Raw genomic sequence first — 230,686 nt, forward strand, 5'->3', positions numbered from 1 at the left:
TTACTTTCTCCTTTGCACGCATGTACTGCGTTTTTACAGTAGATTCGGTAATACCCAGCATTTCTGCTATTTCCCGGTGTGAATACTCTTCAAAAAGATAGAGATTCAATACCGTCCGGTATCCCTGTGGTAAACCATGTATGGCAGACTTTACAGCGGCAACGGTCCAGGTAAACTGGGCCTCATCAATGCCCTCTTCTGCCAATACTTCCACTTCATCCACTTCTTCAAAATACACCTTCTTCTTACGCAGTGTATTCAAACAGTGGTTTACCACAATCCGCTTGATCCAGGCGCTGATACTGGCCTCACGTTCCAGCTTATGAATGCTTTTGTGCACCTGGATAAAAGCCTCCTGCAAAGTGTCTTCCGCATCATTCACATTATTGGTCATACGCAGGCAGATGTTATACATCGCAGCCGAATAGGCTTCGTACAATTCACGAAATGCACGGACATCTCCTTTTTTGCAGCGTTCTACTATATGTGCTGCGAGTGGCGTCTGATTCAAGTTAGTGGCTGATGCTTTCATTATAAAGACAGTAATTGTAGAAAAGGTTGCATGATGCTGACGGGGAAATTTCCGGTTTAGTGAGACTTTATCCGTTTAATTAACAGCAAAAATTTGTTATCTTATTAATTATTAATTATTTATATAGAATGGATGAAAGTAATGCCCGGCAAAAAATTTCTTCAAAATTATTTCTAAACCACCTCTCTCCAATATCAAATTATACCAAACCGCCGTTTCCTGTGATGAAACCACTTGTTAAAGTGGTAAGGAAAACGCAGCCCGGTAAAGGGCCACGTTTTTCCATCCTTATATACCTAAAAAACCATCTTCCCAAACAGGCCCGGCTTAGTTACCGCCCTGTTTTACACGATTTTGTTCCGCTTCCAGTCCGGTTTGACGGCTACGTGCTGCTTTTACATTAGTGTTTCCGAAGCGATAATTAAAGGTCAACCGGAACTGCCGTGCATCCCACTTGCTGGCAACAGAAGTATATCTGCCGGCATTATCAAAGTCGCCACGGAAATAATTGGTTTTAAACACATCTGTTACATTGAGTTTCACAGATCCCTTTCCTTTCAATACTTTCTGCGAAACACCCAGATCCAGGGAGGACATAGATTTCATTTTGAACAGGCCATTCTCTGTTACCTGCGGAGATACATAGAAGAATACTACCTCTGCAGACAAGTCCTTGCTCAGGGTGAATGTTTGCTGGGTGCGTCCGAAGAACCCGGCGGATGACAGTTTCACCTGGTTATCGTTTACCACGGTTTCAAACATTGCGTAAGACACCGACATCGTTGTAAGGCTCATCCACCATTTGGTAATGGGCATCGGTACGGTTACGTTCAGGTTAAAGTTGTCGGCCTTAGCCACGTTCAGGTATTTGTACCGCAGAATGGACGTATCACCGGTAGACTTATCCACATCAGATTCCAGTATCTGGGTCATCATATCTTTTGTATGGGAATACCCTACGGAGGTGATCAGGAAATCCTTAAAAGTATGTGTGATCTCAAAGTTGTTGGAATACTGTGGCTTCAGGTTTGGATTACCAGATTCCTTTGTATACCTGTCCAGGTAAAATTCAAACGGATTCAGATCTTCATAGCTCGGACGCTGGATGCGGCGGCTGTAGGTCAGTCCCAGCGTGTTGTCTTTATTCAGTTTATACGTCAGCGCCATGCTGGGGAACAGGTTGAAGTAAGTAGAATCGTTCTTCACTTCTATCTCCTGCTGATTCTTCGTGGATACCGATGTACCGGTGATGTGCGTTTGTTCTCCACGTAATCCCAGCTGTACATTTACTTTTTTGAATTGCTTGTTGAAGTTGATATATGCCGCATTCACATTTTCCTTATAAATAAAGTGGTTGGAGCGGTTTTCATCCAGCACCCAGTTGCCCATTCTCAGGGAATCAAAGCGCGCATCGTTATCTGTTTTCACAAAGCTCACCTTAACACCGGCTTCAAATTTTGCCTGGTTTTTCAGCGGATGTATGTAATCAATTTTTGCAGTTTTAATGTCGATGCTGGAAGGCTGATTGTTACGGGAAGTATCGCTGCCCAGGAAACCTTTTTCAGCGCCATCGCGGGACATTGCGTATATAGTAGCATGTTGCGCATCTTTATTTTTTGCGTAATCCAGGTCAATATTCAGTTCCTTGCCAGTAGTATCCAGGATACCGCGGTAGTTTAAATTGAAGGCATTCCTGTTCCAGTTTTTAGCATCGTTGGTGTTGGTTTTCAGGATAGAATCCACCCTGTTGCCATTGCCTATACGGGTGGTGGCAAAGCTGGGGACGTTACGGTCGCCACCGGATAAATCCGCCATTACACCAATCGTATGTCCTTTACTGATAAAATAGTCCGCTCCTATTTTACCTGCTTTGTAATTGGATTTTGTATGCATATTGTTTACCTGGTCGTATACGCTGAGCTGGTTCTTTTCTGAGATAGAGCGGTAAATGCCCAGGTCTTGCTGTTGCTCGCGGTGGCTGTAATTACCGGAACCATATATATTGAACTTTTCGTTGCGGTGGTTCAGGTTCAGCGCACCGTTCCAGCGGGGCCAGAAACCATAGCCGGCGCCTACAGTTACATTACCGTTGGTACCGTAGCTGGTGTTCTTCTTCAGTTTAAGGTTAATGATTCCCGCGTTGCCGGCTGCATCATACTTGGCGGAAGGATTAGCTATCAGCTCAATCTGATCAACATTGGTGGCTGGCATGCTTTTCAGCAGCTCGGCAACATCCTGGGAACTCATATTGGTTGGTTTGCCATCTATCATGATCTGTACGCCGCTCTTGCCTTTCATGGAAATGTTACCGTCTTTATCCACTGTTACGGTAGGCGATTTTTCCAGTACTTCCATAGCGGAACCGCCGGATGCGGTGATGCTGCTTTCCACATTCACCACCATTTTATCAGCTTTCTGCTCTACAAAGGGTTTGCGGGCGGTTACGTCTACTCCTTTTAAGGTTTTGGAAGCGGCTTCCAGTGTTACAGCCGGCACTTTTATGGAGCTGGCGGCTACTTCAAAAGCGGGGCTGTAACGTTTGGTCATACCAACTGAAACCGCAGCAACCAGGTATTTACCCTGCTTTACCTGCTCAAATTCATATTTACCGTCTATATCTGCGATGGCTCCCTTTACTAAAGAGGAGTCTTTTGCTTTTAATAAGGTTACAGTAGCAAACTCTACAGGTTTGTTGCCAGACTGTGTTATTTGTCCGGCTACTTTTGGGGCATTCTGCGCAAATGAGGTCAAAGCAGTAACTAACATGCTCATTGTTAATGTTATAGCTTTAAAACTTGCTTTCATATAAGGGTGATTTAGAGTTTAAATTGTGGTCGATTAGATTTTTAGTTCCTTAGCTTGTATACTACAGTAGTTAAACCACTACATTAGATTAACTACTACGATGTAAAAGTAGGTATTATGTATTACACAGTACATAGCATTACACAAACGGTTTATAAGCAGTGATGAATGGTAAAAAGCTATGGAACGATTAAAAAGACGACTGGGGGAAAGGAATGTTGCACAGGGATAGACGCTATTTAAAATAGCGGTGTTAATGGAGGATGACCGGTATTATATAAGGACGGAGGCGGGTATTTACAAACAGGAAGGAGGCCATTGGCCTTGTATCTTTTTCAGGGTTAGCAGTAACTATTGTATTTTTTGGGGAGATGGAAAACGGCACCGGCCCTTATTAATTCAGGCGCTCATCCACTTTGATGATTTTCCGGTAACCGGACTTCCGCCGGTGGTGATAATAGTTCATACCATAAACAAACAATGCCATACACAACATTACCAGCAGCATGGAAAGGGTGCTTCTTACTCCAAGTAACAGGTTATCAATCGATAGCATTCTGCTGGCCACAGATTCGGTGGCAGGTACCCAACGGGAAGACTGATCAGTACGGGGATTATAGTCGGCATAACCGTTTCCCGGCGCGAAACGCGCCGCAGCAGCTACAATGGCTAATTGTTGCTTCATCTGCTCCAGCTCCGTTACCTTACCAATAGCCGTAAAACAGAGTACCCCCTTTCTTCCTAATAATCTTAATTCATAATTCAGCATGGATGGCTCGTTCTTACCAAAATGTAAAATGCGGGCCCAGTGTAAGGAGTGATTGTCTTTATTATAATAAGGAGCAAAGGCCCAGTCCATACCGGAAATCTGGCCGGTTCCCTTACCACTGCGTAACAGGTTATCGTTTTTCAGCTCTTCTTTCATCTCCGCCAGCAACTTCGTGTAATCAATTTTGCGGATCTCTGATTCTTCCATATAACCCGAAGGCTCAAAAGAAATCACGAAACCGTGGAAATCTTTATCCATCGGTCCTACCCGGGCGGGCAACAATACACCGAGCGTATTCGGATTTTCCGGGTTGCCCCACAAACGCTCCACCAGCACACGGCTCTGCGCAGCATCGAGCAGGCGGTAACCTTCCGGTACATTTAATATAGTACCCTGACCTAACTCTTGTTCACCTGCTTTATAATAAAAAGAAGCAGCCACTATTTCAGACGAATCCAGCTTATCATACCGGCTAAGACTGTCCTCCCTGGATAGGCCCAGGGTTTTGAGGCTGACAGTTAAGCAACTAAACACAACTAAGCTGTAAAAAAACGTACGCATAACTCAAATTGAATAGCCCCAGGTAAATTTACCAGCCTAACAAACAAGGATAAATCGCTATAAGATATACAGATAATTATTGAGACAATATTACAGATACATAATGCTGCTATAACTCCGGTGAAAAATTAGTGCTTAAATTAAAAACCGGCAATAACACGTTAAATACATTTATGGGTTTTCCAGTTTGAGGTGATCGAGGATATCCGGAAGCTCCAGTTGCAGCAGTTCAAAAAACTCCCGCTCTTCCTTGCGGATATGCGCTTCCAGGCTGCATGCCAGCACATCCATCGCCGCATCCATATCGTTGCTGTCTGTAAGGGTACTATACATACGGGAAATAATCAGGTGTTCTTCCTGCAGCTCCCGGATCATGGCATCAATCGCTTTGTTTTTACCGGCACACTTCTCAAAAAGATATTCTTCCTTTTGAATATGCGGAACCATCAGCTCCTGGAATACTTTTATGATATACTCAAATCTTGCCTGTGTTTCCAGTGGGAAGCCCTCGTATGGTGCAGCATCTTTTTTCAGGTAGCGGCATACCAATAAAAGGCGCTTGTGCTCGTGCGACAAGGGCACTAATGAAGAGTGACGTTGCATATACTATAATCAGGAAAGCTTATTTGCAGCAGTATTATTTTTACGATAGATGCCAATCAGTATAATACCACCAATTACCAGGAGCGTGGAAATGATTTCTGCCTGGGTGGGATGAAAGCCAAAAATATCATACCTCGTATCTACCCTGATCTTCTCTATAAAGAATCTTTCTACACCATTTAATATCAGGTAGATACCAAAAATTACGCCCGGAATCTTTATTCTTTTGCGGATAGCCCAGAGAACGCCGAACAAAGCCAGGCAAACGATAATTTCATATAACGGTGTAGGATATACGGCAATAGGTAATACTTTACAATAGGGACCATCACAACCGGCAATCTGTACGCCTTCTTTAATAACGTTATGCGGGTAGCCATAGGCAAACAGCCAATCCGGTAAAAAGCCCAGTGCAGCCGGTTTTTCAAACGCTGCATGCGGGATCTTCTCTACGGTAGCGTATTGTTGCTGAAAGAACCCTGCGTTTTTCTGAACCATGTCCTGGAATGCAGCAGGCGCCATTTTCACGGTGTGGCCGGTATTGGTGTCCACCGCATAAGCACTGTTGTAAATACCCCAGTCTCCATCCCCTGAAAAATGACAACCCATTCTTCCGATAGCGTAAGCCAGCATCAGCGCAGGCGCGGCGCTGTCGATCAACGCACGGATATTGAACTGTTTTTTACGCGCATAACTGATGATCACGATAGCCGCTACAATCAGCCCGCCGTAAAAGGTAAGTCCGCTGAAAGACAACAAAGCCCCGATGGGGTCCTGTACAAAGTCGTTCCAGTTTTCAAGATTGTGAAATATTTTAGCGCCGAGCAATCCGGCAATAGCCGCCATCACAATGATATCCGGCACGCGGTGGTGTGGCATTACCAGCACCGTTTCTTCTTTAGGTTTAGGGAGCGCCTGTTTCTTTTTGGTGTAATATTTATATCCGGCCATCGCTGCAGCTACCAGGATACCGGCAAAAAAACTGCCCTGTCCTGAAAACACAAACGACTGTAAATCCTGCGAAGCGGTGTCCCACTGAAAAAAGATCCCGAGGATTTTGTATCCTATAATAAACCCTACCACGGCATTTCCTATCAGTTCTCCCTGGGAAGCCGGCAGCCCTGTTACTACTTTTTCAGGCACACCTTTCAGCAACCCAAGTGCTTCATAGCGTTTCAATTCACGCGTTAAAATATAGGCGCCGGCCAGAAAGGCTATTGCCACAAAAAAGCCAAACGTCTGGAAAATCTTTAAAAACGGAATCTCTAAGCCAAGCAGATCTCTGAACGCGTAATATAAATTAGGATACATAGCCGAAAAAAAATTGGTGATCTGAATCTTCCTATGAACAAAGCCGAATTTAATCAAAAGGAAAATCAAACCACCAAAGTACGATGCAATTTCGAATTTCTAAATTGGAATTTAGAAAATTTGAAATATTTAGCAATGCTGCTCAAAAGCGTCAGCCAGGTTCGCAGCAATCATTTGCGCAGAACGGCCTTCGATCATGTGGCGCTCAATAAAATGCACCAATTCACCATTTTTAAACAGTGCTATCGCCGGAGAAGAAGGAGGATAAGGCATCAGATGCGAACGGATCTGTCTTACTGCTTCGCCATCAAAACCTGCAAAGCTGGTAGTCAGCCTGTCTGGTTTCTTTTCGCTGTGTGCTACCGCCAGCAATACACCCGGACGGGCAGTACCTGCAGAGCAACCACATACAGAATTGATTACTACCAGGGTAGTTCCTTCTTTCTGCAATGTGTTATCAACGCTTTCAGGTGTCAGCAATTCTTCAAATCCGTTATCTGTTAATTCCGCCTTCATAGGCATTACTAGTTCCGCTGGATACATATAATAAGAGTTTTTTCTGTTTATATTTTTTACAAAGTTAGTTATATGTACCCAGAAAGTAAAAAAATGGATATAGATATAGACTTTTTGACACAAAACATACAATCAAAATGACACTATGTCATAATCTGTAACTTTTTTACTAACAAAATAGCAGTTTTTATGGCATGGTATCCCATTTGATCTGTACCAGCTATCAAACAATAAAAATTGATTTCACACTAAAAAAATTTATAGCAACTATGACACACATTAAATTTAACCACAGCCCGCTTCCCAAATCATTTGGTGGATTAGTAGAAGATATTCTCAACGGAGGATTGAATAAGTATGTAAAAGATGATTTTCTGACCAACGATTACTTTACCACCCATCCTCCGGTAAATATCGTGGAAACACCCGAAGCTTTCTTACTCGACGTAGTAGCTCCAGGCTTTTCTAAAGAAGATTTCAAGATCAGTGCAGATGATAAAGCAATTACCATCAGCGCAGAAAAGAAAGCAGAAACAAAGAATGAAGGTGACAAACAGGTACGCCGTGAGTTCAGCTTCAAATCTTTCAAACGCTCCTTCACTATCAGTGAACTGGTAGATGCAGGCAAGATCAACGCGAAATACGATAATGGAGTCCTGAAAGTAACCCTGGGTAAAAAGGAAAACAAACAGGATGCCCCTAAAGAAATAGTAGTGGAATAAGGGAAGCAGGGCTTCCTGTAAAAAGGAGGCCCGCTGTGTAACAAGAGGGTTTAAAAAAGGGATGCCTGCAAAGGCGTCCCTTTTTTTGTGTATAATTCACACGAACGTTGAATCTGCCGTTGTTTATTATACGATAATTTGCCTCCCTAAGCACGCACTCATGGCAAAGCTCTTCCCGAAAAGCTGGTTACTCATAAAAAGCATTTACCTGAACACTGAAAAAACAGTGATAGGCAACCTGCTTCTTCATACAGAAAATACATACGAACAGGCGAAAATCAAACTGATCTTTGATTATGCCTTCTTCTATATTATGCTGCTCCTGAGCTTCCTTTTTGTAAATATGCTCAGCCAGAACACGGTGAATATGATCATCATTCCCATGATCATCCTCGATCTGGTCGTTTGCCTTTTACTGCTGAAGAAAGGCATAAGTGCCAGAACGGTTGGCTTGTTTGCTTCCTTTTCCACCCTGATCCTTCCAATCCTTTCCTCCTTACTGAACAACCAGGACCTCGGCCCCAAATACGTACTCATATGGGTAATGAGCATCCTGGTCTGCTATATTACCGTGAACCTGTCCACCGCCCTCATCTGGAGCCTGATCCTCTGCGCCTATCTCATAACCGTTGCCTGGATCAAGATCAATAATGTGGTCATATTCGTTACGCCAGGTTATTCATCTGCTTTTCAATACCTGGCTAATCCGTTTACAGTAGGCATGTACCTGCTGTTCTTTATCAGGGCGCTGGGTCAATACTATCGTAACCTTATTTCTATGGAACAAATGAGAACTGCCGAAAAACAAAAACAACATCTATCATTGATCAATCAACACCTGACCAAGCAGTTTTTACTGGTAAAAGGATTTTCGGCCTCCGGGAAGACAGCTATTTTGAAAGGAGAAACCGAGTTGCTGGAAAGCTGTTTCATCGAAATTGAAAAACATTGCGGCTCCGCTATTGACTACCTCAATGATTCTCAGGCGAAATAGTACCTACACATCTGTGTTATAAAAGAATGCCGGCATATTGATACTATTCCAGCTATACTAATATGTAAATATTACCATTTGCTGCGTTTCCCGACATTATGATAATAAATTCATCATTCTTCATCAAATCGGGTTAAAAACAGATTAGAAAAAATTACAACTTTTAGGGCTTACTGATACCTGCCTATAACGCTATCTTTGTAAGATCAAATATTCATCTCCTATTTTCCTTATGCCGGATGAATATCATCTAACCTATGCCATGATAGGGCTTTCAGTAAAATGAAAGCCTTTTTTTATCAAACTGAGAGAAAAAAAATGAAAAAAATAAGCCCCCCGAATAATCGGGGGGCTTTCAGTAGGATTACTAACCCATTTTTTTAATAACCCAAAATCTTCAACATGCTCTGGGCGGTTTGCTCTTTGGCATATAACCAATCTTTCAACTGCCCGTTCTTGTCGTATCCCACAATCACATGTTTGGGTGAAGGAATAAGACAGTGTTTGATGCCTCCGTATCCGCTCAGCTGGTCCTGGTAGGCCCCTGTATGGAAAAATCCGATGTACAGCGGCTCTCCGGATGCTTGTTGCTTTGGCAGGAATACAGCGTTAATATGTTCTTCAGATGTATAAAAATCGTAGCCGTCACAGGTAAGTCCACCGAGATGTACCTCCTGGTATTCCTGGTCCCATTTATTAATAGGCAACATCAGGAACTTCTCTCCAATACCCCACGTATCAGGTAAGGTAGTAATGAAAGAACTATCGATCATGTACCAGGACTCCCTGTCATTCTGCATTTTCTCACCTATCACACTATAGATCACCGCGCCGCTTTCGCCTACGGTAAAGGAACCAAACTCTGTGTAAATATTCGGTACAGGTACCTTATTCTTTTTACACATGCTCTTAATGTTGGCCACAATTTCGTTTACGATATAGTTGTAATCATAATCGAAGCCCAAAGAGTGCTTGATCGGGAATCCGCCTCCGATATTGATGCTGTCCAGTTCAGGGCAGATCTTTTTCAGCTGGCAATAGAGATTTATTACGCGGTTAAACTGGCTCCAGTAATAAATATCATCCTTAATCCCTTTATTCATGAAGAAGTGCAGCATTTTCAGCTCAAACTTCTCATTACCCTTTATTTTATCTACATAATATTCAAGGATATCGCGCGGAGGAATACCCAGCCTGGAGGTATAAAAGTCGAAACTTGGCTCCTCTTCTGCAGCTACCCTCAATCCCAGCTTCACCTTATCCTTACTCCTGATATTCCGCTTATAATCTTCCAGCTCTTCCTTGTTATCCAGGATCGGCAGCACATTTTTAAATCCGCTGTTGATCAGTCGCGCTATTGCCCTGGTATAAGCTTTGGTTTTAAAACCATTACAAATAACATAGGTTTCCTTATTTATCTTCTTACGCTCATATAATTTATTGACGATATCAATATCATAAGCAAAAGAAGTTTCAATATGTACCCCATGCTTCAGGGTTTCCTCCATAATAAAGGAGAAATGCGAACTTTTGGTACAGTAGCAGTAAAAATACTCACCGTCGTACCTGTTCTTCTTAATGGCGTCATGGAACATTTTCTTCGCCTTGTTAATCTGCATCCCGATTTTAGGCAGGAAGGTCAGTTTAAAGGGTGTTCCATATTTGTCTATCAATGCCTTTATATCCAAACCATTAAATTCCAGGTAGTTATCTTTTACTTCAAAGCCCTCCTGGGGAAATTCAAAGGTCTGTTTTACCAGGTCTGTGTAGGTGTTGTTCATTTAGTACTGCAAATGAATTTTAGGAATTAGTAATAGAAAAAAATAACAGGATAACAATCCTTTTTTCCCCTCACTGGGAAACTCCTGGTTTACACACCTACGTCAGTTCGAACCCCAGCAAAATAGGTTGCAAATCTAAAGATTTTGTTGATTGCCACCTTAATTTTTTTCGGGAGGTATTCATGGAAAAAGCACAATTACCCGGGCAAATATACAAACAATTACAGGCCAACAAGTTAAATAATATTATTCACTATTTTATTTAGCCCTTTTTCAGCACTTCCAGAGACTGTTTTCCTTCGCAGAAAAGCAGGTCCAGGATACTGAGCCCGGGTATGAAGCCGGTACGCTCCTGGAACACCTGTGTATAGCCGGGCTCGCCTGCCGTAACCGGTCCCGGCAGTATGCTTTCCCGGGCATCCGTTACACCGGACACTTCCTTTTCATAACTTTCGGTATAGATAATTGGCACCTCAATGCCGAGCTTGCTATTCATCCATTCGAAACATGCCAGGTTCCAATCCATTAAAAATTGAAAGGGGGTTTCAAACAAACCCTGCAGATCTGCCTCGTAATATTCAAACCACGGAGACCGCCTGTAAGCAGACACCAGCGTTTTCCAATGCAAGCCCTGCCATTTCTCCTCATTACTGATCCTTACATCCTTCATCACCGTCCGCTGATTCTTTCCTCTTGCCAAAGGCACACTTAAAATCATCCGGCCGTTTGGTCCGGCAACGTAACAACGGTTCCTGTAACTGAGCTTTTGATAGTGCTCATATTTCTCAATCTTTAATATGTCGTGCTTTACTAAAGTCTTATATGAATCAATTGGTGGAAAATATTGAGATTCAATCAATAATACCTTCCCTTTTGCATTCTCTGTCATAATGTCAAAATTTTAGGCGCAGGTGTTGGAATTCCGTTAGTTTCACCTGACAATCACTTATACATAAATACTTAACAATTAACTTTAAGTAGGTGATAAACAATTCATAGAATTATTAATCATATGCTAAATAAATTAGCATACACCACTTTCAGCAAATGATCACCGAAATGCAAAAATACTAAAGAAATTAGTGGCTTTTTTGTTCAATTTTAGCGAACTCAGGAAGAATCACGAAGATAGCATATTTCTTTAAACCAAAGCTTTATTTATATGTGTTTTATGCATTAATTATTTAAGCGGTCTCCCCCGTTTTTAAAATTGGGTCCGTTAAAAGTTTCCCAATTCCCCCCCGATTTTTTGATAACTAAAAGCTTTGCAGTAGGTTTACAAAAATTAAAATACCTGGTCAACTAATGAAAGTGTTCCGATTATTAGCCGCTGTTTTTCTTATCTGGGGAGTAGCAAGCTCCTGCGAAAAAAACAAGGATATTCAGTTTGTGAGAGTAGCCGGTATCAGTATGGATGAGCTGGGCATGTCCAAAAGTATTGTACGGATGACTCTGGCATATTATAATCCGAACAACTATCGCCTTCAGTTAAAAGATGCCAACTTCGACCTGTTTTTTGATGACACCCAGGTAGGTCACTCCCTCCAGGATACCACCATTTCCATCCCGGCAAGGGATACTTTTTACTTCCCCGTAAAACTGGAAGTAAACATGGCCAACGTATTCAAAAATGCATTAAGCGCTTTCGCCAATAAAGAAGTAACCATCAAAGCCACGGGAAATTGTAAAGTAGGTAAGGCTGGTATTTTTCTTCCTTTCCCGATAAAATGCGAAACCAAACAAGCCCTGAATTTCTTCTAATCCGGCCGGCCCGGTTTATTAGCCGCGTTTCAATAAGGCAATAATTTCCAGAATATGCCCGCTTTCGTCCGTACTCCTGAGCGGAGACAGCCGTAAGCCTTTTCTTAATCCGTTCAGATCCTCCAACAGGTTTCCCGTTAATAAATGATGTTGCGAAGCTATCCAATAAGCCAGCGCCGTTTTAAGCGCCGATGCCTTTACCCGGAAAGTATGCGGACTGTAACGCCCCGGATGCACGTGGATATAATTAGCCTTATCTCCTGCCAACCGCAATATCCACACGGAAGTATCGGATAAAACCACGGTGGCATAACCATCACTTTTCGCCAGGAATGCCTCATATGCTTCTCTCGTATCTACCCCGGCCCGTTTTAACTGCGTCCTTATTTCATCAAAAATAGCCTCCATCGCCAGCGGACCTGCATACATATCCATCTGCGAGCCTCCCAGCGAAAGCAGGCGCGTATTTATTTCGGCAGGATCTGATTGGGAAAGTGTTTGCTGAAGTGCGGAAAGATGATGCTTCAGCGGATTAAAGAGTATTGGAATAACGGAATGCTTTAGGGAGTGAGCTTTTCAGGTAAGGCGGGTACAGCCGGCACCTGCTTCCGGCTACGTCAGAAAACAGTTCAGCCTTTAGTAAACCAGCAAACCGCCGGACACCAAAGGCTGAAACAGGCTGATTAATGCTTTTTCTTCGGATCCATACCGCCACCATCTTCCGGCTTCTTGCAGCAGGTAGGTAATTTGGCGTAAGATTCCGGGTTGGCAATTACATTATCCGCATCATACCCTGCATTGGCAATACCCGTTTTGATATTCTCAATGTTGGTACGGTCGGTATAGTACTTCACCGTGGTAATATGCTTCTTGAAATCCACTTTCACGGACTGTACGCCCTCTTCGTGCGACATATACCGCTCAATACGGTTTTTGCACGACTCACACTGCACAGTAGGTGTGCTGATCTTCGCTGTTTCCACAGCCTTCTGCTTTTGCTGCGCCATTGCCACGCCTACGCCGGCAAACAGGAACAACACTACTAATTTTAGGATACGCATAGTTGTAATATTAATACCCGAATATACAAAAAAAGTGATATACAATTTTCAGCTACCTGCCCCACTGATCAGGCGCGGTTCTCCATGCCTGCAGCGTAGCTATTTCATCGGCAGATACAATACCTTTTTCCTCTGCAAGCGCAATCATCGCGGAATAGTTGCTCAGCGAATAAAATGGTACGCCGGCTGCTTCAAAAGCTTTTACCGCCACATCAAAACCATAGTTGAAGATAGACACCATGCCGATCACTTCCCCGCCAGCTGCACGAATGGCCTGCACCGCTTCCAGGCTGCTTTTACCTGTAGAAATCAGGTCTTCAATTACCACCACAGGCTGACCGGGTTGCAATACCCCTTCAATCTGGTTACCCATACCATGCTCTTTCGGCTTGGATCTTACATAAATAAACGGCAGCTTCAGCTGATCTGCTATCAGCGCCCCGTGTGGAATACCTGCGGTAGCCACCCCTGCAATCACGGCTGCATCAGGGAAGGTTTCAAACACCAGGTTGCACAACTCTGATTTAATATAGTCGCGCACATAAGGGAAAGATAAGATCTTCCTGTTATCGCAATAGATCGGTGATTTCCAGCCGGAAGCCCATGTAAAAGGCTGTGCAGGGCTTAACTTCACGGCCTGCACCTGCAGTAACTTTTCTGCAACTTGTTTTTCGCTTACTTTATTCATACAACCGCCAAAAGTACTATCATTTTATTCAATTTACGAATTACAATAAACGAATTTACAGAGAGCGCCGGCAATACGTTTCCATCTCCCTAAATTCTCAATTCGTAATTCATAATTCATAATTACATTTGCGGCATGCAAGCAAATATTACGATCTATCTCAACGAGCGCCCACTCCTGCTGAGTGCCGATACCACTACCATCCCGGCCCACTTTAACGGCGCCAAAGTATACGATAACCCGGATACCAAAAAGATGGAAAATGTATTGCAGAAACTGGAAGATGGGAAAAAAAACGCGGCAGTGTTTATTGCACCGGATGTAAAACAACTTTTTAAGAAAGTATCGCTGCATTTTACTACCCTTGTAGCTGCCGGTGGACTGATTACCAATCCCGCCGGTGAAGTGCTCATGATGTTCCGCCGCGGCAAATGGGACCTGCCAAAAGGGAAACGGGATCCGGGAGAAGACCTCGAAACCTGCGCCTTACGGGAAGTAGCGGAAGAAACGGGCCTGCACAACGTTTCGCTGGAACACAAAATCACAGAAACGTTTCACTACTACCCCATGAAAAATAAGAAAGTATTAAAACATACCTACTGGTACCGGATGTTGTTCATCGGAACAGAACTAACAGTGCCGCAAATAGAAGAAGATATCCAGGACCTGCAATGGATCAAACCGGAAAACGTGGATAAATACCTGAAATATTCCTACGAAAATATCAGGGAAGTTTTCAGGGCTGCAGAAATGTAACATTACTTAGTTCCGCTTCCCAGCGGAACTAAGCATTCCTTTATCGTTTAGCCAGTATGGCTACGGTAAGCCGGCTTACACATACCAGCTTATGGTGATCGTCGGTAATGCGGATGTCCCACACATGACTGGTGCTTCCGATATGCAATGGCCGCGCACACGCGTGCACATAGCCTTCTTTCACACCCCTTATATGGTTAGCATTGATTTCCATCCCTACACAGATCTGCTTCTCCGGATCTATGATCAGTCCGGATGCCATACTGCCCACCGTTTCCGCCAGCGCCGCAGATGCGCCACCATGCAGTAACCCATAGGGTTGTATAGTCCTGTGATCTACCGGCATCATCATTTTAAGATAGTCCGGACCAATCTCCGTAAACTCCATGCCCAAACAGGTAGCCATAGTGGAGCCTCCCATTTCATTCAAATCGTCCAGAGAAATCTTAGTATTGTGCCAGATCGTTTTCATATTATCTGCTTTATAAAATTATTTCTTCGTGCGTTTGATGCCTTCCAGCACTGCCGCCGGCAGGAAAGGCGACACATCTCCCCCATATTTATAAATATCCCTCACCAGGGTTGATGCAATACTGGAGTACTGTGGAACAGTGGTTAAAAAGATGGTTTCAATGCCCGGCGCCACCGTACGGTTCACATCCGCAATGGCCTTTTCATATTCAAAATCGCTCACGTAACGGATCCCCCGCAAAATAAAACGGGCGTCTAACTGCTTGCAGAAATCAATGGTCAGTCCTGAGTAAGAAGCCACTTCTACCCGCGGATCATCTTTATAGATCTCCCTGATCCAGCTCATCCGCTCTTCCAGTGCAAACATAGGGGTTTTACTGCTGTTAACCCCGATGCCAATCACAAGGCGGTCAAACAGATCAAGCCCACGGTTAATTACATCCGTATGTCCCAGCGTAATTGGGTCAAATGTACCCGGGAATAAACAAGTCCTCATAAGGGTGCGATTGATTTATAAACGTTTTAATTCCTCCCGGTTAATAAATATGGAAAACACGGTTGCGCCATAGTTCCTTTCAGAGCGGTAGTAAGAATAATCCTGGAACTTCTTATGTTGCGTATGTTCCACCACCAGCCAACCTTCCGGGTTCAGCAACTCTTTTTCAAATACCAGTACCGGCAACTGATCCAGTGTTTCCATCATATATGGCGGATCGGCAAAAATGAAGTCAAATTTCTCCGTGCATTGCTGGAGGTATTTGAAAACATCCATTTTTACCGTTTTCAGGTTTTCAATGCCCAGCGACAAAGCAGTTTTACTGATAAAAGCAGCCATTGCCGGGTCTTTCTCCACAACAGTCATGTCGGTTGCGCCCCTGGAAGCCAGCTCAAAGCTGATACTGCCGGTGCCGCCAAAAATATCAAGTGTTTTTAAAGATGGAATATCCAGGTTGTTTTCAATGATATTAAACAACCCTCCTTTTGCAATATCTGTAGTAGGCCGGGTATGCGGCATTTTTGCAGGCGGTTGTATCTTTCGTCCCCCACTCGTTCCTCCGATTATACGCATAGCGCTAACGCATATAAGTTATGAAAATAATAGCCCGGTATTTCCTGCATTTTTGTAATGTAGCTGAAACCCGGGATTCGTTGTATCCATTCCAGGTGTGGTATAAATTTGTACATCTCCTGGTATACACCAGCGTCTGTAGCCACTACTCCTCCCAGCTTTACCTTCACCAGCTGCTCATTCAGCTCCAGCTGACGAAGCAGGTTTACCAGGGTATACACCACATCCAGCCCGGTCTGGTAATCGCCTTCCTGTTGAATCAGGAGCTTGCCACCGGCATAAATGGTCATTGTAAACCTGTGCTGGTCCACTTCCACAAAAGCCACTCCATCCTTTGCCTGGAAATCCAGGTCCATCGGGTAGGATTGCAGCAGGGCCGAATTGGCATGTATCACCAGGTCCGTGGAAAATTCCTTGCGTAAAAAACCAAGCAGGTCTTTATCCACGCTGTAAACATTCACCATCGGCAGGGACGGCAGTAAATCCGACAGGATAGCTTCCTGTATTTTCTCCGGCGCCCCCAGGTGCAGAAAATCTTTCTTCAGAGCGGGTGTATAGTACGTATGCGGTACCAGCACACCTCCTCCGGTGTTAAAAGCCAGCAATATGGATTTAAAGGCAGTAAACAACAGTTTGTCGGTATCAAATACCTGTTCTATCATCTCCAGATCAGCCAGGGCCAGCTTCCGGGGGGTAAAATGATAGGACTTCAACGCCAGGAATTTCTTCGCAACCGGATCAAACACTACATAGCTGAATGTTCCGCTTCCTACCAGTACCAGTAAATTACAGGCAGTGAGATCAGTTTCCAGCAGGGTTTCATCGTCTACTGTAAATGCGGGATGGATGTTATAAGCCACGGGCATATTTAACCTTTCAAATGAATTACAATAATACTCTTTTTAGTTAATTGGTGAGGGCGTTTTGTTGTTTTATATAAGGGAGATGATCAGCAGATAGCTATATCTTTGTCCCTATACCCACAATCAGCTAAAGATTCATGCAACTGGAAGTCACCACCCGGCAAATTATCAAAATAGCAGGACCTATATGCCTGGCGCTCATCATTCCGCAGATCAATCACATTACCAACACTGCCTTCGTAGGGCGACTGGGTGAATTTGAACTGGCTGCCAACGGGATCGCCGGGATCTATTACCTGGTGATGTACATGATAGCCTACGGCCTGAACAACGGCATGCAGGTACTCATCGCCCGCAGGGCCGGCCAGCAGCAGTTCTCCGGCATCGGGCAGCTGTTTTCCAATGGCATACAGGTAGGACTTTTTTTCTCCGGGCTCGCCATTTTGCTTACCCTGCTGGCAGCGCCCTGGTTCTTTTCCAAAAGCCTGCACGATAACCACATCATTGCTGCAGCCGTTTCGTTTATCCGTATCCGTATATGGGGACTTCCTTTTCTCATGATGCTGAATATGGCCAATGCCTTTTATATCGGCAGCGGACATTCCAAAGTACTGGCAGTTACCTCCCTCTTCCAGGAAATGATGAACATCTTCTTTGACTACACACTCATCTTTGGTAAACTGGGTTTCCCGGCTATGGGACTCAACGGCGCCGCCACGGCCTCCGTGATTGCCGAGGTTACCGGTTGCGGGGTCGCTTTCAGCATCCTGTTTCTGAAGCGTTATCATCTTCAATACAGCCTGTTCAGCTATCTGCGGCTCAACTGGAGCATTGTCCGCAACATCCTCAATGTATCCGCACCACTGATTGTACAGTTCCTGTTCAGCATCGGCGGGTGGTTTGTATTCTTTATTTTCATTGAGCACCTGGGCGAACGGCCACTCGCCGTATCCAATATGCTCCGCAGCATTTTTGGCTTCTTTGGTATTTTCACCTGGGCGCTGGCTGCCGCCTGTAATACAATGGTGAGCAATATCATCGGGCAGGGACGGCCCGAACAGGTTTTTCCCATCATCCGGAAAATTGTGGGGCTCAGCGCAGGATGCGCCATTGCCATGTGTGTGGTGGTTAACCTCTTCCCCTATACGTTATTGCACATCTACACCAACAGTGCCGATCTGATTACGATGGCCATCCCCTCTATCCGGGTCATAACGCTGAGCACCATCCTGATGGCGATAGCAGCGGTGGTGATGAGTGGCGTGGTGGGTACCGGCAATACGCGAATTAACCTGGTAACGGAAATTATCGCCGTTATCGGCTACCTGGTGTATTGCGATATTGTGATTGAAAGAATGCGCAGTGAGCTGCACTGGGCGTGGGGAGCCGATTTTATCTACTGGATCATTATTTTCGGAATAAGTTACTGGTACCTGCGCAGCGGCAGGTGGAAAGGGAAAGAAATATAGCTTCTTCTTTATTGCAGATCATCCAGCATTTTCTTACAATCCGCTTTGATGCTGGCGTCATCCTGGGTGATGCTGCGAAGCGTCAGCGCTTTCTTTAATACTTCTATAGCCTTTTCCTGCTGATCGTCTGCTTTGTAGGCACGGGCCAGTTCGTAATAGTTGAGGATAAAAGCGGGATCCAGCTGCCGGCACTTTTCATAGTTGCTGATAGCATTGGCCAGCGAACCATCCGGTAAACCGCCAAAGAGCATTTTTGCTGCGCCTCTTTCAAAGGCATTCAGGTTGGCCACTTCGTAGTTCCATTTACCTAAAACATGATAGCCCTGCGCCAGGGAGGGGTTGAACTTGATAGACAGTTCTGCATATTTCTTCACTTCTTTGGAAGCGGCTACTTTATCTTTGGCACCGGAAATCAGCGCCATGCGGCCCATTGCAATGGCCATCGACAAATTGGATTCCGGGCTGTTTGGATTTACTTTAAGCGCTTGCTCCGCATAGCTTTTAGCGAGATTGAAATAACTGATCTTATCGTCTTTGCTTTTCTGCCGGTTGCCGATGCGGGAACATAATTGGCTGGCCTGGTTCAATGCGTCCAGTTCGGAAGGCTGTATTTTGAGGATTTCCTTATCTTTTTCAAATGCTTCGCTTTCTTTCATCTGTTTCTCCAGCTGCCTGGCTTCTGCTACCATTTCACTGGCACTCTGGGCCTGTACATACAGTACCGCTGATAATAAAAAGCAAACTGCCATGATCCGTTTCAACATAGGACAGGTTTTTACAGCGTAAGAATTTGTTGATTAACTTATAGCTATAAATTTACGGAAACATCATACATATCCCAAAAAATAGTGCCTTAGTAGTCCTTCTCCAAAGAAACAAGTGAGTTACGGACAGTAGCGCCCATAGGCGGATTCATTTTGCGGAGGGTCACAGTACTGTGCTGGATACCGGGATACCGTTGCTTGAGTGCATCGGTTAATTCATACACCACTTCTTCCAGTAAAGGGCGCGGAACGGCCATCACGGCCTTTGCTATTTCATAAATGCCCTGGTAGTTAACCGTTTCAGACAAATCATCTACGGGCACGGTACCGGGTATACGAACTGCCACATCCAGTACAAAGTGATTACCGATGATGGTTTCTTCCGGGTATAAGCCGTGGTAAGCGTAGAAGGTAGCCTGTTCGAGGGCGATAGTAAGCATAAAAGGAAATTACGGATAACAAATAACGGATTTACAGGAATGATTTCCCTGTAAATCCATTACTCATTACCTTGTTTATTATTGGTGGTGTTCTTTCGCTGATAAGTATCTTTCTGCATCCAGTGCGGCCATACATCCGCTGCCGGCGGCAGTTACCGCCTGACGGTAAATTTTATCCTGTACGTCGCCGCAGGCAAACACTCCTTCCACGCTGGTACGGCTGGTGCCTGGTTCTGTAACAATATATTCCTGGTCGTCCAGTGTCAGGTAGTCTTTAAAGATACCGGAGTTAGGCTGGTGACCAATAGCTACGAAGAACGCGCTTACAGGTATTTCTTTCTTTTCGCCTGTTTTGTTATTGAGGATACGCAGTGCTTCTACTTTTTTATCTCCCAGTACTTCATCTGTTTCAGAATTCCAGTATACAATGATATTGGAAGTTTTCAGCACACGGTCCTGCATCACTTTAGAAGCACGCATTTCATGGCGGCGCACCAGCATATGCACGGTGCTGCACATTTTAGAGAGATAAAGCGCTTCTTCAGCAGCGGTATCACCGGCGCCTACGATAGCCACTTCTTTACCACGGAAGAAGAATCCGTCGCAAACAGCGCAGGCACTCACGCCGCTACCGTTCAAACGTTGCTCGGAAGGAAGTCCCAGCCATTTGGCAGAGGCGCCGGTAGCGATAATGATCGCATCGGCAGTAATTTCCTTCTCTTCGTCGATAGTTACTTTATAAGGTTGTTTACTGAAATCCACGGAAGTAGCCATACCATAACGGATGTCGGCCCCCATGCGGGCAGCCTGTTTTTCAAAATCCACCATCATTTCCGGACCCTGAATGCCTTCCGGGTAACCGGGATAGTTTTCAACTTCAGTGGTGATGGTTAATTGTCCGCCGGGCTGAATGCCCTGGTATAATACTGGTTTAAGATTGGCTCTTGCAGCATAAATAGCAGCGGTATAACCGGCGGGGCCGGAACCGATGATCAATAAATGCACATGCTCTTGTTGCTTGTTTTCCATTTTGTTTGCTGTATGTATAATTACCTGCTAATAATAATTGTTTTATAGGTTACTGTATAGCCGCCCCAGTAGCCTAATGCGCCGGGTACATTCCCGAGTATTTTTGTGGGCGATGAAAATGGATTGCCATTACTGTTGTAGGCAAAATCCAGTGTTCGCCAGAAATCCCAGGTTGCTTTGTCAATATTACAAAACTTCAGGGTAACGGTATCCCCTGGTTCAAAGAACTCATCGGGCCTGTCATCCGGGTTCAGATTTTTATTCACCCCGGCGTCCACAGGAATTTCAAATGTTGTGCCGTTCACCAGCTGGTCATCTACCACAGAATTCAGTCCGGGTAAGTATGGCTCACTGTTGCGCTTTGTAAAATACCTTCCATAGTCGCCAAATGTGGGAGCATCCGTGATCTTCACCCATAAGCGGGCTTTCGTGGAGTCATCAACTGTTACTAATGTCCACCAGATGGAGTCCAGTTGCATTCCGCGCGGCGGTATAGTTGTCACAGATTCATATGCCTTATTGTCAGCGTTGATGTGTAACGTATAGGTGCCCGGCACTTTTCCGGTGAAGTTGTTCGCCGGCTGGGTAAGGTCTGGCAGATATACAAAGAACTTCATGTTGCCGGTATCTATCACCCGTTCCTTTAGTGTCATGGTTTTGCTGCCATCAGAAACGGTGACGGTGGCGTTGTGAACGAAGGCATTCGTTAATACTGCCGGATCTATCTGTGAAAAATAGTTAAGGCTGTGTGTGAGAATTACCAGCGGATAGGACCCATTTTCAAATCTGCCTTCCACTACCAGTTGTGGTTCCTGTTGTGGCAGGTTAACACTTACATCTTTCTCGCAGGCGGCAAAGAGCAGAGTAACCAGGATTAAGAAAAGCGGTATACGCATGAGTGCAAAAATAAGGGGTGTTTACTAAATAAGAACACCGGCCATGTATTTACAAGGCCGGTGTTCTTATAGAATAAAGAGGATTAGTAGATTTATCCTTTCGTTAATGTTAACTCAATGAATAAAGGTATTTTATCCCAGGTATGATTTCAGGGCGCCACTATAGCGGGCTTTCTGCAGCCTTTTGATAGCACGTTCTTTAATCTGCCTGATTCTTTCTTTAGTCAGATCGTATTTCTGACCGATTTGTTCGATTGTTGCGCCATTTTCACCATCCAGACCAAAATAAGCATTCACAATTTCAGCTTCGCGTGGGCTCAGGGATTTTAATACCCGGCGTATTTCCTCGCGGAGTGAATCTCTCATCACGTCATCATCAGTAATATCTCCACCTTCCAGCAGGTCGCCCATTGCTACGTCTTCTGCCTCGTGCACAGGTGCATCCAATGACATGTGGCGGGTGTTGCTCTGGAAGATATTGTTAATTTCTGATTCAGACATCTCCAGGATTTCTGCGAGTTCCTCGGTAGAAGGTTCACGCTCGTTTTCCTGTTCAAATGCCATGTAAGCTTTGTTAGCTTTATTATAGGTGCCAATTTTGTTTTGCGGAAGACGAACAAGACGACCCTGTTCAGCCAGCGCCTGCAGAATGGATTGGCGAATCCACCATACTGCATAAGAGATAAATTTGAAACCTTTGGTTTCGTCGAAACGTTGTGCCGCCTTGATCAAGCCGAGATTACCTTCATTAATCAAATCACTCAGGCTAAGGCCCTGGTGTTGATACTGCTTCGCAACAGAAACAACGAAACGTAAGTTTCCTGTAGTCAATCTTTCAAGAGCCTTTTGATCGCCCATTTTAATGCGTTGCGCCAAAACGGTCTCTTCCTCAGGTGTTAACAAAGGGATCTTCGAGATTTCCTGCAGGTACTTTTCTACCGCCTGCGAATCACGATTGGTGATCTGGGTGGCAATTTTAAGTTGCCTCATATGAAAAATTGTATTGGTTTATAAATAAATAACAGCGAAAGAAATTTTTTGTTCGGAACTTTTAAAATTATTAACTTACAAAGTTTCCCGCGCTTTATTGTTTTGTTTCAAAATAAGTCTGCAAAGATCGTGCTAACCAACCACTCTACCAAATCCTTCTTATATTTGCCAGCCATATAACAAAGTACAGTTTTATAACGGAATTTTATAGTGCTTTAGTCCCTGTACAGCGTTGGTTTATACAAATTTTAACAATTGATAAAGAATCATATTTAAATTAACATCTTAACTAATTTAATTGTTAAGCCGTTGCAAATTTTTCAATAAAATGATTGACTTTAGAAGCGACACTTTTACACGTCCCGGCCCTGGCATGTTACAGGCTATGCTGCAGGCAGAAACCGGTGATGACGTTTTCGGTGAAGATCCCAGCATCAACAAACTGGAAGCCATGATGGCAGAATACTTTGGCAAACCGGCAGCCTTGTACTGCCCTTCCGGCACAATGAGTAACCAGATCGCCATTAAAGTACATACGTTGCCGGGGGATGAAGTGGTTTGCAGTAATCTGGCTCACGTATATATTTATGAAGGAGGCGGCATCGCCTTCAACTCCGGCGCCCAGGTACACGCCCTCATCGGCGACCGGGGCATGATCCGCGCCACCCAGGTGGAAGCGGCCATCAACCCCGACGATGTGCATAAAGCCCGCACCAGCCTCGTTTGCCTCGAAAATACCTCCAACCGCGGCGGCGGATGCTGCTACGACTGGGAAGAAATGGTGAAAATAGGCGACGTCTGTAAACAACATGGCCTCGCACTGCACCTCGATGGCGCCCGCCTCTTCAATGCACTCGTAGCCACCGGCCAGGATCCCAAAACATACGGACAACTGTTCGACAGCATCTCCGTTTGCCTTAATAAAGGAATGGGATGCCCGATGGGCTCCGTACTGCTCGGCAGCGAAACATTTATCAAAGCCGCCAGGCGTATCCGTAAAAAACTCGGCGGCGGCCTCCGGCAGGCCGGCTTCATGGCCGCTACCGGTATCTATGCGATGGAAAACAATATCGCCCGGCTGGCAGAAGATCACCTCCACGCCAAACAACTGGCGCAGGCCCTGCTGGAAAAATCCTTCACTGGCCACATGCTCCCCGTGGAAACCAATATCCTCATCTTTGAAGTAACGGGCGACTGGACGCCGCAGCTCTTCGCGGATTATCTCAAAAAACAGGGAATCCTCGTAATGCCCATTTCTCCAACACAGGTCAGAATAGTCACCCACCTCGATGTTACACCGGAAATGATTGCACAAACCTGCGAAATCATCGCAGAGATGGCATAAGCTAAAGGGCAACTATTCCTGCCCTTTAAATTTCCATCTCTCCTTAATCTCCGTTATTTTTGCAACCTTATATTATGAATAGCATGGAACTTTCGAAAAATTACCTGCCTGCAACGGTTGAAGAAAAATGGTACCAACAATGGATGGATAAAGGCTACTTCCGCTCTAAACCGGACGGACGCCAACCCTTTACTGTCGTCATCCCTCCTCCAAACGTCACCGGGGTCCTCCATCTTGGCCATACCCTCAATGAAACCGTACAGGATATCCTGGTACGCCGGGCTCGTATGAGCGGCTTCAACGCCTGCTGGGTTCCAGGCTCCGACCACGCCTCCATTGCCACAGAAGCAAAAGTGGTAAATATGCTCAAACAGGAGAAAGGCATCGAAAAATCCCAGCTCACCCGCGAAGAATTTCTCAAATATGCCTTTGAATGGAAAGATAAATATGGAGATATCATCTATCACCAGATAAAAAAACTCGGCTGCAGCTGCGACTGGGACCGCGTTACCTTTACAATGGACGATCACTACTATAAAGCAGTGATCACCGTTTTCATAGACCTCTATAAGAAAGGAGTAATCTATCGCGGCGCCCGCATGATCAACTGGGACCCCAAAGCCAAAACAGCTTTGAGCGACGAGGAAGTAGAATATAAAGACCTCCAGGGTAAGCTCTATCATGTGAAATACGCCATCACGGACGCCAACGGCACGCCAACCGGCGAATATATCACCATCGCCACACAGCGCCCGGAAACCATCATGGGCGATACCGCCATCTGCGTAAACCCGGAAGATGAAAGATACGCCCACCTGAAAGGTCATTTTGCTACCGTACCGCTGGTAAACCGCCGCGTTCCGGTAATATTTGATACTTACGTAGATAAAGAATTCGGTACCGGCGCCCTGAAAGTAACACCCGCACACGATATCAACGACTATAACCTGGGCCTGAAACACAACCTGGAAATTGTGGATACCCTCAACGATGATGGCACACTCAGCGCCGCCGCCGTTGTATTTGTAGGGGAAGACCGCTTCGTGGCCCGCAAAAAAGTAGTAGCCGCCCTCGCAGAAGAAGGACTGCTCGTTAAAGAACAGGAATATACCACCCGCCTCGGTTACAGTCAGCGTAACCCCGACACGGTAGTGGAACCACGCATCTCCACCCAGTGGTTTGTAAAAATGGCAGAAATGGCCAAACCCGCCCTGGACGCAGTAGTGAACGGTGATGTAAAAATCCATCCCGGCGACCGCTTCCTGGCTACCTACAAATACTGGATGGAAAATGTAAAGGACTGGTGCATCTCCCGCCAACTCTGGTGGGGACAGCAAATCCCTGCCTGGTATGCGCCGGACGGCTCTTTTGAAGTAGCCGCCACCGCCGCTGAAGCAGTACAGCAGTTTGCCGCCCGCAGCATCACCATCACCGCAACCGAACTCACACAGGACCAGGATTGCCTGGATACCTGGTTCAGCTCCTGGCTCTGGCCAATGGAAGTGTTCAACGGCATCTCCCAACCGGGTAATGAAGATATCAATTACTATTACCCTACTTCGGTGCTGGTAACCGGACAGGATATCATCTTCTTCTGGGTGGCCCGTATGATCATGGCCGGACTGGAATTCAAAGAAGTGAAACCCTTCAGCGACGTATACTTCACCGGAATGGTACGCGACAAGCAAGGCCGTAAAATGAGTAAGCAACTCGGCAACTCCCCCGATCTGCTGGAACTTATCCACGCCTATGGCGCCGATGCGGTACGCTTTGGTATCATGATCTCTTCACCGGCAGGTAACGATCTCCTGTACGATGACTCCAGCTGTGAACAGGGCCGTAACTTCTGTAATAAAATATGGAATGCCCTCAAACTGGTGAAAATGTGGGAACAACGCCAGGAAGATGACAGCGCTGCCAACGCCGCAGCTGATAACTTCGCCGTGAAATGGTTTGAAAGCAGGTTGAATGAAGTACAGCTCGAAGTGGCTTCCCTGCATAAAGACTTCCGCCTCAGCGAAGGGCTCAAAGCCATCTACAGCCTGGTATGGGACGATTTCTGCAGCTGGTACCTCGAATGGGCAAAACCAGGTTTTGAACAACCCATCCCTGCTTCCATCTACCGCAAAACCGTTTACTTCTTCGAACAACTGATGCAGCTGCTGCACCCGTATATGCCTTTTATTACAGAAGAAATATACCAGCAACTCACCACACGCGCAGAAGACGATTCCCTGATGATGAAACAGTTTACCACACCGCAGGCGCCGGTACACGCTACGCTGCTGGAAGGTTTGCTGGCGAAAGAAGTAATCAGCAGCATCCGCGATGCACGTAACAAACACCAGATAAAACCAAAAGATCCGATCGTACTGCACATAGAAACCAAACACGATAATGCATTCAAACAAATTGAAGGCATGCTCGCCAAACAGGTGAATGCAAAAGCAATTCACTATGTACAGGAACCCGTGCCAGGTTGCATTACCCTCGTGATCCAGAAAGATAAATTCTACCTGGGTACAGAAACCGCGCTGGACACCACCGCGCAAAAAGCAGCACTCACAAAAGACCTCGAATACCTGAAAGGATTCCTGGTGTCTGTAGAAAAGAAACTCAGTAATGAGCGCTTCGTACAAAACGCAAAAGCAGAAGCCGTAGACGCAGAACGTCAGAAAAAAGCAGATGCCGAAGCAAAGATTGCTGTCATCGAGGAAAGTTTAAAGTCCTTATAATTTTTAGGATCGCCCGGTCGTTACTATACCGGGCGATTTTTTTTACATCCCGGTACTATCATGCAAAAACATCTGTTACTTAGTTTCTTATTAGCCACTGCTGTTACACCGGTGATTGCGCAATCCGCAAAAAAACCGGCTACTGCCGTAACCAGCAAAAGACCCATGAAACTCCGCAGCAGCTGGGGCATCTACCTGAGCGATACGCTACCAAAAAGTGAAGTCATCAAATTACTGGACTCCGCATTGATCGTGCGGGACGAAAAGAATATTAAATACCCGGTGCTCTCTTTTGCTTTTACTTATGAAAGACATGAACCCTATCTTAACGATACTACCGGGCAACCCGCTATATACAAAGATTTTACAGGAGATAATTTCAAAGCAGCTGCCCTCCCCGCCGCCTGGAGCAAAAACCTGAAGGAAACCCTGCAAACCGGCGATGTATTGTACTTCGACGAAATCATCATCAAATATGCGGAAGAGAAATTCTACAAAGCCCCTGCCCTTCAGATCAACGTTAAGTAATCCATCTTCCTAATAATTAAACAACTGCTGGATCGGTATAATAAAATCAACCCGGTTCTGTGCATTGTCTACCGGGTCCTGGTCAAACAAATGACTGAAACGCACGCCAAACGTAAAGGGCAGTGCATTACCTATGCGCGTATCAAAAAATAATTCGGTACCGGCAGAAGTATAGCGCATATTCATATCCACATTGTTACGGGAGAAATTAGCCATACTGTAATCGTAGAACAAATTAGCGCGGATACGGTTAAAATACAGGATCTGCGCAAAGCCCCAGTCGGGATACACCAACGGCAAATGATAGTTGGCTCCCAGCTTATAAATACTCGTATACAACGGCGTATTATACCCTCTCGCATATACGAAATTATCTGTGAAAGTATAATTGAACGCATTATCACGCTGCTGATAAGCTCCCTGCAATACCAGGTTATGATTTTGCCATAACCCCGGTAAATACTGATCCAGCCGCGCATACAGCTGCTCTGCATATAAACCCGACACAGAACTGTTGTACTGTACCGCCACATATTGACCGAAATGCGTGTAAATATTTTGTACCGCTTTGGTCCGCTGGTTATTAAAGATGATGGTGTTAGTCAGGAACTGCAGGTCATTTCCTTTATACTTACTGTCCAGGTAACGATGACGGATATTGTAATTACTACCGAAAGATAAGCTACGGCTGTAAAGCCCTGCCGACAGGTTCAGTGGTATACTGACACCCACATGCGCAGTGGCCTCATTCCAGTACACCCGCTGCCGGTTCTGATCCAGCCCGTTACGGTTAATGGTATAGTCGGCACCAACAGATAACACCGGGAGCCATCCACCGAAAGTAAAGCCTGCCGCGATGTCTGAACTACCTTCATTCCTGTTGTACGTATAGCCGATACTGGTAGATGTAGTACTCAATATATTTTCCCCGATCAGTGAAATACTGTAATCCGGATCATTAAAAGATGGCACCCAGCTGTGGAAGTTAAACGGACGGGTAAACTGCGGATATTTTTTCACCGGCAGGGAATCATGCGTCAGATCCAGGATATTGCCGCCTTCTTTAAAATGAGGCTGCAGCCAGGCGCTGCGCCCGTCTTTACTCACATCTGCAGGTTCCCACCCAGCCTTATTCAATGCAGCGTGATACAGCTTGTATCCCTTTACGGTAAATTCACTGAAAACAAGACTGTCGCCCGCCGGATCCACAGCCATATGCAGCGCACTGTTTCCCCTGTCGGTAACTTCATACGTTTTTTTATCGGCTAACGTAATCGCATATACGTTGTTCACATCTTTCAGGCCACTGGTGAAATAGACTGTATCTCCGCTCACTACCGGTATTCCCATCACGGTATAACTGAAAGGCGTGAGCATCGTGCTTTCGCCTGTAGCGAGCGACTGCTGCACCAGCGCCATCTCTCCCTTATTATTTCTTACTGCACTGATCACGGCCTGTTCTCCGGCAGCAAAACGGGGATAAGTATAGTACCAGTTTTCCGGGTTGGGCAACTGCTTTTCCACCGTCGCTGTACGTGTGTTGATCAACTGCAGGCTGTATTTCATTTCTGTAGTGGTAGCCACTGCTATTACCCGCTCACCATTTTCGCTGATATCCGGGGAGAAGAATTTCCCCTTCGGGGAGACAGTTTTCGTATGCCCGGTAGCGTTATCCCACACCCGGATCACGGAAAAGTTCTTCCAGCCCCACCGCGCGTCAAAACGGGCGGCAGCCCATACCACGCGGCCATTGCGGTAACTGAAAAAATCATCGTATACGATGCCGGGGCGTACCAGCAAACGCTCTTCACCGGAAGCATTTAACCGGTAAATACCGGGCACTTTATTCCAGGCATTTTTTAATATCACCCATTCATTATTGCCTGCACTGTATACGTAGTTGTAGTTGGTTACGGGTTTGGCTACCGGCAGTAAAGGCTGCGCCGGTGTAGTGTCGGGCCGGGAAGCATAGTTATTCCACAGCGGCTGGTACTCTTTCAGCACCGCATTATAAAAGCCGGTTACATTCATCCCTGTTCTCTTCTTCAGGCTGTGCGACAATGGGTAAAACACGCCACGGAAACGAACCGCGTCACTGGTAACATCTTTCCAGAATGTTTGTCCGTAGTGTTCCCGGCCGTAAGTAGTCATCATATATCCCAACGGATAATGGTCGGGTACATAATCAACATACGAGCCATTGCGGATTTTCATATAGGCGTAATGTTTACCTGCCAGGGAAAGGCCACGGAAGCCATCAAAGAAGCCCGGGAGCCGGCCACGTCCCTGCGGCGTTAGCGCCGTTTCCATCACCACGGCATCGCCTTCCCAAAACCAGTTGGGCACTGCTATATTGGTAACCGCCGCTTGTCCGAGCTGCCCGCCGAGGATAGAAAACACTTTGGATACTCCCTGGCGGAAGTTCATATTCTGCAATACGTGCCGGTACTCATGCACTGCCAGCTGGTCTACCCAGTTAAGGGAGCCCAGGTCAAGTGAATTAGGCGGTGGCGTCAGGTAAAATTCAGAGCGGAAGGGGCCTAATTGCACATAGCCATTGGATTGCAGCGTTTGATTCTGCAATACAATATTTACTTTTTTTTCAAGTCCACCAATAGAAGACCGGGTATAACGGTTAAGATAGTGAACCAGGTTGGCGACCCGTTCTCCCTGTGCGGTCATACCATGGGGGAAAATTACCCGCACCGTATCCGTGTTGATCTGTTGCCATTTCAGCGAAGGCGGATTACCTCCGAATTGCTGCGCCGATAAAGAAAAGGAAAAAGAAAGAAGAGTAATGGCCAGGATAACACGCATAAAAAATAACGAATTACGGATCTAAGCAGATGATGATAACGTATAAACGAAAATATGGTTCTTTCCTTATATTATAACCGATATTCGCCGTAATCTGCTTTTAAATCTGTAATTCGTTATCTGATATCTTTTAACATTCCGGCAGGCTGATAGGAATATTCACTGCCAGCCCTCCATCGGAAGTTTCCTTATATTTTGAATTCATATCCTGTGCTGTTTCCCACATGGTTTTTACCACGGCATCAAGGGAAACCTTTGCCAGCTCAGGATTGCTTTGCAGCGCCAGTTGTGATGCGGTGATCGCCTTGATGGCGCCCATTGTATTCCGCTCAATGCAGGGGATTTGCACCAGTCCGCCGATAGGGTCGCAGGTGAGGCCCAGGTGGTGTTCCATCGCTATTTCCGCCGCCATCAGCACCTGGCGCTGGGAACCTCCCATGCACTCGGTGAGGGCTGCCGCCGCCATCGCGGAAGATACGCCTATCTCTGCCTGGCAACCGCCCATTGCTGCGGAAATGGTGGAGCGCTTTTTAAAGATGCTGCCTATTTCAGAAGCCGTGAGCAGGAACTGCTGGATCTTTTCTTCATGGAAACCATCGCAGAAAGCGATGAAATATTGCAAAACTGCCGGAATTACGCCTGCAGCTCCATTAGTAGGCGCCGTTACCACTCTTCCGAACGATGCATTCTCTTCATTTACGGCCAGTGCAAAACAGCTTACCCAGTCGAGCGTATAGCTGAAATGCTCTCCTCCCGCCCTGATGGCGTCAATCCAGGATGCATAATCAGTATAGGTACGGCCTTTCAGTAATTTTTTATTGAGCACTGCCGCACGGCGGCCAACTTTCAGTCCGCCGGGCAACTCCCCGCCGGTATGGCATCCGCGGAAGGTACATTCCTGCATTACGCGCCAGATATTTAACAGCCCTTGCCGGGTTTCTTCTTCCGGGCGCCAGGCGTGTTCATTTTCCATCACCAGCTCAGAAATGCTATACCCGGTTTTAATGCACCATTGCAGTAGCTGGCGGGCAGTATCTATCGGGAAAGGCAGGTCTACCTGCTGGGCGCCGCCGCCGGCATCTCCTTCCTGCACTACAAAACCGCCACCGATAGAATACCAGGTGGAAGCCAGCTGTTCACCATCCAGTAAGGTAACCAGGAAAGTAAGCGCATTGGGATGAAACGGAAGGGATTCTTCAAAAAGGAAATCAATGTCTTCAACGGGGTCAAAATCTATTTCATATTTACCCGCAATTTTCATCCTGCGGCTGCGGCGGATATCATCCATTTTAGGATTGATCTGGTTCACATCAAAAGTTACCGGATCATCGCCGCAAAGGCCCAGCTGAACGGCAATGTCGGTGCCATGCCCATGACCTGTTTTGGCAAGGGAGCCATATAATAATACCTGTACTTTACTAACAGCCGCCAGTTTGCCATCCAGCTCCAGCTGATCCAGGAAACGCAGTGCTGCGCGCCACGGACCTAAGGTATGTGAACTGGAAGGGCCAACGCCTATCTTGAAAATGTCAAATACGGAAATACATTCGTGTGCCACTAATTTTTTATTTATCTGTAAAATTAACGGAAAGCAGGGGAATAATACAAATGCAAAAGCGGTACCGGCAGAACCGGTACCGCTTCATGTTATATCTTCTTCAATTATTTATTCACAAAGTCTTTCAGTTTCACGTTGAATACCAACACGGAATTCGCCGGAATCTTAGGGTAAGCGGAAGGGCCGTAAGCATAAATGGAAGGGATAATCAGGTTAATCTCTCCACCCTTGCGGATTTTAGGAATACCAATCGTCCATCCGGTGATCACTTTATCGAGGTCAAATCTGGCGCTGTCGCTGCTGTCAAAAACCGTTTTATCCAGCAACTGGCCTTTGTAGGATACCCATACATTGGCGGCAGCATTCACAGAATCACTGCTTCCTTTGGTTACAATCTGGTAAAAAAGACCACGCGGATCGTGTTGTACATTGGGGATATTATTAGCAGCGATATAGGCTACAATTTTTGCGGAGTCAGCATCATACTGTGCGATAGCGTCGTAGGCAGGTGCATCATCTTTTTTTGAACAGGCGGCAAGCACTAACAGGAATAATCCTCCCAACAGAAAAACTTTCTTCATACAGTTTGGTTTCAGTTTTAGTATAATTAAAAGGTGAAAATACAATTGGCATAAGATAATACATCTACCGGATACTTACCAGTTCCAGGTCAGAAATGAGGATGGCGTTAGGTGGAATAATACCGTTAACCCCCACGGAGCCGTAGGCCAGGGCAGACGGGATATATAACCGGATCTTACCCCCCTGGGAAATTTTCTGGAGCCCTATCTGCCAGCCCGGGATATGGTTTTTAAGCATCCTGTGATCAAAATCGGTGGGTCCTAATGAGGTGCCTACTACTTCCCCCGTAACTAAATAATTGGTATAAATAACGGTGGGAATAGAAGTCGCTTTCACGAAATGGGTACTGTCTCCCGGGACATCTACCCGGTAATAAAGCCCCGAAACGTCCCTGATGGCGGTTTCATTGTGCTCATGCAGGTACCGCTGGATGGCGTTTTCCGTTACCCCGTCCATTCTGAGCTCGTCCGAACTGCTTTTCTTTGAACAGGCGCCCAGGATTAAAAGCAGGCTTGCGCAAATTATTTTTACAACTGTGTTCATCCGCTGCTGTTTACTATCTCGTTGTTAAACGGAAATCTTATGATAAAGTTACAGCGGAAAGGTGATCCGCATAAAAAAACTCCTGCAGAACCAGGTCCGCAGGAGTTTTTATGATTATCATGAATATTAGTAGTCCATGCCCATACCGTGGCCACCACCGCCCATAGCCGGAGCAGCAGATTTAGGTTCCGGTTTGTCTGCGATTACACATTCGGTAGTCAGCAGCATAGAAGCGATAGACGCAGCATTTTCCAGTGCAATACGGGTAACTTTAGTTGGATCGATAACACCGGCAGCCAGTAAGTTTTCGAAAACTTCTGTACGTGCGTTGAAACCGAAATCAGCTTTACCTTCTTTCACTTTCTGTACTACGATAGAACCTTCGATACCTGCATTGGCAGTGATCTGACGTAATGGTTCTTCGATAGCGCGTTTAACGATGGAGATACCGGTCTGTTCGTCGTTGTTAGCACCTTTCAGTGATTCCAGGGCTTCGATAGCGCGGATGTAAGCCACACCACCACCAGGAACGATACCTTCTTCAACGGCAGCGCGGGTAGCGTGTAAAGCATCGTCTACGCGATCTTTCTTTTCTTTCATTTCTACTTCAGTAGCAGCACCAACATACAGTACAGCCACACCACCGCTTAATTTAGCCAGGCGTTCCTGTAATTTTTCGCGGTCGTAGTCGGAAGTAGTTACTTCGATCTGCGCTTTGATCTGTCCGATGCGGGACTGGATTGCGTCTTTTTCACCTTTACCACCTACAACAGTAGTATTGTCTTTATCGATAGTGATGGATTCAGCTTTACCGAGGTAAGTCAGGTCAGCATTTTCCAGTTTGTAACCTTGTTCTTCGCTGATAACGATACCACCGGTGAGGGTAGCAATATCCTGCAGCATATCCTTTCTTCTGTCGCCAAAGCCAGGAGCTTTAACAGCAGCAACTTTCAGGGTACCACGCAGTTTGTTTACCACCAGGGTAGCCAGTGCTTCACCTTCCAGATCTTCGGAGATGATTACCAGCGGAGCGCCCTGCTGAGCCACTTTTTCCAGGATGTGCAGGATATCCTTCATGGTGCTGATCTTCTTATCGTAGATCAGGATATAAGGATTAGCCAGTTCAGCCTGCATTTTTTCGCTGTTGGTAATGAAGTAAGGAGACAGGTAACCGCGGTCGAACTGCATACCTTCTACTACTTCAACAGTAGTATCAGTACCTTTTGCTTCTTCTACAGTGATAACACCGTCTTTGGTTACTTTCTGCATTGCCTGGGCAATCAGTTTACCAATTTCGCTGTCGTTGTTGGCAGAGATAGAAGCAACCTGCTCGATCTTCTGTGTATCGTTACCAACTTTTTCGGATTGTTTTTTCAGGTTTTCAACAACTGCTTTCACAGCTTTGTCGATACCACGTTTCAGATCCATTGGGTTAGCACCGGCAGCTACGTTTTTCAAACCATCGCCGATGATAGCCTGTGCCAGAACGGTAGCAGTAGTAGTACCATCACCTGCCAGGTCAGCAGTTTTGGAAGCTACTTCTTTCACCATCTGCGCACCCATATTTTCGATTGCGTCTTCGAGTTCAATTTCTTTTGCAACTGTAACACCATCTTTAGTTACACCAGGAGCGCCGAATTTTTTCTCGATCACTACGTTACGGCCTTTAGGGCCCAGGGTTACTTTAACGGCATCAGCCAGGGTGTCAACGCCTTTCTTCATCTTGTTGCGGGCGTCTATATTGAAGAAAATTTGTTTTGCCATAATACTTTGAGATTTTTCTTTTAGGAATTAATTCATATCGCAGACAGCTCTTAAACGATCGCCAGGATATCAGATTCACGCATGATTAAGTAATCTTCGCCTTCGATAGGGAGTTCCTGACCAGAATATTTACCATACAGTACAGTATCACCTACCTTTACAGTGATCGGTTCATCTTTTTTACCAGGTCCGGCAGCCACCACGGTGCCTCTCACAGGTTTTTCTTTTGCGGTATCGGGGATAATGATACCACCAGCTGTCTTCTCTTCTGCTGCTGCAGGTTTCACGATTACCCTGTCAGCTAAAGGTTTAATACTTAATTGTTTAGCCATAGTAGTTTTTATTTAAAAAAGATGTTTGTGATTTTGTTTCTTCCGTCCACGAGAATTGTGCCAACGCGGTTTTCGGGTCAAATTTACAGGTCACGAAGGTATCGACTTGCTTTGATACTGACAAATCATGACAAGCAACCCGAAAAAATGACAGAACAGGTAGGTCCGGGAACACCAACACCCCTTCCGGGGCCGGTTTGTTTTCCCCCTGCACGGTACCCGTGCCAACACCTTTGCGATCAAAATCCATGAATATGAAAATTTTTCTCTAGTTTTGCGCCCTTATACCAGTTCTTTTTTATAAGATGATCAGTAGAAGAAACATCCGGGTAAAAGTAATGCAAACACTTTACGCCCTGGAAACGATGGAGCAAAGCAGTATTAAGCCAGGCACGGCCACCAGACTTTTAAACGAAAAGCTGGACCAAACCTGTCAGATCTTTACCTACTTACTTAACTCAGTGGTACAGGTAGCACAATACGCCGAAATTGATGCGCACGCCCGTGCTTCCAAACACTTACCCTCTGCCGAGGACCTGCAGGTGAACACCAAAATTGCAGGAAATGAGTTTATTTACCAGATAACCAGCGACAAAGGGTTCCAGGTAAACCTGGAACAATGGAAAATGAAGCTGCAAACAGATGATGATCTGCTCAGAAAGCTTTATAACCAATTGGTGCTTACAGATACCTACAAAGCCTACGCAGCAGAAGGTAGCCGTACCAAAGCAGGTGAAAAGGAAATACTGGAATTCATCTATAAAGAAATACTGGCGAAAAGCGAGCCGTTCCTCCAACACATGGAAGATACCTTCCTCCACTGGGGCGACGACGAAGAAATGATGGGCATTCTGATCAATAACTATTTCAATAAGCCGCATCTCTTCAATTTCCTGCAGCTGATCAGTAAAGAAAAACTTGATTATGCAAAGGAACTCCTGCTCACCGTAATCGACAAAAAAGAATACTGCCTCGAACTGATCAAGCCCAAACTGCAAAACTGGGATTCTGAACGTATCGCTGCAGTAGATATGTTACTGATGGAAATGGGTGTATGCGAATTCCTCTACTTCCCTACCATTCCTACCAAAGTAACCATCAACGAATATATAGACCTGGCGAAAGCCTACAGCACACCTCAGAGTGGCCAGTTTATCAACGGTATCCTGGATAACATTCTGAAAGACCTGGAAAAAGAACAACTGGTACTGAAACAGGACCGTCCGAAAAAGTAAGTGGGAAAAGTTATTTTTACGGTAAAATAGCAATGCCATGAAAAAACTGTTCTGTTTACTCGCCTGTGGAAGCCTGCTGGTAGCGGCTTGTAACAATAGTGCCAAAAATAATACCGCTGCAGAGGCAGCCGGTAACGGACAAAAAAACGAAGCTGGCCAGTCCTCCGCGCTCACCTTTGAAGAAAAGGTGCATAACTTTGGAGAGATTGTAGCAGGTGAAAAAGTAGAGTACTCCTTTAAATTCACCAATACAGGCACCAGCCCGCTGCTTATCGAAGATGCCATTTCCAGCTGCGGTTGTACCGTACCGGAATGGCCAAAAGAACCCATCAAACCCGGTCAGTCCGGCTATATGAAGGTTATTTTCGACAGCCACGGAAAATCAGGCTATACCGAGAAAGAAATTTCTGTTAAAATCAACAATAAAGACGGTTATGTGGTAGGACCTAAGATCCAATGCAATATCATTACCAAGTAGTCCGGACTAAACTATTAAATCAATTATAGAGATGAACATCCTGAACATTTTATTAATGGCGCCTCAGGGCGGTGCCCAAGGCGGTGGTAACTCCTGGGTTTCTTTCCTGTTTTTTGGCGGTATGATTGTCGTTATGTGGCTTTTCATGATTAGGCCTCAAACTAAAAAAGCAAAACTGCAGAAACAATTTATCGATAACCTGAAAGAAGGTGATAAAATCGTCACTATCGCCGGTATTCACGGTAAAGTGAAGAAAATGAACGACAATAACACCGTTCTGATGGAAGTGAGCCCAGGCACCAGCTTTACCATCGAACGCTCTGCTATCAGCATGGAATACACCACCGCTCAGCAAAAAGCGGCTGAAACCAAATAAGAATTACGAATCAAAGTAATTACTGTTTACGGAGTTACAGACAGATGATATTCGCGGATCTATTCCCCGGCATCTGCCCGTAACTCCGTAATTCATATGGGTAGTTCGTATTTTTTTATAAATTGGGGCTATGTTAAAGATTGGAATTACCGGGGGCATTGGCTCCGGCAAAAGCACCGTTAGTAGAATATTCGAATTATTGGGCGTTCCCGTGTATTACGCGGACGACCGGGCCAAAGATATCATGGTCCGCGACCCTGAACTGGCCACACAGGTAAAACACCACTTCGGCGAAGAAATATATAATGCCGATGGTACACTGAACCGCAAACTCCTGGGAAATATCGTTTTCAACGACAAAGACAAACTCGCCCTCCTCAATTCCCTCGTACATCCGGCCACCATCCGGGATTCAGACAACTGGGCGCAACAACAAACCACGCCCTACGTACTGAAAGAGGCCGCTCTCCTCTTCGAAACAGAATCCTTCCACCACCTCGATAAGGTAATCGCCGTTTTTGCCCCCCAGCCACTGCGCATACACCGCGTAATGAAGCGCGACAACGTAACCCGCAACGAAGTGCTGGCACGCATGTACAAGCAAATCGATGAAACCATTAAAATGCGCCTGAGCGACTATGTGATCCATAACGACGAACAACATATGGTGATCCCGCAGGTGCTCGCCCTTCATAAAAAGTTCCTGGAACTGGCCACAGCAAAGTAATTGCGCTTCAAGTCCACGTCAAAGGCGTGTATACGGCATGGATGCCTCCGGTTTACCCCATGTATGCCGCATCTTTGTGTGAATTGCACTCCTCACTTACCTTGGGTATACCGGGTAGCAAAACCGCCCGCGGTTTTCCCTAACTTTGAAAAAAATACGGATAATGGATAGCGCGAACAGATCTCCCATTCAACTTACGGCCAGTGCTGCTGAAGTAGTGAAACAATTGTTACAGGGCAATACAGAAGCCCCCTACCTCCGGGTAGGCGTAAAGGGCGGAGGTTGTTCGGGTGTTGCCTATATGTTAGGCTTTGATGCCCTCATGGAAGACGACGACCTGTTTGATATATCCGGTATCCCCGTGATTATGAAAAAAGCACATGGTATGTACCTCATGGGTATGGAAATAGATTATCAGCAGGGAAGCGATGCCGCCGGGTTTGTATTCAGGCAGCCGGCCAGCTGATCAACATCTCCCTGAAATATACTTCACAAAAAAACCTCCTGGCAAGCCAGGAGGTTTTTATTTATCAAACATTATTTCAGTAAGATCTTACTTATTTGGTAGCAGAAGCCGTTTTCTTGGCAACTACTTCTACTGACTCACTTTCATTGGCCAGCTGATTCTTCTTGTCGAAGTCAACCAGTACAGGCGCCGCAACAAAGATAGAAGAGTAAGTACCGGTGATCACACCAATCAGCATCGCAAAGGCGAAACCGCGGGTTACTTCACCACCAAATACAAACAGGATCAGGATGGTCAGGAACACTGTCAGCGACGTCATAATGGTACGGCTCAGGGTATCGTTGATCGCTTTATTGATCACGGTATCCCTGTCGCGGCCATGAGCGCCGGTCCTGAAGTATTCACGGATACGGTCAAATACAATCACGGTATCGTTCATGGAGAAACCAATCACCGTCAGGATCGCAGCAATAAAGTGCTGGTCAATTTCCAGTGTGAACGGTACAAAAGATCTGCACCAGGAGAATACTGCCAGGGTAACCAGTACGTCATGCAGCAAAGAGAAGATAGTACCGATAGAGTACTGCCACTTGCTGAAACGTAACAGGATGTACAGGAAGATCACCACAATAGACAGGATCGTTGCTTTTACCGCACCTGCACGCAGGTCATCGGAAATGGTAGGCGATACCGTCTGGGAACCCACGATGTAGCGGGAAGTAAATACATCAGGCGTTACAGAAGCATCATAAAACTTCTTCAGGCCGTTGTATAATTTATCAGCCACTTCTTTATCAACCGCCAGGCTCTGCTGCTCAATTTTGTAAGCAGTAGTGATGCTCAGCTGGTTGGTGCTGCCAATTGTTTTAACGAATACTTCTGAATCAAATTCTTTCTTCAGTACATCTGCCACTTCTTCGCGGTTCATCGGATGCTCAAAGCGAACGGTATAGCTACGGCCACCGGAGAAATCAATACCGTGGTCGAAACCATGGAAGAAGGAAGAAACACCTGCCACCATTACAACAGCAGAGATGATATAAGCATATTTACGTTTGCCTACGAAATCAAAAGCAGCATGTTTAAATACTTTACGGGAAATAGGTGTAAAGTATTCAAAATGTCTTTTTCTCTTCATCCAGAAATCAGTTACCATACGGGAAACCAGGATACCGCAGAACAGGGACAGGAACAAACCTATGATCTGTGTGGTAGCGAAGCCCAGTACCGGACCTAAGCCGAAGTAGAACAGGATGAAGGCGGTGAGCAGGGAGGTAACGTGACCATCGAGTACCGGTGCATAGGAACGTTTGTAACCGTCTGCTACCGCATCGTGGTAAGATTTACCATGCGTCAGTTCGTCCTTGATCCTTTCAAAGATGATTACGTTGGTATCCACCGCCATACCGATGGTGAGTACCATACCGGCAATACCGGCCATTGTTAACGTAGCACCCATAGAAGCCAGGATGCCGAAGGTAAACAGCAGGTTCAGTACCAGTGCAATATTAGCTACCCAGCCGGCTGAGTTGTAATACACCAGCATGAGTACGAAGATGATTCCGAAGGAGATCATAAAGGATTTAGCACCGGCAGCAATAGATTCAGCGCCGAGGGTAGGTCCTACGATCTGTTCCTGTACAATTTGTGCAGGAGCCGGCATTTTACCGGATTTCAGGATGTTGGCGAGGTCATTCGCTTCTTCAATGGTAAAGCTACCGCTGATAGAGGAACGGCCACCGGCAATTTCACCCTGTATGGAAGGAGCAGAGTAAACGATGTTATCGAGCACTACTGCCACGTAGTTAAATGTAGCGGGATCTTTTGGATTGGCAGGAGCCAGTTCACCGGTCAGTTTCTTCCACTGGTGGGCGCCTTCGTTATCCATTGTCATGCTGATTTCCGGCTGGTTGTTCTGGTCCATATCCTGACGGGCATCAACGATGCTTGCGCCACCAACACGGGGTTCAGGGCTGGCCGGATTTACTTTCAGCGCGTATACTGCTAAAGGACCGTGTTTATCTTCTTTATTTTCAGCACCAAACGCAAATACCAGGTCCTTAGGCAGGATCGATTTTACAGCAGGCAGTTCCACGTAACGGTTAAAGGTAGCCGTATCTTTTGGTAAGATTCTTCCGATAGACGGACCCGGATAAACTGAACCGGATTGTGGGTCTACGTTAGGGAATAATACCATGAACAGCGGGTTCTGTGCCTGTTGTTCTTTCAGCTGCAGTTCTTTGCTGGCATTTTTGCTGGTATCTTTTTTAGACAGGTAGTCTGTCAGGCTGGCATCTTTACTGGTATCCTTCGCAGTAGCGGCGGTAGCAGCAGCAGCTGAATCCGGCGTAGCGGCAGGAGCGGCAGTAACAGCGGCCTTAGCGTTCCTGATGGCGTCGTTCATCGGGGATAATACATTCTGGATAAACTCCGGAGAGTTTTTGTATACTTCCCTGAATTCGAGGTTCGCAGTTGCCTGCAGGTATTTGTGTACACGGGCGGCGTTATCAACACCGGCGAGTTCCACGGAGATCAGTCCTTTATTTTCATCCAGGCTGATATTAGGTTGTGCCACCCCAAATTTATCAATACGTTTTTGCAGTACGATATAGGTATTCTTAATGGCAACACGTGATTCCTTACGGATCATGTCCAGCACCTGCTGATTGGAAGAATTGAAGGTAATATCCTTCTGGTAGGCATTCGCAAAAATAGAAGCCAGTTTACCCTGTGGTGCTACCTCGGCGTATGCTTGTCCGAACAAAGTAACAAAATCGGCCTGGTTAGTTTTCTTCAGCTCATTTGCCCTTTCCAGCGCTTTGTTAAAAGCAGCATCCTTGGATTGACCGGATAATGCGCGGATTACATCTTCCACGCTTACTTCCAGTACTACGTTCATACCACCTACCAGGTCCAGACCGAGATTCAGTTCTTTCTCTTTGGCCTTGGTATAGGTGACATTCCATGGAAAGCCTGCAATTTTTGTGCTGCTGGTACTGTCCACAATCTCTTGTCTCCTCTGTTTAATAAACCCTTTGAGGGTATCTGAGTAGAAGCCCTGCAGTTCCGAACTGCCTGGATATTTCTTTTCAGGTGTAGGGTATTGCTTGGCCACATCGTTCTCGGCCTGCTGCTCTATCTTCTTCTCATAGTTCCGCACCAAAAACGTGAAGGACAATTGGTACAAAGAGATAAGGATCAGTGCGATGGCAAAAAATCTTACCAGTCCTTTAAGTTGCATACTGTTTGTTTCGGGTTTATAAAAAAAAATTTTAAGAGTTGCAAAGATAGAATTTAAATCGATATATTAAAGTCCTTGTTAAAAGACACGCAAAATCAATATGCGCCTGACTTTACAGGTTGGTTGGCACACTTTTTTTAAATCTGCAGCTCCCGGATTCTGGTCTTTTTAAATATATTCCTTTGCTTTACAATCCATAACAACGACAAATATATGCAAACCCAACATTATCCGGCAACAGATAATTTTCTGGAAGCTTTGCTGAAAAGTCAAAAAAGCCGGTTAGGCGCCGTATTCAGCGATCCTTCCTCTTACCGTTTACAGGTGATTTTTACCCGCATAGACCGGGACGAACAGCAGCAGCCGCACTTCTCGGACTATTACTATGGTGTATCACCGGAAACATACTTCTACCCTGCCTCCACGGTAAAACTGCCGGCAGTGGCCCTGGCACTGGAAAAGCTGAACGATCTGCAGATCCCCGGTCTCGACCGCAACACGCCTTTCTTTACGGCGCCGCTCCCGGATGTCAATACCGGCGTGCGCCACGACCATTCCGCCGCTTCCGGCCTCCCGTCTGTGGCCCATTATATAAAAAAAATATTCCTTATCAGCGATAACGATGCCTATAACCGCCTCTACGAGTTTATAGGGCAGGAGCCTTTTAACCGCCGGTTATGGGAAATGGGATATACCCAGGCCCAGATCCGCCACCGGGTGGGGCTTCCCCTGTATGAAGAAGCCAACAGGCACACCAATGCCGTCAGCTTCCGGGAAGGGAACAGGATCCTCTACCAGCAACCTCCGGGCTACAGCCGCCTGGAGTTTTCCCCGCGGGAAGACTTTGCCGGGAAAGCCTGGTATAATCACCTCGATCACCTCGAGCACCAGCCCATGAACTTCTCCCACCGCAATAAACTGCCCCTCTCCAGCTTACATGATATCATGCGCAGCATAATTTTTCCAGGGGCTGTAACAAATCGTCAACGTTTCCGTTTAACAGGGAACGATTACCTTTTTTTGTACAGATGTATGTCCCAGCACCCGGAAGAATCAACAGATCCGGTTTATGACCCGGAACAATACTATCAGGCATATACCAGGTTTTTGCTTTTTGGAGGTGACCGGAATAGCCGGATACCGGAACACATCAGGATTTTCAACAAACCAGGATGGGCATACGGATTTCTGACCGATACAGCATATATTGTAGATTTTGCCAGTAAAACAGAGTTCCTGCTGTCTGCCAGTGTTTTTGTAAATACTACTGGTGTATTGGGAGATGATCAACCGGCTTTTGAAAAAACAGGCAAACCTTTTCTCAAAGCACTGGGCGAAGTAATTTATGAATCGGAGGTACAACGTAAAAAGCGCATTTTACCTGACCTGGCCCGTTTTGAACCAAATGATAAAAAAACAACCGATCAATAACACAATTTAAAAACTGAGAGCAAAATGCTAACCAAGAAAAATCGCGTATGGGCAGTTGTGGCCCTGTTAACAGGAATCATCGGACTATCTTCCTGCCTGAAGAACGATAATAATTACACACCACCAAGACCACAGGCACAGATTTCAATACTGGGCAGTTCCACCAGCATGATTCCAGGTATTTTCTATGATAACGATCAGAAAGTAACTGAAACTGAATTCAACTTCAATTTCTACGCCCGGTACGCTGTTTACGGTGGCCTGCACAAATTTGATCTGAAGAAGAAAGGAGGCGACAGCCTGATGACCACCACTACTTACAATTTCGACTCCACACAATACTATACTTACCTGATCTGGGATAAAGCCCCTATAAGATCTGCTATTATCAAAACAGATCAATCCAACTACAGCCGCGATAAAATCGGTATCCGTTTCTTCAACCTGAGCGCAAACGCAGGCCCGGTAGATGTATACATCGGTACTGAAAAAATCGACAGCAACCGTGTGTACTTTAACGGCGATGTATCTTCTGCCAGCGCTTTCAAACTGTTCAACAGCTTCAGCGTAAACAATGCGATCAGCATCAAGGAAGCCGGTACGAGCACTGTACTTGCTACTGCAAGCAGTACTGACCTCCGTGTTGGTAGTTTCAACGCAGGTAACTTCTATACTATTTACATCGTAGGCGTTAAAGGAAGTACCGGTACCGACAAACTGGTTACCAACGCTATCTTCAGTTTATACTGACAATAATACACTTCTGTAAAAAGAAGCAACATAAAACGCAGAACGGGCCGGTTATCCGGCCCGTTCTGCGTTTGTACAGCAGCCTGGAACGATCTTTCCATGTATTATCTGGTTTTTTTCTGTACGTTTGTTCCGGTCAATTCAATGTAATGATATGAATCAACTAGCAGACAGGCTGTCACGGATTTCCGAGCCGCAAACAATTAAAATGGCTAAACTCGGCCGCGAGTTGAAAGCCCAGGGTATAGATATTGTAGACCTCAGCATCGGAGAACCGGACTTTGACACCCCGGCACATATCCGCGAAGCCGCCAAAAAAGCGATCGATGAAGGATTTACACACTATACACCCGTGGCTGGCTATCCGGACGTAAGACAGGCAGTAGTACACAAATTAAAGAGAGATAACGGTCTTGACTATACGCCGGAACAGATAGTAGTGTCCACAGGCGCCAAGCAATGCCTGGCCAATGCAGTGCTCAGCATCGTAAACCCCGGTGATGAAGTGATCATCCCCACTCCTTACTGGGTTACGTATTCCGAACAGGTGAGCCTCTGCCAGGGCGAAGTGGTATTTGTTCCCTGCAGTATCGAAAACAATTATAAAATTACACCGGAGCAACTGGAAGCAGCCATCACACCAAAAACAAAGCTGTTCATGTTCTCCTCCCCCTGCAATCCCACCGGCTCCGTATATTCCAAAAAAGAACTGGAAGGACTCGCCGCCGTATTTGCCAAACACCCGGAGATCTTCATCATCTCCGATGAAATATATGAGTACATCAATTACGAAGGCAAACATGAAAGCATCGCGCAGTTTGGTGATCTGATCAACCGCACCATCATCATCAATGGCCTGAGTAAAGGTTTTGCCATGACCGGCTGGCGTTTGGGCTACCTCGCCGCACCACTGGACATTGCCAAAGCCTGTGATAAAATCCAGAGCCAGTTCACTTCTGCTACCTGCTCTATCACCCAGCGCGCCGCCATCACCGCCCTCACCGGCGAACTGACCACCGCCGTGGAAATGGTCGCTGAATTCAAAAAACGCCGCGACTATATTCATGAAGCCCTGAAAACTATTCCCGGTTTAAAGGTAAATGACCCGGAAGGCGCATTCTATATGTTTCCCGATGTCAGCGCATTCTTCAACAAATCATTTGAAGATTCGCACATCAAAAACGCAGACGACCTTTGCATGTATCTCCTGCACAAGGCACACGTGTCTACCGTTACCGGCAGCGCTTTCCAGCAACCCAACTGTATCCGCCTGTCATACGCTACCAGCATGGACAAACTGGAGAAAGGGGTAGAAAGAATGAAAACCTGGCTGGGGAAACTCGCTTAACAAACTATCATCTTTGTGATTAATACGATTACCGGCGGATGTTATAAAGTTCACATCTCCCGGTAATCCTTTTTATTTTAAACCGGTATCCTACAATATATAAATATCTTTATATATATTTGTGCACATAAAGTAATAAGATGGGCAGCCTTGACATGAATACACTACTATACATAGCACTTGCCATTGGGGCAGTTGCTATTGTATATCCTACGATAAAAGATCTTCTTAAGAAAAATAAAACGGCGGATACCGCAACAGACAGCAAAGAACAGCCGGTAAATGCAGCCGTGCTCCCTTTACAGCTGCAGGCATATGAAAGAATGGCGCTTTATGTAGACCGGATCACGCCGCAAAGCCTGATTGGACGCATCTATCAGCCAGGCTTAACTGCAGTGGACATGCAGATTGCGATGGTACAGCAAATCAAAGCAGAATACGAACATAATGTTACCCAACAGATCTATGTATCGGCCATGACCTGGGAAGCAGTGAAAACACTAAAAGAACAAACGATCTCTGTTATTAACCAGGTAGCCGTGCAACTCCCACCGGACGCCTCCGCAATGGAACTGAACAAACAGATACTGGAAGTATTTTTACAGGCCGGCGAATCTCCCGCCGAACTCACTTCCCAGATCATTAATGCGGAAGCCAAAAGACTGATGCGGTAATCACTTCGCATTGATCACTTCATTCAGCAGGTAACTTTTTCCATTAAATAAGATATACAACGGCTTTCCCTGATACCAGGGAACGCCGGCCTTTTTGGTATGTACCTGGATATGCAGGTGAGGTTCAGTGCTAAAGCCCGAATTACCCACACAGCCGAGCGGATCTCCCTGTTTTACATACTGCCCTTCCCTTACCACTACGCTTCCCATTTTCAGATGCGCCATAAACACATAGTACCCGGGCGTTTCCAGTACTACCTGGTTGGTATTTTTGGGGCCGCGGTTCATGGCAGGCGGTATATTATCCGGGTTGTTGCTGTACGCCCTCGTCACAAGGCCGTCGCATGGCGCATATACCGTATCGCCATAAATCACATAATCTTCCAGCTTACGGGAAAATATTTTCCCCGCACGTCCGCCATAGCTGTTCAGTTTCACAATATCCATCGCGTAAATAGCCCCCCGCAAACTAAAGTGGAAAACATTGGTTGGCAACCCCTTGCCACCCTGCAATACAAAGTATTTGCCCGGCTTAAAGGGAAATGCCAGCGCTACCCGCTGCGGTTTCCCGGTAGTACCCGTAAAGTACAGCACAGACATGACGATGAAAATAAAGGTAAAAATGCCATTGCTGACCCGTTTCCACCGCGGCGTGGGTTTAGCCGCATGATCGTGCTTACGCGCTGCATAAGCAGCCATGTTCAGCAATAAGAGCCCGCCAAAAACGTACTTGGAATAAATAGACAGGTATACCCAGGTGCCATACAAATACAGGAACCAACCCAGCGAAAGCCCCAGCAGCAAATAGCTGTAAGTAGCTGCCAGCGGGCGGCTTCCTGCTTTCCAGACAAGATATAAACTATATAACGCCAGTGCGATCGTTATGCATAATAAACAGTAGATGATCATAGTATCCTGCCAAACTTTCACACAAAATATCAATATTTTTCTCAGCGGCGAAGTACCATAATAATTATGTAACATTGCAACGCTAGTTTTAGATACTATGGAAAAAACCATTCAAACCGATTCAGGCATTGTAATAGCACCGGTATACACACAACCGGTGCCTATGGACGAACAGCCCGGCGCCTTTCCTTTCACCCGTGGCATACACGCCACCATGTACCGCGATAAACTGTGGACCATGCGGCAATACGCGGGTTTCAGCACGGCAGAAGAATCGAATAAAAGGTATCACTACCTGCTGGGCCAGGGCGTTATGGGACTGAGCGTAGCCTTCGACCTGCCTACACAAATTGGTTATGATTCAGACCACCCGATGTCGGAAGGAGAAGTGGGAAAAGTAGGCGTAGCCATCGATTCCCTGGAGGATATGGAAATACTGTTCAAAGATATTTCACTGGAACAGATCTCCACCTCTATGACGATCAACGCCACAGGCTTTATCCTGCTGGCATTTTATATAGCGCTCGCCAAACGGCAGGGCGCCGACCTGAAAAAAATTTCAGGCACCATCCAGAACGATATCCTGAAAGAATATGCTGCCAGGGGCACCTTCATTTATCCGCCGAAGCCCTCCATGCGGCTCATCACGGATATTTTTGCCTATTGCAGCAAAGAAGTACCCAAGTGGAATACCATCTCCATTTCCGGTTATCACATCCGGGAAGCCGGCGCCAACGCTGTGCAGGAACTGGCTTTCACGCTGGCTAACGGGAAAGCCTATCTGAAAGCAGCACTGGACACCGGGCTGGATATCAATGTATTTGCCAAGCGGTTGTCTTTCTTCTTCAATGCACACAATCACCTCTTTGAAGAAGTAGCCAAATTCCGCGCCGCACGCCGCATGTGGGCGCATATCACCCAATCGCTGGGCGCTACCGATCCCAAAGCACAAATGCTGCGGTTCCATACGCAAACAGGCGGCAGCACTCTCACCGCACAGCAACCACAGAATAATATTGTACGTGTAGCCATTCAAACACTGGCGGCTACAATGGGCGGTACGCAATCGCTGCACACCAACGGCTACGATGAAGCGTTATCATTACCCACAGAAGCGGCGGCACGCATCGCCCTCCGCACCCAACAGATTGTTGGCTACGAAAGCGGCGTGGCAGATACCGTAGATCCGCTGGCCGGCTCTTTTTACGTGGAAGCGCTCACCAACGAAGTGGAAGAAAAAGCCTGGGAGCTGATTCATAAAATTGATGCGATGGGTGGCGCTGTAAGCGCCATAGAACAGGGTTTCATCCAGGATGAAATAGCAAAGAGCGCATACAGATACCAGCAGGAAATTGAAAATAATGAGAAAATAATCATCGGCGTCAATAAATTTACAGCGTCAGACCAGGTAACGCCGGAAGTATTCCGCATCGACGACAGCATCCGTACGTTACAGTCGGAACGCCTGAAATCCTTACGGGAACGCCGCGACAACGCAGCCGTACAAAACGCGCTGGCACAAATCCGGCAGGCAGCCGGCACCGATGAAAACCTGATGCCCCTTGTAGTAGCAGCAGTGGAGCATTTATGTACCCTGGGCGAAATAGCAGATGTACTGAGGGAAGTATGGGGAGAGTATAAATAATTACATAAGCGTATTCAATAGTCCAATGAGTTTAATCTATTACAACAACTGCCCGCTTTGTGGTTCGTCGCAAATACATGAAGCGCTTACTGCCAAAGACTACACCGTATCCAAAGAAGCATTCAACATCTTCCATTGCGGAGGCTGTGGCGGCCGATTTACACAAAATGTGCCCGATAGCGCACACATAGGCCGCTACTACCAGTCGCAGGAATATATTTCCCACTCTGAAACAAAGCAGGGACTCATTAACCGCTTGTATCACAGTGTCAGGAAAATTACGCTGCGCTCCAAACAAAACTGGGTACGCAATGCCTGCGGTAAAAAAACAGGCGCCCTGCTGGATATCGGCAGTGGCACCGGCGCATTCCTGCATTATATGCAAACCGGCGGCTGGACTGTTACCGGCCTGGAGCCCGATGAAAATGCACGCCGCAACGCCAAAGAAATTTATGATGTTGATGCACTGCCCATTGAACAGCTGTACGCTTTACCCGCGCAGCAATTTGATGCAATCACTATGTGGCACGTACTGGAGCATGTACACGACCTGCACCGCTACCTGGATCACATCCGCACCTTGCTGAAACCCGGCGGTTCTTTACTGATCGCCGTTCCCAACTACACCTCTTCCGACGCCGACTACTATAAAGAATACTGGGCCGCTTATGATGTGCCCCGGCACCTTTATCATTTTTCGCCCGGCTCAATGGAAAAACTATTAACACAGCACCATATCACGCTGGCAAAAAAACACCCGATGGTGTTCGATGGCTTCTATGTAAGCCTGCTCAGCGAAAAATATAAAACCGGTAAAAGCCGCCTGCTGCAGGGATTTTTCCATGGCTTCCGCTCCTATCGCAAAGGGCTGAAAAACGTGGACCGGTGCAGCTCTATTGTATACGAATGCAAGATTTAGCGCGGAGGTTGTCCTTCTTCCAATTACACTGATCAGTTTTTATTATAAAAGATTTGGGGAGATATAAATGGCTATAGCCGTTTATATCTCCCCAAATCTTTTATAGTAAAAAAGTAAAATCCGCTACAATAATTTCATCTCGTCGATCAGTCGCGTACAGCCCGCATATTTATCCACGATAAACAGCACATAGCGGATATCCACCATGATGTTACGGCAAATGGAAGGATCGAAATTAATATCGCTCATGGTGCCTTCCCAGGTACGGTCAAAATTCAACCCGATCAGGTGGCCGTAAGCATCCAGCGCAGGGCTGCCGGAGTTACCGCCGGTAGTATGATTAGAGGCAATGAAACAAACGGGCATCTTACCATTGACACCATAGCGGCCGTAGTCTTTCTTCTTATATAATTCTATCAGTCGTGCCGGTACATCAAATTCATAATCGCCCGGAACATATTTTTCCATGACGCCATCCAGGTAGGTGTAGAAATCATAGTGAATAGCATCCCGTGGATTGTAGCCATCTACTTTTCCGTAGGTAACACGCAGCGTGCTGTTGGCATCCGGGTAGAAACTTTTTTTATTGCCCATTACATCCATCTGTGCCTGCATGTAAGTGCGTTGCAGGTTATTGATGTTGGATTGCAGATCAGCCAGCGGGCGGCTCACATTATCCACGTAACCTTTGCGCATGGCCATTACCAGCCGGGTGGCCGGATCTTTCCACATTTGTGCCACCACGGTATTATAAGGTTGCTGTACAAAAGCGGTTAGTTTATCCATAGATGTTAATCCGGATACTGCATATAATTTGTCGGTCAATACGCGGCTGTCTTTGTTGTTTTCCTGCCAGATCTGTGTAAACTCCGCCCCTGCAAATTGTGCCGGAACGCCTTTGGCATACAGTGCAATCAGGCTTACTGCCACATCATGATCAACCTTCGCGTTATAGTTCTGGTAAAATCCCTGCATAGATGCAAGGAACTGCTGCCGCATGGTTTCATACTGCGCTTCTCCCCTTTCATGCACATCGTTGAGGAAGGTAATGAGGCGGTCGCCCACGGTAAACAACTCCACATTTTTTACGAGTTCACTGTAATAATCGCGGGCCTGTGCATAAGGCTGCACCTGCTGGTAGTAGCCGTTGAGCGAATCCAGTACGCCGTTGTACTTTTGCTTCCATACGGGGTTGGCTTCCATCTGCTGACGGTAAGCAGCTTCATACTGCAGTTTTTTACCTACGCCGTTGGTTTGTTTTACGCCCTGCATCTCTCCCATCCACTTCTTCCAGTAGTTGGCAGTGCCGGCAAATTTAGCCGCATACTGAATTTTTATCTGCGGGTCTTTCCGCATGTAGCCATCCATAATTTTGAGGGCGGCATCGCGCATTTCCACTTTGGCGGCATCCAGTACGTCTACTGTTTGCTTTACCCCTTCGGAGGGCAGGTATTCGGTGGTGCGGCCGGGGAAACCCATCACCATTGTGAAATCGTTTTGTTTCACCCCTTTCAGTGAAATCGTGAGGGCGTATTTAGGCTTTAAAGGCACGTTATCCTTCGAGTAAGGCGCCGGGCGGCCATCCTTACCCGCGTAGATGCGAAACATCGAGAAATCGCCTGTATGACGCGGCCAAACCCAGTTATCCGTATCTGAACCGAACTTCCCGATGGAAGAAGGCGGCGCGCCTACCAGGCGTACATCCCGGTAGGTTTCCGTTACAAACAGGAAATACTGGTTGCCTTCATAAAAAGGCTTTATCATGGTTTCCTGCCAGCTTTCCCTGCGGGCATTCTGGCGTATTTCGTTCAAACGTTTGTCGATAGCCGACTGCCGCTCCCTTTCGCTCATACCGGGCGTTACATCCTGCAGGGCGGCTTTGGTTACATCATCAATGCGTACAATGAAGGTGGCGAATAAACCAGGGTTAGGCAATTCTTCTACCGCAGACTTTGCCCAGAATCCATTTTCCAGGAAGTTATTCTGCAGGGAAGAATGCTTCTGGATAGCATCATAACCGCAGTGGTGATTGGTGAGCAGCAATCCCTGCTCAGAGATCACTTCCGCCGTACAGAAGCCGCCAAAACTTACGATGGCATCTTTCAGGCTACCTTTGTTAATATTGTAAATATCCGCGGCAGTGATTTTCATGCCCATTCCTTTCATCTCTTTCTCATTAAGACCGGAAAGCAGCTGTGGCAGCCACATTCCCTCTGTGGCATAAGTGTGCTTGGTAAGTACCAGGAGTACCAATAACAGCACCGGTTTCACGATTCGTTGCAACATATCTGATATTCTTTTTATAAAAGAGGCAATTTACTATAATTCGGGGAGCAGCGAAAAGATAACCCCATGTTTCCGATCATTCATCGACATAAACCAGCGATTTACAGAGAAGGCAGTTATTATCCGGCGGGAAATTCAGAATTTCAATCTTATATCTATCTGTCGCAAATGTTCCGGTTAAAATCTTCGGTAGTAATAGCACACATTACGGGGTGGCTGATATGCCTGAGTTTACCCCTGCTGTTTGTCAGCGGGCAAACGGGCGACCGCAAAGCGCTCTCCATCCTGTTCTCAACAGATTACCTGGTATTCCTGGTAACGTACGTAGCACTGTTCTATTTTCACACCACTTTCCTGTTTCCCCGGCTGTACTTCCGGAAGCAGTATGTTCTTTACTTCCTGTCTGTTTTACTGTTGCTGATCATGGTAAATTATATGCAGCCCTATGATCACCTGTTTTCCAGGCTGCCACATCCACCCGGGGAGATGCCGTGGCATCAGCCAATGCCGCCGGGAACGGAACAGGGCCCGCGGCCGGAAGGTATGCGGCCACCCGGCAAACCGCCCAGGCAAATCGATATTGTGAGCGACTTCCTTTTCCTGCTCACCATTGCACTGAGTATCGCCATAGAAACCACGCACCGCTGGCGGCAAACCGAAAAAAGAGCACTGTACGCAGAAACCCGCAAAACCCAGGCAGAACTATCTTTCCTGAAAGCCCAGATCAATCCGCACTTCCTGTTTAATACCCTTAACAATATTTACTCCCTCGCTATCACGCGCAGCGATAACACCGCCATCAGCATCATGAAGCTGTCGAATATGCTGCGTTATGTTACCGAGGATACGAGAGATGATTATGTGTTGCTGGAAAGCGAAATCGACTGCCTGCGGGACTATATAGATCTGCAGAAACTCCGGCTCACCACTAAAACAAAAGTCAATTTCGCGGTTACGGGCAGTCCGGGTATTAAGTGCATCGCCCCGCTGGTGCTGCTCCCGTTCCTTGAAAATGCGTTTAAATATGGCGTCAGTAATCATGAACCGTCGGAAATTACCATCCTGCTGCAAACGTCCGAAAACAGGATCCATTTTTACTGCAGTAATAAATTATTCAGGGTAACGCAGGATACAAGCCGCACCGGTATTGGCATTGCCAACACGCGGCAACGGCTGGAACATCTGTACCCCGATAAATATGAACTGCAGATCAGTGAAGATAACGGCGCCTATTCTATTTCTTTACAATTACAGGTATAAGTTATGGAGATTAAATTTATTGTGATAGATGACGAACCGCCCGCCTTACAGGTGATCAAAACCTATGCACAGGAATTTCCCTGGCTGAAGTTACAGCATACTTTTACAGATGCCGTTTCTGCGGCGGAATACCTGCGGCATAGCCAGGTAGATCTTATTTTTCTCGATATCCATATGCCGGACATCAACGGGCTGGATCTGGCCAGGGGACTCACTAACCGGCCGATGATCATTTTTACCACGGCGTATAAACAATATGCATTCGATGGGTTTGAACTGGAAGCCATTGATTACCTGCTGAAACCCATTCCGTTTCAGCGTTTTGAAAAAGCAGTGCAGAAAGCACAACTGCACCGGCAGCAGCAACTGCTACCGGCAGCTACCGAAAGCCTGCTGGTACATTCTTCCTATCACATGGTGAAAATACCCTTACACGAAATTATTTATATAGAAAGCCTGGAGGATTACATCCGGATACACCTGACCAAACAGGCGCCGGTGCTTACGTTGATGACACTGAAAAAGATGCAGGAAAAACTGCCGGCAGCCCGCTTCCGGAGGATCCACCGCAGTTATATTGTATCTGTAGATAAAGTGAGGTCGGTGATTAACCGGAAAGTGAAGCTCAGCACCTCGGCGGAATTACCGGTGAGCGATAGTTACAGCGATTTTATCCGCGACTGGAAAGGTAACAGCTGATCATTTTATTTTTTCGGAAGATGTAAATATTCAGGATTCCTCACTGAAATTGCAGATCGATACATCATCGTTCAGTTTTAAAGTGAACGTATCTGTGGTATCATTGAACCCCAGCAAAAGATACTCCCCTATTACTTTATGCAGCAGCAAAGGTGCAGTATAATACAGCACGGCTACTTTATGCAGCTGCCGGTCGTGAATGCCTGAACTCATTATTTTGAACTGGTGCCGTTCAAACGACAGCTGGATATTACCCAACGTATCCCACGTGCCGGGGATCAGGTTGGCGAGGGATTGAATATACAATCCCACCGCAAAACCTGTTTTATAATGCAGGGAGTTGGCTTTGGGCTGGTGTTCCACCATTTCGGCAAAAGTGGAAAATGCTTCGTCCGGGTTATATGCCTGTGATTGCAGCAGGAATTCCGCATAAGAATCGCGGAATACATTTTTGGCAAATGTGCCGGTGGAAGATGCGTCTATCACCTGCCGCACTGCCAGTTTTATCATCGTTCTGCCCATATCAACCCGCGATATAAATATTGTGAACAAGATCATAGCCACTGGTTGCGCTGGCGGTTACCGTAGCCAGTTCGGCTGATAATGAATCGCTGAAAACCATATCTGCGCTGTTTTTGGCCACACTGGTATTTTGTCCGTGGGCGCTATACAACGCCGTGTTATATACAGCCGTATTAATATCGTCGGGAAAGGCAATCTGCGTGGTTGTTTTCAGTTTATCGTTCACGTATACCTGTGCATGAATATGCGTTACCCTGCCTTCATACCAACCAGGATAGATAGAAGTAAATTTAACCTGTCCGGCTGTATCTGAATACTGCAGTCCCCTGCAGAAAACCAGGGCGGTATTATCCTGCGTACCGAGGTATCCGCGGTTGCTGTAGCCGGAATAGTGGCCATCCTTATCACAATGCCAGATATCCACCCTGGCGTTGGCAAGCGGTTTACAACTGTTGTTGATGTTGAGAATGTTGATGGTGATGTGTAAGGGCGTACCTGTTTTGCCATCGGTGATATCTACCCGCTGGATAGAAGAGCCCCTGCTGTTGTACAGCGGATAAGGACCATCTGTTTCTTCCGGGGAAACGGTGCAGGCGCTGTTGCTGGTATCTGTTTCGGGATCAGCAGCGTCACTTTTTTTACAGGCTTCAATCAGCACCGGCACTGCGGTTGCGCTGATAAACAGTTGCTTCAGGAATTGTTTACGGGAGTGTTCCATCTCATCATTTTTGATCTGTTATAAAGGTTTTGATTAAATAACAGATTTACAAAAAGGATAGATGAACCGGCAGGATGTACCGGAGAATAGCATTTCCGGAGTGGAATAATTTGCTACAGGAAATTTAATTCAGCAAAGAATAAGGAGGAAATCCTTTTCCCGCATCAAAAAATCCCGGCCCCGGAAATGCTTAACAGATCAGCTCATGCAACGATTAGTGATACAGATAATTAAGCGCAATAACGTCATTGGCGTTAAATGTACGGTTGCCGCCGTTGGAGCAGGCCAGCATCCAGGAGTTGGCATCCGGTCCGGAAGGAGTGCCCGGAATAAACACTGCACCTACATTGCTGGCGCCTTCGTTGGTAGGAGTACCGCCGCAGCTGTAGGAACGATCCATGTAATCGGTATGACGCATACCAATACAGTGACCAATTTCATGCTGGATTACAGAACCCACATACAGTACGTTTGGATTAGTTCCATAAGCATACTGGTTGGTGTTCATTTTGATAGTGCCGTATGGATCACCGCCGCTGGTAGGAAATCCGGCAGATCCCAGGGTGATGTAACCACCGCTTGGTCCCTGGTTAAATCCTCTGATGGTAATTTCAGCCGCACCGCTGGTAACACGCTGAAAGGTTACACGCAAACCCAGTCTGTTGTAGCGTGCAATGGCAGTATCCGTGCCTGCAATGAAGGCAGCACCCAAACTGGTCACCTTAACCCTGATAACGCGGGGTAATGCCGTTACCAGGTAATTAGTACGGTACTGTTCTGTTTTAGCCACTCTTAAAACAGGACTGGTAACGGTTTCTTTCAGCTGTGCAGCTGTAAGGAGGATGTCACCTTCTACGAGGTAGCCATCTTCGGTTTTCACCACGTTCTCTGTGCTAAAGCCATTTGCTTTGATCTGGGCTAACACTTCTGCTGACACGGGGTCGGGCTGCGCTTCTTTTTGTGCGCCGTTCTTCTGACAGGACGCAAAGAGGAAAGCCGCTGCCATGCAGCAGAGCACAGGAATTGATTGTGTTCTCATAGTTCAGATTTTTGGTTTTGTTTAGAAAAAAAAATGTTCAGATTTTTGGTTTAGATTTAAAAAAAGATATCCCTGCCGCCTGTTTCTTCAAACAGGCAACTGTTAACAACACTAAATGCCCGCACTGATCTGTGGCTGAATAAGACGTGAAATAAAACAACGATCCGCACTAAAAGTACAGCGGTGTTTTTCTTCTTATTGCCGCAAACGCGATCGCCTAGCTTTGATTATCTTCCTGAAAACTGCAGTTATTACTGTGCTCTCGTTTTCGGGTACATACAATAGCTAATATGCCCTGTTATGGCATAGCATCGGATTTTAATGGGTTGGTGATGATTCAGTAGTACCGGCTATTTCCGGCGACAAAGATTTGCTCTATAAATTAAATAATTGTGAAACAAGTTCCAGATCGTTGCTCAGATTTTGTTGAATTTTATATTAAGGATTTCCTCTTTCAATATTACAACATTCGTTTAATTTAAAAAAAATATTTTGTTTTAAGATAGATAAAAAATTGTGTCGAAAACCTAAATACAGTAGCTTTAGGTGGCAACACTAAACCAAAATCATTTACCCGTTGCCAACGCCCCCATGCGGATAATATCCTCTAAAATATGGCCCTTGCTGTTTTTGCAGCTCTTTTTATATTACTATACTGCTGCACAGCAGCCACACTATCCAGACAGCCTGGTGCAACGGTATGCCACAGATACTTTTTCATTACAGCGGAAAAGTGGGCCGTTCCTGGTGAAGTTTGCAAAGCTGCCGGATGAGTCAAAGCTGCAGCAATGGGGACTTATACAGCCTCTCTCCCGCTACCATTACATTTTACAACACGCGCCGGAAGATAGTACGCTCATATATTGTTACAGCGCCGGCTATAATTTTAAAGCCAGTATTCCGCTGCTGCAACAACTGGAAAAAATACCCGGGCAGGATAGTATCATCATGCAGGTGTCGTGCAAGCCGGAAGAAAAGTTATTGATGTACGCCAGGGTGCAGTCGTACTCCACGCAATACCACGTGGCCATCGCAAAGGTTAAAAAGCAGGACTGGCCCCTGTTTATCAGTCAGCCGGCTATACAGTTTGCGGATCTCATCCGGCGGCCGGCTCCGGAAATTATTATCAATACCGGCAACCTGGCGGTGAACCGGATCACCTTTGCACAACAACAGTTTCCACTTATTACAGGAAAACGTGTAACCGTTTCCGTTAAAGAGGATTTATTTGATACAACAGACATCGACTTACAGGGGCGGTATATCTCTTCTTCCTATAATTCTACGCTCAATACTGCCCATGCTTTGATCATGGCTACGCTGATTGGCGGCGCCGGCAACAGCGGCGCAGGCGGTAAGGGCGTGGCGCCCGAAGTGAAGCTGAGTTCCGCCGATTATAACAGCAGCTTATTCCCCGACGAAGATGCTTATTATCAGCAATCCGGCATCACGGTGCAAAACCACTCTTATGGTACCGGCATCGAAAATTATTATGGTGCGGAAGCAGTAACCTATGATCAGCAGATCTATGCAACAGATACTTTGGTGCACGTATATTCTTCCGGTAACGTTGGCACATCGCCGGCGGCCGGCGGGCGTTACCAGGGCATTGTGGGATATGCCAATTTATCCGGCAATTTCAAACAGGCTAAAAATATTATTGTCAGCGGTGGTACAGATGGCGCCACACAAGTCATGGCGCTCAGCTCCAAAGGACCGGCTTACGACGGCCGCATCCTGCCACATGTAACTGCCTATGGCGAAGATGGCACCTCCGGCGCAGCAGCGCTTACCAGCGGTGTAGTGGCATTGCTCCAGGACACCTGGCGCATGCTGCATAACACGCCCGCTTCCGCTGCCCTCATCAAAGCCGTTGTCATTAACAGCGCCTTCCGGTCCGCAGGCATACGCCCTTCTTTTGGCGGCGGATACGGCAACCTGCATGCCTATGGCGCCATTAAAACCATACAGGACAACCGCCTCTTGCAGGGAAATGCAGGCAACCATACAGTTACATCCTTCGATATCGCCATTCCGGAGGGCATACAGGAGGTGAAAGTAACCCTGTGCTGGAATGATCCGCCTGCAACCGTTAATGCCGTTAAAGCGCTTATAAACGACCTTGATATAACAGCTACCACCGCCGATGGTAAAACATGGCTGCCCTGGACATTGAGTACCTATCCATTAATTGATTCATTATTGCTACCCGCAAAACGCGGCAGGGATAGTATCAACAATACAGAACAGATCAGTATTGAACACCCGGTGGCAGGCACTATGCGGCTCCGGGTAACTGGTGCGCAGGTAGCCGCCGGTACACAACCTTTTTTCCTGGCCTATGAACTGGTGCCCGCAAAAAGTTTCCAGTGGCAAAATCCCGCAGCCGGCGCTACTGCAACTGCGGGCCAGGCGTTGCCGCTGCAATGGCAAACTACGTATAGTGGTAACAGTGAGCTTTCCTTCAGCAGCGACAGCGGCCATACCTGGCAACCTATTGCGCAGAACATCCCCGTGGAAAACGGGCTGTATAACTGGGTTACACCAAACATTTTCCGGCCGGTAATGCTCAAACTAACGTTAACGGATACCTCGTTTATCAGTGATCCTTTTTATGTTTCACCGGTGCTCACCATGCGGGCAGGATTCAACTGCACTGATACAACATTGCTGTACTGGAACAGGCAGGCGGGCGCCACAGCGTACCAGTTGTACACCATGAGTAATACAGCGCTGATTCCGTATAGCCAGGTACGTGATACTTTTATTTTTATCCCCAAAGCAACGGCGGCATCGTTGTACTTTGCGGTAAGCCCTGTTGCCGCCGGCGGGTGGACGGGCATCCGCAGCTATGCGATTGACTATACGCAACAGGGCGTAGGTTGCTATGTACAAAACCTGCTGGCTGATCCTACCACTGATAATAAAGTGGCGTTGTCGCTCACACTCGGCAGCACCTGGCAACTGCAAACGGTTTACTGGGAGCGGCTGACACGCGAAGGCTGGATAACGCTGCAGCAGCAGCCCGTAGGCGACGCCATGAACTTTAATTACCTCGACAACAGCGCGCCGGAAGGATTACTGCGTTACCGGGTAAAGCTACTCACCGTCAACGGGCAATATATTTACGCCGATCCGGTTACTGTTACTATTATTGCCGGCAATCACATCTTACTTTTCCCCAACCCGGTAAGCAGCCAGTTCACTGTTTTAGATGGTACGCCGCGCAGCCGCAAACTCGTAATCACTGATATGAGCGGGCGGATCGTATTGCAGCGGAACCTCGAAGATATCCAGGAAACAGTGGAGGTGCAGCGTTTGGCAAACGGTATTTATAACTGCAGTATTTATGCAGATAATAAACGGATTTACTCTACACAGTTTGTGAAACAGTATTAGTCATTGCGCAATGCGGGGCTACAATTATAGCTCCATTTGCGATTTGATGAGATTAGTTGTTGCGCTGCACGGGGTTATCACCGTAGTTTCATTTATGGTTTCAATGAGGTAAGTTGTTGCACTACTCCGGATTACTACATAGCTGCCTTATAAACTCACAATAAATACATATCCTCCCGATAGGGTAAAATTCATCAATAACCGGTTAAGATCTTAGCTGAAATAATCCATATATCTTTTTAACTTTAAATGTCAATAAGACAATTAAAATATTAATATGCAGATGTAGTTATTCCACTGTAGAAAACCTTATAAGAAACATCAGCCCATCAACCGGCAAAAAACGAATCAACAGCCCTGTAGTCAACAAACACCGGCCCCTGTGAAACAGCATCTCTCTTTGCTGTAGTAAATTTCTGTGCGCGTACTTCAACCAAAAATTTTCTGAATCATACCCTTTCATTAATTCAAATCCATTATTTATGAAGAAAGCTCTATTCGTTTTTGTATCCCTGTTTATCACCACGCTGGTATCCGCACAAAAAACAGTGTATATACCACCTGAATTCAGCACAGATCCCTATCTCTCTACCTGGTCGTACAGCCGCAGTTACCAGTCGGCCAACTTCGTGGTATTCTGGGGTTCCGTAGTAGGTACCAATCCTGCTACCTACAGCGATCCCAACCTCGCCTTTAACCCGCAGGCAGTATGCGATACCCTGGAAAAGATCTATATAAAGTTTATCACCGACATTGGTTTCTGCTCTGATGCTGCCACAAAAAACCTGGGCAAATACAAACTCATTATTGTAATGAACGACACCTGGGGCACGGGAGGCCCCAGCGGATGGGCATTCGGAGGCACCTATGGCAACACCATCGGCGCCATGTGGGTACATCCCAACGCTACAAGAGACGGCGGCGTAACCAGTCATGAGCTCACGCACAGTTTGCAGGGCATGATTGCCATCCAGGAAAACGCCAATTGCGGATTCAATGATTATGAGCCCGCCGGGTTCTTCTGGGAAACACATGCCAACTTCATGCGCACACAAATGTATCCCCGTTTCGCCAGCGATGACCTTCCCCGGTGGATGGCCACCAGTATGTTTCATTTCAGCTCCACCCGTCATCACTACGATGCTTTTAAAATGCTGTGGTACATGCAGCAAACAGATGGGATTACAATGGTGAACAGGCTTTGGAAAGAATCTATCCGCACCAGCAGCACAGCCGGCGAGCATCCGCTCATGACTTACCGGCGACTGAAAAGCTGGACACAATCGCAGCTCAACAACTTCATGTACGATTATGTAAAAAGAGAAGTAGCCTGCGATTATACCGTTAACAACTTCGGGGCTATCTATAAAGCAGAACGCGACCGGTTGAAAGTGCAGGAGCCGCATTACATCTGGCGGTTGTACACTAACCTCCAACAAATCAGCGCCACCACCGGCCGGTATAAAATAGATAATGCCAGCGCGCCGCAGGATTATGGCTACAACATCATCCCGTTGTATACCACGTGCAGCGCCCGGAATGTAACGGTTAAATTTAAAGGCCATACAGAAGTTAATACCACCGCCGGCTGGAGATACGGCTTCGTAGCCACGCTGGCCAACGGCAACATTTCCCGTTATGGCGCCACCGCTACAGCCAATGAAGGCGAAATCAGTTTCACGATGAACAGCAATGAAACGCAGCTTTACCTGGTAGTAATGGGCGCACCTACCACGCATACCACTTATGTATGGGAACCCGGCTGGCCAAAAATTAAACGGTACCCTTATGAACTTCGTATAGCCAACGCCGTACCTGAAGGTTACCAGAGCACCTACCGGGCCGCCTATAAAACTAACGGGCACACCCATACGAATGGAGGCGGCTGGGTAGCCAACAGTGCCACCGTGGCATCCACTGCCTATGTAGGCCCCAAAGCCATTGTACTGGGCAATTCCGTGATTACCGGCACCGCGCAGATCACCGGTAACGCCTGGGTGGAAAATGCAACGGTTGGGAACACCGTCACCATCAGCGGCAACGCCAGCGTTTACGGCGGCTCCTATACCGGCAGTGCGGTGATTACGGAGAATGCTGTATTAACCAATTGTACCGTATCCGGTAGTGCTAATGTGAAAGGAGATGCATTGGAATGGGGCGTTACTTTTGGCAACGGCGTGGTGGTAGGTGGAGACGCAGAGATAGGCAGTTGCGCTACCAACGGTACTTACCTGCAGGTGCCACATCCAAATAATGGTCGTGCTGATTGCGACGGCCAGCCGGCGGGGCATACTTCCAATATTGATGTGAACAGCAGTTGGTCGCAGTTCACCGATGCACAGATGGCATGGAGCAGCACGCCTACCTGCAGCGGCACCATTACGCCTGCCGCTGTGGATACCACTGCATTGGCCACTACGGTGCTGAAAACAGGAACCGGCGATGCAGATATCCGCATTTACCCAAACCCGGTGAACAACCAGTTTACCATTACCTTACAGGGATTCCGTAGCAATACCAATGTACAGGTGGTGATCTATAATAACCAGGGAGCCCCGGTGCATCTCCGGGATCTGCAAAAAGCCAGGACTGCCACGCTGAGAGCGAAGGACTGGAGCACGTCTCCCGGGGTTTACTACCTGAGAGCGAGTGGCAGTAATCAAACCGCTACGCGGAAACTGATTATAACAGAATGATGTATCTATAAAACAAAACAGCTGCTCCGGTAAACCGGAACAGCTGTTATTATACTTACAATAAGATAAGACTACAGGTGAATTGCTTCGCCGTAAGCTACTTCTATGGCGTCTTTCACAGATTCGCTCATAGTTGGATGCGGGTGGATGGAATCCAGCACTTCCTGGTAAGTAGTTTCCAGTTTACGCGCTACTACTGTTTCTGCGATGATTTCAGTCACATTGGCGCCGATCATATGTGTGCCTAACCATTCGCCGTATTTGGCATCGAAGATCACTTTTACGAAACCTTCAGTTGCACCGGCTGCGGAAGCTTTACCGGAAGCAGAGAATGGGAATTTACCCACTTTCACTTCGTAACCGGCTTCTTTAGCTGCCTTTTCAGTATAACCTACAGAAGCAATTTCAGGTGCGCAATAAGTACAGCCCGGGATGTTCATGTAGTCGATTGGTTCTGGTTTGTGCGCATATTTCTTTTCGTTGTATGCGATAGCTTCCACGCAGATGATACCTTCTTTAGAGGCAACGTGTGCGAGTGCCTGACCTGGAACCATATCACCGATAGCGTAAACGCCGGGGATATTTGTCTGGTAATATTTATCTACCAGTACACGGCCCTTGTCGGTTTTGATACCCATTCCTTCCAGACCGATGTTTTCGATATTAGCAGCGATACCTACCGCGCTCAGTACCACATCTGCTTCCAGGGTGATTTCGCCGGTTTGGGTTTTCACTTTTGCTTTCACACCGTTACCACTTGCTTCAACAGCTTCTACAGAAGCGTTGGTCATGATTTCGATGCCTTTCTTTTTGTAGATTTTTTCCAGTTCTTTGGAGATGTCTTCATCTTCCACTGGTACGATGCGCGGGAGGAACTCAACGATGGTTACTTTAGTACCCAGGGTTGCGTAGAAATAGGCAAATTCAACGCCGATAGCACCGGAACCCACAACAATCATGGATTTAGGCTGCTGAGGGAGTGTCATTGCTTCACGGTAGCCGATTACATTTTTACCATCAATCTTCAGGTTTGGCAGTTCACGTGCACGTGCGCCGGTAGCCAGAATGATATGTTTTGCGTCGTGTACAGTGGCTTTACCGTCTTTATCGGTTACTTCCACCTGGCCTTTGGATTTTACCTTTCCATTGCCCATTAACACGTCGATCTTATTTTTCTTCATGAGGAACTGAACACCCCTGCTCATTTTATCAGCAACACCGCGACTACGCTTGATCACAGCATCAAAGTCCACTTTTGCATCACCGATCGTGATACCATAGTCTTTTGAGTGCTGTGTATATTCAAAAACCTGTGCAGTTTTTAACAAAGCCTTCGTTGGAATACAGCCCCAGTTTAAACAGATACCACCCAGACTCTCTCTTTCCACTACTGCAGTTTTAAATCCCAGCTGAGAAGCACGGATAGCAGCCACATATCCGCCGGGCCCACTACCAATTACGATTACGTCGTATGCCATATTGTTTAATTTTTAAATTGAACTTGCCAAAGGTAAATAAATAAGCAGAAAGCACAAAGCCTCTTGCAAAAAGCCACCGGAGCGGAGATTACGGGATGTTTTGCAACATTTACCGCTGTAATCTGCGCTCCGGTGGCTTTTATACTAAAATCTTATACTATCGGAGATCTACTACTTCCACGCCAGGATATTTTTTGGCGTCGAAGGTAAAGGTAGCATCGCTCAGGTTGGTATTAGGTGTGAAATTGGTGATTTCGTAAGTATAATGGTTACCATTCTTCTCAAACACCTTCATCTTTGCAATACTTTGGTTCTTCTTATCTACCGAAACAATCACCTTAAAAATAGTCTTCGATTTATCTGTAGGTGTCAGTTCCACGTTCTGGTATACTTTACCTTTTTCCTGGGTTTCTGCTTCCAGTTTGTACAAATAATCTTTATCGTAGAAGTTGGTGAACAGTTTGGCCGGTGTCATGGCGCCGCTGCTCTGATCCACGTTATTGATAGTTACTTCATTCACATCTTTGGCGTACGTCCAGGAAGTTTTGTTATCACTGATAATTTCCTGTCCGGGCAGCGTTACTTTATATTTAGCTCCCTTCAGGTAAACAGTACCTTTTTTGGAATCGGATACGCTGTTATTAGCGCCTTCTACTTTCAATATAAAATTAGCGACTACAGTTTTTAATGATTTGAATTTATTACTAACACCATCCAGAACGGTTTTTGCCTTTGGGTCTGACGCGCCCTTAGATTGTGCCATGCCGCTGAAAATGATACCACTCAACAACATTCCGGTTAATACAAATTTCTTCATCGTAGTTTTTTTTAGTTTGTGCTACCCAACAAAGACAAATGCCATGCCGGTATAGCCGTGTAGGTTTTTACAGGGTGCAAAATTCATTATATTTCCTGAGAAAGGGTAATAAATTCCAACCGCTTTAACATATTATAACAAATTATTAAGGATTTCATTCAGCTCGCTTTCTGTTTTCACCAGCACATCCCTGGCTTTGCTTCCCATATTGGGGCCTACTATATTGGCAGCCTCCAGCTGATCCATAAGGCGCCCGGCGCGGTTATACCCCAGCTTCATCCTGCGTTGCAGGAGGGAGGTGGATCCCTGCTGGGTGGTAACAATCACCTGTGCAGCCTCTTCAAACAGCGGGTCTCGGTCGGCGATGCTGAGTTCGCGGCCATCCGGATCCTTATCGTCTACATATTCCGGTAGCAGGAAAGCATCGGGGTAACCCTTCTGGTTACCAATGAATTCGGCCACATTTTCCACTTCCGGCGTATCCACAAAGGCGCACTGCAGGCGTACCAGTTCCCCGTTGAAGGAAACCAGCATATCCCCCTGTCCTATCAGCTGCTCGGCACCGCCGATATCCAGGATGGTGCGGGAATCTATTTTGGAAGACACCTTAAAGGCCACGCGGGCCGGGAAGTTTGCCTTGATGGTACCGGTAATAATGTTTACAGAAGGGCGCTGAGTGGCAATGATCAGGTGGATACCCACTGCACGGGCCAGCTGGGCCAAACGGGCAATCGGCATTTCCACTTCCTTACCGGCTGTCATGATCAGATCCGCAAACTCATCTACCACCAGCACGATGAACGGCAGGTAGCGGTGGCCTTTCAGCGGATTGAGACGGCGCTGGGTGAATTTACCATTGTACTCACGGATGTTACGGGTACCGGCCTCTTTGAGGAGGTCGTACCGCAGGTCCATCTCAATACACAGGGCATTGAGCGTGTGGATCACCTTTTTGGTATCGGTAATAATCGCATCATCTTCACCGGGTAATTTAGCCAGGAAGTGTTTCTCAATGAGCTTGTACAACGACAGCTCCACTTTTTTGGGATCTACCAATACAAACTTCAGCTGGGAAGGATGTTTTTTGTACAGCAATGATACCAGCAAAGTGTTGATACCAACGGATTTACCCTGACCGGTAGCACCCGCCATCAGCAGGTGGGGCATCTTGGCCAGATCGGCAATAAAGTTTTCGTTGTCGATCTTTTTACCAATGGCAATGGGCAGATCCATTGTGCTGGTCTGGAATTTCTCCGAGGCCAGCATATTTTTGAGAGATACGATGGTTTTCTTTACGTTGGGCACTTCAATACCAATCGTACCCTTGCCCGGAATAGGCGCAATGATACGGATACCGAGGGCCGACAGGCTTAACGCAATGTCATCTTCCAGGTTTTTAATACGGGAGATACGAACGCCGGCAGCCGGCACAATTTCGTACAGGGTGACGGTTGGTCCTACTGTGGCACTGATCTTCTGGATTGAAATATCATAGTTCTTGAGCGTATCAATGATCTGGTTCTTATTCTTTTCCAGTTCGGCAGTGTCCTGTACAATCACTTTATCAGCGTTGTGATTTTCCAGCAGATCCAGGGTCGGGAACTTATAATCTCTCAGATCCAGCGACGGATCGTAGGGATCCACGGGTTCCACCGGCCGGGTGGGCGCTATTTCTTCCACTTCATCTTCCTCGTCCTGGTAAGTGGGTTTTATTTCGAAGGCCACTTCTACCGGCTCCCCTTTCTTTTTGCTGACAGGGGCAAGCGGTTGTTCGGGCATTTCTTCTATATACAATAATGGTCCCGGGTCTTCCTCCTCCTCCTCTTCTTCTTCCTCAACAGGCGGCTCGTTTTCGTAAACCGGTTCGGGAGGTAAATAAGCTGCGTGGGCAGAAGGGATCACGGTGATGTCTTCTCTTTCTACCAGCTGCATCGGTGGCAGGTCTTCTTCGTCTTCTTCCGGTTCTGCATGTGGCGGAATCACCATTACGCCGCCTTCTTCGCGTAGACCATTTTTACGTGCGTCTTCTTTTGCAGTGGCAGCGGGTGTTGCCGCTGTTGTTTGCATCACGGGAGCTACCGGAGCTGCAGCGGGTACCGGTTTTGGCAATTTTATCTTTTTCTCCGGCCATTTGAAGTCGAAGTTAAATTTCCAGATGAGCCAGGAGAAGCCCACTACCAGTAGCAGCAAGGCGGTTCCTGTTTTACCTACAAAGCCGGTGGTCCATTTATTTAGGGCATCGCCCAGGGCGCCGCCCCAGGGGAAATCGCCGCCGCCAATGGCGAAGGCCATTGTCATGCTGATAAAGAGCACACCAAACAGGATATATTTTATACTGCGCCAGATACGGAATACCCGGCGGCCAACGATGAAATTTACACCGATGATAAAAAAGAAGTAGCAGAACAAATAGGCTGCGATACCTACGCCATAAAAGAAGAAGTTATGCGATACGTAAGCACCCAGGCGGCCGAGCAGGTTATCTACTTTTACATCTCCAAAAAATAATTCCCTGGTAGAATAATGGAAAATTTTATCCTGGTCATCTTCCCAGGTAAAAAGATAGGAAGTGAAAGCAATAAAGCAATAAACAGACAGCAAAAGAAAGAACACGCCCAGTACTTTGTGGGTGCGCTCATCTTTTACCAGCTCTTTTACCTTCACCTCAGGCTCCTTGTCTTTCTTCAATACATCCGGGTTCGGTGCGGGGCTTTTCGGTGGTTTCTTGCTTTCCGGTTTTTCGGTTTTCAGTTTATTCTTGGACATATTATAATTTCAGATTTGGGACTACCTGCCCTCCGACGGCGGCAACTGTAAGATCCAGTGTGCCATAAACTCGGGAACCAGGGGATCAATGGTTTGCTCCAGCTCACCGTATTCGCTCACATCACATGTTTTGCAGCGCTGAAACAAATGGTTTAACCCATCAAACTTACGGATTGTTGTGAGCAGATTACCATTTTCGTTCAATGCGCGTTCAATTTCTTTCAGATTGGTGGTGGCGTCCACCTGTATGTCTGCGGTGCCGTTGATAGCCATAACCGGGCATTTGATCTGTTTCAGGTATGTCAGCGGCTTATATCTTAATAACGAAATTGTTTCCCGACTCATATTGGCCCTCCGTATTAATTCATCTTCTGTTTGTCCTTTCTTAACGTCTTCACTTGAATTACGGTATATATTCCGGAGAATTTCCTGGGCCCGTGGCGTGATAGCGGCAATATTGCTGTCGCTTGCCAGGAGGTCCCAGTAAGGCTTCATGCGCACCTGGTCCGCCAGGATCAGGCTATCCGGTTTACCGGCCATTTTCCCTTTGGCGGCCGATTGCTGATCGATCAGTTCGCGGCCGCTTACGCCCACCCCTGCCATTGATATTACAAAAGCCACCCCTGGATTGTTTGCGGCCACTATCTGCGCTACGATAGCGCCTTCGCTGTGTCCGAGTACGCCGGTACGGGAGATATCCACATCCTTTCTTGCTTTCAGGTATTTCAGCGCGGTGAGCGCATCATGCGAAAAATCGTAGATATCGGATGTATCAAAATCGCCGGTAGAGGCGCCAAAGCCCCGGTCGTCGTAACGCAGGGTAGCGATGCCGTTACGGGCGAAATAATCGGCCAGCACCAGGAAAAGTTTATGCCCTGCAATTTCCTCGTTCCTGTCCTGCGGACCTGAGCCGGAAAGGAGCAACACCACGGGGTATTTGCCCTGGGCCGCCGGACGGGTGAACGTTCCGGCGAGTGTAACACTATCTTTTACATTATTAAACCTCACCTGTTCCGTATAATACGGGAAAGGCGGTTTTGGTTCCTGTGGTCTTTTGTATACCTCCCCGACGGTAATTTCTTTCCGCCCGAGGTTTGCATCACTTTGATCATCGCCCAGGCCGGTAATACCCCTGAACTGCTTTGCAGCCGGATCCCATACGCCGGTGAAGGCGAACCGCATTCCGTCGATACGCAGCAGCAGGGTATCCCTTCGATACACCACTGTTTCGATCTCAAACTGGTCGTTGTCCGACATTTCGGGTAGCTCAAGCGTTCCTTTATAGCCTGCGCCATCTTTCTCCAGGTTTACGATCATCCGGTATTTATCTCCGTAATAAAGTTTAAAGGTGCCGTACCATTTACCGGCAATATTTACATTATCCTGCGCCATTCCCACTGACCCGGTCAGTAAACTCACTATCAACACCCAAAAACCTCTGTACATATACGAGAATGCTTTATGCTTTTAATTTTAAAATCCCTGCCAGCAGGCAGATCCAGCCGGCAATAAAAAATACCCCTCCAATAGGCGTAATGATGCCGATTCCTTTCAAACCTACGCTGCCGGTGGTTTTGAGCATCGTGAGCAAATACAGCGAACCGGAAAACAGGATGATCCCGATAATGAAGCACCTGCCTGCCCAGATTAACTGGTTGCCGGGCACATGAGCAAATAAGATGCCGGTAGCGATTAATGCGAATACGTGATAGAACTGATAAGTAACGCCTGTCTGAAAAGTAGATACGGTTTCAGGGGGCACCAGCTCTTTCAGTTTATGCGCACCGAATGCGCCTAAAATTACTGCCAATGCGCCTAATACCGCCGCCCAAACTAAAAAACTCTTATGCATATCAGAAATTTTGCGTAAAGGTATCCAATGAAATATTATCAGATGTAATTATGTGCTTGGATTGCTGGTAAAAAGGGAGGCGTTCTGCCATTTTCTTCTCCACAAATCCGATCAGGTCTTCATCTTCCAGACCGGCAATCAGCGGCCGTTTGGATTTCTTGCGTTGCAGGCGTTCCACCATTGCTTCCACGGAAGGATTGATCCAGATGGTGGTGCCATGATCGTTCATAAAATCCATGTTCTCCTGGAAACAGGGCGTTCCGCCGCCGCAGGAGATAAGGAAGTTTTCCTGTTGGGATAATTCCCGGAGCAGCTGACTTTCCTTTTCACGGAAATAATCTTCGCCCTTGCTGGAAAAGATATCAGCGATGGCCATCTCCTCTGCTTCCACAATCACTTCATCCAGATCGTAGTAAGGCAGTTGCCAGTGATCCGCCAGTTGTTTACCCCAATAGGATTTTCCGGCACCCATAAAACCGAGTAAATAAATCTTCATAAATAACGCGACAGTGCTTAATAAATTCTTTCCTCACGCAGGATGAGTCCATGCCAGGCATAGGTCATTTTCCATAATATATTGCAAATATAACCGGGTATTTGTATCCTGTTTGTTAAAATCGGCAGTAATGAAACCGGCCTGTTGAAAAACAAAGGGATGCAATTTCATATTCTCCTTAAAATCAACACTTCCCCGGCCATACCATTTAAACATGGCTTCTTTGGCGCTCCAGCAGATTGTTTTATGCGACAGTTCATGTTTTGGGTCGATAAACGACCGTTCTGAAGGCGACAGGAACTTGTGGGACACCAGTTCTACTTTAGGTTTTACTTCTTCAATGTCTATGCCCACCGCTGCCTTGGTGCTTACGATAGCGGCTGCATAATCGCCACAATGTGAAATGGAAAAATGATAGCTATCACATGCCAGCACCGGTTTACGGGTATGGGTAACCGTAATTTCCTGAATGGGGAATTCCGGGAAAAGCGTTACCAGCAGGTACCTGCCCGCAAAATGCTGTAAGCGTTTATGCGGATGGTGAATAGCCCGGCTGATGCTTACCTTCTCCTGGAAAAAGTTCTCCGTTTCTGTTATCTTCCATACACCCAGCTTCGTTTCCGGATCAATTTGTATCGTTCGTATTAATGGCATATCTTGCCAAATTAAAGCAAAAAAGCAGAAAAAACAGCTTTTGGCAGCAGGTCTTTCACTAAATGCCAACAGCTGAAAACTAAAAGCTAACAATACAGCTCACTAAAACTAAACGAACCTAAGCATGATTCTGTCAGACAAACGGATATTGGAGGAAATTGAAAAAGGCACTATCGTTATTGCTCCCTATGACCGGAAATACCTGGGTACCAATTCTTATGACGTGCACCTGGGTAAATACCTGGCCACCTACAAAGACCGTGTACTGGATGCGCGCAAACACAATGAAATTGATCATTTTGAAATTCCGGAGGAAGGGTTTGTGTTACAACCCGGCACCCTTTACCTCGGCGTAACAGAAGAGTATACCGAAACGCATGCACATGTGCCATTCCTGGAAGGCAAGTCCAGCACGGGCCGCCTCGGGATCGACATCCACGCTACCGCCGGTAAAGGCGATGTAGGATTCTGCAACACCTGGACCCTGGAAATTTCCTGTGCACAACCTGTACGCATATACGCAGGCATGCCCATTGGTCAGCTGATCTACTTTGTGGTAGAAGGCGAAGTAGAAACACTCTATAATAAAAAAGGAAATGCCAAATATAATGGTCGCACCATTAAACCGGTGGAGAGCATGATGTGGCGGAATGAATTCTAAATAAGAAGCAGTCAGCAGCAGCCAATGGCTAACTGCTGACTGCTATTTTCAACTCATGCGCTTCTGCACTGGTAGGCACTTCCAGTTTCCTGATCAACCGCTCCATTGCTGCCGCCGGCACCACTTCTTCCCGCTGCCGGTTTTGCTGTAACAGCTTCGCTGCCGGCACTTCCACATACACAATAGTTACCGCTGCTTCATACGTTGTAAAAAGACTGATCAACTGTTCCCTCATTTGCCGGGTGATGTTGGTGGCATTCCATACAAAGGATTTTTTTTCCCGGAGATAGATCCTGGCTTGTTCCTTCGCGGCCTGGATCACTACGCCATTGCCACTTTTATCAGTAGGGCTTATTTTCATGGTTTGCCGGATATGATCCAGGGAGATGACCGGCAGTTGTTTATAATGCCGCTGTATGTACGTGTCTTTCCCGGCGCCCGGCAGTCCGCTCATCAGTATGACCGGCGTTTGCGGCGTTTCAAACGGCACATAGTCCGGCGAGCTGCCGGTTTTGAACAGGTATTCCATGCGCGCCTGCGGTGTGGCAAACGGGCGTGGTTGTCCCCAGCAATTATTTTCCCTGCACAATTCTTCGAAGCAATCCAGCCGGTAGAGCAGGTCTGCCTGATCGGTACAGATACGGCCGAGCGCATCGGCACGGGCCAGCAACGCCAGCAGCCGGGTGTTTACTTCCAGGCTGGCGGTGATCAGTGCTTTCTGCGGATCGGGCTTTTCAAAGATCCACAACGGCAGGCCGTGGTACCTCACCAGTTTGGCGATCTGTTCGCGGACGAGGAAGGGCGTAGGTACTTCCCTGTAAAGGATTTGCCGGGCACGCGCTTCCCCTTTGCGGGCATGGCCCGCGGACGTGATGCGTCCATCCGGTTCAATAACCGTAGTGCTGTACTTCTCCACGTCGTGCAGCAGTGCGGCCGCCCACAACAGTTCCTGATCGGCCGGCGGCAACTCCCGGTAAGCAGGTAGTTGCTGCAAGGCAGCCAGCACCATCTGCGTATGTACGGCCACGTTACCTTCTGCATGGTGCCGCGCGTCCTGCGGAACTTCCCGCATTACGCGCACCCATTCAAATGTATGTTCCAGGTGGGACCAGTCTTTATTTTCACTGAGCTGCCACATAGTTACCTCCTTCATTATTTAACCTTGCACGGCGCCAATGGCGGGTCCAGTGCTGGTCTGTTTTCACATGTCCTTTGCGGACATACTTAAACACGTTTTCTGCAAAATCGCTCACCGCATAGCCGTTGACGTTACGGGATACAATGCCTTCCATTGTTGCCGGCTGACCGGTATGCACATCATGCGGATCAAAGGCGCCGGGACCGTTGACCAGCCCCAGTATATCACGCTCAAACTCCTGGCGTGTAGCCGGCGGCGTTATACGCTTCACTTCCGGTACTACCGGCAGGTCCAGCATCGCTGCATAGAATTGGGTTTCCTCCCAACTAAGCCACCGCTGGCCTTCCCGGATACCGAATATATAAAAGTGATGATCCAGGTTGCGGTATTCAATAGAATGTACCGCGTAGAGATTTTCGAGGAAGATCTCCAGATCGCCCAGGTCATTCTTTATGCTTTGCCAGTAACGGCGGATGCTTTCTGTCCACGGCGAGGTAGTGGGCGCTGCGTGTGAGCGCGCAAACACCCCATACCGGGATAAGCAGTTATTTTCTCCGTCCAGCTTTTCCGTATGGATCAACACCGGGATCTGCTGCAGCGAATGCCAGTATTCGTATTGAATACGGTCGTCGCTCGTAGTGCCGGGTGAAAACGGATAATGCCAGGTACGGCCATATTTCCGGGAAATTGCCATGTCATCAGGGTTTAAATTAAACAATAGTTTCACAGGCCGGTTCCGGGATGGAACGGCGAAAGGAATAAATTAATATGCCTGTGACATTACATGGCGCAAGTGTTTGCAGTTTTTAATTAAGTACGCCGCAAAAGTAAAGAAAATAATTAAATAGTATATTACACAGGCTTTTGAAAACAACAACAATCATCTTCTGCAATGAAAAAACTCCTTCTTTGCGCAACCGCCGCAGCTGCCCTGGCAGCCTGTAACAACGGCAACAGCAGCAACCAAACTAACGGTACCGACAGTACGCTGAATCATGCTTTCAACGCATACCAGGCACGTTTTATTGACGCCCTCTGGAAAGAAAACCCCGACTGGGCCACCGGTGTAGGCTATCATAAATATGACTCGGTGCTGGTAGTACCGGATAGCACCGCAGCCGCAGCGCGACTCGCATTTGCGCAACAACAACTGGATTCACTTAAATCCTATGATCTTACTGCGCTGAATGACGCCAATAAAATTGATTACCAGCTGATACAGAACTACCTGGAATCAGTGCAATGGGGTATTAAGGAGCAGAAGAGCAACGAATGGGATCCATCTTCCTATAACGTTAGTAACACGTTTGCCTTTATCTTAAATGAAAACTACGCACCGCTGGAAACCAGGCTGCGCAGCTTTGGCAGCAGGTTGCAGAATATCCCGGCTTATTACGAAGCCGCAAAAAAGCAGATCAAAGATCCGGTAGCGGAACTTACTTTGCTGGCCATAGATCAGAACAATGGCGGCTTATCGGTATTTGAAAAAGACTTTGCAGATTCACTGAAGAAAACCGGTATCCCTGCAGCAGAGCAGGCCACCATGCTGGCCAGCGCCAAAACCGCCGCCAAAGCGATCCGCGATTACGCCGCATGGCTAAAGGCATTGAAGCCCGGGCATCCACGCAGTTTCCGTTTAGGCAAAGCGTTGTACGATCAGAAGTTTAAATTTGATATCCAGTCATCTTTTACCGCTGCACAGATCTATGATTCCGCGATAGCGCGTAAAGCATTTGTGCATGGTGAAATGACAAAGATCAGCCGCCAATTGTGGCCGAAATATTTTGGCAATACACCCATGCCATCTGATTCGCTGGAGCTGATAGGCCGCATGATCGATACGCTTTCTGTGAAGCATGTAAAGCCGGAGGAATTCCAGTCGGCCATAGAAAAGCAGCTGCCTTCGCTGATTGCGTTTATCAAGGAAAAAGACCTGTTGTATATTGATCCGTCCAAGCCGTTGGTGGTGCGTAAAGAACCGGCTTATATGGCAGGTGTGGCAGGTGCTTCCATCAGTGCGCCCGGCCCCTATGATAAAGGCGGCAACACCTATTACAACGTGGGCAGCCTGGAAGGATGGCCAAAAGATAAAGCAGAAAGTTATTTGCGTGAATACAATCAGTATATCCTCCAGATCCTGGATATTCATGAAGCGATTCCGGGTCATTACACCCAGCTGGTGTATGCCAATCAATCACCCAGCCTGATTAAATCGCTCATGAGCAATGGCGCCATGATTGAAGGATGGGCCGTATATACGGAGCAGATGATGCTGGAAAACGGTTATGGCAACAACGAGCCGGAAATGTGGCTGATGTGGTACAAGTGGAACCTGCGTACAGTATGCAATACCATCCTGGATTACAGTGTACATGTGAAAGATATGAGTAAGGAAGATGCCATTCATTTGCTGACCAAAGAAGCGTTCCAGCAAGCCGCAGAAGCGGAAGGAAAATGGAAGCGGGTGAGCGTATCCAGCGTGCAGCTGACCAGCTATTTCACTGGTTACAAAGAGATCATTGATCTCCGGGAGGCTTACAAACAGCAGCAGGGCAAGGATTACAGCCTGAAAGCATTTAATGAGAAGTTCCTCAGTTACGGCAGTGCGCCGGTGAAGTATATCAGGCAGCTGATGATTACTTCAGGTAAATAATATCGTAATAAAATAAAAGCGCCGCGGAGATAATGTCTCCGCGGCGCTTTTATTTTATCAGGTATCGCAGGTAACATCATCCCAGTATTGGTTCCTGTAGTTGGTGAGCCAGTTGAGGGCATAATGTCTTTCATATACAATTCCGGGATGCAGCGGTTCCTTTTCTCCTTTTATGCGTGCGTCTACACAGGCCCAGTTGGCGCGGTAATAGAGGTCGTTGGCATCGAGTATTTCTGTAGCGCTGCGCAATTCGGTGGCGCCGGCGAGGAATGCGGCGGGATCAGAGGCGGGGCCCCGGAAGGGGAAAGCTTCTTCCGGCACCATGTCGAGGTTGCAGAGTGCGTCCATTTCCCCGAGGGAGGGTACTTTTTTTAATGCCCACAGCAATACCCATATGTCTTCACACTTCCAGGTTTCCCGTGTTTTTGCGTCTTCCTGCGGATCTTCCAGGAAAGCTCTTTCGGCGGGTGTGGTTTTATCCCAGAGCTGATGTTGTTGCAGGTAGCTGATTACTGCGGGGCTTTCGAGGTATCCGAAGGCCACAGTGTTTACGGCGGCGAGTACGGCTACCCTTTCGGCCGTTTCTGCTGCGGTGCGCAGTACTACTTCGTTTTCATCCCTGATAACAGGAAGGTTGGCGGTTGTTTTCACCTGCATTTCCTGCAGGAGCTGTATGTTCCGTTGTTTTCTTTCTGTTGCTGCGGAGGAAGGCGCGTCCTGGCTATCGAAATACCGTGCGTTGATATTTACCGTGAGATTGGTAGCGGTGGAATGACCGTTTACATCGAGCAGCAGTGCGCCGGTTTTATCCCAGAAGCCTTGTACTTCGGTGTTGAAAATGAAGTTATTTTCGCAGAAGAAGATACCATCCAGTTCGTCGGCCAGGTCCATGATAGCGGCACGAAGGTCGCCGTTGAATGAAGGGTTGGCGAGGATAACGATTTCGGTATTAAGTGTGGCCACTTTTGCGAGTAATAGCTCCTTCAGGGCGGGGTTGTCTGCCGGCAGTTGTTGTACAAAGCCGTACATGCCGATCAGGTTGGTGGTTACCGGGTCATCGCTGCGTACCAGCTGGTAGCCGGGTGTGGCGCGCTGGCGGTAGTTGATGGTGAGGGTATGGCCTTTTCGCAGCAGTTTTTTTCCTGATGTGATGGTCAGTTGTTCCCAACGGTTTGCCGGTCCGTTTACTTTTACTGCCTGTTCTCCAAAATGCGCCCTCATACGGGTCAGCACTTTCTCCATTTCCACTTCGTGCGTATAGAGCGTACAATTTTCCATGCTATTTCTTTCGAGGGGGCAAAGGTAGCCTAAAGCGGTTAAAGATGGTACCGGATTTTCCACCCCGCCCCCGTCATCATGCTATTTTGCTTTTTTCGCTCCCGGCCGGTTCTGCAGCAGGTGGAGGATTTTATTCAGCTTAACCGGGTCGTTGATGTAGGGAGACAGGTCGAACAGTTCTACTTTCCGGAAGGCCACCGGGTGGCTTTCGCTTTGCAGGGAAATGGAACCTTCGGACAGCAGTTTACCTTCCTGCAGCAGCCCCGGTTTAGGGTGCGACACGTTGCCGCCGCCCATCTGCGGCTTATTGTATACAATAACGGTATCCCCTTCTACAATGTGTTTGATAACGGAGTCGCGCAGTACGAGGGCTTCCGCGCGTACCCATACATCACCATGATAGGTTTTGGAGGTGGAGCTGATGCAATGGTCTTTAATGAGTTTTCCATTCATCACCACGTTGGTGCCGGGTGTGCAGAGGTTTGCTGTAGAGCGGGGGTCTTTACCATTGCCGCCCAGCAGCTGTTCTTCCAGTGAAATGGGGAAGTCCTGGTCTTTGGTCATACTGGCAGCAGTTTGTCCGTGCAGCATGATGCCGCTGTTACGGAAGGCCCAACCCGGGCCGCCTTTCACCTGGTCGCCGGTAAATTTATATTCCACTACCACCAGGTAGGCGGAAAAATTCTTTTTATAGAAGATGTGTCCGTATTGTTCCCTGAATTCATCATAGTTTTCGTAGCTCACTTTCAGCATGCCGCTGTCTACCCGGAAGGTATTTCCAAAATTATCATTCAGGTCATGCCCGGTTATTTTAATGTCCCAGTCTTTCAGATCCTTGCCATTAAAGAGTTTCAGCCATTTGTTGGGGGCTATTTCCTTCTGTGCCGAGCTTTGGAGGCCGGCCAGCAGTAATAACGCGGTCAGTACTTTTTTCATGTAGTCTTTTATTTACCGGGTTAAGATAACCCATCGCGGAGAGAAATGCAAGATACGGTTGGCATATAATTGGTGAAGACTATAGCTTCCTACCGGTAAAGTATATATGTTTCCCCTTGTGAGCGGTAGTGTGTAAGAAATTACGCACCGTATCTGATGTGCCACAGGAACATGGTGGGCGTCATCATATCTATTTTATTAAATATCAACAACTTAACTCATTCCCAACAAAAGTGCAGGGTTTTAGCTGTAGGTTCCCCAAACTGTATATATGAGTTCCTTAACACAACAACTTAATCTTCAAGATCCACAACAACCAAAAGCAGGGTCCTTATATGATAGCTCTAATATCATCAATGTTACACCCGAAGGCAGAATTGTTTCCATTTTTACCGGTGCCTGGTTGCTCGGCAGTGCCATCAGCAAAGTAGATAAATCGCCTGTATCAAGCCTTTTTAAACTCCTGGGAGCTGGTTACCTGTTATACAGAGGTATCAGTGGCAACGACCTGGTGAATGGATTTCTGGGCAGGCGGAAACCGGACAAACATACTGCGTCTGTAAATATCAGGACTACTATCTCTATTGACAATCCGAAGGAGGAGGTATATTATTTCTGGCGTCAGCTGAATAACCTGCCGGTGTTTATGAAGCATTTGCAGTCGGTGGAAGAAACGGATCCTTTCCATTCGCATTGGGTGGTAAAGGGGCCTGGCGGCATTGGTACATTGGAATGGGATGCTGAAATTGTAAAGGAGGTACCGGGAGAATTGATTGGCTGGAGATCATTACCGGGATCCTCTATTGCTACCGCGGGCAGGGTTACTTTCCGGGAAACCTTTAACGGAGGAACGGAAATTGATGTGATGATCACTTACCGGCCACCGGCCGGATATGTAGGCTCAGGGCTGGCCTGGCTGTTAAATCCTGCATTTGAAAATATGCTGGTAAAAGATATCAAACGTTTCAAAAATTATATGGAAACCGGCGAAATCCTGAAGTAAGATTTACACAATAAAAAAGCGGAGATAATGAACCATCTGTTTGTTATCTCCGCTTTTTTTTATGTAAACTATCATTATGACAATGCTTCTCTTCTGAACCTGTTGTAAACGCCCTGACTTTTATTAATCAGCTTCAGCACTCTTTGGCGAACATCATCCTGCAGGCCGGTTATTTCATGTTCGAATACTTCTTTCAGATCAGACAGATCCTCTCCTCCTTTTCCTACCAGGCCATTGATTTTATGACGCCAATCATCTGCTGTTGTTTTAATTTTTTTACGGGTTTTATCACCGCTATCAGGGGCTGTTAATAATCCAATTACTAAACCGGTAGTAAGGCCGGCTATAGCACCTGCGAGAAATTTCGTTGTAGACATAATTTCTGGATTTTTATGGTTTAACAAATGATTTGTGTGCATGGTTCATTCACACTGTAACCAGAAATTTTCAAATATCAGGCCAGTAAAAGTGTGTGGAGAAGATCCGATCTTAAAGAAATGTTATTGTATAGGAAAAGGGAAGAAAAACCACCTGCTAAGAGAGAGTAAATGTACCAGTATCAATATCGTGAAAATTCGAAGGGAACGCTATCCAGGACAACATCAGAATTGACATTGTCCCGGCAGGTGGATAAGATAAGCGTATTAGATAATGGAATTTATAAAAGTCAAACGGAGCAGTAAAATAATCAGATTCTGGTATTTTTCAAACCTTTTTGAAAGAAATGAAATAATAAATTTTATTAAAAAGTAAATCCTCCCCGGAAAGCAAATACCAGAGAGGATTTATGTGTTTCGGCACAATATTATACAATAGTCTTATATATTGGTTATAATACCTTTTTAGCCCGAATATCTGAAAAGCACCAGTTATGAAAACGGATTGTTAACAGGAAGATAACCTCTCCGATGCCTCATGCATGCTTTAACTACGCTTCATCCATGCTTCATCCATGCTTTATCCATGCCTTTGACGTGGACTTGATGTGGACCTGAGGTGGACTTGATCCGGACCTACTCAGCTTCCAACATACTGGAAACCAGTCGGTTAAAGTCAGCCTGGAACTGTTCGTAGTGTTCTCCTGTACCGGGGCCGGAAAAGCCGGTATGCACTTCCTGTACGTTCCCTTTTTTATCGATAAAGATAGTGGTGGGGAAACCTTTGATGCCGGTGAGCTGCGGGAGGGTCTTCTCTCCTTTTGCAGGATCGGCGGGCGTTACGCCGGTAATCAGTACCGGGTAGCTTACATTAAAGCGTTTCAGGAAGCCTTCGAGGGCATGTTTCGATTTTTCGAAGTCGGTGGTGCGTTCATAAGCCAGCCCGATTACTTCCACGCCACGGTCTTTATTCTTCTCGTACCATTTGCTGAGGAAGCCGGTTTCGTCCATACAGTTAGGGCACCAGGAGCCCATGAGGGTAATGATTGTCACTTTGTTTTTGAAGCGGTCGTCTTTGATGTTCACCTTGTTGCCGTTGAGATCAGGGAAGGTGAAATCAAGTTGTTGCTGACCGGGTTTCATGGTGACGATGGTTCTTTCGTCGGCGAGTTTGGCGGTATCATTTTTCACAGCCGACCAGTATTCGAGTCCGTCGCCGATACCGGCAAAGAAGCGGCCGTCTGTGATGCTGTCTTTCCCAACGCGGGCCGTAAACAGGTACGCATGGGAGCCATCGAAGGTGGAGAGGCGCAGGGTATCGCCATCCACCACGCCATCCAGGAAGCGGTAGTCGCCGGTGGTGGTGAGGAAGGTGCCGTGTACAATGTTACCGGATTGTTTAAACTCCCCGATGGCAGTAGAAGGGGCTTTGTCCTTATCTTTTGAAGATACAAACTGGGTTACCCAGCGGCCGGACACATTGGCGGCAGCGGGTGTGTTTACGGCGAAGCGTTCTGCCTTGCCTGCTACAGCAGAGAAAGGAATGCTTACGTCTTTATCCGCCAGGTGCCTGATCCAGAGGCCCTCTGCGGCGCTGTCGGAGGTAAGCTTTGCTTTGAATTCCGAGTCGAAGAAGGGCATTTTAATCAGCAGGGAGTCGCCGGTTACGGTGACTTCATCTACCAGTAATTTATCTGCGGCGTTCAGTACATACAGTACTTTTTTACCGGCGGTATCTTTTACTTCAAAGTTGAAAACGATGTCTGCCCCGTCGGTGCGGTGCAGTTTTGCCTGCCACACACCATTGGCAGGGGTTTTAGCGGATTGACCGGTATTGCAGGCGGTAAAAGCCAGGCCGATACCTGCCAGGAGGATGCTTAGTTTTTTCATAAGACTACATTTGTGAATAGTTCCTTTCGCCAAAGAGCAGGCTACCGATACGCACCAGGGTACTCCCTTCCTGCAGGGCGAGGTGATAGTCGGCGCTCATGCCAATGGACAGTTCTTTAAAGTACGCTTCGTTGTTAAAGTAAGTGGTTTTAACGGATCCAAACAATTTGTGGAGCTGGTGGAACTCTTCACGGATCTGTGTTTCGTTGGAAGTGTTGGTAGCCATGCCCATCATGCCGGCAATGCGTACCTGTGAAAAAGCGGATGGATCGGCGTGATATGTTTGCAGCAGTTGCTGTAACTCCTGCGCATCCATACCAAACTTTGTTTCTTCTGCTGCAATGTGTACCTGTAACAGGCAATGAATAACACGCTGATGTTTAGCAGCCTGTTTATTGATTTCCTGCAGCAATTTAAGACTATCCACTGCATGAATAGTATGAACAAATGGCGCAATGAATTTTACCTTATTGGATTGCAGGTGCCCAATAAAATGCCATTCTATGTCTGCCGGTAAAAGTGCCTGTTTTTCTGTTAGTTCCTGTACGTAGTTTTCGCCGAAGATCCTTTGCCCTGCTGCATAGAACGCAGCGATATCTTCCACTGGCTTCGTTTTGGAAACGGCTACCAGCCGGGCGTGATATGGATGGAGCCGGTCGAGCACTTCGTAGTATGCTTCTAAATTAATTGCCATCGGGCAAAGATAATCCTAAAAGCGGATTTTGTCTTACCCGGAGGTATTCCGGGTAAGACAAAGCGTTAGCTGAGGATGCTCCTGCTGATAACGATGCGCTGTACCTCTGAGGTACCTTCATAGATCTGGGTGATCTTGGCATCGCGCATGAGGCGTTCCACGTGGTATTCTTTTACATAGCCGTAGCCGCCGTGTACCTGCACCGCTTCGGTGGTTACCCACATGGCGGTTTCGGAGGCAAATACTTTGGCCATAGAGCTGCTGAGGGTATAGTCCTGGTGCTGATCTTTATCCCATGCGGCTTTGAGGCATAACAGGCGGGCGCCTTCTATGCGGGTGGCCATATCTGCCAGTTTAAACTGGATGGCCTGGTGCTGGGCTATTTCTTTACCAAATGCTTTTCTTTCTTTAGAATATTTCAGGGCCAGTTCATACGCGCCACTGGCGATGCCGAGCGCCTGGGATGCGATGCCGATACGGCCGCCGGCGAGGGTTTTCATGGCAAATTTAAACCCGAAGCCGTCCTCTCCTATCCTGTTTTCCTTTGGCACTTTTACATCCTGGAACATCACGCTGTGGGTATCGCTGCCGCGGATGCCGAGTTTGTTTTCTTTGGCGCCGATGGTAATACCGGGCATTTCTTTTTCCACGATGAGGGCGTTGATGCCTTTACTTCCTTTTTCAGGGTGGGTTTGCGCCATTACCAGGTACACGCTGGCGGAGTTACCGTTGGTGATCCAGTTTTTGGTACCGTTGAGCAGGTAATGATCTCCTTTATCTTCTGCAATCGTACGCTGGGAAGTAGCATCAGAACCGGCTTCAGGCTCACTTAACATAAACGCGCCAATTATCTGCCCGGAAGCCAGGGGTACCAGGTATTTCTGTTTTTGTTCTTCTGTACCAAATGTTTCGAGCCCCCAGCAAACGAGGGAGTTATTAACACTCATGACCACAGAGGCAGAGGCATCTATTTTTGAGATTTCTTCCATAGCCAGCACATAAGAGATCGCGTCCAGTCCTGCTCCCCCATACTTCGGGCTCACCATCATACCCAGGAAGCCGAGTTCTCCCAGTTTTTTGATCTGTTCTGTGGGGAACTTCTGGTGTTCATCCCTTTCTATTACACCTGGCAGTAATTCAGTAACAGCAAAATCGCGTGCTGCCTTTTGTATCATCAGATGCTCTTCCGTCAATTGAAAGTCCATGATTTTAATTTTATATGGTAATAGACTCAAATTATTTATAAATCAGCAGCTAAAAAAATAGCCCGGTTAAAATTCAACGTTGTCAACCAGAACCGGGGAAATATTGAACAAATCGCTACAATAACGCTACTGTATTGGATTTGATTCATGTATTATATACAAGTTTTTCACCATCACACGTTCCGTTGCTTTGGGCGTTCACATAAAATCCTGTAGCTTGCCTTTAATGCTATTTTTATGAAGAATATTAAAATAATAGAAGTAAAATCAGAAATAGGAGCAGGTACGCGTGGCGCCAGTTTGGGTGTAGATGCTATTAAGATTGCCGCGCTGGACTTTATGAGCAACTTTTTTGTACACTTCCCCACCGAAGCAATTGAAACGGAAAATAAGCTGTTGTTTGAACCTATCGAATCGCCCTATGCCAAAAGGATCAAAGGTACTTTTAACATGTATGAGCGTATCAGCAAAAGTGTGTGCGAAACAGTGAAGGCTAACTGGTTCCCGGTACTGCTTTCCGGTGACCACAGTACTGCCGGCGCAACAATTGCCGGGTTGAAAATGGCCCATCCCAAAGCCAAGCTGGGCGTGATCTGGATAGATGCGCATGCTGATCTGCATACACCTTATACCACCCCTTCCGGTAATATGCATGGTATGCCGCTGGCTACCGCCATTGCGGAAGACAATATGGACTGCAAGGTGCACGACCTGGATGAGAATACCGCTAAAATGTGGAATGCCCTGAAAAATATCGGTAAAATAGCGCCGAAAGTGCTTCCGGAAGATATTGTGTTTATTTCCCTGCGGGATTATGAGAAGGAAGAAGATTACCTGATCAAGCAATATGGCATGAAGGTGATCACCACCAGTGAAGTACGCAGGAAAGGGCCGGAGAACATTTCCCGTTCTGTGTTCCGTTACCTGAGTGATTGTGAGTACATCTATGTTTCTTTTGATGTGGACAGCCTGGACGCTTCTATTTCCAAAGGTACCGGCACACCGGTAAGTAATGGATTGAGAGAGCGGGAAGCTGAGGACCTGATTGCCAAGTTCATGCAACACCGTAAGATTTGTTGTTTTGAGATCACCGAAGTAAACCCTACGCTTGACCGTGAAAACCTGATGGCAGAAATTGCCTTTAATATTTTGCAGCGCAGCGTGAATGTGCTGATGATGAACTGATGCCTGTTATAGTTTGAAATAGGCGATGAGCCAGCCGGTTACTTCGCTGTAGCTGCGGATGCCTTTATCCTGTTTATTGGCTTTGAGGTAGCGGTCGTACAGCAGGGAGGAATAGGCATCTACTTTTCCCGTATAGGGTTCATAAAAATCCATGATGGCTTTATAGTCGGCTTTTACGCCGGGGAGCGCCCTTTTCCAGATGTTGCGGGCGAGGGTGGTATCGCGGCGGGCGAGCTGGCGAACGCTGTAAAGGAACATATCAAAATTGGCGGCATAACGGAAATGGCTATCCGGAATGCTGGTAGCCGCCAGGTAACCTACAAAGTTGGCTTCTTCTTCCGGCGCATAACCTATCTGGTGTGCAATTTCATGACAGGAAACAAATGGCAGCAATACATCGGGAACGGTGGTATTTACCTGTGCTTCGTTGGTAAACGGGTTGAGGTAGCCGGTAACACCGGGGTAGTTAAGCCAGTGGCCAAACATAGCCGGTTTTATACTGGGCGCTTTATAACGCAGGGCCGGCCAGGTTTTGGCAGCAGCATCATAAGCAGCGATGGCCCTTTCAAAAACGGGTTTGCCGGTGGTATCCGTTTTCATGACGCCGGTGGTATCGCCCGTGTTGGCCTTTTCCAGGTTGACTAACTGCAGTAATGTATCCGACAGGTGGTAAAGTTGCTGCGTGTTATAAGTGCCCGTAACGATACGGGTATCGCTGGTGAGGGAGTTGCGTTCGTAGTTAAAGCCCCATAATACGAGGAAGGCAAGATATGCCCCAAGCAGGAATTGAACACCGCGAAGCAGTTGAAAACCCAGGGCTTCCCAACGTGCGCGGATGAGTTTATAACATAGTTTTAACAAATAGAGTATTCCTCCGATAATCCAGGCAGTATATATTACATCGCCAATACTGAATGGAACTATACCTGTTACTTGTCTGAACGCCAAACTACTCCAATCGTACCACCTATGGAAGTAGAAATCGCCGAAGCGGTTACTCCAGGCGAATAATCCTTTTAACAACAGTATAGCCGTAAGTGTTAGTACAATACGGACGATTTTCTTTTTAATCCGGACTTTTGTCTCCATATAATGTGGCGGAACATGATAGATGAAATTCTACAAAAACAGTTAAGCACAGCACTTTCCGAACATTTGAAAGTAAAAATACATATTAATGATGCAAAAAGCGTGCATGGTGGTGATATTAACGAATCTTTTCGTATAGGCACCAACGAGGGATATTTTTTTATTAAGATGAATGATGCCGGGAAGTACCCTGATATGTTTAAGCAGGAGTATGCGGGGTTGCTGGAGTTGCAGACTGCCAAAGCATTGCAGACGCCAAAACCATTGGCATACGGGAGTGTGAATGGACGGGCTTACCTGTTGCAGGAATTCCTGACGAAGGGGCAGGCAGTGGCTGATTTCTGGGATGACTTTGCTGTTTCGCTGGCGAAGCAGCATCGCGTAACGCAGCCCCATTATGGGTATGCGGGAACCAATTATGTGGGAAGTTTGAAGCAGTATAATACGCCTTACAGCAGCTGGCCGGTGTTTTATGCGTTTAACCGTTTGTTGCCGCTGATCAGGATGGCTTATGACCAGCAGCTGGTAGACAGGCAGCTGGTGCAGCAGGTAGAGCGGTTGTGCCGGCAGTTGCCGCAGATTTTCCCGGTGGAAGCGCCGGCATTGCTGCATGGTGATTTGTGGTCCGGTAATTTTATGGTGGGAAGTAACGGGCGGGCCTGTGTTTTTGATCCGGCGGTGTATTATGGCCACCGGGAAATAGACCTGGCCATGGCGCGGCTTTTTGGTGGTTTTGACACGCGGTTTTATTATGCGTACCAGGCTGCCTACCCATTACAGCCGGGGTGGCAGCAGCGGATAGGCATCTGCCAGTTATACCCGTTGATGGTACATTTCATTTTATTTGGCGGTAATTATTACAACAGCATGAAAGAGGTGCTGCAATCGTACTGATCATTCGCCGGGGGAGTCGATAAAATCGCGCATCTTGCCATATTCTTCTTCCACGAGTGGATAGTAGCGGTTTACATCCTGCGTAATTTCATCAAAAAGCCGGCAGATTTCTGTACTGTGCAGTTCCTGGTTGATACGGAGATAATTTTCCAGTTCCTGCATTTTAGCGCTGATCCAGGTGAGGCCCACCATGGCGAAATTCGGTTTCAGTTTATGCACCTGGAATTTCATGGCTTCCCATTCGTGGTTATCTACCATTGTTTGCAGTTTGGCGATTTCATCCCGGATAGTTCTGATAAAAATTTCAAAGAGGTCGGCGGCATAGGAAATATTGCTCTCATAGAGATCTGTGAGATATTTGACATCCAAATCGTTATTAAACTCAAATCCGCTTAAGTTCTGCACTTCTTCCATTATTAATTCTGTTTCGTCTTCGTTGAGATATTTATTAAAAATCTGTAATAGCTGGTCTGGTGTATAGGGTTTAGTGAGTATATCTGTTATTCCGGCGGCCCTCGCCATGGTGGCGGTGCTTTCCATTGCTACGGCGGTGGTGGCGATTACCGGTGTGGCCACATTCGGCTGTTCTTCATCTGCCCTTATTTTTTGAGCCAGTTCCATGCCATTCATGCCAGGGATACGGATATCCATGAGGATAAGGTCGTATTGCCGGGATTCGAGGAACCAGGTAGCATCCGGGCCATTGGTAGCCAGCTGATAGTTGATTTTGTATTTTTCCAGCAGGCTCATGATATAGCGCAGGTTCATCTGGTTATCTTCCACCACAAGGACCCTTGCGTCTTCAAATGACCGTTGCAGTAATTTCCTGCTTAGCTTATCTGTATTGACCGTGAGTGGCCGGCGGCTATCCAGGAAGGGGATATTAAAGCTAAAGCAGGTATTAAAGCCGGAGAGTTCTTCCACGGTGATGTTGCCACCCTGGATTTCCACAAGTTGTTTAACGATGGCGAGTCCCAGACCTGTACCACCGTATTTTTCACGGATATCGTCTTCTGCCTGTTTGTAGTTCCGGAAAATGAGTTCCAGTTTATCCTTTTTGATGCCTATGCCCGTATCGCTTACCCGGAAGCGTATCCAGAGCTTATTTTCCTGCCAGCTTTCCTGGGTGGCAGTGATGGCAATTTCGCCTTCGTTGGTGAACTTCTCTGCATTACCTAACAAATTGATTAGTATTTGGTTCAGTAGTACATCGTCGCCAATCAGCCAGGTGTTGAGGGCAGCGTCCAGTTCTGCGGTTATTTTTACGGGGCGGCGCCCCAGTTTGAGTTCAAAGGTATTGCGTAGTGACTGGATCAGTTCGCGGAGGTTGAATTCGCGTTGGTTAACCTGTATTTCCCGGGCTTCAATGCGTGAAATATCGAGAATATCACTGACTATGCCCAGCAGTATGCCGGAGGAGTTTTTCAGGATGTTAACGTATTCCTGCTGTTGCGGGTCCAGGTGGGTTTCTTCGAGCAGGTGGGCCATGCCGATGATGGCATTGAGCGGCGTACGGATTTCGTGGCTCATGCTGGCGAGGAAGTCTTTCTGGGCGCGCTGGGCTTCTTCTGCCTGGCGGCGGGCTGTTTCCAGTTCCTGTTGCAGTTTTTTCTGATCTGTAATATCTATGTGGATCCCTGCCCCGCCGGTAATGTTACCGTGGCGATCGTATATATTGGCCGAGCTGGCCAGGATCCACCGGTTGGAGCCGTCTTTCAGCTTTATTTCCATGTCGTATACGAGGGGCACGTTTTCATCGAGGCGTTTTTTGCGGAGGGCGCGGGCGTAGGCCCGGTTATCTTCCGGTACAAAAACGTCGGTGATGTTCCGGCCGATGAGTTCCTGTTCGTTATAGCCGGAGAGGCGGCAGAAGCTTTCGTATACGCGGGTGATATTGCCTTTTACGTCTGTTTCGCACATGGCAGCGTTGAGGTTATTAAGGATAACCCTGAATTTTTCCTCATTGCGTTTTATTTCCTCCTGTACGTTGTGCCTGCGGGTGATATCGACGGCCTGCCAGATGCTGCCGCTGAATATTTCGCCGTTGAATACGGGGAGGTAATTAATTTCCCAGATATGACCGTTGCGGAAGGGCACTTCCCAACCGAACCAGGGCTTTTTTTCCTTGCGGAGGGATTTCATTTTGGCTTCCAGCGGCACATAATCGGCTACCATTGGTTTCAGATAGCGGATCAGTTCCGGATACGAGCAGTTCAGGGGGGTATTCCCATTCATATACCGGCTGAAAATGTCATTTACCCATATGCAGCGGTGTTTTTCATTGGTCACCAGCAGGCCGGCGCTGGTACTGTTGAGCCAGGCCGTTATGGGCAGGGAAAAGAGGTCCGGAGCACCGTTTAACGGCATGCCGGCACTACCAGTAGTGTTTATTTTCTTACTGTATTTTCCTGTGGCCTTCATCGTTTTGATGGAATGGGGATACGGGTTTTCAATAAAATCGTTGAATTGTGAAAATCAGGTATAAGATAAAAGCTAATTACGTACCTTTGCGCCTCACGCCTGGATGCCACAACATCAATATGGCTGATATTTTATGATATAAATATATATATAAATAAGATATCGTTGGTGAACAAATTTATGAAATTTTTGCAATTGCAAATATTTAATTACCTTTGCATCCCTCTAAAAGTGAGGATATTGATATGAAACCACTCCGCGAATTTGATATAGCCTTTGTTGGATTAAACCCAGGGGAACATTCATTTCATTATGCTATCGGGGAGCGTTTCTTTGATAATTTCGAGGAGCCGAGGGATTTCAGTAATTGCGAGGTGAGTGTAAATCTTACTTTGGACAAGAAGAGTAACTTCTTCTTACTGAAATTTGCGATAGGTGGTAAGGTAACAGTTACCTGCGACCGGTGCGGAGAGCCCTTCGAAATGCAGCTATGGGATGATTTTAACCAGATAGTAAAGCTGGTAGAGAATCCGGAAGAGCTGGCAAGTGGAGAAGAAGATCCGGATGTATCGTATATACTGAAGACAGAGAGCCATTTGAACGTGGCAGAATTTATATACGAGTTCATCCATCTGAGCATTCCAATGCAACGTATACATCCTGACAATGCCGACGGCAAAAGCGGGTGTAATCCGAAAGTGATTGAAATGCTGGAGCAAATGAACCAGCAGGCAAAAGAAAACGATAACCCAATCTGGAAAGGATTGGATAAATTTAAGGACAATTAAAAATTAAATAAAATGCCAAATCCTAAACGCAGACATTCTCAGCAAAGATCAGCAAAGAGAAGAACGCATTATAAGGCGGTAGCGGATACATTAAGCACAGACAGCGCAACCGGTGAAGTGCACCTGAGACACCGTGCTCATTGGGTGGAAAACAAACTGTACTACAGAGGAAAAGTAGTGTTGGAAAAACAGAGCGCAGCTAAATAATAAATTATTTTACTATTTTTACCCGAGCTAACAAGAACAAACCTTGAGTTACATGAGAATCGGGCTTGATATGATGGGTGGCGATTTCGCGCCCACCGAAGCAGTAAAAGGAGTAAAATTATATTTAGACACTGTTGCATCTGAGGTGCATCTGGTTTTAATTGGAGACGAACAACAGTTAGCTCCTTTAATTGCAGCAGCACAGCTGGACCAATCAAAATATTCAGTTGTTCATTCATCCCAGGTAATCGGGATGGATGAACACCCTACCAAGGCGCTGAAAGAGAAGCCACAATCCTCCATCTCTATCGGTTTTCATTTACTGAAAAATGAAAAAATAGATGCTTTCATCAGCGCAGGTAATACCGGCGCCATGATGGTGGGCACCTATTATTCCATTAAAGCCATAGAGGGAGTGCAACGTCCTACTATATCTACTCTGGTACCCCGTGAAAACGGCACGTACGGCCTCTTGCTCGACGTAGGTATCAACGCCGACTGCAAACCTGAAAACCTGGCACAATTTGCCCTTCTCGGATCCCTATATTCCAAACATATTCTTCAGGTACCCAATCCTAAAGTTGGTTTACTGAATATCGGTGAAGAAGAAGGCAAAGGCAACCTGCTTGCGCAGGCAACTTACCCGCTGTTAAAAGAAAGCAAACAAATTAATTTCGTCGGCAACATTGAAGGAAGAGATATCCTCTCCGAAAAAGCAGATGTAATTGTATGCGAAGGCTTTACCGGAAACATCGTACTTAAGATGGCCGAATCATTCCATGAAATTGCGTTAAGACGTAATATCCAGGATGACTACATGAAAAAATTTGATTCTGAATCATATGGCGGTACTCCTGTTTTAGGCGTTTCCAAACCAGTAATTATTGGTCACGGTATTTCCCAGGAAACTGCATTTAAAAACATGATACAGCTGTCGCAGCAAATGATCGAAAGCAAACTGCTGGAAAAAATTAAAGAAAGCTTTGTAGCTAAAGACGATACACAACAGCAGTAAATGCAAAAAAATTATTTAAAAGACGCTCTGGAATCCAGAGCGTCTTTTTTTTGTGGAGGATTGCCGTATTAATGTCCCTGCAGCGGCAACTTCACATAGAACGTAGTGCCTTCATTCAGCTTCGTTTCAAACCAGATCTCCCCTCTCGCCTGCTCGGCAATGTTTTTACACATGGCCAGTCCGAGGCCGGTACCGGAAGACTTGGTAGTGAAGTTGGGAACGAAAATGCGGGATTGTATTTCGGTGGAAATGCCTTCGCCGTTATCGGATACACTCACAATCACGTGACTATCAGAAGTCATTTGCAACCTTACCACGATCTGTCCTTTACGGTCGTCGGGGATGGCCTGTATAGCGTTCAGCAACAGGTTGGTGAACAGCCTGTTCATCTGGGTTTTATCTGCAAATACATAAAAATCGTGTGTGGGCTGCACGTAGGTAACTTCACAATCTTCATGCCCCTGGTACAATGAGGTGAGGGAATACAACACTTCGTTGAGCAGGAATTCTTCGTTGTTTGGTTCGCCAATGCGGGCAAAGGCGGAGAAGTCGGACGCAATATTGGAGAGGTGTTCGATCTGTTCCACGAGGGTGCCGGCCACTTTGCGCGACAGCTCCTTCACATTGGGTGAATCGCCGGCGATAGCGCGTTGCAGGTATTGGATGCTCAGCTTCATGGGCGTGAGCGGGTTCTTGATTTCATGGGCCACCTGCCGCGCCATTTCACGCCATGCCCCTTCCCTTTCACTTTTAGCCAGTCGCACCGCACTCACTTCCAGCTTGCGTACCATTTTATTGTATTCCTTTACCAGTGCGCCGATCTCATCATCTTTATCCCATTCTATTTCATCGTTGCGCTGACCCAGGTTTACGTGCCGGAGCTTTTCCGTTACCAGCGAGAACGAGCGGGTGATGGAATTGGTGATCAGCAGCGCCACCATTCCCGCGATGAGGAAAATGAAGGCGTTGAAATTGATGAGGGCCACGAGGAAGTTGGAGATCTGCTGGTTCAGTTCTGTTTGCGTGGCGAAATAAGGAACGTTCAGGTATGCGATCACTTCATGTGTATCATGATTACGCAGTGGCATGTAACCCGACAGGAAAGGCATTACCCCGATATATTCCGTATGGATAAACTGGATCTGTTCCAGCCGGTATAAACTGTAGAATGCCTGCGGGTCTATTTTTACAGAGATCAGCCCTTTGTCTGTCATCATCGGCTGGGTGGTTTGCTGCAGGTTGCCATCGCGGTCGTAGATATTAATATCCAGGGCCCGTTCATTGGCGATATCCGACAGGGAGGTGGCCAGCTTTTTCATCAGTTCTGAATCATACATATCCCCTACCTGGTCCAGGTCGCGCTGGTTTTCCAATACCTTTTCCACGTCTTTGGCTACCTCTCTCATGGTTTTGCTGAGCCGTTCGCGGTTCTGCATTTCAGAGCGGTAGATAAAGAATTTAATAGTGGTGATACCCAATATCAGGAAAGAGAAAATAACAACAAAGATGATGGTGCCATGTACTTTTTTGCGGATGCTGATATTGATCAGTGCGCGCAGATTGCTGATCCGCATCCTTGCTTTGATGAGCAGGTCGAATGCTTTGTATACAGCAATGATGAGCAGGAACAAACAGAACATGTAAGCAAACAGGGTGATGAATTCCACGAACATCCTGTTTTCCTTTACCACTATCACTACTTTTTCAGGGGTAGCGCGGTAGATCAGTTCTGAATAACCTTTGATGGATTTTACGGTCACATCTGCCGCAGGCAGTTCATGTGCATATAACCGGATGGGGAAAGGGAAATCGTTGTTGTTGCTAACGAGGATGCCTTTATCGTATACAGCAAAAGAATAGGCGCCGGCGTATTCGCGGCCCGGATCACTCATATCGCCTTCCACCAGCAATTCAGGATAAAGCCGTTCGCTGCTTACAGGTTTTGGCGCCAGGGTGTATACCAGCCAGCCGGTTACTTCCCCGCCGGCGTTGTGAAATTCTTTTTTGGCGATATAGCTGTAGTCGTTGAAGCTGCGCTCATAATAATACAGGTCGTTGCCGGGCACCAGTGATGGAGAGGCTTCCGACTCGGTAAATATCTGCCGGTTAAAAGTTAATAAGCTGGCGGTATCTGCGGCAAACAGGGAGGCGCCGTTTTCATCGTAGGCATACAGGTTTACCCGGAACCTGCTCAGGTAGCCCTGGAAATATTTTGGCAGGAGCAGGCTGTCGAACGCCGATTTACGGTGGGTTCTGCCGTTATGGTCCTGGAAAAAAAACTGGAGGGCTTCATCGTGTTCTATCTTTTTACCGATATCATTCAACAGCATCTCCAGGTAAGGATCCTTTTGTTTGGACAGGTCTTCCGCGAGTTTCTGACGGGCATACAGCTCCTTATGGTTGTTATAATGTACCAGTGCGCCCGAGGTGGTGATGGTAAGCAGGAAGAGCCAGAACAGGAATGGTACGGTGGCCATACTGCTTTCAAAGCGATCGGCAAGGAAGTCGAGCAGCACGATGTAGATCAGCAGCCAGATCACCATTGTAACGGAGAATGGCAGTTCCGGGTTGTGGATACGGAACAGCAGCCAGATGATGCCTACCGCTGCCAGCCAGATATATTTGGTACGGTATTGAAAATTAGTGAGTTCATTCAGCAGGTAGTTGATGATCTGGGAGAAGAACAAAAAGCTGAAAGATATAAAGCCCAGTACCATAAAGCCGATGATGCTGTAGATGATACTGTATTCCGTAAGACTGAAGGGGTTGGTTACATCAAAAGAGATCTTGGAATCTATTACCAGGCTCTGGATGAGGTCTGCCAGGAATTGTTCCACGATATAGAGGATCAGGCTGGCGATGATGATCACTACGCTCTGCGCCCATCTTTTTTTGAGTACCGGCGGGTTGATGGTTTTTACGTGTTCCCGGAAGAAGAGGATCATCCAGAAGGTAAGTAATACGTTGATCAGCAGATCGCCGAGCGAGTAGAAGATTTCATCCTTTGCATAGATCCTGGGATCAAAGATATTGAGTTCCTTCAGGTTAAACGGGAACGGGTATACGTAACTGAGTACCCGCATACCGAATACGATGAGGAACAGGAACAGGAAGCCATACAGCGGGTTGGTGGTTTTGGCCAGCAGGGTGGCAAAGAGGTTGAGGAATATAAGTACGCAGATACAACCCAGCACCCGCAGCAGTATGCTGAGATTATTGGAAGGATGTACGTGCATGCCGGTGTTGTAATCGAGGAAGAACAGCGTTTGTCCCTGCCCGTTATTTACCGGCAGGATGGTATGTTCCGGTACTACCAGGGCGGGTTGTTCCCGGAGGATGCTGTACTCCTCTCCCAGTTCTTCCTTATCGTAAAAGTGATTGACCAGGTAGTTGTTTTTAATGGCATATTCCATGCGGATGGGAATAGCCGCCACCAGGTATTGTGCGTGCCCCCGGATTGATTTTACTTTCCGGGTGATGACTTCATAATAGCCATTTTTCAGCTTCATGAACCGCTGGCCGTTTTCCAGTGTGGTTTGCAGTTCATCCGGCTGTACCTGGCTGGTATTCCAGAAGGTGAGCCAGATGCCGGTGTTATTGGAATCGTAGGCAAAGAGGTAATACTCCATGCCGGTGAGTTTGTCCAGTGTTTGCTGGTCGTAGCTGCGCTGGAAGAGGGAGGCGGTGAGGGCCGTATCTTTAGCGAGTTTTTCGAATGTTTTTTCCCGTTGATGGATACTCTTTTCCATGCTGCGTTTCACGCCCTGCGGGGACGAGTAGTACGACCAGTAGTTACTGAACAGGAAAGCGAAGGTAAACAACCAGGCTGCAATGATCAGGAGATAGCCATGTCGCAGGAAAAAAAGCCGTATTTCTTTAGAATCGATCAATGCGGGTGTATTAAAGAACGATTTACAATTGCTCTGTGGCTTTCACCTTATTCCAGAGTGTATCCATTTCCGTTAAGCTCATATCGTTGAGGGTGCGGCCCTGTTCCAGTGCCAGTACTTCCATTGCCTGGAACCGGCGCTGGAATTTTTTATTGGTACGTTCGAGGGCATTTTCCGCATCGATGTTAAGGAACCTGGAATAGTTCACCAAAGAGAACATCACGTCGCCGAATTCATCTTCCATATCATTTATATTCCCGCTGTTCACTGCTTCTTCCAGTTCATTCACTTCTTCCTTTACTTTCTCCCACACCTGTTCTGTATTATCCCATTCGAAGCCGGTTTGTTTGGCTTTTTCCTGGAGGCGCATCGCTTTTACGAGGGCGGGCAGCGACAGGGGCACGCCACTGAGTACGGATTTCTTTCCTTCTTTCAGTTTAAGTTTTTCCCAGTTTTGTTTTACCTCCTCTTCTGTATCGGCTTTTACATCGCCGTAAATATGCGGGTGGCGGTGGATGAGTTTATCGCATACGCCGTTTATAACGTCGTTTATATCAAATTTCTGCTGTTCCGAGCCTATTTTGGCGTAGAACACGATGTGCAGGAGGATGTCCCCCAGCTCTTCTTTGATGGACTTCCAGTCTTCATCGGTGATGGCATCCGCCAGCTCATAGGTTTCCTCAATGGTGAGCTGACGAAGCGTTTGAATGGTTTGCTTGCGGTCCCAGGGGCACTTTTCCCTTAAATCGTCCATGATCTGCAGGAGGCGATCAAATGTAGCTGTCTTTTCCATATTTTGTAAAAATAGGGATCATTTGGGGATTTTGATATTCATAGATGATTCCGGGTAAGAACGGGTCCGGAGAACCAAATGCGGACGTGTAAAAATGGGGAATACTTTTTCTTGGTAAAAAGGCCATTTTAGTTACATTTGCGAGCTATTAAATGGTAGCGATTTCATGGTTTGGAGATGGTAATTTTTGTAATTATTGTGGTTACAAAACCTGGCATCTGGCAATCAAAAAATCCCAAAATGTATTGATTTATGAATCCGAAACACATTGCGCTTATTTCATCGGAGTTGGGTATTTCCGGTAAACAGGCAGAAAACACCATGACCCTGTTATCTGAAGGCTCTACGGTTCCATTCATCAGTCGTTACCGTAAAGAGGTAACGGGAAGTCTGGATGAGGTGCAGATAGGCCGTATTGAAGACCTGCAGAAGCGTTACAAGGAGGTGGATGACCGTCGTGATTTTATTATCAAAACGATCACTGAGCAGGAAAAAATGACGCCTGAGTTATTATCCAAAATAGAGAACACGTGGGTACTGGCGGAGCTGGAAGATATTTACCTGCCTTATAAGCCTAAGCGTAAAACCCGTGCTACCGTGGCCATTGAGAAAGGGCTGGAACCATTGGCTACCCTGTTGTTTGAGCAGCAGGACGGTGATATTTCAGCGGCGGAAACATTTATCAATGAGCAGGTGGCAACGTCTGAAGAGGCGTTGAAAGGTGCGCGTGATATTATTGCGGAGTGGATCAATGAAAATGCGGAGTGCCGTGATAAGCTGCGTAAGTTATTTGCCAATACCGGCAAGCTCACGTCTAAAGTGGTAGAAGGAAAAGAAGCCGAAGGCGATAAATATAAAGACTATTTCGAGTTTTCAGAGGATCTGCGGGAGATGCCATCCCACCGGGTGCTGGCGATATTACGGGCAGAGCACGAGGGTATCCTGTTCAGCTCTATTGCGCCGGTAGAGGAAGATGCCAATGCGCTGATCAACAAACAATTTGTGACCGGTAAAGGCAAGGCGGCAGAACAGGTAACCAAAGCTGCCGCAGATGCATACAAGCGTTTGCTGCGTCCTTCCCTGGAGAATGAATTCCGGGCGTCGGCAAAAGAAAAAGCGGATCAGGAAGCGATCGAAGTATTTGCGGAAAACCTGCGCCAGCTGCTGCTGGCAGCGCCGCTGGGGCCTAAGGGCGTTATTGCCATTGACCCGGGTTACAGAACAGGTTGTAAAGTGGTAGCGCTGGATAACCAGGGCAATATGCTGGACAACGATGTTATTTTCCCACTGGAAAAAAATTACAAGAGAGATGATGCAGAAGCCCTGCTGAAGAAGTGGGCGGCAAAATATGATACCGAAGCCATTGCCGTGGGTAATGGTACCGCGGGTCGGGAAACAGAGGAGTTTGTAAAGAAGATTGATTTTGGCAAAAAGATCAATGTGTTTATGGTGAACGAAAGCGGCGCGTCTGTATATTCTGCTTCAGAAGTGGCCCGTGAAGAGTTTCCGGATCATGATGTAACGGTGCGTGGCGCTATTTCTATTGGCCGCAGGCTGATAGATCCGCTGGCGGAGCTGGTGAAGATAGATCCGAAAGCTATTGGTGTGGGACAGTACCAGCATGATGTGAGCCAGTCGTCGTTAAAACAGAGCCTGGACCGTGTGGTGGTAAGCTGTGTGAACAATGTGGGTGTGAACCTGAACACTGCTTCCAAGCACCTGCTGGCGTACATTTCCGGTTTGGGCCCTTCCCTTGCGGAGAACATTGTAAAGTACCGTAAAGAAAACGGCGCATTCAGCAACCGTATGCAGCTGAAGAAAGTGCATCGTTTGGGCGATAAAGCATTTGAGCAATGCGCGGGCTTTTTACGTATTGAAAACGGGGATAATCCACTGGATAATTCCGCAGTGCATCCGGAGCGTTATGACCTGATCAGGGAAATGGCCGCCAAACAACACAGCACTGTACAGGACCTGATGGGTAAGGAAGAACTGCGTAAGCAAATTAATCCGAAGGATTATGTGAGTGCCGAAGTAGGTTTGCTTACTTTGGAAGATATATTGAAGGAGCTGGCCAAGCCTAGCCGTGATCCGCGCGACGAGATTTCTATTTTTGAATATGCTGAAGGCATTCATAAAATGGAGGATGTAAAGCCGGGGATGGTATTGCCGGGTGTGGTAACCAACATCACTGCATTTGGTGCATTTGTGGATATTGGTGTAAAGCAGGATGGACTGGTGCACATTTCCCATCTCTCTAATAAATTTATCAGCAATCCTAATGAAGCCGTAAAGCTGAATCAGAAGGTGCAGGTAACTGTGTTGGAAATTGATGTGGCGCGTAAGCGTATTTCATTATCGATGAAAGACAATGAGAAAGGCGGTGGCGGCGGTTCCCAGCAACAGGGAGCCAGAAGGGAGCCTCGTGGCGATCAGCAGCATCAGCAGAAGAAGGTGAATAAGCCGGCGGCTAAAGAGGCGCCGCTGAACGACTTCCAGGCAAAGCTGGCCGCGTTGAAGAATAAGTTTGATAATTAAAAGAGATAAGAAAAAGGAAGATCACACCGGTCTTCCTTTTTTCTTTCAGCGTTCAAATTTCTGCATCCATTGCAGGAATTTTTCCGGGTAGTCGGTATCTCCTTTTTCGCTGAAGAGCATAAGACTTCTGTTCACTGTGAAGCCGATGTAAATGATATCCCGGTCCATATCTATGGCAATAACGGCTTCATCGTAGCCTGATTTTCCGGGCATATATCCTTCATTAAAAAGTATTTTGTTTTCCACTTCTATGGGTGGTGTCACTTTTAATCTTTCAAAAAAAGATTTACGGGCTTTACCTATCAGTACATTAAGCCTGCTTTTCAGCGGTTCGGTTTCAAAAAGACTGCTTTCCGCGGCGTATTTACCGTTGAATTGCAGGAAACTGTTCCAGGAAGCTACCATGTCTGTTTGAATAGTATCGCCACCAGCGATCATGGTATCGGTAGGTGGCAGGTTAGTCTGGTCGGCCAGTACAACCGCCCTTACTTTCTGGGCGGGGCTATTACATGCAAACGCGCAGATAGTGAGCGACAAAAGTGATGCAACAGGAATCCTTCTCGCACTCATGGTTAAATTTTTTTTATTTGATACTAAGGGGGCTACAACAACTATCGGGCACCACTTTCCCGGCAGTTAACAACATAATTTTTTTATCAGTGGAAGGTTAACAAGTCAAATAATAAAATAGTTTAATGGTTTTCAATAAAGTTCCGGGCTATTTTCCTTTGAATACAGGAGGTCTTTTTTCAATAAACGCCTGCATGCCTTCCTTCTGATCTTCAGATGCAAAGAGAAGATAAAAATTTTTACGTTCAAAATGTAATCCTTCTTCCAGGCTGGTATCAAAAGCTTTCAAAACGGCTTCTTTAGCCATTTTAAGTGCTACAGGGCTCATGGCAGCCATTGCTGCGGCCAGTTTTATGGCTTCCTGCAGGAAGAGTTCCACGGGCACAATACGGTTAATTAATCCGGCCCGGAGTGCTTCTTCTGCAGTGATAAAGCGGCCGGTAAGCACCATTTCCATAGCGAGGGCTTTCCCCACTGCGCGGGTAAGGCGCTGGGTACCGCCGGCGCCGGGCATTACGCCCAGTTTTATTTCCGGTTGTCCGAAGCGGGCGGTTTCGCTGGCCACGATCATATCGCAGAGCATCATGAGTTCGCAGCCGCCGCCGAGGGCGAAGCCGCTAACCGCCGCTATAATAGGTTTCTTTATTTTTTTGATGGTGTCCCAGGTGCTGAACTGATCGATATTATACATATCTATGGCAGATTTCCCTGCCATTTGTTTTATATCGGCGCCGGCGGCGAAAGCTTTTTCGTTGCCGCTGAGGACAATTACCCGCACCTCGTCGTCCGCATCAAGGATTTTCAGGGCGTCTCTCAGTTCGCCCATGAGTTGCAGGTTTAATGCGTTCAGTTCTTTTGGGCGGTTCAATTGGATGTGGGCAACATAGGGCGCCACTTGCTGGTGTATGATAATAAATTCCGGTTGCATCTTTTAAAGTTAAAGAAATATCATAAACATCAGTAAAATGTAGACCAGGAATACAATAGCGGTTGACATGATATAAGCCACGCTCAGCACAATGCCTTTTAACAGGGATTTCCGAAAGCTTTGCTGGTAGTTATTCCAGAGCGCCAGCACCAGGTAAATGAAGATGATCCACCAGCCTATGGTCATGAAGATATCGTTATGGAAAATAAATTCCAGGAGAAGACCGGCCAGCCCGGTAATAAAGGCAAAAGAATGCAGGTGGATGGCAAAGATGGCGTGATCGGCATACAGCCACTTTTTCTTTTTGCGGTACATCCATTTCATGAACAGGCCAAAAAGCGGCAGCAGGATAAACATCAGTTTGGGCACATTATGATTGAACATTTCTATAATGGCCTTTTTTGAGTCTTCTCCGTATTTCTGCCGGACGCCGATGATCCGCCGGTACACCATCTTCTCTGCGCCATGAAGGCGTGCTGAGTCTGGCAATTGCCGTTGTACCGCATCAAATTCTTCCACGGTCTGATAGTGGTTAATACTCCTCTTTTTGCCGGTGGAAGAGCTATCCTGAGAAAGGGCCAGGTCCAGCGCTTCAACGCCTGTTTTCACGGAATCGCTGATCCGGGACCTTTCCGTCACGAATTCACCGGAGTCATCTTCGCTGCCGTGTTGCAGGGTAAACAGGCCGAAAAAGAAGACGAAGGATATAAAGACGTATAATTTTATTGGATTAACGTAACGTACTCTTTTGCCGGCCATATACTCCCGGGAAAGGAATCCTGGTCTGAAAAGGAGGTATTTCAGGGTGGTCAGGAACTGGGAATCGTAGTGAAAGATATCTGCCACGAAGTGTTTAACCAGGTGGGTGAATGTTTCATGTGGTACGGTATTTTCCTGTCCGCAGTGTGTACAGTACCTTTCAGGCACTTCTGTACCGCAGTTAAGACAGTTTTTCTCCTTACGTAAGGGTTGTGATTTCAAGAGATTTAGATATTTTTGGTTGTAACAGCCGGCAAGATAAAAAAGAAATGACGAATTATACCCGGATAAAGTCCGGTTAAAAAATTTTAATATGATTTTTGCGTTTTACCTTTGAACATTCAAAATCAGCGATTTTACGGGCATGAAGAAAACGATCCTACTGGCACTGAGTATACTGGCATTTGCAGCCAGGGGTTTTAGTCAATATTACTTCCAGGACATTTACAATACCCAGCAAACGGTGGCGACGATGGCGCTGCTAAAGGAAAACAAGGTAAAAACGCAGCAGGTGCTGACGCTGGATGCCGACATGCAACCGGACCGGGACTTTCGTTGTGAGCGCAACCTGAACCCCACCTACCGGCAAATGAAGGCGCAAACACAGTCCAGCTCCACCGGTTATTCTGCCATGACCTCCACTTTTTCCGCCAAGGGGCAGCTGATCAGAACGGTAGACAGTTCCGGTGCAAGTATAACTACCACGCAATACCGCTACGACGAAGGCGGGCGGTTGCAATATATCAGCAGCACCTCCATTGCGCGCGACAGCAAGCTTCGTTTTGATGAAAGCCGGACGTACCGTTATGATACGGCGGGACGGTTGCAGCAGCTGGTACAGCGTAAAGGCGGCGATTCCACCGTGGTAGCTTTTAAAACCGACAGTGCGGGGAATGTGATTGAGGAGCAGGATACGCGTCGTGGCACGCGGATTTATTATAACTACGACAAGGCGGGACGGTTAACAGATGTGTACCGTTATCAGCCTGCGAAGAAGCGTATGTTGCCGGACTATATCTTTGAGTATAATGCACAGGGAAAGCTGGTGAAGATGACTACCGTTAACGCACAAACGTCGTCGTATACGATCTGGCAATACGAATATCAGCCGAATGGATTACCTTTGAGTGAAACGTGCTATGGTAAAGGAAAGGAGTTGTTAGGGATGGTGAAATACGGCTATGAGCTGAATCCTTAGATGCAGTTAAAAAAAAAGGAATTCGTAAAATATTTTAATTCAGTGTTAAAAAAATTTTGCAGCTTCAAAAAGATTCCTATCTTTGCAATCCCAACAAAAAAAGTTCTTATAATAAATGCGAAAGTAGCTCATTTGGTAGAGCACGACCTTGCCAAGGTCGGGGTGGCCGGTTCGAGCCCGGTCTTTCGCTCTGATTATTCCCTACAAACCCTGGTGGTGGAATTGGTAGACACGCGGGACTTAAAATCCCGTTCGCAGCAATGCGAGTGTGGGTTCAACTCCCATCTGGGGTACAACTTAGGAGTGACGCTCCGAAAAGAAAGGTCTCATCGATATCGATGAGACCTTTTTATTTTAAAATCAATGAATTATACCTGACGACTCCTTCGATAGAAGCGGTTCGATATAGCCCCTCTTTAAACACCAGATTATGTTTGAACGCCCTCTTGATTAAAGATGGTATACGGCACGTCTGATGGTGCTACAAATAAACCGGCTCCGTGTATAGATGCCCGGTCTATGGCCTTTTGCAGATTTATTTACTTCTCCCGAAATATCAACCATTTAAGGATAAAGATTATCTCACCGGCTTGGTGGCGCTGTATCCGCCTTCTCCGTGGAACCAGCGGCCAGCCTGCCCGGTGAGCCATAAATAATAGTCAGAAGAAAGGTCATCTTCTATGCCCACAAACCGTTTGTCTGCATGCAAAGGCAATTCACTTTCCCTGGCACATTTATAGATGGCCGTGCCCTCATCGATCTCATCAAACATTGCTACATATAAAGATGGTGCCCCCGACAAACGGGCACCGGCGATCTGCTTCCATAGGAAATCGCCCTTGAGACGCGGAATGGAATTATAAGAGGCTGGATCGTTTTTTAAGTTTCCCCAACTGAAACCAGGGAACACCAAGGGCACATAATCTACTTTGTTAGTATTGCACCATTGGATGTCTGCCGCCAGTTCCACACCCGCTACATTGGAGTAGTTGTTGTTATCATAACGCCCCACTGCCCACGGCATAATGATATCGGAACGTTTAATGAGAGCATGCAGCAGCGCAGAATTTTCGGTATCATTTTTCAGTGAGCGCCAATAATAAGGCACGCCCAGCATCACAGATACTTTGTTGCCTTTACCTTTTAGCTTTGTTACCAGCTGATCTACATTGGCAATGGTGTATTTCCTGTTATCATTAAATCCAACACCCCATATAGACAACAACGGTTTTCCGTTATGCCGCACATAGGTAGGATGCTTTTTATTATCAAACAGGGAGAATAAAGTCTGTAGTTCATTCCAGTCTTCTTCAAGGTAAGCCACATCTTCGCTGGTACAGCCGCTGAGGTCATACATGATACAAATGGCGCGCTGGTATTTTTCGGCTGCTTTCAGCGCATTCTCCAGCACTTTGTTGAAATGTCTTTTCCCTTTTACATTCGACGATTTTATTTCCCCTACAAAGCGTTGCATAAAAACGCCATCGATGCCGTAATCTTTCATCCATTTGAAATGGAGGTCTACGCTTTCTTCATCATAAGGACTATACAAATAAGCATCTGTACCACCGGGAAACTGAAAAGGAGATTTATACTTTTTGACGTATTCGCTCATGTCCGGCCAGAAATCTACCGCGGAGCAGCCGGGTAAGAATCCACCACAACTACCGTTCTGATAGTGATACCAGCCTCTTTCGGAAGCATCGCCTTGCGCAGCAAACCAGCCCTGGTAGCCTGCCATCACGAGGTTTTTATAGCTCTTGTATAAACAACCTGTTTCGTCGTACACCACTTCTTCGCTTCCCGGAGGATTCTCCGGTGGCGCCGTATTATCGTTGCTTGTTTTGGAGTTCTTTGAACAGGCGGTTACCGCGCAAATCATCCATATGCAAAAAAGCCAACTCATTTTTTTCATAACATTATTTTTTAGGGAGATGGAAAGAAGTCCCGCCTCGCAGCGGGACACGCTTTATTATTGGGGATGAATCAGATATCCAGTCTTACCGCCGGCCGGTAGTTAGGCTTGGCCTCACCGGCATCGATGAGGGCGCCTACACGGAAGTAGTATTTGTTACCGGGTTTCAGGATAGAACTATTCGCTGCCAGATCAATCTCCAGGGTATACACCTGCGAAGGGTCACTCACAGCGTTGAGTTGTATTTCGGATGCTACCAGCCGCATCGGCTCTCCCACTCTCGCGTCTGAGTGGGCATACAGCCCGATCTTTTTCACGTTGTTGGTAACATTCTGTTCCAGCTTAAACGTGGCGACCACCTTCGTACCCGTTTTCAGAATACTCACATCGTTTACGCGGATATAGGGTGTCACAGAAAAGTCGAGCGTGGTTTGTCCGCTGATGTTCACCACCTGAGAATCAACCGGAAGAAAATTACCACGTACGGGCGTTACCGTGTACGTGTTGGCAAACAGCATACTGTTGGCGTAAGTACCGTCTGTTTTAACGATCAGCGCCTGCGGAGTGCGGGAAGCATATCCATGTTCTATAATTTCAATAGTAGTTCCAAGGATGATGTCCTGCTCAATCAGCTCCTGGGTTTTCACATCCACGAAGCGGCCGGAGAGTCCTGCCGTAGGTCCGTCATAGTTATCTTTTTCACAGGAAGCCAATCCTGCTGCCAGTGCAACGATGAAGAAAATATATCTTAGCTTTTTCATAATATCTTTTTTAGAATCACACATTAATACTGCGGGTTTTGTACCAGGCCGTTGGATCCGATGCCCGGAATAGGCCGGTAGTAAGACTTAGGCTGGAACGTTTGGGTATTTGAATTAGGCACATTCACCCTTACGAAGATGTACTTGGTAGCGGGCAAAGCGCGGAGGTCCTGTAATGGCAGCAGGGAGTGCTTCAGGCGGTTATTGAATTCAGTATGATATTCTCTTCTGCGGATCAGGTCCCAGAAACGCTTGTTTTCAAAGGCCAGCTCCACTCTGCGTTCCCGTTGTACGTTATCTGATGTTAATGGAATATCGGTGGTATGCGCCGCTCTTTTACGGATATCATTCAGTGCTTTGGCAGCGAGGACGGCATCACCGGTGCCGCTTTCCACTACTGCTTCTGCGTAGTTGAGCAATATTTCCGCTAACCGGAAATCTATAAAATCGGTGGTACTTTGGTTCCATCCCGGAACGATCGGCGCCGTCTGATTCATGAATTTCTTGAAAGAGAAACCGGTACGTGTGTTGTTACCGCCGTAGGTGTCAAAGCCGGAGTACATGCTGGTACTGGCTGCACCATAGGTATAATAGGTAGTACCGTTGATCACCATATGTTCATTGGTTCGGATCACTGCGTTGCCATCGGGTTTTACGTAACCTGCCTGGATGATGATAGGAATACTTTTCCAGAGCGTAGACGGTAAGATCGCGGTTCCCCACAAACGTGCATCTTTCTTTTTGAAGATGTCGTTGGGAGAATCAAACTGAATATAAGTGCGGCCGGCATTAAAACCGTTATAGTCTGTTATATTTCCATCGGTGGAAGTAACTATCGGCGCAGAATGACCGGGATTATCATAACTCTCATAGGTATCCACCAGGTCGAGGGTCGGATTCATTCTACCAGGGTGGGGCCAGCCATTGGCCACCTGTGCTGGCTGATACCAGATATCATAGTTGTGGCCCAGGAATGCGCCGGGTAGGGTATATCCTTTTGCAAAGATCACTTCTTTATTACCGGGGTCCTGGAACAGCAGGCGGTAGTTTTCTGCCGCAGCTTCCGCGTTAGCAGGATTGGGCATAAACAGTTCAAATTTACCGGCATTCATCAGCGCCAGAGAAGCGGTTTTGCAAGCTTCATAGTAGCCGTTGGCCAGCGATGCATCGAGTCCTATCAGTTTGTCGTTTACCGCTTGTCCGGACATCGGCGCACGGTTGCCGAATTTCGCCAGTGATGCAGCGTGTAAAGCGGCTCTTGACTTCAGCGCATAGGCTGTCCATTTGGAAGCCCTTCTGCTAACCCCATCTCCCAGGTTATTGATAGCCTGATCACACAGTTCCAATACATAATCCCAGGTTTGCTGTTCGGTGCTTCTGGCTACTCTCAGGCTGGCGGCATCGCCGGTGTATTGCTGGGATGCTTTGATAAGGGATACGCCCCCGTATCTTTTGGCGAGTGCAAAATAGGCATAGGCTTTAATAAAGGCGCTTTCGCCCGTTAATGCAGCCTTTTCATCCTCCCGGATTTTCAACGTAGGAATGGCGTCTATCAACAGGTTTACGTCGCGGATCAGTTTATAGGAGCCTTCCCAGCAATTAAAATCGCCATCTCCCACAAAATCACCAAACTCTGAATGTACCGCTTCATCTGTTGCCATGGCAGGCGCAAACCCACCGTTGTTGGGATCTCCGCTGTTCCAGTTAAACCCGTTCCGGAAATAGGTAAAATCCTCTACCGGTAGTTGGTAATAGAGATTTGCCATGTATAATTTCACGCCTTCCGGATCGCCAAACAGGGCTTCCGCCTGGATTTTGTCGGTAGGTTTCAGATCCAGGACTTTGTTACAGCCGGAAAAGAGGATGCCTGTCAACAGTATAATAAAGGAAAATTTATTGGTAGTCATATTGCGAGCTTTTAGAAGTTGACGTTGATCCCGAAATTGTAATTCTTCGTGAGGGGATAGTTGAAACCGGCGTTGAAGAGGCCTTCCAGTCTTTCCGGATCAAACGCTTTTACAAATGGATCTGCGATTGTGAAGAGATTAAAGCCGTTGGCAAAAACGCGGATCTTTTGAATACCGCTGCCACGCAGCAACTGCGGACCAAAAGTATAACCCAGTTCCAGGCTTTTTAATCTCACATAGGAAGCGTCTTTTCTCCATACGGAGCTTTCTGCATACATCTTACCTACGTCGCCATTGAAGCGGGAAGCCGGCCATTTGCCAGGGATCCATTCGCTCTTGGGATCGTAGGGGTCTGCTTTATGCCATCTGTCGAAGAAGTAGGCGGGCGTGTTACCCCGGAAGGCCAGGATTTCTGCATATACCTCACTAAAGCGTACGGTGTACATCGCAGAACCCTGGAACAGCAGGTTCAGGTCGAAGCCTTTGTAGGCAGCGCCAATAGAAAGACCGTAGTTAATTTTTGGATTCTTGCCGCTTGGGTTCTGGTTATCGTTGTCACCTACGGCGCCGGTAAACATCGGTGTCATATCCTTATCATCCACTACCCCATCGTTGTTGAGATCGGCGTATTTAAAATCGCCGGGCAGCTCGCGGATGTTGGCCTGACCACCATTCTGCAGGGGCCAGTTGGCAATTTCGTCGGTATTCTGGAATTGTCCCTGGTAGGTATATCCCCAGATCACATCGTTGTAGCGATAGTCTCTGCCATTTCTCCATTTATCATAGCTGTTCTGGTATTCGCCTCTTTCCACATACAGGTTTTGTGCGCGGTAGAAGTTGAAGTTGGCAGAGATATTATAGGAGAATTCCCCTATACGGTTGTTGTGCGTAATGGTAAATTCCACGCCCTGTACCCGGTCGCTGTTCAGGTTTTCTTCCGGTAGGCCGGCGCCGAAGGTATTTGGTAAAGAAACATTTCTTCTGGCAGGTAATCCGGTCCTGGTTTTACGGTATACATCCGCTTCGAGGCCCAGTTTGTTATTCCAAAGACCGATGTCTATCCCCAGATCTGTAGTGGTATTCACTGCCCAGGTGAGGTTGGGGTTGGTGATACCGGGAGCCGCTGCGCCGTTTGTCAGACTACCATTTACAAATTCATACCGTCCGCCGCCGGTGGTGGAAAAACCTGGAATCCATTGGAAAGGACCGCCGATATCTTCTCCCATTTTACCGTGGGAAGCACGCAGTTTCAGGTTAGACAACGCGGGGATTTTGCTTTTCAGGAAGGGCTCTTCTGATATTCTCCAGCCGCCGGAGATCACCGGGAAAAAGCCCCATCTGCTGTTAGCAGGATAGGCATAGTTACCCATATAACGGAAGGCAAATTCCACCAGGTATTTGGAATTATAGTCGTAATTAAAACGGCCCAGCAGGGATTGGTAGGCCGACTGTCCTTCGTTACCGCCATTGGTCATACCGGCTTCGCTGGCGCCGCCGATCTGATCGGTGGTGTAGAAAGTATATAATCTTCTCAGGTCTCCATTGCGGTTCCAGGATTGCTGTTGTTCAAATACCAGGGAGCTTCCGATATTATGCTTACGGGCAATACTGGTGTTGTAATTCAACTGTGTTTGCAGGGTCAGGCGGTTACCATTGCCAAAGCCATTGCTGATAGCGCCAGTACCGACACGCTGCGGTGACACGATGTATTCCTCATTCACATAAGTATAGAGATTATAAGGCCTGGACACATCTTTTCCCTGGTAGCTGTTCATATCGTAGGCTGCCAGTCCTTTTATGGACAGTCCCTTTACAAAAGGAACGGTGTACGTCAGTGCCAGGGAAGATTGTATGCTCCTGTTTACCGCTTCGCTATAGCCGGTAGCATTTCTTTGCGACAGCAGCAGCGGGTTCTGATTAGAAGGTGTTACCACAGCAGGGTATTCCGGGTTGCCGTTGGCATAAGGCTGCTCAGTAGGCAGGGTTACACGGGTACCTTTAAAGATGTTGAAGAAATTCTCTCCGGGGGCTGTTTTCTTGTCATAGCGGCCACCGATGAGTACTTCTGCTTTCAGGTTTTTCGTAAGCTCCGTGGTGATATTGGAGCGCAGGTTGAAGCGTTGATAGTTCAGGTCGTTGCTACGCAATAACCCACCTTCACCGAAATAACCGAGGCTCACGAAGTATTGGGTTTTGTCGGTGCCGCCAGTGGCCGACAGATTATGCTGGTGCTGGGTAGCGGCTTTCTTCATGGTTACGTCGTACCAGTCGGTGCTGCCGTAGCCGGGAGCGCCATCGATGTATTTCTGCAATTCTTCTTGAGAGAGGAAAGGGGCGCCGGTGCCGAGTACGGCCGCATCGTTGCGCATCTGCATCCATTCGGATGCGTTGGCCATGCGGGGAACATCTGTTGGTTTCATCATACCAACGGTACCTGAATAGTTGAAAGCCGTTTTTCCTTTCGCGCCTTTCTTTGTGGTGACGATCACCACCCCATTACCTGCATTAAATCCGTAGATAGCGGCAGAAGCATCCTTCAGGAAGGAAATGCTTTCTACGTCGTCGGGATTGAGTCGCTGGAATTCGGCAGACCCATCTCTCACAATACCATCTATCACGTACAGGGGTGTTCCGAAGCCGCGTATATTAATCATATTATCGAAGTTGCCCGGTTCACCGCCCAACTGCCGTACCATGAGGCCGGCCACCTTACCCTGTATTTTCTGGGCGAGGCTCACGTTGGTGGAGGTTTGTATTTCACGGGCGGTGATGTTGGATACAGCGCCGGTGAGGGTTTCTTTTCGTTTGGTACCATACCCTACTACCACAACTTCCCCGAGCTGGTCTTCTCCGGCAGTCAGACTAACGTTGATGGTGGTACGGCCATTAATTTTCTCGATGGCGCCTTTCATCCCCATGAAAGAGAAGGCGAGTTCAGTGGCACGGGCATCTACTGTGATACGGTATACGCCATCGGCGTTGGTAGTAACGCCGGAACGGACAGGTGCATTATCAATCACCGTTACGCTCACTCCTGGTATGGGAGCGCCGCCGTTGGTATCGGTGACTTTACCGGTAATAGTCCTTTGCTGGGCAAGTACACCCAGTGGACAGATACATATTAAAAGGAATAGGTAATAGATTTTTTTCATAACGTTAGGATTGCATTGGAGAAATTTGTTTTTGCACAACAGTCAACCCATGGTTCTTTACCTGGGTGATCACCACCCGGTGTTACGGTGGAAAAAAATGGGCACAGTACATCATATTCATGCTCGATTTTGGTGACTAAGTATAATGGGTAATATCAACACATATTTTACGCGCCATCAGGGGTGCATATCAGCAAAACGTTTTAATAAGGAGGTTGTCTGATGGATGCATGACATCCGGGATATGCCTGTCCGAAGGAATAAAAGTTGCTTCATGATCGTGGAATCTTTTACTAAAATATGCTGCCGCAATAAATTAACGAGCTTCTAATAAACCGGCTAATGAACCGACTAATTGGGAAATTAATTTTTAAAAATCAATACAAACAGATGATTATCAATATATTAAATTCAATTAAACATGCGTGTAAAATGTCCGTTATGAGCAATATTTAAAAAAGTGGAATAATTAATTATTCTTTGGAATAATTTTATAATATTGCTCCGGGGATAATCAGATGTAGCATGTAGCGCTAAAAAGTACTCTACAAGAGAAGTAAATAGATGATTACCCTGATCAACCAAATTTTAAAAAACCTACTGGCATAAAACAGGGCAGACACAGTTCATGTGTTAATTATCTATTGTTACTGTTCACGTTGATAGAAATTCCGATATTAATTACGCCAGCGTATTAGCCGGGAAATTATTTTATACTCCTTATTAGAATGGATCGAATGATTAGATATATCTTGTGCGTATGCTTTTTTCTTGCTGGCCACGGGGGGTATTGCCAATCACATGGATTGCAGTTCCTGAGCCATGAGGTGGTACAGGAAAAACGAACTTCCCTCCATCTCACCCCCAACACACCTATTTGTTTACAGCCCAACACGGAAATATCTTTTGATCTTACCTTTCTTCCGCATCACGAAACCTATTTCGGGTATATTATGCGGTTGATCACCAGTACCCACCAGAGTATTGACCTGGTATATAACCAGCGGCTGGCCCGGCTCAATTTTGTTATCGGGGAGAATTATATCGGAGGATATGATATTGATTCGGCCAGGCTTTTTGGCAACTGGAGCCAGGTACGTATTACATTCGATACGCAGCTGCGGGAAGCGTCATTTTATATGAATGACCGTTTGATCAGCAAGGGGAAGGGCAACTTTACAAGTGGCACCTGTTGCAATATCTATTTTGGCGCCAACGACTTCGAAGGATTCCAGACACTGGATGTTCCTCCTATGAATATCAAGGATATCCGGATCCGGGAAAACGGACAACTGAAACATTATTTTCCTTTATCCGAAAGCAAGGGAAACGAAGCCATTGATGAAATAGGAAAGAAAGTGGCCCAGGTCAGGAACCCTTTATGGATCCAGCCCAAACACCGGAGATGGGAAAAAGCCGTCGACTTCGACACCAAAGGGGCTGCCAGTATAGCATTCGACAGCAAGCGCGAAGTACTGTATGTGGTATCAGTGGATTCCATTTACGAATTATCTTTCAGCAACATGTGGCTCAAAGGGGAAAAACTCTCCCGCAGCCGGCAACGGTTGCCTTCCGGTAATCAGTCTGTTTTTGATCCGGTTAATAATAAACTGTATAATTTTTATGTAGATGAAAAACGGGTCAGTACCTTCGATCCTGCTTCAAAAGAATGGGACGTTAACTTTACCACGGATTCACTTACCGTATTCTGGCAGGTGAATAAATGCTATTCTCCGTCCGACTCTTCCCTGTATATACTGGGTGGCTATGGGCAACTACAATATAAGAACCTCTTGCAACGCTATCACTTCCCTACCAAAACCTGGGAAATAGTCCCTTATGGTGGGGATAGGCCCATGCCACGCTATCTGAACGCACTGGGTATGAATGCTACCAGGGATACCATTTATATTATTGGAGGTTATGGCAGCAAATCGGGCGACCAGGGCATTAACCCGCAGTACAGCTACGACCTGATGGCGTACAGCATTAAATACCGCCGTTTTCACACAGTGCTGGAATACCCGAAACCGGCCAAACAATTCTGTTTTGCCAACAGCATGGTCACCATACCGGGTAGCAGCGATTTCTATGCACTCATTTATCCGACTGATAAATTCAACACCACCCTGCAACTGATCAAAGGTAACTTCTCTTCTTCCGAATATAAGTTGATGGGAGATGCCATTCCTTATTCATTTTACGATATCGCCTCTTTTGCAGATTTGTATTATTGTCCACTTAGCAAAAAACTGGTGGCAGTCACCCTATACAATTCCAAAGAAAATATTACCAACGTTAAAGTACATACGATTTTTTTTCCCCCAGATCCGGCAGACTCCCGGATGACCACCTCTATCGAAAAAAAAGAATACTGGTGGTACCTGCTGGCGGTGGCAGCAGTGGCAGGATTGGGTGGCTGGTACTACTACCGCAGAGGAAAATCTCCCATCAAAAATACAGCGCGGGTGGCAGTGCCACCGCCGGCTAACACCCATCCGTTTGCTGACAACGGAATACCCACGCCACCCACCACCACTCCCCCTGTGACAGAGAGCCGCGAAATTGCTGCGGTGTTTCTCTTTGGTCCGTTTGAAGTATTTGACGCACAGGGCCAGGATATCACACAACATTTCACGCCGCTGCTAAAGGAGTTATTCCTGCTGCTATTGATCTATTCATTGAAAGATGGCAAAGGCATTTCTCCCGAAAAAATGTATACAACCCTATGGCCGGATAAATTGCAGAAAGACGCCAAGAATAACTACTCCGTCAATATCTTAAAACTGAAAAACCTGCTGGAAAAAGTAGGCAATTACCAGTTGATAAAAGAAGCGGGGAAATGGCGGCTGGACATACTAAACGAATCTATCTACGTAGACTATCAGCAATATATCAGGCTGGTAGCCGCCCGTGTGCCGGCAGACCGTACCCGGATGCTGGAACTACTGCATATCGCCGGCAGGGGCGCTTTCCTGAAAACCAGTCAATACGAATGGCTGGATCATATTAAAGCCGATATATCCAACTATATTACAGATGCCATCCTCTCTTTTATGACCGCAACCGATATGAGCCACGATGCGGAATTGATAGTACGGCTCAGCAACTGTCTGTTCTTTTTTGACACCCTGAATGAAGAGGCATTGGTATACAAGAGCAAAGCATTGATCCTGCTGGGAAGACATGGCATGGCAAAAGAAGTGTATCAGCGGTTTACAAAGGAATACAAGGAAAGCTATGGACAGGATTTTGAAAGGTCATTCCAGGAGATTACGGGGCATGCACATTAAGATAAGCAGATGGTTGCTGGGCTTACCTTGTACACAACCACCTGCTGCCGACATCTTACTTAGAATCAAATACATGTTCTACCGTCACCTGCTGTTTTTCCAGCTGTAACAACACCTCACTCAACATGAGCACCGGCGTGGCAACAGCCACCCGCTTCATGGAAGGGAAGGAAGATACTGGTTGTACAAACACGGTTTGCGCAGTACCGGCAAACTGGTGATAGCGGGGCAGCTCAGAATGGTAATGATCCCGCTGTCGGAAAGACAGGCTTTCCGGTTTCTCAACCTATATAGTTAAATATATAAAAATATTAATCAAATTTCTCTCTCTTATCCCGAACTCACGTTAATTAAGCTTTATAAGTTCCAAACATTCGGTCCCAAATAGAGGTATAAAAACCAAAGTTTCTTTGTTCGTTTAAATGATGTTGGTGATGAAATTTTGTAGTCCCTAAAAATAATTTTTCCGTCCATTTTGGAAAGAATTCTCGGTTTAGGTGACCGATAGTTCCCCAAATCAAATTGATGAACAGATAAATCGTAATGGAAAAAATAGAAAAATCATGCAACATAAAAACAGAGATCATCATCAATCCGAAACCTAAGGTTTCAAACGGATGTAGCACAAAAAGGCTCAAGAAATTAGTACTCGTATGTTCGTGATGTTTCCGGTGTAAAATTTTATAAATAAGCGGATGATGCACCATGTAATGAAAAATATACATCATCAGGTCCATCACCAAGATAATGGTTACAATTTCAATAAGAAGTGTCAAGATAGTTTTAGATTCATTTAATGTAATCCATTCCGATTTCCATAAATAAACACCAATCAACATCACAACAATATTGAGAGATAAAGTTAAAAAACTTACATACAAATCAGATTTCAGAAAAGGATGATCAATCATTTGAATCTTATTTTTCGAACAGGTTTTATCAACAAAAAGATAAAACCCAATAGAAAACAAATACAAAAATGCATTGGATATCAAACTGAAAATAATCCATTCCAACCAAGATAGATTTTCAAAAAATAATAGAAAATTCAAAGCGCAGGTGATTTAAAATTTGAATTTTTAAAAGCTCGATGTAAGCTGTTGGTAATTTACACCCAAAATTTTTCTCTGCATTTCGTAAAACATCATCAGCTAACATTGCTTGAGTGCAGGGCAAATATTTTGGGATACTCCAAATGTTTTTTAAGTTCTCGCTTTTTCATTTAATTTCATTCTTCCATTCTGCAGCCAAAGTTTCTACATAGTCCACAAAATTTGTAATGTTGTTTATTTTATAAAATGTATAGTCCGGTTGGTTTTCTAAAACTTCAACATTGTCAAAACAATGGTCACCGGCAAAAAGCAATACTTCCTTGTTTTTCGGGTTATATAAGGTCAGATTTCCGTTCGCCTCCTCAACAAAACAAATCAAATCCTTAAAATCTATTGGTTGTTTGTTTTCCCCGTTACAAATTTCTTCATAAGTTTCCTCACAACCTCCAATTCCGGTGAAACATCCAGATTGGGTAAACATGAAGTTTTGGTTGTTAGAAAGACTCGGTTCAGGCTGGTTGTAAGACTCATGAATTCCCCCTATTTCACTTAGTAAAAGCTCATGTTCTTCGATTAACTTAAATGTTGTGCTGGCATTTTCTTCAACTTTATTTAACCAACCACAACTTGAATCATCTTTATTTGTCCACGAAAAAAGTTTGTATGGTTGGTCGTTTATTTTCAACTTTAAAATTCTTGCCTGATGCAATAGCTCAGTTAATAAAGGAAATGTACTGTTAAAAGTTTCCGATAATTGAAGTTCATTTTCAGTATATAAGAATTCAACTTTATCGGATGCCTCGAAAAACCACTTTTTATTGTTCTTAAATGTTTCAAAGTCTTTGTTCATTCATGTGTTCTTTTTGTGATGATCTTTGCAGTAAGAACAATTGACAGTTCTCCGTATATTGCTAAATTAAAGATTTTATCAACTAATTTCTCTTTCGTTACTCCAGGAATTTCCGAAATTGTAGATGTATATATCCAAAGTAGCATTAACAGTCACCATTTTTCTGGCACACTCGCACCCACTTTTCCCGGACTGGCTATTGTTGATCTCCTTTACCTTTAATGTTAGTGGCGATTTACAGTTCCTTAAAGTGGTCTCTGAAAGGCAGTCGACAGAAGTTGTTTCGCTAAGTAAAGAAGGCTTTACCAGCTTCTATTTCGGTTCTGCTTTATTTTCAGAAATACGCTCCATTCGGGTTTGTGTAAGAGAAATAGGACTATTGGGGGGAACACAGTGCGACTATTACAAAAAAACCGATGCTGATTTTCCTTACCTGGAGTTTTCGATCACCACTCAGGATGGAAAAATGTTAAATTGGATATTGAATGAGTGGGGTGGGCTTTATAACTCAAAAGAAGACTTTTCAACTTTCTTTAACTTTCTCACAGCACTAACTGATCAGCCGTATCAACTTTATGAGTAAAACGGACCCAGACTTCATTGATTTGAAATCTGTCTCAATTAAAACCGGTGATTTCAAGGGCTTTTCTGCTAAATTTTAGATACGTAACAATGACTTTCGATCCTATTTTGTGACGATTGCCACGACGCTTGCAGAGATCAGGACAGTACAGGAAAGTTAAACGAAAAAAAGAATTTAAATTGGCTGTTTTACAGCTATGCATCTATCCAGAAAAAATTTCCTACGAATATCTTCCGTATTTGCTGCAGGTACACTGGCAGGAACACCCGGCCGCGTATTATCTTCTATACTTGCACCCGGAGCCGGCAACCTGACGGGCAATCGCTTCCTGACCTTCAACTGTGTTATCCGTGTTAACCAGATAGAAGTTGCAAGAGACAAAAATGTTGGGATGGACGAACGGGAAATGCACACTCCCGAACGTTTAAAGGCTTTCCGTGAAGCAGTGGAAGCAGGCTTCCCCGGCGCAAAAATGACATGGGCGTTCAGCTGGCTGGCATTGAACGACATGACCGACAATTACGTGAAGATAAGGGAACAAGTCAGGGAATGCCACCATCGCTATGGCGATGACGTTACTTTTATACCCGGAGCATATTTTGCCAACGCCTATAATTCAATAGAGCAGGTGAACAAAGACCTGCATGATGGTATAGCCCTTGCATCGGGAATAGTGGGCAACGGCTATCGCCCCAAAAGCATAGTGGCCGGGTTCCTGGCTGCAAAAAATATGCAGTACCTGGCAGAAACGGAAAACATTCATGTGTGCCAGGGCAATATCTGGAGTCAATTCTCTATCGACAATCAGGACGGAGATGGCTCCGTATGTTATCCTTACTATCCCTCCAAAGAACATTTCTGCAAACCGGCTCAGGGCAAATCTGACTTCATCGACTGTGTGAACCTGGACGGCTGGACGGTGGATTTCATGGCAGCGAGAAGAGCTGGCTTTGCAGAGCATTTTAACAGCAGAATGGGTGTAGGGCCGATAGAGACTATCGGGGCATTCGGAGCAAGCACTGGTCTCAAAGAAATGATGCACAGTACTGCTATACACTTCGATACCGGCTACCAGCTGAATGGCTTTGCATGGGTAACCAATTGCTGGGAACTAAGCCTGCCTATCGATGTTTCAGGCTTGAGGGACTGGCTGAGCGCCATCAAAACCCGCTGGCCAGCTACACGGGTAATCACGCAGGGTGAATTCGGGCTGATCTGGAGAAAACATTTTACATCCAATAATTTCAATTACCGGTTTACAGAAAGAGGGTCCGGCATTGGTGGATCAGATGCAGACAAAGAGATACGCTGGTTCATGAACAAGGATTTCCGGCTGGCGCTGTTACGCAACTGGCAGGAATCCGCACCGGAAAAAGTGATCGACTTTACCCGTTATGATGTTCCTGCAAAAGAGCCGGATACCCTTACCCGTAAATGGAGTCTTCTGGGTGAGATAAACCAGAAAGGAACACGGCCACAGGACACGCCGATACCGTTAGACCAATTGAGCGCAAATGACAGGGCGCTGATCCGCCGCCGGGTGCCTGATCTCCGCTAGATACCTTTTTTTATGGCGTTGCCGGAATGTTACCTCCTTCAGCTTTTTGGGTTTAGGAAACTGGCAAAAAGTGCAAATAAAAAACGCTTTCATATAAAAACGCTCTTAATATTCGGACGTAAATTAGCTGGTGCAGGCAGGCCAACCTGAGGATATTATTAATTTTATAAACAATCTTTACCAGCACTGTTACGCCAGTGGGCTCCCGGTGTTCAATTCCATCCCGTTTATGACGCGAATATTAGCAATTATTATCAGTTTCATTTTGATCCCCGATCTATGTTTTTCGCAAAATGGTATTCTACACAACCGGGCTGCCCAAATAATTACAATTACCACTCCTGATCAAAAGCTTTCCATCAGGATTGACTATTCAAAGGGATGCATTATTAAACAGGTAAACCTGCAAAATAAAAATACGATATCATCTTCGGGTGTATACACCGGTATCACTGCGGGAAGTGGAACCGCCTCATCTGCTGATCAAACAGGCGATATTAAAATAACAAATACCCCGAAAGGCATATCCCTAAGTGGTATCACCTACGGAACCGGGGCGCTTCAAATTAAAGAAACATGGGACTTTACTATCAAAGGAGATAAAATAACCTGGGATATTATCCGCAACTATAGCACAACAACCGACCTGGAAGACATGGCCTTTCCAAAATGGAATTTTACAGATCTATCCGTTTGGAAAGGAGGAATTATTGATAACGGCGGGATGGTTTGGTGCAAATACCTAAAGCAAATTAACGATACCTATGGCGTTCATACCGGTGGCGTAACATTCTGGAATGCTGATTCGGGAGATGCGTTAAGGATATCGCCTCAACCAGGAAGCGCAAGTAAAATGGCTTCAAAATATTCCCACAGCGAAAATGGCGAGTTCACTTTTACACAATTGCTAACTGACTCCAAATTGCAGCAACGCCATCACCTGAGCCGCTTCGTATCACAAAAGTACGATGTATTTGCTCCCTTCCAGGTAAAAAAAGGACGCGTAAAGCTAAGCCTGGAGCTACAATATATTGATTACAATAAGGAATATGCAAGAGGAACGCTTCCCGGTATTGATGCAACAGCGGTACGCGAGCTTTTAAATACAACCGGGCGGTATGGCGTGGTAGACAACAATATAGTAGGCGCAAATGGCTGGCTCACCAACTGGAAATGTTTGCATGAGCCATTTTTTGCCCAGATAGGGTTGGCATTGAATGATCCGCACTATATAAAAAACCTGGCGGCAACATTGGACCAGGAAAGAGATCAGGCGATGCTCAACGATGGTCGTGTGTTATCCCGCTGGCATAATGTACCCGGCGATGAAATTCCCGGCACATATAACCCGCAAACAGGCTATTATGAAGCCATGTGGGGATATACCATTGATTCACAAACGGGCTATGTTATCAATACAAGCGAACTGTTTGAGTTGAATGGTGACCTGCAATGGCTGCGTACACATCAGGCGAGCTGTGAAAAGGCGCTGGACTGGCTGATAAAACGGGATTCCAACAACAACGGGATCTATGAAATGATGAATAACAGCGTAGCGGAAAAAAAGGCAAGCGACTGGTTAGACATTGTTTGGGCAAGCTTTGAAAACGCTTTTGTAAATGCGCAATTATACGAAGCATTAACGCTATGGGCCAAATGTGAAACGATTTTAGGCAATCCTAAAATGGCCGGCCATTACTCAGCGATAGCTGCCCGTCTTAAAAGTGCATTTAACAGGCCGGTTGATGAAGGCGGCTTCTGGTCGCCGGCCAAACAGCAGTATGTGTACTGGCGTGATAAAGACAATACCATTCATGGCGACAACCTGGTTACTCCTGTAAATTTTGCTGCCATTGCCTTTGGATTGTGTGACGACAAGGAACGCATAAAACTCATTCTTGATCAAATAGAACAAAGAACAACGGCAGAACACCTGTTTCACTGGCCGCTTTGCTTCGATTCCTTTAAAAGAGAAGAGGTAAGCGATGGCAACTGGCCTTTCCCTAAATATGAAAACGGGGATATATTTCCCACATGGGGATATCTTGGTATCAACGCCTATGTGAAATATGATAAGCACATTGCGCTTAAATTCATTAATCATCTCCTTGATCAGTATAAAAAAGACGGACTCTCTTCGCAGCGCTACAGCAGAACAACCCAGCTTGGACTGGGGGATGATATCCTGGCTGGCATCTGTACCAGCATTACAGCGTTATACAAGGATATTTACGGCCTTCGTCCAAAATGGAACAGGATGGGGCTGGAACCCAATATGCCTGAAACCCTGAACGGAACGAAGTTTTCATATATCCACAGGCATACCGTTTATCACCTTGAATTGAGCGTTAATGATTATTTAATGAGCACCGGTAGCTTTTCTGTAAAAAGTAACGAATCTTTTGGTGCAGATAAAAGCGGGAACACGCTTAAGTTCTACCCTGGTAATAAAGATACTGCGCAACTCCTGGTTCGTGCAGATCCGGGCAATCGTATTGACATGAAAATTACTTCGTGGAAGAATGATGTATTTGCATGGACTATTTCATCACACGGCAACTATCAATTCACCATTAATGGATTGCAACCAGGCTCAAAATATGAAGTAGTAACAAACAATGATATTACCCGGCTTCAGGCAAATAACAATGGCAGCATTTCCCTGAATAAACATTGTAGTACGCCTGTTAACTTTTCCGTCAGGGAAACATCTCATTAAGGTCCTTCTTTCAATCGAACATAAACATATAAAACCGGGGCCCTGAAAGAACCCCGGTTTTATATGTTTTACACAGTTTATGGAATGTACTTTGAATCAGCATTACCTGATGGGCCTATTGAATCCCGGCTGTATAAATCAGCGGGTTCTGTGCATCATCATCCAGCAGATCCCCGACTTTCAACCTGGTTACCTGCGCATCACTTAATATATTCTTTATGCCGTTAAATCTGGCGCCATCAGGCATATAAGCGCAGGTCATCGCCCTGCGGAAGCCATTGGTCATATTGGCCCCGGCGCCGTGTATTGTTAAACCATTATGAAAAGAACAGCTACCCGCCTTCATGGGCGCGGCAACAGCGCTTTTAGTTGCAAGTTGTGGGTAAACCTGGAATATTGCATCCATATTTTTCCCGATAGCCTGGTTTTCAAAACCGGTTTCATGGTAAGATCCGGGAATAAAATACAGACAACCGTTTTCATTTGTAGCGTCGTCTAAAGCTACCCATATTGATAGTGCCCGCTTATCGGTGAACGACCAGAAAGGCGTATCCAGGTGCCACGAAGTAGGATTGGCCCAGGGCCGTTTTATGAGCACCTGGTCATGCCAGATCCGGGTACCCTCCCACCCCGCTAATTCTGCGGCCATTTTGCCCAATCTCTCATCAAGCATAATCTGCCTTGCCGCATCGTTTGTTTGCCAGATATTAATCATCTGGTCAAACACCTTTCCAAAATATTCACTTTCCTTATTGATCCCGTCGTCTTCGCCCATTTTTTTATCACTACCGGGCATTTTCCTGCCATCTCTCTGTTCAACGGCCTCCGTAATAACCTGCCGCCAATGGGAAAGTTCTTCCTGGTTAAGAAAGTTCTCAATTAATAAAAATCCATCTTCCCTATAAGATTGAATCTGCTTTTGCGTGAGTAACGTGTTCATATATCTGCAACTTTTTTTTGAAAAATATCAGGCACGCCAGGCAAATGCCTGTAAGCCCATAGTATTATTATTTTGCCTGTATTAACTTAACGGGGCCTAACAAACCAGCGTCATATTTACTAAAATCGGGCACACCTACCCAGCCCCAGGTGCGGAGCTTGCCCAGATCCGATTTCATCCACATTTCATTAACCATCAGGTTCCCGACCCGTATTCTTATTTTATTTTCTCCCTCCTGCAGGTATTTGGATATATCAAATACAAAGGGCGCCCATAGCCGGTCTCCAACGGGTTTATCATTTACAAACACTTCCGCCATATATTTTACATCACCAAGATCTATAGTAGTCCTGGTATTTACATCTTTCAGCACAACAGGTATTTCATAATCAATATATCCTGAATACTGCTGAAGTCCATAGGCATACCAGGATTGCAGGGGGCAGTTTGCTTTACTGCCAACAATAAATTTCAAGGGGGCAGTCAGCGTCTGCTCACTTTTGACGGACCTTGCAAACGACAGCAACCGTGCATCAGCAGGCAAGTCAATTGATGCCGCCGCCACGTCTGTTTTTACGCCATCCATCCAAACCGTTGTGCCAATCATATTATCAGGGAACACTACTGTTTTTGCACCAACTGGTATATTGACCCTCCAGTAGCGGTAACCAGTGGCATCATTATCCTTTATTTCATCTTTCTGCCCATCCCCGTTCCGTTTTTGCGCTGTCATAAAACTGGTATACTTCCATTTTGAATCATTATATGCCAACAACATAAGATCTTCGCTTAACCCGTTGCCGGCTAACGTGAATGAAGTGGCCGTAGTTTTATAAACAGTGTCTTTCCCCGGATAACTGATGGTCCATTTATCATCGAGCTTAATTTCTTTTAAATCAGATTCATGCTGTACCAATGGATTCATATCGCTTGTTCCGGGCTCAAATACAAGCCAATAACCTTCGTAAGGTTGTAAAGTCATTTTTACCTTGTTATATCCCTTCTCCTTCACGTATGCAACGGGTGTACGTTTACCGGTTTCGCAATTCCATATCTGCGCCATGCCATCGCCATCCCTGAACCAGGCTGAAAAATTTCTCACGGTATCGGAGTTATTGGCAAGCCAGTAAAAGTGGTTATTGGAAATAGTTCTGTGAGCAGTGTAGAGCCGGCCTGAGTTTTCCAACCGGATCTGTGGCCGGACCCTTTCATTCAAAGCAGTAACCATTTTACTCAGCCTGTCTTTATCTCCCGACAGATCAATAACATTGGGCAACCGCTTTAATGCATTCATCTGGCTAATGATCAACGCATCTTTCATGCCTTTCTCCGGCGATCCTTCGGGTGTTGTACCCAGGAGCAGCACAACGCCACCTTTTTTAGCAAACTCAAGTATCTTACCTGATACGGCATGAGAAATAACACAAGCCGGTGGAAGAACGATCGCCGAAAAGTTGTGGTCATTAATAGTGATCTTTGCACCGCTATTATTGGCTCCTGTTTTTCCTTTATCCAGGTAATATTTATCAGCGATTAAAAAGTCGATGTTATTTTTATTTAATTCTCTCATAGCATCGGAGTACACCTGGTTGATCTCGAGTGAAAGCGTATCCCAGATTTCTTTGCCTTCCAGCAGGCCAAAATTTTCCTCATGCGTAAAAAAGCCTTCAGCGTTTGCCCAAATACTTTCAAGCGGGTTTACCAGGAGAACGTCCGCCACAAGCTTACTTTGCCTGTTTACAAAAGCAGCCCGCCTCGAAAAGTCCGTCCAGTTATGCAGATAAGGCCAATATGGATTTTCGGTAAACCAATCCGGCGGATACGGATCCTGTTCAATTTTCCGGTTAACGTTAATTCCATGTGGCACCACGTGGTTAATACCAAATGATGTAATAGAATTAATAGTCATTTTCATCATAGCGGGTGTTTGCTCCCATCCTGCAACGCCCATAATTTCACTCATAAAAGGACGGTCTTCCAATTCGGCTACTGTTTGCACTTCCTTAAAATCATGAACATCCTGCGATTTCATTAAAAGACAATCCGTTCCGGGCATAGTTGCTGTTCTTGTAACGCGCATAAAATCGCCCATGGCGGCAGTTTGTAACAACAATGATTCTTCCCACAGATTGGAGATGTAATACATATTGTATTGTTTGAGCCAGTTCACCAAAGGTTCAAAGTAACATTTGTTATATACGTCTGAAACAACATCAAACCAATCACAACGGGCTTTTGCAAACAAACCGTTGTTGTCCTTTTCTGTTAGAAGGGGAAGCCATAAACGGATATCCTGGTTTTTCATTTCCTTATACCGTTTGGCAAGATATTCTGACCACGCCATCCGCCAGCCATAGTCGCCTTCATTGTCAACAAAAACGCCAGGAATTGTTTTCCCCATATCATTTGCAAAATGTTTGGCGTACTGCGCGTGAACAAGCGGGATGAAAGCTTCCATTAATCCGGGATCAAGATAGTTAACTTTCCCACCGTCAATTCCGGGATGGAATCTTTTTGTGTAAGTATACACCACCCATTCGCCCGGTGGCGCCGTCCATTTGAAATGGCTTCCTTCTCCAATGATCCGCAGCGATGAGGCATCAATGGCATTGCCGGCTATTTTACCTGCCACGGCAAAATCTGTTGAATCATAATAAACGGTCGATTTCCCCGTTACCTTATACCGTTTCCAATCCAGGTATTTTGCCTCCAGTTCAGGATGCTGCGCTAATACCCGTCCTGCTGCCTGCCCGCTTGGCCAGTCATATTCATCACAATACCCCAGGGTAAATCCTTTGTTCTTTGCTGCCTGCATGGCATTCCCGAAACTGTTGAACCAGGGTTTTTCCAGGTATTGCTTATATGGTAATGAAGAAAATGCCGGGTTTAAGCGATCCATTGAACCCCGGGGATGTGCATATCCGGGGTTCAGTCCCTGCTTCATCATTTCCTCTGCCATAGTAGCCGTAAAATGCTCATCCCTGATGGTATCATCCCAGAACCAGAAAGTATGGGGAGCATAGAACATTGGAGGGCTAACAAACATTTGTTGAACCGTTTTGGGGTCGCTATACTTTTTTTGCCATTCAGATTGCCCGGATATATTCAAAGTAATTGTCAACAGGCAACCGGTAAAAAGGATGTTCAGATATGTATATTTCATTACTGTTTTGAGTTAATAACTGGTATGAATATTATTTTCAATAAAAATCCATCAATGCTACACGCGATATTAATTATAGCCGGGGTTCTGCACTAACTTATCATTCTTATTCATTTCACTCCTTGCGATTGGTAAAAAGTAGGCCTTGTTATCCCACTTTCCACTTGTGATCTGCACCGGGGTAACAGTAGGAATGGTGGCAGTTGTATGATCGGGATTCAGTTTGTACACAACATTAACCCCATGCATTGGGTGATAGGCTTCCGGCCCGATCATCCAGCGGCGCACATCAAAAAAGCGGTGGTTTTCGTACACCAGCTCAATACGCCTTTCATTCCGGTATCTTGCTGACAAGGCAGCGCCGGCGTCCATTACATCAGGCATGGCCGCTTTTTTCCTGATCATATTGATGTAGGTGCGTGCTTCCGCCTCCTCTCCCAATCCAATACAGGCCTCTGCATAATTGAGTATGATTTCGCTGTAACGGATGAAGCGCCAGGTGAGGTCATCCTGGTGATTTACATACATATCTGTTTTGCGGTTTATAAATTTGAGCATACAGGTACCGGTATTATTATAACCGCCTCCATAAACCACGCTGTTCCTGCTATCTAACCCATACGTATACACGATTTTATTAGCGGTAGCATCCCACTTTTCCCAGGTACCTACCTGCAAAACTCCTACGGGGTCGGCTGTCAGTAAGTTGGATGGCCTTGACCTGAACGTTGCCCCTTCATATAAAATGGAAGCATAAAAACGCGGGTCCCTGTTTTTATATGGTTCAAGATTCTGTGCAGGGTTGGTTCTGGAGAATTTAGTGCCATCACTCATTTCATAAGCGTCTACCAATTCGCTGGGGGCGCCGTTTGTTTCAATACCGCCATATCCATTTGGGAAAACCTGCCAGTAGTCAGCTCCCTGGTTTACGGAGGCATTGTAATAACGGATAAAGATGTCTTCTATACTATTTTTTGAGATAAACAGGTTCTCATAATTCTGAACGGCCTCCTCTGTTGATGCAGGACCGGGCTGATACAAACCGTATATGCCCAGGTCTATTACAGCCTTAGCGGCGGCTTTGGCCGCCTGCCAGCGTTGCTTCCTGTCGCCATCTACATATCCCAGGAGCTCAGGGTTGGAAAACCCGGAAAATGTTGTATTATGAAGATCGCTGGCCGCATAAAGCAATACTCTTGATTTAAGCGCCAAAGCGGCGCCTTTTGTTACTCTTCCTTTGTTGACACCTGTATTCACCAGGGGTAATAGTGCAGCCGCCTTATCACATTCGCCGGAAATAAACTGCACGCACTCTGCATAACTGTTCCGCGCGGCGGAGAAATCGTCTGTTAATTTATAGGATTTCGTAACCAGGGGTACACCGCCAAAATAACTGATGAGCAACTGATAATACCAGGCCCTGAAAAAAGTGGCTTCGCCCTTCAACCTGTCTTTCAGTGTAACGCCATCAATCAGCGCCGGATCATCCGGCAATTTGTCTATATTTTCCAGGAATATATTGCAGTCCCGGATAGCGCTGTACCTGCCGTTCCAGTCGCCCCAGCCTGCATTATCAGGCGACATCAGCATGTTGCTCATATTATAATCATTTCCCCCATCATAGCACCTGGCCTCATCTACAGCCAGCGAAGTCATAAAGAACGACCAGGGGTTCTGGTTATAAATGCTGTTCATGTTCAGTTGTACCAGGTTGGGATCAGACCAGACATCCGCTTCTGTGAATTGCGTGGAAGGTTTTGTATCAAGGAAACTTTTGCCACATGATGTTAGCAGCAGTGACATAAACCCGATAACGATATATATTAAGTTTGAGTTTCTGTAATTCATACACTTTGATTTTAGAATGTTGCCGTTAATCCAACGTTAGTGGTTTTGTTCAATGGATATACTTCACTGTTCACCCAAATGGAGCCCGGGGCGTCGTCAGGAGATTCAGGATCGAAATCCTTCATCTTTGTAAACGTTAAAAAGTTTAAGGCGCTGACATAGATCCTCAGCGATTGTATGCCTATTTTTTGCGCAATGCCGGATGACAGGTTATAACCAACCTCAAAGTTTTTCAATCTTAAATAATCACTGCTTCTAACGAAGTAGGTGTTATTAGGTTCTCCATCTGTCATCCAATATGCGCCTCCACGCTCCCATACTCTCGGGTTAACAGTACTTGGATGTTCCGGTGTCCAGCGGTCTTTTACAAGGTTGTACATAAAATTCCCGACACCTGGCCCTCCGGAAAAAGTCCGGTAGGATCTTTCCGCACCGGCTGCTCCCTGGAATAATACATTTGCGTAGAAGTTCCTATACTGTAAATCGATACTGAGCCCGCCGGTAAATGTTGGTATGGTAGTTTTGTTGCTTCTAACCTGGTCCTGGCCATCAATCTGTCCATCGTTATTTACATCTTTGAATATAATATCTCCGGGGCGGGCGCCTGTCCAATGAGGATATTTATCAATCGCTGCCTGGTCTGCGAATACACCTGTTGCCTGGTAATACAATCTTGCGTTCATCTGGTTGCCGGTAGACTTCTGATAGTCGGGCACGCCGGGTGTTTCATCCCAGAACCTGATATGATTCTTTGCCCAGGCGCCGTTGGCAGACACCTGGTATTTGAAATTGCCGGCACTACCGCGATATGATGCCTGCAATTCAAAGCCCTTGTTAACCACTTCCCCGATATTTTCCTGCGGCAGGCTTAATCCGGCAGAACCCGGCACAGAAGCGTTTCTGTAGGCCAGGATATTGGTACGCAGGTTGTAGAAATAATCAGCGCTTACCGCTAATTTATTATTGAGCAGTTCCACATCAGCACCGATATTGGATTGATTGGCTATTTCCCAGGTAACCCCGGCGTTTGGAATACGTAATGCTTTCAACGCCTGTTGCGGAACATTTTCATTAAATACATAACCACCATTGTAGCCATAGGTTGTAAGGTATTGATAGGGCCCTATCCGGTCGTTACCTGTTTTTCCCCAGGAGCCTCTTATTTTCATTTCATTGATAAAAGCGATATTATCTTTCCAGAATTTTTCATTAGAGATCCTGTATCCCAGGGATATCCCTGGAAAAAATCCAAATTGCTTACCGGCCGGATCAAAAATATAAGAGCCGTCGTACCTCCACACAAATTCAGCGAGGTACTTTGCGTCATAGGCATAGCTTAGTCTTCCGAAATAATCTAACCTGCGGGCCACACCGGATGATCCTCCATTATCTTTTAATTCATTACTTCCTAAATCCAGTTCGTCAAGAATATCGCTGGTATAGTTTCTCCTGAAAGCCCAGAAATTCATGTTATCACCGGCAATACGTTCCGCCGCAAAAAGAACTTTAATATCATGCTTATCAAAAACCCTGTCATAATTTAACAGCGCATTGAGGGTTACATTAGAATTGTTATCCATCCACTGTTGCAGCCGCGGATCAGTATTTCCTTTCTTTGATGCTACCAGCAGCGGAGTTCCATTGGCATCTAAACTTGTTTTATCCCAGGTATAGAGGAACCATGGCTTTCTGAATTGTTTGGTACTGACAATAGTTCTGTCCATTGCTGCATTACCCGTTAACGACAGTCCTTTTACCCATGGAATAGTAACCACGAGCCTTACATTACTCTGAAAAATATAACTTCTTGATTTGGTATAACCCGTGGCATCTGTAACCAGCACTACCGGGTTAGCGCCATATTCAATATCCGGTCCGGGCAAGCCATTAGGCCATCTCGCCGGCCAGGTAGGAAAAGACCTGTTTAATGCCCAGAAAACATTTTGTGCCTGATCGGCGCTTCCTCCATTGGCGCCTCCGCCTGAATAGTTCCTGTTTTCCTGCCGCCCAACCACATCAAAACTCAAACGGATGTTGTTGGTAACTTTTGCGTCAATATTACTTTGAAAATTAGTCTGCGAATAGTTGGTAGCTCCGTCCCTGAAAATCCCATCGGTAAAATTCGATCCAAGTGAAATGAAATACTTTATGGCCTCAGCGCCGCCCGACAACGTTAAGTTGCCGTAGCGTTGCGGGGAATTTTTCCTGATTGTTTCTTTAAACCAATCCGTATTGGGGTGCCCCCAGGGATCAGAACCATCTTTATACTTCTGGATATCTTCTGCCGAATAAGGCAATGGGTCGCCGGGATGATAAGCAGCGGAAATTTCATTCTGTAATTGTGCATAAAGAGGCGCATCCGCCATTTTAGGAAGAACGGTAGGTGTATTCCATCCCTGGTTCAGGGAGAATTGAATGGTGGGCTTACCGGATGTACCGCGTTTGGTGGTGACAAGGATAACGCCATTGGCCGCCTGTGATCCGTATATCGCTGCAGACGCATCTTTTAAGATCGTAACAGATTCAATGGTGGCGAGGTCCAGCCGTTCCAGGCTTCTGCCGGCTATGCCGTCAACAACCACAAGCGGGGAATTATCGCCAAGTGTATTGGCCCCGCGTATCCGTAAGGTGGATCCGTCATTTCCAGGCTCGCCTGTTCTGGTAATAGCCACCAAACCAGGTAACCGGCCTGCTAACGAATTGGAGAAATTACCCGCCGGTGATTTAACCAGGTCGCTTCCTTTAACAGAAGCAATGGAGCCTGTCAGCGTTTCCTTTTTACGGGTTCCGTATCCAACCACCACAATGTCATTTAACCTGGCATTGCTTGGGGTGAGCATCACCGTTAGTACCGCTCCATCTTTCATGGCTGTTACCTGTTTCTCTTCATATCCTATAGAAGAAAAAAGCAGGACTGCACCCTTAGCAACACTAATCTTAAAGGAGCCGTTTTCATCAGTGGTTCCACCGGCAGTCCCGCCTTTTATTCTTATAGTTACATTGGAAACGGGTTGACTGCTGTCTGACACAACATTACCGCTTACCGTTATTTTTTGCTGAGCAAAGGAAATTTGTGAGATGCCCAAAAGGAATAGCAATAAAAATGATGCTTTGATAGGCAATAGAGAATCAAATTGCTTGTTTAACATAACATGAGATTTTGGTTTTAAACATCGCTGGTAGTGGAATTATTTACAATTTAGAAATGACGGTTACTTCTGTGCGGCGGCAGGCCGACAGGTGGTTGATGCATTCATAAAGATTAATTTTTCAAACGTGAATTTAACCTCCGGTTGCTGATCTGCAGCCGGAATGAAACGTTGATATCATTACAAAAAGCGCTACTTTTATATGAAAACTTTCTATCAAAAATTATTTCGCCATAAAACAATTTAAAGTCAGCCGGAACTTTAATATTTCAGTAATCTTCTATCCTGTTTTTCAATTAAGTTGGTAATGCAAAGTAACCTGAATCTAAAAGGTGCATTGATAAATTCTGATGGAATCATTTAACTTTTTGACACACCAATGAAAAATAAAAGGAATCAAAACGTCAATTACCTGACAGTAAATGAAACAGACGAACTGTGGGGATTATACACCACTACTATTGGTTTCCAGGTTATATCGCCCAATAGTGACTACCCTCCTAAAAGCCATCCATCGGCATATTGGTTCAGCCCCAATACCGGAAGGGTATTGCAGGAATACATCCTGCTGTACATTACAGAAGGAGAAGGTTCATTTGAATCGGCGAGCTGCAAGCTAACTAAAGTCGTTGCCGGTACTATCCTGTTGCTATTTCCCGGCGAATGGCATACCTACCGGCCGCTTAAAGGCAAAGGATGGAATGAATACTGGGTAGGTTTTAATGGCAGTTATATGAAACAGTTAACTGATAATCTTTTCTTCTCCAGGAAAAGCCCGGTCTATAATGTGGGGTTTAATGAACAGATTGTGGCTTTGTTCAACCAGGGTATTGAAACAGCCAATTACCAGAAAATGGCCTACCAACAGGTACTTTCCGGTATTACCAGCCTGCTGCTGGGCTTCATCTTTTACGCTGAGAAAAACAACTCTTTCAGAGATAAAGCCATCATCGCTCAGATTGATAAAGCAAGAATGATGATGCGCGAAAAAACCGGTGATGATGTTACTCCCGAATCCATCGCTAAAACGCTAAACATTGGCTATTCCTGGTTCAGAAGAGTATTTAAACAGTATACAGGATTTTCACCCGCACAATATCAACTTGAAATAAAATTGCAGAAATCAAAAGAATTGCTGGCCAGTACGATATTACCGGTAAAGGAAATTGCCTTTCACCTGAACTTTGAGTCTGCCAGTTATTTTGTAACGTTCTTTAAATCAAAAACGGGATTATCGCCCGGTGAATACCGCGATAAGATAAAAGGCAAATAAAGCGATGAAACATAATTACCTGCAACGGAGTTTCATTCAACGGCAAATGTTTTACGATAAGTATTAGGAGAAAGGCCAACTTTCTTCTTAAAGATCCTGGAGAAATAATAAATGCTGTCGAACCCTGTTTGATCTGCGATTTCCTCCACGTTAAGCAATGTTGATTCAAGCAGTTCTTTTGCCCGCTCTATGCGTAAATTTAAATGGTATTGATTAGGCGACAGCCCAGTTACTGCCTTAAAATTCTTCCTGAATGCAGAATATCCCATAGGCAATTGCCGGGCAAGTTCCGGGATATCTACAGGGTGCTCCAGTGATTCCTGTAGCAGGAACTTTGCTTTCGTTATTGCCTTTTCCAGCGGGCTATGATCATATTGTTTACTGAGCGATATGGTATTGACCAAACCGAGTATCTGAAGCGTTAAACCCGCAATCTGTTGTGAGTAACCTACAAGCGAGGCATTTACAACATCAATCATCTTTTTAAATAATACCAGCATATCTCTATCCAGCCCTGTTTTGATACATGGCTGACTGGGATCAAAAAAGCCTTGTTTCATCAGTTGATCAACATAGTACCCGTGAAAGCCAACCCAATATTCTTCCCATCCCGAGCGGATATCCGGCCTGTAACGATGCCATACTCCCGGGAAAAGAAAAAAACAGGTTCCCTCCTCAATTTCCACCGGCTCGGTTAATGCCGAACAGAATGTTCCCTTTCCTTTTGAAATAAATATCATGTAATAGTCCGTCAGCATCCTTCCCCTGTTCCATGTAAGCTGATGGCTTTGGGGATGTTCTTCTTTGGGATAACGTTCATTCGGTGTTACTTTTGAATACCCCACCGTAGTTACATAAATTCCCCATTTCTCCTCGATTGGACCTGTATTCAGATATTTAAAAAAGTTATTACCCATTGAATTATCTTTTCTCTTAAATATTGTTGGCAACCGGCGTTATTAAAGGTGAGAAATATTTCCGCCCATCAACACAGCATAACGTGTTAAGAGATAAAGTTAGCAAAAATGCGTTAGCAGGTAAAATAATGTGAAGCTGAATACATGAGGGTTATTGTTGTGGAGCAATGATATCTCTCAGCAGATGCATCATAAATAAATTCACTTCCCATTGCGAAGCTACCGGGGTATTACCCGGTGAAGTAGTCCACATATAAGGCGGTGGCCCAAACTCCGTTGTAATGGTAAGCAGGGATATGCCTTCGGCTTTCTTTTCCCGGATAATCCCGGACCACAGGCCGGTAAAGTAGTTCAGCGGCTCCGCCCATTCCGGCAGTCGCGGATCAGGTATCTGCGGTCCTTCAGGAAAACCCACACGGGCATGTATATGTACGGTGCGCCTGATTGCTTCGTTAACCGTTTCTTTGAATCCTTCAAGATAGCTTTCTGTAACACAAACCCAGTGTGAGAAATCGGCGGTTACTTTCATGGAAGGTCTTAGCTTAAACAGTTCTTTTGCATTGCCCGGGCTGAATCCAATTCTTCCCCGGTGCGTTTCATGCGCGATAGCAATATTATTCCCCGCTGAAAAATTTTCCGCCGCATCAATAATCGCAAGTTGTTCATTGATCGTAAAGAAATCTCTTCCTGAATGCGAATTAATAATTACCGGTTCACATTCCATTGCCGCATTCAGATGATATTCAAAGCTCCTGCAAAAGGTTCGTATATCCGCACCTTTCGCCTGATGCTGTTGCACAACTATTGGTAATCCCAGTTCTTTGCTGCGTTTGATAAATACCTTCCTGTCATTTTTATTTTCGGGTAGCCAGGAATCCACGCCGTCATATCCTGCGGATATTACCTTTTCGAGAAAAGCTTCTATGGGGATGTTTTCGTGGCCCCATCGTGTACAAAGGATTTTTATCTGCATGTTATCAGCTAAAGGCTTTGGATTTATAAGAAATTGCTCCTATAAGGTAGAACTTTAGCTTACAAAAATAGGTGGTGGAGTCACCGGTGAAGAAACATAAATGAGATTTTCTTTGTGTTTTCTGACATTTTTGGGGATCAGTTAATAAATTATGATCATATTTTACACTGATCAAATAAAGCATATTATACCCTAATATATAAACCAATGTTTGTCATTTTAAAATATCAATATTCCTTTGCGGCATCAGGTTCTTCGAGATCGGTATCCCGAGATCGGTACAACTTAGGAGTGACGCTCCGGAAAGAAAGGTCTCATCGATATCGATGAGACCATATGTCTTTCTGCTACACCTTCGCGACTTTTGGATACATTCCATGACTGGTTGTGACTGAACTTTGCATCAACAAAATGTAAAGTAATATGGATTTAAAGAGCAGTACCGTCCTGATTACAGGAGGAACCAGCGGAATAGGTTTGGAATTTGTGAAACAGCTTACCGACCAGGGAGCTAAGGTCATTGTTACAGGTCGCAACCAGGAAACCTTAAATAATACCAAAAAGCTTTTCCCGAAAATACACATTTTCCAAAGCGATGTGAGTAACCCGCGGAACATTGAGCGTCTTTATGCTCAGGTGACACAACAATTCTCCGAATTGAATATGATCATCAACAATGCGGGAGAGATGCGGCTCATCGATGTACAGGACAGCAGCAAAGACCTGGAAAACATCACGCGTGAGATCGACATTAATCTTTCAGGCACGATTCGCATGGTACATCAGTTCCTGCCACATCTGATTAAAAAAAGGTCGGCTGCGATTGTCAATGTTTCTTCAGCAATTGCATTTATGGCCTATTCATCGGCACCTGTTTATAGTGCATCAAAGGCGGGAGCCCACGCTTACACGATGGCACTGAGGTTACAGCTTAGCAAAACCAATGTAAAAGTTTTCGAAGTGATCCCCCCGGGCGTTAACACCAATCTCCAAAATGATTGGGTACTGCAGCCCAATCCGGGCCAAATGATGGACGTGGATAAAATGGTAAATATTGCCATTAATGGACTTATAAAAAACACACCGGAGATCAAGCCATTTTTAGTTAAGATAGTTAAGCTACTTAGCAGGATCATGCCAGGTCAATTGATGAGATTCGGACACAGGGAGTTCGAAAAATTTAAACAACTAAATACCAGCAAATAAATATTTCAAAAATGAAAAAATCAATTTTAGCGGTGATCATACTCCTGCTGTCTATTTCATCTTTCGCTCAGAAATTATCACCAGACCAAATCATAGGTGTTTGGCAATGCGAAGATTATAAAATAGAGGTCTTTAAAGCAGGTAACACCTACGCGGCCAAACTGTTATGGGCAAAGGATATGTTTGAAGCTGATGGTAAAACGCCGAAGAAAGATGTCAAAAATCCCAACGGGAAACTGAGAAGCAGGTCCGTGCAAGGCCTTACCCATATCACTGAGCTTGTTTACACAGATGGTGAATATCGTGATGGTAAACTGTATAGCGTACAGGATGGCAATACTTATAGTTTGAAAGGCCAGCTAAAAAACGCAAACAGCCTTGAAACACGCGGCTACAAAGGTGTTCCTATGTTGGGTAAAACCTACAAGTGGAAACGTGTAGAATAACTGTGCGCCGACAATTAATATTTCTACTGTCAAGGTTCGGGTTCCTGGTTTCCATTGCCATTCCGCTAATAGGATTTTTCCTGTATCTTAAATACCTAATTAATTATGATAAAGAACTTAATTTCGTTGTTGTTATTGATTGTGTCCGTATCACTCAGTTTCAAACATGCCTGGGACACATCGCACTTTAGAAACAATCCCGAAACAATTAAAATGATGGCGGACTTAGGAATAAGTGAACCGGCGATCCCGATCTTTGTTTTTTTGACTATCGCAATCGGTGTACTCTTACTGATCCCTGGAACGTTCTTTTTGGGTAATTTGCTGAATGCAATATCAATTGTTGTGATCATGGCGTTTGCAATACGAGCCGGGAATGTGAAGATGGCATTGATAGAAATCCCGTTCTTAGCCATGCCTTTAATTATGATATGGCTGAAGTATCCGTTCAAAGATTAAATTACTCATAGATATGCCAAATGCAAAGCCATACAGGATAAAGTCTATAACGGAGATACACCGTTTGATGGGGCTTCCCAAACCGCATCACCCGCTGATCAGTATTCTCGATCTTAAAGGCCTGAAAGGTGATCCGGATATCCACGCCGTTATATTTGACTTATATGTAATATCCATGAAAAGGGGTTGCGACAATCTTTTCTACGGACAGCAGAAGTACGATTTTGACGAAGGGCTCATGGCTTTTATGTCTCCTGGCCAGGTATTGCGTGGTGAAGAGAACGGCGTGCCACCAAATCTCGAAGGTTGGATGCTGTTCATACACCCGGACTTTTTATGGAACACATCACTTGCCACAAAGATCAAGAAATACGAATACTTTGGCTATTCCACAAATGAAGCGCTTTTCCTTTCTGATAAGGAAGAAATGGTTATCAATGACCTGGTAAAGAATATCAGAACTGAATATCATTCTAACATTGATAAGTTCAGCCAGGACATTATCATCTCAAACCTGGAAACGCTGCTGAACTATGCGGAACGTTTTTACCAGCGCCAGTTCATCACCCGGAAGATCACCAACCATAAGATCTTAGATCGGTTTGAAGAGATGGTAAACGAATATTTAAGCAACGAAGCCTTACTTTCGAAAGGCTTACCCTCTGTACAATACTTCGCCGACGCGCTTAACATTTCCTCTAAATATTTGAGTAGCCTGCTGAAACAACTGACCGGGCAGACCACCCGGCAGATCATTCACAATAAACTGATCGATAAGGCCAAAGAAAAACTGTCCACAACCGAATTATCCGTAAGTGAAATCGCATACGAGCTCGGCTTTGAACATCCACAATCCTTTAATAAATTATTTAAAAGTAAAACCAGGCAAAGCCCTTTAGATTTCCGGCAAAGTTTTAACTGATCGGAGAAAAAGCGTTCTGACGCTATCAGCACTTGCTATTATGTTTCTGTAAAGTCATTTAATTAAAGTTCCTACATGCCTTACAATACATTTTTTAAATTTACTGAATATGCAGAACAGTGCTTCCTTTCTTTACAAACTCAGGCAAAACGACAAGCTTCCGATCCGGATCGTTTCTCCTGATTTCGGCCACCTATCACAATTGGAGGCAGCTGACTACAATGCTCCGCAGGTCACGCCATACTACCTTTTCTTGTTTATGCTGGATGGGTGTAGTTGGCACAACATAGACTTGCAGCAGTATGAAGCGGGCGACAACGAGTTGATATTTGTTATGCCATACCAGGTCCATGATCAGCCGGTACTGGAGCAAGGCGCGAATTTCATCAAACTGGGCTTTGACGAAAGCTGTTTGTCCCTATTGCCGAAACAATATCCTTTTCTGATCAATCCGCTGAATTATCAGAAGGTGAGTTTTAAACAATCTGCGGCAATGCGTATGAAAGCCATCTTCACTATGCTGCTCGATCTGTTAAAGTGTTGGCATACTGAGCCGGAACTGATCCTGGCACACCTAAACAGTTTGCTTACAGAAATCAATACCGCTTATTTCAGGTTGCAGGGAAATCCTGTGGACAGCAAGCTTTCTACGTTTATAGCTTTTAAAGTATTCATAGAACATAACCTGACGAATCATTACAGTATCAGCAGGATCGCCCGGCAATTGGGTGTCAATACCAATGGCTTATATCAGATCGTTAAACACTGTTCCGGGCTTTCACCAAAAGAGTTCATCAACAAGCGGCTGATCCTGGAAGCAAGGCGACGTATCAGCTATGCCGAAAAAACAACGATCAAGGAGCTGGCTTATGGGTTGGGGTTTAACGATCCGGAATACTTTTCCCGCCTTTTTAAAAAAGTCACGGGGCAAACAATTGCCCAATTTTCTAAGGATTTGTCAGGGAACTAATACTATTTGTCCGGCATGTTTAAAAGAGCAGCTCCGACCTTTGTTCAGGATAAAATTCAAAAAATGAAAGAACAAAAAGGAACAATATTAGTAACCGGTGGGAGCGGTCTGGTTGGTGCGCGTCTGTTGCCGCGACTTATTAATGCTGGCTTTGATTGCCGCGCACTGATGCGCGGTAAGAAAGAAGCTCCACCCGGAACAATGGTTGTGGAAGGTGATCTGTTAGACCCTGCATCACTGGCCAAAGCTGTAAAAGAGGTTTCAGCTATCATTCATTTGGCAGCCGTATTCCGATCACCCGATACAGATTTGATCTGGAAGAGTAACCTGGAGGGGACCCGCAACCTGATCGCTGCAGCGAAAGCACATGCACCTGATGCACGTTTCATTTTTGCCAGTACCAGCCATGTCTATAACATAAATAACCCGCATCCCGGCCGTGAGGATGATGAAGTTACCCCCCAACATGCTTATCCGGCCAGTAAAGTTGCGGCAGAAAATGAGCTGCGGGGGAGCGGGCTTAACTGGTCAATCCTTCGGTTCCCATTTGTGTACGGAGATGGTGACGGGCATCTCGACACATTACCTCAACATGTGGCCGCTGCAAAGTTTCACCCTGCCATGAGAATGAGTACCATTCACCACCACGATATCTATACCGCTATCAGCATGGCGTTGGATGGCATTATGGACAACCACATAGTGAACATTGCTGATGAGGCCCCTACATCGCTCTACGAGTTATTGCAGCTTGCAGGCAACACGATGGAGTCGTCGTCAGAACCTTTGGTTAACCCCTGGTATCTCCATTCCGATAGTTCGCTTGCCAGAAGCCTGGGCTTTCAACCAGTGATCAGAACAGTTTATCAGGCCGCACAAGAACATCTGCTTTAATGCTATTAGAAAATGCCTAAGTGCCTGATCAATATCATGGACAATGTCTTTTATAAACTATATAAACCGGAGTAGTGGTTCAATATTACTCCCGAGATCAGGACAACTGGAGCAGGACGCTCTGAAATTAGTAAAGGCATCGCGAGAGCGGTGCCTTTTTGTTTTTAATCAATTAGTTATAAGAATTACTCAGAGTTCCAACATCCCAGATGATGGTGTTACTATTAACTTGTAGCAGATAAAGCTAAAGCCTGGTAGTGGCATCAACCTTCTTTGCATGTTAGGTGTATTGTTGATGCTACTCCGTTTTCCGGAGGATACTCTGCCTGAGAAAAAGAAAAGGATAGCAAGTACGCCTGGCTATGCCTGATTATCGCAGTAACTTTTGTAGCTGTTGATATAACGCTAACGGCTATTGTGCCTTACAAATAATAATACTATCAGTGCCGGCAAATACCAGGTTGGGATGCCGATTCACCAACAAAAAAACTTCATTATTATGATCAATTACCCGGTAATCCGAAAGCGCTTTCGGAAGCTCCAGGTCTATAAGCTGTTTACTCTCCAGCTCTAATAACTTCTGTTTGTTTTTCCAATCGTCTGATTTAAATGCCGGCGTCAGTATGGCATACTTGCCCGATGAGGAGAATGTGCATTCTTTACCTCCCTTTTTACTCTCTTTGTACAATCTTCCCAGAGAAAATAATGTCTCTTTTACCGTTCCTTTTTCATCTACCGTACTTAATTCCGAGAACTCCATCCCCGGCTTTAAATAACCGCCATCCCTGTCGCCGATCCCGTACAGGAAAGTAACGTTCTTTTTATTCAGTGCATGCAAGATTGTAAATGGTTTTTGCGGCTTATCGAAACTCTCGTTTTCCAGGGCGATCGGTTGTTTGTTGTTCCAGTATTTTAAATCCAGCCAACTGGCAGTTCCCTTTTCTACATCAACCTGAAGGTTGGCTGCATATACAGGTAACATGCCTCCATTGGTGAAAAGTATAGGCATTATGTTGGTATCAGTGTTGCCTGCCGAGTGGTAATTCGACAAGGGTCTATCGAAATTTGGATACTTTGTTTCAGGAAGATGATTCGTGATAGAAATCCTGGTGGGAGTGTTTTTATCGCTTTCACTATATAGAATGACGAAGTCATTTTTGGAAGAATAAAGTCCTACGTAGTTTTGAAAATGGAAGAAAGCCGGGGTTTCGAAAACATCACAGGCTATTTCATCTACCTTTGTTTCCACGATTTCATTTCCTTTAAACCACTCTAAAAAGCAGGTCTCGTCCTGCGAATAATATCCCACAACGGTTCCTGTATTTAAGACTACGATCCTGTGAAATTGTTTTTGTCCGGCATCCTGGATTTCAAACGTCTGGATAGGTGCTAATTTCATTATACTTTATTTGGGCCTTAGGGCTGGTTAGTACAGTGATTGAACTAATATAAGTAAACCTTCAAACAGGGGCAAATTTTCTTCGTAGCTGCCACTCTGATTTGATTATTACATTGACTCAGGTATTTATGAGGGAGAATATTATTGGGATGGGTTTGAAGAAGCGGAGTAACTATTTTGAACACGTACAGGAATATGCCCTAATTTCCCTGATGGCATGATGGTTTTTGATTTGATCCAGTCCCGCCATTCCAAAAAGCGTTTTTACAAACATCGTTATATCTTCTTTTGGGATTATGTTTGATTTTTATAATTTTGTATCATGAAAACGACAGAAAGTGTTGAAGATTTTTACAAAAGACTGCCCAGGCAGGTTACCTCGCTGCAATCAACAAATAATGCGGGGATAGGTCATTTCAATGTCTTCAGCCGGGAGTCTTGTTCTGTTGTTTCACCCTATAGTCGCAGGGATTTTTACAAGGCATCTCTGATCATTGGGAGGGGCAAGCTCTATTATGCAGACAAGTGGGTACAGATAGACCGCCCTGCAATGCTTTTCTCAAATCCGGTAGTCCCCTATTCCTGGGAACCGGAGTCCGAGAACCAATCCGGATGGTACTGTCTATTTACTGAAGGCTTTATCCAGCACACTGAACGCGTAGAAAGCCTGCGGGATTCCCCACTCTTTAAAATAGGGAGCAATCCCATTTTCTTTCCCGAAGAAGCACAGCTGCAGGAAATTTCTGTCATCTTTCAAAAGATGATGGCGGAAATGGCTTCCAGCTACGCTCAGAAATATGACGTGTTGCGTAGTTATCTGCACTTGCTGATCCATGAGGCGATGAAATCCAATCCAGCCGATAATTTTGGAGCATATGCCAATGCCTCGGCGCGGGTTTCGGGGCTATTCCTGGAGTTGCTGGAGCGACAATTTCCTATAGATTCGCCATTAGCAAGTCTGTCACTGAAAACTCCTGCAGATTACGCTCATGCGCTATCAGTGCATATTAATCATCTGAACCGCTCTGTAAAGGAAGCCACGGGAAAAACGACTTCCGAACAGATCGCTGCCCGGATAACTAAAGAAGCGGGCGCCCTTTTGCAACATACGGACTGGAATATTGCGGACATCGCATACAGCCTGGGGTTCGAGTACCCGTCGTATTTTACCAATTTCTTCAAAAAACACACCGGCATGTCACCCAACCAACTTCGTAATATGGTTGTTTGAATAGTGTAAGAATCCGTTTGATTGTTATAAACAGGAGGCTTTTCCTATTTCTACTTTTGCATAGAATAAAATTTAAGGATTATGCAATACAGAAATCTGGGAAAAACCAATGAACGGCTGTCAGCTATCGGCCTTGGCTGCATGGGTATGAACTTTGCTTATGGCCCGGCAGATGATAAAGAAAACATAGCCACACTTGAAAAGGCATTAGATCTGGGCATCAACTTTTGGGATACGGCTGATATGTACGGCAATGGAGCGAATGAGGAGCTAATCTCAAAAGTATTGGTCCCTAACCGCGAAAAAATATTCATCGCAACAAAGTTTGGCTTTCGGTTTAAAGATGGTGTAGCAGGGCATAGCGGAGCAGCAAATACATTTTTCGATGGTTCGCCTGCCTGGATTAAAATTGCCGTGGAGCAAAGCCTGAGACGCCTGAGAATTGACACCATTGATTTGTACTATGCTCACCGGGTTGATCCGAATGTACCGATTGAAGAAACGGTAGGTGCAATGGCCGATCTGGTCAAAGAAGGCAAGGTCCGTTATATCGGCTTGAGCGAAGCATCACCCGCTTCCATTATAAAGGCAAATACGATCCACCCGATTGCAGCCCTGCAAAGCGAATATTCATTGCTGGCCCGTGATGTAGAAGGCGAAGTCCTGAAAACTATAAGGGAGTTACAAATCAGTCTGATTCCCTATGCTCCCCTGGCAAGAGGGCTATTTTCCAATGTACTCGATCTCAATAGTCTCGCCGAAGATGATTTCAGACGAACATTGCCACGCTCTCATGGCGAGCATGCAGAAAATAATGCCCGGCTTGTTGCTGATTTCGCCCTATTGGCAAAAGATAAAAACTGCACTCCCGCCCAGTTGGCGTTAACCTGGGTACTTGCGCAAGGCGACGATATCATCCCGATCCCCGGAACCAAAAGGAGAAAATATCTCGAAGAAAATGCCGGTGCGGTTGAGATTAAATTGACCAATCAGGAGCTGGCACTGATTGATGCAATAGCTGCGAAATATCCGAATATTGGCGCCCGTTACAGCGAAGGTGCTATGGCAATGGTTAATCACTGATAACCTGATTTTCAAATAATATATTAATTAATGACAAAAAGATTTATCGCCAGTTTACTGCCGGTGATTGCACTCCTGCTAATAGTGGGTTCCTGGCAAAAACTGATGGCACAGGATCAACCAGAGCGATTTCTGACCGGCGTACAAAACCCGGAGGATCTGCTCCAATTACCAGGGACTCATTGGATCATTGTCAGTTGCTACAGTTCATCGACGACTAAATCCGGGAAGCTTATGGCTATTGATCTGGATAAACAGGGTACCGCGCCACTAGAAGTTTTTCCAGGCCAGACACCTCTCAAAAACGGCAATCTACCTGATAATAATCCTATCAATAAACTATTCAGACCACATGGAATAAATTGTCTTCAAACCGGAATCAATCAGTACCGGCTATTTGTTATAAGCCATGGAAGCGAAGAGACAATTGAGATTTTTGATGTTGATTTACGGTCCGAAGACCTGCAGATTACCTGGAGCAAGAGTATCGGGCTTCCAACAACAGTATGGGCCAATGGCATTGTGGTATCTCCGGACGAAACGGTTTTCGTGACCAGTATGTATGACCCGGCAGATAAAAAGTTCATTGACGAATTCGAAAAGGGCAAGCCTACCGGGCAGGTTTGGAAATGGACCTCTGGCCAAGGATGGCAAACGCTTAATGGCAAATTGCTATCAGGGGCCAATGGCATTGAAATATCCAGGGATGGACAAATTCTTTATGTTTCAGAATGGGCAACGCGCCGATTATGGAGGTTTTCACTGAATAGAGCCATCGTTGATTCCTATATCCAGTTGGATTTTCTCACCGACAATTTACGCTGGACGGAAAAAGGGAATCTGCTTCTGGCCGGTCAAAAAGCAAGTCCCGCTATTCTTTTTAAAGCGCATTCGCTCCAACAGGCAGTAGGCGGTAATCAATTTTCAGTTGCGGAAATTAATCCAGTAACATTTACCGCTAATTCCCTGATTGATGGAGGTGACCGGGACTTTGGATGGGGAACAGTGGCAATCGCCGTTGGAGCCGAAATTTGGGTAGGGAGCTCTCTTACCAGCAAGATAGCATGTTACAAAAGTTTTAAAACGAAATCAACAAGATGAAAACATTTTATGATGTTGTAAAACTTAACACATACATGACGGATTCATGTACACCGGAGTGACGTTCCAAAATTCAAAAAGGCATCGTTAAAAACGATGCCTTTTTATCAGTTATCAAGCACACCTCTCAAATTTTATCAATCATTTTCCCATGATCAAAAAATGGTGTTCCCCATTTTTATAGTAGCTCCATTCTTCCTTTTGCTTGCATCCGCCGCTTCCATAAATGCGATTATTTCCAGCGTCTCTTCTGGTTTTACCGGTACTATACCGGTGTCAAAAAAGGCGGCAATCTGGTATACCAGTGGTTTATAAGAATCGAAGTCGCTGACAGGAGCAATGGCCTTTTCTCCGAATACATGGCCTCCGAAGCCATAGGGGCCTTTTTTTATGGCGCGGAGCACACCTATACGACCATCTTCCCATACACCAGTTACCACATCAATGTCTGGTCCGGAGATGCGGGTTACCTTACGGCAGCCGGTGCCCATAAGGGTGAATAATACTTCTACTCCATGTATAGCATACCAAAAAAGATCAGGATGTGTTTTCTCCAGGAAAGCCGGTGTATATACATCAGCTCCGGTTACTTTACCAACTTTACCTTTCAGCACCTGCTGCACGCTATCCATGTAACGCAGGGCTGAGGAGGAGAAAACGGGCACCTTATATTGCCGGGCTGTTTTAAAAATGACCCCGGTATCAGCGAGTGAAGCGGCAACCGGTTTATCGATGAACATAGGCTTACCGGCTTTCAGCACAGGCAAGGCCTGTTCCAGGTGCACTCGTCCATCGTTGGACTCCAACAATATCATATCCGTTTTTTCGAGCAACGCAGAAATGGAATCAACTATTTCAATGCCCATTTCTTTTATCTCTTTGAGATAACCAGGTACCATATCCAGGCTGGATTTGATATCCCTGCTTCCCTGAGGGTATACTGCGGTTACACGAAAACCTTTTAATGCAGGGTCGGCATCGGGCGAGTTGAACATCTTAGTAAACTCAACACTGTGTGAGGTGTCGAGCCCAATAATGCCAATCCTTCTTCCAACAGATACTGGTGTTTGAGCAAACACACGGCTTAAGGTTCCACCGAAACCAAGTCCTATTCCTGCAATGGTTGCCGTCCTGATAAATTGTCTGCGGCTATTCCCTGAGGTTTCCATGATGCTGTTATTTTACAATTTCAATGATCTTCCCACTGTTTTTTTCTTTCAGAATTAACTTGGTGCTGCCAAAATGTGTCATCTCTTCTTTTATCAGAAAATGATGATCATCATAATCAATCAGTGTATTGGCCTTACCCGCTCCCATGAGTCCCCGCCAGACCTCTAGTTTAACCGGCTCCCAGCGGGCGCTGGCTGCTGAAGCATAAGCCGCATCTAATATTGCATTTACTACATACCCGTCATAAAAGGTCTCTCTTGGCTCCCTTTCTTCTTCCAATGCGTTAAACATGTCAGCAAACATATGGTTGTAGCCCAGATCATTCAGCTCATCGCCTACCGGGAATACCCATCCACTGTTACTTTCTGCCTTTTCCGCCACATAATCAGCTCCCTTCCCGGTGGTAAACATGTCAAAGCCGGTGCGTAAAAAATTGTTGATCCAGATGGTGCCTTCTGTGCCCATTACCTCATCGCGCAGATCGAGGCCGCCCCGAAAGGTCCAGCTTACCTCAAACTGTCCGATAGCGCCGTTCTCATACTTTATCAATGCAATGGCGTGATCTTCTGCATCAATCGGTTTTACTTGTGTATCCGCCCAGCACATTACTTCCATCGGCCTGATATTTTTGCCGATAAAACTACGGGTAATTTCCACACAATGACAGCCCAGATCCAGTATACAACCACCGCCGGCCAGCTCTTTATTCCAGAACCATTCGCTGTGCGGACCAGGATGCGTTTCACGCGACTTTGCCCAAAGAATACGGCCCAGCGCTCCCGCTGTCACACTTTGTAATGCCTTTGAAAACTTGGGCGTATATACCAGATCTTCCATGTAAGCATGAAAAACGCCAGCTGCTTCTACCGCTTCCAGCATTCGTTTGGCCTCTGCGGCATTACGGCCGAGCGGCTTGGTGCAGATTACTGCCTTACCTGCCATACAGCAGGCAAGTACCGCTGTTACATGCAGGTGGTTAGGCAGCGCAATACATACCACGTCCACATCCGGATGATTTACTGCTGCCTCCAGACTGGTGGAATAATGAGGTACATTATAATCTGCGGCAAATTTCCCGGCGCTCTCTTCTTTGCGGGAATACACAGTTGTGATACGGTCCCTGCTTCTCTGCCCCTGGATGGCATCTGCATAAAAACGAGCAATGAATCCAGCTCCAAGCATAGCTATTCTTTTTCCCATAAATATTCTGTTTAGATGTTACATTAATTATTTGTGTTGGTTATCTCTGAATAAAAAAGTAAAAAAAAGGATGCACACAGCAGTGATGCCCGCAGGCACCAGCCATATATTGCGCCATTGATACAGCAACGCACCGTTGATGTTCGTACTGCAGGCGCCTGTTGTAAAACCTGATACAAAAGAGCCAATAAGCATGCCTACACCATAGGTGGCAAAGGTGATCAGCCCTTGTGCCGAATTTTTAACTGCAAGGCCTGCCTGTTTGTCTGTGTATATCTGTCCGGTTACAAAAAAGAAATCATAGCAGATGCCATGCAGCAATATGCCCGCATACAGCATCCAGGCCTCGTGGTTATTGTTGCCCCATGCAAAAGCAAGGTATCGTAGCACCCAGCACAACATGCTCAGCAGAAGCATCTTCTTTACACCCAGGCGCGCAAACATCAATGGTATCAATAGCATAAACAGCAGTTCCGACAACTGTCCCATCGTCATTTTACCTGCGGCATTCCGCACACCCATATCGTTCAGGAAAGGGTTGGCAAAGCTATAGTAGAAAGCCAGGGGAATACAGATGGCAACAGCAGTGATGAAGAATACCGTGTAGGAACGGTTGTTGAAAAGCTTCAATGCATCCACTCCCAATATTCCCCGCAGATCCGCCTGTTGTTTTACAGGAGGGGTATCTGGTAACCAAAAGCTGTAGATGCCTAATAAGAAAGCACTGGCGGCGGCTATACGAAAAGTCAGCATACTGTTTTCGATATGCAGGCCACCGACCAGCAAACCTGCTATTATCCAGCCCACCGTGCCCCAAACCCGTATAGCCGGAAACTCCCTGCCTGCATTTGCCATCTGCCGGAAGGCAACAGCATTTGTTAAAGAAATGGTGGGCATATATAACAAAGTATACAACAGTATCAGCCACCAGAAGACATTAAATTCATGCACATAGCTGATACAGAAGAGGACCGCTGCCCCCAGCAGGTGCAGTGTGCCAAGCAGCCGCTGTGCAGAAAAAAAACGGTCGGCTACCAGGCCTATAAACAAGGGTGAAATTATGGCTGCAATAGAAAGGTTGGCATATGCCGCGCCTACCTGCACAGCACCCGTTTTCAGCGTCACCAGCAGGTAGGTTCCCATAGTTACATACCATGCGCCCCACACAAAATATTCCAGCAACATCATTACCGACAATCGGTATCTCACGGATAGTGGCATAAGGATCTCTATTTGTTTTTTGTGAAATAAATCCAATCAATATTGAAAAGATATCCTTTGTCGCCATGCGGACTTTTAAATTCAAAGTACAAGTCATGTAATCCGCTGATCTCATCCAATGTTGCTGTCACCTGTTTCCAGCCCGATTTCCAGTCGGGCGTATTTCCGGGAGGTATAGTGATCCTGCTTGCTACCGGTCCATTCTTTCTATCGATATGTAACAGGATTTCACCACCACTGCCCCTGTATTGCACATTGTACTTTATACTGCTGATGCCTGCCAGGTCAAGTTGTTTGTAGGCTACAAAATCCCCATCCTTTACATAGGCATAGGTAAGACCGGCGGTGGCAATGGGTTGTAAGCTCACCTTGCTGTCATCAAAATCTTCCACCTCCAGTAACGGGTTTCTTAATACAACGATAGCCTGCGATGTGAGAGGTGCTATATTATTGGCTCCTTTGTCGGCATAAGAAGCGGTAAGCAGGTAAACACCATTGTTTCCTTTTCCTTCATGAGCTTTCAACGCTAAAGATCCCCGCAAGGGTAATGACGGCGTGGTGGCTCCCAGCGAGATAATGTACTTCACTATTTCCCTGGCATCCTTAGGTAGCAGATCGGGATGGGAAGACATTGTGCGCGTGCCCCAGTTGCCACTGCCGCCGGCAATGATCTTAGCCGCCAGCTTGCCGATGTTATCTTCCTTACCAGCATAACGGTGTGAGATGTCCAGCAGGCTTGGCCCTACGGAGGCGGTGTTTTCTGTGTGACAGGCCTTACAGTCCAATGAATAAAACAGTTCATGGCCTCTTGCGTACTGTGGACTGGCACTGCTGTTGCTACCGTTTAATACCACCGCTAAGTCGCGGCCCGAGGCCAGATAATCAAAACTCACCCTGATGGCGGAAGAATCGATCTGCGGATCTTCATGATCGGTAACGCTTACCAGGTAATCGAGTGAGGTATTATCCCAATAAAAGCTACGGTTATTTTTGGTCTGTATCCGGACAACCGGCGGCGTGTTGCCTACTTCGAGCGTCAATGAGGCCGTATCTGTGGCGCCGTGATTATCCGTTACTGTTAAGTATATCCTGTATTTACCCGGCTGGTTAAATGTATGCGCCAGCGTTGGTCCGCTATAATTTTTGCCCTCCAGCTCCCAGTTGTATTGCAGCACATCTCCCTTATCGAAGTCGCCGGATGTTGCCGCCGAAAGATGTGCGGTAAAAGGCACGGCACCATAGTTGTTATCAGACCGGATGCTGGCAAATGGCTTACGGTTACCTTCTGCATAGGTTATACGTACCAGTCTCGCATCCATATTTTTTGCGAACCAGTTGGTGCCGTATTCCAGTAAATAAATCGCACCATCCTCACCAAACTTCATATCTATAGGCGCGGACGGATCCAGGTTTTCAAGAAATGGCTCCATGCGGAGATAATGATAATCTTTGTCAAATGTAACTGCCATGATCCAACGGCGCACCCAATCGTAAATAAACAGTTTGCCATCATAATACGGCGATAACCTGTATTTAGCATTTTTGAACTGATCGCTGTAAAAAACGGGACCTGTCATTACGGATTCACCGCCTTTGCCGACCAACGGGAATATGGGTGAACTACCATCAGCATACCAAATTATTGCCGGTTGAGCGGGCGGGAGGTTGCGCACTCCTGTATTATTCCGTGAGTTGTTGACCGGATGCTGCGGGTTCTGACGGGGGCGTTCTTTTTTTCCGGCGAAGTCCCATAGAGGATATGCTTCATTATTACCATTAAAATAAGGCCAGCCAAAGTATCCGGGTTTCCTGGCCTGATTCACTTCATCAAAGCTCAGGGTGCCGCCTTCAGCAGCGGGCACCTTAGTATCCGGCCCTATATCTCCCCAATAAAGAAAGTTGTTGTGCGGATCTACTGTGATGCGGAAAGGATTGCGGCATCCCATTACGTAAATTTCAGGTCTGCCCGCGGAGCCATCTTTAGGAAAGAGGTTGCCGTCTGGTATTTCGTAGGTTCCATCCGGCTTTGGCTTTATACGCAGTATCTTGCCCCGCAGATCATTGCTGTTGGCAGACGTGCCCTGGTCGTCGGCCAGTTCATGTCCTGGTCTTTCATCTACCGGCGTATAACCTTCGGTAGCCTCCGCGTTTGTATTATCCCCGGTTGAAAGGTATAACAGGCCGCCAGGGCCAAATTCCAGGTATCCCGCAGAATGACAGCAATACTGCCGTTGTGAAGGAATTTCCATCATGATCTTTTCTGTTTGCATCAACAGCTGCCCCTTCTTCAGCTCCAGTCTGGATAAACGGCTCACTGCCTTGCTGCCTGCCACCCCATAGTAAAAATACACCCAGTTATTTTTTTCATAATCCGGGTCCAGGGCCACGCCCAGCAAGCCATCTTCTATGCCGCTGAAAACGTCGAAATGCCCAATGGTTTTTATCTCCCTGCTGTCGTGCTCATACAATTTTACGCCCCCTTTGCGTTCTACAAACAATACGTCGTTGCCCGGCATGATGGCCATTTCCATAGGTTCATCCAGTCCCTGACCCAACATCGTATAGGCGTACCGGTTATTTTCAGGTATAGGAAGTGTGGCACAAAGTTTATAATCCGGCGCGGTGTTATCCCCGATCGCATATTTCACACCTTTTTCCAATACCCCTGCTGCTAATGGTGCCGGCGTCATAAAAATCCTGGCAGGCTTCTCTTCCGTAAATTCCCTCCGCCCGTTTAATGAATCCAGCCAGGGCCAACCTGTTGGGTGATGCAGTGTATCGGCTACTAACATCCACCCTCCGCCTGCTTCCAGGTAGCGCCGCAACGATACCACTTCGCGGTGGCCCATGCTATCGACATCCGACAGCATGGATACCACGGCGCTGCATCCGGCCAGGGAATCTTCCTGGAAAAAGTGCCGGTCTGTGGTAACCTGCAGCAGCCAGCCATTGCTGGCTGCTGCTCTTTCCAGTTGTTGCTTCAGACTGTCTGTAACAGCCGGAGTGGCAAACAATACAATCTTCTTACTACCCCTGCTTCCCGAACAGGCATATAAGCCCATTAAACAGCAGCATACATATGTCAGGTACGATCTCATATCACTTGAATAAATAAATCATCTAAGGTGCCGGGTTCCGGCAATTATATCCATAAAAAAATCAGTTCTCAGCGGCTGCGCGGTTTCATCGGCGGATAGGCTTTATTTTTTCTGCATACACAAAAAAAGTATTTTTGTATACAAAACTACAATATATTTGTATTCAAATAACATTTTATTCAACCAAACCAGGACGCATGTCATCAAAACTAAAAGATTGGAGCGGCTCCCTTATTCCAGGCATCATTACGCTGGCCGTTGTTTTTGGGCCAAGTAAAATGACTATTACCACTAAACTCGGGGCTGAATTTGGATATAGCTTACTATGGATTGTGGCAGTTGCCATATTCTTTATGGCCATTTACACATCTATGGCTGCCAGGATAGGCATGGCCACCAAACAATCGTTGTTAAATACTATTCAAATGAAGTGGGGCAGCAAATTTTCTGCGATCATAGGTATAGGAATTTTCCTGGTTACCGTTTCATTTCAGGCTGGCAACGCAATCGGATCCGGTGTAGCATTGGCCGAACTAACGAATACGTCCACCGGCTTCTGGGTGGTCCTTTCCAGCGCGATAGGCATAAGCCTGTTATTCTTTCGTCGTTTCTACAAGATCCTTGAAACAGTGATGATAGGCATTGTAATATCCATGCTGCTTTCGTTCCTGGTCACCTGCATCGTAGCGCGTCCTTCCTTGTCAGAGAGTCTGGCTGGTTTACGCCCGCAGGTCCCGATGGGATCCCATGGCCTGATCATTGCGTTTATCGCTTCCTGTTTTTCACTGGTAGGCGCATTTTATCAGTCTTATCTTGTACAGGAAAGGGCAAGAAATAACAAAAGCGGAAATGAGATCAGGGATAGAAGCCTTACAGGTATTCTTTTGCTTGGGTTAATGAGTGTCATTGTGATGGTCTGCGCTGCCTCTGTTCTTCATGTTAACCATATAAAGGTGAATACAGCCGCAGATATGGGCCGGGCGCTTACGCCCCTTTTCGGCAAGAAGGCTACTATGTTTTTCCTGATAGGCCTTTATGGCGCATCCTTCTCTTCCCTTATCGGCAATGCCACACTTGGCGGAACACTGCTGGCAGATTCCCTCGGCTTCGGCAGCAGCATGGATTCTCCAAAAGCAAAAAGCTTCATTGCCCTGATCATTATTATCGGCGCAACAATAGCTATCCTTTTCGGGCATATTCCACTTGAACTGATCGTTTTTGCACAAAGCATCACCGTATTGATCGTACCACTGATCGGAATAGCATTATTTGCGGTTAGTAATGATGCAACGATCATGGGCAAATATAAAAATTCAACGGCCGTCAACATAGCAGCTATAGCGGGGCTTCTTCTCGTATTTATCCTGGCCGGTCTGAATATTCAAAAACTCTTCTTTTAACTATCTCTATAAATTTCACAACATGACCGATATCAATGATATTTACAGTCGTCTTCTAACGCCTTCAGATGCGCTTATCGAAGACATTGCAAAAATTGACGGGGACATTCTCTTACTTGGTGTTGGAGGAAAAATGGGGCCCTCTATGGCCAAATTAGCAATGGACGCTATTGCCATTGCAGGTTTGAAAAAGAAAGTACTGGGCGCGTCCAGATTCTCCCAACCCGGCCTTCAGTCTGAGCTGGAACAGTATGGCGTTGAAACCTACCCGGTCGACTTACTGGAGCCTGAGCAACTGGCTTCTTTACCGGAAGTGCCTAATGTGATATACCTGGCAGGAACAAAATTTGGGACTACAGGTAATGAATCATTAACATGGGCGATGAACAGCTTCCTGCCCGGGCTGGTAGCGGAAAAATTCAAAAACTCAAAAATCGTTGTTTTCTCTACGGGTAACGTATATCCGCTGACTCCTGTTATTGCAGGCGGCGCCACAGAAGAAATGGCGGCAGCACCCGTTGGAGAATATGCACAGTCCTGTCTTGGGCGGGAACGGATTTTTCAATACCAGTCGTCGAAGTATGGCACTCCATTGCTGATTTACAGATTGAATTATGCGAATGATGTCAGCTATGGCGTGTTGCTTGAAATTGCAAAATGTGTGAAAGAAGGCATTAGCATTGATCTTCGTATGGGTCATGTAAATGTGATATGGCAAAAGGATGCGGACGAAATTGCCATCCGCTCATTACTACATTGTAGCACACCTGCAAAGTTCTTAAATGTTTCAGGTCCGGAAACCGCTTCTGTAAGATGGATTGCGGGAGAATTTGGCAAACTGTTCAACCTGCCACCGGTATTCAGCGGAGAAGAACAAGCCACTGCCCTGTTGAGCAATTCAGCGGAGGCATTTAATTTATTTGGCTATCCATCGGTGTCACTCAAGGAAATGATTTATATGATTGCCGAATGGCTGAAATACGGCGGAAAAATCTCCAATAAGCCTACTCATTTTCAGGAACGGGAAGGAAAATTTTAAAGATATGGCTGCAAAAATATTGAGCCCGGCAGTTAAAACGTTGCTGCACCAGGGTACTTTCATACCTGCACATCCACTTGCGCTTACCAGCGAATTAAGGATAGATGAAAAAAGGCAAAGAGCGCTGACCAGATATTACCTCGAAAGCGGATCGGGAGGTATTGCTATTGGTGTGCATACTACGCAATTTGAGATCAGGGACCCGAAATTCAACCTGCTGGAACGGGTACTGGAGTTAACAGCTGATGAGATACAGCGTTCAGCAGGCGGAAAAACACTTGTCAAAGTTGCCGGTATTTGCGGCTCTACCAGCCAGGCAGTTAAAGAGGCTGAACTGGCAGTTAAATATGGCTATGACATCGGTTTATTAAGTCTTGGCGGGCTAAACGACTGGACGGACGAAGCCCTGATAAAACATGTCAGGACAATTGCAGATATCCTGCCTGTATTTGGCTTTTATCTGCAACCTGCTGTGGGAGGCCGGATCCTTAGTTACGAATTCTGGAAAGCCTTCGCCGGAATTCCAAATGTGGAGGCGATAAAAGTTGCTGCATTCAACCGTTACCAAACGCTGGATGTGGTAAGAGCAGTGTGCGACTCCACCCGGATGCAAGAAGTTGCCCTGTATACAGGCAATGACGACAACCTGGTGGCAGACCTCCTTACCCCTTTCAGATTTGTAGTGAATGGGGCAACGGTTGAAAAAAGATTTGTTGGCGGTTTGCTGGGTCATTGGTCTGTTTGGACAAAACCGGCGGTTGAGCTGTTTAATAAAATAAAGCACTCCATCGCCAACAATAATGAAGGGATAGCAGACTTACTGGCTACAGGCGTCATGATCACCGATATGAATGCGGCCATCTTTGATCCTTCGAACCAGTTTCACGGATGTATTTCCGGGATACATGAAGTGCTCCGCCGCGAGCAACTTCTTGAAGGCATCTGGTGTCTCAATCCACATGAAAGTCTTTCTCCGGGACAGTCTTCCGAAATAGACCGTGTATTGCAGGCTTATCCATCATTAACCAAGCACTCCCGCTGATGCTCATAGACAAAATTAAAACACTATGCCACCAATTTTCCGGTGAAATCATTGCAGACAGACACTATCTGCACCGGCATCCGGAACTTTCATTTCACGAACAGGGAACAGCTGACTATATTAAAAAGCGGTTAACCCAAATGAATATTCCCTGGCAGGCATCTGCCGGCAACGGCGTTATCGGCACCATAACCGGAAACAAACCATCTTCAATAGCAGTTGCATTACGGGCAGATATTGATGCACTTCCCATTAATGAAGAAAATAATGTACCGTATAAATCTGAGAATGAAGGTATCATGCATGCCTGCGGACACGATGTACACACCGCATCATTGCTGGGCGTAGCGCGCATTGCACAGGCCCTGAAAGATGATTTTGGAGGACAGATCAAACTTATTTTCCAGCCGGCAGAAGAAAAATATCCCGGAGGCGCCAAAGCCATGGTGGAAGAAGGATTATTAAATCACCCGGGACTGGTCGCTGTTATCGGTCAGCATACTATGCCAGAACTGGAAGCAGGAAAGGTGGGATTGAAACCCGGAAGATATATGGCCTCAAATGACGAGCTGTATATTACCATCAAAGGCCGGGGTGGACACGGCGCGCAACCGCATTTAAATATAGATCCGGTGGTAATCGCCGGTCATGTAATTATTGCCCTGCAGCAAATTGTAAGCAGAATGGCCAACCCAGCGATGCCAACTGTTCTTTCAATAGGGAAGCTGACCGCCGCCGGATCTACTAATATTATCCCGGAAGAAGTATACCTGGAAGGTACGCTCAGAACACTTGATGAAACATGGAGAAAAGAAGTACACGCCCATATCAATAAAATAGTCAAAGGCATTTCAGAAAGCATGGGCGCCACTTCTGATGTGAAAATACAGGGATTTCCGGGAGTAGAAAATAATGAGGACCTAACAGCCCAGGTATTTCAATATGCCATTGAATACCTGGGAAAGGAAAATGTTTCTACCTTGAATATCTGGATGGCCGGGGAAGATTTCGGAGAATTTTCCCGGCTGGCCGATAGTTGCTACTATAGATTAGGCGTAGGAAACACCGCCCGGGGAATAAACTCTTCCCTTCATACACCCACTTTTGACGTTGACGAGCAAAACGTATTCAATATGAGCAGCGGCCTTATGGCTTACATTGCTCTGAGACGGCTTGCGAATAAATAAATAACTACAGGATGAAAAACAAATCGAATATTAACCGTCGTAATTTCCTGCAAACAGCAGCAACGCTGGGCATAGGCATAAGTTTATATCCCCGTTCAGCCTATGCAGCGTTCCCGGTACCACAGAAAGGGAAAAGAGTTGGTATCATTGGCCTGGATACTTCTCATTCCATTGAATTTGTAAAAACATTAAATGCAACGGAAGCTAACGATACTTATGGGGGGTACAGGGTAACAGCCGCCTACCCTTATGGAAGCCGCGAAATAAAAAGCAGCTACAGCAGAATCTCCGGATATACAGAACAGGTAAAAGCGTATGGCGTCACCATATCATCCTCCATCGCTGAACTTTTAAAGGTAACTGACGTAATAATGCTGGAAACAAATGATGGCAGATTACGATTGGAACAGGCAAAAATGATATTTGAAGCAGGCAAACCTGTATTCATTGATAAGCCGGTAGCTGCATCTTACCGGGATGTGGTCCGTATTTATGAATTAGCGGAACGCCACAAAGTGCCGGTTTTCTCTTCGTCTACTTTACGTTATGTTGAAAATATGGAAAAGCTGCAGAATGGCTCCCTGATTGGCAAAATACTCGGTGCAGAAACCTTTAGTCCCTGTGAAATTGAACCATCCCATACTGATTTGTACTGGTATGGCGTGCATGGAGTGGAAATGCTGTTTGCGGTAATGGGACTGGGGTGCAGCACAGTACAAAGAACCCATACTGCATCTACGGATATTGTTACAGGTGTATGGGAAGACGGAAGGGTAGGTATTTTCCGCGGAACCAGAAGCGGTGTTTATGCCTATGGAGGAATGGCCTTTGGCGAAAAAGGAAATGTGCCTATCACAGGATATCATGGCTACGAGCCATTGCTTCAAAAGATAATAGATTTCTACAGGACAGGCATATCTCCGGTTAATTCAAAAGAAACAATAGAATTGTATGCCTTTATGGAAGCTGCGGACGTAAGTAAAAGGCAACACGGGAGAGAGATATCACTGGCGGAACTGAAGTTCTGACCGGCAGCGTACATTACCCTGCAACGGTGTTGTTTTCCGGAACCATTCCAAGCATGGCTTTCTCTCCACGGTCCAGATGCATAATCAGCGTTTCCCTTGCCGTCTCATAGTCCTTCTTTTTTAAAGCCTTCACAATTTTTCTATGCTCTACATCCGTCAATTCATAGTCATTCATTTCAGACTGCGTACTGCCAAGTTTGAAATGAAACAAGGGAATATTGCTACTTTTATAAATATGTAAAAGGCGGGCATTTTTTGACCCCTCAATGATAGCCTCGTGGAATTTCACATCCGCTTCGCAGGCACCACTCAAATATCCGCCACTGACCATCAGTGAGAAATCTTCACAGATTCTTTCCAACTTTGCTATTACTTCTTTGTCATACCTTTCCGATAACAATTTTAATGCACCCAGTTCCAATACTTCCCGCAACTCCTTTATTTCCACAACGTCTTCTGCCGTAATGGATTTCACAAAACATCCACCTTTTTCACCAAATTCAACCAGGCTTTCACCTGACAACCTGATCAGAGCTTCCCTAACAGCTACACGGCTTACATTCAATTTCTGCGCCCACCAACTTTCCACAAGTCTGGATCCCCTGGTTAACTGATTAGACAGGATCATTTTCCTGAATTCAGCATATGCCATATTTGCTAACGAACCTTCTTTCATAAAAATAGTAATTTGTATACAAAAATATCCTAAAAATGCCTATTAAACAAATCAACCATCGTTCCCCGGATAATTTGTATTGAACATCAATTCGGCCCAGTTATTAATATTGTTCCAGTCGCTTCCGTTAAAAAGCAGGGTAACAGACCAATAGCAGACATTATCATTCTCCTTGATAACTCCTTTCATTGTATATGTTTGTCTGCCGGTAATTTTGAAATGATATATGCTTTCCAAACCAATGGTAACACCCAGGTGTTTTTTCACAAAACTGCAGGCCACTATCCTGGCCTTGTGTTCCTCCTGTTCTTTTGCAGATGTAACTGCTTTTGCAGTTACATCTGGCTTTCCGGCACTGCTGCAGGGCATACAGGCACCATAAAAAATAACCGGCAGGAACACTAACAGGAATACATACCCGCTTACTTTACGTTTTTCTAAACATTTCAACATAATGATCCGAAGGCCGGAATATTCCTCCGGCGGTTTGATAAAAACTATCATCGAGTTCAAACACTCCCTGTTTTGCATTAACCCATGATGCATCTCTTGCCGGAAGATATTGCTTCATGGTTTCCCAGCCCATGTAGTTCTCCTTTCCATTAGTCTCCATCATGCCAATTCCCAATTCCGGAAAAGGAAGCAGTCTTGCCGCCAGGTTCTTATGCCAGTCTACCAGTATAGGGTTTACCGTTAAGTCCGAGCAGAAACAGGGTATATGATGCGCATGCGCCACCTTCACGATCCTGAAGGTAAGACTTAACGTTTTGGCCACTGCCTTCAATACAATTGCTTTATATCCCTGCCGGATACGTTTCAGTGTATTTTCTTCATTGTTCGCACTTTCATCAGCTGCAATGCGCACACCGAGGTCGCCTACATATTCATCGTTTGTTTCCGGAAAAGGCTCTTCAATCAGTAATAAGTGATCCATCAGGCCGTTCCCTTTAATCTGTTCTATTAACTGTTGCAGGGTCGATTTCTTTTCGTATCTGCCATTGCAATCCAGCGTATACAGAATTCTGTTATGTTTTGTATGAGGTGTACTTTTCAACCGGAGGGCATCATGAATGGCTTTGATACGGGCGGCATCTTTTTCCACCATTTCCTGTTGCGTTCCCGGCTGCCCTGTTTTTATCTTAATGATAAAGTATCCCCCGTCTGCAGCCTTCACGATATCCTGTACAGGCATCTTATAAGATACCTGGAACATTACGCCTATTTTGCTATTACGTGTGCTTAGTGCCGGTCTGTATATTTCCGGGATCATCTGTTCATAATCCTTAAAACCATTCTCAGCAGCATAAACCAACCAGGCTGCGTTATCAAGGCTCACTAATGCGTTCAGAACAAAGTTTGGATTGATATCCTTCTTACCGGTTAATGATACTGCTTCATTTGTTACAGCCGGAAGCAGTCTTTCAAATAAGTCGACCGGTGTCCTGAAAGGGATATCTTTTGCCAGATGTAAGGCTTTTTCCGTCAATGCAAACATCAATGAGTTGGCAGCCGCTTCAGAATAGGCCGCAAACAGATCAGCATCTCCATACAATACGCTCTGTGTGGCTAACCCAATTCCGCTGACCCGGTCCGTTTTCAGTTGCACAGCGGTTTGCCAAAGCTCCGTTAGGTAGCCTCCTTTAAACCCGAATGGTATCCTTAATTTTTCTCTTTCAAAATTTGAAGCGGTTGCCGTTAACCGGATAAGGTCTGCAACGGAGGGGGCGCTTTTTCCCATACCTAGTGTTTTATAAACGCGGCTTCCAATGGTGAGGATAGCCGAATTTGCCAGAAATTTTCTCCGGTCCATATGCTCATCATTTTAGCACGGTACGAATGGCATTTAACAGCACAGATTCCACATCAGGAGAAACACCGGAAACAATATCGCTGGTTTCATATCCGCCTTTCTGAAAATAAGATGCCTTTGTTCCTATATAACCCGGCCCATATTCTTCGTATGCAGCAGTGCAAACAACATCCTGAGGCCGCATTTTTTGTGCTGCCAGCTGGTACTCCACAAATGCCTCACCCGGAATATTCAGCAACCAGATATTGCCCAATTTCAGTGAGGAAATATTAACCTTGTGCCCTTCGGTGCTACGCTGATACCAGGCCAGTTTTTCTGCCGCCCTGAATTTTTCATGAATATTGAGACTGTCGTTGGTCATTCGGTGGCGAAGATCTGCTTCAATGATGTTTGCGCCAAGTGGCAGTGCCACTTCTACGTTACTCCAGGCAACGGAAGCATTCCGGAGCGGATACTTTTTGGTATTCAGCCATGCTTTCTTCATACCCTCCTCTACATGACGGGCAAGGACAATACGCTGCGGGGCAGACCCATCATTATATTTTCCTGCAGCAATATTGCCGCTTGCGCCGTTAAAATGAATAGAGGGTATTCCCAGCTGCTTTTCTATGGCATTCCTCGCGATACCTACAAACTCACAGGTTACATCACCTGTACCATAATAACTTTGTGGATGTGTTGTGTAATAAGTTAACAGCGCAATTGCTTTATTCCCATTCCAGAAACTGATGCATTTCAGCCAGGGATCTATCAATCCTTCCGGTGCTGCACGCATGGCACTATCCTTTGTGCTGCTCCAGCGCGTGGTAATGTTGCCATCCGCATCCATTATCCTGCGATTGGAAGCTACACTATCCACTTTAGCCTGCCCCCATCCAACAGCTGTTACAACCTGTGCATTACTGATTGCCTTCTTTACAGCTGCAGCTGTTCTCTGGATCACGTCTGTAGTGAAAGTATTGTCAATGCTTCTTCCTCCCAGGCCATATTCCTCCATAATTCTTTCAATCGTAAAATCACAACGGGGGGCATCATGTTGATGCAGGGTATGTATAGAAACCCTGTCTATAGTTGTTCCGGCTGCGGCGGCCACCTGCCGGCGCCATCGATCCTGCCCCTCATTGGAAATGCCAATCCAGTCCACCACACACAGTACCACGGGCTTGTCTGCCGACAACACTACAATACCCCGCGCACTTAAGGAATCAGTAATGGAACGTGTAACCGCATAAGCAACCGGGCTGCCTATCGGCGGGGAAGCATTTACCTCAAAAACACCCACGCGGATTTTCTGGGAAAATGCCGTTACCGAAAAGCAAATTAATAGTAACAGGCATTTGCTGAATCTGAAAAAAATATGATGACTCACGGTTGATGCTTTATGTTTGAAAAATCAGATGCCTTTGGGCGCCCAGTAGGTGCAATATCCTTTAGGTGAAACCGGACCTTTGAATAAAGGGCAGGTATTACATGACTTCTCTCCCTGCGCCGGTACAAACAGCTTACAATTTCCACAACGTTTTTCTTTCATGGGCGTTTGATCCACATATCCCAATGCCTTCCGGGCTTTCAGGTCTTCGGCAGACAGTGCCGATGCATCACAGGGATCCTTTGCAGGAGCATCATTCTTTTCTTCTTTTGCTTTCCTGTCCCCCGTCGCATTTTCTTTCTGACTATTTCCGCAACCCAATAACAGTAAGCCTCCTGCTAAAAAGCTGGCTGAAAAAAGTATCCCGTTTTTGATGAACTGTCTTCTCTCGATTTCATTCATGATAGTTCTTTTTAGATTAGTTAGAAGAAGTTACCGGTTGTAATAGTTTTGCTACCGTACTTTTTATGCCCGGATCAGTTATGTTCGCTTCGTATTTTTTCAAGGCTTTCAACGCGTCTGCGGATAATGTTTTTTCCTCAGCGGTAAGACCTTCCAACAATCCTGTAGTAACCGCATCCGCCCATCCCGGATTTTTTACAATAACCGGGTCCTGTAAGAAGCTTGCCAGTGCAGCAATTTCTGCACCGTTGTTCCTCGCTCCATTGATATAGCCAAATGACTTTAAAAACTGTAGTTTGTATTTGCCAGGTGTTTCAAAATAATTCCCGCTATTTTTCAATGCCTGCAAAAACTTCAAAGATGTGCAGGGTTCGGCGCTCAACACAGCAATATTCAGTATTGAATCTGCGCTGTGTTTGGTCAGTGTCAGGCTTAATGCCTGTATTGCTTTATCAGCCGGCGCATTCCCTGCGCTCAGGGCTGCCTGAAATACAACATATGCCACACTATCATTTGTCAGTTTCAACAGTTCGGGCAGTAGTTCCGGAAACCTTTCAGACAAGATGGCGCCATGCTCTCTCACACCGGCGTCCACATCATTCATGGCACCCCTTACATCAGCTGCTGTGAGTGCCTGAAGGCCCTCCAGCGTATATAATGCCCGTAAACGATACCTGGCATCTGTATTGGAAACCAAAATAGCTCTGACAGCCGGCACTATGGATTGATCCTGGCGGTCAATTAACAGGCGTTGTGCCTGGGTACGCCACCAGGCAGCGGGATGTGTCAGCAGTTTCACCAGTTCCCCACTACTCAAGGCGTTCATCTGTGGTTTAACTACTTTCTTTCCCCCTTTTGGATAAATCAGGTGGATCCTGCCTTTGTCATTACCTGCATGGAAATCCATATCGGCTTTCAGGTCGTCAGGTATAGAAACTGGTGTTTCAATATGTTGACGGTACATATCAATCACATACAGGTTACCATCCGGGCCGGAATAAAACGAAGTGGGACGAAACCAGGAATCTTTGGATGCCAGAAATTCTTTCTTTTTTTCAAGTGGTCCGCGGCTGGCGGTATATAACGATTGATTTGGTGTACGTGTTAAAACATCTCTGTGCACAAGATTTCCGGAAACTTCTCCCGTAAAAATGGAACCATAATACTCTTTAGGGAAATTGTCTCCACCATAAAATGTGGCGCCCGAGGCACCTGTAAAATGTCCTGAAATCCACTCCACCTGGTCTAATTTCAGCGAATCATACTGGCGCTGGCGTCTTTCGCTCCGTTCTTTCCTCCAGTAAGGGGGTGGCGTTAACTGGAACATTTCAATCTCATGGTCAGATGGATTGTAGTCGCCGCTATAGGATGGCATATAGGCGTGCCTGTGAAGATATCTCCAGGCAATTGGATTCGTTTGTATATGCAGTGTATTCTGTGTATAAAAACGATGATTCCAGTCATTGATGGCCAGGCCATACTGCCCCGTTCCGGACTCCGCTTCAAACTGCTCTTTATCAAGTCTGAACCTGAAATCGTGACCACCCATTGATACCGGCGCCAGGTCAGGCCTTTTCAAAAATTTCACCTGTCCTGCCTGACCATGATTATTGGCGTAGATCCAGTTGTCGATCCCATATGTGAGACTGGTGATCTGTGCTTCTGAGTTTCCGGTAAAGAAGCCGGTGAATATGGTATCAATAACATCCGCTCTATGATCGCCGGTGGTATCCTTCATAAATAGAATGTTCGGGGCAGCCGTAACAAGGATACCCTTTTTGTAGGGAAGTACAGATGTGGCATCGGGAATCCGCTGTGCAAATACGTAAGCAGAATCGAACTTACCATCGCCGTCAACATCCAGCAGCATTTTTATATTTCCTTTTCCGGCTGCTGCATCAGCTACGAAAGGATAATCCTCCATTTCTACCACGTATGTATTACCATCCTCATCAATTGCCATGGAAACAGGCATAACCACCTGTGGTTCAGCGGCAACATTCTCAATCTCAAACCCATCTTCCAAAACAAAACTTTTCAGTTCATTTTCCACGGTTTTCGCCTCTGCATATCGCTTCTGTTTACATCCGGTAAAAAGTATACCGGCGGAGAAAATAATAAGCAATGCACCTGACTTTAAATTATCCATTTTTAGTATAACTTTTATGTGTACGGGAATTAGTTTGCTATGATGATGCGCTACTGCATGGATTTAAGCCATGCTTCAAGTTTTACATTCATTTTCAATTCAAAAAGGTACATCCAGTCTGAGCTTGTCTGCGTGGCATTTGCCAGCATTGTGTCGTAATTATCATCCATCAGGTACCCCGGTGGCCTTTCTAAAAACCTTGTTTCCGAAAACACCTGCTCATATTCTTTTCTCAAGTCTGCAAATCCGTCCGCTGCAGACCTGATCTTTAATACCGCACGCCGTCGGCCGTCTGGTGTAGTTTCTCCTGCATAGTCATCGAGCAGATCCAGTATTTTTGCATTATAGATCTGTAATTCATTTATCCTTTCAAAAAGGCGCAAGGCATAGTGATTACGTTTTGCCAATTTTATATTGTCTTTAATAATGCCGCGGGTTGTTTCATACCGTTTAATTTCTTTACGGGCAAGGTTAACCCGGTTCCTGTAAACGGTCCGCCATACATCTGCGGGAAGTTCTGAACCGGGAAGTTCTATGAGGTCAATTTTTTCCGGTACCGTGATCCTGGTGCTGTTTTTCACAAATGCGGTGTCCTGGAAATTCATTAAAAATTCCAGTGAATCCTGAAATTCAAATCTCTCATTACTTAAAGCCGGTCCATAGAAACGATGGCGGAATGCGGCATGTGCTTCATCCGGCCCGATATCAGTATATTTCCAGCTCAACCAGGCATAATCATATATCCCACGCCAGAATGTTTCGAAGTGAGGGGATGAATCATCCCAGGCAGTTGCCAGCATGCCCTCTAATCCGTGCGTAACAGCTACCCAGCTAAAATCTTTTATGGGGTTAAAAAGTGACTGGTTACGCGGCATCATGGGATGCATTTCCTGTACTGCGCTGGCGCCCATTACTTTCAGCTGGTGGGATTTAAGCCAGTTTACGGCGTTCTGATTACCCTGCAACCGCGGGTATGTATAGTGCCAACGCATGTATATGCAGTCTTTAGGAAAGAGATGCAGATATTGTTCAATTTTCGGTGCATTCTTCTCCCATAATAAATTGACGGAATCAGCTGGTGTATGGGTATCGTGCATAGACATATAAAGTCCTGAAAGGGAAAAGATCATATCATCCCAGAAAACAGGGATCCTGTTATGCTCCCGTGCATAGGCGCAAACTTTGTTCAGCCAGTACATTTGTAACTGGAAGGTAGTCATGCCCGACTTCCTGCTGGCTGCCGACTGCCCCAGATTATACACTTCATCTCCGCCTACATGCAGGTATTTACCATTGGGAGTTGCGGCAATTGCCTCATCGTATAACCTGAATTGCAAAGCATAAGTACCGGAATCCAGCGGATCAAACACCCAGTCTTTCCGCGGATCATCTCTCAAATCCACATATTCATCATGTTTCAGGATGAAAGCCACATGTCCTAAACCCTGTACCAACGGGCTGATCTCAATGTGTCTTTCATTGGCATATCTGCTGAGCGCCGCAAATTCATCTATTGAAATGGAATTCTCCGCTCCGATAACCGGCGCTGAACGATACCTTAACTTATCCTCAAATTCCAGGATAACTGCATTCACTTTAACGGCCGCCAGGCGGTCCATCATCCGGTAATAATAGTCAAGGTTATCCAGGTGGTACTTCAGGTCAAGGTGTACAGCCCTGTACGGTATGTCCGGAAAATCAGTTATAGTACATGCAGGAATCAGCAGTGACTGATCCCTGGCATCTTCCAGCAATTGCTGCAACGTCTGGCAACCATAAAAAATACCGGCCTCGCTTTTTGCTGTTATCACAACCTGCCTGGCAGTAACTTCCAGTTTATATCCTTCCCGGGAAGCCGGTAATGACGGATCGTTCTTTAACCGTAAAGTGAGCACTCCTTCCCCTGGCCTCTCCGCATCTGGTAGCGTTGACAAGGGCGCCTGCAATACAGGCCGGCGCGCGATGCCTTCCAGAAATATACTTCCCAGCGCATTGCAGGCTAGCCCTGCCCCTTTGGCGAGGACTATTTTTTGCGGCAACGGAACCAACCTGAAATGTTTAAGGAGATTTGCCTCATCGCCACCCGGAGGTCTTCCTGGCAGCGATGAAAATGCCGGCACAGGCACTATCAGCAAAATCTCAAAAAAAACAAACAGAAGTTTAGCTATGTTATTTTTCATTCAACCACTTTAACAATTTATCATTGAAGGCAAGTTCAAAAACATGCATCCAGTCGCTGTTATTTGTTCCATTCCCCAACATGGGATCATTGTTCTGATCTAGTATATATCCGGGAGGATTTGAGAGGAACCGTTGTTCTGAAAACACATCTTCATATTGCTTTCTCAATGCCGGGAAGGAATTAACCAGGCTGCCGATTTCCTTCTTTACCCTGTCCTTGTCCTTCGCCTGATCATAGTTTTGCAACAGCAATAATAGTCTGGATGGATAGATCTGTAACTCATTCATCACTGTTAATAACTCCAACGAATACCTGTTCCTGCGTACTCTTTTTTTATTCTCAGCTATCACAGTCCTGATATTTGAATATCGTTTTAATTCCAGCTGCGCACGTTCCACTTTATCTGCATATTTTTTGCTCCAGATGCCTGTACTGTCACTATGCGGCAGAGAAATAAGATCCATTTTATACGGATAATGTCGCCGGTGTCCCTGATTGATCAATGCCACGTCCCAGAAATCCAGTGCCAGTTCCAGAGAGTCCTGGAATTCAAATTGTGGAGCGGCCAGTTCGGGTGCATAAAACCGATGACGGAATATTTTATGAGCAGCAGCGGCATCCATATCCTGGTAGTTCCACGACAAACCTGCATAATCGTAGAAGCCGCGCCAGAAAGTTTCCATATGCGGAGAGGAGTCATCCCAGGCAGTTAATAACATGCCGGGCAATTTTTTCTCTACGGCAATCTCACAGAAATCTTTTGTTGGCTGATAAATAGAATTTTGTCTTGGCAACATAGCAGACATGTCCTGCGCGGCTGGTGCGCCCCACACCTGCATACCATTGGCCATAAACCAGTCAATGGCTTTAGTGTTTCCCTGTATTTTCGGGAAGTTATAATTCCATCGCATGTAAATACAATTCTTAGGGAATAGGCCTACATTCTCATCCAGCAGATGTTGTTTCTCTGCCCATTCCTTTTCCACCCAGGCAGAATCAAGCATTTTGTCGTTACGCATGGTTCCGTACAAATCGGAGAGTGAAAATACCATGTCGTCCCAGAAAATAGGCGTACGGCCATGCTCGGTTACGTATTTACAAACTTTATTTAACCAGTACATCTGCAATTCAAAGGGCTTCATGCCGGAACGTTTGCATAACTCCGAAGCGCCCAGGTTATACACCTCATCTCCTCCTATATGCAAATATTTGCTACCGGGTGTTGCCTCCATGGCATCATCATACATTTTGAAATGCAGGTCATAAGTTTCCGGGTTGAGGGGGTCAATTACCCAGTCTATCTTCCTGTCATCGCGCAAATGTGTATAAATATCGTGCTTAAGAATAAAGGACACATGCCCCAGGCCCTGCACCAACGGGCTGATTTCAATGTACCGTTCCTTTGCGTAACGGGATAATGCCGCAAATTCGTCTATTGACACCGCATTTCCCGATCCCACCTTATCTGCTTTTCTATACCTGAGCTTATCTTCAAATTCAATGATCACCGCATTTACTTTTATGCCCGCCAGCCGGTCCATCATTCTGTAGTAATATTCCATTTTTTCAAGATGGTACTTCAGATCCAGGTGCACGGCTCTGTACGGGATATCCGGAAAATCTGTAATCCTGCACGCGGGTATGTCTATACGCTGATCCGTTGCATCTTCCAGCATCTGCAACAAGGTTTGACATCCGTAAAATACCCCTGCATCGTCTTTACCGGAAATAGTTACTTCGCCGTTCTGTATCTGAAGAATATAGGATTCATTGGAAGCCGGCAGCTCTTTGTTGTTTGAGATTTCCAATGTGAGTATCCCTTTCCCCGGATGATCTGCCAGCGGCAGGTTGTCTAAGGGATAAACCAATGCGGGTCGTTTCAAATCACCTTTCAGAAAAATCCCCTTCAGTTCATTGCTTTTCAAGCCTGTACCATTATTCCATTCCACTTTCTGTGGCGCCGGCAACAGGCGGAACTTACCGGCATTCCCGTTATCGCCGGCCTGTGCGCCATAGCAAAAAATAACAGGCATGCATATAACCAGGATGGTGAAAATTCTTTTCATTATATGTGATTATCTGAAAGCAAAAATTTATTGCATAACTCCTTCCCCTACCAGTTCCAGGATGTTTTGATTCAATTCCCTGATATAGCTTGCAGTAGAAGCATCCGGTGTGTAAGATGCCTTGCGGACATGGCTGTTTCTCAATATTCCCCGTGCCATTAGTAATTCTTTTTCCGCATAGTGGAACAATTCCATGTTCTGCAGAGAAAAGAATATCTGGGGCATTACCTTCTCGAAAAGCCGCATTGCCTTATCATTATCCCCTCCTTTTCTCAACAGAAAAACCTTCTGTAATATATCGGATACTCCTAAGCCGGGCATCACGCCGGTAATACCGGTAGGTATCAGCTCCAGCATATATAAGCCTCCCCAGCCTTCAAATAGCCCGATATTTCCATTTGTAGCATCAATGATTTCTTTAAACTTGGGCGCACAAAGGGGTTCTTCCAGTTTGAGGTATTTGAAGTTGCTATGTTCTTTCATCAGGTTGCAAATCATTTCCACACTGATAGACTGGCCACCGGGATTAAAATCCTGCACCAGTACCGGCGTATTGGGAATAGCTTGCATAAATTCACCCAGGTATTCCTCAATGGAAGATTCCGGCAGGTTAAAAATACGCGGTACCGCCAATGAGATTACATCTGCGCCGGCTTCCACGTTCGCCTGTGCTAATTTAATTGCCAGTTTCAGTGATGCATGATTGGACTGGCCGATGATCTTAATCCTTCCCGCTGCCTGATTCACAGCTATCTTTACGACCCTTAGTTTTTCATCATCTGTCAATTTATAAAATTCGCTTGCATAAGCGGGCAAACACGCCGCTTCCACACCTGCGTTAACAGCAAAATCCACGAGATTCCGTAAACTTTCTTCATCGATCTCTTCTTCTTTTGTAAACGGGGTTGGTATAATTGGTACTACACCTTTCAAGGGTTTAAAATTTTCCATTTTTTAGTTTTTATGATGGCTGTATGATTACTCATTCGATAATCTACAATAGTGACGATTAATGTACCTGCCAATACCAGCATACCACCGGCAATAGCATAACCACTGAGTGCTTCCCCCAGCCAGATAGCTGCAATTGGTAATCCCATGAAAGTGATCATATAATTGGAGAGGGCCACCTGCATGGCATCCAGCGTTTTGAGTGCTTTGAAAAAGAGCACCATGGATAAGAAATTATGAAAGAGTGTAAGCAATGCTAACCCCGTCCATGTCTGCACAGTGAATACACCAATTCTTCCGAACACTTCCGGCTCATAAAACAATACAAGCGGTGTCAGAAAAATGATCATGACAACATATGTGTAGAATACCATTTCTATTTCAGAATAGCGTGAGGCTATGGCCTTACAACCGGTATTATAATATGCATTTCCCACGATTGCCAGGAAAATGAGCAGGTTCCCCACTGTATAGCCAGCCGTAAAATCAGCCTGTCTTATATCCCCGAACGTGCATAGTACGACACCTATAATGGCTACCGCAAAACTGACCCACCTTACCGGGTTCATTTTCTCCTTCAGCATGAGAAAAGCAAAGAGCGTCGATATTACCGGCAGACTGAGTGTTAATACAGCGGCATTGGTGGCGGTAGAATATTGTGTTCCCCAGGTCATCAGTACCTGTGCAGGGAAAGCCCCCAACAGGCCCAGTCTCACAAAAACAAGCAAATCAGATACAGATCTCTTCTGATCATTACGTTCACGGAGAATAAAAGGCAGCAGCAATAAAACGGCCATTGTCATAGGCGCCCATACAGTAAAATAGGGTCCAACCTGATCCTGCACCAACTTAATGCAGGTAAACTGTAAAGCCCACATCAGGTTACAAAGCAACAGTAACCCCCATGATATGATGATCCTTTTCATTATTCTTCTGCGGAGTTATCTGCGTTATTAATCCGGTCACCAATATTGCCCGGGTATTTTTCAGCGAGCTTGCGTATATCAAAACTAAAGCGGGTGAAACATCTTTCCCACTCTTCAGCAGATGCTTTGGAATAAGGATAAAAACCGTGTGCATTTCTCACGCCCTGTGCCCCGGCATCTGCCAGTTTACGCATCGATACGGGCATTTCGGCAGAATTGTCCAGTTCGGGAAACAGTTCTTCCATTACAGTTGCATAAGCCTGTATCCCGGTCAGATCCATAAAACGGAACGGTCCCGCAAAAGTAATCCACGCGCCAAGATCGTTGCGGAGAGAACGATCTACATCTTCATAAGTAGCGTATCCCTTGTCCACCAGGTGAAACGCTTCCCTGATCATAGCATACATGATCCTGTTTGTAATAAATCCACGGATATCCTTCCGGAGAACAGAAGGTTCCTTACCCCAGTGTTCAGCCAGTATTTTAATTCTTTCCGCGTTTGCCGGATCTGTTTTATCGCCACAGATAATTTCCATGAAACGGGTGATATGAGCGGGTTCCGCCCAATGTATACCTAAAAACCGCCCGGGATGATTTAAACCTGCCTGTAATATAGAAACCGGTATAGCAGAAGTGTTGCTGCCTATGATGGCATCCGGTTGTATGTACTTCTCCAGTTCACCATAAATCTGTTTCTTGGCGTGCGCATCTTCATATACAGATTCAATGACCACCGGCATTGCAGATAAATCTTTCAGTGAGTCAGTGATGGTCAGATTATCGGCCAGTTCAGCCGGTGACGCCGATAAAAGGCCTTCCTGCTGCATTTCATTCAGATACCCCAGGACTCTTTCCCTGGCCGGGCCTGCCTCATCAATGCTTTTCACAACGGAAATTACCTGATGTCCTGCCGCCAGCAGACACGTAACGATACTGCTGCCCATTAGTCCCAGACCTACTGTACCTATCTTTATTTTTCCGTCCATTGGAAGATATTTATTTTAGCCAATAAATGCTACCGCATCGATTTCAATCTTTATCCCATCTGACAAAACAGATTGTACGGTTGTTCTTGCAGGTTTTATCTCCGGAAAAATAGCGGCATAAGTTTTATCGAAACGATCAAAATCATTGATATCACTGAGATGAACCGTACACTTTACAATATTTTGCATGGTCCCTCCTGCCGCCTGCACAATTTCACGTATATGGGATAACGTTAACGCTGTTTCTTCTTCAATTGAACCGCTTATAACCGCTCCGCTTTTAAGATCAAGCGGTCCCTGACCACTTATGTAAAGCCAGCCATTTACCAGGACAGCTGCTGAATATGCTCCTGTATCAGCCGTTTTAACAGTGCTTTTTACTTCGACGATATTCATTAAATACTATTTAAAATTGTATACAAAAACATTGGTTGATCTGGCGGGTGTGAGGTATACTCTAAGCTTCTACCTTTTGACTTCCTACAAAAGTAAACAAACATTTCTAATTTTGTATACAATTTAAAGTGTTTTTTGTAGATAATATTTCAAAATCATGGCAAATTGGCCTCCATAAAACGCATCCAGTTACCATAGCATATATTATCAACGTCTTCTTCACTATAGCCACGCCGTAGTAACAGACTGCTTATTTTTTGCAGGTCTGCAATTGTATCGAGGTCGTAAGGACTTTGTTCTGTTCCATACATACCATCGAGATCACTGCCTATGGCGCAATGCAAACTATTGCCGGCCAACTGGCAGATATGGTCGTAATGGTCTATTAATTTCTCCAGCCCAACCTGACGTTTTAACGGATCATCAACTCCGCGCACCCAGTTTTCAGCCAGCATCCAGTTATCCAATGCACCGCCGATTACAGCCCCTCTGTCTATCAGTATCCGTAACTGATCATCAGATAGTTGTCGCTGACCACTGATAACCGCCCTGCAATTATGATGACTGGCCCAAACAGGGCCTTTGTACCATTCAACCGCTTCCATAAAACCCTGGTCCGTTAAATGCGTTACGTCGAGGATCATATGCAGTCTATCCATTTCACGAAGTAATTCGCGGCCGATGCCGGTAAATCCGGATTCCGTTCCGCTTCCACCGGCATACCTTCCCTGACCATAGTGAGACACCCCAATGGCACGGAGTCCATAAGCATATGCTTTTTCGAGGAAACTCAGGTTTACCAGGGAATCGGCCCCTTCCAGGCTAAGAATATATCCTACCGGCTTATGGTTATTGTCCGCACTATCTCCTTTCAGCCAGGTGTCCAGATGCGCGCGCAACTCTTTCTTACCGGTGATCTGTACCATTTCTCCCAGATCTTCCATTGCTTTATAGTAGCTACGCTGTGCCTGTGTGATACTCCAGCATATTTCCGGCGAATTCCAATACGGGTCCCCATCATCGGGCCGTCCTGATGGGATATATCTTGCCAGTTGAGTGGCTACCACCAGTCCAACATTGCCCTCCCGCAACGCAGGCAGGGATACGGTATTCTTCCCCCTGTCCAGTTTATCAGTCATACCGGATTCCCGTTTACGGATCTCCTGCACAGATAACCGGAGGTCACGATTCCATTCCACTGCATTCATGCCCAGGTCCAGGTGGGCATCGATAATTAACTTTCGCTTATGTTCCATAGCCTGCTTAATAATTAATCATTCTGTCTCTTGCCACCACCTTCCATGTGGTGGCCATTCTTTTCTTCTTCACCACGTGTACTCTTTCATAAAGCGCCAATGTTGGACAAATATGCCAGGGCACACCATATAGCGTATCTCCGACATTAAATTTTTTTGTATCCGGAACGGAAATCACCATATGTTCCTCACTCTGGGAAACAGGCACAACTTCCGGCGCCCACGGAAACACTACGCGCTTATCCAACGGGTTCTCTGCCGAAACCGATTTATACCCCAGATCAATGCATAGCAGGTTGTTATTAATAATTGATACTACCCGGCAAAGCAATACCGCTGCTACCTTAAAAGGTAAATCCGGCAACAGCTTATGATACCCGGCATCCCATAAGGTAAATGTACCGGGACTAACCTGTATGGACTTATCATCTTTCTTTCCTGCCATCTCACTATAAACGGCAAAGGTGGGAGAACCACCGATTACCAGTTCCAAAGTTTCCTTTTCTTTCCATTCTATGTCTCCTTTAAGTGCCATTACGGCTGCAAAAATAGCCTTCGCCCGTTCTGTTCTTGTTATTGGATCTGCATCATCTACATGCCCGTCGTAGGCGTGTAATCCGGCAATCTCAATATTCTGAAGTTTACTGATCTTCATATACAGCATAAAAGCGCCCCCAACTGGGATACCGGTTCTGTTCATCCCTACATTCAGGTCTATATACACAGTCAGCTTCTTTTCACCAACCAGGAAAGAAAGCATTTCTGCCGATCTGAGATTATCTACGAGACAGGAAAATCTGGTTCCCGGATATGCCCGCATCAATGCAAAGAGCCGCTGCGCTTTAACAATAGTAGGCTGATAGGCAAGCAATACATCTTTAACACCCATCATAGCCAACATCTCTGCCTCGGCAATAGTTGCACATTTGTATTTATTAATACCTGCATCCCTCATCAATTGAATAATCTCGGGTGTTTTATCAGTTTTTACGTGTGGCCTCAGCGTACTTAAATCACCGGTAAGTTCTATGATTGCTGATATATTCCTGCTGATATATTCGGGAAAAACCAGCAATGCCGGTGAGTCTATCTTTGATTCGTTCTCTACCACGAACCATTCCTGTTGATCTGTCATTTTTATTCTGCTTTTCTAAATAACACATTCACTAAGAAAACCGGGGGTATAGTTGTGCATCTGCGCCCATTCAATAGCAGCAGTCAGTTTCTCCCGGTAATCCTTTTGATAATTTTTATAATCCGGATAAAAATATTGTTCGTGAACAAGCAAATCCACATATGGCGGGATAATATTGTTTTCACCGTAGTTATCCAGGAAGCCCTTAATATGTTGCAACTTAACGGTATCAATGATAATGCTGCTTTTCACGAAAATAATTTTCTCCTTATTATCTCTCCAGATGAATCTCTTATTGATATGCCGGCGGTGAGGAACATCGAGATAATAAGAACATGGCGGCAAATCATTATCTACATTGAAGTCACATACCTGTATCTTATATCCCTCATCTCTTAAAGCCCGGCACACTTCTACCGGCACCTGTCCCCAATGAAGCGTTGTTGTATTATCCATTACCTCTTTCCCGGCGAAACGTTGTATCTGGGTCCTGATGGCATGGCAGTCGCGGTACATTTCCCCATAGCCTGCATGAATATATGGGTCATCCGGAAACTCGGCTTTCGCATGCACACTCAGTCTTATCCAATCTGCATTCCGTGCCCATTCCTTTTTGAACTTATCTGTCATCTGCGACAGATTAAAGCCGTCCGTTTCATAAAACAGGTTAATATGCACCTTTGTGCCATATGCTTCATGAAGACTTCGCAGCAAACCCATAAACGGGTTATCAAAAACCGATGTGTATACAGCTGCGTTAATGTGAATGTCTTTCAGGAACCAAATAGCATCATCTACAGACAGCCGGTACTGATTATTCAGTTTACTCAGGTAGAAAACGGTGATAGTGCTTTTGCGGCCGGTAAGCGTGTCGCACACGCTGATCTTATTCTCAAAACCCTTCAGTATAATATCAGCCGTATAAATACCACTCTCTTCTTTGGCTTGTATATTATTAATGGTAAGGTTTATTTTTCCCGGAGCAACAGGTTTAATTTTCACCTTAACCCCAACACCGTTTTTCAACTGTTTGCCGTCCCGGACATGCAGCATATCTCCATCAATCGGGGATATGAATTCTACAAAATCGCCGCTACCGGGCGATTTCCATGATATTAAAGGCAACATACCCAACCCCGCGCCCAATATTGCGCCCTGCTGAATAAAAGACCGCCTGCTCCAATTTGTGTTACTCATGTTTTCATTTTAATGCATACAAGGGAATCGTAAAATGACTCCGTCACTGAATTTTATATTCATATAAAGCATAGCTATCAGGAGCGGGAAGGGAAAATTTAATCCGTCCATCATCTCCTGCCACTGCAACAAACGCCTTCCCTTTGCCTGTCAGCGGCTTAAAACTTATGCGACTCCCCATGCTAAAGAAAGTTTTAAGAAATGCAGCGTTCCTGCTGTTATCTTCCCTGTATACAATAATATAGCCCCGTCCTTTCTGAATAGATTGAAACCCGGTCCAGGAGCGTCCATCAGGCTCCTCACCAATGGGGAAAATGTTACCTGCGTGAATGTCGTGCTGGTACTTCCTGTACTTTGCCACTACAGGAGCTATAGCTGCCAGCTGTCCTGCGGAAAGACGATGGGCTTCCAGCCACGCCAGCGGTTGAGCCATCATGGTAATCGCAAAAGTATATTCAAATGGAATATGCCCTGGCGCAAAAACATCATCAGCAGAATACTTATCCTTGTTCCTTTCTGTATTCAGAAATTCTATCAATAACTTCTGCAAAGGGAAATACCGTGAGAGATTCCAGGCATTGCGTAACGTCTGATAAGGATAATAGTTACCCCAATCGGTATACCGGTTCTCGAGGAAAAAATTGCCATACTCATTGAAATAATGATAGCCATTCCTTCTTCCTGCTGTGATATCAATATTAAAAAATGCTTTGTTACCGGTGGCAGTCACTACGGAGTCGAGCAACTTCCTGAAATTGATCTCTCCTTTTTTTGAAGTTATCTGAACACCGTCTATCTTATAGATTTTAATCCCGTATTTATTATAAATCCGTGTGAGTATCCCGGCATCCCTTTCCCAGTGGGCATAATCATCTTCCGGATCCGGTTCATACCAAAGACTTATTTCCACATGATTTTTTTTGCCAGCTTCAATCAGGGGCGCCAGTCCGTTTGGAAATTTTTGTTTGTGGGGAAGCCAGAAAGAGTCCATATTTTTAGTTCCCGCCTGATACCACCCCGCATCCAGCTGGAATACATTTACCCCTAACCTGGCAGCAGTACGGATTTCATTCAATGCAAAAGCTTCATTTAAATTTTCCCCCTCTCCCCTTTCTCCCCATGTATTCATCATCACCATATCATCCCTGGCGGGAACATACTTCCTGATATGCCGCTGATATTCCCTCAATGAAGTCAGCTGGCCAATTTCCGAACCGTCGCTTACCCCAAAAACAAAGCCGTAGCCCCTTATCCATTCGAGCGTATCTATGTCTTTTCCTTCGACACCTGCTCCGGTCATTTGAAATGAACCCGTTTTTACTGAGAAATCAAATCCGGGATATGCATGCTGAACGGAAGGCGAGGGCCCCTCCTTTAACCAGAAGAGCCCTTCCTTACCTATTCCACTGTTCATCAATAACAGATTACCTACCAGCTGGTTTCCAAAAATATAGGCCAGCTGATCTGTGAATTTTACGGTCGTTGTATGCCGGTCAGTGATATCAAAAAACTGCACAGCCCTTACCTTCCAGTGATTACCGGATAAACCCATTCTATCCAATCGCATTACCGGAAGCTGTTCTTTGTTGACTTCAGAAATATTCTCCACGTTCACCAGATCTCCCGGGCTGGACAAGCGGAGCTGAACCGTGCTATCCATGGTACCTTTGAAATAATAATCGCATGCAATGGCGGGTGTTTCCGGATAAATCCGAAACACCCGTTTTACTTCAAGATCATTCACCTTTGTAAGTACTATTGCTTCCAGCCGGCGTTCCCGGAAATCTTCTTCCCTGCCGATCTTCGTTTCCAGTGAGCCTGCTCCATCCCTGGCGTGCATCTTACCGGGTAATGAAAAATCAGTATCCCTGTTCCCGAACACCGTTCTCCGTCCTGTTTGCCGGTTCGTAATATCCAGGGAGATCAGGTTGCCATTATTCCAGAGAAATCTTCTTTCTATTTTTGAGTTCCCTATTGTTAGTGTATCCGAAACCAGCAATACGCTGCAATCTTCAAACCTCGTCCGGTCCTGCGCGAAGCTGTTATTTACGATTGGCTTAGAGAACAAAAGCACTGGCAACAGTATCAAACGTCGGGTTATGGATCTCATCATCATCAGTTTTCAATTTCTTCTTATCGATAAAATACTTTCTAACGTTCCTGTGCCTTGAGTGCACATTTGAGATCGCCCGTAGGACCAGTCATCGAAATGATCTTGATTAGTCCTTTCTTACCCCACCTGGTTTTGAACAATACCACATCATTAAGTGCAAACCTGATAGAATCATTGGCAGCAGCTGGTTCCAGGAGTCTAAAATCCCTATCATCCGCCATCGCATCAAATTGTGCCGGAGTAAAGTTCGTAGCAGCGAATCTTGTTCCCACGTCCGGCAGCTCATTCCCATCTGCATCGTAGCTAAAAAACGCCGAGCGGTCAAAGAACAGATCTACATAACGACTGGCGCCGCTCAAGGAGCCATACCCATATACTTGTCCGTTATCAGCATCCAAACCGCTGCCATTGGCCCCATCCCATCCTCCAAGCCATACTTCATCATATGAGTCCAGCAGGATCAGATCTTCCGATTTATCCTTTTTACATCCTGGTAACGCAAACCAGGCAAATGCAGTAGCGATAGCCAACGTAAATACTTTCCTATTCATAGTGAGTAAGTTAAAATGAAACTGTTTTTTTGAGAATCTCATAGCACTGCGATCTTGTAATCAAAAGTGACGCTGCCTGATGGCGGGAAAAGCGTTATGATCTTAACAAGGCAATCATAGCCCTCTTTTGTGTGAACAAATATCACTTTGCCTGCAGACAGCGGAACTGCATCCTGCGTAGCTTTGAACCCGTAAGCTTCCAGCGCGCTTTTTGAATTGAGGGCATCAAATGCTGCCGGCGTAAGATCAGTGACGAGGAATTTACCTCCGGTAAAAGCATTACCGGTAAGGGGGTCTGTATTCCAGAATTTCCCCTGATCAAATATCAGATCTATACTGGATGATCCACCCGCCAGGTTCTTGTATGCATAGGATACAGCAGCTGCCAGCCCCCGGCCACGGGCGAGTGTAACACTGTCACTTCCTCCCAGTTTAACCTTGGTATATGTGATGAGCGTAATATTATTAACACTATCTACCTTGGGCTGGAGACTGCTGTGAATATCAGTTTTTTTGCAACCCATGATGCATGCCATCGCGAGCAATAGCGCTACTGATAATAGAAAGCCTGATTTTTTCATCTCTTAAAATTTTATTAGTTCCAGTTAGGATTTTGCACAAGATTTGGATTCATACTGATCTCAGTGAGCGGCAAGGGCCAGAGGTAATCTCTTTGCGGAAGGAAAGTGCGCATGTTACCGGATTCCGGCATAATGTAATTATCCGGATTCAAATTCGGCGTCAGGGAATATCCCAGCGCCAGGAATTCATCTTTAAAAAAATAAGCGCCCAATACGGGTTTCGGCAGTTCAGTTTCTGCCGTCTTCCAGCGTAACAGATCCCAATAGCGGAAGCCTTCCATAGACAGTTCTACTCTGCGTTCCCGCCTGATCTCTTCACGGATATTCAATCCATGCGCAGTTGCAAATGCGTTGGTCAGGTGGGCTACTTCACCGCGGTCACGCAACTGGTTTATTGTGCGGTCAAGATCGGCGTCTGTAATACCGGCATCCAGCTCATATTTGGCCTCAGCGTAATTCAGCAGCACCTCTGCATAGCGGATAATCGCATAATCTATATAAGATCTGGATTTACCCATGTCTTCCTGAATAACATACTTCCTGTAATTATACCCGGTAGAACTGGTGGAAACCACAAATTTTCCTGTAAGACTAAAATTATCACCTCTTTTCATTACCGTTTCACTCAGTCTTTTATCCCGGTTATTGAACACATGGTTCGCTGAATCCGGTGTATTATAGAGGGGCGATTTATCAATTGGTAATCCATCTTTCATTAAATAAGCATCAACAAGGTATTTGGTGGGATTTACCACACCGCCGGAAATTATTGCCATGGGAATATTGTGATAACTGATAATATTGGCATCGTTTGCCCCATAGCGTCTTACCATAACATTCTCTTTATTACCCATGCCTTCCGCCTGGTATTGATACAGGTTGAAATAGCCTCCTGTATACAAGCTATGCTCGCCGGACTGGATCACTTTTTCGGCTGCATTCTTTGCCCTTTCCAGGTGGGTACGCCATTCGCCTGCATTGTGAAATTTATTCCAGGTGCCTTCAAAAAGCGCCGCCCTGGATTCAACAGCCCACACTGCGGTACGTGAAATCCTTCCGTAGTTCGATTCTCCCATAGCAGAGGGCAGTTGTAGTTTGGCCGCTGCAAATTCAAGATCTGCATAGATCGTATCATATACTATTTCGCGGTTTGTTCTGGCCGCTGTCAATTCTTTGGCATCACTGGCAAGCGGGGTTGTTACGAGGATAACATCTCCATACCGCTTTACAAGATTGTAATATGCCCAGGCCCTGAAAAATCTCGCTTCCGCTACATATTTTTCTACAATCCCAGGATCCACTCCCGCCGATGCAGCCCTGGGTGCTTTGGCAATAATGTTGCAGGCAGCCCTGATCAGCTTGTAAGCGTTTGCATAATCATCGTCCCAGTTAGGTACGGTCCTTGTTCCGTTACTAACTTCGTTCGGATAAACTGCAAAACCATCTATAGACATATTATCGTCATATACAGGAAGTGAAGGAAGGAACGTATACAGGTAATTGGCTGCCGAATTAAGATCTCCTTCGCTTCGCCAGAAAGTAGCATCACTTAACTGCGTTTCCGGAACACGGTCTACTGAACAAGATCCTGCACCCGTTAGCATAACTGCAAGAATCAGATATTTAATGTATTTCATCTCTTGAATTTTTACTGGATTAAAAAGAAAGATTCACCCCAAAGGAATAGGTACCGAATAAAGGATAATTGTGTCCTACACTGTTCATACTTTCAGGATTGAAAGTATTTGAGAAAATACCCAGCTTATCCCAGGTCAGGATATCCTGTGCGCTGAAAAATAAACGAAGCCGGCTAACATGTACTTTCTCCAGTAGCTGCTTAGGCAAACTATATCCTACCTGGATGTTCTTCAGGCGCATATACGCTCCGTTCATTGTCCATTTATCAGAAGTCAGGTAGCTGGCAGTGCCGGTTCTGGGGCGGGGGAACGCCGCATTCCTGTTATCTTCCGTCCAGTAATCAAGATGCATTTTCAGCGGAATTATCCAACTGCCGGTAGAGGGATGTATAGCATCTGTTTCAGCCAGGAAAGTATTCTGCAGCACTCCCTGCAGGAATACCTGGAGATCAATTCCTTTCCAGCCAACAGAGCCTGTCCAGCCAAATGTATAACGTGGTTGGTTGGTACCAAGATACACCAGGTCGCCCCGTTTGTTAACGGTTCCTGCGCCGTTATTAAGGATACCATTACGGTCTTTGTCTACATATTTCACATCGCCGATGCCAATCAGGCTGCTGTAGAAAGGTGAATTATCGAGATCTTTTTGATTCTGAATATATCCATCGGTCTGATATCCCCAGATAGTATTTAAAGGATATCCTTCCAGTAACGAAACTGTTCCCAGCCACACGCTATTGTTATTGTTGTATTTAAGCAGCTTGTTCTGGTTGTCGGATAAGTTGAAAGAGACGCCGTAATCGATACCACTTTCTGTCCTGTCTGCATAGGTCAACTGCACTTCCCAGCCCCAGGATCGGAGCCGGCCTCCGTTGATAACGGGGGCATCGATTCCTAATATCACCGGTAATTGCTGGGGCACCAGCATGTTGTTATTATGTTTCACATAATAATCAAAGCTGACATTCAGTTTGCTCCTGAGCAATCCCAGATCAACTCCTATATTGGAAGTTTCCAGTGTTTCCCAGGTTAATGTTGCCGACGGAATGGCGCCATTATAGAAATAAGTGGACTTTGTTTCTGTGTTTCCTAAAACAACATTGGAGCCCTGAGACAATTTATCAATAAAATCGTACTGTCCGATGATGCCACCTTCAGCGCTTCCGAGTCGGCCCCAGGAACCCCTGATTTTAAATTCCGAAAACACGGACTTCATCGTTGCGAACCAGGGTTCATTCTGTAACTTCCATCCGGCAGATACTGCAGGGAATACCTTTGTTCTTCGTCCAGGAGAGAGGCGGGAGCTTTCGTCTGACCGAAGCGTAGCTTCCACCAGGAATTTGTCCCTGAATACATAATTAAACCTGCCAAATACAGACTGAAAGGCGGAGGTGCTGATATAATCCGAATTACCCCTGGTGAGACTATTTCCCAGGTTGAGGGTACCCAGATCATTGCTCACCAGGCTGCTGGCCGAAGCGCCCAGATATTGATACCGGTTATCATTCCACTGGTAGCCTCCCAACAGATGAAAACTATGATCCTTTCCGAATGACCAGTCGTAATCAGCCAAAAACTGCACATTACTATTCCAGCTACCTGAAACGCTTCGGTCAAATGAATTGGGGTCCTGGAGTTTTTCTCCCGGCACTGATCTGAACCAGGTTTGTACTGTTTTATAGAAACTTGCAGTTTCGTTATTGTAATATTGTCCGCCATATTTCACCGTAAGGTCCAGGCCTTTAACCAGCCAGTCCTTTGACTGCATCGTAAAAACCCCGTCCAGGTTCCTGCCCAGTGATTTAATCTGTCCGCCTGCATCCAGGATAGCATAGGAGGTGATACCCGAAGCAGAATTGTCGTGATAACGGCCTTCAGGTGTCCGTAAAGGATTACGGTTGCGGAACCGGTAAATTACGTTTAACAGGCTGGTGCTCCAGGTACCATCAGGTGTAATCGTAGGTTGCAACATATCCGTAACATTAAAACCCACCCTTGCATCAAAAGTTATTTTATCGGTGATCTGGGTGCCAACGTTTATGCGCGCATTATACCGCTTAAACTTATCGGGACCTATTTTAAAGAGCCCATTCTGATTAAATAACCCGAGAGACATCAGATAATGTGTTTTCTCTGTTCCTCCTCTTACGGAAAAATTATGGGTAGACATAGCACTGTTATCACGAAGTATCTGACCTATCTGGCTTTTGGAATTATAATAAACATACCGTGTGGTGTCATTGGGGTCTACATAATGCTGTAAGCCTAAACGGACGCGGTTAATATCGGTGGAGGAATAGCCAGGGCTTCCGCCTGAATTGGCGGCAGAAACGTTCACATATAACATTTCTTCCAGCAGACTTAATTTTTCCGGAACGTTCTGTGGTTTCTGGGCGGAGAGCAGATTGGAATATTCAAACACAGGCTTCCCGGCTTTCCCTTTTTTTGTAGTAATGATCATAACACCGCCGGCTGCCTGTGCGCCATAAATGGATGCAGCTGCGGCATCTTTCAGCATAGTGACACTCTCAACATCATTAGGGTTCAGTGTAAGTAATACGGTAGTTGATGCTGCGATTCCGTCCAATATTACCAGGGGGCTTACGCCTCCATTTGCTGAGGTGGCTCCCCGGATCTGAATCCCAAAATTTTCTGCGCCGGGTTGTCCTGAAGTCCTGGTAATCACCAATCCTGCAGCAGATCCCTGTAATGCGCCTGCCAGTGTTGTGATGGGCCTGTCTTCAATCATTTTAGCGTTAACTGTAGATACGGCGCCTGTCATATTGATTTTTTTCTGCGTGCCATAGCCTACAACTACCACATCATTCAGGGTGGATTTAGAGGCGCCTAGTTTAGCAGCAATAAAAGTCTGGTCTTTAACGGGGATCAATAAGACTTCGTACCCGATAGAGGTGAACTGCAATATATCGGAAGACAATGCTTCAATTGTGAACATCCCTTCCTGATTAGTTGCAGCACCGGTCTTTTTATTTTGCAGACGCACGGTTACGCCGATTACAGGCTGGCCGGTTTGAGCATCTACTACTTTCCCCCGGATGGTATGAGGGACATCCTGTGCTATTACATAGCCTCCAAGAAATTGAAAGAATACGAGCATCGGCATAAACGCCAACAGGCGGAATAGATGTTTTTTCATGATCTATTTATTGTTGAATAAATACTAGGTATTGAAGAACAGTGCTTGCTGTTAAAATTCTGGCCGTTTTTTTTCTGCCGGACATACTATTCCCGCAGGCCTGATTACAGGTTTTAAATTGTACTTGAGACGTTGGTTGATGCTTTTAATTACAAACGGATCGCGATCCTCTTTTGTCTAACATTCATCTATTGCTTACAAATATAATTTACTTTTGAATACATTTTTAGTTTTTTATAAATAAATCACATTATTTTTTACGTTATATATTCTCCGGTACAGAAAGACCTAAAAAGCCATTAAAATTGGCTACACGTCTGCTATAGCCCATAGCACAATCATAACAGCCGGTGCTTTTGTGCTATAAAACAATACTTGCCATCTATGGAAAAACAACACTTTTAATTTGTTTGGCCATTAATTGTATTCATAGTAAATTTATTTTTGTATACATTTATAGTCAATAATCACATACACAATAAAAGCCATCCACATTACAGTTACCTGGGAGGCATTAATAATTTATCAACCATAATATTTTATATGAAACTTATCCGCTTTGGGGAAGCCGGTAAAGAGAAACCCGGCATACTAGACGAGAAAAACATCAGGCGGGACCTGTCAGCCATATTCGAAGACTGGAACCATTCCTTTTTCCAGCACGAGGGCATACGTGAATTGATGGCGATACAACAGAAAGACAATTTCCTTTCTTTCCCCGTGGTACCTGATAGTGAACGGTGGGGAGCCTGTATTGCACGTCCCGGCAAGGTGATATGTATTGGGCTTAACTACTCGGATCACGCCATGGAATCAGGTATGCCCATTCCGGATGAACCCATCGTTTTCCTGAAAGCAGCCAACACTGTGGTGGGGCCCTATGACCCGGTTTTTATCCCACGTAACAGTAATAAAACAGACTGGGAAATAGAAATCGGGATCGTCATCGGCAAAAACGCCACCTATCTTGAAAACGAAGAAGATGCAAAATCACATATTGCCGGATACTGCATCTCCCACGATGTGTCTGAACGGGCATTTCAACTGGAACGGGGCGGACAGTGGACAAAAGGGAAGTCCTGCGACACCTTCAACCCAACAGGCCCTTTCCTGGTTACTCCACACGAAATAACGGACCCTCAATCCATATCCATGCGTCTTATGGTTAACGGAGAACAAATGCAGTCAGGAAATACGTCCAGAATGATTTTTTCCATGAATCATATCGTTCACTATCTCTCTCAATTCATGACACTGGAAGCAGGAGATCTTATTTCTACAGGTACACCTCCCGGCGTGGGACTTGGACTTAAGCCCCAGCGGTTCCTTAAAGCCGGGGATATTGTTGAGTTATGGGCAGAGGGGCTCGGATATCAGAAACAAACACTCATTCAATCATAATATATGAACACAAGATTTAACAACCAGGTAGCATTAATTACCGGTGCTGCAGACGGCATTGGCAAAGCAATTGCAGCACGTATAGCATCAGAAGGCGCCACCGTTGTGCTGCTGGACATTAACAGATCCCTGCTGGAAAAAACGGCAGCGGAATTTCGTGAGGCGGGTTATCGTGTAACTACACAAATCGCGGATATTGCCAATGAAAATGAAGTGAGTGATGCCATTAACAAGGTACTACAGGATCATGGAAAACTGGATATCATGGTGAATTCCGCCGGTATCGTTGGTCCAACCTCTACTCCTATTGCAGACTATCCTGCAGATGCATTTGACAAGATATATAACATTAATCTCCGTGGCAGTTTCCTCATGACGAAATATGCAGTCCAGGCAATGGAAAAAAACGGGTATGGCAGGATATTGCTCATGGCGTCTATCGGTGGAAAAGACGGAAATCCTAACATGTGCGGCTACTCTTCCATGAAGTCAGGTGTAATTGGCCTTGTAAAAGGTGTGGGCAAAGAATATGCTACCCGTAACATTACCGTAAACGGATTAGCGCCTGCAGTGATTAAAACTGCCATGAACGAAAACACCTCCCCTGAACAACTTGCTTATATGACTGCTAAAATACCCATGAACAGATTGGGCACAGTGGAGGAAGTAGCCGCCATTGCAGCGTGGATCATTTCGCCGGAAGCCAGTTTCAACACGGGGTTCATCTTCGATATTTCAGGAGGCAGAGCTACCTATTAGTCGTACTCCCCTGAGATCGATTCATCTTCAAAAAGGAAAAATATGTCAGAAAACAATTTGTCCAGACGGAACTTTCTCCGGATCAACTCTCTTGCGGGTGTCGGCTTAGCACTCAGTCAGGCAATACCATTCTCTGCACTGGCTAACAACCTGCAAACAAATGCCGGCCACAAACCAGTGCGTTATTTTGATGCCTTTACGTGCATTGGTCCCCGTAAATACAAACATCTTGCTGAGCCCTGGAAACTTTCCGAACTTATTTCGGAAATGGAACACTGCTCGGTATCGGGCGCACTGGTGTCGTATACCATGAGTACTTTTTACGATGCCATGTATTCCAACCTGGAGCTGAGCAATATGCTAAAGCCATACTCTCATTTATTTGCCGTATGGAATGTTATGCCCGCTCTTACCAATGAATTCCCTTCTGCGGAGGAACTCGGCCGCAAAATGCGGGAACATAATGTCCGCGCCGTTTCCATTCATCCGGCCACAAATGGCTGGAACTGGAAAGCAACCTATCAACAGGATATTCTTCGTTGGCTGAATGAGCAACAGGTGCTGACCATTATACAGCTATCTGAAATTGGTGACTGGCAAGACCTGGAGGAACTGCTTCTGCAATTCCCAAAAATACCGGTACTGATAACGGGCGTTTACTGGAGTGATCAGCGGAACCTCATTCCGATGATGGAAAACCATTCTAATCTGCATTGCACATTTGATTGTTTGCAGAACATGTACGGAATCGAATACATGTATAGTAAAGGACTGGTAAAGCAGATGGTGTTCGGCACCAATGCCCCTATCATGTCTGTTGGCGCCCACAGGACATTTATCGACTATGCAGAAATTCCGGAAGACGCGAGAGCCCTGATCGCAGGAGGCAATCTTACCAGGTTACTGAAAGGCCAGCAGCCTGAAAAAGAATATGTGAACAAACAGGAAGATGAACTGATGGCCGCCATCAGGCATGGCAAGCCAGTGCCTTCACCTATCATAGACATGCATATGCATATGCTCCATGAAGGAATGAATGGCGCAGGCTGGGGCTATACAATGGAAAACGGGGACCCTAAAGGAGTTTTCGCCCTTACCAAAAAACTGGGTTATGCGGGCGGAGGATTCATGAGCTGGAACGGCGTGGTAAGCGTTGATACACCAGCCGGAAATATCACTACCGGCAAAGCATTGGACATAGCTCCTCCGGGATACTGGGGACTGGCGAACTTTGACCCCACGCATTATACGCAGAATGAATTAAGTAAAATGATCCCGGCCTTGTATGAAAAGGACGCACGTTTCATTGGCATGAAGCCCTATCACTATATTGGTGTAAACTATGACGATCCTTCCTGGGAGCAGTGGTGGAAATATGGCAATGATCACCATTTCTATGCCCTGCTGCATTCCCAACGCGGTGACATGGGAGAATATGAAACCCTGGCGGCCAAATATAAGAACGTCAGGTGGCTCGTCGCACATTCCGGGCAAAGCTATGACTATGCAGATAAAGTAATTGCCGCGATCAAAAAATTCCCGAACATCTATGCGGAGATCACGCTAACCTCTGTTCCTTCGGGCATCATTGATTACCTCGTTGCGGGCGCCGGAGCAGACAAGGTATTATATGGCTCAGATCTGCCAATGAGAGATCCCAGGCCACAACTGGGATGGGTTGTTTTTTCCCGCTTGCCTGTTGCCATCAAACGCAAGGTACTTGGCGAAAATGCCATGCAGGTCATAAAACCATGTATGGACAGACTTCCAAAATACAACAGACCGGTTATAAATAACAAGTAAACCTTCCACACAACATGAACAGAAGAAACTTCTTAAACCAGACCGGAAAAGCAGGCCTTTCTATAATGGTTTTATCCCTGGCCGGCGACCTTGCTTTTGCCGCTGAACCGCAAACAGGGAAACCTGTGCTGGCTGGCCAACCATGCCGCAACTTCAATATCCTGGCCCGGACTTCCGTGATAGATCCCAAAGACAACCGGGAGAAATTCCTGCTTTCCAACTTTGCGGATGGTGAAACAGGCAACATTATCCTCATAGATGTTAAAACCGGAAAGGGTGAAAATTTCCCGTTACCTGTAGGAGCTGGCGCCTGGGGACTTGTTAACTGGCATGATAATAAAATCATTGTCGGCACCTGCACCGAACAGGCATATCTTCACGTATTTGATCTGAAGAAAAGAAAATGGGCAGAGCCGATTATTTCAAAGGGAGAATCATACTTCTGGCAAATGGGCCTGGCATCAGATGACAAAGTTTATGGCGGCACCTATCCTGGTTGCACACTAACGCAATATGATCCTGCTACCAACGAATTCAGGAACCTGGGTAAGGTCAGTAACAATCCTGAAAACCAATACAGCCGGCCGGTGTATTGCCAGGCGCCAGGATATGTGTTTGTCTGGTATGGTTTCAATACGAAAGGCATAAAAGTATATCACATCAATTCGGGGAAAATAGAAGACTTCGGCGAACCGGATGATACGATCAAGGAAGTGAACAGTGAGTTCATCTGTGTTGAGAGAAAGGCAGGGTTGGCATTTTATGATGCAAAAACGCTACAACCCTTACCAACAGAAGTCTACGAAGAAAAAATGGAAAAAACACATATAAAGATTCAGAATGGTGAATGGTGTTCTTTCATTACTTTGAAAAATGGCCGGCTGGCCGGGGTGCGCGGGCAGGACTATTTCATTACCGATGCTCCGAAAAATAATGCAGACTATTCCACTCCGGTTAATGTAGCACTAAAACGCATACCAGTGGAAGCTCCCCCCACAACCATCATGTCTCTGACACATGACGAAGACGGCAAGATATGGGGCTCCTGCGGTTTTGGCCAAACCATTTTTTCCTTTGACCCCAAAACAAAAAAATACTGGAACTCAGCGGCAGTTTGCAAAAATGGAGGGGAAGTCTATGGAATGGTTTTCGCCAACAAACAACTGCACCTATCCGCCTATGTAGGAGGTGACCTGATGATTTATGATCCCAAACAACCGTGGGATCAACTGGGTAATAAAAACCCAAAGCTGGTTGGAAGCGTGGCGCCTGATCTCATAAGACCTGAAGCCAAAAGTGTCCTCGGGCCGGATGGAAATGTCTGGACCGGCTGGTCGGCCAAATATGGCGTATACGGAGGAGGCTTGTCCAGCGTAAATCCCGTTACACAGGAAGTAAAATCATGGTACGACCCTATTCCGGAACAACAGATAACCGGCATCACTGCTGATAATGAAAATATCTATTTCACCACTAACGGACATGCCAGCGGATTGCCTTATAACGAAGGTATACAATGTCATTTTGTAGTTTGGAAACCAGGTACCGGGATTGTAAAAGACATCCCTTTTGAAAAAGGTGTTGCCTTAAACAGGGCACTGCTGGCTATTGATGGATTGGTGGTCTTTTCACATAAAAAGGAATTAAGTATTTATGATCCGGGCAAAAAAGAGATCATAAAAACAATCCCGATTGAAAACTATACAGATCTGCTGATCAGATTAAGCAAAGACACCGTGGGTATTTTCACAAATGATGCGCTTATTTCCTTAAATGTAAGAACCGGCGCAATGGCGGAGATATGTAAAGTTCCCGGCGAAGTAGGAGCTGCTACAGTATTACCGGATGGAACCGTATACTACTCTGCTAAATCAAAGCTGTATTGCCTGAAACAAGGATAAGAAATTCAGTTAAAATTCAATCTGCCTATTCAAAAAATGTTTTTATGAAATATAATTCTGACAGAAGAGATTTTATTGCAAAAGTTTCTGCCGGCACACTGGCTTACCTGGCAGCATATAGCATTCCTTCTTTTGCGCGTACCTCCAATGATCCGGACAAACTTGCCATACTGGGAGGCGTGCCGGTGAGGGATAATATGACCTGGCCACAGTGGCCATACCGGAACCAGAAAATGATAGACAACCTGACAGAAACCACCAAAAGTGGCATCTGGAGCCGTATTGACGCAGACAAAACAAGAGTATCCCAATGGGAATTGGATTTTGCTGCCATGACTGGTGCCCAATATGCTGTTGCTACCGGCTCCGGTACACAGTCCCTCAGTACCAGCCTCTTTGCCTTAGGCATTGGGCCAGGGGACGAAGTAATCACCTCTCCATACACGGATATGGGCACCGTTTCAGCTATCATTACCTGTCACGCCCTCCCTGTATTTGCAGATCTTGATCCCCTGTCTTTTCAGCTGAATGCAAAAGATGTGGAAAATAAAATAACGACGCGGACGAAAGCAATTATACCGGTGCATATGTTAGGCGCACCTTGTGAAATGGAACCAATTATGGCCATTGCAAAAAAACACCGGCTTTATATAGTAGAAGATGCTGCGCAGGCGCACCTGGCGTCTTACCAAGGTCAAAAGGTGGGAAATATCGGTAACCTTGGCTGCTTCAGCTTTCAGGGGAGCAAGCAGGTATCCTGTGGCGAGGGCGGAGCTGTTATTGGCAGCGACAAACAACTGATGGACAAAGTATATACCGTGATGAATCACGGTACTGCCAGAACCCCGATGGTGGACGCTAATGGGAAAATTCTCGGCGATCATGTGCGTATCGGTCCAAAATACAGGATGAATGAATTTCAGGCCTCCGTATTAAATGGCCAGCAGGACACCATCCAGCAACGCTTTGACATACGAAATAATAACGCCATCTATCTCCGTGAGCAATTAAAGGATTTCCCGGGGCTGAAAGTGCAAAAAATGTTTGAAGGAACAGATAGTGCCTCTTATTACCTGTTTGGCATGAGTTATCAGAAAGAGCATTTTAATAATGCAGACAGGAGCCTCTTCCTGAAAGCCATTGGAGCAGAAGGCGTAGGTCTCTCAGGATATATTTCCCAGGGATTACACAGAGAACCCTGGACCGGCTACATTATGGAGCAACAGGGATATAAATCAATGTTTGGAAAAAAGAGGCTGCAGCAATGGAAGGAAAGCCTGTATCTGCCGGAATGCGATAAAGCATGTGGGCAGATGGCAGGGCTTTATGCTGTTGGCACATTGCTGGGAACAAGAAAAGACATGGATTCCATAATAGCAGCGATCATGAAGGTACATAAGAATCGTGATCAGCTGGCCAAACTGGCCTGAATTAACGCAATGCCGTACCAAGTCTTGCGTACAATTACGGGCTTTACATCCATAATAATTAACAATGCTCTAAAACAGCTTTCACATGTCAAGTCAAAAATATTCCAGGCGGGCATTCATCAGGAAAAATGGCCTGGGGGGATTGGGCTTATTAGCTGCTTCCAGTTTGCTCTCCAATACAATTATCGATGGCACAAATATTAAAGGAAGGCCAGCAATACTGGACGGCAGCGCAATAAGAAAAGGCAAAACCTGGCCCGACTGGCCTATCTGGAACCCGGAAACAGACAGCAGCCGTATTGATGCAGTTTTAAAAAGTGGGGTATGGTCGCGCGCAACTGTGGTGAGTGAATTTGAAAAAAAATGGGCGGAAACAGTAGGCGCCAGAAGATGTGTAACCGTTGTAAACGGAACAAATGCTTTAACAGTAGCACTTAATCAGCTTGGTGTTACTGTGGGAGATGAAGTATTGGTTCCACCCTATACTTTTATAGGCACTATCGTTGCCATTATTAACAATGGCGCAATGCCCGTATTTGTAGATACCAACAGGGAAACCTTTCAGATAGATGTCAGCAAAATTGAAGCAAAAATCACCTCCCGGACCAAAGCTATTCTGCCTGTACATGTGCTGGGATTACCGGCCGATATGAGTGCGATAATGACTATTGCACGAAAACATAACCTGTTTGTAATTGAAGACGCCTGCCAGGCGCCATTGGCAGAAATCAATAACCAGCAGGTAGGTACATTTGGAAATGCAGGCTGTTATAGTTTTCAAAATTCTAAAAATCTGCCCGTGGGGGAAGGTGGCGCTATTGTGAGCAATAACGAAAACTTCATCGACAAATGTTATTCGTACCACAATTTCGGCTATCCGTATGGTTCGGTTACCGGGGCGCCGGACGCCGGCGCCCTGAGACAGGGGAACAAATTGAGATGGACCGAATACCAGGCAGCCATCGGGCTGGCACAACTGGTCCGCTTCCAGGAACAAACCAATCTCCGCAACACAAATGCGGCCTATCTACGTTCAAAAATTGAGTCCCTGCCTGGTATTATCCCTTATAAGCTTTCACCTGGTGTTACGCGTCCTACTTTTCACCTGTTTGCGTTCCGGTACCAAAAAGAAGCCTTTGGTGGTTTATCGCGGACCGGCTTTATCAATGCGCTGAATGCAGAAGGCATACCTGCTTCCGCCGGCTATACACCGTTGAATACACAACCTTATCTAAGCGAGGTATTTCAATCGTCGCTTTATAAAAAAGTATATCCGAAAAAAATGCTGAACATTCAATCATATAACAGCAACAACCATTGCCCGGAAAATGATATACTATGTAATGAAGAGGCGGTATGGCTGTTTCAAAACCTGTTGCTGGGAAACAGGTCAGATATGGACGATATTGCAGCAGCTATTGAGAAAACGCATGCCAATGCTGAGCAAATAAAAAAAAGTATTGGTTAACAGATGGAGTAATTCCCTGAATTTCCTTCAGAAGTATGTTAAGATGGATGAGTAACGTATTATCCATCTTAACATAAATTTCCGAGATTCACTTCGCCGCAACTACACTACTTTTCCACCCATGAAAACATGGGGTGTATAATAATTTTTTCGCCTGTTCCCACATTGCTGATCCATAGATCATTCCCTTTACGTATAGTCGGTTTCCCCGCCGTTTCAATTTCTCCGTCTTCTGTTAACCGCGTAATTACACCCTGCGGCTGAAAGCCGGCATCCAGCAGCGTAGCACCTTTATACAAAGCTGCAAAGGGAAGCGTAGTTTTCGTATAAATCTTCCTGTTATCTATGCTGTCAGCGGTTAATCTGCCAATTAACAGATCATCTGAAGTTTTAATCTTCAATATACCGTTCCTGTATTCAGCGATGGCTACAGGATGTACTGTTTTTCTATAAGCATTATAAACGTGCACAATTTGCTGCTCATATTTCGCGGCATCTGTAACGGGCCTGCCGGGCATAATACTGATAGTATTATTTTTAACGTCTACAGCAGATATAATACCTTCCACCACAGGTGATCTGAACACCCGGTTTTTCCATTTAAGGAAAGTACCGTTTGTATAATATACCCGGTGTAGTTTTTTCCCGGCGCCCAGTGTTACTACTGCAGTAGTAGCATCTGTTTCTATGTCTAACGCAGGAATATACTTCACAGCATTACCGGTATCGTTTATAACAATTTCAACAAAATGATCTCTGTTTATTTTCACAGCACGGGCATCTCCGCCCCGAATGGGCAGTTTCTCCAAATGGCTGATAAAGGGAACAGTAGCAAATGGCTCCCATACGCTTGTAAAAATACTTTTCAAAGTGTCCTGTTCGCCGGCGGATTTACCTTGTACCAGCAGGTATTTAATAATATAATCTTTCGCACGTGGTTTGTTAAAAGCATCCGCTTTAAAAACCCTTTGTTCTTTGTCGGGCAATACATGTATACGTAACCTGGCGCTGCTATCTTTGATATGTGCAAATTCTGTAACAGAATAGTTACTTTTCAGCTGCTGCACATTAAACAAGTGCTGATAGCCAGATCCCCGGTATGACCCGTAACTGCCGGTATATCCCGGCGCATTCATTTTTTGATTGTCATATATTTCACCAGGCTTTATATCTGGTCCGGCAAAAGTTCCCGGCTGTATTCCACTCCATTTTCCCTGAATGGCTTTCTCCGTCCCGGGAGGTCCGTGTAAGGAGTAATCGTGCTGATGACCTCCGGTTACTCTGAAAAAATCAACAAAATAACTCCTTCCGGTATCGGCATCCACCATAACAACATTTCTACGGTACTCGCTGACCTGGCCGTAAGGCAATGTTGATGCATCCATACTTCTTGCAAAAGTACCATCAGAAAAACTATGCAGGCTTCCTGCTGTGTTAAGGTATTGCTCCTGTGCATCTACCACCACAGTACTATGAGAAACGGTATTCGTGGACCAGGTATAAACTTCCTTTACAAATTCATTCATCGCATCCGGATAACCCAAATCAGGCATCATTTTCTGGCCATTTGCAAACAATTCCACATTTAAAAAATCCCAATGATAATGCGTTCCTTTATACCCATAATTAAATGAAACACCTATGTTATCATTTTTATTATTAAGAATCCCCATGCCATATCCTGCCAGCAAACGGGTATTCTCCGGAGCAAGCGCTACTTTTTCCCGAAGCGTGTCTTTAATTACATGTCTGAATAACGACTGGTAGGAATTAAAAGAGTTATCACCGGTTTTATCCATAAACTTCAACCAGTTTAAAAATTCAGATGTTCCGTAATTTTCATAAGCTACCTGGTAAATATTACTGTTTAATCCTACAATGCCGCCCAGGGTACTACCGGAATCGCCGATATCGGGCGTATATTTTTTTGCGACCACCATCTGCAAAGGGCTTTCAAACATCATTCTCATCCTGGTTTCTCCAAACAGATCTTTCCCGGCCCTTTTTAACAATGCGCCCAGCACAGCAAGTTTCTCCACTGTTAAAATATTATAACCGGGAGATTCGAGTGGCGTACCATCCCTGAAAATCATATTGTACAAAGCATATCGAATACCGGTTTGTACCCGGCTTACGCCTGGCTCGTCGACCATTTTATGGATATACTTTCCGGTTTCCATAAACTGCCGGGCAAGCAACACATATAATAATGCCGCCTGATGCATACCATAATTACCCTGTATCTTAAATTCCTGGTATGCGTCCACCGCTTCTTCCAGCACATTAGCTTCAACAGCGGCCCTTATTTGCCTGCCCGATTTACCATACAGCTTTTGCAGGGCAACATCGTCATCAATACTATCCCATACGGCGTCATAGGCTTCTGCAATATTTTGTATAAACCCGGTTTCCCAAATGAGGTTAAAAATTTTTCCGTTATATACTCCTCCCTGCTGCTTTAATATGTAACCATACCTGGATTGATTCGCGTGGTCCATCGAAGGATACACTTCTGCCAGTCTGTATAACATTACGGCGGCTTTATGTGCATATCTTTTATCTCCGGTAAGCAGGTATGCCCGGCCCAGGTTTAATATTGCCGGTTCAATGTAACTTTTCCATAACCAATGATTAGCATATGCTACAAACCAATAACGTTCACCATCCGGCGCTATCCAGCCCCAGCCACTGTCAGTATAGTCGCCATCCCATCCTTTCTTCTGAGTAAAACCACTTTTATAATATGCTCCATAGTCGTTAGACGGATAGGTCTCACCGCCAACAGGACATTTAACCTTAAAGGGCTCGCGGGGATCAATTATCCACGGGTATGTGCCTCCCTTTTTGAATACGGCATCGCCATGCTGCGGACAGCCCAGGGGATTTAAATCAAAAGCACGGGGAACCACTGCATCTGTCAGCAGCGACCTTAAATCTTCATCCTTCCATCCCAGCCATTGATTTGCCTCCTGTACAATTCCATCTCTTATATTACCAGCTTTAACATAATGCTGTATGTTGTTCAAAGCTACCTGCACATCTTTCTCTGTGTAAATCATCCGGTTTTGCTTCAACGGGTATCCGGGCTCACGTTCAGGCTTTGCAACATAGGCAGGAATCTCCGCCGGTTTTCCTTTCTCCTGCGCCAACACACAGGCAGGTATCAATATATGCAGTCCAATAAGAACACTATAAAAAAAACCGGACTTAATCATTATGCTTATTTTTTTTGCGATATGTTTAATAAGAATACCTGGCATAAAACTAATTATGCCAGGCGCTGATAAGAGAAAAATTATACAATAACTACCAATTCGGATTTTGTACCAGGTTAGGATTAAGCGCAAGTTCATTTACAGGAAAAGGCCACAAATAATCTCTCTGAGAGTTAAATGAACGGGATGCTCCGCTTTGTGCCAGAATATAATTGTCGGCCGTAAGTTGTGGAGTGGCTGTTCCAAATCCTCCCGGAAAAAAGTAGCAACCTAATATTGGTTTTGGCAGTACAGTTTCTGCAATTTTCCAACGGATAATATCCCAATACCGGAAGCCTTCCATAGCCAGTTCCACTCTGCGTTCCCTTCTTATTTCTTCCCGCATACTGAGGCTATGGTCAGCCACAAACGCATTTGTAAGATCAGGCAGGCTTGCCCTGGCTCTTAACAAGTTGATGGAAATTTTCAAATCGGCATCGGTAATATTTCCATTCAATTCATAGGTTGCTTCTGCATAGGTCAACAACACTTCCGCATACCTGATAACAGGCAGGTCGATAAAAGACTGGTTGTTATTAGGCGGCAGCTGATCTGCTGCATTTACGAATTTGCGATAGCAGAAACCGGTAGTTTGATACACCAGCTGTGGAAAAGTATATGGCGTATTTTGAAAATACTGGTCTCCTTCCTTCATAACAGACGCAGCTAAACGTGCATCGCGATTTACGAATATTTCGGAGTGACGGGTTGGCGCCACGTATAAAGGAGATTTATCTATAGGCAAACCGTCTTTCATAAGGTAAGCATCCACAAGCGACCTGGTTGGATTACAGGCGCCATTGATAATAACACCGATATTGTGACTGAGGATCTGGTCGGTCATGGAGCTACCATATTGTCTTACCAGAATATTCTCGCGATTCTGTCTTCCTTTTCCCGCGTATTGAAACAAATCAAAATAATTGGAAAATAAATCGTGCTCACCACTTTCCATTACGGCTTTTGCTGCCTGCACGGCAATGGTAAGATGAGCGGTTGGATTACCGTAGCTATGAAATTTAGCACGGGTACCTTCATACAATGCCACCCTTGCTTTAAAAGCTAAAGCAGCCGTTTTTGAGATGCGGCCATAGTTAGATCCGGCGCCCAGCGCAGTGGGAGTAGGTAGTATTGCGGCGGCCTCGCTCAGGTCTGAATAAATCAGGCTCACAACTTCTTCACGCGGGGATTTGGCGGCCGTAAGTTCTGCTGCATCCTCTTTCAATGTAGTTTTTATCAGGGGAACATCTCCATATCTTTGTACCAGCGAAAAATATCCCCATGCCCTAAAGAACTTTGCTTCAGCTATATACCTGTCAACCGTTTCCTGTACCACGCCGGCAGCAACAGCATTAACCGATTTTTCTATGATGTTATTAGCTGCCCTGATTAACTGATATGGTGTGGTAAAATCTGATGACGTAGCCGGGGGCTGCCATGTTCCTGAACTGATTTCGTTGGCAACCATTGCAAATCCGTCGTCGGACATATTATCCGCCGTAAGTGGCATGGTGGGCAGAAAAGTATACAGATAGTTGGCTGCCGCTTTGAGATCACTTTCACTTTTCCAAAATGACGCATCACTCACCACATTTTCCGGCATTCTATCAATATTGCATGATGAGAGCAGCGCCAAAATGAAAAGTATATTTCGAAATTTAAGTAGTTTCATCTTAATGATTGTTTGCTTAAGGAAATACATAACCAATGATCCTAAAAGGTGATATTTAAACCTATAGACATATTTGAGTACAAAGGATATTGGTATCCTTCCTCATTGCTATATTCAGGGCTGAATGCACCTTTGAAAACTCCAAGATCTGACCAGGTGAGCAAATCCTGACCTGTTACAAATACTCTGGCATTGGATATTTTTATTCTCTGAATAAATGTAGTTGGCAGGGAGTATCCGATCTGCAGGTTTTTCAGGCGGACATATCTTCCGTTTAACACCCATTTATCCGATTTCAGGTAGTTATGTCCTCCACCCAGGAACGGCCGTGGAAATGCAGCATTCCTGTTATCCTCTGTCCAGTAGTCCTTTTGAAAAGACATTGGATTATTCCATTGTGCATCCTGGGGGTTGATGTATTCGGAACTGGGATAAAAGGTCCTTGAGCCTACTCCCTGGAAGAAAAAGGAGAAGTCAATTCCTTTCCAGGCAAATCCACCGGTAATACCAAAAGTGTATCTCGGCTGGTCTGTTCCCAAATAAACCAGGTCGCCATGATCTTCCGGGGTTGCCTTTCCTACATTAATTAATTTATCACCGTTGATATCCACATATTTAACATCTCCCGGACCTGTTAACGCATTTTGAAATGCAGCGTTGTGTACCTCGTCAGCAGACTGGAAATAACCGTTGGTTCTATATCCCCAGATAGAATTAAGCGGATATCCTTCCAGAATATTTACAATGCCGGCTGATATTACTTTCTGCCCTGCATAGTGTAACAGCTTGTTCCTATTGTCTGACAGGTTAAATCCAATATTGTAACTGAAATTTTCATTAAGCTTATTCTTATGCTGAACTTCTAATTCCCAGCCCCATGATTTTAATTCGCCGTTATTTTTCCTGGGCGTGTTTACTCCAAATGTAGAAGGCAGCAATTGTGGGGTAAGCATGTTACGATTGTACTTAACGTAGTAGTCAGCTGAAACGGTCAATTTGCTTCCAAACAAACCCAGATCCAGACCGCCATTGGTCGTTTCCACGGTTTCCCATGCCAGGCTGGAAGAAGGGACTACATTTTGATAAAAGTACATAGCCCTGGTGCCGCCTAAAACAAGCGAGTTGGCCCTGGCGAGCATATTCAGGTAATCGTAGTTGCCAATAATACTGGCCAACGCGCTTCCCAGCTGCCCCCATGATGCTCTTAACTTAAGTGCCGAAATCAGTTCTGATTGTGGAAACCAGTTTTCTTTGTTAATGTTCCAGCCTGCGGAAACGGCGGGAAATGCTTTTGTTCTTAATCCGGGTGCCAGTCTTGAGCTTTCATCCACCCTCATTGTAGCCTCAAAAAGGTATCTGCTGAAATAGCTATAATTCAGTCTGCCGAAATAAGACTGATTCGCGTAAGTACTTATAGACTGACTATTGGTTTTGGTAGCGTCATCTCCGAGATTTAGTGCCGGAATATCATTGCTCGCGAGGCTTCTGGCAGTTGAATATACCTGTGAATACCTGTAATCTTCAAACTGATAACCACCCATTATATGAAAATCATGATTTTTCCCGAGGTGTAAATCATAATCCAATATCAGCTGCACGTTCTTATTGGTAGTTAAGTCATTTGTTACTTCATATGAGTTGGGGGTATTCAAATAATAGGTAGGCGTGTAACGCTGCCAGGTGGTTACAGTTCTATTAAACAAGTCCCTGTCTCCCCTTACATATTGTCCGCCTAATACAGCCCTGGCTTGCAGCCCTTTTACTAAATTAGCCAGCTTAAAGGTTACAACCCCGTCAAAGTTGTTGTTCTTATAGTTATTATAGCCACCTTCTTTCAAATACGCATAAGCCATGTTGGCGGATCCGCCACCAGCGCCACTAAGCTTTCCGTCCGGAGTAAATATAGGCCACCGCTGCCTGTAACGTAATGTCATATTCATTAAGTAAGAAGCGGGTTGCGAAGAAGCTTCCTGATCTGAATTTGAATAAGCCATCCTCGCGTCCATGGAAAGATAATCGGATAATTGCGCGCCAATATTGATACGTGCATTATATCGTTTCAGCTTATCGGGGCCAATTTTAAAAGCGCCATTCTGATCCATAAAACCAAAAGAAGCCATGTAGTTTATCTTATCCGAACCCCCACGGGCAGAAATGTTGTGTGTTTGCATAGTGGTAAAGTCGCGGATTAACTGATCCACAAAGCTCTTCTGATTGAGATAGATATATTGACTGGTATCTGCCGGGTTAACGAAATATTCGATACCCTTCCTGATATATTCCAGTGTAGCTGAATCGTAAGAAGGGCCGATACCAGCATTTTTGTTAGACAGGTTTGCAAAAGTAGCTTCATCCAGCAAAGACATTCTTTGCGGAACATCCTGCATCCAGCTTTTCCCATATCTGCCGGAATATTCAAAAACTGTTTTCCCTGATTTACCTTTCTTGGTGGTAATCAATATAACGCCACCGGCAGCCTGCGCTCCATATATGGCGGCTGCGGCGGCATCCTTCAGCACACTCATGGTTTCAACATCTTCAGGATTCATGGTTTGCAATGTGCTTATAGGAACCGTTACTCCATCCAGGAGTACCAGTGGGTCAACATTACCATTGGCTGAAGTAGCGCCTCTGATCTGCAGAGCAACGTTTTCGCTTCCGGGCTGTCCTGACGTTCGTGTAACAATCAATCCGGGCGAAGTTCCCTGCAACGCACTGGCAAGGTTACTTACTGGCCTGCCTTCAATAGCTTTAGCATCTATGGTGGAAACAGCGCCGGTAAGGTTCACCTTTTTTTGTGTACCATAGCCGACTACTACTACCTCTCCTAAAGCAGATTCTTTGGAAGACAGCACAACATCGATTACGTTTCTTCCACCAACCGTTTCCAGTGCGGTGCCATAACCGGTAAAAGAAACAACTAATACGTCGTTCTCCTTCAGTTTTAATTTTAACTGTCCTTCCGCATTGGTGGTACCACCCGATTTTGTACCCTTTACGATAATGTTCACGCCCAAAAGTGGGCTCCGGTTGGCTCCATCTGTTACCCTCACGGTGACTTCTCTTGAAGTTTGTGCAAACGTGTGGAACGGACTACAGATTGCCGCAAGGGCAATAATGATTCGAAATAAACATCTTTTTGACTTCATCATAAGTCATTGGTTTGGTTGATAAAAAAATAATTACAGATCTCGACTCACAACATTTTACTTAGGAATGCAGGCGCATAAATAATTAGACGGAATTACTTTAGTCTGGCGAGATTAAATGTAGTCAATTTTTGCTTACAAATATCATTGTATTTAGTATGCAAAATGTGTTATTTACATTAACTTATTCACACATGCGTTTAAAACGAAAAATCAAACGGCTATTGAAAAACAAAGCAAAAAAGCAGATTCGACCAAGACATCTCATGACTTTTTCATGACATATATTCACTGAAAAATACTTCCTTATTAATTCATAAGGCTATATTACTGTACTCATTTCTAAATTATTTTTGTATACTTTATTAGACTGATTAGCCAAATCAGGAGTGAAGATGACCCAGTAAAGAAATGCAGGAGTATAACGTGAAGCCAGTGGAGGAGATAAAAAAGCACAAAGCTAATCTTCAGAAAATAGTAAAAAACTGGATAAAGATAATGGACAGTTAAATGCGCTTTTACCTTAGTATATTGCCGTATGTATGAACAGCTGACTAAATATATTACAGACAGGGTTCAATTAAGTGAAGCCAATTTGCAGAAGGTGCTATCCTGTTTTAACCTCCTGAAAGCAAAAAAGAATGAGCTGGTAGGAAGAACAGGAGAACCATCGAGACGTATGTTTTTCGTAAACAAAGGATGCTTACGGGTGTATTTTATAAAACCCGACGGAAGAGAAGCCACACGCCGGTTTGCTTTCGAAAACTCCTTCTCTACTTCGCTAACATCTTTTATTGATGGTACATTGCTCAAAGAAGACACACAGGCTATTGAGCAATCGGAATTGCTGTATATCCACCGCGAGGATTTTTACTCCCTCCTGGATACTATTCCCGGTTGGGAAATATTTTATCGTGGTTTTCTTGAATCTGCCTATTTAACCAATACCAGGCGACTGGAAGATCTTATTACACTAAATCCACGGGAGCGCTATCAATTGCTGCTGAAAGAAAATCCCCAGATGGTGCTCCGTTTACCTAATAAGCTGGTGGCAAACTATCTCAATATTACCCAGGAGGCCCTCAGCAGAATAAAATCCGGCATACGATTATTTGATCAGGATCAATAATATACCTACTGAATAGCTGGACTTTTGTAGCTCAATTCAATCAGCTATGCGTATTATATCATTAGAAGAACACATTGCCTTACCTGAGTTTGCCCATGAGATACAGCAATGGCCGCTACCTAAGCAGGCAGTAGAGCAACTCGCCGACATCAGTGACACCCGCTTAAAATCGATGGACGATAACAGTATTGACATGCAGGTATTGTCTGTAGTAGGCAGGGGCGCAGAAAGTTTACCAACACGGAAAGCGCTGAACTTTGCCTGCAGGTACAATGATATCCTTGCCGCAAAAATTGCCGCCCATCCTACCCGGTTTAAAGCATTCGCACATCTGCCGATGTCTTCCCCGGAGGCGGCGGCAAACGAGCTGGAAAGAGCAAAAGAGGAACATCATTTCTGTGGCGCCCTGATCAACGGACTTACAAATGGTAAATTCCTGGACCTCCCGGAATTCAGGCCATTGCTGCAAAAAGCGGAACAATTACAGATGCCCCTTTACCTGCATCCCGGCATGCCGCCTGAAACGGTGGCCGAAGCCTATTACAACGATCTGCCGGGATCAACAGGAGTTATGCTCGCATGCGGCGGTTGGGGATGGCATGCTGAAACAGCCCTGCAGGTACTACGTTTAATTATCACCGGAACATTAGACCGGTATCCCCGGTTAAAGATCATCATTGGGCATATGGGAGAAATGATACCGATGATGATGTCCCGGCTGGATGAAAAATTCAATGTTAGCAGCACAGGTTATCACCAGCGTTCTGTCAGTCAAACCCTGCGCGACCAGGTACACATTACCACCAGCGGGATTTTTACATTACCTCCACTGATGGCTGCACTGGGAACTTTTGGTATCGATAATGTCATGTTTTCAGTAGATTATCCTTTCAGCACAAACGAAGCAGGAAAGCAACTGCTGGAAAGCATTCCGCTGCCTCCTGAAGAGGTAGCGAAGATAGCGGGCGGAAATGCGGAGAGATTGCTGGGGCTGTAGATTATTTCGCCTGCCCGGGTATCACCATCAGTGAATCGAATCTTTCGGCAATCGCCGTGGGATCAACTCCCCCGGCGAATTCACTGACCAGGTGGTGCCGCTCATCGTTTGGCGCGAAACGCCACAAATTCGTTCCGTCTTCGAAAATATGGTTATACCCCCGTTCTTCCAGCCGGAAATAAGGCCGGGGGCCTTTAACCGCTACATAAACAGCAATGAGATCAGCGCTGTGATGCCAGTTTCTTTTCCAGCTTTCAAGGAACAGTTTGTACGCATGAGCCATCGGGGTGTGTTTATATTTTTCATTGAAAAAAACTTTCCCGGTAGGCACGCTGTCGGCGAAAGCGCCACCGCCGGTGAAATATATGCGGGTGGGCCATGCTGCAGCAACATGTTGGGTAGAACGCGGATCGGACTTGAAATTCCCCCAGGGTCTCGGGTCCTGGTCTGCGGGGTACCTGCCTCCCATACATACCAGGTGCTTCACTTTCTTTCTTACCAGGTCAATTCCTTTCAGGCTGCTAAACTGGTCTGCTTCCGTTTCCAGCAGTTTGGAAAGATTGGTCAGATCGCCCACCGTCACTACCACCACACTTGTATCCGGTTGTGATGCGAGGATCTTCCGGTACAGCGTGGTGGCTTCCGGCATATCCTCGCCCAATTTGGCGTTTGGCTTAAATTCTTCGCAAAGCCGGCGGGCATATTTTGATTTATGGTACACGCCAAACCGCTGCACAGCACCGATTGGAATCTCCGGCCTGCCGTAATAAGTGTTGATCACATCCACTGCTCCCGGCGACCACGGATTGAGACTGGACACCATCACCGCCAGTATTTCCGCTTCCCCGATATTGGCGAAACCGTGGAGCATCGCCAGGGCGCCCACATCATCCACATCGGAATCCATATCAGTATCGAAAATAATTTTTACGCGTTGCGCTGAAGCGAGGAGGCATAGCAGCAGGCTAAGGATCAGCAATCCAATATGTTTCATTTGTTTCATCTTTTCAAACGTGGCATTTCGTAAAAACAGACGTGCAACCGGGCATTTAGGACCTATCAGCAGAAAAAATATTCAATTCAGTAAAAATGAGCGGCTTTTGTCAGGATTGGATTGTTTAATTATCTTCCATGTTTGAAACAAAACACAATGGTATCATATCAGCATTAAGCGAATGAATAAAAGAGCGTTGCTTTCTATCTGTCTTCTCCTGGTTTCTATTTCCTGCCTGGCGCAAAACCAGGGAGCCTTTGTGGGGTTTGGTAATCTTCCGGTAAAAACCCCTGACTCGTTATTGCAGCATCTGAAGCAGGCCGGTGATATTAAAGCCAGAATGCTTGCCACACAGTCTTTAACGGCATTCCATGCTGCTCACGGAACAACAGACTCGGTTATCTTTTATTCCCGGCAGATGATCGATGCGGTAAACAATAGTGCGGTGAAGGATCACGACAAGCTTTCCTATCAATCCACACTATATCATACTTTAGCGAAAGCTTATAGCGAACAGGGCTTGCATGATGAAGCGCTGCGTTATTACCTGGAAGGGATCAGGTGTGCAGAAGCGTTGAACGATAATGCGGCTGTTAACGAAAATAAACTGGGCATAGCAAATGTATATTTTGCGCGGAACGAATACAACAAAGCGATTGAAGCATACAACGATCTGCTGAATACCTCCCACGATGAGCAACTGATACATATTGCGTATCAGCAACTGGGTATAATTTACCTGGAGAAAAAAGACCTGGCCACGGCGAAAGCGTATACTGAAAAGGCGCTCTTATTTTTCCGGCAGGAACACCAGCTAAAAAACGAGCTTCAGACAAAATTGGCCCTGGGCATTATCGCTGAACTTAATCAGCATACGGAAGAAGCATTTTCCATATACAACGAAGTAAAAAATAATGCAGAAGCCCAACAGTTTTTTGATATCTATATTAACGCAGGACAACGACTGGGTGATCTGCTTATTATCAACAAGGAATATGAAGATGCCAAACGCTTACTTTCACTGGTATATACAAATGCTATCCAGTGGAACGACATGAAAGCACAGCTGAAGGCATTGAACAGCCTGCGAACCGTGCATGCAGCTACCGGCGACTATGAAAATGCCTATGCCATCATGACGCAGTATATGGGCATCTCCAGGGAAATGTTAAACCTGCAAAATAAAAAAGAGATCAATGAGCTGGAAATAAAATACCAGACTGTCCAGAAAGAAAAAGAGATATTAAATAAAGAAAACGAACTGCAACACCAGAAAACAATAAAATATAGCCTGTTAATTGGATTCCTGGTGATCCTGTTACCCGTTATCGGCCTGCTGTATATGTATTATCAGAAGTTGCAGGCACAAAGCAAGCTGAATGCAACAATGGATGAAATGAATCAGCAAAAAATTGCGGTGCTGTTAAAAGATAAAGAACTGGCACTGCTGAAAGCTTCTGTGAGCGGACAGGAAAAAGAACGAAAGCGGATAGCGGAAGAATTGCATGACAGTATTGGCGGGAACCTGGCCGCCATTAAGCTTCGCCTGTCGAACCAGGGTAGTGTGAATGGATTAAAAGAGGTAATAAAACAGATTGATGACACCTACGTCCAGGTGCGTGATCTTTCGCATGATCTCATTCCGCAGAAATTCAACAATACAGGATTTACAGAACTGATTGCCGGCTATCTGAGGCAATTTGATGTTCCGGGGAACGCTAAGATATCTTTCCAGGCTTATCCCAGGGAAGAAATAGACCTGATTGGCACTACGCTGAAAGTGGAGATCTATAAGATAATACAGGAACTGATCACCAATACACAAAAGCACAGCCAGGCATCGAAAGTTGAAATACAACTGACGAAGATCGATGGCTTGCTAAAGCTGCTGTTTGAAGACAATGGCAAAGGTTTTTCTGTAGAAACAACCAAACATGGCATTGGGTTCCAGAATATACGGGAGCGGTTAAAATTATTCGATGGGGCGCTTTCTATTGACTCATTCCCATCGAAAGGCACAGTAATAGATATTGAAATATCCTTAAAACCAGAGTGGTATGAAGCATAATATTATTCTAGCAGATGATCACAAATTATTCCTGGAAGGTCTTATCAGGCTCATAGAAAAAGAGAGCGACCTGCATGTTCTGTATTATGCACACAATGGCAAACTGGTGATGAACTACCTGGATCAACATCCGGAGGAGCAGGTAGACCTGGTAATCACGGATATCAGTATGCCGGATGTGGATGGCATAACGCTTAATAATCACATCAAAGAAAAAAGACCGGAAATCAGCACACTGGTGGTGAGCATGCATACGGACAATAATATGATTGATGCCCTTATTCAGCACCAGGTAGATGGCTTTTTATCAAAAAACGCAGATTCAGACGAATTTCTTAAAGCGATTAAAATGATCCTGAAAGGTGAAAAGTACTTTTCAGACGCCGTAAAACAGAGTTACCTCAACAGTGCTTTCTATAAGGAAAAAGAAACCCTTGAAATGCTTACCTCGCGGGAAAAGGATGTACTGAAATTAATTGCAGAAGAATACACCACCCAGGAAATTGCCGATAAACTCTTTTTAAGCAAACACACCATTGAAAGCTACCGCAAAACACTTATCCTCAAATTAAAAGTACGCAACCTGGCAGGACTCACCCGGTATGCCGTTAAGCTGGGACTACTCAGCTAACCCCCTGAAAACAGGGTATTGATTTTCACTGGAAACCATGTTGTTGCCCACAACGTGCAGGTCTACCTTTGTTTCAAATAAAACAGCATGATAGTTTTTTTTGGAATAAGGGAAAAGAAGATCAGCCTGGAGCCTGCGCATCAGCACTCCTGTAATCATTGTTCACAAAGGAAAAGTTTGTACATACAAACGAGCTGCGTTTACTTCCATGTGTTCTGGATCCCTGCATTCCCCGTTTATAAAAAAACTTACAGCATTTGCAGCAATTGCCGGCAGGCCCTAACCAGCAACGAAATGCCGCCTGACTTACATGCAAAAGCCGGCGACCTTAAAAAACAGGCAAAGATCCCCTGGTACCTGTTTACAGGTTCCGGCCTGGTAATGCTGTTCATCATTTTCGCAATTTTCATTTCTAATACTAAAAAATAATAACTATGATTTACGGAATCTCATTGATCTTATTAAGCATCATCGCTGTCCCTTCCCTGTTACTGTCAAGAAAGCCCAACGCAAAGGAACTGCTGGAAAAAGTGGAACCATACCAGGGATGGATAGGAATTATTTTCTGTTTCTGGGGAATCTGGGGTATAGTAACCGCCGTACTGCATATGGGCTGGCTTACAGCAGCACCCATCTGGTGGGGAACGTTAGTGGCTGGCAGCCTGGTAGAAGCCTGCCTGGGTTTTTTACTCGGATATCCGCTCATCACCAAATTATTCCTTTCCAAAAGTGAAAAAGCCATGGAAAAGGCAGTACAGATCAGGGCGAAAATTGCTCCAAAACAAGGGAAACTCGGAATACTGGGCATTATCGTAGGTGTATGGATGATCGCAGCTTCTTTAATATTTACGATCGCGTAAGTATATATTTTCCAGTAAGTCAAAAATAAACCAATGAAAAAAATACTACTGGCTGCAATGATATTGGTTGCAGCATTAAATGGCTACTCCCAGGAAAAGGAAAGCTCTATCGAAGTGAGGGGTATTGCCAAAATAGACCGGGAAGTTGAATCCTACCTGATAGATTTTGCAATAATAGACGAATTGAGAGAAGATGATGGGAAGAAAACTTATGAAGATATTAAGAAGGCATTCTTTGCCCAGGCTAAAGCAGCAGGTTTTGAGGAAAGCCGGTTTAAAGAAGATAAAATGGGTTATCAGACGTTGCAATATTACAGGGAAGGCAGCTTATACACATTTGAAACACGCTCCAAAGAAGAACTTTTGAAAGTTGCAAAATTGGCAAACGGAGTTGTAGTTAATATAATAAGCACAAGGTCAAAATTTAAGCCTGTTAAAGACAGTAAAAAACTATATGAGACCGCATTTAGCGACAGCAAAGAAAAGGCCGCCAGCATTGCAAAGGCAATCAATAGAAAACTAGGCGCGGCTATTACGGTTACAGATCTTAGTTCTCCTGAACCAGGATCTGAAGAAAACCTCACATATAGACCGGTTACGGATCAATACTACTATCTGTCTGTTAAATTTTTGATAGAGTAGCCGGCCTGTCATTCATTTGTTATCCCAAATAACTAAACATAAAGAAAGAAGCTACCTCATTTATTAACGAGGTAGCTTCCTTTTACTTACTTATTTAAAGATTCCTGCCAATCCTGCTTCGCTAGAATATAAACCGCAACCCCAGCTGCGTTTGCCAGCGGCTTAACAAATCCGGGCTGGCAATAAAGGTTTCTTTCAGGGAAGGATCGAACTGGTAAGTGGGTACTCCATTGGTTACGCCCGTTACAGATATCGGCTGGAAATACCCCGAGTTGCTCGCATACTTCCGGACGCCCCATTTACTGCTGATCAGGTTACCGAGGTTAACTACATCCAGGCTGATTTGCACTGTCCTGATTTTCTCCCCGGTTTTAAAATAAAAGTCCTGTAATACGCGCATATCCACCTGGCTGAACCAGGGGCTTACTCCTGCATATTTTTCGGTATACATGCCCCGCCGGCTTCTCAGGTAATGATCCTGTTCGATGAATGCTTTATACGCTGCTTTCTGGGCTGCGGCATTCTGCACTACACCGTTTACGTCAGTAAGGGGCGCAAATTGCATTAAGTCGATTTCGCTATTCTTTGGGACGTAGAGCAGGTCGTTGCTGGTAGTACCATCGTTGTTGATGTCTCCTCCATAGATATAGGCGAAGCGGTTGCCACTGCTCCAGTTACCGAAGAGGGAAACGGTGGTGGCATATTTACCTTTTCCGTAGTTGAACTTTTTGCTGGCGGCTACTACGAATCGGTGCGTGTTTCCATAGAGGGAAGGCGTATTCCTGGCCTCGTTGGCGTTATTGAGGATAGGGTTCCGGTCGAATGCGTCGCCGCTGATCTCTGCTGAAATAGAGCTTGCATCGCGCGACACCAGGTAATTATAGGCGCCGTATAAAAACAGGTTGTTGCTGAACGTTTTCTGAACGGTAAAGCTGGTATTGAACTGATCGCCTGTTTTTGTATTGGTGAAAATATACGCATTCACAGCGCCTTTGTCGGTGTCTTTATAAATGCTTCGTGTATCACCGATGCCGCTGTTCAGTGACCCGGTAGGCGTACCCAGTTTGTAGTTTCTTACCATCATGGCGTTTACATCTTTCGAGTAGGCTACATCCACACTGAAGATGGTTCCCAGTCCGGCTCTAATATCGGCGCCGATGTTGGTCCGCCAGATCTGCGGCCATTTAAAATCGCGGTCGGTGGCACAATAAAAACCGGAAGTGGGGTTACCGATCTGGTTACCAATCCAAACAAACGGAAAGCGGCCGGTAAAGAGACCGGAACCGCCTCTTAACTGCAGGCTCTTGTCGGCTTTTACGTCCCAGTTGAAACCAATCCTCGGGGATAACAGGGGCTTGGACGAAGGAAGCCTGGTATTATCCAGTTGTTTCCCCTGGCCGTTTGTAACCGGTTCTCCGTGTTCATCAAAGAGGGTCAGGTTATCATTATTAGGAATGGTTGGCGAAGTTTTTTTGCCGTCCGGCGATTGAAAAGAGGAATTCATATAAAGCGGAATATCCATCCGGAGACCGAAGGTAACGCGCAGGTTATCGGACGCTTTCCATTCATCCTGCAAATAGGCTGATAACTGTGCCACAGTGATGTAATACCAGTTCCATTTATCGGCGGCGCCTGCGGCTCTTGCGGCCGCTACATCAACATCCAGGGGATATGCGCCAAAAACATATTTGCCGCTCACCGGAACGCTGTCTTTGAAAACCTGGATATCGGCATCACTGAAAAGGGTGGCGCCATAACCGGTGAGGTTAAACGAGTTCCCGAATTTAAAGGACTCATAAGATCCTCCAACCGTAATAGTATGTTTTGGAAGAATGATATTGAAATTATCTGTTACCTGGAAAGCATCCTGGTTCAGCCGGTTGTTGATGGAAAACGGTTCATGCCCGGCTACGATGTACATGGTACCATACTTGGTGATATTCAGTACAGGAAAGGGTTCTGAGAAAGGCGTTCTCTTATCCTTGAAGGTGGTATACACCGCTCTCAGCTTATTGGCGTAGTGGTTGCCGAAGTTGGACTTCAACTCGGCACCGAACGACTGCAATCTATTCTCGATTTCATAACCGGAATTCCTGAATTGCAAGGTTTGGTAATCGGGGCCACGATCGCGGATGGCGTTGGGATGGGCTGGTTTTTCTTTCGTTGCCTGCAGGCCATTGTAGGTAAAAGCGAGGCTATGATTTTCGTTGATCACCCAATCCAGTTTTGCCAGCCACTTATAATTTTTTTGCTTGAGATTAAAGCCTTGCCAGGGACCGGTTTCATAATCGAATTTATCCCGCAGGATATCGCTTACGGCTATCAGGTCTGATTCCAGCACACGGGAAGTATTGTTATTGTTGCCGTTGCTGGCGGTGCGTGCCACATAGCTGCTGGCGGCATCTTCCCGTTGTTCCGTTTCAAAATTGGCGAAGTAGTAAAGCTTGTTTTTAACAATGGCGCCTCCCACTGCAAAGCCGGCCTGTAGCTGTGTGAGGTCGGGTACCGCGATTTTGTTGCCATCCACTTTTTTGCCGGTCATGCCCTGGTTGCGATAAAAACCATAAACGGTACCGCCAAAAGTATTGGTACCTGATTTGGTAACGGTGTTAACGCCGGCGCCGGTGAAGCCCGCCTGGGTTACATCATAGGGCGCCAGGTTCACCTGTATCTGGTCAATAGCGTCCAGGGAAATGGGTTGAGCGCCTGTTTGTCCGCCGGGTGTAGGCGCATCCAGGCCAAAGGGATTATTGAATACGGCGCCATCGAGTGAATAGTTGTTGTATTGCCCGTTGCGGCCGGCGAAAGAGGTACCGTTGATCGTTGCGGAAGCGGAGGGAGTAAGCCTCGTAAAATCGTCCGCGGAGCGGGAAATGGTTGGCAATTGACGCAATTGCCGCGAACTGATATTGGAAGAGGCGCCTGTACGCTGGTTATCGAAAATTTTGGAACGGCCGGTAACAGTGATGGCCGACAGGTTTGCAGAGCTGAGTTCCAGTTGTAAGTCCAGCGCTGTGTTTTGCCCCAGTTCAAGGAAAATATTCTCTTCCGATTTTTCTGAATAACCCACGAAAGAAGCGGTCACTTTGTAAGGCCCGCCTACCCGGAGGTTAGGTACCTGGAAGGAGCCATTATTCTGGGTAATAATGACTTTGCTGATGCCCGCTTCCCGGTATTCAATTTTTACGGTGGCGCCGGCCAGTGGTTTGCCTTCCTTACTTTGAATAGTACCACTCAGGGTGGCAGTGGTTACCTGCGCATTGGTTAATATGCTTATAAACAGGCATAACAGAATAAGGCATCCGGTAAGAACTGGATTTCTCATAGCAGCAGTTGATTTTGGTTGACTATGAATGTATCGTTTTTTCGTAACCTTTTATTAACAAATTTTACACAGGATAGCTATGGGTACTCATCTTAGTAGTAAATAAAAACCGCGAAGTGATACCACTCCGCGGTTTTTATTCTATTGGCAGGAAGCCTGATTGTATTTAATTATTGCTGGTTCGCCAGTGTGATCATGGCTGATACTTCTGCTACAGCCACATCGTCACCACCACTGAAGCCGGTGAAACGGAAGCGGATATTACCTTTGCCATCCATAACAAACTTGGTGGGGAGCCCCTTCACCTTGTAGCTGTCCACTACTTTGATTTCAGTTTCAAATGCCCCTTATTCAGAGAAGCAGGGCGAGGTACATTGGCTCTGGCACCCGCAATCCTCAATACAATAGTCAGATGTACTACCGCACCATCCTAAAGCGCTACAACATAGTCCATCCGGGCATAATGCTCCGCCTCCCTGCTCACCACACTGCTCAAAGCTAGATTGTCCACCATAAACTTTTTTTAATTGTTCTCTTGAAAGCTGTCTGAAAGGTAATTTTTCCATGATGTCTAAATTTGAAATCATTACTAAATAGAAAATCGGAAATCCTATAATTTGTAGAAATTTGGGAGCCTATACCCTTTAATAAAATATAACGAGTATATTTTAGACTAATATGCTTGCACCATTCTTTCTTTTATAATTGCAACCATATCTTTGGGGGCAACTGCAGACTTACGGGCTTTCAATTGCCCCCATAAGATGTCTAAACTAGCAGTGAATACAAGGCCCGCTTTGACAGCCAGGGGTGCACGAATCCGTTCCATATCCACAATACGGCACGGTATCGCCACACCATCCATAGCCGCTACAGCATAAGTTACCCGGGCACGTTATATCTCCACCGCATTGATCAAAGCTCGATTGTCCACCATAAACAGTTTTTAACTGTTCTCTTGATAGTTGTCTGAACGATAATTTTTCCATGATGTTTAAATTTTAAATGGTTATTAAATGAAAAATCGGATATCTTCTAATTTATAGGGTTCAGGAAGCTTATGTCCATTAATCAAAATGTATGGGGTGTATCTAAGTCTAATATACTTGCACCACGCTTTTTGTTTTTCTATAATAATATTCGCGTTGTTGATTTCGTTTGTGGGATACAATGCAGCCCAGGCCGCGTAATTCTTTTGTTTCTGTTCAAACCAGTCACTCAGCGCTTTTGTGAGCAATGTTTTATTATCAATATTCAAGGATATAATATGCCTGGTAATTTCCGAGTCATTGCTATCAGCATGCGAAGCAAGAACAAGCTGCAGTTTAAAATCACTGCCTTTATCAAGCCACTGCCTTACAGTTTTATAGGCTTCAACACAACGAGGGCAATCCAGGCCAAGCACAATGGTAATTATAGTATCTGATGTAGCATTACCCATTATTACTGAATCAGCCTCGTGAAGCAAAATATGCTCTTCTTGCTCTGCCAATAATTTAATAAATATTTCCTGGTTTGATTTAAAGCTTGCCAGTTGCTGTTTTAGGGGAGATACCTGTTGAGAAGTGAAGATAAATGGTTTAATAAATACCCACAATATTACAGGAGACAAAAAGCTTAGCAACAAATGAACCCATTCAGTGGTATTGGGGAAAGTATATGGTTGTAAAAGGGAAGGAATCAATAAAATAAATTCAAGCCATAATAAAGCTTGTATTGAACTGCATAAAATACACCATTGTTTTGCAACACGGGCTTGATAATAGATAGAATAAAAAGTGTAGGGAAGAGCTAAAATATTAAATATTGCCATCAATTGCATGAGTGCTAATGAGCTGGTATTAAACAGGAATAATAACAATGTGCCTGAAAAATAGAAGTATCCAACTTCTGACCAACTTAATGTTCCTCCCAAAAACTTAGCTGCTTTAGATGCCAGTATTAGATTGCAATTGCTTTTTTTACCTGAACAGAATCGCTGAATAATAGGGTTATTTGCATCAACACTTTGAATAAGCAATAATACCGAAACAATTAGCCCCGTCATTTTAAATACAGACACAAGGGAGGTTTGCCACGTGAGATCAGCTAGATAAGTAGAGTAAGAGACTAAAGAACAGAGCAGAATGGCGAGAAATCCAATCAGTATAAAGGGCATGCGCAGAGAATTGAGTATCTCTTTTCTTCTGTTTTGAGTATAATCAGGATCTCCCGCATTTGGCGCTACTCCAGCTACTAATATATGTCCTGTAAAATCCGCATTAAATGTTTCAATAGGGATCCGCCTTTCTTTGTTCTTCTTTTCTTCGACTGTAACATACTGTCTATCAACTTTTTTGATAAATATAAATTTGCCGCCCTGATCAGAGAGATGGGCAATAAATGGAACAGGGACTTGTCCAATATCAGTATGATAAACCCAGTAGGCTGCATGGGGAATCTCCCATGTTTTAAGTACATCACTGACGGCTAGTAAACTGGGAAAATCAGGATGTTCTTTCAATCCCTGTTTGATGCTGGTAGCAGTTACAGGAACCTGCAGATGCCGTATAAGCTGCATAGTACGGGCAATAGGAGTCTCCATAGGTCAACAATTTGAGCTTTTATGAGTACTGTATTGAGTTAAGATATATGGAATTACTTACCCGTGAGCGTAGAAACAAACATCACTTATCGGTATGGGATCGCAACGGATTGAGTTAACTTTTTAATAGCAGTCAATTTCCACCACTGTATCTAATATAGACGATAATTGAATAAATAACAAATTTTTATTTTTTCAATACTGGGCTTGAGGAATGTTTTATCGATCAAGCTCCAATTGATTTTGCACTAGTTCAAAGTATCTTCCTTTTAATGCTGATAATTGCAAATGCGTTCCTTCTTCCGCAATCTTGCCTTGATGTAATACAATTATTTTATCTGCATTTTTTACCGTGCTTAGGCGATGCGCTATAACTATTACTGTTTTGCCTTCAAAAAATGTCTGCAGATTGTCTATAATCACTTTTTCATTATTAGCATCTAAAGCATTGGTGGCTTCATCAAAGAATAAGTATTGTGGATTTTTATAAAGCGCGCGTGCAATCAATAACCGTTGTCGCTGTCCCTGGCTAATCCCCACTCCTTCAGATCCCAGCTGGGTATTAAATCCGTTTGGAAGAGATGTTATGAAAGGGAGTATATTGGCAATTTCAGCACATGCTATCAATTTTGAATGTTCAGGAACTTTTTCGCTTACAGCAATGTTCCGGGAAATAGTATCATTAAAAATATAGCCGTCCTGCAATACTGCGCCACATTGTTTTCTCCAGTAGGATGGTTGAATACACCGGAAATCACTTTCCCCAACTTTTATCTCTCCTTTATACTCGTCATATACCTTTAAAAGCAGTTTTAATATAGAGGTCTTGCCACTACCACTCATACCAACAATAGCAGTTACTTTTCCTTCTGGAATATGTAAATTGATATCGTTTAATACAGGTGTATTACCGGCACCGGGATAAGTGAAAGAAAGATTGTTTATATAAATATCTTTGCTCCCAGGCGGTGTGATATATGTTGTATAACGGTCTTCCTCATCTTTCCTTTGATGTATCTCATTTAATCGTTCCAAACTGATCTTGGTATCCTGCGCACCCTGGATAAATGTAATGAGCTGTTCAATTGGATTACTTAGCTGACCAATGATATATTGTACAGCCAACATTACACCAAATGTCAACTTATCTTGTATCACAAGCTGAGCAACTGTAAAGGTGATCACAAAGTCTTTTCCCTGGCTGATTAACAATGCACCAGCCTGCTGAAATTGGTTATATATAAGACTTTTTTTATTCAGCTTAAATATATCTTGCTGTATTTCTGTCCACTCTTCCTGTCTTAAATGTTCGGCGCTGTTTAATCTTATCTCCTGCATGCCCTGTACCAATTGCAGTGTTGCGTTATTTTCCCTTGCAGATAGGTGAAAAGTTTGATGGTTGATTTTTTTACGAATTCCAAGAAATAGCTTTATCCACAGAATATATAAAATACTGCTGATGCAAAAAATAAAGAATATTTTAAAACTGTATGTAAGCAATACAATAGTAAAGACAGCGAAATTTAATAGCGAGAATAACGTTGTTATTGCTGAACCAGTCAAAAAACTTTGTATCTGTTTATTATCGTTGAGTCGTTGCAATGTATCACCTGTGTGGTGGTTGTCAAAATAAGAAAGCGGCAACCTTATCAGTTTTGCCCAGAAATCAGACAGAATAGATAAGTTGATACTTATAGAAATAGTCAACAATTGACGGCTGCGTATAAAGTCAACTATGGTGCGACTAAATACGAGTGTTAATTGGGCAATTAATATAAGGGTAAGGTAGGAGAAGTTTTTTGCGTTAATGCCTTTGTCAACAATGCTTTTTGTAAGGAATGGAAAAGCTAATTGTAATAAAGAGGTAATCAATAATGCAATAAACACCTGCGCAATTTTCCACCGATGTTGCTTTAGGTATTGCAGTAATTGTAACCATGCAAGTTTAGACTCTTCTTCATGGTCCATTTTTGAAAACGTAGGCCCTGGTGATAATAATAATGCTATACCAGTTTCTTCTCCATTTTCTGTCGAAGAGATCCAATGTTGCTGAAATTCTTTAGCTGTATAGGTAGCTATTCCGGTTTCAGGATCCGCAATTCTTATTTTCTTGTTGCTTTTCGAATTGGAGTTTGAATATAAGACAACGAAGTGATTTTGATTCCAATGCAAAATACAAGGCAACTGAACATCTTTTGTAAGTTGTTCGTAAGTTAACTGTACGCCAGTCGTTGTAAAACCAATTTCTTCCGCGGCTTCGCTGATACCCAATAATGATACTCCTTCTTTATTAAAGCCGGTTATCTTTCGCAAAATTTCCGTGTTATAGTGTTTACCATAGTAATTGGATACCATGCGTAAGCAGGCCACACCGCAATCCATTTTATTCAGTTGTTTATAGAAGCGGAAAGGGGACATAGATCAATAATATTTTAATAGGGTTAACCATTTCAATGGTATAAAGTATATTGTACTCCAATAATAATATAACAATAAACTTAAATAAGCAAATTAGAAATAGAAGGGCGTATAAAAGTGGGTCACTTTTTTTTTATCATAACAGAGCGGCAAAATTAATCCTCGTAGGAAGGCACCGCCTCTATATCCAGCTGTTCCCGCTTTTCCCACAGCCATGCAAAAATGTCCTGTACGATATCCATACAGGCGGCCTGATCGCGCAACAGGTAGTAAGCAGCCTGGTACAGGCCGGACCAATGACGGCCATACAGCAAATCGAATGCAGTCACGTCGCCTCTCTTCAGCATGCTTATCAGTTCCAGGTCACTATAGGAATTATCCCTTATCAAATTCACTCTTTTTCTGCCACTAAATTAAAGAAAGCAAAGTAGATTCAGCATACATATGCTACAATCGATATGTAATTAACGGGAATTACGCGCTGAATACAGCGTGCTTAAACATTGACTATAGGGTGCTTCATGGTTACTTTGCATACGCTTAGCATATACTTAGTACATGCTTAATACATGGAGATAACCCAGAGGGGACGTGGAGGGGACGTGGACTTGATCACAGAACCCTTTACCACAGGGCTTTACAGACGAAAAAATATCCGGCGTTGTAGACTATACGACCCCATAAGTGAAACGGGGGTGCTAAAAGTGAGTGAACGGCATTCAATACCTCATTACATAAATGCCGCTCACCTTTTTAAATTATTTAAGGAATAGCAATGGTAAAAAGCCTTTTAATTTCACTCTATTTTCCGGAATTCATATAAAAGAGCGAAAATAAAGCCAATTTTCCAGGGAAATACTATTGCCAGTTAAACACCCGTACAAAATACGGCCGGTACCTGTCTGCACTACCAGGACTGTTGAAGTTGGTAGAAAAATCAGTAGGATTGATATTGTAAGAAATTACCAGCTCCCCTTCCCTGCTTAATGCATGATGCACAAACGAATTATAACTGATGAAACCTACGCTGTATTGATCCGGGATATGGTACAGTGTCCGTTTATTCGTCCACGGTCCTACCGGCGTATTTGATTCAAGAATATAGATATCCAGTCCGAAGATAATTTGCTGTGATACGAGGTAATACTTACCATTTTTATAGAACACATTCGGCTGGCTGATGTCATTACAAACATTATACTTTACCGGGGTGGTACTCCATCCGGTTCCGTTGTAATATTCCCAGGTTCCTGTCAGATCATGATTAGCGGCGCGTGCTACGTACATAGAGGAGGTGAGAAAACCATTTTCGGTGCTGTACATATACGTATAGCCGTCGGGGGCTTTCATGCTGCCGGCGCTGTAGTTGCTGAGTACATCTTTATCCTGGATCAACTGGTTCAGCTGCATGGAAGGTAAATCGAAAATGGCGAGATCTGTGCTTACGTGTGCAAAATCCCAGGTGCCGCTGCCGGTTTTCTTAACATGACTTAACAGCATTTGTACTTTATTATTATATACCTGTCCGGCGCCGGGCCAGTACCAGTCCTGATCTTCGGGAGCGGTGCCATATTTGATCCAGGTTTGACTGGCATTGCCTGAACCTGGGTTAAGCTGAACAAAACTTTGCAATGAGGTATCCAGTTGCAGGTGTGCAGCGTTGCGGAGCATCACGTTGTTGGTGCGGTTACGGTCGGCGCTTACCTGTCCGAAGAAGCTATCCTGGAATGACCATAAGAGACGGCCATCCGGCAGTAATACCGAGTAGCAGCCATCGCCGCCGTTCCACCCCTGGTAGCGCGTGAGATAATCGTTGTAATCAAGATCGCTGTATACCGTTACCGCCGGGTTCCACTTACCATTGTTCTGCAGCAGTTGCAAACGCGGGCCGGTTGTGGCCTGGTTCTTTTTCAGGATGCGCACATACCAGTATTTTTGCTCCCCTGATTCGGAAGTAACCCGGTAAGCATAACGGTTATTGTTAGCAGAAAAATCCACCTTTACGCCCGGCGCCGGCAGTACCGTGGCGTTTTTAGACACCATTACCAAAGGACTGACGGCGCTCAGGTCCGCATCATCTTCTACCCAAACGGTAACGGTAGCAGAATCTGCTCCGTTTACTATCTCTGAAGTACCCACCTGGCCTTCCGGCAGCCGGAAAGAGATGATGGCGCGTTCCTGGCTTTGATAACCACTGAGCGGGTTCTTCACACAGGAAGTGAAAATGCCGCCGGTGATCAATAGCAATAGCATCTTGTTCATAAGATTATTTATTTAAAGCTGATTTGGAGACCCAGGTTTATTACGCGCTGATTGATGTAGGCATCACCGGCGGAATTGCTTGCCACTTCGGGATCCTGCTGGTATTTATCGTAGTTGGTCCATGTAAACAGGTTATACGCACTCAGGTACACACGCGCATTATTCAACCGGCCCGGCAGCCAGCGGCTGGGCAGCTGATAGCCCAGGTCCACCGTTTTCAGCCTTACATAGCGCGCATCTATCAGCCAGAAATCCGACATATATGTACGCGCACTGTTTACGGTAGTAGGGTTACTGGTGAGTCGCGGGAACTGCGCTTTATCTGCATTTTCCGGTGTCCATCGCTGCTGGTGAATTGGCTGGAACTGGCTCTGGAAAGTTTCAATACCAGTGCCTACAACACTAAAGCTGTATCCGAAAGAACCCTGGAACAGCAGGTTGATGCTGAAGCCTTTGTAATTGGCGCCAAGCGTAAGCCCCAGCACCGTGCTGGCCAGATTGGGTTTGCCAATAGGCCCCTGGTCGTTGTTATCAATTATGCCGTCGCCGTTAATATCCTTGTATTTGAGATCGCCCGCCTGGATGGGATATTCGCTGAGTGGTGTGGCGGGTTTATCATGCGTATTGGCCTGGATCTTCTGAACATCTTCGGGTGTGTAGAAACCAATAAAGGTGTAGCCGAATGGCTGATCTATGGGTAGTCCTGTTTGCCGCAGCCAGGGATAGGCGGGCTGTGCTTCATCTTTAAACAGTACTTTATTTTTGAAGTATTGGAATACGAGGCTGGTATTAAAGTTCACCTGGCGGATATTTCCCCGGTAGTTGATCTGCCCGTCGAAGCCCTGGTTGCTGGTTCTGGCCACGTTGGTGGGACTGTAGCCAATGCCTATCATGTTGGGTACAGAGCCTTTACGTACCAGCTGATCGAAGCGGATATCGTGAAAATAATCTACCGTAAAAGATAGTTTGTCTTTAAAAAGATTTACATCGATCCCTACGTCTGCCTTTTTTGCTTTTTCCCAGCTCACGTCCATATTGCCAAGATCGCCTTCATAGATGGAGCCGGATTGCGTATCATTCTCCCCAAAAGAATAACCGCCGCCATTGATATATTCCTGGCGGTACAGGTAACGGTTACCGGAGGTAACATCGGAACCAACCACGCCGTATGATCCACGCACTTTCAGGAGACTTACAAAGCTGTTGTTACGTTTAAAGAAGGGTTCTTCCGAAATGCTCCAGCCCACTCCCACAGCAGGGAAGAAGCCGTTGCGTTTCTTCGCCTGGAACCTGTCGGAGCCATTGTAGGCGCCATTAAAATCGAGCAGGTATTTCTGTTTGTAGTTGTAGCCTGCCTTAAAGGAGAAGCCCCTGAAGTTGGCAGGAATATCTGCCTTCGACGTATAGCTTTGCCTGTTATACAGCGCTAACGCGTTAAAGGTATGATCGCCGAAAATACGGTTGTAGCTAAGGAAAGCCTGTGTATTCACATTCCGGCTGTAGAGGTCAGTATTACCTGTTACCCTGTATTTCTGCAGGCGGTAGTTGCCGCGGGGATCGAGCGTGTACGACTGATCCGCCGGGTTATAATAATACGACGGCGGTTCTGCTTCGCGGAATAAATTTCTTGCATACTGTTCGATGCCGCCGTATGCCACACGGCCTGTGAGCGACAATCCTTTCGTCAGGAAATCGAGCTGCTGTGTGATGTCGTACAGCACATCGAAGTCCGTTCTTTTGGTGCGGCTGTAGCCGCCGTTGGCCAGCCGCGCGTTGAGTGTGGGCAAAGCATCCTTTGTATCCACAGCATAAGCGTAGCTGCCGTTGGGGTTCATTAATGGTGCGGAGTAGGGATGTATTTTTTCAAAGTTGTATACTTCCGATACCACGTTGGCTGACCGCGGCTGGTTAATGTCACCGAAACGGGTGGTGAGATTAAGCCGCATGGTTAATGTTTTGGTAGCACGCATATCGAGATTGGAGCGGAAATTATACCTGCGGAAGAAGTAGTTTGTATTCACTTCGTTTCTTGGATCAGAGAAATCTTTTACCAGTCCGTTTTGTGTGAGGAACCCGCCGGAGATAAAGTATTTCACGGCTTCTGTTCCACCGGAAATATCTACGTTGGTATTAGCCTGGTAAGCGTGTTTTTTGAATACAGCATCATACCAGTTGATATCCGGGTGTCCGTAAGGATCGGCGCCGGTTTTGAATAATTCAAGGTCCTGGGCGGTAAACTTCGGCGCTAATCCGTCGTTTTTGTAAGCTTCATTTACGAGTGTAGCGGCATCATAGGAATTCAAAAACCTGGGCGTTTTAACCGGCGACTGCTGCCCTGATTCCACGCGGAGATTTACCTGCGGAAGTCCCACTTTACCGCGGCGGGTAGCCACCACCAGTACGCCGTTGGCGCCTTTGATACCATATATCGCCGTGGTGGAAGCATCTTTCAGGATAGAGATACTTTCAATCTCATTCACGTTGATCTGTTGCAGCTGATCGTAAGAATATTCGATATCATCTACAATAATCAGCGGTTTATTACCATCGCTGTTAAGCGAGCTAACGCCACGGATAAAAAAATCGGAAGCATCCTTTCCCGGCTGACCGGAACGTTGTTGCGAAACAAATCCCGGCAGCTTCCCCATCAGTGCATTCTGCACATTGGCGGTGGGTACGTTCCTGATTTCAGCGCCGGTAATAGCGCTTACCGCGCCGGTGCTGGTGATACGTTTAGCGGTATTGAACCCTACCACCACTACTTCATCGATGCCTTGCGTGGAAGACTGCAACACTACATCCACCGCATCGCGGCCGGCTATATCTACTTCCTGGGCGGAAAATCCGATCAGTTTTACGATCAATGTGTGAGAACTACCTTTCAGCGCGAGTTTAAACCGGCCATTGGCATCCGCTATCACGCCGTTAGTGGGTACGCCTTTTTCCGAAACAGAAGCGCCGGGCAGTACCCCATTCACATCTTTCACGGTACCACTTATATTTTTTTGCTGGGCCGTTGCGAAGAATGGTGCAACAACCAGCAGCAGGAGAAACAGTATAATATTTTTCATCTTCAGTCAGTTAAATTTCTTGTAAGGAATATGACTTTACCAGCCCGGATTCTGACGCATGTTATCATTCTTCACCACTTCATCGTATGGAATGGGATACAGGTACATTTTGGGCGCTATAAACACGGGTTTGAATACTGCTGCCACGTTGTAGTTAAAGGCTGGTCCATCCTTGATGATGTTCATGCCATGCAGTGATTTTCCATACACCTGCTGCGCAATTTTCCAGCGGCGGATATCCCAGAAGCGGTGTTCTTCAAAGGCCAGTTCTATCCTTCTTTCGTTGCGCACGATGTTGCGCATTTCATCTGCTGTCATATTTTCTTTAAGTCCGTACATACCATTACTGCCGGCTGCGACACCTGCACGTGCGCGCAGGTCTTTCAGCACCTGGTATACTTCTGCCGTGGGGCCGTTAGACTCATTTTCTGCTTCGGCAAAATTGAGCAGTACTTCCGTGTAGCGCAGGATGATCCAGTCGTGGCTGGTGTTGCTGTATTGCGTGGCATTTTCAAAGTTGCCCATGAACTTGCGCATGTAATAAGATGTTTGCGTGCCGGGTTCTGCGCCGCCCGGTCTGTGCTGACCGCCCTGAAATGTTTGCAGTTCTGTATTCAGCCAGCGTGCACCATTGTACAGGATGCTCATGGCCAGGCGCGGATCGCGGCGGGCATAGGGATCATTGGAGTTGTAGCCGGATGCAGGATCGGTGATGGGCAACCCGGCATTGGTAGGGAAGGCATCTACCAGTTCCTGGGTGGGGTTGGTGCGCCCTCTCGCTACCGCGGCAAAACCTACCGGTCCGTTGGTACTTTCAATTTCCGTAGTGTTTCCCCCCTGGCGGAAGAAGATAACCTCACTGTTGTTTTGGGTGATGAATACGTCTTTGAAATTGGGCACCAACGAAAAAGTTCTTTCATTGATCAGTTCACGGGCGGCATCTGCAGCCTGTTTCCAGCGGGCTTTATCATAACTGTTGTAACCTGTCAGCGGATTATTGCCCTCAATATTTTGTCCATTGAACAAGGGACTGGCCGCGTATAGCAACACGCGCGCTTTTAAAGCCAGTGCAGCGCCCCTGGTAGCACGATGGCTGTTCAGCTCCGGCGCCACAACAGGATTGGGCCGCAGGCTGTCTTTGATGGCATTGCATTCGCTTACAATATAGTTTACACAGTCTGAAAAAGAGCTGCGTGGTATCTGTACATCATCTCCCAATTCTCTTACTTTATCTCCCATCAATGGTATACCACCATAGCGTTTCAGCAGTTCAAAATAAAACAGGGCCCTGATAAAGCGGGCTTCTGCTTTCCATGCGTAGCGGATAGAGGCGCCGTTGGGTAATTTTTCTTTTACGGGTGATACATCGATGTTGGATACAAAAAGACTCGCAGCACGAATGGCGGCGTAGCAATTGTTCCAGGGCGATTCATCTGCGACAGGCGCATAGGAAGTGTACGCGCCTGTTGCCAGCTGCGATACCGCGGAAGTACCCACCAAACCGGAAATGGCATCGTCCGATGCGGCGTCGAGCAAATCGCCGCCCACGCGGTTGTAGCCACCGGGAAGTTTAGAATAGATACTGTTGAGAAATTTGTTGGCATAGGTACCCAGTGAATCATCCTGGTCAAATACATACTCGATGGTTACCTTTTCGAGTGGAATAACTTCGTAATCTTTTCTGCAGCTGATGATAACTGTCATACAGCCGGCCAGGAAGATCAATATGCGGAAATGTTTCATGGTGCGTTGTTTAGATGGCTGACTAGAATTTTATGTTGATACCGGTGTTCAGTACCCGCTGGATGGGATAGGCTCCCACGCCTACTTCGGGGTCAACGAAATCGTATGCAGCATGTGTAAACAGATTTTGCGCATTGGCAAACACCTTTACGCTGCCGAGCCGCACGCGGCTTGTCCAGCTGTAAGGGAGATTGTAAGCGACGTTTATATTTTTCAGGCGGAAGTAATTACCATTGCGCACCCAAAAAGAGGAGCTGAATTTATTGTAGTTATTATTCGCGTCGGCAGTTAACCGCGGATAGGTTGCGGTACCTGCTGTTTCCGGTGTCCACCGGCCGGTGATCTGCTCATATGCCTGCCCGTAGGTAAAGTTCTGGAACTGGAAACCTGCTTCGGTGGCAAAATTGTCTACATAATTAATCCTGTTGGCAACGCCCTGTAACAGTACGCTTGCTTCTATTCCTTTCCACGAAAAGCCGATGTTAACGCCATAATAAATACGTGGCTTATAAGTACCGATAGGCGCTTCATCAAACTGGTTGATGACGCCATCGCCATTGAGGTCTTTGTAACGTATGTCGCCCGGCAGTGGCTTGTAACCGGCGATGGTAGCGCTGCCGGCGGCTTCTTCCGCTGATGCAAAAAAACCGTCCGCTACATATCCGAAGCGCATGCCTACCGGCTGACCGGTTCTTTTGTTCCAGTCGTAATCGCGGCGTTGCTCATCCATAAATATCACTTTGGTTCCTTCTATACTTCCGTTGGCAGTAACAAAAAAGTTAAGCTGCTTTATCCTTCCCTGGTAGGTGGCGGTGAGTTCTCCACCCTGGTAAAGGTTAATGCCGATATTCTCCGGAGGATAAGCGGCGCCGGAGAGCGCAATACTTTTTCCACGTATCTGCAGGAGGTTTTCGTAGCGGTCGTGGTAGTAATCGCCTGCTATCTGCAACCTGTTATTGAAGAGTGACAGGTCCATTCCCACATCCAGTTTGCGTGCTGTTTCCCAGGAGATGTTCACATTGGCCAGGCCGTTCTCTTTGAAGCCGGAAGCCGGGGAGCGCGCCGTTCCCTGGGAGTATATGCCGCCGCCAATGCCATTGTCTTCGCTAAAATCCTGGCGCCAGATGTAATAGCCGGAATTATCGATACCGTTGCCGGTGTGTGCATAAGTACCTCTTAGCTTCAACTGGTTTAACCAACCGTTGTTTTCTTTAAGAAAACTTTCCTGCGCAAGATCCCAGCCGATACCACCGCCAAAGAAGGTACCGTATTGTTTACCGGGCAGATACCGGTTAAAGCCGCTCCTGTTGAGGGCGCCCTCTATGAAATATTTATTGGCGTAGTTGTACGCTACTTTACCTGATATGTTGGTGGATTTACCGGGCAGATCGTAGTTAAAGATGGTTTGCCTGGTATCGGCCAGTACTACGGCATTCACGCCGTGGGGACCAAACTGCCTGTCGTAGTTCAGTGATACCTGTCCAAAGAAATACTGCGCGTTAAAAACGGAGATGAAATTATTCTGCTGCGCCACGGCGTTACCGGCTTTGGTATACAGGGTATCTTCATCTGTTATCGTTACCCGGTATACCAGGTCATTTTTACTGCGGTCTATTGCATTCGCTGATTGTATAGACAGGTTGCCTTTCCCTTTTACGGACAGTCCGGGCAGCCAGTCGCCGAGGTTGTAGCGCAGATCCACATTTGCCATTACATCTTTGCTGTTGTCCTGTATATAGCCGCTGTTGATGGTTTGCGACAGGAGGTTGCTGGTGAGGTTACTGGTACCGCCCCAGCTGCCATTAGGGTTGTAAACGGGATATGCGCCATTGGGTGTTCCCAGGAGTGTTTTCAATATATTATTCGCTCCTGCGCCCGGCTGTGTTCCTTCCTGGAGGCGGCCAAAGAGCTGCATGCCTACATTGAAGTTACGGGTAACGTCGATGTTCACATCGGTATTGATCAGGTAACGCTTTAATCCTGCGTTGGTGTTATAGTTATTATCGGAAGAAGTTTTGAAGATACCCTGCTGACCGGTGTAATTGAGTGACACAGAATACCGGGCCACATTACCACCGCCGTTGATGTTGAGGTTGTAGCGGGACATTGGCACGTTATCTTTCAGAATGGTATTGTACCAATTCACATCCGGGTTGCTATAAGGTTTTGTATGATCACGGAATGCGAGGAAGTCGGCTTCCTTGTACAGCGGCGCTTTACCATCATTCTGCAGCGCTTCATTCAGCAGGTAGGCATACTGCCATGCGGGTAATGGCTTTGGCAGGCTAAGGGATTGCTGGATACCTGTTTGTGCAGTAAAGGATACACGCGGTTTGCCGGCGCGGGCCCGTTTGGTGGTAACCAGCAATACGCCGCGGGAGCTGCGTTGGCCGAGCATGATGGTAGACAATCCATCTTTCAGTACTGAAATCGATTCTATATTTTCAGGATCGATGGAAAACACATCCCGCTGAATTCCGTCTATAATCGTTACCGGTACCTGCCCACGTAATGATAAATTCATTTCGGTGTTATCATTGGGTTCCGACGCACCTGGTTTAGGAATATTCCCGATGAAGATGTCTACATCGAAATTATTACCCGTACCCGGATTCCGGAATCCGCTTACCTGTTGGGTGTAGAGTCCTGCCAAACGGCCCGGTAACGCATAGGCATACAGTGTAGCCGGTGTAGTGGACAGTTGATTGGTGTATACCGTAGCGATGGAGCCTACTGAACTTTTGGGGGAGGCTTCTCCATAGAGTACGGGAATACGTTGTGGTAAAGGGATAAACAGTTCATCCATGCGCAGTGTGAGCGCTGCGGTGTCGCGTATTTTTTGTTCTATTGCCTTGTAGCCGGGATATTGAATAACAAGGGTGCTGTTCAGTGCCGCATGGATACTGAATGTACCGTTGGTACTGCTGCTGGTGGTGTCGCCGGTATTTTTTACGGAGATGGCTGCCCCCGCAAGTGGCTGGCCATAGTTATCAATCAGCCGGCCGGAAATGATACCGGTTTGCTGTGCCTGCGCATTTGCGCAAATTGCAAGTACGCCACAGGCAAGGGCTGAAATATATTTTTTGATGTAGCTGTGAGCCATTGTTATTGACATTTGAATGTGTACACAAAAGGAGCAGCAGTATTGCTAAATCCTACTTTCACCGTGCCGGTGGCATCTGTAAAAAAGTATTCGATCTTCTCCAGCGTTTGTCCTTCCTGCATGTTGAAATATGAGCGGGGCCAGATAGTGATAGCAGATTTATTGCCGGTATAACTTTTCAGTTTTGAGGTTTCCGTTTGCGTGCAAACTTCGAGGACATGTCCGTCGCTGGTATATCCTTTTGCGCAGAGGTAAATATTGCCTACGCCATTGAGCGCTGTGGGCACTACATCCGGGTCGAAGCTCAGGGTGAGGAAATCATTGTCGGTGGCTACGCCGGGACTTACTGCCGCTATCTGCGGATTACAGAAATCGATGATATCGCCCTGACCATCTGTAATGGAGAAGCAATCTTTGAACATGCATTTGTATACGTTGTTGGAACCGAATACATCGTTAAGTCCATCGCTGCTGGTGCCGAGGAAATAGCCCGTTTTAAACTGTATATTATCCGGACCGGGTTTGATCACCATTGTTACATCGATCTTATCTTTTACGCCTTGTGGTACATTATATGCCTGATCTGTCCAGAACACCACCCATTCGAGGTTATCTGTCATGTAGTTGCCGCCCATGCCGAACCTGTTTTTCAATGCAGCGGGCCAGGGCAAGCCTCCAACAAGAACAGCAGAAGGCACGGGCACCATTTTACCGTTGCCATATGAAGTGGTGGTATAGGTGATGGTAGAATTGGCTGCGGCGGCCCAGCTTTTGGGCGCCAGGAAACCGATGATCAGTCTTACGCCAGTGCGGCCACCATCCGCCACATCGATCCGGTTGTGCATGGTGATGGTCATTTCCTCACCGGCTTTCGCAGCGGAGGGCTCGTCTACCCCATCGAGGAATACGCAGCCAACCAGCAGCAGCAGGAACAGGACGATACCGTATGTATAATTTTTCATAACGTGTTGTATTGTGTTGGATCAGGGATTCAATCTTTCAAGTGTGTAGTCGTATGTGTTGGCGGCGCAGCCGGGACTGAACGTAAAATTGATGTTCCGTTTCCCGTTCACCACCGGGTAGGTGAAGGTGGTGCTGACCGGGTTGCTGATACCTGTTTGACTGAAGCTGATCCGGAAAGGATACTTAGGATCATCCAGTGCATAGCTGCCGTTTTTGCTGACTATAAAGGGCAGTGGATTTTCAATGGTGTATTGAAGATCTGTGGTGAACCGTATCCTGAACTTCGTGAAGTCCGTGAGGGTAGTGATATCTACGCCGTTGCGCACTGCTTTCACGATGCGCCATTCACCGGCAATATCTTTTACCGGTTCGGGCACCAGTATTTCACTGCGGTGGCAGGAGTTGATAAAGAGTACCAGTATTGGCATCAGTAAACATATGTGGAATCTTGATTTCATCATGTTGCTTTTTACCAGGATGGATTTTGTTTTAACTCAGGCGATTTCGCGGTTTCTCCCTGCGGGATGGCCCACAGGTACATGGCCTCGCGGAAATTGTGTTTGCGTACGGGGAAGATGGTATAGGTAACGTTAGCGCCGTTGCGTTTTACTTCCATGCCGGTCATCTGTTTATTCTCCGTTTGCGCGGCTATCTTCCATCTTCTTACATCCCAGAAGCGGTGGCCTTCAAAAGCCAGTTCCACTCTCCTTTCCGCACGGATGGCCTCTCTCATCTGTTCTTTTGTAAGTGCTGCGGGCAATTCATACGGCGATAGCCCTGCGCGTTTACGCACCAGCTCCACCGCATTGTATACTTCCTGCACCGGGCCGGCGTATTCGTTCTGCGCTTCTGCGAAGTTTAGCAGGACTTCTGCGTAGCGCATCAGCGGAAAGCAGCGTTGCGAGCCGTGGATAAAGTTGGCCGCAATATTTTCATCGAGCATTTTATTGGTGTAGTAACCGGTGGGGGTTCCGGCGTGTACTGCATCCTGACTGATACCTTTTCCATCGGGGCCGAGATAAATATTGACAGGTTCTTTCAGGCCGGTGTTCTGGATCAGCAGCGTTTGATCACGGATCACGGAATAGGCCAGCCGCGGATCGCGGTGGCTGTATGGATCGGCTGCATTGTAGCCTGATGAGGGGTCCGTAATAGATTTGCCGTTTGCCATGCCGAAGGCGTCTACAAATCCCTGGTAAGGAAAGCCTCCCTGGGCGCCGTTCCGTGATGGTGGTTGCCAGGCGCTTTCGAGTTCACGGTTGCCGCCCTGCATCCTGGCGAAGATGTATTCCGGGTTCACCCGCAGGGTAAATAATTTGTAAAAGCCATAACCGGGTGCGGTAGTATTGTCTTCATTCAAAGAATAAGCGGCGGTATTCATTACGGCAGCAGCAGCATCCGCAGCCAGTTTCCAGCGTTCCGGAACATTGTCCGGATACCCGGTAGGAGCATCCTGCGGGTTGATGCCGCCACCATTAAAGAGCGGGCTGGCAGCGTATAGCAACACTCTTGCTTTCAGCGCCAGGGCTGCGCCTCCGCTGGCCCGGCCATAGTCTTCGCGGATCCGCACCAGCGGTAATACGGCGGCTGCGGCATCGCATTCCGATATGATGTAGTCCACACACTCTTTATAGGAATTGCGCACTGCGGGGATCTTATCTTCTACCTTATACACAGAATCGCCGAGTAGCGGAACGCCTCCGTAGTGTTTCAGCAGATCGGCATAATACCATGCTCGCAGGAAGCGTGCTTCCGCGGCCATCACGTTGCGGATAAACGACGGGATGGGTGAGCCGGGCAGGTGTTTCAGCAACTGGTTCACCCTGCGGATATTGGTATAGGGCAGGTTCCAGGCATCGGCGCTGATGATGGAAGGATTGACGGTACCGGTGGCAAATTGTATAGAAGTGGTGACGGTAGCGGATTTCTGTGGTTCCGCCTCATCGCAGGAGGCGTCGAGGCCGCCGTTGCCGAAGCGGGTGGCGCTTTCTGCAAAGCCAATGTCTACGTAAATGTTGGTGAGGAAAGCGACGGTGCGGGCGCTGTCGGCAAATACCGTTTGCTCGTTCAGGTTAGTCGTTTCCGTCTGATCCAGGAAGTTTTTTTTACCGCAGGAAGCAAGGGTAAAAATTCCTATGCACAGGCATACAGGAGCAGTGAACGCGAATTTCATTTTCATAACGTTAATACGTGTTAGCATCCAGCTTTTGGTGATAAAAATTTACATACGTGGCATGACATCGCCTGTCTGTAAAAGCAGTCTTCTACAGTGGCTTGTGCTGCGGGATCTTTTTTGATTGGTTACTGTTTGTCCCTATGGTATGACACCTTAAAAAGACAGTACCGCCATTCTTCCGTTAAATTTTATTTAATTCCCCAGTTTTGTGCCGGTTGGTTACCCATTTCCAGCACCAGTGTACCGCCGGCAGTGATATCGGCATGGTTGATATAACAGTGTTGGTATGGTTTTCCGTTTAACCATGCACGCTGAATATAGCGGTTGGCTGGCGTGTTATTACGAGCGCTGATGGTAAACGTTTTGCCTTTGGCGTAGGCCGGATCGAGGGCGATGGTAATGTTATCAAACACCGGGCTGGTGATCTCGTACCGCGTACTTCCGGGGCATACAGGATGCAGTCCGCTGGCAGCCAGCACATACCAGGCCGACATCTGTCCTACATCTTCATTACCCACCAATCCTTCTACAGAATTATGATAGGCACGGGCACAGATTTCACGGGTCCATTGCTGGGTAAGCCAGGGGGCGCCCAGGCGGTTGAATAAAAACGGTACATGATGTACCGGTTCGTTGGCGTGGTTGTAATAATCGTTCCACATCATGTTTTGCGGTACTTTGTCGAAGAATGTAGTCAGATCTGCCAGTACCTTTTCCTTTCCGCCCATGAGCGCCACCATGCCTGGTACATCGTGCGGCACAAACCAGCCCTGCTGGTAAGGACTGCTTTCAATAGTACCGTATCCCTGCTGCATGCGGCCCTGCTCCGGCCAGGGTTGCCAGGTGCCGTCGTCGTTGCGGGGACGGAACCACGCTTTGCCGGTGTCAAATACATTTTTATAATTGGCGCCGCGGGCCAGGTATTTTCCGGCGTCCTCCATTTTGCCCAGTGCGCCGGCCAGTTTGCCGAGGCACCAGTCGAAATAGGCGTATTCCAAAGTCAGCGATACGCTTAACCCGCCGGTGGAATATCCTTTGCTGCCATTGCCGAATTTCTCTACAGAATTTTTGGCGAAAGTGTATCCTTTATTGATATCAAAGTTACGGATCCCTTTTGCCCATGCATCTGCCATCACCGACACTGCGGGGTTGCCGATCATACAACCGCTGTAGGCGTTGAGGAATTCCCAGCGTTCCAGGTAATGGTTACCGCTTTCATCTGCCAGCGTTACCAGCGAATTTACCATATCGTTTACCACGCGGGGATTGATGATGCTTTGCAGGGGCATCTGGCTGCGGAATACGTCCCAGCCGCTGAAGATGGTGCGTTTGGTGAAGTTTTTCACGGCGTGAACTTTTCCATCTCCCCCTATATATTTTCCATCCGCATCAGAAAAATTGCGGGGATCTATCATGGTATGATACAGTGCCGTATAGAATATTTTCTTCTCCTCTTCTGTGCCTCCTGCTACGGTTATTTTGCCGAGGGCCTTGTTCCATGCGTCGAATGACTGTTGCCTGATGGCATCAAAGTTCCAGTCCCTGATCTCTGATTCCAGGTTATTTTTTGCACCATCGATGCTCACGAAAGAGATACCTGCTTTCATCAGTACCGCTTCCTGTGCGTTGGTAGCAAATTCCGTGTAGAAGCCAAGATGTTTACCTGCTTTTTCTTTCGCGCCGGGTATTACCGTTGCCTTTGCGATCTGTTGCTGATAGCGGGCACTTTCAACATCTTCGCGTTTCCGTGACCAACCATCGGGGATGTCCGCACTCCACACGCCATATTTAGAAAGCGGCTTGCTGAACTGCGCATAGAAGTATACGGTGTAATTGCCTTTCCCATCGCCGTTTCCCCAGCCGCCGCCTTCCGGCGTACACTGCATGTACCCGGCAATGGTGCTATCGTTGATCACTTTTACCTCCTGCCAGGTGGAGGTACCTCCTACCCTGCGGGCCAGATCGATTTGTATACGTGATTGCTGATTGGCGGGAAATGTAAAGCGCATGATGCCGCTGTGTGGAGCAGCGGTCATTTCTGCGGTGATATTATTTTCAGTGAGCTTAACAATGTAGTAACCTGCGGTGGCTTTCTCTTCTTTTTTTGAGTAGGTAGAACGATACCCTTCTTCCGGATGTTGCCGGCTACCCGCGGCGGTTTGCAGCGGGCCGGTGGCAGGCATTACCAGGAAGTTACCAAGATCACCATACCAGCCGATGCCGCTCATTTGCGTAAAAGCAAAGCCTTCGATAGTGGTATGTTCATAGCTGTACCCGGAGCCGTTGTCGCCGCCGGTAATGGTATTGGGACTCAGCTGCACCATGCCGAAAGGCGTGGCGGCGCCGGGAAATGTTTTACCAAGACCGTGATAGCTGCCGGCCGCATCTTCACTGGTGCTGGCGCCTATAAAAGGATTTACATAAGCGGCGGGACCTTGCGCCTTGCCGGTAGTTGCAACAAAGAAGAGTGCCGAAACGAATATGGAAGCAGTGGTTTTCATCTTTAAATTTTAACGATCTCTATTTTATGAATCACCGGTTTGTTGATAGTGTAGATCAGTTTAACGATGGTATCGATCTCCTGCAGCCAGGCGGTACGCAGTTCTTTGTACATGGCTGTTTCATAATTTTCTTCGTGGTAACGCAGCATACCATCTGTTTTTGCATAGGTGCGTACACTATCTAATGCAGCTGCGTCATCATGCAATAATAAATTCTTTTTATCAAAAAAGTTGCCCTGTATCCAGTAGTAGCGGCGTAAACGGCTCTCCAGCTCTGCCCGGCGGAGGTTGAGCTGCATGATGGAAAATGCCTGTTTGTACTGCGGCGTTTCGGTTAATGTAGCGAGGTTAATACCTTCTGCAAATGCGGCCGCCGGCCATTTACCCATAGCATGACCATCTATCAGCAGTGTATAATCCCCGGAGGATAGTCCTGCTACCTGTAACATCTCCCGGTTAAAATCTTCCGTAAAAGGAATCCAGTTCAATGCGTCAGATTGTTTCTGCGTATTGCCCCAAACGCGGGCCACTGTATCTATAGGGAAAGGTAATGATGCGGCCAGGTAACCGAAGCTTACTTTGTTGTTGGCGGCCGTGAGCTGACTGATACTGCAATTCACTGCCTGCTGCAATTTACCGGCACCTGCGTTGATGCTTACTTCCGCAACCGGTTTTCCGTTCAGTCCCTGGCTTTTCAGGAAGAGGGATGCCATTACCAGGTGTCCTGCGTTGCCGGGATGGATTCTGTCCGGGCCAATCATGGTGAAAGTAGAATCCTTTTGCTGCAGTTGTTCATTCAGCGCTTTCATAGGCCGGAACAGGTCAGTAAAAGGCCAGTTGTTTTTCTGTGCGGCCTCTTCCTGGAACTTTATTATTTCCAGCATCGCCTGCTGTTTTCCAGGGAAATAATTTCCCGGGATCTTCGCGGTTTCATCGTATGGCGGCGACGACATCATTATTTTTTGTATCGCCGGTAATTTGAGGAGCCGTTGCTCTACTTGCCCGTAACTGCGGCGGGAAGCGGCTATGCGCCCGGCGGCAGTTTTAGCGGCATCGCTGTTATTAAACTCGTAATAGCCGGTATCATTCATGCCAAAAGTAAGCACCAGTACCGTAGGCTTTTTAGCCAGGATATCATAATCCAGGCGACGGTATATATCCGAAGCTTTGTCGCCACCAATTCCACCGTTGAGGATCACCAGTTTTTTTCCGGGGAAATGGGTCATGTAGTAGAGATAAATATACGAGACATAGGCGCCTGCTTCGGTGATGCTGTTGCCTACAAAAATCACGCGATCATTTTGCTGAAAGGGTTTTACCTGTGCCTGTGCGAACAAGGTGGCAAGACATAACCCGATAGAATACACGAACTTTTTCATATAGTGGTTTAATTATTTACAATTACATTTTTTAGCCGGATAGTGCGGATACCGAAACGGGGTATTGCCAGGCGGATGACTGTTTTGCCGGCCACCTGCCGGCGTTGCAGGGTTTCCACGGCCTGGCCATCCAATTGTTCTATCACAGCCTGCGTGGCTTTACCGTTGAAAGACAGTTGCTGTTGCCCGCTGTTTCCACCGGTGTTATACAACCTGATGAGCAAGTCTTTTCCATCCATGAGCAGGGTGGATACCTGCCAATGATTGTCCTGCACGGCGAGCAATGAAAAATCTTTTCCTCCGGTGGCAGGCAGTACCTGCAACGGTTCGCACCAGCGCGTTTCTTCGTTGCTGATGCTTCCTGATTCCCAGTTACCATTATGCGGTACGATGGCATAGTTTACTTCCGTAGGTCCGGTGATATCGTAGTTACGCCCCCAGAGCGCACGGCCTGCATATTGCAGCGTAAGGCCCAATGGATAATCCTTCCCATGCACGTAGCTGGTAGTATGATCGGTAAACAGGGCCAGGCCGGTATTGCCGTCGGTTACATCCGCCCAGTGAAGGATCACATTATTTTTGATGCTGTCCCAACTACTGAAGAAAGTATTCTCCAGGCGGCTGTCTGTTACATCAAATGGTGCGTCTTTACTGAGTTTTTGCTGAGAGAGGGAAAGCGGGAACAGTACCTGCAGTTTGCAGCTATCGTTATAAAATGCTTTGCGATATGCTTCCGTGCTATAATTATCCGCCTGTGAATATGCGCCGATACCGGGGTTCCCTTTCCAGTTTATTTTCACTTTCAGATCTATTCTCCGCTGGCCATTGGTGAGTGTAACCTGTTGCGTAAACGGATGACCGGCAATAAAGCCGTTGATTTCCACCGACACGCGGGCTTTGCTATTTTCCGTGATGCGGATCCTCGCTGCAGTGTCCATACTGGAGCGCCAGGTGCCTTCCTGGTAAAAGTATCCCCGGAGTTCATTGAAGCCGCGGTTGTTTTTTGTGTCCACCATTTCTTTGCCGGTGGCTTTTACAATCAAACTGCTGATAACGCCACCCCTGGCGGGATCTATCGTTATGCGGTATAAGTCTGTTTCCAGGGTTTCCGGCGTGATGTAATTTTCCCCGCCTGTTACCGGCTGCAACCTGTAAACGCTGAATCCCATTGGCGGCACGGATACTTTAATGGCTCCCGGCACTGTAGGCACCTGTCTTCCTTTACTATCTGTTACTTTCCAATTACCCTGCAAATCAATCCACTCCTCACGGGGAAGTGCCGTGGTGTTCAATACGCGTATATAAGTGGCGCTATTATTTTTTTGTAAGATGCTGTCGCTTACGGCGATGGTGTTATCTGTCCAGTGCTGCACTTTATCGATCCAGGTATCATTGTAAGGCACAATCCAGCAGTCGTGGTGCTGGGCCAGCAGCAGCGATTTCCAGGCGGTATCCAGTTTTTGCTGCGGCCACGGAACATGATCATATAAAGCAGTAATAGCGGCATATTTCTCGGCGGCTATCAATTTATTTTCCGCGGCTCTTACCTGCTGCGCAATGCGTTGTAATACCTGTGCGCCCCATACGAGGCTTACCTGGATATCTTCCTGGCTCACCCTCCACGATGGCACATTTGTTTTGTTGGCCACGTTGCCGATATAATTCCGCCACGTTTCATACTGTGCATTACGTTTCAGCCAGGGACCGTTGTGCCAGCCGGCATCCTGCAGGCACATGCCAACAGGATTGGTGATGCCGGCCGCGCGGGCGGATGCTAAATATTCTTTGCTGTTATTCCACGCAGTAGTTTGCCAAGTAGAATTGGGTAATAAGGCTTCTGAACTATATCGGGGTACGGTTAGCAACCGGCTGCCATCGGGGCCTTCCCATTGTACCAGCTCACCGCCAAATGCGCGGGTATAGCCGCCCCAGCAGGTATTGGGATTTTTCAGGGAGGCGTATTTAAATCCGAACGAGCGGAGCACCTGCGGCAATGCGCTGGTAAAACAGGGTTCTTCACTTGAATAGGTGGTGAATACGGCGCCGGGGAAATGTTCCCTTACTTTTTGCATGCCGTAGCTGAACTGGCGGATCATGCTTTCGCCGGAGCCGGTGTAAAGGTAACTCTGGCCATATCCCGGGTTCACATATTCTATGCGGCCGTTGCCGGATTGATCGGCAAACAATTGCTGGAAAACACCATACGCCTGCGGTTCGCGGACCTTCACCATATCCCAGGTTTCGGGTTCTATTTCCAGGTTAATTTTCCAGTATGGATTCGCCTGCAGCTGGCCGGTGATAAACCGGGTGTATCCTGCGGGATAATGTCCGTAAACGCCGCCGTGATAGCCATCGATAAAGTGAGGCTGCTGGGCAAAAGATTCCTGTGCCGCAGCGGTGAGTAAAACCGCCAGGCAAATATTCATTCGTTTCATGCTGTTGTTAAAGGGCCAAGTCCGGGTTTTTCTGAACTTCAGCTAATGGTAATGGAAATTGAAAATCAGTTTCTTCGAAGCTCCGCAGGTGATTGGGGGCTTTGTATCCAACCAGGTTGATCATGCTGCCATGCGCCACATCAAAGGCTTTGCGGGTGCGCAGCATATCGTACCAGGTCTGGAATTCAAAACACAGTTCCCAATATCTTTCCTTCAGGATATCATCTGTTGTTAAAGTTGCTGGTTTTGGCGCCGTGGGAAATGCCCGGTGGCGCACCGAATAATACGCGTCGATGGCGGCGGCATCCGAAGTAGTACCACCATCGATCACGCTTTTTGCTTCTGCACATAAAAGCAGTACATCTGCATAACGTATCAGCGGGAAGTTAGCTCCTGAGCGGCCGGTTTTCTCTGCTTCCTCATCCCAGAATTTGAAGATGCAGGGTTCGGAGAAAAAGATGGTTTCGGCCGGATTGCCATAACGCGGATATTTTGTGTAGAAAAAAGCCTTTTCCTGTTTGCGTCCATCATCTGCTGCATATGAATTATAGAATGCAGGGGCCGGCGCCATTGCCCCGCCATAAGCAGGTTGTATAGAAACCGGCTGACCGGGATATGGAAGATACGCCCAGTGAATGTTGCTCACTGCCACAGTAGGATGACGTTGCAGCATAAAAATATGTTCCCTCGTATTTTGCACGGCGGGGTTGCGCAGATCGCTGTATTGCTCAAACAGGGAAAACTGGTGGCTGTCGATCACTTCCATCGCTTTATCATATGCCATCCGGTAATAGGGCATTCCTTTCTGCAAAGGATAGCCCGCCATGGTGATG

178 protein-coding genes and 2 tRNA genes (2 of these 180 only partly in view) are annotated in these 230,686 nt (G+C 45.9%); 67 read left to right on the forward strand and 113 right to left on the reverse strand.

Features of this window, described 5'->3' with window-relative positions; genetic code table 11:
• The 6 genes from V7S65_RS10865 to V7S65_RS10890 form a co-directional block, all read right to left on the reverse strand.
• On the reverse strand, positions 1-532 hold the 5' portion of the coding sequence (locus V7S65_RS10865; protein WP_079473365.1) for an RNA polymerase sigma factor. It extends 35 nt beyond the left edge of the window; the window shows 532 of its 567 coding nt (coding positions 1-532); the start codon lies at positions 530-532; its stop codon lies beyond the left edge, outside the window.
• 327 nt (positions 533-859) lie between these two features.
• Positions 860-3,337: an outer membrane beta-barrel family protein gene (locus tag V7S65_RS10870; protein WP_079473364.1), complete on the reverse strand. Its 2,478-nt coding sequence runs from the start codon at positions 3,335-3,337 to the stop codon at positions 860-862.
• Between the two features lie 394 nt (positions 3,338-3,731).
• Positions 3,732-4,667, reverse strand: a complete 936-nt coding sequence (locus V7S65_RS10875; protein WP_336387119.1) for a DUF2167 domain-containing protein — start codon at positions 4,665-4,667, stop codon at positions 3,732-3,734.
• Positions 4,668-4,838: 171 nt separating this feature from the next.
• Entirely contained in the window at positions 4,839-5,270 is a 432-nt protein-coding gene (locus tag V7S65_RS10880) for a hemerythrin domain-containing protein (protein WP_336387118.1), read from the reverse strand.
• A gap of 9 nt (positions 5,271-5,279) precedes the next feature.
• Positions 5,280-6,581 (reverse strand): prolipoprotein diacylglyceryl transferase family protein, encoded by a 1,302-nt coding sequence (locus V7S65_RS10885; protein WP_336387117.1) that lies wholly within the window; start codon positions 6,579-6,581, stop codon positions 5,280-5,282.
• A gap of 129 nt (positions 6,582-6,710) precedes the next feature.
• The gene (locus V7S65_RS10890; RefSeq protein WP_079473509.1) at positions 6,711-7,124 is read right to left on the reverse strand and encodes a BrxA/BrxB family bacilliredoxin; all 414 of its coding nucleotides are present in this window, start codon (positions 7,122-7,124) and stop codon (positions 6,711-6,713) included.
• Between the two features lie 242 nt (positions 7,125-7,366).
• Here V7S65_RS10890 and V7S65_RS10895 point away from each other — a divergent pair, with 242 nt between their 5' ends.
• Both V7S65_RS10895 and V7S65_RS10900 read left to right on the forward strand, forming a co-directional pair.
• Entirely contained in the window at positions 7,367-7,819 is a 453-nt protein-coding gene (locus V7S65_RS10895) for an Hsp20/alpha crystallin family protein (RefSeq protein WP_079473508.1), read from the forward strand.
• A gap of 160 nt (positions 7,820-7,979) precedes the next feature.
• Positions 7,980-8,813: a hypothetical protein gene (locus V7S65_RS10900; RefSeq protein ID WP_336387116.1), complete on the forward strand. Its 834-nt coding sequence runs from the start codon at positions 7,980-7,982 to the stop codon at positions 8,811-8,813.
• A gap of 380 nt (positions 8,814-9,193) precedes the next feature.
• Here the strand turns inward: V7S65_RS10900 and V7S65_RS10905 are convergent, their stop codons facing one another.
• Positions 9,194-10,594, reverse strand: coding sequence for an arginine decarboxylase (locus tag V7S65_RS10905; protein WP_079473360.1), 1,401 nt, complete (start codon positions 10,592-10,594; stop codon positions 9,194-9,196).
• 262 nt (positions 10,595-10,856) lie between these two features.
• The gene (locus tag V7S65_RS10910) at positions 10,857-11,483 is read right to left on the reverse strand and encodes a WbqC family protein (protein ID WP_079473359.1); all 627 of its coding nucleotides are present in this window, start codon (positions 11,481-11,483) and stop codon (positions 10,857-10,859) included.
• Between the two features lie 416 nt (positions 11,484-11,899).
• On the opposite strand from V7S65_RS10910, the gene V7S65_RS10915 reads away from it, so the two are divergent.
• Positions 11,900-12,355 carry an LEA type 2 family protein gene (locus V7S65_RS10915; protein ID WP_079473358.1) on the forward strand — a complete coding sequence of 152 codons (456 nt, stop codon included), beginning with the start codon at positions 11,900-11,902 and terminating at the stop codon, positions 12,353-12,355.
• Between the two features lie 18 nt (positions 12,356-12,373).
• Here V7S65_RS10915 and V7S65_RS10920 read toward each other — a convergent pair whose 3' ends face one another.
• The 3 genes from V7S65_RS10920 to pyrE all read right to left on the reverse strand — a co-directional run bounded on the left by V7S65_RS10920 (position 12,374) and on the right by pyrE (position 14,104).
• On the reverse strand, positions 12,374-12,790 hold the full coding sequence (locus tag V7S65_RS10920) for a hypothetical protein (protein WP_336387115.1): 417 nt from the start codon (positions 12,788-12,790) through the stop codon (positions 12,374-12,376).
• A 248-nt stretch (positions 12,791-13,038) separates the two neighbouring features.
• On the reverse strand, positions 13,039-13,416 hold the full coding sequence (locus V7S65_RS10925; RefSeq protein WP_336387114.1) for a heavy-metal-associated domain-containing protein: 378 nt from the start codon (positions 13,414-13,416) through the stop codon (positions 13,039-13,041).
• Positions 13,417-13,468: 52 nt separating this feature from the next.
• Positions 13,469-14,104 carry an orotate phosphoribosyltransferase gene (gene pyrE / locus V7S65_RS10930; protein ID WP_079473355.1) on the reverse strand — a complete coding sequence of 212 codons (636 nt, stop codon included), beginning with the start codon at positions 14,102-14,104 and terminating at the stop codon, positions 13,469-13,471.
• A gap of 135 nt (positions 14,105-14,239) precedes the next feature.
• Between pyrE and V7S65_RS10935 the strand changes: the two genes are divergently transcribed.
• Entirely contained in the window at positions 14,240-14,860 is a 621-nt protein-coding gene (locus tag V7S65_RS10935; protein WP_336387113.1) for an NUDIX hydrolase, read from the forward strand.
• Positions 14,861-14,900: 40 nt separating this feature from the next.
• Here the strand turns inward: V7S65_RS10935 and V7S65_RS10940 are convergent, their stop codons facing one another.
• The 4 genes from V7S65_RS10940 to V7S65_RS10955 are packed head-to-tail and all read right to left on the reverse strand — an operon-like array spanning position 14,901 to position 17,266.
• Positions 14,901-15,332: a hotdog fold thioesterase gene (locus V7S65_RS10940; protein WP_079473353.1), complete on the reverse strand. Its 432-nt coding sequence runs from the start codon at positions 15,330-15,332 to the stop codon at positions 14,901-14,903.
• A gap of 18 nt (positions 15,333-15,350) precedes the next feature.
• A complete protein-coding gene (gene coaD / locus V7S65_RS10945; RefSeq protein ID WP_079473352.1) occupies positions 15,351-15,827 on the reverse strand; it encodes a pantetheine-phosphate adenylyltransferase in 477 nt (158 codons plus the stop codon).
• A 15-nt stretch (positions 15,828-15,842) separates the two neighbouring features.
• Positions 15,843-16,400, reverse strand: a complete 558-nt coding sequence (locus V7S65_RS10950) for an RsmD family RNA methyltransferase (protein ID WP_079473351.1) — start codon at positions 16,398-16,400, stop codon at positions 15,843-15,845.
• Entirely contained in the window at positions 16,391-17,266 is an 876-nt protein-coding gene (locus V7S65_RS10955) for a DUF3822 family protein (protein ID WP_079473350.1), read from the reverse strand. The genes V7S65_RS10950 and V7S65_RS10955 overlap by 10 nt, the downstream gene beginning before the upstream one ends.
• A 134-nt stretch (positions 17,267-17,400) precedes the next feature.
• Here V7S65_RS10955 and V7S65_RS10960 point away from each other — a divergent pair, with 134 nt between their 5' ends.
• The gene (locus tag V7S65_RS10960) at positions 17,401-18,732 is read left to right on the forward strand and encodes an MATE family efflux transporter (protein WP_079473349.1); all 1,332 of its coding nucleotides are present in this window, start codon (positions 17,401-17,403) and stop codon (positions 18,730-18,732) included.
• Positions 18,733-18,740: 8 nt separating this feature from the next.
• On the opposite strand, the gene V7S65_RS10965 is transcribed toward V7S65_RS10960, so the two are convergent.
• The 5 genes from V7S65_RS10965 to V7S65_RS10985 form a co-directional block, all read right to left on the reverse strand.
• Positions 18,741-19,496, reverse strand: a complete 756-nt coding sequence (locus V7S65_RS10965) for a hypothetical protein (protein WP_079473348.1) — start codon at positions 19,494-19,496, stop codon at positions 18,741-18,743.
• Between the two features lie 89 nt (positions 19,497-19,585).
• Positions 19,586-19,936 carry a dihydroneopterin aldolase gene (folB, locus tag V7S65_RS10970; protein ID WP_079473347.1) on the reverse strand — a complete coding sequence of 117 codons (351 nt, stop codon included), beginning with the start codon at positions 19,934-19,936 and terminating at the stop codon, positions 19,586-19,588.
• A gap of 78 nt (positions 19,937-20,014) precedes the next feature.
• Positions 20,015-20,965 (reverse strand): thioredoxin-disulfide reductase, encoded by a 951-nt coding sequence (gene trxB / locus V7S65_RS10975; RefSeq protein ID WP_079473346.1) that lies wholly within the window; start codon positions 20,963-20,965, stop codon positions 20,015-20,017.
• A 20-nt stretch (positions 20,966-20,985) separates the two neighbouring features.
• Entirely contained in the window at positions 20,986-21,861 is an 876-nt protein-coding gene (locus V7S65_RS10980; protein ID WP_336387112.1) for a DUF4249 domain-containing protein, read from the reverse strand.
• 132 nt (positions 21,862-21,993) lie between these two features.
• Positions 21,994-22,851 (reverse strand): sigma-70 family RNA polymerase sigma factor, encoded by an 858-nt coding sequence (locus tag V7S65_RS10985; RefSeq protein ID WP_012793808.1) that lies wholly within the window; start codon positions 22,849-22,851, stop codon positions 21,994-21,996.
• Between the two features lie 328 nt (positions 22,852-23,179).
• On the opposite strand from V7S65_RS10985, the gene V7S65_RS10990 reads away from it, so the two are divergent.
• The 3 genes from V7S65_RS10990 to V7S65_RS11000 all read left to right on the forward strand — a co-directional run bounded on the left by V7S65_RS10990 (position 23,180) and on the right by V7S65_RS11000 (position 27,459).
• Positions 23,180-24,196: a threonine aldolase family protein gene (locus V7S65_RS10990; protein WP_079473344.1), complete on the forward strand. Its 1,017-nt coding sequence runs from the start codon at positions 23,180-23,182 to the stop codon at positions 24,194-24,196.
• Positions 24,197-24,279: 83 nt separating this feature from the next.
• Positions 24,280-26,931: a valine--tRNA ligase gene (locus V7S65_RS10995; protein WP_336387111.1), complete on the forward strand. Its 2,652-nt coding sequence runs from the start codon at positions 24,280-24,282 to the stop codon at positions 26,929-26,931.
• Between the two features lie 60 nt (positions 26,932-26,991).
• Positions 26,992-27,459: a hypothetical protein gene (locus tag V7S65_RS11000; protein ID WP_079473343.1), complete on the forward strand. Its 468-nt coding sequence runs from the start codon at positions 26,992-26,994 to the stop codon at positions 27,457-27,459.
• Between the two features lie 9 nt (positions 27,460-27,468).
• On the opposite strand, the gene V7S65_RS11005 is transcribed toward V7S65_RS11000, so the two are convergent.
• The 7 genes from V7S65_RS11005 to V7S65_RS11035 form a co-directional block, all read right to left on the reverse strand.
• A complete protein-coding gene (locus tag V7S65_RS11005; RefSeq protein WP_336387110.1) occupies positions 27,469-30,276 on the reverse strand; it encodes a hypothetical protein in 2,808 nt (935 codons plus the stop codon).
• A gap of 130 nt (positions 30,277-30,406) precedes the next feature.
• A complete protein-coding gene (locus V7S65_RS11010) occupies positions 30,407-31,834 on the reverse strand; it encodes an L-serine ammonia-lyase (RefSeq protein ID WP_336387109.1) in 1,428 nt (475 codons plus the stop codon).
• Positions 31,835-31,938: 104 nt separating this feature from the next.
• A complete protein-coding gene (locus tag V7S65_RS11015; protein ID WP_336387108.1) occupies positions 31,939-32,415 on the reverse strand; it encodes an FKBP-type peptidyl-prolyl cis-trans isomerase in 477 nt (158 codons plus the stop codon).
• Positions 32,416-32,479: 64 nt separating this feature from the next.
• Positions 32,480-32,959, reverse strand: coding sequence for an FKBP-type peptidyl-prolyl cis-trans isomerase (locus V7S65_RS11020; RefSeq protein ID WP_079473339.1), 480 nt, complete (start codon positions 32,957-32,959; stop codon positions 32,480-32,482).
• 126 nt (positions 32,960-33,085) lie between these two features.
• A complete protein-coding gene (gene groL, locus V7S65_RS11025) occupies positions 33,086-34,723 on the reverse strand; it encodes a chaperonin GroEL (RefSeq protein WP_079473338.1) in 1,638 nt (545 codons plus the stop codon).
• Between the two features lie 50 nt (positions 34,724-34,773).
• Complete coding sequence (locus V7S65_RS11030; RefSeq protein WP_079473337.1) at positions 34,774-35,055, reverse strand: co-chaperone GroES; 282 nt, start codon at positions 35,053-35,055, stop codon at positions 34,774-34,776.
• Entirely contained in the window at positions 35,048-35,305 is a 258-nt protein-coding gene (locus V7S65_RS11035) for a hypothetical protein (protein WP_111579027.1), read from the reverse strand. The genes V7S65_RS11030 and V7S65_RS11035 overlap by 8 nt, the downstream gene beginning before the upstream one ends.
• A gap of 55 nt (positions 35,306-35,360) precedes the next feature.
• On the opposite strand from V7S65_RS11035, the gene nusB reads away from it, so the two are divergent.
• The 5 genes from nusB to V7S65_RS11060 all read left to right on the forward strand — a co-directional run bounded on the left by nusB (position 35,361) and on the right by V7S65_RS11060 (position 38,337).
• Positions 35,361-36,290, forward strand: coding sequence for a transcription antitermination factor NusB (gene nusB / locus V7S65_RS11040; protein ID WP_079473335.1), 930 nt, complete (start codon positions 35,361-35,363; stop codon positions 36,288-36,290).
• A 37-nt stretch (positions 36,291-36,327) separates the two neighbouring features.
• Positions 36,328-36,768 carry a DUF1573 domain-containing protein gene (locus V7S65_RS11045; protein ID WP_079473334.1) on the forward strand — a complete coding sequence of 147 codons (441 nt, stop codon included), beginning with the start codon at positions 36,328-36,330 and terminating at the stop codon, positions 36,766-36,768.
• Between the two features lie 31 nt (positions 36,769-36,799).
• Positions 36,800-37,144 carry a preprotein translocase subunit YajC gene (yajC, locus tag V7S65_RS11050; RefSeq protein WP_079473333.1) on the forward strand — a complete coding sequence of 115 codons (345 nt, stop codon included), beginning with the start codon at positions 36,800-36,802 and terminating at the stop codon, positions 37,142-37,144.
• A gap of 130 nt (positions 37,145-37,274) precedes the next feature.
• Positions 37,275-37,871 (forward strand): dephospho-CoA kinase, encoded by a 597-nt coding sequence (gene coaE / locus V7S65_RS11055; protein ID WP_336387106.1) that lies wholly within the window; start codon positions 37,275-37,277, stop codon positions 37,869-37,871.
• Positions 37,872-38,034: 163 nt separating this feature from the next.
• Positions 38,035-38,337 carry a HesB/IscA family protein gene (locus V7S65_RS11060; RefSeq protein WP_079473331.1) on the forward strand — a complete coding sequence of 101 codons (303 nt, stop codon included), beginning with the start codon at positions 38,035-38,037 and terminating at the stop codon, positions 38,335-38,337.
• Between the two features lie 91 nt (positions 38,338-38,428).
• Here the strand turns inward: V7S65_RS11060 and secDF are convergent, their stop codons facing one another.
• On the reverse strand, positions 38,429-41,578 hold the full coding sequence (gene secDF / locus V7S65_RS11065) for a protein translocase subunit SecDF (RefSeq protein WP_336387105.1): 3,150 nt from the start codon (positions 41,576-41,578) through the stop codon (positions 38,429-38,431).
• Positions 41,579-41,791: 213 nt separating this feature from the next.
• On the opposite strand from secDF, the gene V7S65_RS11070 reads away from it, so the two are divergent.
• The 4 genes from V7S65_RS11070 (at position 41,792) to V7S65_RS11085 (ending at position 45,781) form a co-directional block, all read left to right on the forward strand.
• A complete protein-coding gene (locus tag V7S65_RS11070) occupies positions 41,792-43,009 on the forward strand; it encodes a serine hydrolase (protein ID WP_336387104.1) in 1,218 nt (405 codons plus the stop codon).
• Between the two features lie 24 nt (positions 43,010-43,033).
• Positions 43,034-43,759: a DUF4397 domain-containing protein gene (locus V7S65_RS11075; RefSeq protein ID WP_111579023.1), complete on the forward strand. Its 726-nt coding sequence runs from the start codon at positions 43,034-43,036 to the stop codon at positions 43,757-43,759.
• A 154-nt stretch (positions 43,760-43,913) separates the two neighbouring features.
• Positions 43,914-45,107: a pyridoxal phosphate-dependent aminotransferase gene (locus V7S65_RS11080; RefSeq protein WP_111579022.1), complete on the forward strand. Its 1,194-nt coding sequence runs from the start codon at positions 43,914-43,916 to the stop codon at positions 45,105-45,107.
• A gap of 155 nt (positions 45,108-45,262) precedes the next feature.
• Complete coding sequence (locus tag V7S65_RS11085; protein WP_336387103.1) at positions 45,263-45,781, forward strand: DUF7935 family protein; 519 nt, start codon at positions 45,263-45,265, stop codon at positions 45,779-45,781.
• Here V7S65_RS11085 and V7S65_RS11090 read toward each other — a convergent pair whose 3' ends face one another.
• Positions 45,782-46,765, reverse strand: coding sequence for a M23 family metallopeptidase (locus tag V7S65_RS11090; protein ID WP_159454489.1), 984 nt, complete (start codon positions 46,763-46,765; stop codon positions 45,782-45,784).
• Between the two features lie 22 nt (positions 46,766-46,787).
• Between V7S65_RS11090 and V7S65_RS11095 the strand changes: the two genes are divergently transcribed.
• Entirely contained in the window at positions 46,788-48,335 is a 1,548-nt protein-coding gene (locus V7S65_RS11095) for an acyl-CoA mutase large subunit family protein (RefSeq protein WP_336387102.1), read from the forward strand.
• A 25-nt stretch (positions 48,336-48,360) separates the two neighbouring features.
• On the forward strand, positions 48,361-49,254 hold the full coding sequence (locus V7S65_RS11100) for a class I SAM-dependent methyltransferase (protein ID WP_336387101.1): 894 nt from the start codon (positions 48,361-48,363) through the stop codon (positions 49,252-49,254).
• A 123-nt stretch (positions 49,255-49,377) separates the two neighbouring features.
• Here V7S65_RS11100 and V7S65_RS11105 read toward each other — a convergent pair whose 3' ends face one another.
• On the reverse strand, positions 49,378-51,540 hold the full coding sequence (locus V7S65_RS11105) for a S46 family peptidase (protein ID WP_143313752.1): 2,163 nt from the start codon (positions 51,538-51,540) through the stop codon (positions 49,378-49,380).
• A gap of 168 nt (positions 51,541-51,708) precedes the next feature.
• Between V7S65_RS11105 and V7S65_RS11110 the strand changes: the two genes are divergently transcribed.
• Positions 51,709-52,800, forward strand: coding sequence for a sensor histidine kinase (locus V7S65_RS11110; protein ID WP_336387100.1), 1,092 nt, complete (start codon positions 51,709-51,711; stop codon positions 52,798-52,800).
• A 3-nt stretch (positions 52,801-52,803) separates the two neighbouring features.
• Complete coding sequence (locus V7S65_RS11115) at positions 52,804-53,499, forward strand: LytR/AlgR family response regulator transcription factor (RefSeq protein ID WP_336387099.1); 696 nt, start codon at positions 52,804-52,806, stop codon at positions 53,497-53,499.
• Between the two features lie 30 nt (positions 53,500-53,529).
• Here the strand turns inward: V7S65_RS11115 and V7S65_RS11120 are convergent, their stop codons facing one another.
• The 3 genes from V7S65_RS11120 to V7S65_RS11130 all read right to left on the reverse strand — a co-directional run bounded on the left by V7S65_RS11120 (position 53,530) and on the right by V7S65_RS11130 (position 55,778).
• Positions 53,530-54,021 (reverse strand): hypothetical protein, encoded by a 492-nt coding sequence (locus tag V7S65_RS11120; RefSeq protein ID WP_336387098.1) that lies wholly within the window; start codon positions 54,019-54,021, stop codon positions 53,530-53,532.
• 1 nt (position 54,022) lies between these two features.
• Complete coding sequence (locus V7S65_RS11125) at positions 54,023-54,739, reverse strand: dioxygenase family protein (protein WP_336387097.1); 717 nt, start codon at positions 54,737-54,739, stop codon at positions 54,023-54,025.
• A gap of 214 nt (positions 54,740-54,953) precedes the next feature.
• Positions 54,954-55,778 (reverse strand): M57 family metalloprotease, encoded by an 825-nt coding sequence (locus V7S65_RS11130; RefSeq protein WP_336387096.1) that lies wholly within the window; start codon positions 55,776-55,778, stop codon positions 54,954-54,956.
• Positions 55,779-56,399: 621 nt separating this feature from the next.
• Here V7S65_RS11130 and V7S65_RS11135 point away from each other — a divergent pair.
• Together V7S65_RS11135 and V7S65_RS11140 are read left to right on the forward strand one after the other, a co-directional pair.
• Positions 56,400-59,177: a S8 family serine peptidase gene (locus V7S65_RS11135; RefSeq protein ID WP_339545702.1), complete on the forward strand. Its 2,778-nt coding sequence runs from the start codon at positions 56,400-56,402 to the stop codon at positions 59,175-59,177.
• A 482-nt stretch (positions 59,178-59,659) separates the two neighbouring features.
• The gene (locus V7S65_RS11140) at positions 59,660-61,873 is read left to right on the forward strand and encodes a DUF6055 domain-containing protein (RefSeq protein WP_336387094.1); all 2,214 of its coding nucleotides are present in this window, start codon (positions 59,660-59,662) and stop codon (positions 61,871-61,873) included.
• Positions 61,874-61,944: 71 nt separating this feature from the next.
• Here the strand turns inward: V7S65_RS11140 and lpdA are convergent, their stop codons facing one another.
• From lpdA to V7S65_RS11175, 7 genes are all read right to left on the reverse strand, one after another.
• On the reverse strand, positions 61,945-63,351 hold the full coding sequence (gene lpdA / locus V7S65_RS11145) for a dihydrolipoyl dehydrogenase (protein ID WP_079473314.1): 1,407 nt from the start codon (positions 63,349-63,351) through the stop codon (positions 61,945-61,947).
• Positions 63,352-63,508: 157 nt separating this feature from the next.
• Positions 63,509-64,168, reverse strand: a complete 660-nt coding sequence (locus tag V7S65_RS11150; protein ID WP_079473313.1) for a LolA family protein — start codon at positions 64,166-64,168, stop codon at positions 63,509-63,511.
• 132 nt (positions 64,169-64,300) lie between these two features.
• Complete coding sequence (locus tag V7S65_RS11155) at positions 64,301-66,934, reverse strand: DNA translocase FtsK (protein ID WP_336387093.1); 2,634 nt, start codon at positions 66,932-66,934, stop codon at positions 64,301-64,303.
• A gap of 21 nt (positions 66,935-66,955) precedes the next feature.
• Complete coding sequence (locus V7S65_RS11160) at positions 66,956-68,380, reverse strand: alpha/beta hydrolase family protein (RefSeq protein WP_336387092.1); 1,425 nt, start codon at positions 68,378-68,380, stop codon at positions 66,956-66,958.
• 13 nt (positions 68,381-68,393) lie between these two features.
• The gene (locus tag V7S65_RS11165; protein ID WP_079473310.1) at positions 68,394-68,786 is read right to left on the reverse strand and encodes a DUF423 domain-containing protein; all 393 of its coding nucleotides are present in this window, start codon (positions 68,784-68,786) and stop codon (positions 68,394-68,396) included.
• 1 nt (position 68,787) lies between these two features.
• A complete protein-coding gene (locus tag V7S65_RS11170; RefSeq protein WP_079473309.1) occupies positions 68,788-69,282 on the reverse strand; it encodes a shikimate kinase in 495 nt (164 codons plus the stop codon).
• Between the two features lie 33 nt (positions 69,283-69,315).
• Entirely contained in the window at positions 69,316-69,936 is a 621-nt protein-coding gene (locus V7S65_RS11175) for a 4'-phosphopantetheinyl transferase family protein (protein WP_079473308.1), read from the reverse strand.
• A gap of 124 nt (positions 69,937-70,060) precedes the next feature.
• Between V7S65_RS11175 and dcd the strand changes: the two genes are divergently transcribed.
• Positions 70,061-70,597, forward strand: a complete 537-nt coding sequence (gene dcd, locus V7S65_RS11180) for a dCTP deaminase (protein WP_079473307.1) — start codon at positions 70,061-70,063, stop codon at positions 70,595-70,597.
• A 28-nt stretch (positions 70,598-70,625) separates the two neighbouring features.
• Here dcd and V7S65_RS11185 read toward each other — a convergent pair whose 3' ends face one another.
• Together V7S65_RS11185 and V7S65_RS11190 are read right to left on the reverse strand one after the other, a co-directional pair.
• Complete coding sequence (locus V7S65_RS11185; RefSeq protein ID WP_336387091.1) at positions 70,626-71,750, reverse strand: AAA family ATPase; 1,125 nt, start codon at positions 71,748-71,750, stop codon at positions 70,626-70,628.
• Positions 71,719-72,429 (reverse strand): RNA ligase family protein, encoded by a 711-nt coding sequence (locus V7S65_RS11190; RefSeq protein ID WP_336387090.1) that lies wholly within the window; start codon positions 72,427-72,429, stop codon positions 71,719-71,721. Before V7S65_RS11190 ends, V7S65_RS11185 begins: the two co-directional genes overlap by 32 nt.
• A 198-nt stretch (positions 72,430-72,627) precedes the next feature.
• Between V7S65_RS11190 and V7S65_RS11195 the strand changes: the two genes are divergently transcribed.
• On the forward strand, positions 72,628-74,388 hold the full coding sequence (locus V7S65_RS11195; RefSeq protein WP_336387089.1) for a DUF885 domain-containing protein: 1,761 nt from the start codon (positions 72,628-72,630) through the stop codon (positions 74,386-74,388).
• Positions 74,389-74,445: 57 nt separating this feature from the next.
• Here the strand turns inward: V7S65_RS11195 and V7S65_RS11200 are convergent, their stop codons facing one another.
• Both V7S65_RS11200 and V7S65_RS11205 read right to left on the reverse strand, forming a co-directional pair.
• Positions 74,446-75,666, reverse strand: coding sequence for a DUF4272 domain-containing protein (locus V7S65_RS11200; RefSeq protein WP_336387088.1), 1,221 nt, complete (start codon positions 75,664-75,666; stop codon positions 74,446-74,448).
• Positions 75,667-75,747: 81 nt separating this feature from the next.
• Positions 75,748-76,602 carry a 3-keto-disaccharide hydrolase gene (locus V7S65_RS11205; RefSeq protein ID WP_079473302.1) on the reverse strand — a complete coding sequence of 285 codons (855 nt, stop codon included), beginning with the start codon at positions 76,600-76,602 and terminating at the stop codon, positions 75,748-75,750.
• 271 nt (positions 76,603-76,873) lie between these two features.
• Between V7S65_RS11205 and V7S65_RS11210 the strand changes: the two genes are divergently transcribed.
• The gene (locus V7S65_RS11210) at positions 76,874-77,605 is read left to right on the forward strand and encodes an SRPBCC family protein (RefSeq protein ID WP_079473301.1); all 732 of its coding nucleotides are present in this window, start codon (positions 76,874-76,876) and stop codon (positions 77,603-77,605) included.
• A gap of 74 nt (positions 77,606-77,679) precedes the next feature.
• Here V7S65_RS11210 and V7S65_RS11215 read toward each other — a convergent pair whose 3' ends face one another.
• From V7S65_RS11215 to V7S65_RS11230, 4 genes are all read right to left on the reverse strand, one after another.
• A complete protein-coding gene (locus V7S65_RS11215) occupies positions 77,680-77,982 on the reverse strand; it encodes a YtxH domain-containing protein (RefSeq protein ID WP_111579005.1) in 303 nt (100 codons plus the stop codon).
• Between the two features lie 636 nt (positions 77,983-78,618).
• Positions 78,619-79,872: a TlpA disulfide reductase family protein gene (locus tag V7S65_RS11220; protein WP_111579004.1), complete on the reverse strand. Its 1,254-nt coding sequence runs from the start codon at positions 79,870-79,872 to the stop codon at positions 78,619-78,621.
• Between the two features lie 4 nt (positions 79,873-79,876).
• On the reverse strand, positions 79,877-80,566 hold the full coding sequence (locus V7S65_RS11225; RefSeq protein ID WP_336387087.1) for a YggS family pyridoxal phosphate-dependent enzyme: 690 nt from the start codon (positions 80,564-80,566) through the stop codon (positions 79,877-79,879).
• A gap of 65 nt (positions 80,567-80,631) precedes the next feature.
• Entirely contained in the window at positions 80,632-81,771 is a 1,140-nt protein-coding gene (locus V7S65_RS11230) for an acyl-CoA dehydrogenase (protein ID WP_079473297.1), read from the reverse strand.
• 237 nt (positions 81,772-82,008) lie between these two features.
• Here V7S65_RS11230 and V7S65_RS11235 point away from each other — a divergent pair, with 237 nt between their 5' ends.
• The gene (locus V7S65_RS11235) at positions 82,009-82,956 is read left to right on the forward strand and encodes an arginase (protein ID WP_079473296.1); all 948 of its coding nucleotides are present in this window, start codon (positions 82,009-82,011) and stop codon (positions 82,954-82,956) included.
• Between the two features lie 6 nt (positions 82,957-82,962).
• On the opposite strand, the gene V7S65_RS11240 is transcribed toward V7S65_RS11235, so the two are convergent.
• Complete coding sequence (locus V7S65_RS11240; protein ID WP_336387086.1) at positions 82,963-84,045, reverse strand: DUF3810 domain-containing protein; 1,083 nt, start codon at positions 84,043-84,045, stop codon at positions 82,963-82,965.
• 15 nt (positions 84,046-84,060) lie between these two features.
• Here V7S65_RS11240 and V7S65_RS11245 point away from each other — a divergent pair, with 15 nt between their 5' ends.
• Positions 84,061-84,939, forward strand: a complete 879-nt coding sequence (locus tag V7S65_RS11245; RefSeq protein WP_168771434.1) for a fructosamine kinase family protein — start codon at positions 84,061-84,063, stop codon at positions 84,937-84,939.
• Here V7S65_RS11245 and V7S65_RS11250 read toward each other — a convergent pair whose 3' ends face one another.
• Positions 84,940-87,360 carry a PAS domain-containing hybrid sensor histidine kinase/response regulator gene (locus V7S65_RS11250; RefSeq protein ID WP_079473291.1) on the reverse strand — a complete coding sequence of 807 codons (2,421 nt, stop codon included), beginning with the start codon at positions 87,358-87,360 and terminating at the stop codon, positions 84,940-84,942.
• Between the two features lie 245 nt (positions 87,361-87,605).
• Between V7S65_RS11250 and V7S65_RS11255 the strand changes: the two genes are divergently transcribed.
• The 3 genes from V7S65_RS11255 to plsX are packed head-to-tail and all read left to right on the forward strand — an operon-like array spanning position 87,606 to position 89,370.
• Positions 87,606-88,148: a YceD family protein gene (locus V7S65_RS11255; protein ID WP_079473290.1), complete on the forward strand. Its 543-nt coding sequence runs from the start codon at positions 87,606-87,608 to the stop codon at positions 88,146-88,148.
• 12 nt (positions 88,149-88,160) lie between these two features.
• Positions 88,161-88,355, forward strand: a complete 195-nt coding sequence (gene rpmF, locus V7S65_RS11260; protein WP_079473289.1) for a 50S ribosomal protein L32 — start codon at positions 88,161-88,163, stop codon at positions 88,353-88,355.
• A 52-nt stretch (positions 88,356-88,407) separates the two neighbouring features.
• Entirely contained in the window at positions 88,408-89,370 is a 963-nt protein-coding gene (plsX, locus tag V7S65_RS11265) for a phosphate acyltransferase PlsX (RefSeq protein ID WP_079473288.1), read from the forward strand.
• 68 nt (positions 89,371-89,438) lie between these two features.
• On the opposite strand, the gene V7S65_RS11270 is transcribed toward plsX, so the two are convergent.
• Together V7S65_RS11270 and mazG are read right to left on the reverse strand one after the other, a co-directional pair.
• Entirely contained in the window at positions 89,439-93,260 is a 3,822-nt protein-coding gene (locus tag V7S65_RS11270; protein ID WP_336387085.1) for a sensor histidine kinase, read from the reverse strand.
• A gap of 22 nt (positions 93,261-93,282) precedes the next feature.
• On the reverse strand, positions 93,283-94,053 hold the full coding sequence (gene mazG, locus V7S65_RS11275; RefSeq protein WP_079473286.1) for a nucleoside triphosphate pyrophosphohydrolase: 771 nt from the start codon (positions 94,051-94,053) through the stop codon (positions 93,283-93,285).
• A gap of 252 nt (positions 94,054-94,305) precedes the next feature.
• Here mazG and V7S65_RS11280 point away from each other — a divergent pair, with 252 nt between their 5' ends.
• Positions 94,306-96,591 (forward strand): Tex family protein, encoded by a 2,286-nt coding sequence (locus tag V7S65_RS11280; RefSeq protein WP_336387084.1) that lies wholly within the window; start codon positions 94,306-94,308, stop codon positions 96,589-96,591.
• Between the two features lie 45 nt (positions 96,592-96,636).
• Here the strand turns inward: V7S65_RS11280 and V7S65_RS11285 are convergent, their stop codons facing one another.
• The 3 genes from V7S65_RS11285 to V7S65_RS11295 form a co-directional block, all read right to left on the reverse strand.
• Entirely contained in the window at positions 96,637-97,161 is a 525-nt protein-coding gene (locus V7S65_RS11285) for a hypothetical protein (RefSeq protein ID WP_111578996.1), read from the reverse strand.
• 148 nt (positions 97,162-97,309) lie between these two features.
• Positions 97,310-98,089, reverse strand: a complete 780-nt coding sequence (locus tag V7S65_RS11290; protein ID WP_336387083.1) for an enoyl-CoA hydratase-related protein — start codon at positions 98,087-98,089, stop codon at positions 97,310-97,312.
• Positions 98,090-98,098: 9 nt separating this feature from the next.
• Positions 98,099-99,070: a DUF3667 domain-containing protein gene (locus V7S65_RS11295; protein ID WP_336387082.1), complete on the reverse strand. Its 972-nt coding sequence runs from the start codon at positions 99,068-99,070 to the stop codon at positions 98,099-98,101.
• Between the two features lie 142 nt (positions 99,071-99,212).
• Between V7S65_RS11295 and V7S65_RS11300 the strand changes: the two genes are divergently transcribed.
• From V7S65_RS11300 to V7S65_RS11310, 3 genes are all read left to right on the forward strand, one after another.
• Positions 99,213-100,046 carry an RHS repeat domain-containing protein gene (locus V7S65_RS11300; protein WP_336387081.1) on the forward strand — a complete coding sequence of 278 codons (834 nt, stop codon included), beginning with the start codon at positions 99,213-99,215 and terminating at the stop codon, positions 100,044-100,046.
• A gap of 117 nt (positions 100,047-100,163) precedes the next feature.
• A tRNA-Gly gene (locus tag V7S65_RS11305) sits at positions 100,164-100,236 on the forward strand.
• Between the two features lie 17 nt (positions 100,237-100,253).
• A tRNA-Leu gene (locus V7S65_RS11310) sits at positions 100,254-100,339 on the forward strand.
• A gap of 284 nt (positions 100,340-100,623) precedes the next feature.
• Here V7S65_RS11310 and V7S65_RS11315 read toward each other — a convergent pair.
• From V7S65_RS11315 to V7S65_RS11330, 4 genes are all read right to left on the reverse strand, one after another.
• Positions 100,624-101,961 carry a glycoside hydrolase family 71/99-like protein gene (locus tag V7S65_RS11315; RefSeq protein WP_336387080.1) on the reverse strand — a complete coding sequence of 446 codons (1,338 nt, stop codon included), beginning with the start codon at positions 101,959-101,961 and terminating at the stop codon, positions 100,624-100,626.
• Between the two features lie 71 nt (positions 101,962-102,032).
• The gene (locus V7S65_RS11320; protein WP_079473505.1) at positions 102,033-102,722 is read right to left on the reverse strand and encodes a DUF3823 domain-containing protein; all 690 of its coding nucleotides are present in this window, start codon (positions 102,720-102,722) and stop codon (positions 102,033-102,035) included.
• Positions 102,723-102,745: 23 nt separating this feature from the next.
• A complete protein-coding gene (locus tag V7S65_RS11325) occupies positions 102,746-104,629 on the reverse strand; it encodes a RagB/SusD family nutrient uptake outer membrane protein (RefSeq protein WP_336387079.1) in 1,884 nt (627 codons plus the stop codon).
• A gap of 11 nt (positions 104,630-104,640) precedes the next feature.
• Positions 104,641-107,781, reverse strand: a complete 3,141-nt coding sequence (locus tag V7S65_RS11330) for a SusC/RagA family TonB-linked outer membrane protein (protein ID WP_336387078.1) — start codon at positions 107,779-107,781, stop codon at positions 104,641-104,643.
• 806 nt (positions 107,782-108,587) lie between these two features.
• Between V7S65_RS11330 and V7S65_RS11335 the strand changes: the two genes are divergently transcribed.
• Positions 108,588-111,074: a hypothetical protein gene (locus V7S65_RS11335; protein ID WP_336387077.1), complete on the forward strand. Its 2,487-nt coding sequence runs from the start codon at positions 108,588-108,590 to the stop codon at positions 111,072-111,074.
• A gap of 55 nt (positions 111,075-111,129) precedes the next feature.
• Here the strand turns inward: V7S65_RS11335 and V7S65_RS11340 are convergent, their stop codons facing one another.
• From V7S65_RS11340 to V7S65_RS11350, 3 genes are all read right to left on the reverse strand, one after another.
• Complete coding sequence (locus tag V7S65_RS11340; protein ID WP_336387076.1) at positions 111,130-111,267, reverse strand: hypothetical protein; 138 nt, start codon at positions 111,265-111,267, stop codon at positions 111,130-111,132.
• Positions 111,268-111,424: 157 nt separating this feature from the next.
• Positions 111,425-111,985 carry a sterol desaturase family protein gene (locus V7S65_RS11345; protein WP_336387075.1) on the reverse strand — a complete coding sequence of 187 codons (561 nt, stop codon included), beginning with the start codon at positions 111,983-111,985 and terminating at the stop codon, positions 111,425-111,427.
• Between the two features lie 307 nt (positions 111,986-112,292).
• Complete coding sequence (locus V7S65_RS11350; RefSeq protein ID WP_336387074.1) at positions 112,293-112,976, reverse strand: hypothetical protein; 684 nt, start codon at positions 112,974-112,976, stop codon at positions 112,293-112,295.
• Positions 112,977-113,100: 124 nt separating this feature from the next.
• Here V7S65_RS11350 and V7S65_RS11355 point away from each other — a divergent pair, with 124 nt between their 5' ends.
• From V7S65_RS11355 to V7S65_RS11365, 3 genes are all read left to right on the forward strand, one after another.
• Complete coding sequence (locus V7S65_RS11355; RefSeq protein WP_336387073.1) at positions 113,101-113,559, forward strand: hypothetical protein; 459 nt, start codon at positions 113,101-113,103, stop codon at positions 113,557-113,559.
• Positions 113,560-113,755: 196 nt separating this feature from the next.
• Positions 113,756-115,117: a DUF3863 domain-containing protein gene (locus V7S65_RS11360; RefSeq protein WP_336387072.1), complete on the forward strand. Its 1,362-nt coding sequence runs from the start codon at positions 113,756-113,758 to the stop codon at positions 115,115-115,117.
• Between the two features lie 229 nt (positions 115,118-115,346).
• A complete protein-coding gene (locus V7S65_RS11365) occupies positions 115,347-117,836 on the forward strand; it encodes an alpha-L-rhamnosidase-related protein (RefSeq protein WP_336387071.1) in 2,490 nt (829 codons plus the stop codon).
• A 115-nt stretch (positions 117,837-117,951) separates the two neighbouring features.
• Here V7S65_RS11365 and V7S65_RS11370 read toward each other — a convergent pair whose 3' ends face one another.
• The 4 genes from V7S65_RS11370 to V7S65_RS11385 form a co-directional block, all read right to left on the reverse strand.
• Positions 117,952-118,776, reverse strand: a complete 825-nt coding sequence (locus V7S65_RS11370; protein WP_111580704.1) for a phytanoyl-CoA dioxygenase family protein — start codon at positions 118,774-118,776, stop codon at positions 117,952-117,954.
• A 67-nt stretch (positions 118,777-118,843) separates the two neighbouring features.
• Positions 118,844-121,822 (reverse strand): glycosyl hydrolase, encoded by a 2,979-nt coding sequence (locus V7S65_RS11375; protein ID WP_339545720.1) that lies wholly within the window; start codon positions 121,820-121,822, stop codon positions 118,844-118,846.
• Positions 121,823-122,008: 186 nt separating this feature from the next.
• On the reverse strand, positions 122,009-123,787 hold the full coding sequence (locus tag V7S65_RS11380; protein WP_339545722.1) for a RagB/SusD family nutrient uptake outer membrane protein: 1,779 nt from the start codon (positions 123,785-123,787) through the stop codon (positions 122,009-122,011).
• Between the two features lie 11 nt (positions 123,788-123,798).
• Positions 123,799-126,936: a SusC/RagA family TonB-linked outer membrane protein gene (locus tag V7S65_RS11385; protein WP_336387068.1), complete on the reverse strand. Its 3,138-nt coding sequence runs from the start codon at positions 126,934-126,936 to the stop codon at positions 123,799-123,801.
• A 379-nt stretch (positions 126,937-127,315) separates the two neighbouring features.
• Here V7S65_RS11385 and V7S65_RS11390 point away from each other — a divergent pair, with 379 nt between their 5' ends.
• Positions 127,316-128,209, forward strand: a complete 894-nt coding sequence (locus tag V7S65_RS11390) for an AraC family transcriptional regulator (protein WP_079473218.1) — start codon at positions 127,316-127,318, stop codon at positions 128,207-128,209.
• A 32-nt stretch (positions 128,210-128,241) separates the two neighbouring features.
• Here V7S65_RS11390 and V7S65_RS11395 read toward each other — a convergent pair whose 3' ends face one another.
• Positions 128,242-129,126, reverse strand: a complete 885-nt coding sequence (locus V7S65_RS11395) for an AraC family transcriptional regulator (RefSeq protein ID WP_336387067.1) — start codon at positions 129,124-129,126, stop codon at positions 128,242-128,244.
• Positions 129,127-129,277: 151 nt separating this feature from the next.
• Entirely contained in the window at positions 129,278-130,099 is an 822-nt protein-coding gene (locus V7S65_RS11400; protein ID WP_336387066.1) for a sugar phosphate isomerase/epimerase family protein, read from the reverse strand.
• 423 nt (positions 130,100-130,522) lie between these two features.
• On the opposite strand from V7S65_RS11400, the gene V7S65_RS11405 reads away from it, so the two are divergent.
• The 6 genes from V7S65_RS11405 (at position 130,523) to V7S65_RS11430 (ending at position 134,996) form a co-directional block, all read left to right on the forward strand.
• Positions 130,523-131,305 carry an SDR family oxidoreductase gene (locus tag V7S65_RS11405; RefSeq protein ID WP_336387065.1) on the forward strand — a complete coding sequence of 261 codons (783 nt, stop codon included), beginning with the start codon at positions 130,523-130,525 and terminating at the stop codon, positions 131,303-131,305.
• An 11-nt stretch (positions 131,306-131,316) separates the two neighbouring features.
• The gene (locus tag V7S65_RS11410; protein WP_336387064.1) at positions 131,317-131,751 is read left to right on the forward strand and encodes a DUF2147 domain-containing protein; all 435 of its coding nucleotides are present in this window, start codon (positions 131,317-131,319) and stop codon (positions 131,749-131,751) included.
• 105 nt (positions 131,752-131,856) lie between these two features.
• Positions 131,857-132,210 (forward strand): hypothetical protein, encoded by a 354-nt coding sequence (locus V7S65_RS11415; RefSeq protein WP_079473213.1) that lies wholly within the window; start codon positions 131,857-131,859, stop codon positions 132,208-132,210.
• A gap of 13 nt (positions 132,211-132,223) precedes the next feature.
• On the forward strand, positions 132,224-133,132 hold the full coding sequence (locus V7S65_RS11420) for a helix-turn-helix domain-containing protein (protein WP_336387063.1): 909 nt from the start codon (positions 132,224-132,226) through the stop codon (positions 133,130-133,132).
• A gap of 109 nt (positions 133,133-133,241) precedes the next feature.
• Entirely contained in the window at positions 133,242-134,102 is an 861-nt protein-coding gene (locus tag V7S65_RS11425) for a helix-turn-helix domain-containing protein (protein ID WP_336387062.1), read from the forward strand.
• A gap of 15 nt (positions 134,103-134,117) precedes the next feature.
• On the forward strand, positions 134,118-134,996 hold the full coding sequence (locus V7S65_RS11430) for an NAD-dependent epimerase/dehydratase family protein (RefSeq protein WP_227024718.1): 879 nt from the start codon (positions 134,118-134,120) through the stop codon (positions 134,994-134,996).
• Positions 134,997-135,408: 412 nt separating this feature from the next.
• Here the strand turns inward: V7S65_RS11430 and V7S65_RS11435 are convergent, their stop codons facing one another.
• Complete coding sequence (locus V7S65_RS11435) at positions 135,409-136,395, reverse strand: hypothetical protein (RefSeq protein WP_336387061.1); 987 nt, start codon at positions 136,393-136,395, stop codon at positions 135,409-135,411.
• A gap of 322 nt (positions 136,396-136,717) precedes the next feature.
• On the opposite strand from V7S65_RS11435, the gene V7S65_RS11440 reads away from it, so the two are divergent.
• The 3 genes from V7S65_RS11440 (at position 136,718) to V7S65_RS11450 (ending at position 139,810) form a co-directional block, all read left to right on the forward strand.
• Positions 136,718-137,626 (forward strand): helix-turn-helix domain-containing protein, encoded by a 909-nt coding sequence (locus V7S65_RS11440; RefSeq protein WP_111580690.1) that lies wholly within the window; start codon positions 136,718-136,720, stop codon positions 137,624-137,626.
• Positions 137,627-137,707: 81 nt separating this feature from the next.
• A complete protein-coding gene (locus V7S65_RS11445) occupies positions 137,708-138,709 on the forward strand; it encodes an aldo/keto reductase (protein ID WP_336387060.1) in 1,002 nt (333 codons plus the stop codon).
• 30 nt (positions 138,710-138,739) lie between these two features.
• Entirely contained in the window at positions 138,740-139,810 is a 1,071-nt protein-coding gene (locus tag V7S65_RS11450) for an SMP-30/gluconolactonase/LRE family protein (RefSeq protein ID WP_336387059.1), read from the forward strand.
• Positions 139,811-139,965: 155 nt separating this feature from the next.
• On the opposite strand, the gene V7S65_RS11455 is transcribed toward V7S65_RS11450, so the two are convergent.
• Genes V7S65_RS11455 through V7S65_RS11470 form a run of 4 tightly spaced genes read right to left on the reverse strand, consistent with a single transcriptional unit; the run spans position 139,966 to position 146,499 of the window.
• A complete protein-coding gene (locus V7S65_RS11455) occupies positions 139,966-140,979 on the reverse strand; it encodes a Gfo/Idh/MocA family protein (RefSeq protein WP_336387058.1) in 1,014 nt (337 codons plus the stop codon).
• 7 nt (positions 140,980-140,986) lie between these two features.
• Positions 140,987-142,180: a Gfo/Idh/MocA family protein gene (locus tag V7S65_RS11460; RefSeq protein ID WP_336387057.1), complete on the reverse strand. Its 1,194-nt coding sequence runs from the start codon at positions 142,178-142,180 to the stop codon at positions 140,987-140,989.
• A 27-nt stretch (positions 142,181-142,207) separates the two neighbouring features.
• Complete coding sequence (locus tag V7S65_RS11465; RefSeq protein WP_336387056.1) at positions 142,208-143,401, reverse strand: nucleoside permease; 1,194 nt, start codon at positions 143,399-143,401, stop codon at positions 142,208-142,210.
• A gap of 8 nt (positions 143,402-143,409) precedes the next feature.
• Positions 143,410-146,499 carry a PQQ-dependent sugar dehydrogenase gene (locus V7S65_RS11470; RefSeq protein WP_336387055.1) on the reverse strand — a complete coding sequence of 1,030 codons (3,090 nt, stop codon included), beginning with the start codon at positions 146,497-146,499 and terminating at the stop codon, positions 143,410-143,412.
• Positions 146,500-146,696: 197 nt separating this feature from the next.
• On the opposite strand from V7S65_RS11470, the gene V7S65_RS11475 reads away from it, so the two are divergent.
• The 5 genes from V7S65_RS11475 to V7S65_RS11495 are packed head-to-tail and all read left to right on the forward strand — an operon-like array spanning position 146,697 to position 152,195.
• The gene (locus V7S65_RS11475; RefSeq protein ID WP_336387054.1) at positions 146,697-147,899 is read left to right on the forward strand and encodes an Nramp family divalent metal transporter; all 1,203 of its coding nucleotides are present in this window, start codon (positions 146,697-146,699) and stop codon (positions 147,897-147,899) included.
• A 22-nt stretch (positions 147,900-147,921) separates the two neighbouring features.
• On the forward strand, positions 147,922-148,938 hold the full coding sequence (locus tag V7S65_RS11480) for an NAD-dependent epimerase/dehydratase family protein (RefSeq protein WP_079473200.1): 1,017 nt from the start codon (positions 147,922-147,924) through the stop codon (positions 148,936-148,938).
• A gap of 4 nt (positions 148,939-148,942) precedes the next feature.
• Entirely contained in the window at positions 148,943-149,980 is a 1,038-nt protein-coding gene (locus tag V7S65_RS11485) for a dihydrodipicolinate synthase family protein (protein WP_079473199.1), read from the forward strand.
• On the forward strand, positions 149,980-151,167 hold the full coding sequence (locus tag V7S65_RS11490; RefSeq protein WP_336387053.1) for a M20 metallopeptidase family protein: 1,188 nt from the start codon (positions 149,980-149,982) through the stop codon (positions 151,165-151,167). Before V7S65_RS11485 ends, V7S65_RS11490 begins: the two co-directional genes overlap by 1 nt.
• A gap of 11 nt (positions 151,168-151,178) precedes the next feature.
• Positions 151,179-152,195 (forward strand): Gfo/Idh/MocA family protein, encoded by a 1,017-nt coding sequence (locus V7S65_RS11495; RefSeq protein ID WP_079473197.1) that lies wholly within the window; start codon positions 151,179-151,181, stop codon positions 152,193-152,195.
• Between the two features lie 13 nt (positions 152,196-152,208).
• On the opposite strand, the gene V7S65_RS11500 is transcribed toward V7S65_RS11495, so the two are convergent.
• The 20 genes from V7S65_RS11500 to V7S65_RS11595 all read right to left on the reverse strand — a co-directional run bounded on the left by V7S65_RS11500 (position 152,209) and on the right by V7S65_RS11595 (position 177,735).
• Positions 152,209-152,871, reverse strand: coding sequence for a GntR family transcriptional regulator (locus V7S65_RS11500; protein WP_079473196.1), 663 nt, complete (start codon positions 152,869-152,871; stop codon positions 152,209-152,211).
• 51 nt (positions 152,872-152,922) lie between these two features.
• Positions 152,923-153,324, reverse strand: coding sequence for a hypothetical protein (locus V7S65_RS11505; RefSeq protein WP_336387052.1), 402 nt, complete (start codon positions 153,322-153,324; stop codon positions 152,923-152,925).
• Positions 153,299-154,681 (reverse strand): enolase C-terminal domain-like protein, encoded by a 1,383-nt coding sequence (locus V7S65_RS11510; protein WP_336387051.1) that lies wholly within the window; start codon positions 154,679-154,681, stop codon positions 153,299-153,301. Before V7S65_RS11510 ends, V7S65_RS11505 begins: the two co-directional genes overlap by 26 nt.
• A gap of 7 nt (positions 154,682-154,688) precedes the next feature.
• A complete protein-coding gene (locus tag V7S65_RS11515) occupies positions 154,689-156,050 on the reverse strand; it encodes a hypothetical protein (protein ID WP_336387050.1) in 1,362 nt (453 codons plus the stop codon).
• Between the two features lie 24 nt (positions 156,051-156,074).
• On the reverse strand, positions 156,075-156,452 hold the full coding sequence (locus V7S65_RS11520; RefSeq protein ID WP_079473192.1) for a high-potential iron-sulfur protein: 378 nt from the start codon (positions 156,450-156,452) through the stop codon (positions 156,075-156,077).
• A gap of 16 nt (positions 156,453-156,468) precedes the next feature.
• The gene (locus V7S65_RS11525) at positions 156,469-158,601 is read right to left on the reverse strand and encodes a PVC-type heme-binding CxxCH protein (RefSeq protein WP_336387049.1); all 2,133 of its coding nucleotides are present in this window, start codon (positions 158,599-158,601) and stop codon (positions 156,469-156,471) included.
• 50 nt (positions 158,602-158,651) lie between these two features.
• Positions 158,652-160,781 carry a glycoside hydrolase family 20 zincin-like fold domain-containing protein gene (locus V7S65_RS11530; protein WP_336387048.1) on the reverse strand — a complete coding sequence of 710 codons (2,130 nt, stop codon included), beginning with the start codon at positions 160,779-160,781 and terminating at the stop codon, positions 158,652-158,654.
• The gene (locus V7S65_RS11535) at positions 160,771-162,849 is read right to left on the reverse strand and encodes a family 20 glycosylhydrolase (RefSeq protein WP_336387047.1); all 2,079 of its coding nucleotides are present in this window, start codon (positions 162,847-162,849) and stop codon (positions 160,771-160,773) included. The genes V7S65_RS11530 and V7S65_RS11535 overlap by 11 nt, the downstream gene beginning before the upstream one ends.
• Positions 162,850-162,876: 27 nt before the next feature.
• Positions 162,877-163,800, reverse strand: coding sequence for a dihydrodipicolinate synthase family protein (locus V7S65_RS11540; protein WP_336387046.1), 924 nt, complete (start codon positions 163,798-163,800; stop codon positions 162,877-162,879).
• Positions 163,779-164,726, reverse strand: a complete 948-nt coding sequence (locus V7S65_RS11545) for a DMT family transporter (RefSeq protein ID WP_336387045.1) — start codon at positions 164,724-164,726, stop codon at positions 163,779-163,781. The genes V7S65_RS11540 and V7S65_RS11545 overlap by 22 nt, the downstream gene beginning before the upstream one ends.
• On the reverse strand, positions 164,726-165,712 hold the full coding sequence (locus tag V7S65_RS11550; protein WP_336387044.1) for a 3-hydroxyacyl-CoA dehydrogenase family protein: 987 nt from the start codon (positions 165,710-165,712) through the stop codon (positions 164,726-164,728). The genes V7S65_RS11545 and V7S65_RS11550 overlap by 1 nt, the downstream gene beginning before the upstream one ends.
• Before the next feature lie 15 nt (positions 165,713-165,727).
• Positions 165,728-166,108 (reverse strand): RidA family protein, encoded by a 381-nt coding sequence (locus V7S65_RS11555; RefSeq protein ID WP_336387043.1) that lies wholly within the window; start codon positions 166,106-166,108, stop codon positions 165,728-165,730.
• A 155-nt stretch (positions 166,109-166,263) separates the two neighbouring features.
• Positions 166,264-167,364: a dipeptidase gene (locus tag V7S65_RS11560; protein WP_336387042.1), complete on the reverse strand. Its 1,101-nt coding sequence runs from the start codon at positions 167,362-167,364 to the stop codon at positions 166,264-166,266.
• 7 nt (positions 167,365-167,371) lie between these two features.
• Positions 167,372-168,499 (reverse strand): D-TA family PLP-dependent enzyme, encoded by a 1,128-nt coding sequence (locus V7S65_RS11565; protein ID WP_079473183.1) that lies wholly within the window; start codon positions 168,497-168,499, stop codon positions 167,372-167,374.
• 15 nt (positions 168,500-168,514) lie between these two features.
• Positions 168,515-169,696 (reverse strand): hypothetical protein, encoded by a 1,182-nt coding sequence (locus V7S65_RS11570; RefSeq protein WP_336387041.1) that lies wholly within the window; start codon positions 169,694-169,696, stop codon positions 168,515-168,517.
• Between the two features lie 43 nt (positions 169,697-169,739).
• Positions 169,740-171,806, reverse strand: coding sequence for an alpha-galactosidase (locus V7S65_RS11575; protein ID WP_336387040.1), 2,067 nt, complete (start codon positions 171,804-171,806; stop codon positions 169,740-169,742).
• A gap of 41 nt (positions 171,807-171,847) precedes the next feature.
• Positions 171,848-172,360 carry a hypothetical protein gene (locus tag V7S65_RS11580; RefSeq protein ID WP_336387039.1) on the reverse strand — a complete coding sequence of 171 codons (513 nt, stop codon included), beginning with the start codon at positions 172,358-172,360 and terminating at the stop codon, positions 171,848-171,850.
• A 38-nt stretch (positions 172,361-172,398) separates the two neighbouring features.
• Positions 172,399-172,941, reverse strand: a complete 543-nt coding sequence (locus tag V7S65_RS11585) for a hypothetical protein (RefSeq protein WP_336387038.1) — start codon at positions 172,939-172,941, stop codon at positions 172,399-172,401.
• A 14-nt stretch (positions 172,942-172,955) separates the two neighbouring features.
• Positions 172,956-174,578, reverse strand: a complete 1,623-nt coding sequence (locus V7S65_RS11590) for a RagB/SusD family nutrient uptake outer membrane protein (RefSeq protein WP_336387037.1) — start codon at positions 174,576-174,578, stop codon at positions 172,956-172,958.
• A 19-nt stretch (positions 174,579-174,597) separates the two neighbouring features.
• Entirely contained in the window at positions 174,598-177,735 is a 3,138-nt protein-coding gene (locus V7S65_RS11595; RefSeq protein WP_336387036.1) for a SusC/RagA family TonB-linked outer membrane protein, read from the reverse strand.
• Between the two features lie 543 nt (positions 177,736-178,278).
• On the opposite strand from V7S65_RS11595, the gene V7S65_RS11600 reads away from it, so the two are divergent.
• The 6 genes from V7S65_RS11600 to V7S65_RS11625 all read left to right on the forward strand — a co-directional run bounded on the left by V7S65_RS11600 (position 178,279) and on the right by V7S65_RS11625 (position 186,497).
• Complete coding sequence (locus V7S65_RS11600; RefSeq protein ID WP_336387035.1) at positions 178,279-179,136, forward strand: fumarylacetoacetate hydrolase family protein; 858 nt, start codon at positions 178,279-178,281, stop codon at positions 179,134-179,136.
• Positions 179,137-179,139: 3 nt separating this feature from the next.
• Entirely contained in the window at positions 179,140-179,895 is a 756-nt protein-coding gene (locus V7S65_RS11605; RefSeq protein ID WP_079473176.1) for an SDR family NAD(P)-dependent oxidoreductase, read from the forward strand.
• A 42-nt stretch (positions 179,896-179,937) separates the two neighbouring features.
• Positions 179,938-181,698 (forward strand): amidohydrolase family protein, encoded by a 1,761-nt coding sequence (locus V7S65_RS11610; protein ID WP_336387034.1) that lies wholly within the window; start codon positions 179,938-179,940, stop codon positions 181,696-181,698.
• A 14-nt stretch (positions 181,699-181,712) separates the two neighbouring features.
• A complete protein-coding gene (locus V7S65_RS11615; RefSeq protein ID WP_336387033.1) occupies positions 181,713-183,599 on the forward strand; it encodes a hypothetical protein in 1,887 nt (628 codons plus the stop codon).
• 44 nt (positions 183,600-183,643) lie between these two features.
• The gene (locus tag V7S65_RS11620) at positions 183,644-185,029 is read left to right on the forward strand and encodes a DegT/DnrJ/EryC1/StrS family aminotransferase (RefSeq protein ID WP_336387032.1); all 1,386 of its coding nucleotides are present in this window, start codon (positions 183,644-183,646) and stop codon (positions 185,027-185,029) included.
• Between the two features lie 85 nt (positions 185,030-185,114).
• The gene (locus V7S65_RS11625) at positions 185,115-186,497 is read left to right on the forward strand and encodes a DegT/DnrJ/EryC1/StrS family aminotransferase (protein ID WP_336387031.1); all 1,383 of its coding nucleotides are present in this window, start codon (positions 185,115-185,117) and stop codon (positions 186,495-186,497) included.
• 107 nt (positions 186,498-186,604) lie between these two features.
• Here V7S65_RS11625 and V7S65_RS11630 read toward each other — a convergent pair whose 3' ends face one another.
• From V7S65_RS11630 to V7S65_RS11640, 3 genes are all read right to left on the reverse strand, one after another.
• Positions 186,605-189,712: a heparinase II/III domain-containing protein gene (locus tag V7S65_RS11630; RefSeq protein ID WP_336387030.1), complete on the reverse strand. Its 3,108-nt coding sequence runs from the start codon at positions 189,710-189,712 to the stop codon at positions 186,605-186,607.
• Positions 189,713-189,803: 91 nt separating this feature from the next.
• Entirely contained in the window at positions 189,804-191,354 is a 1,551-nt protein-coding gene (locus V7S65_RS11635) for a RagB/SusD family nutrient uptake outer membrane protein (RefSeq protein WP_336387029.1), read from the reverse strand.
• 110 nt (positions 191,355-191,464) lie between these two features.
• Complete coding sequence (locus V7S65_RS11640; RefSeq protein WP_336387028.1) at positions 191,465-194,575, reverse strand: SusC/RagA family TonB-linked outer membrane protein; 3,111 nt, start codon at positions 194,573-194,575, stop codon at positions 191,465-191,467.
• 535 nt (positions 194,576-195,110) lie between these two features.
• Between V7S65_RS11640 and V7S65_RS11645 the strand changes: the two genes are divergently transcribed.
• The gene (locus V7S65_RS11645; RefSeq protein ID WP_079473167.1) at positions 195,111-195,701 is read left to right on the forward strand and encodes a Crp/Fnr family transcriptional regulator; all 591 of its coding nucleotides are present in this window, start codon (positions 195,111-195,113) and stop codon (positions 195,699-195,701) included.
• 46 nt (positions 195,702-195,747) lie between these two features.
• The gene (locus tag V7S65_RS11650) at positions 195,748-196,698 is read left to right on the forward strand and encodes an amidohydrolase family protein (RefSeq protein WP_336387027.1); all 951 of its coding nucleotides are present in this window, start codon (positions 195,748-195,750) and stop codon (positions 196,696-196,698) included.
• 1 nt (position 196,699) lies between these two features.
• Here the strand turns inward: V7S65_RS11650 and V7S65_RS11655 are convergent, their stop codons facing one another.
• Positions 196,700-197,692: a nucleoside hydrolase gene (locus V7S65_RS11655; protein WP_336387026.1), complete on the reverse strand. Its 993-nt coding sequence runs from the start codon at positions 197,690-197,692 to the stop codon at positions 196,700-196,702.
• Between the two features lie 181 nt (positions 197,693-197,873).
• Between V7S65_RS11655 and V7S65_RS11660 the strand changes: the two genes are divergently transcribed.
• The 5 genes from V7S65_RS11660 to V7S65_RS11680 all read left to right on the forward strand — a co-directional run bounded on the left by V7S65_RS11660 (position 197,874) and on the right by V7S65_RS11680 (position 201,893).
• A complete protein-coding gene (locus V7S65_RS11660) occupies positions 197,874-199,760 on the forward strand; it encodes a tetratricopeptide repeat-containing sensor histidine kinase (protein ID WP_336387025.1) in 1,887 nt (628 codons plus the stop codon).
• On the forward strand, positions 199,750-200,391 hold the full coding sequence (locus V7S65_RS11665; RefSeq protein WP_336387024.1) for a response regulator transcription factor: 642 nt from the start codon (positions 199,750-199,752) through the stop codon (positions 200,389-200,391). Before V7S65_RS11660 ends, V7S65_RS11665 begins: the two co-directional genes overlap by 11 nt.
• Before the next feature lie 87 nt (positions 200,392-200,478).
• Entirely contained in the window at positions 200,479-200,820 is a 342-nt protein-coding gene (locus tag V7S65_RS11670) for a zinc-ribbon domain-containing protein (protein WP_339545742.1), read from the forward strand.
• Between the two features lie 5 nt (positions 200,821-200,825).
• Entirely contained in the window at positions 200,826-201,251 is a 426-nt protein-coding gene (locus V7S65_RS11675) for a hypothetical protein (protein ID WP_079473161.1), read from the forward strand.
• Between the two features lie 33 nt (positions 201,252-201,284).
• Positions 201,285-201,893, forward strand: a complete 609-nt coding sequence (locus V7S65_RS11680) for an SIMPL domain-containing protein (protein ID WP_336387022.1) — start codon at positions 201,285-201,287, stop codon at positions 201,891-201,893.
• A 121-nt stretch (positions 201,894-202,014) separates the two neighbouring features.
• Here the strand turns inward: V7S65_RS11680 and V7S65_RS11685 are convergent, their stop codons facing one another.
• The 16 genes from V7S65_RS11685 to V7S65_RS11760 form a co-directional block, all read right to left on the reverse strand.
• Complete coding sequence (locus V7S65_RS11685) at positions 202,015-205,218, reverse strand: TonB-dependent receptor (protein WP_336387021.1); 3,204 nt, start codon at positions 205,216-205,218, stop codon at positions 202,015-202,017.
• 170 nt (positions 205,219-205,388) lie between these two features.
• The gene (locus tag V7S65_RS11690; protein WP_336387020.1) at positions 205,389-205,538 is read right to left on the reverse strand and encodes a hypothetical protein; all 150 of its coding nucleotides are present in this window, start codon (positions 205,536-205,538) and stop codon (positions 205,389-205,391) included.
• 692 nt (positions 205,539-206,230) lie between these two features.
• Positions 206,231-207,802, reverse strand: a complete 1,572-nt coding sequence (locus V7S65_RS11695; protein WP_336387019.1) for a vitamin K epoxide reductase family protein — start codon at positions 207,800-207,802, stop codon at positions 206,231-206,233.
• A gap of 219 nt (positions 207,803-208,021) precedes the next feature.
• Positions 208,022-210,220: a peptidase domain-containing ABC transporter gene (locus V7S65_RS11700; protein ID WP_336387018.1), complete on the reverse strand. Its 2,199-nt coding sequence runs from the start codon at positions 210,218-210,220 to the stop codon at positions 208,022-208,024.
• Positions 210,221-210,375: 155 nt separating this feature from the next.
• Positions 210,376-210,609 (reverse strand): RNA polymerase sigma factor, encoded by a 234-nt coding sequence (locus V7S65_RS11705; protein ID WP_336387017.1) that lies wholly within the window; start codon positions 210,607-210,609, stop codon positions 210,376-210,378.
• A gap of 469 nt (positions 210,610-211,078) precedes the next feature.
• Complete coding sequence (locus tag V7S65_RS11710; protein WP_079473158.1) at positions 211,079-212,482, reverse strand: DUF5005 domain-containing protein; 1,404 nt, start codon at positions 212,480-212,482, stop codon at positions 211,079-211,081.
• An 8-nt stretch (positions 212,483-212,490) separates the two neighbouring features.
• Positions 212,491-215,553 carry a SusC/RagA family TonB-linked outer membrane protein gene (locus V7S65_RS11715; protein WP_336387016.1) on the reverse strand — a complete coding sequence of 1,021 codons (3,063 nt, stop codon included), beginning with the start codon at positions 215,551-215,553 and terminating at the stop codon, positions 212,491-212,493.
• 36 nt (positions 215,554-215,589) lie between these two features.
• Positions 215,590-217,296 (reverse strand): RagB/SusD family nutrient uptake outer membrane protein, encoded by a 1,707-nt coding sequence (locus V7S65_RS11720; protein WP_336387015.1) that lies wholly within the window; start codon positions 217,294-217,296, stop codon positions 215,590-215,592.
• 22 nt (positions 217,297-217,318) lie between these two features.
• Positions 217,319-220,399 (reverse strand): SusC/RagA family TonB-linked outer membrane protein, encoded by a 3,081-nt coding sequence (locus V7S65_RS11725; RefSeq protein ID WP_336387014.1) that lies wholly within the window; start codon positions 220,397-220,399, stop codon positions 217,319-217,321.
• A 2-nt stretch (positions 220,400-220,401) separates the two neighbouring features.
• The gene (locus V7S65_RS11730; protein WP_336387013.1) at positions 220,402-221,361 is read right to left on the reverse strand and encodes a DUF4961 domain-containing protein; all 960 of its coding nucleotides are present in this window, start codon (positions 221,359-221,361) and stop codon (positions 220,402-220,404) included.
• A 21-nt stretch (positions 221,362-221,382) separates the two neighbouring features.
• Complete coding sequence (locus tag V7S65_RS11735) at positions 221,383-221,820, reverse strand: DUF5004 domain-containing protein (protein WP_336387012.1); 438 nt, start codon at positions 221,818-221,820, stop codon at positions 221,383-221,385.
• A gap of 11 nt (positions 221,821-221,831) precedes the next feature.
• Positions 221,832-223,541 carry a RagB/SusD family nutrient uptake outer membrane protein gene (locus tag V7S65_RS11740; protein ID WP_235016080.1) on the reverse strand — a complete coding sequence of 570 codons (1,710 nt, stop codon included), beginning with the start codon at positions 223,539-223,541 and terminating at the stop codon, positions 221,832-221,834.
• A 185-nt stretch (positions 223,542-223,726) separates the two neighbouring features.
• The gene (locus tag V7S65_RS11745; RefSeq protein ID WP_336387011.1) at positions 223,727-226,039 is read right to left on the reverse strand and encodes a GH92 family glycosyl hydrolase; all 2,313 of its coding nucleotides are present in this window, start codon (positions 226,037-226,039) and stop codon (positions 223,727-223,729) included.
• A gap of 2 nt (positions 226,040-226,041) precedes the next feature.
• Positions 226,042-227,418, reverse strand: a complete 1,377-nt coding sequence (locus V7S65_RS11750; RefSeq protein WP_336387010.1) for an SGNH/GDSL hydrolase family protein — start codon at positions 227,416-227,418, stop codon at positions 226,042-226,044.
• A gap of 8 nt (positions 227,419-227,426) precedes the next feature.
• Positions 227,427-229,853: a glycoside hydrolase family 38 C-terminal domain-containing protein gene (locus V7S65_RS11755; protein ID WP_336387009.1), complete on the reverse strand. Its 2,427-nt coding sequence runs from the start codon at positions 229,851-229,853 to the stop codon at positions 227,427-227,429.
• A 7-nt stretch (positions 229,854-229,860) separates the two neighbouring features.
• On the reverse strand, positions 229,861-230,686 hold the 3' portion of the coding sequence (locus tag V7S65_RS11760) for a RagB/SusD family nutrient uptake outer membrane protein (RefSeq protein ID WP_336387008.1). 659 nt of this gene lie beyond the right edge of the window; the window shows 826 of its 1,485 coding nt (coding positions 660-1,485); its start codon lies off the right edge, out of view; it ends in the stop codon at positions 229,861-229,863.

The sequence above is a fragment of the Chitinophaga sp. CCNWYY40 genome, assembly GCF_037483205.1.
Classification (GTDB): Bacteria; Bacteroidota; Bacteroidia; order Chitinophagales; family Chitinophagaceae; genus Chitinophaga; species Chitinophaga ginsengisegetis.

What these genes read in the sequence shown, in the direction of transcription:
- V7S65_RS10870 (WP_079473364.1), bottom strand. Translation starts at nt 3,337, where the DNA reads ATGAAAGCAAGTTTTAAAGCTATAACATTAACAATGAGCATGTTAGTT.
- V7S65_RS10875 (WP_336387119.1), bottom strand. Translation starts at nt 4,667, where the DNA reads ATGCGTACGTTTTTTTACAGCTTAGTTGTGTTTAGTTGCTTAACTGTC.
- V7S65_RS10880 (WP_336387118.1), bottom strand. Translation starts at nt 5,270, where the DNA reads ATGCAACGTCACTCTTCATTAGTGCCCTTGTCGCACGAGCACAAGCGC.
- V7S65_RS10885 (WP_336387117.1), bottom strand. Translation starts at nt 6,581, where the DNA reads ATGTATCCTAATTTATATTACGCGTTCAGAGATCTGCTTGGCTTAGAG.
- V7S65_RS10890 (WP_079473509.1), bottom strand. Translation starts at nt 7,124, where the DNA reads ATGTATCCAGCGGAACTAGTAATGCCTATGAAGGCGGAATTAACAGAT.
- V7S65_RS10895 (WP_079473508.1), top strand. Translation starts at nt 7,367, where the DNA reads ATGACACACATTAAATTTAACCACAGCCCGCTTCCCAAATCATTTGGT.
- V7S65_RS10900 (WP_336387116.1), top strand. Translation starts at nt 7,980, where the DNA reads ATGGCAAAGCTCTTCCCGAAAAGCTGGTTACTCATAAAAAGCATTTAC.
- V7S65_RS10905 (WP_079473360.1), bottom strand. Translation starts at nt 10,594, where the DNA reads ATGAACAACACCTACACAGACCTGGTAAAACAGACCTTTGAATTTCCC.
- V7S65_RS10910 (WP_079473359.1), bottom strand. Translation starts at nt 11,483, where the DNA reads ATGACAGAGAATGCAAAAGGGAAGGTATTATTGATTGAATCTCAATAT.
- V7S65_RS10915 (WP_079473358.1), top strand. Translation starts at nt 11,900, where the DNA reads ATGAAAGTGTTCCGATTATTAGCCGCTGTTTTTCTTATCTGGGGAGTA.
- V7S65_RS10920 (WP_336387115.1), bottom strand. Translation starts at nt 12,790, where the DNA reads ATGGATATGTATGCAGGTCCGCTGGCGATGGAGGCTATTTTTGATGAA.
- V7S65_RS10925 (WP_336387114.1), bottom strand. Translation starts at nt 13,416, where the DNA reads ATGCGTATCCTAAAATTAGTAGTGTTGTTCCTGTTTGCCGGCGTAGGC.
- pyrE (WP_079473355.1), bottom strand. Translation starts at nt 14,104, where the DNA reads ATGAATAAAGTAAGCGAAAAACAAGTTGCAGAAAAGTTACTGCAGGTG.
- V7S65_RS10935 (WP_336387113.1), top strand. Translation starts at nt 14,240, where the DNA reads ATGCAAGCAAATATTACGATCTATCTCAACGAGCGCCCACTCCTGCTG.
- V7S65_RS10940 (WP_079473353.1), bottom strand. Translation starts at nt 15,332, where the DNA reads ATGAAAACGATCTGGCACAATACTAAGATTTCTCTGGACGATTTGAAT.
- coaD (WP_079473352.1), bottom strand. Translation starts at nt 15,827, where the DNA reads ATGAGGACTTGTTTATTCCCGGGTACATTTGACCCAATTACGCTGGGA.
- V7S65_RS10950 (WP_079473351.1), bottom strand. Translation starts at nt 16,400, where the DNA reads ATGCGTATAATCGGAGGAACGAGTGGGGGACGAAAGATACAACCGCCT.
- V7S65_RS10955 (WP_079473350.1), bottom strand. Translation starts at nt 17,266, where the DNA reads ATGCCCGTGGCTTATAACATCCATCCCGCATTTACAGTAGACGATGAA.
- V7S65_RS10960 (WP_079473349.1), top strand. Translation starts at nt 17,401, where the DNA reads ATGCAACTGGAAGTCACCACCCGGCAAATTATCAAAATAGCAGGACCT.
- V7S65_RS10965 (WP_079473348.1), bottom strand. Translation starts at nt 19,496, where the DNA reads ATGTTGAAACGGATCATGGCAGTTTGCTTTTTATTATCAGCGGTACTG.
- folB (WP_079473347.1), bottom strand. Translation starts at nt 19,936, where the DNA reads ATGCTTACTATCGCCCTCGAACAGGCTACCTTCTACGCTTACCACGGC.
- trxB (WP_079473346.1), bottom strand. Translation starts at nt 20,965, where the DNA reads ATGGAAAACAAGCAACAAGAGCATGTGCATTTATTGATCATCGGTTCC.
- V7S65_RS10980 (WP_336387112.1), bottom strand. Translation starts at nt 21,861, where the DNA reads ATGCGTATACCGCTTTTCTTAATCCTGGTTACTCTGCTCTTTGCCGCC.
- V7S65_RS10985 (WP_012793808.1), bottom strand. Translation starts at nt 22,851, where the DNA reads ATGAGGCAACTTAAAATTGCCACCCAGATCACCAATCGTGATTCGCAG.
- V7S65_RS10990 (WP_079473344.1), top strand. Translation starts at nt 23,180, where the DNA reads ATGATTGACTTTAGAAGCGACACTTTTACACGTCCCGGCCCTGGCATG.
- V7S65_RS10995 (WP_336387111.1), top strand. Translation starts at nt 24,280, where the DNA reads ATGGAACTTTCGAAAAATTACCTGCCTGCAACGGTTGAAGAAAAATGG.
- V7S65_RS11000 (WP_079473343.1), top strand. Translation starts at nt 26,992, where the DNA reads ATGCAAAAACATCTGTTACTTAGTTTCTTATTAGCCACTGCTGTTACA.
- V7S65_RS11005 (WP_336387110.1), bottom strand. Translation starts at nt 30,276, where the DNA reads ATGCGTGTTATCCTGGCCATTACTCTTCTTTCTTTTTCCTTTTCTTTA.
- V7S65_RS11015 (WP_336387108.1), bottom strand. Translation starts at nt 32,415, where the DNA reads ATGAAGAAAGTTTTTCTGTTGGGAGGATTATTCCTGTTAGTGCTTGCC.
- V7S65_RS11020 (WP_079473339.1), bottom strand. Translation starts at nt 32,959, where the DNA reads ATGAACACAGTTGTAAAAATAATTTGCGCAAGCCTGCTTTTAATCCTG.
- groL (WP_079473338.1), bottom strand. Translation starts at nt 34,723, where the DNA reads ATGGCAAAACAAATTTTCTTCAATATAGACGCCCGCAACAAGATGAAG.
- V7S65_RS11030 (WP_079473337.1), bottom strand. Translation starts at nt 35,055, where the DNA reads ATGGCTAAACAATTAAGTATTAAACCTTTAGCTGACAGGGTAATCGTG.
- V7S65_RS11035 (WP_111579027.1), bottom strand. Translation starts at nt 35,305, where the DNA reads ATGGATTTTGATCGCAAAGGTGTTGGCACGGGTACCGTGCAGGGGGAA.
- nusB (WP_079473335.1), top strand. Translation starts at nt 35,361, where the DNA reads ATGATCAGTAGAAGAAACATCCGGGTAAAAGTAATGCAAACACTTTAC.
- V7S65_RS11045 (WP_079473334.1), top strand. Translation starts at nt 36,328, where the DNA reads ATGAAAAAACTGTTCTGTTTACTCGCCTGTGGAAGCCTGCTGGTAGCG.
- yajC (WP_079473333.1), top strand. Translation starts at nt 36,800, where the DNA reads ATGAACATCCTGAACATTTTATTAATGGCGCCTCAGGGCGGTGCCCAA.
- coaE (WP_336387106.1), top strand. Translation starts at nt 37,275, where the DNA reads ATGTTAAAGATTGGAATTACCGGGGGCATTGGCTCCGGCAAAAGCACC.
- V7S65_RS11060 (WP_079473331.1), top strand. Translation starts at nt 38,035, where the DNA reads ATGGATAGCGCGAACAGATCTCCCATTCAACTTACGGCCAGTGCTGCT.
- secDF (WP_336387105.1), bottom strand. Translation starts at nt 41,578, where the DNA reads ATGCAACTTAAAGGACTGGTAAGATTTTTTGCCATCGCACTGATCCTT.
- V7S65_RS11070 (WP_336387104.1), top strand. Translation starts at nt 41,792, where the DNA reads ATGCAAACCCAACATTATCCGGCAACAGATAATTTTCTGGAAGCTTTG.
- V7S65_RS11075 (WP_111579023.1), top strand. Translation starts at nt 43,034, where the DNA reads ATGCTAACCAAGAAAAATCGCGTATGGGCAGTTGTGGCCCTGTTAACA.
- V7S65_RS11080 (WP_111579022.1), top strand. Translation starts at nt 43,914, where the DNA reads ATGAATCAACTAGCAGACAGGCTGTCACGGATTTCCGAGCCGCAAACA.
- V7S65_RS11085 (WP_336387103.1), top strand. Translation starts at nt 45,263, where the DNA reads ATGAATACACTACTATACATAGCACTTGCCATTGGGGCAGTTGCTATT.
- V7S65_RS11090 (WP_159454489.1), bottom strand. Translation starts at nt 46,765, where the DNA reads ATGTTACATAATTATTATGGTACTTCGCCGCTGAGAAAAATATTGATA.
- V7S65_RS11095 (WP_336387102.1), top strand. Translation starts at nt 46,788, where the DNA reads ATGGAAAAAACCATTCAAACCGATTCAGGCATTGTAATAGCACCGGTA.
- V7S65_RS11100 (WP_336387101.1), top strand. Translation starts at nt 48,361, where the DNA reads ATGAGTTTAATCTATTACAACAACTGCCCGCTTTGTGGTTCGTCGCAA.
- V7S65_RS11105 (WP_143313752.1), bottom strand. Translation starts at nt 51,540, where the DNA reads ATGTTGCAACGAATCGTGAAACCGGTGCTGTTATTGGTACTCCTGGTA.
- V7S65_RS11110 (WP_336387100.1), top strand. Translation starts at nt 51,709, where the DNA reads ATGTTCCGGTTAAAATCTTCGGTAGTAATAGCACACATTACGGGGTGG.
- V7S65_RS11115 (WP_336387099.1), top strand. Translation starts at nt 52,804, where the DNA reads ATGGAGATTAAATTTATTGTGATAGATGACGAACCGCCCGCCTTACAG.
- V7S65_RS11120 (WP_336387098.1), bottom strand. Translation starts at nt 54,021, where the DNA reads ATGGGCAGAACGATGATAAAACTGGCAGTGCGGCAGGTGATAGACGCA.
- V7S65_RS11125 (WP_336387097.1), bottom strand. Translation starts at nt 54,739, where the DNA reads ATGGAACACTCCCGTAAACAATTCCTGAAGCAACTGTTTATCAGCGCA.
- V7S65_RS11130 (WP_336387096.1), bottom strand. Translation starts at nt 55,778, where the DNA reads ATGAGAACACAATCAATTCCTGTGCTCTGCTGCATGGCAGCGGCTTTC.
- V7S65_RS11140 (WP_336387094.1), top strand. Translation starts at nt 59,660, where the DNA reads ATGAAGAAAGCTCTATTCGTTTTTGTATCCCTGTTTATCACCACGCTG.
- lpdA (WP_079473314.1), bottom strand. Translation starts at nt 63,351, where the DNA reads ATGGCATACGACGTAATCGTAATTGGTAGTGGGCCCGGCGGATATGTG.
- V7S65_RS11150 (WP_079473313.1), bottom strand. Translation starts at nt 64,168, where the DNA reads ATGAAGAAATTTGTATTAACCGGAATGTTGTTGAGTGGTATCATTTTC.
- V7S65_RS11155 (WP_336387093.1), bottom strand. Translation starts at nt 66,934, where the DNA reads ATGTCCAAGAATAAACTGAAAACCGAAAAACCGGAAAGCAAGAAACCA.
- V7S65_RS11160 (WP_336387092.1), bottom strand. Translation starts at nt 68,380, where the DNA reads ATGTACAGAGGTTTTTGGGTGTTGATAGTGAGTTTACTGACCGGGTCA.
- V7S65_RS11165 (WP_079473310.1), bottom strand. Translation starts at nt 68,786, where the DNA reads ATGCATAAGAGTTTTTTAGTTTGGGCGGCGGTATTAGGCGCATTGGCA.
- V7S65_RS11170 (WP_079473309.1), bottom strand. Translation starts at nt 69,282, where the DNA reads ATGAAGATTTATTTACTCGGTTTTATGGGTGCCGGAAAATCCTATTGG.
- V7S65_RS11175 (WP_079473308.1), bottom strand. Translation starts at nt 69,936, where the DNA reads ATGCCATTAATACGAACGATACAAATTGATCCGGAAACGAAGCTGGGT.
- dcd (WP_079473307.1), top strand. Translation starts at nt 70,061, where the DNA reads ATGATTCTGTCAGACAAACGGATATTGGAGGAAATTGAAAAAGGCACT.
- V7S65_RS11185 (WP_336387091.1), bottom strand. Translation starts at nt 71,750, where the DNA reads ATGAAGGAGGTAACTATGTGGCAGCTCAGTGAAAATAAAGACTGGTCC.
- V7S65_RS11190 (WP_336387090.1), bottom strand. Translation starts at nt 72,429, where the DNA reads ATGGCAATTTCCCGGAAATATGGCCGTACCTGGCATTATCCGTTTTCA.
- V7S65_RS11195 (WP_336387089.1), top strand. Translation starts at nt 72,628, where the DNA reads ATGAAAAAACTCCTTCTTTGCGCAACCGCCGCAGCTGCCCTGGCAGCC.
- V7S65_RS11200 (WP_336387088.1), bottom strand. Translation starts at nt 75,666, where the DNA reads ATGGAAAATTGTACGCTCTATACGCACGAAGTGGAAATGGAGAAAGTG.
- V7S65_RS11205 (WP_079473302.1), bottom strand. Translation starts at nt 76,602, where the DNA reads ATGAAAAAAGTACTGACCGCGTTATTACTGCTGGCCGGCCTCCAAAGC.
- V7S65_RS11210 (WP_079473301.1), top strand. Translation starts at nt 76,874, where the DNA reads ATGAGTTCCTTAACACAACAACTTAATCTTCAAGATCCACAACAACCA.
- V7S65_RS11215 (WP_111579005.1), bottom strand. Translation starts at nt 77,982, where the DNA reads ATGTCTACAACGAAATTTCTCGCAGGTGCTATAGCCGGCCTTACTACC.
- V7S65_RS11220 (WP_111579004.1), bottom strand. Translation starts at nt 79,872, where the DNA reads ATGAAAAAACTAAGCATCCTCCTGGCAGGTATCGGCCTGGCTTTTACC.
- V7S65_RS11225 (WP_336387087.1), bottom strand. Translation starts at nt 80,566, where the DNA reads ATGGCAATTAATTTAGAAGCATACTACGAAGTGCTCGACCGGCTCCAT.
- V7S65_RS11230 (WP_079473297.1), bottom strand. Translation starts at nt 81,771, where the DNA reads ATGGACTTTCAATTGACGGAAGAGCATCTGATGATACAAAAGGCAGCA.
- V7S65_RS11235 (WP_079473296.1), top strand. Translation starts at nt 82,009, where the DNA reads ATGAAGAATATTAAAATAATAGAAGTAAAATCAGAAATAGGAGCAGGT.
- V7S65_RS11240 (WP_336387086.1), bottom strand. Translation starts at nt 84,045, where the DNA reads ATGGAGACAAAAGTCCGGATTAAAAAGAAAATCGTCCGTATTGTACTA.
- V7S65_RS11245 (WP_168771434.1), top strand. Translation starts at nt 84,061, where the DNA reads ATGATAGATGAAATTCTACAAAAACAGTTAAGCACAGCACTTTCCGAA.
- V7S65_RS11250 (WP_079473291.1), bottom strand. Translation starts at nt 87,360, where the DNA reads ATGAAGGCCACAGGAAAATACAGTAAGAAAATAAACACTACTGGTAGT.
- V7S65_RS11255 (WP_079473290.1), top strand. Translation starts at nt 87,606, where the DNA reads ATGAAACCACTCCGCGAATTTGATATAGCCTTTGTTGGATTAAACCCA.
- rpmF (WP_079473289.1), top strand. Translation starts at nt 88,161, where the DNA reads ATGCCAAATCCTAAACGCAGACATTCTCAGCAAAGATCAGCAAAGAGA.
- plsX (WP_079473288.1), top strand. Translation starts at nt 88,408, where the DNA reads ATGAGAATCGGGCTTGATATGATGGGTGGCGATTTCGCGCCCACCGAA.
- mazG (WP_079473286.1), bottom strand. Translation starts at nt 94,053, where the DNA reads ATGGAAAAGACAGCTACATTTGATCGCCTCCTGCAGATCATGGACGAT.
- V7S65_RS11280 (WP_336387084.1), top strand. Translation starts at nt 94,306, where the DNA reads ATGAATCCGAAACACATTGCGCTTATTTCATCGGAGTTGGGTATTTCC.
- V7S65_RS11285 (WP_111578996.1), bottom strand. Translation starts at nt 97,161, where the DNA reads ATGAGTGCGAGAAGGATTCCTGTTGCATCACTTTTGTCGCTCACTATC.
- V7S65_RS11290 (WP_336387083.1), bottom strand. Translation starts at nt 98,089, where the DNA reads ATGCAACCGGAATTTATTATCATACACCAGCAAGTGGCGCCCTATGTT.
- V7S65_RS11300 (WP_336387081.1), top strand. Translation starts at nt 99,213, where the DNA reads ATGAAGAAAACGATCCTACTGGCACTGAGTATACTGGCATTTGCAGCC.
- V7S65_RS11315 (WP_336387080.1), bottom strand. Translation starts at nt 101,961, where the DNA reads ATGAAAAAAATGAGTTGGCTTTTTTGCATATGGATGATTTGCGCGGTA.
- V7S65_RS11320 (WP_079473505.1), bottom strand. Translation starts at nt 102,722, where the DNA reads ATGAAAAAGCTAAGATATATTTTCTTCATCGTTGCACTGGCAGCAGGA.
- V7S65_RS11325 (WP_336387079.1), bottom strand. Translation starts at nt 104,629, where the DNA reads ATGACTACCAATAAATTTTCCTTTATTATACTGTTGACAGGCATCCTC.
- V7S65_RS11330 (WP_336387078.1), bottom strand. Translation starts at nt 107,781, where the DNA reads ATGAAAAAAATCTATTACCTATTCCTTTTAATATGTATCTGTCCACTG.
- V7S65_RS11345 (WP_336387075.1), bottom strand. Translation starts at nt 111,985, where the DNA reads ATGATTGATCATCCTTTTCTGAAATCTGATTTGTATGTAAGTTTTTTA.
- V7S65_RS11350 (WP_336387074.1), bottom strand. Translation starts at nt 112,976, where the DNA reads ATGAACAAAGACTTTGAAACATTTAAGAACAATAAAAAGTGGTTTTTC.
- V7S65_RS11355 (WP_336387073.1), top strand. Translation starts at nt 113,101, where the DNA reads ATGTATATATCCAAAGTAGCATTAACAGTCACCATTTTTCTGGCACAC.
- V7S65_RS11360 (WP_336387072.1), top strand. Translation starts at nt 113,756, where the DNA reads ATGCATCTATCCAGAAAAAATTTCCTACGAATATCTTCCGTATTTGCT.
- V7S65_RS11365 (WP_336387071.1), top strand. Translation starts at nt 115,347, where the DNA reads ATGACGCGAATATTAGCAATTATTATCAGTTTCATTTTGATCCCCGAT.
- V7S65_RS11370 (WP_111580704.1), bottom strand. Translation starts at nt 118,776, where the DNA reads ATGAACACGTTACTCACGCAAAAGCAGATTCAATCTTATAGGGAAGAT.
- V7S65_RS11375 (WP_339545720.1), bottom strand. Translation starts at nt 121,822, where the DNA reads ATGTTTGTTAGCCCTCCAATGTTCTATGCTCCCCATACTTTCTGGTTC.
- V7S65_RS11380 (WP_339545722.1), bottom strand. Translation starts at nt 123,787, where the DNA reads ATGAATTACAGAAACTCAAACTTAATATATATCGTTATCGGGTTTATG.
- V7S65_RS11385 (WP_336387068.1), bottom strand. Translation starts at nt 126,936, where the DNA reads ATGTTAAACAAGCAATTTGATTCTCTATTGCCTATCAAAGCATCATTT.
- V7S65_RS11390 (WP_079473218.1), top strand. Translation starts at nt 127,316, where the DNA reads ATGAAAAATAAAAGGAATCAAAACGTCAATTACCTGACAGTAAATGAA.
- V7S65_RS11395 (WP_336387067.1), bottom strand. Translation starts at nt 129,126, where the DNA reads ATGGGTAATAACTTTTTTAAATATCTGAATACAGGTCCAATCGAGGAG.
- V7S65_RS11400 (WP_336387066.1), bottom strand. Translation starts at nt 130,099, where the DNA reads ATGCAGATAAAAATCCTTTGTACACGATGGGGCCACGAAAACATCCCC.
- V7S65_RS11405 (WP_336387065.1), top strand. Translation starts at nt 130,523, where the DNA reads ATGGATTTAAAGAGCAGTACCGTCCTGATTACAGGAGGAACCAGCGGA.
- V7S65_RS11410 (WP_336387064.1), top strand. Translation starts at nt 131,317, where the DNA reads ATGAAAAAATCAATTTTAGCGGTGATCATACTCCTGCTGTCTATTTCA.
- V7S65_RS11415 (WP_079473213.1), top strand. Translation starts at nt 131,857, where the DNA reads ATGATAAAGAACTTAATTTCGTTGTTGTTATTGATTGTGTCCGTATCA.
- V7S65_RS11420 (WP_336387063.1), top strand. Translation starts at nt 132,224, where the DNA reads ATGCCAAATGCAAAGCCATACAGGATAAAGTCTATAACGGAGATACAC.
- V7S65_RS11425 (WP_336387062.1), top strand. Translation starts at nt 133,242, where the DNA reads ATGCAGAACAGTGCTTCCTTTCTTTACAAACTCAGGCAAAACGACAAG.
- V7S65_RS11430 (WP_227024718.1), top strand. Translation starts at nt 134,118, where the DNA reads ATGTTTAAAAGAGCAGCTCCGACCTTTGTTCAGGATAAAATTCAAAAA.
- V7S65_RS11435 (WP_336387061.1), bottom strand. Translation starts at nt 136,395, where the DNA reads ATGAAATTAGCACCTATCCAGACGTTTGAAATCCAGGATGCCGGACAA.
- V7S65_RS11440 (WP_111580690.1), top strand. Translation starts at nt 136,718, where the DNA reads ATGAAAACGACAGAAAGTGTTGAAGATTTTTACAAAAGACTGCCCAGG.
- V7S65_RS11445 (WP_336387060.1), top strand. Translation starts at nt 137,708, where the DNA reads ATGCAATACAGAAATCTGGGAAAAACCAATGAACGGCTGTCAGCTATC.
- V7S65_RS11450 (WP_336387059.1), top strand. Translation starts at nt 138,740, where the DNA reads ATGACAAAAAGATTTATCGCCAGTTTACTGCCGGTGATTGCACTCCTG.
- V7S65_RS11455 (WP_336387058.1), bottom strand. Translation starts at nt 140,979, where the DNA reads ATGGAAACCTCAGGGAATAGCCGCAGACAATTTATCAGGACGGCAACC.
- V7S65_RS11460 (WP_336387057.1), bottom strand. Translation starts at nt 142,180, where the DNA reads ATGGGAAAAAGAATAGCTATGCTTGGAGCTGGATTCATTGCTCGTTTT.
- V7S65_RS11465 (WP_336387056.1), bottom strand. Translation starts at nt 143,401, where the DNA reads ATGCCACTATCCGTGAGATACCGATTGTCGGTAATGATGTTGCTGGAA.
- V7S65_RS11470 (WP_336387055.1), bottom strand. Translation starts at nt 146,499, where the DNA reads ATGAGATCGTACCTGACATATGTATGCTGCTGTTTAATGGGCTTATAT.
- V7S65_RS11475 (WP_336387054.1), top strand. Translation starts at nt 146,697, where the DNA reads ATGTCATCAAAACTAAAAGATTGGAGCGGCTCCCTTATTCCAGGCATC.
- V7S65_RS11480 (WP_079473200.1), top strand. Translation starts at nt 147,922, where the DNA reads ATGACCGATATCAATGATATTTACAGTCGTCTTCTAACGCCTTCAGAT.
- V7S65_RS11485 (WP_079473199.1), top strand. Translation starts at nt 148,943, where the DNA reads ATGGCTGCAAAAATATTGAGCCCGGCAGTTAAAACGTTGCTGCACCAG.
- V7S65_RS11490 (WP_336387053.1), top strand. Translation starts at nt 149,980, where the DNA reads ATGCTCATAGACAAAATTAAAACACTATGCCACCAATTTTCCGGTGAA.
- V7S65_RS11495 (WP_079473197.1), top strand. Translation starts at nt 151,179, where the DNA reads ATGAAAAACAAATCGAATATTAACCGTCGTAATTTCCTGCAAACAGCA.
- V7S65_RS11500 (WP_079473196.1), bottom strand. Translation starts at nt 152,871, where the DNA reads ATGAAAGAAGGTTCGTTAGCAAATATGGCATATGCTGAATTCAGGAAA.
- V7S65_RS11505 (WP_336387052.1), bottom strand. Translation starts at nt 153,324, where the DNA reads ATGTTGAAATGTTTAGAAAAACGTAAAGTAAGCGGGTATGTATTCCTG.
- V7S65_RS11510 (WP_336387051.1), bottom strand. Translation starts at nt 154,681, where the DNA reads ATGGACCGGAGAAAATTTCTGGCAAATTCGGCTATCCTCACCATTGGA.
- V7S65_RS11520 (WP_079473192.1), bottom strand. Translation starts at nt 156,452, where the DNA reads ATGAATGAAATCGAGAGAAGACAGTTCATCAAAAACGGGATACTTTTT.
- V7S65_RS11525 (WP_336387049.1), bottom strand. Translation starts at nt 158,601, where the DNA reads ATGGATAATTTAAAGTCAGGTGCATTGCTTATTATTTTCTCCGCCGGT.
- V7S65_RS11530 (WP_336387048.1), bottom strand. Translation starts at nt 160,781, where the DNA reads ATGAAAAATAACATAGCTAAACTTCTGTTTGTTTTTTTTGAGATTTTG.
- V7S65_RS11535 (WP_336387047.1), bottom strand. Translation starts at nt 162,849, where the DNA reads ATGAAAAGAATTTTCACCATCCTGGTTATATGCATGCCTGTTATTTTT.
- V7S65_RS11540 (WP_336387046.1), bottom strand. Translation starts at nt 163,800, where the DNA reads ATGGAAAATTTTAAACCCTTGAAAGGTGTAGTACCAATTATACCAACC.
- V7S65_RS11545 (WP_336387045.1), bottom strand. Translation starts at nt 164,726, where the DNA reads ATGAAAAGGATCATCATATCATGGGGGTTACTGTTGCTTTGTAACCTG.
- V7S65_RS11550 (WP_336387044.1), bottom strand. Translation starts at nt 165,712, where the DNA reads ATGGACGGAAAAATAAAGATAGGTACAGTAGGTCTGGGACTAATGGGC.
- V7S65_RS11555 (WP_336387043.1), bottom strand. Translation starts at nt 166,108, where the DNA reads ATGAATATCGTCGAAGTAAAAAGCACTGTTAAAACGGCTGATACAGGA.
- V7S65_RS11560 (WP_336387042.1), bottom strand. Translation starts at nt 167,364, where the DNA reads ATGGAACATAAGCGAAAGTTAATTATCGATGCCCACCTGGACCTGGGC.
- V7S65_RS11565 (WP_079473183.1), bottom strand. Translation starts at nt 168,499, where the DNA reads ATGACAGATCAACAGGAATGGTTCGTGGTAGAGAACGAATCAAAGATA.
- V7S65_RS11570 (WP_336387041.1), bottom strand. Translation starts at nt 169,696, where the DNA reads ATGAGTAACACAAATTGGAGCAGGCGGTCTTTTATTCAGCAGGGCGCA.
- V7S65_RS11575 (WP_336387040.1), bottom strand. Translation starts at nt 171,806, where the DNA reads ATGAGATCCATAACCCGACGTTTGATACTGTTGCCAGTGCTTTTGTTC.
- V7S65_RS11580 (WP_336387039.1), bottom strand. Translation starts at nt 172,360, where the DNA reads ATGAATAGGAAAGTATTTACGTTGGCTATCGCTACTGCATTTGCCTGG.
- V7S65_RS11585 (WP_336387038.1), bottom strand. Translation starts at nt 172,941, where the DNA reads ATGAAAAAATCAGGCTTTCTATTATCAGTAGCGCTATTGCTCGCGATG.
- V7S65_RS11590 (WP_336387037.1), bottom strand. Translation starts at nt 174,578, where the DNA reads ATGAAATACATTAAATATCTGATTCTTGCAGTTATGCTAACGGGTGCA.
- V7S65_RS11595 (WP_336387036.1), bottom strand. Translation starts at nt 177,735, where the DNA reads ATGAAAAAACATCTATTCCGCCTGTTGGCGTTTATGCCGATGCTCGTA.
- V7S65_RS11600 (WP_336387035.1), top strand. Translation starts at nt 178,279, where the DNA reads ATGAAACTTATCCGCTTTGGGGAAGCCGGTAAAGAGAAACCCGGCATA.
- V7S65_RS11605 (WP_079473176.1), top strand. Translation starts at nt 179,140, where the DNA reads ATGAACACAAGATTTAACAACCAGGTAGCATTAATTACCGGTGCTGCA.
- V7S65_RS11610 (WP_336387034.1), top strand. Translation starts at nt 179,938, where the DNA reads ATGTCAGAAAACAATTTGTCCAGACGGAACTTTCTCCGGATCAACTCT.
- V7S65_RS11615 (WP_336387033.1), top strand. Translation starts at nt 181,713, where the DNA reads ATGAACAGAAGAAACTTCTTAAACCAGACCGGAAAAGCAGGCCTTTCT.
- V7S65_RS11620 (WP_336387032.1), top strand. Translation starts at nt 183,644, where the DNA reads ATGAAATATAATTCTGACAGAAGAGATTTTATTGCAAAAGTTTCTGCC.
- V7S65_RS11625 (WP_336387031.1), top strand. Translation starts at nt 185,115, where the DNA reads ATGTCAAGTCAAAAATATTCCAGGCGGGCATTCATCAGGAAAAATGGC.
- V7S65_RS11630 (WP_336387030.1), bottom strand. Translation starts at nt 189,712, where the DNA reads ATGATTAAGTCCGGTTTTTTTTATAGTGTTCTTATTGGACTGCATATA.
- V7S65_RS11635 (WP_336387029.1), bottom strand. Translation starts at nt 191,354, where the DNA reads ATGCCGGAAAATGTGGTGAGTGATGCGTCATTTTGGAAAAGTGAAAGT.
- V7S65_RS11640 (WP_336387028.1), bottom strand. Translation starts at nt 194,575, where the DNA reads ATGATGAAGTCAAAAAGATGTTTATTTCGAATCATTATTGCCCTTGCG.
- V7S65_RS11645 (WP_079473167.1), top strand. Translation starts at nt 195,111, where the DNA reads ATGTATGAACAGCTGACTAAATATATTACAGACAGGGTTCAATTAAGT.
- V7S65_RS11650 (WP_336387027.1), top strand. Translation starts at nt 195,748, where the DNA reads ATGCGTATTATATCATTAGAAGAACACATTGCCTTACCTGAGTTTGCC.
- V7S65_RS11655 (WP_336387026.1), bottom strand. Translation starts at nt 197,692, where the DNA reads ATGAAACATATTGGATTGCTGATCCTTAGCCTGCTGCTATGCCTCCTC.
- V7S65_RS11660 (WP_336387025.1), top strand. Translation starts at nt 197,874, where the DNA reads ATGAATAAAAGAGCGTTGCTTTCTATCTGTCTTCTCCTGGTTTCTATT.
- V7S65_RS11665 (WP_336387024.1), top strand. Translation starts at nt 199,750, where the DNA reads ATGAAGCATAATATTATTCTAGCAGATGATCACAAATTATTCCTGGAA.
- V7S65_RS11670 (WP_339545742.1), top strand. Translation starts at nt 200,479, where the DNA reads ATGATAGTTTTTTTTGGAATAAGGGAAAAGAAGATCAGCCTGGAGCCT.
- V7S65_RS11675 (WP_079473161.1), top strand. Translation starts at nt 200,826, where the DNA reads ATGATTTACGGAATCTCATTGATCTTATTAAGCATCATCGCTGTCCCT.
- V7S65_RS11680 (WP_336387022.1), top strand. Translation starts at nt 201,285, where the DNA reads ATGAAAAAAATACTACTGGCTGCAATGATATTGGTTGCAGCATTAAAT.
- V7S65_RS11685 (WP_336387021.1), bottom strand. Translation starts at nt 205,218, where the DNA reads ATGAGAAATCCAGTTCTTACCGGATGCCTTATTCTGTTATGCCTGTTT.
- V7S65_RS11695 (WP_336387019.1), bottom strand. Translation starts at nt 207,802, where the DNA reads ATGGAGACTCCTATTGCCCGTACTATGCAGCTTATACGGCATCTGCAG.
- V7S65_RS11700 (WP_336387018.1), bottom strand. Translation starts at nt 210,220, where the DNA reads ATGTCCCCTTTCCGCTTCTATAAACAACTGAATAAAATGGATTGCGGT.
- V7S65_RS11710 (WP_079473158.1), bottom strand. Translation starts at nt 212,482, where the DNA reads ATGAACAAGATGCTATTGCTATTGATCACCGGCGGCATTTTCACTTCC.
- V7S65_RS11715 (WP_336387016.1), bottom strand. Translation starts at nt 215,553, where the DNA reads ATGAAAAATATTATACTGTTTCTCCTGCTGCTGGTTGTTGCACCATTC.
- V7S65_RS11720 (WP_336387015.1), bottom strand. Translation starts at nt 217,296, where the DNA reads ATGAAACATTTCCGCATATTGATCTTCCTGGCCGGCTGTATGACAGTT.
- V7S65_RS11725 (WP_336387014.1), bottom strand. Translation starts at nt 220,399, where the DNA reads ATGGCTCACAGCTACATCAAAAAATATATTTCAGCCCTTGCCTGTGGC.
- V7S65_RS11730 (WP_336387013.1), bottom strand. Translation starts at nt 221,361, where the DNA reads ATGAAAAATTATACATACGGTATCGTCCTGTTCCTGCTGCTGCTGGTT.
- V7S65_RS11735 (WP_336387012.1), bottom strand. Translation starts at nt 221,820, where the DNA reads ATGAAATCAAGATTCCACATATGTTTACTGATGCCAATACTGGTACTC.
- V7S65_RS11740 (WP_235016080.1), bottom strand. Translation starts at nt 223,541, where the DNA reads ATGAAAATGAAATTCGCGTTCACTGCTCCTGTATGCCTGTGCATAGGA.
- V7S65_RS11745 (WP_336387011.1), bottom strand. Translation starts at nt 226,039, where the DNA reads ATGAAAACCACTGCTTCCATATTCGTTTCGGCACTCTTCTTTGTTGCA.
- V7S65_RS11750 (WP_336387010.1), bottom strand. Translation starts at nt 227,418, where the DNA reads ATGAAAAAGTTCGTGTATTCTATCGGGTTATGTCTTGCCACCTTGTTC.
- V7S65_RS11755 (WP_336387009.1), bottom strand. Translation starts at nt 229,853, where the DNA reads ATGAAACGAATGAATATTTGCCTGGCGGTTTTACTCACCGCTGCGGCA.